The organism is Paenibacillus algicola (assembly GCF_005577435.1).
GTDB lineage: Bacteria > Bacillota > Bacilli > Paenibacillales > Paenibacillaceae > Paenibacillus_AQ > Paenibacillus_AQ algicola.
Genome location: NZ_CP040396.1, coordinates 3,282,578 through 3,513,263, shown reverse-complemented (window position 1 = coordinate 3,513,263; position 230,686 = coordinate 3,282,578). Strand labels below are relative to the sequence as shown.

The window sequence follows — 230,686 nt, the reverse complement described above, 5'->3', positions numbered from 1 at the left end:
CCAGACGGTATGCATGTGGCGGCACAACCTTTCTATCCTTGATATTGCTTCTGTATAAACTATTTATAGTTTGCCCCAAAAAGTACCTCCTTATGACGCTACGGCCTGCATAATACCGGGGGGATGGAGGCATATTGAGAAGGGATTCCTGGCAGAAAAGGAGCATGCATAACCATGAAGCAGCACGAAAGACAAGGCAAGGAAAGCGGCGGACTGCCGGATCAGCACAGCTCACTCTTCAATGAGGACGCACTGGAGCCTGTAAACGGCGAGATGCTGGATTGGGAGGAGCTGACCGGCGAGGACCGGGGCTTGTCCCGGGAATCGACGATGTTTGATGTGGACCGGATGATCAACGAAGGGCTCGGCGGCGGATACGTGACAGAGGATGACAACGGGGAGATCGGAGAGACGACCACAGATACGATGAATACGGTGGACGAGACCCCCCGCTATGGAGAGGAGGAATAGAGGATGGAGATGCAGCGCGCTATTCATATTTTTGCATCACCGGATACAATTAAGGTTCATCTTGCCGGCCAGCCGGTGTGGATCGAGGAACTGGACCATGCCAACGGCATGGCGACGGTGCAGGTGGGCTCCCGCCCGGCCAACACGATGACGGTCAGTGTAGACCGCCTGCAGGAGGGTGAGTGAGGCTTTATTAGAGAGTCCTGTGAAAAAGAACCGGAAGTAATATCACAGTTCCTTACGGACATGCTGAGCGATAGTGCATGCTAGTATAATCCTCAAAGGAGTCTTCATATGCAAACAAAAAAGCCGCTAAATTTAGCGGCTTTAAAATCTATCTTAGATAGACAAACTGAAAGTCATACTTGAGTAGTTAACTCGCTATTTAGGATCTTTACTTTTTGGGGAACATGTTTATGGTTGGTATTCTACTCTCCAAAGCTTGTTCCTGGAAACAAGGTGTATCGTTCTAAATACTGGGTCGATTTCGGTACGATCATCACCGAATTAATTTTGTTAGTTCCCTCAAATGTGAATTTCCATTTCTCTACTTTGACATTGTAATCATCTTCTGCGGTGACTCGTTGCACAATACGTACAGTTAAAGTATTTTCACTGCGGTCTACAGGTTGCATTTCGATAATGCTGGCCATATTGTAGTTTCCAATAGGGAAGCTTTCATTGTAAATATCTGTTCTGAATCCCGGTGCGTTTAATGCAAGTACATCTTCCTTCCGTCGATCATCGTAGGCCATAATCCAATTAAATGCTAGATCACGCTCATTTACATACGATACGCTGCCGGTTTCCGTTTTGAAGTTCGGATCAGAATTGACATACACGGTTTTACTCTTATTATCCCATTGAATATTTGCTCCAAGGCCTTCAGATATTGTACGAAGTGGTACATAGACTGTTCCATCAATAATTTTCGGTGCTGTTGTGCTTTGAGTGATATTGCCATGAACAAAGACTTTAGGTACTACTGTTGAAGCATAAGCACCTGCGCAAAATACGGTTGTGAGCAGGATTCCAGCAAGTCCTATTTTGACAATGCGTTTCATTAGTTCTCCTCCAGGCTGTATTTAGATGTTAATATATGTAATTAATAATAGGGTAAAATGGAAGAATAATCAAAAAAACATACAACATGCAGTAGTTATCCTTTTTTTATTATCCAGTTACTTATGCTTTTGCGGCAAAGAAGACAACCGCCATCTTGTGTTACGAAGCATCAATGTAATAATAAGAAGAATCATTGATGCCGGGAATCAATAACCTTAACGCTTCCATTTATACAGAGTCACAGGAGCCGGGGAGTCCCGGCTCCTTTTTGCGTCCTGCGCTTCGCTTCCCTTGCGGGTGCTTGTTGGGACCGATATAATTAAGGACATGTTGGAGCTGACGATTAGCATTCACGTATGGGGTGAATACAAGTGACAGAAACATTTAATTACGAGTCTTCCGGGCTGGAGGATACGGAGCGGCTGGCCGCTTGGCTGGCTGGCGTGGTACAGCCTGGTACGGTCATTGGCCTGGACGGGGATCTTGGGGCGGGTAAAACGGCCTTTTCCCAGTGCTTCGCTCGCGCGCTAGGCGTGAGTGGTGTGGTAAACAGTCCGACCTTTACCATCATTAAAGAGTACGAGGGGCGATTGCCGCTCTACCATATGGATGTGTATCGTTTATCCCTGGAGGAAGCGGATGAGCTGGGGCTGGACGATTATTTTTACGGCGATGGTGTGTGCCTGGTGGAATGGAGCTCGCTCATCACAGAGCTGCTGCCACAGGAGCATCTGCATATTCACCTGGAGCGCCGGGGCGACTCGGCCCGCCTTATTACGCTGACCGGCCAGGGTGACATCACGGACGGCTGGTGCCGCGACTTGAAACAGAACGGGGTTAGATAGCGATGAGCAGGAATCAAAGCAAGCCGCGACAGCGGCTTTTGGCGTTGGATACGTCCACAGCCTCGCTGGCTGCAGCTGTGCTGGAGGATCAGGAGCTGCTGGGCGAAATTCATGAAAGTGTAGAACGAAATCATTCGGTTCATATGCATCCGGTGCTGGAGCGTGTTCTTCAGCAATCAGGGGTTACCGTTGCCGATTTGGACGGCATTGCGGTCGGTGTGGGTCCAGGATCTTATACCGGCGTGCGCATGGCGGTGACTGCGGCCAAGACCCTGGCCTGGGCGAACGACATCCCGATTGTGGGGATATCCAGCCTGCACGCACTGGCATGGGGCGGTTTGGAGCAGGCGCTGAAGAGGCACGACGAAGCGGGTGCTGGCCGGCATTGGGTCATTCCTGTGATGGATGCCCGCAGAGGCCAGGCCTATACGGCGTTATTTGAAGGAAGCACGGGTGCTGCACCGGAGCGGCTTGCACCGGATGCCATCCGGCTTATGCAATCTTGGGTGGAGGAGTTAAGTGAACGGCTGGTCACGCTGGAAAAGGACTCTTTGCCTGCGGGAATCTGGTTTACTGGAGACACCGGGGTTCACGCCGATGCAGCATCCAGACTGGCTGAGGTTTATGGAGGACCGGTAACGGTTCTTCCCTATGAGCTGGAAGGCCAGTGGGCGGGTCTGCTGGGAGCAGAGCGGCTGCTGCGAGGAGAGCGGGACGAGCCGCATACGCTGGTACCGAATTATACACAGCTGTCTGAGGCAGAAAGCAATCTGCTGCGCAAGCGGTGAAGGGAGGCCAGCATCAGATGAAGCAACAGGAGCACCCGGAGCGGGAGGCGGGGCTGACATTCAGGCGTATGACCCTGGACGATATCCCCAGCGTGATGGAGGTCGAGCAGGATGCCTTCAGCCTTCCGTGGACCGAAGAAGCGTTTCAAAATGAGATGACGATGAACCATTTTGCTCATTATATGGTCATGGAATATGAAGGCCAGCTGATCGGCTATGCGGGGATGTGGACGATCGTCGAAGAGGCCCATATTACGAATGTTGCCCTGCTGGGGGACTACCGGGGCCGAAAATGGGGCGAGCGTCTGCTGGACGAGCTGATGAAGACGGCGGCTTTTATGGGGATGGAGCGCATGACGCTGGAGGTACGGGTAAGCAATGAGGTGGCCCGGAATCTGTATGTCAAAAAAGGCTTTGCCCCCGCCGGCATCCGCAAAGGCTATTATTCCGACAATCAGGAGGACGCCCTCATCATGTGGGCAGAGCTTGATGCTTACCGGGCACAGGCTCAGGAGGAAGGAAGCGAAGATATATCATGATAGAGCAAGAGCATAAGCAAACACATTCGGCAGCTTCAGACGTCTCCAGCCTCATTCTGGCGATTGAGACCAGCTGTGACGAAACCTCGGTTGCGGTTGTGCGTGACGGACATGAGGTGCTGTCTAACGTGATCGCGAGCCAGATCGAAACCCATCAAAGCTTTGGGGGAGTTGTGCCCGAGGTCGCATCGCGCAAGCATGTGGAGAACATTACTTTGAGCATCCAGGAGGCCGTTCAGCTGGCAGGTGTGAAGCTACAAGAGCTTTCTTGTATTGCAGTCACCCAGGGACCGGGACTGGTTGGAGCGCTGCTCGTGGGCGTCGTGGCTGCCAAAAGCCTGGCGCTTGCCCTGGACAAGCCGCTCATCGGAACGCATCACATTGCCGGGCATATTTATGCCAACCGGATTGTCTCTCCGCTGGAGTACCCGTGCATGGCGCTCGTTGTGTCGGGAGGACATACGGAGCTGGTCGATCTGCAGGAGGAGGGGGACTTCCGCCTGATCGGACGCACCCGGGATGATGCGGTTGGAGAGGCGTATGACAAGGTAGCGCGTGCACTGGGCTTTCCTTATCCGGGAGGGCCGCATGTAGACAAGCTGGCGCTTGAAGCCAGCGAGGCGGTAGAGCTGCCGCGGGTATGGCTGGAGCCAGACTCCTATGACTTCAGCTTCAGCGGCTTGAAATCGGCGGTGCTGAATGCTGTTAACCAGAGCAAAATGCGCGGTGAAGACGTGCAGACCGCAGCCATTGCGAAGGGCTTCCAGGATTCAGTGACGGAGGTGCTGGTGGAAAAAGCGATCCGTGCCGTCAAGGAATTCGGCAGCCAGCAGCTGCTGCTTTGCGGCGGGGTCGCGGCCAACCGCGGTCTACGGCAGCGCCTGAGCGCCCGCTGTGAGCAGGAGGGCATCCCGCTTCTCATCCCGCCGCACGTGTACTGCACGGATAACGCGGCTATGATCGCCGCCGCCGCTCACCTCAAGTGGAAGCAGGGAGCCGTCAGCGGGCTGGATCTAAAAGCGGATCCCCAGCTTAAGCTGGAGGAGTGGTAGTCGCTGTTATGTCCTGATAGCCATAGTGAGATGGATCTCACTATGGCTATTAATGATATGCGCCGTATGGGCATCATCTTGAATCAATGCAGCCGGATGCGAAATATGGTCATTCATGTCGGTTCTGGCAGTTACTTTTATATAAATTTTTCTCAAATTTTTAAAGGATAACAGATTTTTATGAAGAATATACAAACTGACTTTCACCTAGTAGGAACTCCCTGTTTACTTGCTTAGTTGAAAGCGTATCCTTTTTATAGTGCTTGACAATTCACACACTACCTGAGCGTAAATTTAGAATCATGATTATATTTTGCAGGGATCGTGGGGGAATAAGCCATGCTTCATAAAATCAGGAGCTCATTATATTGGAAATTGATTCTCATCATAACCTCAGTCATCTCTATTATTGTTACTGCGATTGGTACGTTTAGCTATTATAAGAGCTCTCAAGCTATTGATTCCGATGTACAACGCTTCAGTAGCCAAATTTTGAAGCAGGCTAATTTGAATATGGAAAGATACCTTAGTGATAATGAGCAGTTCTTTCGAGCGATGTCAGGGAGCGCTGATTTTATGCAGTGGACAAAGACAGCGTTAGGTGATCGATTCCAACTTTACAACCTGATGAAATCCTTGGAGGAGAGAACGATCAGCCCTTACATTCATTATCATCCAGAGCTTTTATCCGTTGTATTGTACCAAGAGGGTGGAAATGAAAGTGTATACCGAAGCAGTCATGCTCAAGATATTGTACTCGCCTACCACTATTCATTTAGCCAAATGCCTTGGATTAAGAATATTGCAACCCTTGGCTCACCCTACAAGCATGTGGAGCTCAGGCTGGATTATAGAGACCGGTCGAATCAACAGCTTCAATTGCCTGTACTAACCTATGTCCAGAAATTCCGTTTCTCGGATAAAACAACCTATTTAGCTATGGATATTTCCTTGATGTCATTACAGGCTATTCTTAACGAAATTCATCTTGGTGATAATGGTTACTCCTTGATCGTAGATGAAGCAGGTCGTATTATAACCTCACCTGAAACTTCTAAGGTGAACACACTAGTGGCGGAGCGGATCAGCCAACCTATGCTGGGCAAGGATGCAGGCTCCTTCTATCTTGAAGAAACTGAACAGATGGTTGTCTTTCAGAGCATTAGCCGAACAAATTGGAAGGTTGTCTCTTTTGTGCCCTATGATGATTTGGCTGTCAGTATTCAGAATATTCGCAACTGGACCATAGCAATGACCCTTACCGCTCTGGTAGTGTCGGCTGTATTGATCTTTATTATTTCCTCTTCCATCACTCGGAGATTAAAGGAACTGCGCCGGACGATGCGGATGACAAAATTAGGTCGATTTGATATTCGCACCCAGGTAACCGGCATTGATGAAATTGGTGAGCTCGGGGAGGCTTACAACCATTTGCTGGAGAGAATCGATACGTCTATTCAAGAGCTGGCGGAAGCTCGTGTCGTCCAGCAACGTGCGATATTATCCGCACTTCAGTCTCAGATCAATGCCCATTTTCTCTATAACGCACTTGAGTCGATTAACTCTATGGCAAATATCGCGGGACACGACGGAATTATGAATACCACCGTTGCTCTTTCGAACATGCTCCGGTACACATCCAACTATAGAGATACGGAAGTAACCCTTGCCGAAGAAATTGCGCATGTGCATGATTATATGCACATTATTACATTGATGTATCAGGATGATATATCCTTTCAGGTGCTTATTGAACCGGAACTACTGGATGCCAAGTGCCTAAAGGCAGTTCTGCAGCCCTTTGTTGAAAATAGCATTAAGCATAGTTACGAGGTGAACGGAGGTAAGCTTGCCATACAAGTACGAGTGAAACTTGTTGAAGAGCGATATATAAGTATTGAGTTGGAGGATGATGGAATTGGTATGACCGCTGAGCGACTTCAAGAGATTCAGCATGCCTTAAAGCAGCTGCATACTGAACAAGAGTTCATAATGCTGACCAGAATTGGTCTGCTAAACGTTCATTATCGGCTAATTACCTTTTATAAAGATGAGCATACGGGGGTTAAGGTAGACAGAGCTTTTAATCAGCGAGGGACTAAGATTACTATCATTTACCCATGGGAACAAAAGGAGGGTTTAATGCATGATTCGTGTACTGATCGTTGATGACGTACCCCTAATTCGTCAAAGTTTATCGGTCTTTGTAGAAGGATTTAATGACATGACCGTCGTCTCCGGAATGGTATCCAATGGCGAACAAGCAGTGGAATGGCTCAAGGAGTCTTACGCCGACCTATGTATTACTGACATAAGGATGCCAGTCATGGATGGGTTGCAACTCATTGAACAGATCAACGCCAAATTTCGCTGGATGGCATGCTTGGTCGTATCCAGTTATGACGACTTTGAATATGCTAAGCAAAGCATAGAGTTAAATGCTCTTGACTATGTACTGAAACCTGTTAAGAAGGAATCAATGAACAAGGCATTGATCAAAGCAACGAACAAAATTCACGAGCTTCGCAATCGGGATGCCGCTCAGTTGTTCCTCAAGCGGCTGCCGCATCACCGGGCCCAGCTGGAGCAATGGCTGGAGCATATTCAGACCCTCCGGATGGACACGTTCCCACTTCTGATCGTAGAAACATTGGATTTACTCGAGCGGTGGGTGGAGGGGAATTATTATCTATTAAACCCTCTCTCCAATTTGTGGCTTCAAACCTTAGTCGAGGAGTTAACGTCCGATAGGTTACAGATGGAGCTGGATGAAGGCAAGGATCTAGGGTTAGGTGATAAGCATCTGGAACTGTCGAGCACGCGATACTACTTCCGGTTATGCGCCGTACGCAGGCTGGAGGAAGGGGCTTATCGGCTGATTGCAAGCATGCGTGGAGTCAGAGATCAACAGTCGGTTAAAGTCGTGAATCAAATTAAAGAATATATTAAAGAGCATTGCGGCGAGTCCATCAATCTTCAAAACCTCGCGGACCATGTGGCGCTGAACAAAACTTATATGTGCAAGCTGTTTAAGGAGGAAACAGAACAGACAATTCATACCTACATTGTGTTAGAACGCATGCAGCTGGCACGTAACTTGTTGCTTGAAGGAGGCAGCAAAGTGTATGAGATCGCCAAACAAGTGGGTTATGAGGATGCAGATTATTTCACACAAATTTTTAAAAAGCATTACGGGCTAAGCCCGCTCGATTACAAGAAAAGGATGAAGTCATGACATCATTACTAAATTTGGAGAACTATCCGGTTCATTGAAAAGTGCCGGATTGTTCTCTTTTTATTTTTACCGGGTAAATTGCAGAACATCATCGGGTAATTTCCGAATATCCTGTCGTAGCGGGCTTATCAAATCTTGGATATCATTAAGTTACATCAAACAACAGTGCACATAGAGAGGAGAAAGACCAACCATGCAAAGCAAGTCGCTACAGATGCTGTCAAAGGAAGAAAAGAAGAAGCAGCCTGGGGCTCGAAGAGTATCAGGGGATGTTTCATTCCTCAGCTTTGTAAAGAAAAACCATGCGCTCTACGTCATGCTAATTCCCGTCATTTTTTATTTTATTGTATTTAAGTACGTCCCGCTACTTGGCTCCGTCATTGCATTCAAGAACTACAATATATTCCAAGGTTTTTTAGGAAGCGAGTGGGTAGGGTTTAAATGGTTTGAGCTTATGTTCAATAATCCGATGTACATTGACTTGTTTAAGAACACTATGATTATAAGCTTCTATCAGATTGTGTTCGCCTTCCCTGCTCCGATTATTCTGGCTTGTCTGCTCAATGAGGTGCGACTAATGGCCTTCAAAAGGGGAGTCCAGACGGTATTGTACTTGCCTCACTTTCTGTCTTGGGCGCTAGTTTACGGACTGGCCTACATGATGTTCTCGACCCAAACCGGTATGGTGAACAATCTGTTTAAGGAAATTGGTGAACCTGTTATCAACTTCCTGCAATCAACCGAGTTGTTCCGTACTGTAGTAGTGGGAACAGGTATATGGAAGGAGATGGGGTGGAGTACGATCATCTTTCTGGCTGCTTTATCCGGAATCAATCCATCACTTTATGAAGCAGCCAAGATTGACGGAGCCGGTCGCTGGAAGCAATTCATATATGTAACTCTCCCGGGGTTAATGCCTGCTATTACAATTCTGCTATTGTTGAAAATCGGGAATGTACTTGATGTAGGATTTGAACAAATTTATATCTTCCTTAACCCGGTGACATTGTCAGTCGGAGAGGTGCTCGATACGTATTCGTACCGACTAGGGATCTTGAACGGGGAATTCAGTCTTACAACCGCAATCGGCTTGTTCAAATCGGTAATTGGATTTATCCTCTTAGTGTCAGCCAATCAGTTAAGCAAGCGAACAACCGGCGAGAGCCTGTATTAAGAGAAGGAGGCGACAACGAATGGAAATACGAAAATCAACAGGCGAGAAGCTGTTTGATACGATGAACATCATTCTGCTGAGCTTGTTAAGCTTAGCGGCCATTATCCCGTTGCTTCATGTGGTGGCCGGCTCCTTCAGCTCAGCCAATGCAATTATCCACTCCCGGGTAACACTGTGGCCGGTCGAGCCAACTTTGGACCATTATAAGCTGGTTACGCAAACTAAGGCTTTCTGGGAGGCGGGCTGGCTCACGATTAGGGTTGTAGTACTGGGTACATTACTGAACATGGTGTTGACCATTATCGGCTCATACCCTTTGTCGAAGCCGTACCTTCGGGGGCGCCGCCCGATTTTGCTGTTCATTGTGTTTACGATGATCTTCCACGCGCCCATGATTCCGATGTATCTGGTCGTTAAAGAGTTTGGTATGCTGAATACAATATGGGCTCTGATCGTTCCTACGGCTATTAGTGCATTCAATATGATGTTGTGCATTACTTTCTTTCGTGGTCTTCCTGAAGAGATGTTTGATGCGGCCAAAGTAGACGGGATGAACGATTATCGCATCGTGTGGAGTATTGTAACACCGCTTTCAAAGCCGATTCTGGTTACTTTGCTGCTCTTCTATGCTGTAGGTCATTGGAACAATTATTTTACACCGCTGTTATATATCAATGACAGGGACATGCAGACGCTGCAGGTATATCTATATAATCTCATCTCTTTAGGCTCCAACAATGATATGGCTAGTGCCGCTGCGGCTGAATCTTCAAACATGCTGCCGCAGGCGCTGGAGATGGCGACGATTGTACTGGCTACATTGCCGATCGTGGTGCTGTATCCATTTCTCCAGAAGCACTTTGTAAAAGGTGCCACATTAGGCTCAGTTAAAGAGTAAAGCTATGCAGGCAATAAGCCTTCATATATCAAGGATGTCATATATGATATCCTGTAATGCCAAATAAAACTAAAAATAGGGGGTACAACAATGTCAATCAAGCGAAAATGGCTCGGGATTACTCTAACGCTTGCCTTAGCTGTTTCTACAGCTGGATGCTCTACAGCAAAGACCGAAAATTCAGAAGGCTCAGGGACGAGTACAGAAGTGAAGGGACCTGCAAAAATTTCAATGTTTGCATCAGACGCAGGCCAGCCTGTGCCGGGGGGCGAGTCCATGGACGATCCTACAGTGAAGTATTTGGCTGAGAAGACGAATACGGACCTGAATATTACCTTCATTCCAAACAGTCAATACCGGAATCAATTGAGTGTCAAATTTGCGAGCGGCGAGATCCCTGACATTGTGCAGGGGTGGGGAATAAATGCAGAGCTAGCAGATAACGATCAGCTCTTGCCACTCAATGATCTTATTGAAGAGCATGGACCTAATTTAAAAAAGGTAATTTCACAAGATGCATGGGATGCAGTCACACGGGATGGCAAGATTCTGGCGATTCCCGAAGCTCCGCTGGGTGACAGTCCGGTAGCAAGAGTGCTCTTCGTTCGTAAGGACTGGATGGACAAGGTAGGTATAAAGGAAGCTCCAAAGACAGATGCCGAGTTTCTGGATATGCTTCGCGCATTCCGCGACAAGGATCCGAACGGTAATGGCATACAGGATGAAATACCATTCTCTGCCCGTGAGAATTTCACCTGGTTAGATAATGTGCTGAGCATGTATGGTGTAAACTTGTACGGAGGAACGATCGAAAATAACGAGGTTATCCCGCAGTATGTAAGTAAGAATATGAAGCCGGCGCTTGGCATCGTGAAAAAGATGATGGAAGAGAAGCTTATCGACAGCGAATTCATGTCCAACAAACGAAATGTATGGGAGCAAAAGATTCAAAGTGATCTTGTGGGCGCATGGGTTCATGCTCCAAATCTCGCTTGGGATTGGCAGGAACGCTTGAACAAATCGCTTCCGAATGGCAATCCTGAGGTTATTGCAATTCCTACACCCAAAGCCCCGGGTGTCAAAGAATCAGGCTTTAATAAGAGCCCTCACAATAAAGCGTTCTCAATTACAAAGTCAAGTAAAGACCCTGCTGCTGCAGTGAGACTGTTCGATTGGCTTGTAACTGAGGAAGGTCAAGAGTTCGTTCAATTCGGGGTACCGGGTATAACGGTTACCAAGGATAACGGCAAGATCGATTATAACAAGCAGAAGGATACGGATGACAAAACCGCACTTTGGCGTCCACTCGTCTTCAACATGGTAGGTTTTAACGAGGAAATTCAGTTGGTGTTAAGCGGAGACGAGCAAGCTGTAGCGAAGATCAAGGAGGTATATGAGATTGGGAAGAAGGAAGGCACGACTAATGTGACTGCGGGGGCACCGAGCTTCAAATCCGATCAGCCGGAGATCGGCGATTATGTGATACCGTCTACTATGTTTATTGAAACTGCCGGACGGATTGTTCTGGGCGAAAAGCCTCTTGACTACTTTGACGAATTCGTTAACAACTGGCGTGCACGTGGAGGCGATGAGCTGATCAAGGAAGCGACAGAATGGTATCAGCAAAACGGCAAACAATAAATGGAAAACAATATAACGAGGGGGCCGCGCAAGCGGCTTCCTTTACAAGCAAACATCTCTACGTCTTATAACAAGGATTATACGTAATTCCGATGATGCGAGATCAAATTGGCGGCAAAGGAGGAAACATGGACGCGAAATTGATAGATAACCTATCCGGAGAAGAAGGGAACTATGTGCTACCATTTTTCTGGCAGCAAGGTCAGGAGGAATTAGTATTACGGACAGAGTTGAGAAAAATTCGTGAGAGCGGGATACGGGCCGTATGTGTTGAATCCAGAACACATCCAGATTTTGTTGGATCTGGCTGGTGGAGAGATTTGGAAATCATTATGGAAGAAGCAGAAAATCAAGACATGAAAGTGTGGATATTCGATGACTCACATTTTCCAACCGGTTATGCGGCGGGTCGAATGAAATATGAGTTCCCGCATCTAAGGAACCGATATCTAAGAGTGGATCACATCGATGTGGTGGGATCGATGCAGGGAGCATCACTGTTGGTAGGAGAACATATTCTAGACGGGGAAGAACTGGTGGGAATCGTTGCAGCAGAACGCTTGACTGGAACGGAAGAATTAGGTTCACTGATGAACCTTAATGTTTTTATTCGTGACGGAGTCTTATTTTGGGATGTACCAGAAGGTCACTGGCGAGTGTTCATGCTCAAACTGACAAACGAAGGGGGCCATGAAAGACTACAATATCATCTCAATCCTTTGGAACCTGAAGCCGTTGATGTACTGTTACAAACCGTTTATGAGCCTCATTATGAACGGTTGCGGCATAAGTTTGGAAACACCTTATCTGGTTTTTTTAGTGATGAGCCAAGATTTGGGAATATTAACTCTTTGGAAGCTATCATTGGAAAGACCCCTATGGTACTGCCATGGTGCACGGATATGCTTACGCTGTTACAACAGAAATTGCCGGGTGAGGACTTAATTACCCAACTGCCGCTATTATGGTATAACTCAGGAAGCAGAGCATCATCTTTTCGTTATCATTATATGGATACGCTTACAAGGCGGTATGCTACTTGCTTTACCAAGCGTTTAGCGGATTGGTGTCGAGCAAAGGGTGTGGAATATATCAGCCATGTCATTGAGGATAATAATGCACATGCTAGGCTGGGAGCAGGCGTCGGACATTTCTACAGAGCGCTGTGGGATCAGGATATGTCTGGCGTGGATGTAGTGCTGCAGCAAATTATTCCTGGTATGACCTACGATTTCCGTATCGCTCTTGGAGCAGGTGACGGGGAGTTTTACCACTATGGCTTGGCGAAGATGGCATCCTCTTTGGGCCATCTCGATGCTAAAAAGAAAGGTAGAACCATCTGCGAAATCTTCGGTGCCTACGGATGGGTAGAGGGATTGAAACTGATGAAATGGCTCACCGATCATATGCTTGTCCGGGGAGTCAATCATTTTATCCCGCATGCATTCTCGCCCAAGGCATTCCCGGATGATGATTGTCCGCCGCATTTTTACGCACAAGGGAATAACCCTCAATATCGTTATTTGAAGACGCTCATGGAATATACAAATCGTCTCTCTCATTTATTAAATGGAGGCACGCATATTGCTAGCGCAGCCGTGATGTACCATGCTGAAGCAGAATGGTCTGGAGAAGCTCAGCTGTTTCAGAGACCGGTACGGCAGTTGTTGGAGCGACAGATCGATTGTGATGTCGTACCTGCCGACCTACTTCAAGATAGGATGATCATATCTGACCAGCAGCTTATCATAAACGAAGAACGTTTTCATTATCTTATTATTCCATACGCGGAAGCACTGCCAAGCCAGTTACTCCATTCTTTATATGAAGCGATGCAGGAGGGCCTGACCATCTACTTCGTAGAGAATCTTCCAGTAAGGTCGAGCGACGGAGTAGACGTACACAGCGTGCTTAAGTCTATGGCAGAACATGAGAACCAATATACGGTACCTCTAGAATTGCTCGTAGAACAGATTCAACAGCGCTTCACCTCTTATTTGAAAATGGACAAATTTCAGCCAGATCTGAGGGTATACCTATATCAAAGACAGAATGCTCGGTTCCTCATGATGTTTAATGAACATCCTTACGATGCCATTCATGATCAAGTAAACATCAATTTGAACGGCGTCGTGTATGAATATGATGCATTTGACAACGAGGTCAGAAAATATCCGAGTGATGTAACAGAACATGGGTGCCGTATTCTATTACATCTAGAGCCATACGAGTCTAAAGTTTTCCTTTGGGATGAGTCCTTGGATGATTTGAAATGGAGCTTGTCTCCTAGACCACGGCATGAAACTGCAGTAAATCAAACGATTGTAGCGGAGTGGAAGGTGAGTACAGCGGAAGCGAATCAATACCCTCATTTCAAGCCATATTGCACGTTACCAAAGTTGATTAACCTTGCGGTTCCGGAGCATCTCCCAAGGTTTAGCGGTACCTTTCGATACGAAACGATGATTGCCTTTGAAAACTTCGCGGGTACAGTGGTGCTAGACTTGGGTGCTGCCTATGAAACAGTGGAACTTTGGATCAACGGACATCATGCTGGAATCCGGATCTGTCCTCCCTACCTCTTTGAAGTGACTAGCTTTCTTCAAGCAGGGAGCAACGTAGTAGTCGTAGAAGTGACGAATACACTTGTGAAGCAAGTACGGGATCGCTTCTCCATATATAGGCAGCAAGAGCCTTCCGGACTCATTGGACCTGTAATACTTCGTCATAGCAAAGTTTTAAAAACTTCAGATGTTAATGATTAGGAAAGGCGTGAATTAATGAAGGAGCAACCTAATGTTGTCTATGTATTTAGTGATCAGCACCGCGCGGAGGCAACAGGATATAATGGTAATCCAGATGTCAAGACGCCGAATCTGGATGCACTGGCAAGAGAGTCCGTCAGCCTAGACACTGCCGTAGCTAATGTCCCGTGCTGTAGTCCATATAGGGCGACTTTTTTAACAGGACGCTACCCGCTGACACATGGGGTGTTCGTTAACGATGTTCATCTTAATCATGAAGCGGTGTCCTGTGCCGATGCCTTTAAATGCGCTGGTTACGATACGGCCTATATAGGCAAATGGCATGTCGATGGTCGTGGTCGAAGCAAATATATCGCTGGAGAGGATCGTCAGGGGTTTGATTACTGGAAGGTTCTGGAGTGTACGCACGACTATAATCATTCGCTCTATTATGCGGACACGGATATTAAACAGCAATGGAAGGGCTATGATGCAGAAGCTCAAACACGTGATGCGCAGAACTATATCCGCGCACGGCAGGCTAGCGACAAGCCTTTTTTCCTGGTGCTGTCATGGGGGCCGCCGCACAATCCATATCATACTGCACCACAACAGTTCAGGGAAATGTATGAGCCTGAGAAGCTCATGCTCCGCGACAATGTACCTGCTACAGCCGAACTGGACGCGCGCAGAGATTTGGCCGGTTATTACGCCCATATCTCTGCACTCGACGAATATGTCGGTGATCTGCTGACGACTCTGATGGAAACGGGAAAGGATGAGGATACGATCTTTGTCTACACGTCCGACCATGGGGACATGATTTATTCACAAGGAGATATACGCAAGCAGCGACCGTGGGACGAGTCGATCCGAGTGCCGTTTTTGCTGCGTTATCCATCGGTTTTTTCAAGAGAATGTAAACGAATTAAAGAACCATTCAATAGCCCGGATATTATGCCAACATTGCTGGGTTTAAGTGGAATTGCGATTCCATCAACCGTCGAAGGTATTAATTATGCACCATTCTTGTATGGAACTGAGCCAGCCCCGGCGGAAGCGGCGTTTATTGCTTGTATTCATCCGGCTGGAGAGTACCGCCGTTCCCTAGGTGGCCGCGAGTATCGCGGAATCCGCACGAAGCGGTATACGTACGTGCGAGATCTGAGTGGCCCATGGCTGCTGTACGATAATGCGTTAGACCCATACCAGCTTTATAATTTATGCAGGGTGCCAGAAATGGTCCATTTACAGAAAGAGTTGGATGACCTGCTTATGAGGATGCTGGAGAAGCGTAACGACGAATTTTTACCTGGAGAACATTACATCAATCTCTGGGGTTACGCAACGGACGAATCAGGTACCGTGCCCATTATACCGTAAAGGAAGGAGTATGACAGATACGTTAACACGTTAAATGAATAAAGCATGATTAAGCGAACTGAGGAGGGAATATGATCTATGTCTAACTCTAAAATGCTAAAAAGTATCAAAAGTAAATTGACGGTTATGATGGTGTCGTGTGTGTGCATCAGTTCAGTTCTATCACCCAATGGCTATGTGTATGCTAATACATCTCAAGATTCGAATGGTGCAGAAGAAGTTTCTTCGCAGGTGCTATTTGATGAGAGCTATAATGATGTGCAGGGTAATTTATCAATGGATTGGACAGTGAAAAATGGTGAAGGGTATACCCATGAATATATGGAGTTGTATCGTTCGGAAGGGGACAGCAGTGGTAAAGCACTAAAAAGACAGTTTAGTGAAGATGCAACAGGTATTGTAACAATAGACCTTGAATTTGCAAACAGCAGCACAGATGGCGGTGCAGGTAGAGCTCAATTTAACCTTGCAGCCAAGAGTGCGCAAGGTTCAAGTAACACCGTGCTATCTATGCAGCACCAAGGTAACGAGGTGAAGGTAAAGACCGGAAGCTCATACGAGACACTTAGTACAGTGGTGCTAGAGGAGAAGGCGATGGCCAAGGTCGTTGTGGATACCGTTGAAGATAAAATATATGTGGGGATAAACAGCGGGGAATTAAAAGAATATCCTCTTGTGAATGGTATGGATATGCGACAAGTGGATAGCGCTTACTGGACATTAGCTGATAAAACCAAATATGGTGTAGGTATTAGATTGTACGCAATGAAAGCGTCGGCTGCGGTACCGAATACAGATGAATTCAATATACAAGCGGACTTGGATGAAATTTCAATTGCTAATATGTGGGGGATCGTACAGAATTTTAGCGTACCAATTAAAGGAACAAGGAACACCGTATTTAGTTGGACTTCTGACCATGCATCAGCTACTGTTGACAATACAACAGGAGTTGTAGACATCACTCGCGGAGATTACAATCAGCAAGCTAAATTAACTGTAACAGGAACTCAGAATGGGAAAAGTGCACAAAAAGAATTTAATCTTACCATCCTAGGTGAAGAAGTGACACAAGAACGTGAGACTGATCTGATTTATGTAAACGAAGAAAGGCTAAACCTGGCAAAAAGAGAAATTGAAGCAAATAATCATACGTTTGTAGAGGCTTACAAGACTCTGGTTCTTGAAGCAGATGCAGAGCTGGCAAAGGCAATTGATCCTGTAACGAATAAAACACTTATTCCGGCAAGCGGTGACATTCATGATTATTATACGATTGCGTCATATTTTTGGCCAGACCCTACAAAAGAGGATGGGCTGCCTTGGATTTATAAAGATGGTGAATTCAATCCGACAACTGCAGGCCCTGATACTGATTGGAAACGCTTAAGGGAAATGTTCAAATCTTTGGACACTTTAACCTTGGCGTATTACTTCACAGAGGATCAAACATATATAAATAAGGCCAAAGAAATTGTTCAGGTGTGGTTTATCAATGAAGAAACAAAAGTAAATCCTAATATTAACTATGGTAAAGCTAGACCAGGTACTGAAGATGGAACAAATTTTGCTGTGATCGATTGGACAGATATCGGTAAGGTAATTACAGCAATTCAAATGCTAGAGAAAAACAACTTGTGGAGTGACAGTGATCGGACGGTCATGGGTAAATGGCTGAACGAATATTACACGTGGTTAACAACAAGTGAATTCGGGATCGCGGAAGATAACACGACGAATAATCACGGTTCCAACTATGATTATCAAGTGGTAGGTCTCATGATTTACTTAGGTAAGATAAATGAGGCTGAAGCCAAGATCAGAGAGGCTATGACAAAGCGTGTAGAAGCACAAATTGATCCGGATGGCAGCCAACCGCTTGAATTAAAAAGGACTAAATCCGTTAGCTACACAGTTAACAACCTATGGGCATTAGTAAGACTTGCTGACTTGAGCCGTCGCTTTACAGAGGTCGACTTATGGACCTACGAGACGGAAAAAGGAGTCAATCTGAAAAAAGGATATGATTTCGTAATACCATACATTCTAGGAGAAAAAGAATGGACCTGGAAACAAATCACAGGCGGAGGGGTTGAAGCTTCATTAAAGGACTGGGCGTTACCCATGTTCAGTAGAAGTGAGCTGATGTTAGGGGAAAAAATCTTGCCCAATGAACTGAATGGATATCACGAATTTAGTTACAACGATATCCTTGTTTATGCGCCGTTAGATATTGATGAAAACGGGGCTCCTACCGAAAAGGGCCTGGTTTATTTAAATGAAGAAAGGCTAAACCTGGCAAAAAGAGAAATTGAAGCAAATAATCATACGTTTGTAGAGGCTTACAAGACTCTGGTTCTTGAAGCAGATGCAGAGCTGGCAAAGGCAATTGATCCTGTAACGAATAAAACACTTATACCAGCAAGTGGTGATATCCATGATTACTATAGTATTGCACCATACTGGTGGCCAAACCCAGATACAGAAAACGGTATGCCATGGATTCATAAAGATGGTGTACTTAATCCTATAACTAGAGGTTCGGATACTGATTTTACTCGGTTAAGAGAAATGTTTACATCATTAAATACATTAACATTGGCCTATTATTTCACAGAGGATCAAAAATATATAAATAAGGCCAAAGAAATTGTTCAGGTTTGGTTTATTAATGAAGAAACGAAAGTGAATCCTCATGTAAGCTTTGGTCAGGCTATACCAGGTAAAGTAAGCGGAACCATGTTTGGGATCATCGAATGGACTGATATCGGTAAAGTGATTACAACACTTCAAGTGTTAGAGAAGAATCAATTGCTGGCTGAAAGTGAGCTGGCATCAATGAAGGACTGGTTTAATCAGTATTTAATCTGGCTGAGAACAAGTGAGTTTGGAATTGGGGCAAGTACTAGAACAAATAATCATGCTACAAATTATGATTATCAAGTCGCAGGACTTATGATTTATCTTGGAAAAGTGAATGAAGCTGAAGCGTTGATTGAAGAGACTATGATAAAACGTATAGAAGCTCACATTGCGCCTGATGGTAGTCAGCCGGAGGAGTTAAGAAGAACAAAATCTGTTAGCTATACGGTTAATAACTTATGGGCATTAGTGAGACTTGCTGACTTGAGCCGTCGTTTCACCAATGTTGACTTATGGTCCTATAAATCTGATGAAGGTGTAAGCCTAAAGAGTGGATATGATTTCGTAATACCATACATTCTAGGAGAAAAAGAATGGACTTGGGAACAAATCACAGGCGGAGGGGTTGAAGCTTCATTAAAGGACTGGGCGTTACCCATGTTCAGTAGAAGTGAGCTGATGTTAGGGGAAAAAATCTTGCCCAATGAACTGAATGGATATCACGAATTTAGTTACAACGATATCCTCGTTTATGCGCCGTTAGATTACGTGGCACCAATCTATGAGATCGCTACAATAACGGATCAATCTGCAACAGCACTAACGCAAGGCTACGAGTCAGGCTCACAGGAGACTGTCACGATCGATGTATATAATAACGGCACGAGAAATTTATCCAATCTTAAAGCAACCATTACCGGCACTAATTTTATTATCACGCAACCTGAAGGAACTTTAGATAGCGGCGCGAAGACCTCTTTTACGGTAAAAGCAAAAGACGGCCTGGCAGCAGGAACCTACACCGAGACGATTACGATATCTGCTGACAATCTGACTGATGTGACATTTAATGTGACACAGGTTGTATCAAAAGCTGCTGTTAAGCCTGTAGATTCTTCGGGCGGTGATAATACCGGTGAACCTTCCGCACCAACGACGTCTGAAACAACAGGTGATAAGGCGGAGATTCTTATCAATGGAAAGATAGAGCATTTGGGTATTGCAAAGACAGCACAAGCAAATGGGCAAACTGTAACGACAATTGTAATGGATGAAGAAAAAATGAAACAACGCCTTGAAGCAACGCCTAAAGGAGCAGTTATTACGATTCCAGTCGTAACCGGAAGTGAGGTCGTTATAGGGGAATTGAATGGGCGCATGATTAAAAATATGGAGGCGAAAAAAGCCATAATAGAGTTGCGCACCGAGCTGGCAACATACACTTTACCTGCGCAGCAAATTCATATTAATGACGTTTTAGAGCGATTTGGAGTCAATTTAGCATTAGAAGACATCCGGATTAAGATTGTTATTGCAACGCCGACAGATGATATGGTTGAAGTAGTTGAAAACATGGCAACAAACAGAGGCTTTTCTATGATATTGCCGCCTGTGAATTTCGAAGTCAAAGCAGTTTACAAGGACCGTACAGAAGAGGTTTCAAAATTCAATTCGTATGTGAAACGCAGCATTGTGATTCCAGAAGGCATTGATCCAGATCGAATTACGACAGGATTAATTGTAGAGATGGATGGAACGGTTCGCCATGTACCTACCAAGGTCGTTAACAAGGATGATCGGTTTCACGTACAAATCAAAAGTTTGACTAATAGCACTTACGTCGTAGTTGAGAACAGGCAGGAATTTAGGGATTTAGAAAATCACTGGGCGAAGGATACAGTCAATCAGATGGCCTCACGCATGATTATTCAAGGAACAGGACACGAAATGTTTAGCCCTGACCAAGAAATCACGCGGGCCGAATTTGCAGCTATCCTTGTTAAAGGTTTAGGGGTAGATCTTGCAGATAGAACAGGCTCATTCATGGATGTAAAGGCAACAGATTGGAACAGCAGCGCGATAAACACTGCATATTCATACAATATAATCAATGGATTTGAAGATGGGACCTTCCGTCCTAATGACAAGGTTACCCGAGAACAAGCTATGGTTATCCTCTCCAGGGCGATGGTGATTACGGATTTGAAGTCTAAATCTCCTACTCGTGCAACAAGTGCAATACTTAGTTCGTTTCAAGATGTATCAGATGCTTCTACGTGGGCAATGACCGGCATTGCGGCTAGTGTTCAAGCAGAACTAATTACAGGAAGAAGCAGTATGAAGCTTGTACCGAAGGGTTTCATAACAAGAGCCGAGGTCGCTAAGATGATCGAACGATTACTTGAAAAATCTGATTTGATCTAAAACATGTACCGAGCAGGGCGAACCCATACAGTTATGTTATATGAGTCGCCCTGTTTTTTGAAATTGTGGGATAACAAATATAAAGGAGGTGATGGCAACGTAATAGAATACTGTAATTTTCTTTGAAACTAATTAAAAGTAGGAGGTTTTGAGATGATGAAAAAAGGTTTGGCTTTACTGCTTGTTCTGGCGGTGATGATTACTACCTTTAGCTTTTCAAGTGTATCTGTACAGGCTGTGACAGGCGTAAGTGTAGTCAAAATCAATGATCAAGTCATTGACACTCAGGGGCATAATTTCTCTTCTGGCAAGTATGGTTTGTATATTAACAGTGCAATTCACGCACAGGATATGATGGTTACCCACAATAACTATCAATATGCTGTATATTACAGCAAAGAAAGCAATGGAAAGTCTTATGTGAATCTTGCGAGACGTAAACTCTCACCGAAGTCGGGATGGAGTGTTATTACTTTCACCGATTATAATTTTACATCCAATGATACACATAATACTGCGGTGATTGGTATTAGCAGAGCAGATGGAACGATTCATTTGGCATTTGACCATCATAATAATGATTTGCATTATAGGGTATCCCAACGGGGGGTTGCCAACAATCCAGAAAGTGTCGTGTGGAGCACAAATCTTTTTGGACCGGTCACTTCACAGTTGATTCCAGGGCAAACAGAAACGAAGGTCACGTATCCCCGATTTATCGATGTACCCAACGGGAATCTTCAATTCATCCGAAGAAGCGGCGGATCGGGAGATGGGGACACGATTTTGTACACCTATAACGGAAACTCGACACACTCTTGGAAGAAAAACGGGATAATTATTTCGAGCGAAGGAAATTATAATGGCTCAACAAGTAGAAATGCGTATCTTGACCGCCCTCAGTATTTCAATAATAAGTTATATTTGACTTGGGTATGGCGAGAGGCTCCAGATGCGATGACCAATCACGATATTATGTTTGCTTATAGCGAAGATTACGGAGCAACATGGAAGAATAACAGTGGGACCGTCGTTGCCACGACAGAAAGTGACCCGATGAAAGTTTCGACTGCTGGGTTAAAAGTAAGGACGATCAATCAAAATCATGGATTAATGAATCATGGTTATAGTTATGTGGACGATAAGGGGCGTGTTCACGTGGTCACCTCCCATGCGCCAGAAGGTAACCCTAATTATTCTACTTGGGAATTGGCAAGAGCAGACGCAAAATATACTCATTATTGGCGCGGAACCGACAAAGTATGGCGTAAAAATGTAATGAATTCCGTGCCTTTAGGAAGCCGGTCACAAATAGTGTTTGATTCAAATAACACAGGGTTAATGATCTTTAATCAAGGTAACAGGGTCAAAATTGCTGCAGCTACTGAAGCTAACAATTGGAACGACTGGGGCCTTATTTATACCAATAATGCTATGTACAGTCAATCCCCTTCATTAGACTTTCAACGCTGGAAAACAGAAGGAATATTATCGCTCTTAACTCAAGAAATTCCTGCTACAACAGGCGCAGCAAGCGAGATCCATGAATACGATTTTAGAATAGAGTAATTATCAAAGGAAAAAGTCTGTAACCGAACAAGAAAAATGTTTATCGCTCACGCAATTCGTTGGAGTGTTCTACAAACGAATTGCGTGAGCGTTTTTTGTAATGTGAGAGAAGAAGTCACTGTATGCGTGCCCATAAATGCCCCTTGAACATGATAATACCAGAAGCAAGATCAGTCTAGTTAATAAAACACACGAAAAATTACATTAACCGTATTGCACTATTACGAAACAAAGTGGAAGTCAAGTTGTGGACAGACTTATACACATATTCTACCCAAATTGTGCATAAGTCTGTGGAAGGCTGATAGACAGCGATTTTACAAAAGACTGAAAGTGAGAACAACATTTTCACAATTAGGTGTGAATTCTGTGGATAATGTGTACAACTTCGTGGATAATATTGGTCATAGTGATGAAAAAGCCAGTTTATAAGCAAATGAAGCGCTTTTTATCCCCGGATGAGGGCGGAGTTATTCACTACATCTGGGGATAAGTCTGTGCACAACATTTGATGTGTAAACAAGTTTACAATCATGAATATTTTGTGAACGTCGCTGTAAATCTTCTCCCAGTATGTCCAAATACCTAAGATCACACGGCTGGGATAAGATTAGAGTGAGACACCTTAGGCTTCCTCCAGCAAATTCTCCCATTCTGCAAAAATCGGATTCAGCTCTTCCTTCAGTGCATCCAGCTGCTGCTGCTTCTCCTGCAGGGCGACATAGTCCTGATATACCTCCGGCAATGCCATTTCTCCCTCCAGGCTGGCAATCTCGTTCTCCAGCTCCTGGATGCGGTTCTCCAGCGTTTCCAGCCTGCGCTGCCGGTTCCGTTCTTCGCGCTTCGCCTGCTTGTCCGCTTCATAAGAGGAGGCCCCTGGCTTATCGGCTGCTCCGGCATCCGGCTTGGACTCCTTGCGGGCTGCAGACGAGTCAGAGGTCTTCTGAAACGGCTCTCCGGGCTCGTAGCCCAGCTCCAAGAGCTCTTTCTTTTTCTCCGTATAATCGTCATAATTACCCAGGAAATGCTCCGCACCCTCCGTATGCAGCTCAATAATCCGCTCCGCCATTTTGTTCAAGAAGTAACGGTCGTGAGAAATGAACAGCAGAGTACCCTCGTAATCCATCAGGGCGGACTCCAGCACCTCTTTGCTGAACAGATCCAGATGGTTGGTCGGCTCGTCAAGCACGAGCATATTGGCTTCCAGGAGCATGAGCTTGGCCAGGGAAACACGGGCTTTTTCCCCGCCGCTAAGAGAGCTGATCTTCTTCAGAACATCCTCACCGCTGAACAAAAAGTTGCCCAGCACCGTACGAATCCTTGCCTCTTCAAAATGGGGATAGGTGCCCCATAGCTCCTCCAGCACGGTATTGGAGGGGTTCAGGTTAGACTGCTCCTGGTCATAGAAGCCCAGCTTCACCTTGGTTCCCCATTGAAAAGTACCGGCGGCCGGCTGCATATCTCCCATCAAGCATTTCAATAATGTGGATTTCCCGATCCCGTTCGGTCCGATTAACGCTACGGTTTCTCCGCGGCGCAGGTCGAAGGAAACATTGCGGAACAGCGTGCTGCTTCCCTCAAAGGACACGGCTAGATCACGGGCCTGCAGCACTTCTTTGCCTGACATATATTCGGTCTCAAAAGAGAAGTGAGCCTTCTTCAAATCTCCTGCCGGACGGTCCAGCCGCTCCAGCTTATCCAGGGCTTTACGCCGGCTCTGTGCCCGCTTGGTTGTAGACGCCCGAACGATGTTACGCTGAATGAAGGTTTCCATCTTCGCAATCTCATCCTGCTGCTTCTCGTACTGCTTCAGCTGCGACTCATACTCTGCCGCCTTCAATTCAATATATTTGCTGTAATTACCGGTATAGCGTCGGGATTGATGCCGCTCCACTTCTACAATTGTCGTCACGAGCCGGTCCAGAAAATAACGGTCATGAGAGACAACGAGCAGTGCGCCGGCATACCCTCGCAAATAATCCTCCAGCCACGTTAAGGTCGCGATGTCGAGATGGTTGGTAGGCTCATCGAGCATGAGCAGATCCGGTGCCTGCAGCAAAATGCGGGCGAGTGCAAGGCGGGTCTTCTGCCCGCCGCTTAAGGTGGAAATGAGCGTTTCCTGCGAAAAGCCGCCAAAGCCCATACCGTGCAGTACACTGCGAATCCGGGTTTCCATCTCATATCCGCCATGGTCCTTGAACCAGTCGGAGCGGGCGGCATAGCGGGCGAGCAGGTCCTCGTATTGCTTGGAGTCACTGCTGCTGCTCCGCTCGGCGATTTGCTGCTCCAGCTGGCGAAGCTCGCGCTCGGTGTCCAGCAGCGGGGCGAACACCTCTCGCATTTCTTCCCCGATGCTGCGGCTGGACTGAAGTCCGCTGTTCTGAGCCAGATAACCGATTGTAGTTTCCTTGGATTTGAAAATCTGTCCGCTGTCGTAGGACATTTCGCCGGCCAGCACTTTCAGCAGGGTAGATTTACCGGCTCCGTTCACTCCGACCAGGCCAATCCGCTCACGCTCCAGAATCTGCAGATTCACCCCCTCCAGCACGGGAGTAACGCCGTATGATTTCTTAATTCCGTTCGCTTGTAACAGCATGCTGTGTAATACCTCCATCTATATCTTGAACTTTACGGGAAGATCTAGAGCTCTTGCAGATCATCATGTCACATTAAAGCCAGTTTACATGAAAAATAAAAAACAAGCGACAGATCACGTCATCGCTTCCGCATTCTTGGCGAAAGGGAGGAACAGTGGTAAACTAAACTTAAATAAGATCCGAGAGGAAGAGCTCAGGTTTGGACAGGAGTTATGACATATCTTTGCCGTCTGAGGCGAAGTCGGATTTACGTGCCAGGATGAAGGGGATTCGGGATTCATTAAGCCCGGAGACCAGGGACCGGCTGTCACGCCAAGCGTCAGATCTGGCTGTGGAATGTATGAAGCAATATCGATTCGCCAGCATGCTGATCTATCTGCCCTTCCGTTCAGAGCTCGATACCTGGCCCATCATTCAATGGGCCTGGAGCAGCGGGGTTCAGGTTATTGTTCCTCGCAGTCAGCGCGGATCTCGAGAGATGGAATTGTATGATCTGACCCCTGAAGCTTCACTTGCAGCGGGGAGCTACGGTATTCCGGAGCCCGATCCGAAGACAGCCGTGAAATATGGCCCCGGGCAAGTGCCGGAGGTGATCTGGGTGCCAGGGCTGGCTTTTGATGCTTATGGCGGAAGGCTGGGCTATGGCGGCGGATATTTTGATACCCTGCGCAGCCGGCTGGATGGGGAAGCGCAGGCGGCAGGCCGGCAGCCGAGATGGATAGGCATTGGATTTCAGGAGCAGGTGATCCCTCAAGTGCCGATGGAGATTCATGACCTGAGGCTGGATGGACTGGTCACAGATCAGGGGTGGATGAAGTTTGAAACAGGAACAGGAGAGCCATATCATGGAGCTTAGTCATATGAACGAGCAGGGCAGAGCGAGAATGGTCGATGTCACGGATAAGGAAGTAACGCACCGGACCGCGGTAGCGCAAACCGCCGTAAGAATGCATCCCAACACGCTGAAGCGGATTTTGGAGGGCGGCATCGAGAAGGGTGACGTGCTGGCAGTAGCTCAAGTCGCGGGTATTATGGCGGCCAAGAATACGTCTAGCTGGATCCCGATGTGTCATCCGCTGCCGCTGACCGGAGTCGATATTCAGTTTGGCGACAACGGCCTGGATGAGCTTTATATAGAAGCCTCTGTGAAGACCACCGGCAAGACGGGGGTTGAGATGGAGGCGCTGACGGCGGTGTCTGCTGCCGCTTTAACGGTTTACGACATGTGCAAGGCGCTGCAAAAGGATATGCAGATCGGACCGACGCGCCTGGTGAGCAAGCGCGGCGGCAAGAATGGAGATTATCAAGTCTAGCTTTGACAATCATATTTAATGAATCAGGATATTCGCTGATGAGGGAAAGGAGAGATTTCTCATGGTGTGGAAGACGGCGATCCTGACAGCCAGTGACAAGGGGGCACGGGGAGAACGCGAGGATACCAGTGCCCAGGTCATCCGGGAGCTGGTAGAAGAAGAGCTGGGCGGGCAAATTATCGAATACCGGATTGTCCCGGATGAAGAGGACGAGATTACGGCCGCTTTGATTGAACTGACCGATTATTACCATGTGGATCTGGTGCTGACGACGGGAGGAACCGAGCTTGCGGTGCGGGATGTGACGCCCGAGGCAACGCTTCGGGTTATAGAGAGACAGGTTCCAGGCATTGCCGAGGCCATGCGGGCCGCGGTTATGCAGAAGAACCGCAGTGCCATGCTGTTCCGCGGTGTATGCGGTATTCGCGGACGGACGCTCGTGCTGAACCTGCCGGGCTCCCCTAAGGGTGTGCATGAGAACCTGGCGGCAGTGATGGATCAGCTGCCGGAGGCGCTGCTGATGGTAACGGGGCAGTACCGGGAAGATTCACGGACGTAAAAGAAGCAGGATTTGTACACAATTTGTCATGAAGAAGGGCTGTTTATGCCATTTTTGATATGATATGATGTCGATATATGTCTATGTGCTGTTGTTCTGAGTGATGACGGTATTTGCTGCCTGAATCGGCCCCTGTCGGCTGCTTCTGTGCTGTATAAGGAGGAGATGTAATTATGGGTTCTTCAATAGGTGTACCTGGAGTTATTCTGTTAGTTATTCTTGCGCTGCTGCTGTTCGGTCCGAACAAGCTTCCTGAGCTGGGACGTGCAGTAGGAAGAACGTTTCGTGAATTCAAGGACGGAGCACGCGAGATTATAGAGGATGAGCCGGCTTCCAAGAAGACTGAGACTGCACCGCAGCCTGCTGCTGCACGTGCAGAAGACAAGCGTCTGCCGGAATAAGCTGCGTAGCAGCTGTACAGAAATCCCTCTTCGGAGGGATTTGATTGTTTCTGAGCATGTGAAGCTGCTTGGTGAAGTGATGAGGTGATGATGGGCGTGTCCGAGCAGATGAAGTTAATGGAGCTGACTGAGCATTTGACCGAGCTCAGGCGGCGGATTATATGGGTGCTGAGCTTGTTTGTGGTCGGCTTGGTCGGAGGCCTGTTTATTGCCGAGCCGGTCTATCAGTATTTGACGGGGTCAGAGCAGGCACAGCAGTTCGAATTGAATGCCTTCTCCTTCTGGGACGGCATCGGCATTTATATGAAGATTGCGGCGTTGTTCTCGCTGGTCATTTCAGTGCCGTTTATTTTTTACCAGCTGTGGGCGTTTGTAAAGCCTGGCCTGCGCAAAGAGGAGCAGAAGGCGGCTGTCCGCTATGTGCCGTATACCTTTGTTCTGTTTATTGCAGGCGTATTATTCGGCTACTATATCGTGTTTCCGATGACGCTGTCCTTCACAACAACAATTACTCAGAGCATGGGGCTGGAGGAAACGTACGGAATTACGAATTATTTCAGCTTTATGTTTAACCTCGTGCTGCCGCTGGCGCTGCTGTTCGAGCTGCCGCTGGTTGTGATGTTTCTAACGAGAATACGCATTTTGAATCCGATCCGGCTGAAGAAGCTGCGGCGCTATGCTTATTTTGCATTGGTGTTTGTCGCTGTTATTATTACGCCGCCGGATTTCATTTCCGACTTTCTCGTAACGATTCCGCTATTGCTGCTCTATGAGTTTAGTGTTTATTTATCCGCTTTTATCTACCGCAAGCAGCTTGCGGCAGATATGGAACTGGAAGAGCGGTATGTCCGCAAAGAAGAAGAGTGAGAAGCGTCCCTGTGGGGGCGCTTTTTTTGTGCAGGCGTGCCCAGCTAAGCACGCATTCTCTAGCCGGTGAAAATCCGGTCACAGGAGGAACCAAGCCCCTGTGTAGCTAGGATACCTGCTTATGGCGAAATCTGTAAGTAGAAGCGTATTGACGAAAGCACCCGTCAGAGATGGGGCGAGCAACGTACCAGGCCGTAACATAAAGTGAATTCTGCCGCGTCGTCAAAAAGGCCTCGCAAGAGGGAAGAGAGGATGCCGAGTCTCGCTGCATTGGACGAAGGCCACGGAAGCTGTTTAGAACTTGGATCAGCAGTGAAGAATCCTCCGGCGTATGGGGATCGGCATGGTATGAAAGAGGATGCAGTGAACTGGGGAGGCCCTCCCCTGCACGTTTTTTTTTTTTGAAACCGTAAAGAGACGCTCTATAAGCCTAAAAGGTGAAGTGAACCGTCTGCAGGAAGGGAGTCCGAGGGGCTCATAGTACCGAAGAATGCAGGACAACAAAACCTGCAGGAGGGAAGGAGCCCTGCTTTGTTCAAGTTTCTTAAGGAGGTACGAGTCAGTGAATGCCAAACGGCTAACAACACCAAAGGAAAACGTTCAACAACTCCAAGAGAAACTAGGTCATGCGGCCAAGGAAAACAAGAAGCGAAGGTTTCACGCGTTGTACGACAAGGTCTATCGAATAGACATCCTGTGGGAGGCATGGCGAAGAGTACGAGCTAATAAGGGTTCAGCTGGAATCGACGGAGAAACATTGGCAGATATCGAAAAACAAGGAGAAACATGCTTTGTACACGAATGTCAACGGCTTCTTAAAGAAGGCGAGTATCATCCGCAACCCGTAAGGCGCTACTACATTCCGAAGAAGGATGGCAAAAAGCGACCGCTCGGCATTCCCACAGTGAGAGACCGCGTCATCCAGATGGCAGCGAAACTCGTCATGGAACCGATCTTCGAGGCGGATTTTCAGGAAACGTCATTCGGGTTCAGGCCAAAACGAAGTGCAAAGCAAGCGTTAGATCGCATTCGGAAAGCATGCAATCGCAAAGGGAATTGGGTGGTCGACGTCGACATCCAAGGGTACTTCGACAACATTAATCAGGAGAAACTCATTAAGCTGGTAGAAATGCGAATCAGCGATAGACGAATTCTGAAGCTGTTGAGGAAGTGGCTAAGTGCAGGTGTCATGGAGGAAGGCAATGTCAGACGCTCAGATTTGGGTACACCACAAGGTGGGGTCATTTCACCACTGCTGGCGAATATCTACCTGAATTACTTTGATCTCCTGTGGGAACGGCATGGCAGTAAAATGGGGGAACTCACACGTTACGCGGACGATCTGGTGGTCATCTGCAAAACAAAGAAGGATGCAGATCGGGCGTACGAACTCATTAGAGTTATTATGGACCGCCTAGAGCTAACGTTACATCCAACCAAGACACGCATCGTTGGACTATGGACAGGAGAAGAAGGCTTTGATTTTCTAGGCATGCACCATCGAAAGACGAAAGCCGAGACATCCAAAGGCAAAGTATACTATACGACCCAGCAGTGGCTGTGTCGCAAGGCGGAAGAGCGAATCCGAGAGGTCGTGAAGGAGCGACTTGCTCCGCCGAATATGCGTCACAAGACTTTCCAGGACCACCTGGGATATTTAAACCCAAAAATACAGGGGTGGCGCAACTACTACTACACAGCCTACAGCCAAAAGAAGATGGCAAAACTAGATTGGTACATCTTGCAGCGCTTAGCAAAGTGGGTTGCCAAGAAGCGTCAACGCACGCGATGGATGAGTTCGTTAAGCGAAGTGAAAGCATTGTCCAAACAATATGGACTTAAAACGCTCTTGTGATCTGCACGCACATGAATGACGAACATCGGAAAGCCGTATGAGGGAAAACCTCACGTACGGTTTGATGAGGAGGGGCAGAATTTATCTGCCCTTTACTCTAGATATGTATGACTATAGTTTGGCGTAGTGCTCTTTAAGCAGGCTGCAGGGAGAAGCGGGAATGGCCCTCAGGCATAAAGTGGGGACCCTTGGATACAATGGAAGAGGGGAGTTGCTGGACAAACCCGGATGCTGCTCTGATTTGAAGTAAAATTTGAGTAAAAATTGCTTCGGGGTACTTGAAATTTCAGATCAACTTGAGTATCATAAAACATGGTTGTTAGCACTGAGACTTGTTGAGTGCTAATACATACAGCAAGGCTCAGATAAACCTTATATTTATTTAACAAGGAGGCTATTTTTCATGATCAGACCTTTAGGTGAACGCGTATTGGTAGAACCTATCGCACAAGAAGAAACCACGGCATTCGGGATCGTGCTTCCGGACTCCGCGAAAGAAAAGCCGCAAGAAGGAAAGGTTATCGCTGTAGGCAGCGGTACTCTGAAGGACGGCGCGCGCGTAGCATTGGAAGTTAAGGAAGGCGACCGTGTACTCTTCTCTAAATACGCTGGAACAGAAATCAAATATGAAGGTAAAGAATATTTGATTATGAAAGAAAGCGACATCCACGCGATTCTGGGTTAATTCGTTAACCTGCATATAGGAGCACATTCGTAATTTATTAAAATTCCAGGGAGGTATGTAATATCATGGCTAAGGATATTAAGTTCAGTGAAGACGCTCGCCGCGCAATGCTTCGCGGTGTAGATGCATTGGCTAACGCAGTAAAGGTAACATTGGGTCCGAAAGGACGTAACGTGGTACTCGAGAAGAAGTTTGGCAGCCCGCTCATCACGAATGACGGTGTAACCATCGCGAAAGAAATCGAGCTGGAAGATGCATTCGAGAACATGGGTGCTCAGCTCGTGAAGGAAGTAGCGACTAAGACGAATGATGTTGCCGGTGACGGTACAACAACAGCAACGGTTCTTGCTCAGGCGATGATTCGCGAAGGCTTGAAGAACGTTACTGCGGGTGCAAATCCAATGGTTATCCGCAAAGGCATTGACAAGGCTGTTCGTGCAGCGGTAGAAGAGCTGAAGAACATCTCCAAAGCGATTGAAGGACAACAGTCCATCGCACAGGTTGCTTCTATCTCTGCAGCTGACGAGGAAGTAGGACAGCTGATCGCAGAAGCCATGGAGAAAGTCGGCAAGGACGGCGTCATTACGGTTGAAGAATCCCGTGGATTCCTGACTGAAATGGAAGTTGTAGAAGGTATGCAGTTCGACCGCGGCTACATTTCTCCGTACATGATTACAGACACAGACAAGATGGAAGCGGTGCTTGATAATCCGTACATTCTGATCACCGACAAGAAGATCTCCAACACCCAGGAAATTCTGCCTCTGCTGGAGAAGGTCGTACAACAAAGCAAGCCGCTCGTGCTGATTGCTGAAGATATCGAAGGCGAAGCTCAAGCGATGCTGATCGTGAACAAGCTGCGTGGTACCTTTAATGCAGTGGCTGTCAAAGCTCCAGGCTTCGGCGACCGCCGCAAGGCTATGCTGCAGGATATCGCTGCTCTGACAGGCGGCCAGGTGATTACCGAGGAATTGGGTCTGGACCTGAAATCCGCTACTGTGGACCAACTGGGTACTGCACGTCAAGTACGCGTAACCAAAGAGAACACCATTATCGTGGACGGTGCTGGCGACAAAGCGGATATCGAAGCTCGCGTGAAGCAAATCCGCACACAGCTGGAAGAAACGACTTCCGAGTTCGACAAAGAGAAGCTGCAAGAGCGTCTGGCTAAATTGGCTGGCGGTGTTGCTGTTATCAAGGTCGGTGCAGCTACTGAAACCGAGCTGAAAGAACGCAAGCTGCGTATCGAAGACGCTCTGAACGCGACTCGTGCTGCGGTAGAAGAAGGTATCGTATCCGGCGGTGGTACTGCTCTGGTGAACGTATACAAAGCGGTTGCTGCGGTAGAAACGCAAGGCGACGAGAAGACTGGCGTTAACATCGTGCTGCGCGCGCTGGAAGAGCCAATCCGTACGATCGCTGCGAACGCTGGTAAGGAAGGCTCTGTTATTGTAGAGCGCCTGAAGAACGAAGAAGTTGGCATTGGCTACAACGCTGCTGCTGACACTTGGGTGAACATGTTCGAAGCAGGCATCGTTGACCCTGCGAAGGTAACGCGTTCTGCCCTGCAAAACGCTGCATCTGTAGCAGCAATGTTCCTGACCACCGAAGCGGTGATCGCTGACAAGCCTGAGCCTGAGAAGGCTGCTGCTCCAGACATGGGCGGCATGGGTGGAATGGGCGGCATGATGTAAAACGGGGTATGAACCCCTGTGTGGCAAGGGTTTCTCCTCGGAGAAGCCCGGATTGCCCACATTTTGTCCATATTTTATAAAAGGAAGACACCTTAGAGTGATGGAAATCGCTCCAAGGTGTCTTCTTTTTTTATGAAAGGGAGCGACTTGCCTTAGAGATTAAGCATCTTGAGCCATTTTTTGAATACATTACTGATCATAATATTGATGTGTATAATTATGGAACAACTAAAGGAGCAGGGATTTTCAAAAACATTTTCCGTAGCTCTGGTTTACAAACTTATTGAAATTGCTGGGGAGCATACGAATAGTTGGAGATTTTGGGGTGATAGGAGATACCCATGAATGCCTACTTCAGCCTAAGCAAGCAATGAAGTATGCGTATGACATAGATTATGGAATTTACATACCATTTGGGAATATGGTATCGATGTCGGCGGTCGAGTCAATTAATCGTCGCGCTGTGCGAGAAAATCGGATCAGAGAACATGCTAATGAAATATGATATAAATTTTGTTTAGGAGGTTAACAGGAATAATGAATAAACTAATTCAAAAAGTATTTAAACGAAGTCTTTGGATATTATTGTTTGTAGTTTGGTTATTATTTTTTCTTATGTTTCTATTTGGAATAATATTTATCATTGGGGTGTGGTATTACGAAAACTATATGTAACTGTTTAAAGAAAAGGGGCATCCTGTTAGATTCCCTTTCATTGCCCTTTCATGCTGCTTAAGGAGTATTGTAATTAAGCTGTTATGTATACATAGTTGTGGTGACTGCTTGGGAGTGGATCAATTGTCTGTATTGTTGTAAGTCCCAACAAACCGGTTTAACCCCTTTAATCCAGACCACGAACCTCTTATTCGACAAATTGCATAGAATTGCTTAAGGTTGTTGCGTTTTTCGTCATTTTTCTTCCGGCGGTTACACTTTGATGACCTTGGGCTCCACCATTCCTTGTTGAATTGCATCTCGGTATTCGTACGGCGACAGATCGTGTAGGCTACCATGGATTCGCTTGTGATTGTAGTTGTGGATAAAGCGGCTGACGATTTCATACGCTTGTTGATAGTTCTCAAACTCGTGCCGCTGATAACACTCCGATTCTAGAATCGCATGGAAGGATTCGATATGCGCATTCTTGTTTGGCGTCTTTGGTGGAATGCGCTGTGCCCACTGTTTAGTCTAATTGCAAGACTGCCGCTGTGCTGTTAGAGTAACGGTCTCCGTTTGCTTAACGCGCCCTTAAGTTATGAAGTCAGCTTTTATCAGGGGAAAATTGTAAAAGAATTTGACATTTACAGTGTAATTAAATGGAGATGTAAAAACATTTTGATATACGGGGTTGGATCAATGCTATCGAGAATAATAAATACGATCCGACGCTCCAGCTTGCCTTTAGACTTGCGGAAGTTTTAGGCATGACAGTCGATGAGTTATTCATTCGTAATTAACAAGTCTCTTCAAGGAGGAACAAAATTATGAAAACCGCCAAGATGAACTGGCGTCAGCTTCTAGCTTATATCGTTGGGGGACTATTCTTCCTGTTGTTCTGTCAAATGTTCTACCGGTGGCTTCAACGAGATACGCTTGGGGTTGTTGACGATTTTATCCGCTTGGCGATTCCGCTCGGAGTGGTCATGTCCGCTTTGACATGGGGAACCCAGCATCAGGGTTTCAGTCAAGACGACGAATTGGGCAAGACGATTCAATTGAAAAGCGCAAAAATTAGTTACTACGCCCTTCTAATCGCCTTGGTCATCCTTCTCGTCGTCGAGAAGTACGTGAATGGACAAGACAATGTTCCATTAAACCTCATCTTGTGCTTCGGTTTGGCTGTGTACCCCGTTGCCGAGTTTCTGATCTCTAGGAGATATAAATAAAGAGGTGAGCCCCATTTTACTAACTTTTGTAAAGTTTATTTTAATATTATGATTATCTGCCCTTAAGCCCAACCAACTTTACTAATCAGCCAAACATTCGGAACGAAGAATACACTAATATTCCGCTGGATTAGAGAGAATGAGTATGAGCGGTGCTGCATTTTCCATATACCTGGTGTTTTTGCGCCACCGGGTGGCATGATGTAAAACGGGGTATGAACCCCTGTGTGGCAAGGGTTTCTCCTCGGAGAAGCCCGGATTGCCCACATTTTGTCCATATTTTATAAAAGAAGACACCTTAGAGTGATGGAAATCGCTCCAAGGTGTCTTCTGTTTTTGATTATTAGGAGGGGTTCAAAATCTAGTTAGATACCGTTCCTAGTGATTCATTGCCGATGTGAGGAGAGAAACCAGTATCAAATTAGCTGTTAAGGCAGTTGCAATAATGAGCGCATCAGGAGTTTTTATTTTCCGTCCCTTGCTTCTCTGCTTGCTTTGCATGAATGCTGCTTTTCTTGAGACAGCGGAATCGACATGTAGGAGTGGTTGTGGGTCACTTTCCCCAGCCCTCCCGTGACTCCTGAATATGATCTAATAATTGTTGCGCTTCACCGGGCTTCAGGATTCCAGCCACACTTAAAATGTCATTGACGGAGTAATCATCAAAGTCCTCAATGGTTTCTGCTTCAAGGTCTATAACAAGTTTCTTGGTGGAAATATTGTTTTCAGATAAAAACTCCCTTAAGTCTTTTGCTATATGAGGATGGAGTTTGCGTACCATTGACATGGAGAACCACTCCTTTATAAAAATATATTGCTAAATCGTTTCGTTCTTGCGATCGTCATGGATCCTTATTTATAAACCATTATACCCGACAAAGTAGTGAGTGGATACGGCCGTGGCGCACAGAATGAGCTGTTATAATGGTGTTTGCCATCACTCTTCTTATTACTATGAAATAACACCATAATTGGGATAAAAAGAATGTTAGTCCCCGGAGAATTATGCTACCATGAAACGGACCGTGCGACTTCAAACGACAACATGTGACACGAAACAGGGTAGAGGGTGTGAAGGTTGAAACGTATCCGCATCACTTTTGTAACCGCAATCACTGTAACATTACTGGTTCTTATATATTATTACTCGCAGGCTTTGCAGATAACAACTCATGTTCAAAAGGGCACCCTGGATCTGGCTGAAACGAATTTCCTTCATGACGAGGTGATTGCGCTGGATGGGGAGTGGGAATTTTACTGGAATCAGTTTGTCGATCCGGAATCATTCACTGCACTCTCACAGCAAGCATCGTATATACAGGTGCCAGGCAACTGGCTCATGGATCTGGACGGCAATGAGCATATGGCCAAAGGCTTTGCTACTTACCGGGCGGTGATTCACAACATTCCTGACCATAAATATTTCGCCTTGAAAAAAGCAAATATCCGCAATGCCAGCCGGGTGTATGTCAACGGAGAACTGCTGCTGGAGGACGGCCGTGCCTCGATGACGCTCAAGAATAGCGTGGCGGGTAATTCCTCCACGGTTGTCTATTTTGAACTGGAGGAGCGAACGGCAGAGATCGTCATTCACGCAGCCAATCACGAGTATATTGTGGGCGGCATTGCCAAACCTATGCTGTTTGGAACGCAGGAGGGGCTTTCCCTGCTGCAGAACCGCAAGCTAATGTTCGAGTTCGCCATGATCTTAATTGTTATGGTGCTCGGCTTCTTGTACCTGCTCTTGTGGCTGGGGAACAAGCATTATCGCAAAAAAGAACCGGTCACGCTGCCGCTGGCGCTCAGTTGCCTGTTCTTCGGGATTATGAACGGGATTTACAGCGAGCGTATTTTTGCGCAATTTATCCCGGGAATGACTTTGGAGCATACCTTCCGGTTCGGGCATTTAATGAGTGCTTGCAGCGTCATCACGGTGTGGGTGGTGATCCATAAGGTCAACCCGGCCTTTCTGTCCCGCCGAAGCCTTTATCTCCTGCTGGTGTACTATGGCATTTTTATGCTGTTGGTGCTCATTGTGCCTGTTCAGATTTATACCGGTACCTTCACTTTTTATATCCTCACCACGGTGCTGCTGTTTTTTACGGCTTGGGTCAGAGTGGTCATTCAGTACGTCCGCAGCCGTTCCAGCAGTCCGGAGCACCGCACGCTTCTGATCTGTATCTGCAGTGTTTTTCTGTACTGGCTGGATATGATTCTGTTCAGTGTGGGTATCAAGTCAGATATGTTTATCTCCTTCCTGACGGTTTCCGTATACAGCATCGCCTTGGCTGCACTGCTGCTGGTCCGATATGCCAACTCGTATAAACGTAATGAGGAGCTGTCCATTCAGCTGATTCAGACGCATACTACGCTTGATCAGACAACCAAGGAGGCACAGCGCAACGAGCTGGCTTTTTTGCAGGCACAGATTAAACCGCATTTCTTGTTTAATACCTTGAGCAGTATTATCAGCTTGTGCTACACCAATGGCGAACGGGCGGGCCGGCTGCTGAGTGATCTGTCTAATTATTTGAAGCGCTCCTTTCAGGTGGATGTGAATACAGACTATGTTACGCTCAGGAACGAGCTGGATTGGATTAAAGTGTTTGTCGATATTGAAAAAGCCAGGTTCGAGGACCGGATTCAGGTTGATTTTGACGTCGATGAGGATCTAATGCACCTGCAGATCATTCCGCTCGTCATTGAACCGCTGGTGGAGAACGCCATTCGTCATGGGATTTTAAAAAATAAACACGGCGGCAAAGTGAAGCTGATCATTCAGAAGCGGGAAAATAGCATGTTTATCAGTGTGAAGGATAATGGCAAAGGCATGGCCGCCGAGCAGCTGGCTCCGATCCGGCAGGGTCACAAGGATCCAGCGGACCGAACAGGAAACGGCATCAGTCTGCTCAATGTGAACGCTCGTTTGAAGCAAATGTACGGCGTACAGCTGCAATTCAATACGAATGGTCAGGGAACCGAGGTTTATTTCTCCATTCCGCTACATCGAGAGCAGGAGGTGATGTCATGATTAAGGCGGTACTGGTCGATGATGAGCGGCTCGTCCTGGATCTGCTGAATAAGGTCATCCGAGAAGCGTCCGGAATCAGCATCATGGGCTCGTTTACAGATCCGGAGGAAGCGCTGATACAGATTCCGCAGCTGGATGCCGATGTGCTTTTTCTCGATGTGGATATGCCGGAGATGAGCGGACTGGAGCTGGCAGCCAGACTGATGGAGTCCCCGAATACGAAGGAGCTGTCCATTGTGTTCGTGACCGCTTACGAGCAGTATGCGATCCGGGCGTTTGAGCTGAACGCGATTCATTATATTTTGAAGCCGGTCGATGTACAGTCGGTGGATGAAATTGTGAGCCGGGTCTATAAGAAAAAAGGACTGGATGTTCCCAAGCTCCCTGACCAGGGAGAGCTTTATTTCTTTGGTAATCCGCATCTGCGGATAGAGGGGAGTCCATCAAGCTTTTTAACCCCGAAGATCGAAGAGCTGCTGGCACTGCTCGTGCTGCACCAGGATAAAGGAATTAGCAAATGGCGGATTATTGATGAGCTGTGGGAAGAGTCGTCCGTAGAGAAATCCCAGCAAAATTTACATACGATGATGTTCCGGTTGAAGCAGTCCCTGCGAAATGCAGGAATCCAGCTCCACATCCGAAGCAAAAATGGCATTTACACCGTGGATGCGAAAGACGTATATTGTGATTTTCGTGAGTTTGATCGACTGGCTGCCTGTAAGCAGCCGACCCGGCGTGAGACCATAGCCGCTTATGAGCAGGCCATCAGCCTGTATCAGGGGGATCTCTTGGATGGGAAGGACTATTTATGGTGCATCCCCATCCGGGAAAAATACTACCGCACCTTCGTAGAGCTTGTCGCGGCGGTGTTTCAGTATGCTACTGAGCAGGGCGAGGTCAGCAGGCTCAAGCAGCTGCGCCAGAGAGTCGAAGGGCTGCTGCTTGAGGAAGACCGAATGTGGTGGCCGTATAAAGCAAGGTAGTGTAACGGCTGCCGCTGAATCAAGTTCATATACAGCCGTACCCGAAAGCTACACGTGGGTACGGCTGTTTGGCGTTCCGTAAAGAGCCGGCTTGGAGCGAAGTGAAGGTACGCCGGCTTTTCACGATGTGGTGCACCACTGGGCCAGAAGTATCGTCGATGCTGTATTCCGGGCTGGCTTGATGCAGGGCGATCCGGACGGCTCGTTCAAGCCGGATCGCGCTTTGACCCGGGCGGAAGCGGCTGCCATTATCCACGGGCTGCTGGATTGAATCATGGAGCAGATTATGGGAATCCTATGCTAATCACAGCGCAAATCATAAGAATAATGAATTTAGGAGGCTTGCAGGTGATTACAGTAATCTGGAAAGCTTTTCTTCTGGCAACGGGCGGCATGCTATTGTTAAGGATAAGTGGTCGGAAGTCGGTTTCTCAAATGACCATTCCCCAGATCGGGATTTTGCTGACGATTGGTTCGGTATTAGGTTCTCAGGTTTCCGGCAAGGGATTGTCTGAATCATTGCTGGCAGTGGCTGTATTTTTAGCGACTCTGGTATTGGTGGAATGGGTCTCTGTTAAATCAAATAAAGCTGAGAATCTGTTGAAGAGCAGATCGGTTCCTGTCATTCAAGATGGCGAGCTGCTAACAGATAATATGAAACGGATGCGATTAACGGTTGATGATCTGGAAAAAAGGCTGAGGCTCTCCGGAATTTCAAGGGTGGAGGATGTCAAAACGGGGACGCTTGAGAACAACGGTGAACTGGGATATGAGTTAATGCCTCATGCAAAGCCGTTAACGCTGGGACAATTCCAACAATTCATAAGCGTAAACTACCCGAGCTTTCGCTTTGACGGGAACGAGGATGCACCCACTATATTTTCTGAAATGATCGAGCCAATCACCCATGAGGTGCCAGAGACCTTGCAATAAACTCAAACATTGCATGCCGTGAAATTTTTATGTGTAAAGCGGTCTTTGTCCCGATCTGCAGGGGATTAAGACCTTCTTACTATTCTATTAGCCTGAAAAGTCTCCCACCATTTACTAAGCTGCAGCTTGCTAATAGTCCTTTCCTAAATATCACATTGAACATGTCGAAAAATAACGATAAAAATGTTTCAATTTAGAGATATACAGGGTAATTGTAACTAGGACTAATGTTTCAACTAAGGTCTGAAATGTTGAGAGGGTGGATACATATTATGCTGCAGCAGCTGGAAGAGGTTAGAGTATCGGATCCTATGATTGTACATGCGCTGGAAAAGCACGTGGCGGTTATACGTTTCGACGCAAGTCGAAGAGTCACTTATGTCAATGATCTGTTTGCTTCAAGCGTCAAGTACCGCAAAGAGGATATGCTCGGTATGCATCATAAGCAATTTTGTCTGCCTCAGTTCAGCCTTAGTCCGGAATATGAGTTGTTTTGGCAGCGGCTATTCGAAGGCCGAAGCTTTCAGGACAAAATCGAGAGAAGAGACGCCCTCGGTCAATCCGTATGGCTGGAAGCGACCTATATGCCGATCATGGACGAGGATGCCCGCAAGGTCATCGGAATCCAGAAGATCGCAACCAATATTACAGAGCGTCAGAACCATATTTCCCTTGTAGTAGAGAATCTGCTCAAGATGGCTGAGGATTTAAGCGGCCGGTCGACGAAGGGCATCCATCGTAGTGCAGAGCTGATGAATCTGATTGATCAGATCGCTTCGGTCTCCGAGAATAATGCCTTGACGCTGGAGGGCCTGCATCGCCGTGCGGATGAAATCAAAGGCGTGGTGCAGACGATCCGCGATATTGCCAGCCAGACTCAGCTGCTGGCTCTGAATGCAGCGATTGAAGCCGCAAGAGCCGGAGAGCACGGACGCGGGTTCGATGTGGTGGCGAAGGAGGTTCGCAAGCTCTCGGTGAAGGTGGAGCAGTCCATCGGGGAAGTACGCAGCAACATCAACGGGATTACAAAGGAAGTCATCAAGATTTCCACAGGAGCGAGTCAGGTGCAATTCGACGTTCAGGAGAGCCAGCACATGATTAAAGCAGCGGTGGAGGATTTCAACGGCTTGTCTGTCTCATCTCAGCAGCTGGAAGATCACGCCCAGCGTTTCCAGCATATTATTTAAAGGGTATACTACGTTTCCAATCAACCAGCTTCATGCGTTCTTAGGGCTCGCATGAAGCTTTTTTTGTGCTCTATTTTCTACAAAAGAATACGTTTTCGAGAAAGGATCAACGGATTTTGTGTCGAATTTTAACATGATCGTAATTTCGGTAGAGCACGGGATGCCGACGACCAAAAATTCAGGCAGAAGGAAAGAGAGGTGCTTCATTTATTATGAAGCTGAAGGGGACAGAATTAGATTATCAAGGAGCGGTAAGTGTAGAAAGCACACCAGCGGGCGCAAAGCCATGGCGTATTCCGTACGAGCAGCAGGAGCTGTTCTTACCCAAGTCGCTGCTGCGTCAGACAGAGGTACCCGCAGGCGTTCGCATCACCTTCAAGAGTGACAGCCGTACGGCTGTGCTGCACGTAGAGGGCTCTGATGTTGAGCGGACCATCGACTGCGTGGTTGACGGCAAGCTGCATCAGTCGGTAGACATGACTCCCAATCAGGAGGTGTGCCGGTTTGATAACCTGCCGGAGAACTCCAGCCGCGTGGAGCTGTTTCTCCCACAGAAAAAAGGTCCGCTCATCGTACGTGAGCTGGAGCTCGATCACGGCGCATCTTACAGCCATATTGAGGACAACCGTCTGAGATGGATTAGCTATGGCAGCTCAATAACACAGTGCGAGGAAGCTTCAGGGCCGTCAAGAACGTGGCCGGCGCTGGTGGCGAACCATTTTGACTGGCACAGCACCAACCTGGGATACTCCGGAAATTGCCATTTGGAAATGATGGTGGCGCGCATGATTCGCGAGCTTCCGGCTGATCTCATTTCGATCTGTGCCGGCATTAATATTATGGGCGTATCGTCCATGAGTGAGCGTACCTTCCAGGCAGCGCTGATTGGCTTCGTACAGGTCGTTCGGGAGAAGCACCCGCACACTCCGATTATTCTTCAGTCCCCAATCTTTGCCGAGAAGGAAAGTCGGGAAACGCATCCCAACAAGGTAGATCTGACACTGCAGATCATGCGCACGATTGTTCGCGAGACCGTTGAGGTTATGCAAGGTCAGGGAGATAACAATCTGTACTACCTGGATGGCCTGGAGGTGTTCGGCGAGGAATGGAAGGACAGCTTCCCGGACAAGCTGCACCCGGATGCTGAGGGCTATGTGAATATGTCCAAGCAAATGATTCAGCTGATTGAGCAGCTGGGGCTGGGCACACAGCTGAAACCGACAGCAGTGATATAAACAGAGAACCTGAAAGCGTTACAGAAAGGAGCAGGAAGGATGTCCATACCTAACAAGCCGTTGATTTTTGCTCACCGGGGGGCTTCCGGAGAAGCTCCCGAGAATACGCTGGCTGCGTTCCGGCTGGGATTGGAGCAGGGCTGTACCGGCATTGAGCTGGATATTCATCTTAGCAAGGATAACAGCCTGGTCGTCATTCATGATGATTCCATTGACCGGACAACGAATGGCTCCGGCAAAGTGAATGATATGACTGTAGAGCAGCTGCAAACCTATGATGCGGGCTCGTGGTTTCATGAACGCTATGCCGGGGAGACCATTCCAACCCTTGCGCAGGTGCTTCATCTCGTTCCGCCGCAGGTCATGCTTAATGTGGAAATCAAGGGCAAGTATCACGGAGCTATTGAGCCTGCGCTGGTCAAGCTCTTGAGAGACTGTGACAGGCTGGATCAGGTGGTGATATCCTCTTTCGACTGGAAGAGCCTCCGGCTCATTCGGGAGCTGGAGCCGCGGATTGAAGTCGGCCTTCTGTACAGCTTGACGCTGGATCGCCATGAAGAGCTGCCTTTGGCGGCGGGCACGAAGGTCTTCTCCCTGCATCCCAATTACAGCCGGCTGGAGCTCAAGGATTTGAAGGGGCCGCAGAGTAAGGGCCTCAAGGTGTATGGCTGGACCATTAATGAAGAAGCGTCACTTGTAGAGGCAGCAGCGTCCGGCATAGACGGAATTATTACCGATTATCCGGGTCGCCTGAAGGCTCTGTTGGATCAGGCATCGTGGTAAAGTAAGGATGAAGAAGCTTGTCCCGGGCAGTCGGGGCAGGCTTCTTTTGTATATCTACCGGGCCTGCTGTTGTCATTGCCCTTCGGGCTGTTAACTACCCAATCACGTATCTCTCACCACAATCAAAAGAGGCCATCCCGCAAGATCCTGGATCTTGTGGGACAGCCTCTTTGTCATTATGCATTATGCATTATGCACTAAGAACACGTGAGAATCGAGTCATCTTTATTCGCCTTTGAGATCTTCAATGGAATTGGCTTCAACATAAGAAGGAACGACCAGTCCTGTCTTCACGCCTTCCATGCTCGGGCCGAGATCGACCACCTTGTCCTCAAACTCAGCCATGTAATCCGCATGAGTCAGCGGCAGCCATGCTGCAACAGTGGCATCCACGTCACCGTTTGCGACACCGGTCCACATTGGACCAGCCTCAACCTGCAATGCTGTTACTTCATAGCCAAGTCTGCTTTCCAAAATGTACTGCACAAGGTTCGTGCTCGCAATTTCAGAGTCCCAGGCTACATAGCTGAACTTGAATTCTTCGCCATCTACAGGCTGAATATCCTTTGTCCATTCATCGACGAGATCCGTGTTATTCTCCGCCCATTCCTTCGCAGCTTCGGCGGGATCCTGGCCTTCTTGAATCGCGGTCATGATTTCACCCATAGCATCGGAGGTCCACATGAAGTTGTCCAGGAACTGATACGCTTCTGGCTGGTCCTCTTCCAGTCCCAAACGAACGAGAGTGTGAATCTCTTCAGCTTCACCATAGATCTTTTTCGGATCCTCCAGATATTTCAGATCATATTTGGAGAACATCCAGTGTGGCGTCCAGCCGGTAATGATGACCGGCTCTTCGTCCTTGATTGCTTTATCGAGAGCTGCGGTCATGGCTGCACTGGAGCCTTCCACCAGCTTCCAATCGCTGAGCTCGTAGTCCTCGATTGCTTGTGCCGTTGCCTTCATGATCCCTGCGCCGGGATCAATACCGATAATTTCATAGTCGACCTGTTCTCCGATGGAAGCCGCTGCTTCTTCATTGCCGCCTTCACCGGTACCTGCTGTCCCTTCGTCACTTTGACTGCACGCCGACAGGAGAAGCATCGCGGACAAGCTGAGCATTAACAACCATTTCATGTTCTTTTTCAAAACTAAGCACCCCTTTTGTTGGTTTTAAATATATTTTGTGTAAAGCGGTCCAGCACAATCGCCAGGATGACGACAGCCAGGCCGGCTTCAAACCCTTTACCAATCTGAAGCTGAGTGACAGCACGGTACACTTCAGCACCAATTCCCTGCGCTCCGATCATGGACGCAATGACGACCATAGACAGAGACAGCATAATAGTTTGGTTCACGCCCGCCATGATGGTAGGCATCGCCAGTGGCAGCTGTACCTTGAACAGCTTCTGCCCCGAAGTTGAGCCGAATGCGTCTGCGGCTTCGGTCAGCTCTCCGGATACCTGCATGATACCAAGCCGCGTCAAGCGGATCGTAGGCGGAATCGCAAAGATGACAGAGGCGATCACCCCCGGTACCACACCGAGACTAAAGAAGGTGACGGCAGGCAGCAGGTATACAAAGGCCGGCATCGTCTGCATAAAGTCCAGCACCGGAATAATGATGCGGGAGGCACCTTTACTATAGGCCGCCCAAATTCCGATCGGCACACCCAGAAGGATAGAGATCAGTCCGGAGGTAAGCACCAGGCTAAGGGTGTCCATCGTTTCCGGCCAGTAGCCCAGATTGTCAATGATCAGGAAGCCGATGACCGTAAACAGCGTCAGCGGAACACGGCCCAGAATAAAGGCCAGAATACCGAGAATGGCGATAAACAAATACGGATGAGGCAGCATGAACAGATCGGTAAACGAGGTTACAATCCATTCAATGACCTCGGCGATGCCGTCGAACAGGCCGGACAAATATTCTCCCATCCAGTCCACGATGGCGTTGATCCAGTCGGCTAATGGAATCTTAGGCATGTCCATTCACCTCCCCGGTCTTGCTCTCGCCGGCCAGGGCGCCGAGTACCGCACCCCTGACAATGACGCCCAGCAGACGCTGCTTGTCATCAACGACCGCTACAGGCACCTTGGACAAGCTGGTCATTTCAAACAGCTCATTTAACAGCGTGTCAGGTCCGACAGCCGGACCGTCTTGAATGACGATGTCCTCCAGCTTGCGGTTGCTGCGCAGCGCTTCGGAAGCATCCTCTGCCGTGATTACGCCGAGCAGCTTCTTGGAGCGGTCGATGACGAACAGATTCGATACGCCGCGTTCCCGCATAAGTTCCAGTGCTACACGAGGACCCCGGTCCGGTGTGATCGTCTCCGGACGCCGCATGACATGAGAAGCGGTCAGCACCTTGGACAGATCCACGTCCTCGACGAAGCGCTCGACATAATCATTGGCCGGCTGGGTCAGAATTTCTTCCGGTGTGCCGATTTGCACCACAGCGCCATCCTTCATGAGGGCGATGCGATCTCCGATTCGGAGCGCTTCATCCAGATCATGTGTAATGAAGACGATGGTTTTCTTCATCTTATCCTGCAGCTCGATCAGCTCATCCTGCATATCGCGGCGGATCAGCGGATCCAGCGCACTAAAGGCTTCGTCCATAAGCAGAATCTCCGGATCGTTGGCCAAGGCGCGGGCAAGCCCGACACGCTGCTGCATGCCGCCGCTCAACTCACTGGGCAGCTTGTCCTCCCAGCCCTTCAAGCCGACAAGCTCCAGCGATTTCAGTGCAGCCTCGTGCCGCTTGCTTTTGTCCACCTTTTGAACTTCCAGTCCGTATTCCACATTCTCCACCACCGTCCGGTGAGGGAACAGGGCGAACTTCTGAAAGACCATACTGATGGATTTACGTCTCACATTGCGGAGATGCTCCTTGTTCATTTTTCGAAGATCCTTGCCGTGAATCAGAATTTCACCCGAGGTGGGCTCAATTAACCGATTCAGCAAACGCACCAGCGTCGATTTGCCGCTGCCCGAAAGGCCCATAATGACAAAGATTTCGCCTTCCTGTATATCGAAGCTGACTCGATTTACGCCGACGGTAATATTTTTTTCTTTAGCGATGCGTTCTTTGCTCCAGCCTTTTTGCAGGAGCGCAAGCCCTTGCTCGGGATGATTCCCGAACAGCTTGCTGACATCTTTTACTTGTAGAATAGCCAAGCATATTCCCCCTCTATCATGATCCAGCATTCATAATGAACCTTGAAATCGATTCTTGCGTCCTAGTCCGGTGAACCCATGTGCTGAATTATAACAACACAAAAGTTACAGTTGCAAACGTTAAATCCGTACATTAAGTTCATACAGTAAAAACTGTACAAAGTTATGCTCCCATATCCTCTTGGATGCTCCTAAATGCTCCCGCCAGGAGTTCTTTACAATTAAAAAAGCTTTACCTACAATAGAACAAGAATCTTTTGGAGCGATATGGATGCAATTTCATCACTAAAGGACACAATGAGAATAGAGAAGATGACGGTTAGCAATAAGAGGAGGCTCGAGCATGGGCTTGTACCCGCTGGATGAAGAACGGCAGGCTGCTGTAGATAAAATACGCAAGCGTGTTATTGAGAATATTGGAAGAAATATGGACTTATATGGAATTCCCGTTTCCACAGGCCATTTATATGGACTGCTGTTTTTTGCTGATAAGCCGATGAATCTGGACGAAATGGGCCAGGAGATGAAGATGAGCAAGACCAGCATGAGTACCGGAGTCCGAACGCTGCTGGATTACAAAATGGTGCATAAGGTATGGGAGAAGGGTTCGCGGAAGGATCTATATGAGGTGGAGTATGACTGGTATCAGACCTTCTTCGATTTCTTTGATATCAAGTGGCGCAAGTCGGTGGAGAGCAACATTCATATATTGAAAAAATCCGTGGACGAAATGAACCGGCTCATGAAAGACCATCATGAGGATGAGCTCCTGATTGCAGTTCTGCAGCAGGATGTATCCAGAATCAAGGAGGCCGTTGCCTACTACGAATGGCTGGACCGATTGATCGACACCTTTGTCAGCGGAGAGATTTTCAAGCTGGTTCCTAAAGAACCGCCAGGGGAGTAGAGAAGCGCGAAGGCGCTTGGAATGAAGAGGGAGAGGTGCAGCCGTGAGGTTGTACCTTTTTGGCGTGAGGGGTTAGAATAAATGCAGACATATAGGTAAGGAGGATTTCCTGGTGAATGTACTCATCGTGGAAGATGAGCCTCACATTGTGAGCTTACTGGCTTCCTGTATTCAGGAGGCCGCCCCGGGCGCGAGCCTGTTTACAACGGATCAATCCGCAGAAGCGATACAGATTGCTTTGGCGAATCCAATGGATCTGTTTATTCTGGATATTCAGCTAGCCGATTATAAAGGGACACAGCTTGCAAAAGAACTGCGTGCCATGGAGTGCTACAGCTTCACCCCGATTCTATTCGCCACCGGACTTGCCAATGAGGAGCTTAACGCATACCGGCAAATTAAGTGCTATGGCTTTCTGATCAAGCCGTTTACAAGGGATGAAGTGCTGCATGCGGTGCGGGACGTGCTGTCCTACATGGATCACCTTAGAGCAGGAAAGACTCCGCAGCCGGAGATCCTGAGTATTGAGCAGAAGAGCCACGTGCTGGAGTATCCCATACACCAGATTGTTTACGTGGAATCCTTCGGCAAGCATCTGGAGCTGCACATCAAATCGGCGGGGGAAGAAATACGGTCCGATCGGATTTCTGGACTGTCTCTCAAAAAGATCGCTGAGCTGCTGGGAGAGAAATCGTTCATTCAATGCCACAAAAGCTATATCATTAACACGGCGTATATTCAAAAAATCGATAAAAGTGAAGGAGCCATCAAGCTGGTCGGTGCGGATCAGCTCATTCCCATTGGCCACACCTTCAAGCACGCGCTAAAGAATCGGGGACATGCATGATTTATTTTCAAATTCTGCTGGATACAGTGATCATGCTCTTGATCTGTTACAGCATGGCCGGACAACCCGTCAGATTTACAAAAGCTACGGTGAGCTGGTTTATATGCTTTCATCTCCTTTGCTTGATATTCCGCTATCAGAGGGTAGATTACACAGAATGGGGGGCAGGGTTCAGTGTAAATAATTACGATCTGCTTCCGGTCAATAACCCGGTGCTGCTATGTGTGCTGATTCTGTGTGTGATGATGCTGAATAGCAGCTTTTTCCGTCCTATATCCAATATGAAGGTTATCGTGGTAACGTTTCTAAGCTTTCTGATCTGGATCCTGCTTCGGACCTTCAGCATTGCCGGGATCAGTTTGCTGCTGGAGCAAGACGCAGAGGCCTTTCCATATGTGCATCGCGGGGTCACATTGCTACTAGCAGGCGCTCTTTATGCTGCCATGATCATAAAGCAGGGAAATCATTATCTAGGAGATTATAACGGCATCTTTCTGCGGATTATGCTGATTCAGTCTTCTGTCATGGTGCTCGGGCTCGTGATCTATGCTAATTTTGAAACGTCTTTTGTGACCCGGAACCTGCTGCTTCTGTTCCTTGTGTTTACGCTGGTGATCAGTATGAACCTCTGGATTATTTATGAACATCATCGGCAGGCACGTCATGAGAAAAGAGTGTCCGCGATCGAGCAGTATCTGCCCGCTATTGACGAGCTGGTATCCGAGGTGCGCGCCAGACAGCATGAATTTCATAACAAGCTGCTGGCCATCCACAGTATTGTGGAAACCGCCGGCTCCCTGCCGGAGGTCCGGGCTCAAATTTCAGCCTATACAGACAGCGTCATCATACAGACCGGGATTCGTGAAATTCTGCAGCTCGACAGCAAGGTGATTGGAGGCTTTCTGTACACAAAGATGAAGCTCGCAGAGGTTCGAGGAATGGTAATTACCACGCAAATCTATACTTCTTTTCACAAGATCGTGGCAGAGGAGCAGCAGCTGGTGGAAATTCTGGGCGTGCTGATCGACAATGCGATTGAAGCTTCATATCCGGGAAATGAGATCGTAGTAAGAGTGCAAGCGACTCAGCAAGGGTGGGTGGACCTGCTCGTAATGAATCCAGGGTCACCCCAATCCAGTACAGCATTCATGCAAATGTTTGAGAAAGGCTACACTACCAAAAATACAGCCCAAGGACCTCGCGGATTTGGCTTGTACAATGTGAAGCAGCTGGTTGTGCAGCTTAAAGGTAAGCTGTTGACCTCCAATACGGAGCATCAGGGCGGCGCCTACTTGTCTATCGGTGTGCGGCTTCCCTCAAGCACGGAAGCATAAACAAGAGCTTTATGGGAACGAAATTTCGTTCATTCCCGTAAGGCTCTTGTTCCTTCTCAAGCTATTGTACATGAGGATGCTGCAGACTATATTGTAGACAGATCCGAGAAAAAAAAGGAGTGAGTATGTTGAATAATCTGCTCAGATTGGAATGGGGCAAGCTGCGCTGGCCGGTCCTGATCACGCTGCTGAGCTTGAGTCTTGCTGTAGCTCTTCTAAGTGGAACCATTTATAAAAGCTATGCACTAGAGCATGATTTAGAGGCCTGGGAAGTCGGCATTTCTATCATTGTATTTCTATTTCCGCTAATAGCAGTTCTGCCTGTAGGCTGGCTGATGTATTTGGAGCGCCGAGACGGATTTCTGATGTACACGCTGCCGAGAGTAAGTAAAAGGCGCTATCTGTCCGCAAAATGGCTGGTGGTGGCAGGAAGCTCGTTCTCGATCATGTTTATCGCCATGATGATCGGCGTCATATTCGCACTCTATATCAAGCCGGAAATCACTCCGTTTTATAGCTTAGTCGATAAAAGCACAGGCGAACCGGGTCCCAGGCTAGAGAAAACGCACTTTCTGGGCTCCTTGTTTGTGAATCATCCGCTGAGCTATGGTCTGCTCATCAGCTTCTGGCAAGGAGTCCTGTCCGCGATGATGGCTACACTTGCATTTGTGCTGTCCTTGTTTGTTTCGAATGTGTTTATTATTCTGACCGGACCTTTTCTGTATGTCACGTTGGAAAACTTCATTTTATCTCTGCTTCAATTGGAGATCTACAGAATCTACACCGCCTTTAATCCGGAATCTTTTGATGTTAATCAGCACGGGTATGGGCCTCTGCTTGTGGGTCCCTCGCTTGCTCTGCTGTTCACGGCGGGTATTGCCTTTTACTTCAGCAGGATTCAAAAAGTCACGGTATATCCGTCTTAAAGGAGGGGAGCAAGATGGGAGCTGTTTTTCTCCGGGATGTGAAAAGGTTCTATACGCCGAAGCTGCTTCTGCTCCTGCTGGGCGCCGCTTTGTTCAGTCTCTCAGCGCGTCAAGGCTTTGCATACTCCTATGAAAGCTTTGTGCTGTTTGTGCTGGTGGACCATTACTACATTACTTTTTTTATGGTGCCGATGTTTCTGTGGATCAGCTATACCTATCTGGAGGACAATCTGGATTATGTCTTGATCCGCATCTCCCGGTTCCCTCGCTATTTTGCCGTGAAGGCGGCGGCATGGGCTTTAAATACAAGTGTGTTTGTCCTTGTGCAGCTTGCCGTCATCATGAGTGTGGGTCTGGGACTGCCAGCAGGCTCCGGTTTTCCTTCGCCGGCTGAACAAGACTTGTCGATGGAAGTACTGATGAAATTAAGTGACATTGTACAGCATCCATGGCAGGCCTCCGCGCTGTCGGTTCTGCATCTGATCCTGGGGCTAAGCATGCTGGGTCTCGTTATGATGACGCTGCATCATTTTCTTGAGAAGAGATGGGTTGCTGTGACGACGGCGGGATTGTTTATTCTGATGGTCTTTGCCATGAAATCCAAAATTCCGGAGCTGACGCGCATCCCGTTTCTGTTTATCAATAATTACATCATCTTCATGTACAATCTGACCTATCCGTATGCATTTTGGGTCACTTACATTTCACTGGGAATGATCTTTGGAGGCACAGTGTATCTCATCTGCAAATATTGGAATAAAGACTTTGAATGGCACCCGAAATGGCCTAGGCCCCGGGGAGTGATGCCTTATTATGCTGCGCAGCTGTTTTCATTCCGAAATGTGGGTATCCTGGCCACACTGGCGATTGTAATCTGCTTATGGAAATGGCTGCAGCTGAACAACCTGGCAGTCGGTCCAAGCACATGGGCGGACTACATGATCTATACCTTTTGGGGGCATGGGCACGGTTATTTCAAGCCGGCAGATTTTCTCGTGATGCTGCTGATGAATGCGGCCCCGTTATATATGCTTGCCCTATTTTTGGAAAATGAAAAAAGGGTGCACAGCATGCTGCTGACCATCCGTCTTACTTCCAAAATACAGTGGGCTTCCTCGATCCTCGCTGCAGGCGGTATCTATTTGCTGGTGTACACCATCGGGTTGACGACAGGGAGTCTCCTCATTCCATCCTTAGCAGGCTTGCCTGCTGAAGGCGTTACAATGATCCCGGACTTGACACTCAGCTGGAATGAGATCTGGGTTTATATCACAGCCGTAAAATGGCTGGAGCTGCTGGTGCAGTTTCTGCTCATGCTGCTGGTGTTCCTGTGGAGTCGGCAAGTCACGGCCGCATTCGGAGGGCTGCTGCTGATGTACGCGCTCTACCTTCTTCCATATTCCTGGACATTATACCTTCCTGCAGGCATGTCCAGCCTGGCACAGCATCAACTCTTTATGTCTGCGGCGGACTCCGCGTATGAGGGACTGCCTCCGCAAACCATTTTTTTGATCCTTATAGTCATAGCGGTATCAGCGGTGCTGTACATCCTGATCCATGGGTATAAACGGCGGTTTCAATAGCTCAACTATGCTGAAAGAGGTGATTGACATTGACACAGATCAAGCTGGAAGGGGTATCCAAGGCTTATAACGGAATCCCCGTAGTATCTGACATTCATTTAGACATTCAGGAGGGGGAGAGCATCGGCATTGTCGGTGCGAATGGCAGCGGCAAATCCGTATTGTTCAAAATGTTGTGCGGGTTCACGGCGCCGGATACCGGAAAAGTCTTTGTACGGGGCAAACAGCTCGGCAAGGACATTGATTTTCCTGAGCACGTGGGGGTGTTCATTAATAGCCCGGGATACATTTCCACCTACAGCGGTTATAAAAACTTGAAATTTCTCGCTGATATTAACCGGAGAATTGGTGATGCCGAGATCAAAGACGCCATGAGACGGGTAGGCCTGGACCCGGAGCTGAAGACTCGGGTTGCCCATTATTCTCTGGGGATGAAGCAGAAGCTGGGCATTGCCCAGGCCATCATGGAAGGGCAGGATATTTTGGTGCTGGATGAGCCCTTTAATGCGCTGGACTACCAGACCTACAACGATATGAAGGACATCGTAATGAAGCTGAAAGAGGATGGCAAGACCCTGCTGCTCACCAGCCACAACTATGAAGATTTAGAGTCGCTTTGCGATACGCTGTATATTATTCAAGGAGGAAGGATGGAGCTGTTAACCGGGGAGCTTAAAGAGAAATATTTCAGGCGCTAAAAAAGAATCCGCTCTCCGGCTTGTCAAGCCCGTCTGCATAATGTGACCAAGTCCCTCATAGACATGTATCAATGAATTCAAAACATGTGCACAAAGGGGATGATGACATGCGCCGGGTGTCTTGGGTGCTGCTTGCTGCTGTATTATGCTTCACATTGGTGCTTTCGGGTTGTGGCGGGAAAAAGGATGCAGAAGGAGTCATCAAGGATCTGGCTAAGGTAGCGGATCAGCTGGAAGGCGAGAAGGGGGCCTACCAGGGCAAGGGAGTCATGACCATCAACACCGGCTCGACGCCGCAGCAATATGAGGTCGAGGTATGGTATCAGGCCCCGTCCTATTACCGGATCAGCTTGACCAACGGACAGAAGGACCTCACACAGATCGTTCTCCGAAATGATGAAGGGGTCTTTGTACTCACACCGAGCCTGAACAAAAGCTTCCGCTTCAAGAGCGATTGGCCGGAGAATCAGGGTCAGGTATATCTGTATCAGACGATGCTGGGCAGTATCCTGAGTGATAGCACGCGTCAGTTTGCAGAGATCGAGGATGCCTATGTGTTTGAGGTGGCGGCCAATTATCACAGTCATGCTCTGGTGCGGCAAAAAATCTGGCTCGCCAAAGATAACTACTCGCCAAAGCAGATTCAGGTGTCTGACTCCGAAGCCAAGGTCGTCGTCGATGTCAGGTTTAGCGACTTCACCTTTGATACGAACCTGACCAAGGATTCATTTGATACGAACCGGAATCTGAGTGCCATGAACGAAGAGAACAAGGACGTGATGGCCGAGGTGGGCGAGGATGGAAAGCCGGTTGCACAAGGTGATCCGGCCGGGGAGCAGCCAGGGACAGCGGCCGAGCCGGCAGCGGCTCAGCATTTGGGGGCTTTCGGCATCATCGAGCCTTCCTATACACCAGCCGGCGTAGTGAGTAAGGGGATTCAGGAAATGGCCAACAGCGAGGATCATGCCGTGATTCTGAGGTACGATGGCATCTATCAATACACGATTATGGAATCGCGTCCGCTGGACCGGGCAGTATCTCTAGCGCCGGGTCAGGTCATTGATCTGGGCTTCACGGTGGCCCTGCTTACAGGGGATGAGCAGCAGACCTTGACCTGGACGACAGAAGGCGTGGAGTACCGGATTACGAGCGGGAATCTGCCGGCTTCTGAAATGGTGCAAATCGCTGCTTCCATGCACGGACAATCGGGTAAGTAATACGATGAAGGCGGATAACCGAGATTTGCAGCAATCAGGATATGGCTGCAAATCTTAGGCCATTCGCCTCTTTCTTCAACCGGGGTGTCAAAATGTCAGGAAAGTCGTGTTCACCCTGGTTTAGCGGAATCAGCCGAGTCCGCTTGTCCGCGAAGGGACTGCGTCAGCAGTAGGATGGGAATTCTCACAGCTGTGGCCGGATTGACAGTTGCCGGGCAGAACATTACCATGAGTTTAATGACAACAGAGCTATTCATAATGGTAAGAAGGTGACTGGATTGCAACATATTTATCGGCCTACCCAGGCAGAGATTGATCTGGATGGTCTGGGTGACAACTTGAATGCGTTCCGGGCACATGTGCCTGAAGGCATGAAGGTGCTGGCATGTGTGAAGGCAAACGCCTATGGCCATGGAGCCGTTGAGGTATCGCGGGAGCTGGAGCGCTTAGGGGCAGACTACCTGAGCGTTGCGTTTCTGGATGAAGCTCTGGAGCTGCGTAAGGCCGGGATCACGCTGCCGATCCTCGTCCTGGGGTATACCCCGCCTGAGGGGATTATGACCGCATGGGAGCAGGACATCACGGTGACCCTGTTCAGCCGCGACGTGCTGACAGCCATTCAGAAGCTGCCGAAATCCCTGGATCGTCCGCTGAAGCTTCACATCAAGATTGACAGCGGCATGGGACGCTTGGGGCTGCTCCCGGAAGAGGCAGCAGCTTTTGTGGAAGAAGCCTTTGCTCTTCCTCAGGCCTTCATTGAAGGAATGTTTACCCACTTCGCAAGAGCGGACGAAGAGAACAAGAGCTATACACTGGAACAGCACCGGCGGTTCAAGAGCGTGGCGGATGCGCTGCGGGAGGGAGGCTTCTCTATCCCGATTATACATACGGGCAATAGCGCCGCAGCGATTGACACTCCCGAATTATCCTTCAATATGGTGCGAATCGGCATCAGCTTGTATGGAGTTTATCCTTCGGAGGAGGTCCATCGCACAGCGGTCAGCCTGCGCCCGGTCATGACGTTAAAGACGCAGGCGGTCTACGTCAAAACCTTGCCGCCGCAATCCGGCGTGAGCTACGGCTCCAGATATGTAACGGAAGAGGAAGAGCGGATTGCCACGCTTCCTGTCGGTTACGCGGATGGCTACTCGCGCATGCTGAGTGGAAATGCGGAGGTGCTTATACGCGGACGCCGCGCTCCTGTGGTCGGCAGCATTTGTATGGACCAGTGTATGGTATCGCTAAAGCATTTCGCCGAAGAGGCGGAACAAATCAAAGCCGGTGAAGAGGTTGTGCTCATCGGCCGGCAATCTGGAGAATGTATTTCTGCAGATGAGCTGGCTTCCAGGCTGGGTACCATTCCTTATGAATTGGTTTGCATGATAGCACATCGCGTGCCCCGCACCTATATCCGCGGCGGCATGCCGATCACCCGGGTTAACCCCCTTTTGTAATGCTTTTTGATCTGAGCAGGTATCGTTTTTTCAAGGAAAGCAGGAATTCGTGCTGATTTTCCCGAACTTAACAATATGTCGGTTGGTCTGTACGAAGTGCCGAGTGTGGTTTATAATGGGATGCAGCATACATGATATACCTTCGGCATATATATTTTTGTATAAATTTCCTTGAATAACGTAATACTGGTGCACAGGGCAAGAAGGTTGTGGGGGTGTAATAAAGGGTGGCCAACATGCAGAACACCAAACGAATCATGATCAGTCTACCAGATCATCTTTTGCAGGAAGTGGATGGGATCGCTCAGCTGGAAAATTCCAACCGCAGTGAATTGATCAGGCAGGCCATGAAGCTGTATTTGCACGAGCGGAAGAAGCGCTATATCCGTGAGTCAATGCAGAGAGGTTATATGGAGATGGCCAAGATTAACCTCACCATGGCGTCCGAGGCGTTTCACGCGGAGGAAGATGCAGACAGCACTCTGGACCGCTTAGTTAGCGGGGTGTGAACAAAGTGATCGTAAAACGCGGCGACGTATTTTTTGCGGATCTTTCACCCGTTGTGGGTTCAGAGCAGGGTGGTGTCAGGCCGGTTCTGATTATTCAGAATGATATCGGAAACCGGTTCAGTCCAACGGTCATTGTAGCAGCAATTACAGCACAGATTCAAAAAGCAAAGCTTCCGACTCACGTCGAAATCGACGCGGCGTCCCATGGCTTTGACCGGGATTCCGTGATTCTGCTGGAGCAGATCCGGACGATTGACAAGCAGCGCCTGACGGATAAGATTACCCATCTGGATGATGAAACCATGAGCAAGGTGGATGATTCCCTGCAGATTAGTCTCGGTTTGATTGATTTTTGATACGAAAGCGAAGCCGCCTTGATAAAGGTCGTGTGCGTGATAGTCCGCCGGTGCTCCGGCGGACTATTTGGCGTCCTGGTTTCCGGCTGCCTCATGGACCGGAGCGAGGGCGTAAGAGACGGTGGAAGCCGAGCTGTAATCCGGGCGGCCATCCGGTATGAGCCGGTAAGCGGCCGTAACGATGGCAATCCAGGTGAAAATACCGATGAGAGACCAGATCCAGATTTTTTTGCGTGTCATGCTGTGAACCTCCTTAGGATGATGACTGCTGAAGAGCGCCGGGTGAGATTTGAGTACAGTGTACAGGCTGAAGCTTAAAGGAAGCTGAAGGGAAGCTTAAAAGCCTGCTTTTTTTTCTTGCCTTTACTGCTCCTTGGAGCATGTGTAAAAACTTCTGTCCCGGTTGTGTCTGTCGAACTGGTAAATGCACGGGGGTTTTGGGATAATGGGGGTACAAGTTTTTTTGAAGAAAGAGGGATTGTACATTGTCTGATATTGAAGCAGCGGTTGCATTGAATGAGGAACAGCTCCATAGAGAAGAACAGGAACGGATTGTCAAACAAATTGCGAAGGAGCTGCAGCTTACGCTGAAGCAGGTGCGCACCACCGTTGATCTGCTGGATGAAGGGAACACGATTCCCTTTATTGCACGCTACCGCAAGGAGATGACGGGGGAACTGGATGAGAACCGTCTTCGGGATATCGAGGACCGCACGTCATACCTTCGCAGCCTGGAGGTCCGCAAGCGCGAGGTGCTGCGAATCATCGAGGAGCAGGGCAAGCTGACAGAAGAGCTGAGAGGGTCTATTGTCAAAGCCGTCAAGCTTCAGGAGGTTGAGGATCTGTATCGCCCTTACCGCCAGAAGCGCAAGACACGTGCCAGTGTCGCGAAGGAGAAAGGCCTGGAGCCTTTGTCCGCCTGGATCTGGTCCCAGCCGAAGCAAGGGGATCTTATGGCAAAGGCCGCGGAGTATATGGATGAGGAGAAGGGCGTACATTCGGCGGAAGAGGCGATTCAGGGAGCAATGGATATCCTGGCAGAGAATATCGCAGATGATGCGTCCATACGTGCCTGGGTCCGCCGGTATACGATGGATCATGGTATGCTCACTTCCGAAGCGCGGGATGCTGATGCGGAGTCTGTTTACGAGAATTATTACAGCTACCGGGAGCTTGCCAAGAAGATGCCGCCTCACCGGATTCTCGCCATTAATCGCGGAGAACGGGAGAGTATTCTGAAGGTCGGGTTGGACGTGCCTGCCGACTCCGTGCATCAGTACATGATGAAGCAGATCATTCAAGGTCCATCGGCAGTGAGCGAGGTGCTGAAAGCGGTCATTGAGGATGCGTATAAGCGCCTGATTGCACCTTCGATTGAACGGGAGGTTCGCGGTGAGCTTACAGAGAAAGGCGAGAACCAGGCCATCTCGATCTTTGCTGGCAATTTGCGCAGCCTGCTGCTGCAGCCGCCGGTAAAGGGACGGAATGTCCTCGGCGTCGATCCCGCCTACCGTACCGGCTGCAAGCTGGCGGTGGTTGATGACACCGGCAAGCTGCTCGAAGTGGCGGTCACGTATCCGACGCCTCCCAACAACAAGAAGCGCGAGGCGGCGGCGAAGTTTACGGAGCTGATTCATAAATACGAGATCCAGCTGATCGTCATTGGTAACGGCACCGCCTCCCGCGAGACGGAGCAGTTCGTGGCAGAGGTCATTGCCGAGGCCGGGCGCCCGGAGTTAGCCTATCTGATCGTGAACGAAGCGGGAGCGAGCGTATATTCAGCCTCCAAGCTGGCGCAGGAGGAGTTCCCGGATCTGGACGTAGCAGAGCGAAGTGCCGCTTCCATTGCCCGCCGGGTTCAGGACCCGCTGGCAGAGCTGGTGAAGATTGATCCCAAGTCCATTGGCGTCGGTCAGTACCAGCATGATGTCAGCCAGAAGCATCTGGAAGAAAGCCTGAAGGCGGTCGTGGAGTCTGCTGTAAACCACGTTGGCGTAGATGTTAATACCGCTTCGCCTTCCCTGCTGTCCTATGTAGCCGGAGTCAATGGCACGATTGCCAAGAATATTGTGAAGTTCCGTGAGGAGCATGGCCGGTTTCTGAGCCGCAAGCAGCTGCAGAAGGTACCGCGTCTCGGCGCCAAGACGTACGAGCAGGCGGTCGGCTTCATGCGGATTTCTGATGGCGAGAACACGCTGGACCGTACGCCAATTCACCCGGAATCCTATGCGGTGGTATCCCGCTTGCTGAAGGAGCTGGGCGTCGGGCTTGATAAGGTCGGCACGAAGGAGCTGGCCGAGCTGCTTGCGCAGCAATCAGCAGAGGAGCTGGCCGCGAAGCTGGAGGTCGGAATTCCAACACTGCGGGATATATTGGACAGCCTGCAGCGTCCGGGACGCGACCCGCGGGAGGAGCTGCCGCTTCCAATCTTCCGCACCGATGTTCTCAAGCTGGAGGACCTGCTGCCCGGAATGGAGCTTCAGGGCACCGTGCGCAACGTGATCGACTTCGGTGCATTTGTTGATATCGGCATCAAGAATGACGGCCTGGTGCATATTTCCCAGCTTAGCGGCGGGTATGTCAAGCATCCGATGGACGTCGTATCCGTAGGCGATAATGTCACGGTCTGGGTGCTGAACGTCGATCTGAAAAAAGGACGTGTCGGACTGACCATGAAGCCGCCGAAGGAGCTGGCGAACGGGTAAAGCCGGCTTCGCACGAAGCAGCGAGCAGCAGCGCATTGCCGTTCCGCTCGCCGCAGGCTTGCGCGTGGCGAGAAGGACGTGCAGGTCAAATAAGCCGGACCCACTGGGGATCCGGCTTATTTCTTGTCGCGTTATGGTGCCTCCGGGTACTCCCCCGGAGAGGTGCGGTAAAAGAACCAGCATTCGTTCAGCAGCTTGATCTGGCGCCGGTCCTTCTTGCGGAAGGCGCGAGTCAGCTGATTGCAGAGCCACTGCGGCAATGAAATCTCCTCCTCTGACTAAACACTCTGTATCCTTAGCATATGGAGGAAGGGCCTATTGTGTGCAGGTCTGCTGCAAGACGGATGCTAAACGGCGTTCCATTGGGACGGTTCGCACAATTTGACGTCTTTATTCCATCTCTTCTTCGTACCACTGCTCCAGCTGGGCCTGCAGGGCCCGGATCTCAGTGAGAAGGGCGATCAGCGGATATTCGCTTTCATTTAGCGAGGCAAAAGAGGACTCCAGCTGATTAATATAGTCCAGCCCGCCAATGATGTGCGAGCCCTCCTGCAGCAGCTCCAGCTGGCTGCACTCAGCCACAGCAAGCGGCAGCTCCGGCTTGCCCGCAGCGGTCAGCTTGCTAATCTCTTTGTTTAATCTCAAGTTCAGGGCGCTCAGCTGATATGCATAATCCGATGGCATTTCTACATATTGAAGCTGGTCGCCGTGCTGCAATATACAATATCGCATTTCCGGCATTGGTGTTCTTCCCCTTCCATACGTCCTCATCACCTGCGGTGTGAGTCTTCACTTGACAGTGTAGCGTAGGAAGAAGTTAAAATTCAAGTAGATTTACGTGAGAAGAAGGCAGAGATCGGAGGCCGACTGTTGAAAAATATGATGAGCAATGAAGAGCTCCAGGCATGGGTAGAGCACATATCGCTGACCAGCTTTCAGCTCCCGTTCCGCCACCGGGCTGTGTTTAACAGCCGGCTGTCCACTACAGGCGGACGTTATTTTATGAAGAGTCATGATATCGAGATCAATCCCCATCAGCTGGTGGAGCACGGTCCGGATGAGGTGGAGAGAATTATCAAGCATGAGCTGTGTCACTATCATCTGCACTTGTCAGGCAGGGGATACCGCCACCAGGATGCCGATTTCAAAGCACTGCTGCAGGCTGTAGGAGGGAGCAGGTACTGCAAGGCAATACCGAGAGCAGACTCTAATAAGAAAAAAGCGCTGCCCTACCGCTACCTCCTGCGCTGCAAGGAGTGCCATATGGAGTATAAGCGCAAACGAAGGATGGACCCGGCGCGTTATCGCTGCGGTCGCTGCCAGGGCCCGCTTCAGCTGTTAACGCTTGACTCCGGTAAGGAATAATGGTACATTAGTGAACGTACTAAATACTGTTCCCTGATAGCTCAGTTGGTAGAGCACTCGACTGTTAATCGAGTTGTCACAGGTTCGAGTCCTGTTCGGGGAGCCATTATTCTGGAGAGATACCCAAGTGGCTATAAGGGGACCCTCTGCTAAGGGGTTAGACTGCGTAAGCGGTGCGAGGGTTCGAATCCCTCTCTCTCCGTTCTGTAACACATGATGAAGAAGGACCTTCCGGTTTTCGGAAGGTTCTTTTTTTTGCAATATTCCACAAATTTACTCAAAAATAACAAAAGGTTGATTTTGCGTTAATTATTCTATTTTATATTGGAATGGTAATATGGTTGCTGCAATGAAAGGTTGAGAACAGGAGAAAACCTTTGTTCTGTAGCGATGATACGACTTGAACCACTTGGCTTGTAGGGGTGGTCCGTTTCCGTATCTCGTTATTTGAGCAAGGGTTATTTTGCTTGAAAGGAGCAGCAGGAAAGGCCCATGCATCGTACCTTGATTAATGAATTTACCGCTTATCTGTTTGATCTCGACGGCACGATTTACATAGGGGACCGTGTGCTGGATGGGGCTGAGGACACGATCCGTACATTACGGGAACGTAGAAAATCGGTCATGTTCGCTACGAACACGACATTGTACACAAGAAAGCAGGTGATGTACAAGCTGGCTAGACTTGGCATCCACTGCTCTGGAGATGAGATCATAACGGCGCTTACGGCAGCAGGAGAGTATTTTCGGGAGCATGCTCCTGGTGCAAGCATCTACCCGCTCGGCGGGGAGGCCATGACTATGGAGCTGACCGGAATGGGACTAAATGTGACACAGCATGAAGAAGACGCCACCCACGTCTTGGTCGGACTGGATCAGAGCATGAATTATCGCAGATTGACCGCTGCGGTGAATGCCGTAAGGAACGGAGCGTTCCTGGTAGCCGCCAATCCTGATCCGTTCTGTCCGGTGGAGAAGGGGGTGATCCCCGACACCTGGGCGCTGATTTCTGCCATTGAAACGGCGAGCGGCCGGACGACGGACATCAGACTAGGCAAACCATCGGCTTACTATGCCGCCTGCGCCTTGAAGCAGCTCGGAGTCCGCCCGGAAGACTGCCTCATGGTCGGGGACAAGCTCGAAACGGATATTGCACTTGGTCAACGTGTCGGAATGTCTACGGCGCTTGTTCTTACGGGGGTCGATGCTGCAGAGTCCATTGAGCAAACAGGCATACAGCCGGACTACATATTGCGGTCTGTGGGAGTCATTGCTGAGCATTTTCGTTCAAAAGAAAGCGAGCTTCGCTGGCCATCCGGTTCATCCGGATAGAGCGGTATCAGCCTTCGCCTTTTTCGCGAGGGAGCAAATAATTAGTGGCATATTAATTTTGAGGAGGAACTTCGAAATGAAAAAGTTAAGCCTGGTTATTATGGTGTGGATGCTTCTTCTTACAGCTTGCAGCAGCGGAGGGCAACAGGGGGCAGCCGGGAATGGAAACAGCGTGGCTTCTGCAGATCAGAGCGGTAAGGAGAGCCAAGGCAGCGGCAATGCGGAGGATGAACAGCCGATTGAGCTTAGCTTCTACTTCCCGGTAGCGGTTGGCGGACCAATCACCAGCTTTATAGACAAGCTGGCCGCAGATTTCCACCAGGAGAACCCATCGATTACTGTAAAGCCGGTTTATGCGGGCAGCTACCAAGATACCATGACCAAGGCTGCCACGGCTGTGCAGGGCGGCAACGCTCCGGATCTCGCCGTGCTGTTGTCAACCGAGCTGTACAGCCTTTTGGAAATGGATGCACTGGAGGAGCTGACGCCTCGGTTTTCGGAGGAGTATTTTAATGGCTTCTATGAAGCGTTTATGAGCAACACCAAATCCGGTGATCAGGTATGGAGCGTTCCGTTCCAGCGGAGCACCATCGTGCTTTACTATAACAAGGACATGTTCAAAGAAGCAGGGCTGGATCCGGAGAAAGCGCCCGCGAACTGGGATGAATTGAGAGAATTCGCGAGCAAGCTGACGGTCAAAGACAGCAGCGGCAGCGTGAGCCAGTGGGGCCTGGAAATTCCGAGTACCGGATATCAATATTGGATGCTGCAGGCACTTTCCCTGCAATCCGGAAGCAATATCGTCAACAACAACGGGACAGAGGTATATTTCAACAAGCCGGAAGTTAAAGAAGCGCTTCAATTCTACACGGACCTTGGACGCAAGGACAAAGTGATGCCTGAAGGTGTACTGGAATGGGCAACAGTCCCTTCTGATTTTATCAGCGGCAAAACAGCGATGATGTTCCATACAACGGGGAATTTGTCCAAAGTCAAAGCCGATGCAACATTTGATTTCGGTGTAGCTTATTTACCGGCTAACAAAAGCTACGGCTCTCCAACAGGCGGCGGTAATTTGTATGTATTTAAGGACATCCCTGAAGAGCGGAAAGCGGCAGCCGTCAAGTTCATTGAGTTCTTGACTCAGCCTGAGCGTGTAGCGCAGTGGTCCATAGATACCGGATATGTGGGGACTACGGAAGCGGCTTATGAAACAGAATTGTTAAAAAGCTATGTTGCCGGATTCCCGCAAGCTGCCGTAGCACGGGATCAGATGAAGTATGCCTCCAGTGAATTGTCCACTTATCAGAACGGGCAGGTCACCAAACTGTTCAACGACAACATACAGTCTGCATTGCTGGGTGAAATGACGCCTGAAGAAGCATTGGAGAAATCCCAGCAGCAAGCGGATGACATTCTCAAGAAGTACCGTAAATAAATGAGAAAAGCTAAGGGGGGGGGGCTTCCTCCCCTATCATCGCCTGAGAAAGAAGTGAGAGGCTCGTGACACGCAGCTGGCCGCGTCGTTTTCGCGGATATCGTCTGAAAGACAATCTTTTGGCCTATGCTTTATTGTTTCCATCGCTACTCCTTCTGGCTGTATTTACGTTTTATCCGATGGTCAAGGTGCTGGACTGGAGTTTCTATGAGACGGTGTTAAAAGAGAGACATTTTGCGGGACTTGATCAGTATAAGCATGTCCTTCAGGATGAGGTGTTCCACAAGGTGCTCCGTAACAATGTTTGGCTCGCTCTCGTAACCGTGCCTGTTAGTATATGGCTTGCGCTATATATGGCTGTGTGGGTCAATGGGAAGCTGCGCGGGAGAAGTCTGATCCGCGCGGCATTCTTTTATCCGACACTGATTCCGATGATTGCAATCGCAAATATATGGCTCTTTATTTACACACCAGACTACGGGCTGTTGGACAAATTTCTCGGATTATTCGGCATTCAGGGTCCGGGCTGGCTGGGGGAACCGGGATGGGTGCTGGTATCCATGATGGTGATGCTGATCTGGAAGGAGGCTGGATACTTCATGATTTTCTTTCTGGCCGGACTTCAGTCGCTGCCTCAAGAGGTGTATCAGGCAGCCCAAATGGATGGAGCGGGTCCGCTTCGGAAATTTCGAGCGATCACCTTTCCACTTCTGATGCCGACGACGTTGTTCGTACTTGTGATTGCTACGACGAATTCCTTCAAGCTGGTGGATCACCTGTACATCATGACTAAGGGCGGTCCGAATAATGCGAGCAATTTGCTGCTTTATCATATTTACGAAACGGCGTTCAGCTTCTGGGATATGGGAAAAGCGTCCGTATTAACCGTCATTCTGCTCGTGATGCTGCTGGCCGTATCGATATTCTATTACGGTTTCCTTGACAAGCGGATCCACTACTGAGGAGGAAGGTTTCATGCATCGCTTACTCAATCAAATGGTGATATCACTGCTGGCGCTTGGGTTTGTCATGCCTTTGATCTGGGCAGCCGTCACCTCCATTACGCCGTCGAGTGAGATGCTGACGCGTTCTAACCCGTTCGCCGTCACAGAACCGACCTTCGGCAACTATTTTAAGGCGTGGGAGACCATTCCTTTTCCAATTTACTATTGGAATACCATCATGATCGTGTTGGGCATTCTGATGGTTCAGCTGCTTACGCTTACGCTTGCGGCGTACGCGTTTGCCAGGCTGCGATTTGTTGGACAGGGACTGCTCTTTGTCTTGTTCCTGGTTCAGATTATGGTGCCGCCGGATATTTTGATTTTTCCCAATTATACCGTGATGAAGGAGCTTCATCTGATCGATACGAAGTGGGCGATTATGATTCCGTATTGGGCCTCTTCGTTCGGTGTGTTCCTGCTGAGACAGACCTTCAAGCAAATCCCCTATGAGCTGGATGAAGCCTCGCGGGTGGATGGGTGCAGATGGTGGCGAACCCTGTGGCACATTTATTTGCCGTCGGCACGACCGACCTACATCGCATTTTCACTGATCTCGATCAGTACGCACTGGAGCAATTTTATGTGGCCGCTAATTGTTACGGATTCTGTTAACAACCGACCGCTGACGGTCGGCATCGCCATTTTTGCCCAATCCTTTGAGACAGGGGCTCAGTGGGGGACGGTGACTGCGGCAACCATGATGGTCATTTCACCTTTGCTGATTGCATTCTTCTTTTTCCAAAGAAAATTTGTTGAGAGCTTCATGCACGCCGGCTTGAAATAGTCAGGAAATCATGAAGAAGAGGAGACGATGAAGTGGGAAAAGCAAAAAGGTTTATCGGTGTCAGCTTGACATGGGTACTGGTTGGAAGTTTAGTAATGTCCCTTGTTCTGCCTGCTGCGCCTGTGAGCGCACAGGAGGAGATGAAACGGACGGAGGTCCGGAAAACAATGACTCCTCCAGTGATTGACGGTGATGTCGGGGAAGCATTCTGGTCGTTGAGCGAAACGCTGGACGTTCCACTCGGGGAGGGCTTGTCCTCAGCGGCAGAAATGGGATTTCTCTGGGACAATCAGTATCTGTATATCGGCATGAAGATGAAGGATGATCAGCTCATGTCCGAGGCACCGGGATATTGGTTCCAGCAGGACAGCGTAAGTCTGTTTTTTGATCCAACGCTGCATAGATCTGCGCCGTATGTTAACAGCGATATGCAGGCTGGCTTTGTGTACAAGCCGAATTCTGCAACGCCAGATTTTCATTTTGGCGCAGCGCTGGACGACCATTCCGGCAAGGATGCCCAGCAAATTTTACGAGCGATCCGGACGACCGGAGAGGGGTGGTCTCTAGAGGTGGCTGTGCCTTGGAGCATGCTGGATATGAATCCGATTCAACAGCAGCAGCTTGGCTTTGAGGCGACTGCAACGGACCGTTACGGCAACGATGCTTCCAATGGATGGGTCAATGCCTGGAGTGCACATCAATCCAGCTCATTCTGGAATGATACAAGCGGCTACGGGATCCTTGCGCTGGTGAAGGACAACCCGGTGTCCGGCGATGCAAATCCGGTATTGTTAGAGGAGAATTTTGACTCTTTCGGAAGTGGTGAAATTCCATACGGATGGATATCAGATGTTCAAGCGGGAAGTCCGTCATTTTCGGTGACGGAAGATACCTATGGTAATAAAAGCATGACATTCGCGGGAACTGCTTCCGGTAAGCAGGCCAGAATTACAGCACCGGTACAATGGGATAATTACTCCATTGAGGCGGACGTTCGGTTCCACAGTGTTCTGAATGCGGCCCGCTGGGCAGCGCTGATGTTCAGAGCGGCGCCGAACGGCCAAGCGCCATACCATCAAATGGCGGTCCGCCAGAACGGAAGCTTTGAGGTAGCTTACCGCAATCCGAGTAACAGCTGGTCTGTTATGGCAAGCGGTTCCTCAGACGCTCTGGAGCTGGGAAAAGACTATACCCTGAAGGTCAGGGTGTTCGGCGATAACGTCAAAGAGTACATTAAGGCCAAGGATGAAGGAGATTACAAGCTTTTGCTTGATCAGGAGTTCACATCCGGATTGCTGGATCGTGGAAAAATCGGCTTTCAAGGAGACCAAAGCACCGTCTCGTTCGACAATTTGAAAGTAACACGGATTAAAGTCGATGATTTGCGGCTTGCATTTCCTCCAACGGTGGAGTCACTGACGGGCCCTTATACGGTCACTGGCAGTGTATATTTCTCCGATGGAGTGGAGGAAGCGATCGTGCCGGAAAGGATTCAATATGTCTCCTCCGATGAATCGGTGCTCAAGGTGAGCGGCGGCATGCTTTACCCTTTAAAGGCAGGATCTGCTGTTCTGACAGCGGTATATGCTAACGCAGAATGGTCCCAGGAAGTGACTGTAGAGCCGGGAGCTGACGGGGTCTCTGTCACTTCGCTCAGCCATGATTCGGGATATGTGCTGGCTGAAGCAGGGAAAGAGATGGCCTTGGCGGAGCTTCCGTTCACTGCCCAATTCAATGATTTTACTTATGGTACGATGACCGGAGCTGATCTGACTTGGTCGGCAGACGACTCGTCCATCGTGGTCAACGACGGCAAATTGATCGTTCAAGACAAGGGCGTGTATTCATTAACAGGGGAGAAGGACGGGGCTAGCGTTTCCCTGCTGGTTGTTGCCAAAGACGAGGCGAGTACAGAATATGTGCTTTATGAGAATGATTTCGAACAGGAGGCAGATGGAGATTTCCCTGATGGATGGACGAAAGTGGAGGGGAAAACCGACGGAAAGGCAGCGGTCAAGGATGGTGCATTTGTGATCGATGCGTCCAGCGCACCAGATAATCCGACCCGTGTCCTGCTTCCGGAGTATTTGGAGCTGTTCGGGAATTATGACATTGAGGCCGACGTAACCCATGCTGCGGCAAACGAGCCCACTCGCTGGCATTCAATCATGTATCGTACTCAAAACCGAACAAGCGGCAGCTATCCTTATTATCACATGGCGGTCCGCCAGAACGCTAAAGCAACCAATGGCGTGGAGTTTGCGGAACGTACGGCGAATAATACATGGAATGTGATGAATAAAGGGGCGTTTGGAGAAACGATCCATTCAGACACGATGTACCGTTATAAGGTTGCCGTTCATGGAGTCAGGGTCATGCAGTCGATTAATGGTCAGGTGATCGTGAACACTGATCAAGCAGGCTCTTACCTCCGGGGTGGTATCGGTCTGCAGGCCAATGGCAGTGTCATGAAGGTGGATCATCTTAAGGTAACGTTACGGGAGACAGAGCTGCCGCCGCTTCCGGAATCCAGCTTCGTAGAGACTGCCAAGGCCGATACCTTCATTGCTCTTGCTCCGTCGGTCATTGCAGAGCTTCAGAACAAGGCGCAGCTGGATTCCTACGCTGAAGGAAGCTTGCCAGCCACGCTGGTCATGTACGTGAACTCCAACCTGCAGGTTACCGATCCTGAAGGAAAACAAGAGCTTATGAGTCTACAGGATGCACTTCAATCCATAGGCACAAGAATCATGCCAGCCTTCTATGTAGAGGACTCAGAGACGGTTGGCCGGTTGATAGCCCACCTGACAAGCATCGGTCTGGAAGATGCCTTTATCGTGTCTAATCAGCCGGAACTGGTCAAGGAAGCGAGGCAGGCTTACCCGATGCTGCGGGGAATTGTGGATTTCAGCGGGTGGAATGTGAAATCCAACGAAGACTTGATGGCTATTCGCAAGCAGACAACGCTGAGCGGCGCCAAGATTGCCATGCTCTCCCGTGATGCAGCAACCAAAGACAACACCGCATATCTTCAGCAGAGAACGATAGTGGTGTGGAGCAAGGAAGCAAAGCTGCAGAATGAGCAGGATAAATATATGGATATTCACCGTATGATTACAGCAGGTGTGAACGGAATGATCACGAGCTCACCGAGCGAAGCCTATCGGGCCTTGGGGGTGTACTTCTATCACACCACCTTGATTCGTAAGCCGTATATGATCGGGCACAGAGGGATGCCATCGGTTGCTCCGGAGAATACCATCATCAGCAATGAGCTGGCGATCGAGGCTGGAGCGGATTATATTGAGAATGATATTTTTCTTTCCAAAGATGGGCATTTGGTTATTATCCACGATAGTGCTGTACATGTAACCACTCATGGAACTGGCCGGGTGGAGGATATGACTTTAGAAGAGCTGCGGAGCTTAAAGGTTCGGCAGGTGCCGGGGGCGGAGTATCCGGAAGCACGGATCGCAACACTGGAGGAGCAGATTGATTTGGCCCGGGAACGGGGTGTCATGATCTATGCAGAGATCAAGACTCATAATCCTGCAGCAGTAGATGCTTTTGTGAAGCTTGTAAAAGAGAAGGATGCAGAAGACTTGTTTAATGTCATGTCCTTCGATACGAATCAGCTGGATCGGCTTGCTGCCCAGCTTCCGGACATGCCTCTTGGCCTGTTGACTGGCGGGTATGCGAGCGAGAGTCGGGTTAATGGCGCTATGCGTGAGACTCTGAAGGTGATGCAGCGTTACAACAGCACCTTGAATACCAGCTACGGCGGATTAGGCCCTAAATTTATGGATGCTGCTCATCAGCGTGGTCTGATCATTTCACCGTGGACGTTTAACAATTATGATCATTTCATCAATATTTTTCTGCTGGGTGTGTTTGGAATTACTACAGATTATGCATACTGGGCGAAAGATTGGGTCATTTCAATAGAGCCTGAAAATCAGGAAGTCATCATGAAGTCCGGCGAGAGCTCGGAACTCTCCGCATGGGCAGAAAGCTATAGTCACGAACGAAAACAGGTAAACCCGAGTATTGTACTTCTTGATGACAGTGGTATTGTAAGCCTGGACCAGGACAATGGCAGCAAGATCAAGGCTGGGAAACCGGGTACCACTTACGTGCTGCTTCGATATACGGGAACGATTGATGAAGAGAAGACGTACGATATTTACACGGAGCCGGTGAAGGTCAAGGTTGTCGGAGGCGATCACGGTGATGGCAGCGGCACTGGCAGTGGTGGTGACGGCAGTGATGATGGAGACGGCAGTGGTGGTGGAGATGGCAGCAGTAATGAAAATGGCGGCAGTGATGATGGAGATGGCAGCAGTAATGAAAATGGCGGCAGCGGAGATGATCATGGAAGCACGGGCTCGATTGTGGACCAGGACAACAACGGAAATCCCGGTAACGATGACAGCTCCAGTGATCCTGGCATTAACGATGGTCCAGATTCGCCAGTGAGTGAAAATCCTTCAACCGGACAAGGAAGAGCCTATGCAGACATAAATGACCACTGGGCTTTTGAAGCGATCATGCATCTATCCGCTAAGGGAATTATGGAGGGCTACGATAACGGCTCCTTCAAACCGGATCAGGAGATGACCAGAGCGGAGTTCGTCACTGTTGTTTCGCGGATACTCGGATTATCTGGAGCCCCAGCAGGTTCTGTTTATACTGATGTTGCAGAGAGTGCGTGGTATTCAGAACATGTTAAAGGCATGGTTCATGCGGGAATCATACAAGGCTATGCCGATGGAACCTTCCGGCCGGATCGCCAAATGACAAGAGAAGAGGTATGGGTAATCCTGTACCGTGCTTTCCAGAATAAACTGACACAGCAAGATCTGACACAGCAAGAACTTAACGCATCGAGCTACTCGGACCTAAACGAGATCTCAGCTTGGGCTCAAAAAGCAATTTCCGCCTTGACGATGATCGGTATAGTTAACGGTTACCCGGACGGTACGCTGAAGCCAAAGGGAACCATTACCCGCGCTGAGGCTGCAGCGCTGCTTGTAAAACTGGTAGACAAGTAACAAGCAATTTACGGCAGAGATAAGCTCTATTGGTTTAGAAAGTGAAGCTGTTCAGAAGGATGATGCCGGAGTCTTCCGTTTGTAGAGGAAGCCTCCGGTTAACTTTTTTGGCTGTAAATACCGAGTAAACGCAGATTGCCGTCGATTCAAAAAAAGTGCTTGCCACATAGATATATATTTGATATACTCAATCTTGTCGTCACGGCGAGCAGCTATTAATAAGGCCCGTTGGTCAAGGGGTTAAGACACCTCCCTTTCACGGAGGTAACAGGGGTTCGAATCCCCTACGGGTCACCATTTTATCTAACATATGAATGATGGCGCAGCTGGTCCATTTTCTTCGAGAGCCATTAGCTCAGTTGGTAGAGCACCTGACTTTTAATCAGGGTGTCGAAGGTTCGAGTCCTTCATGGCTCACCATTTTTTCATAGGTAATCCTTATATTGTGCGGTAGTGGTGGAATGGCAGACACGCTATCTTGAGGGGGTAGTGGGTGTATACCCGTGGAGGTTCGAGTCCTCTCTACCGCATAAACAAAAGGCTTCTGCAGCGATGCAGAGCCTTTTTCTATCTAAACAAACAGCCCGGCAGCCTCATCACCCGGGCTGTTTGTCATATGATGATTCATTTACTCTTCTTCCGCGGAAGAGGCATGGTCCAGGATCGAAGAATATCTGGGGTATAAACGGCGGATACAGGCGGGACAAATATCATGTGTAAAATGCACCGGCAGCTTGCTCTCCAGGTAGCTCTCCACAGGATCCCAGTGTCCCGCAGAGCGGACATGCTTACAGACGGCGCAGATGGGAATATGCTCCGGGAGCACACAGACATGGCCTAATGCATACCTAAGTTCGGTTTCTCGGTTCTTAAACTCTGTGATGTCTGTAAATGAAAGAATCGCCCCGTGTGAGGTGGATTGGGGGCCTCGGGTCAGAGCGTGAATCTCGAACAAGTACCAGGCGATACTTTGCTGAAGCTGGATCTGATGCTCCATGCGGAAGCTGTGCTCATCGCCCCGAAGGATACTATGGATGGCAGGTAAGTATATGTCATGGCAGAAAGTGCTGAAGGAAGGCCTGCCGAACAGCTCCGGTCTCAACTCAAAAACAGAAAGTCCTTGAAGCTGAACGTCGGGCAGGAGTCCCCAATGTGAAATGATGGAGAGCAGACGATCATTGATCTTGTCGATGGTGCCGTCTTCGCGGAGGATTACCATTCCAGACATCACATGATGTACAACATGGCCCCAGGATAATATATCACTCAACCTCATCGTGCCTCCAATTCAAATCTGGGTGCAGTAACAGTGCGATGACAAATGTGGTATAATTTAGACGTAATGCACCTATTATACACTTATCTAAGTATGGTGTCAATAATGCATGACGTACATAAGTGATTTTTTTTAGGGATCAGGAAGGCGGTTCTTTCAATGCACTCGATATATCAACGAATTGAACAGCTTATCGAAAGCCGGGGGATGACAAAAAAAGCATTTTGTGAAGCGCTGGGAATTAGTACCGGGAACTTCGGGGATTGGAAGAGGGGTAAGACGACGCCGAGCACGAATAAGCTGATTGAAATTTCAGCTTTTTTCTCTGTCAGCCTGGATTGGCTCATTGTGGGCCGCGGAACACCGGAAGGGATTATGGAAGAGCGCGAAGGTTATGAATGGGATCAGGCAGCCAAGGAGAAGCATCTGGATGGCCTGTCTGAGAAGGAGAAGAATTTCATTCAGGAATATATAGCGTTTACGGAGTACCGGAAGAAGAGGAACAAGAAGCTTTAAATTCATTTTCGGTTTCAACAACCGCAGTTTAAGGAGCAGCCGTGCTTGAGGGCTGTTCTTTTTATTTGATGCTGAGGCAGTGGCTTCAAGTGCATAGGTACAGGCGCAGATCATGCTTTACTTCCACAAGCAAGCAAGGTATAATAGGAATGTTCTCCTCAAGAGGAAGCTTATTATGCGGTAGTGGTGGAATGGCAGACACGCTATCTTGAGGGGGTAGTGGGTGTATACCCGTGGAGGTTCGAGTCCTCTCTACCGCATCGCAATGTGAAGCAGCCTTTCGTTGAATACTCAGCGAAAGGCTGCTTTTTTGCATACTCCATCCCGGGGTTGGAAATGCTATTTGACGGTCATTCACCCGATTTTACGTTTCAATTACAGTGAGACGTTTATAAAACAAATGTGGATATTAGTTTTTTCTAACCGAAGGAGATGATTTTGTGATGCAGGCAATGTATACAGCAGATGTGAAGGTTAAAGGCGGAAGAAACGGATCCCTGGAGTCCTCCGATGGTGCGTTAAAGCATAATCTTTCCATGCCGAAGGAGCTTGGCGGACCCGGCGGAGACGGTACGAATCCAGAGCAGCTGTTTGCGGCGGGATATGGTGCCTGCTACGAGAGTGCCTTGGCGAATGTTGCCCGAAAGGAAGGCGTCAAGCTGGACAATGTGACGGTACATTCCCAGGTTATGATTGGCAAGGATGACAGCGACGGCGGCTTCAAGCTGGCGGTGAAGCTCAATGTAGACATGCCGGGGATTGATCGTGCTCAAGCCGAGGATTTGGCCAAGAAAGCGCATGATTTCTGTCCTTATTCCAAGGCTACCCGCGGAAACATTGATGTAGAATTAAATGTAGTGTAATCAAGGAACGGGTCTGCGGCATAGCAGCAGCTCATATATGAAGGCGGGCTCATTGGGAGCCCGTCTTTTTGACGTGAAGACCTGAATTTGTGAAGAAAATGAACCGAAATGAAGCGCATGCCGTAAAGAAGGATATGTTGAATCGGGAAGGGAGACGGGAAGTTTATGAAAATTGAGGATATGATTGCGGAACGTTTTGTTTGCACGAAATGTAAGGGGACCGAGTGCAAGACGAAAGAGGTATCCATGTCCGGAGCCGGCCTCAGTAAGATGTTTGATATTCAGCATAATCACTTTTTGTTCGTATCCTGTATGGACTGTGGATATGTAGAAGTGTTCAATCCGGATATTCTGGAGGGGAAAAAGCGGGGACAGCTGGGCTCCATCTTTGACGTCTTCTTTGGTTGACATTGCCCCTGAAATTCTTTAATATGTCTAAGTACCGGAAAGTACAATGTACTAATGAACGAGAAATTTAAGATAAATGGGTGATGCACATGCCATACAGACCGCAGATTACCAATGTAACTAAAGCCGGAAACAATGAGAAGGACGGGCTTTATGAGTTCATCATCAATCTGGCAGACGGAACCGATTGCCGCGTGTTTTACAACCGTTATCCAGAATGGAAATTGACGAATGTCAGCCGTCTGGGCAAGACGCCTTGTCCCGTATGCCGCAAGGATTTCATTTGCAGATGCATGGAGAAGTTTTCTTCGGATTTTGATGAGCAGATGAAAGAGGGAGAATGGCTGAGCAAGGCAGCTGCCGAATAATTGAATGAGGCACAACGACAGCGTGGACTTTGGTATGAGTTCCACGCTATTTTTGTACATTTTATCTGGAGGAATGAGGATGACGGATCACGTTATTGTACTGATCGATGGTGTATGCCATTTATGCCAAGGTCTTACGCGCTTTATCATCAAACGGGATCCTGAAGGGCGCTTTCGCTTTGCCTCCCAGCAGTCGGACATTGGGCAGGAGCTCCTTCTTGCGGGGGGGCTGTCTCCAGAGCTGAATAATACCGTAATTGTCATTGAAGGAGGAACCTATTATACGAAGTCCGCTGCTGCGTTGAGGATTGCAAAGCGGCTGCCGCTGCCATGGCCGCTTTTTTACGTCTTCGTGATGGTACCCCCTTTTATCAGGAATCCTGTTTACCAATGGGTCGCTAATAACCGGTATCGCTGGTTCGGAAAGTCTGAAGAGTGTATGATTCCGACTCCGGAGATCCGCCGTCGCTTTCTGTAATGCTAGCTCTTCGGCGCCCGAAATCCGGCAGCCTCAGCTTCCTGCTCACTGCAGAACCACGCCTCCGGATCGGTAGCGTCATAATATCTGGATTCCGGCGTGTGGTAGATTTTATCTCCTTTGGAGTTGATATTGCCTTTAATGCTGCAGCCATTGGCCGGAGTCTTGTCTTCCGCTGGTGTGGCTTTGGATGCTGGCTCTTCAGCTTCAGCTGCTGCAGTATCATCAAAGTGCTCGGGATAAAAGCCGTCCTCCTGTGCATAATTTTCTACACTCCAGATGCCTTGCGCCTCATTGCGGCTGTCCTGCTGAAGTCCGTTGAATTTATCGACATATCGCACATTGGGTGGATAAATGTAGGCGACCCGCGCGAGACCTTCATGTAGAAGGGCTTCCTGGACCATCACCCCATCGGCATAGACATAGGCGAGCAGGCGTCCATATTTATCGCGGTTGGGCCCAATATCAAATTCCAGCTCCAGAAGGTCTGCTTCTTCTACCATACGGGCAGTAAAGTCCTTGGCTTCCGGGCCGTACGGCTGTACGCCGAGCTGAGGGTGACTGGTTTCGGGTGTATCAATCAGAAGAAAACGAACATTCTCCTCTTGTCCCTGCCACTCTACCCGGATGGTATCTCCATCCACGGCTCTAACTAGCTGAACCGGTGCTTTAGCGATATCCAGTTGGTCGGTTTCATATCCTTTGCCGGAGACGGGAGGTGCAGAGTTCTTGTCAGCCCCGTAGGATGAAGCAGGTGCTTGCCCGGAAGCCGGGACTTGGGGGCGTTCTGCGTGGTCACTACCGCAGCCGGTCAGCAGCGAGGCTGCAAGCAGCGCAGGGATCAGTTTCAATCTCATGATGATTCTCCTCTTTAAGTAGTTGTAATAGGTGTTAGATAGGGAGCGCGTTATGTAGTTCAACTGTATATAAACCGACATCGACTCGGAACACTTGTTCCATTGTATTATGATAGGTTTGCCGAGGTTTGGCAAGGGTGCCTATAGCAGCAGATAGGGTGGGAATGATCCAAAATTTCGGTTGCAGACCCCGGGAGTATATGCTATCCTATGTAAAAATATAACAAGACGACGGAAGCACCGTTCTATGACTGCAGATGCTGCAGTATAGAAGGGTGCTTTTTTGCGTTGTCTTGGGAAAAGGAGAATGGAGATATGGATCCGGTGAGGCTGGTACTGGCAGTACAGGACCCTCCATATGCAGAAGCCGTCCTAAATTATGTGCAATCCTGCGATGATGCCACTCGTTTACAGATTGCGGCATTTACTCGCTTGGATGCCCTGCAGCAGTACAAGGAAAAGGGAAAGCAGCATGATCTGGTCGTCCTGGATGGAGCTATGCTGGAGGCCTGGAGGGGCCTTGAGCTGCCTTTGATCCCGGGACGGTGGATTTACCTGAGTGACGGGAGCATCGACCCTGTGGCGGAGCATGAGGTGGCTGTACCGAAATATCAGCCGATCCCGGAGCTGCTGAGCGGATGGCTTGCTCGAGCGGGCCGAAGTGTGCACAGCAGCCATACGGGCCGGGAGCTTCGGTCTGGAGGGACCCATGTACTCGGAATGGTCTCGGCAATAGGTCATTGCGGCAAGACGATGATTGCCATGAGCATAGCGCGGCAGCTCGCGGAGCTGGGCTGCCGGGTGCTGTATCTTAATCTGGAAATGCTGAACTCCAGTGAGCAGCTGTTGTCCGAGGAACGTCTGCAGGGCGGCAAGAGCAGCTTTTCCCGGCTGCTGTACGACCTGAAGGTGCTTCAGGAGAACGGAGAAGAGATCGATCTGGAGCCGTACATTGTCAGGAAGGAAGCGTTGAAATGCGATGGACTGGTTGGCGGTGCTGAGGTGAAGGAGATGCTGGAGATGAATGCAGACGATACGGCTGCTCTGCTGGGAGCTCTGCAGGGCCTGAATCGTTATGACATGATCGTTGTTGATAACGATGGATTAAACCAGAAGCTGCTTCAGGCGGTCACCCGGCATGCGGATGAATTGCTCTGGGTCCTGACTGCGGATCATACAGGGCAATGGAAGACGGGGAAGTGGATACAGCATCTTGGCACCCAAGAGATGAACGGCACAGACTTCGCAGCGAAGAGTCGATTTATCATAAACCGCTATACGCCTAAGCTGGATTCAAGGAAGCAGGAGATAACAGCAGATCATGTTCTGCCAATGATGAACAGCTGGGACGGCAGTAACCTATTGGAGCAGCTTCATACTCCTGCCTTTCAGAAGGAGATTCTGAAGCTGTGCCATGAGCTGTATGGAACCGCTCAGTCCTCCGGAGCCTTCATGGATGGAATGCGTGGTGGCGGCAGATGAGTCTGGACGAGATGTTCCACTCGATACGTAATGAAGTCCGGGGCAGTCTGGATTTGTCTGCGGCTGTGAGCAATCGGGAGCTGATGGCGCAGATTGAGGATTATGCCTGGCGCCGGAGCGACATCTCGTCACTGACGGCAGCGCAGAAGCGGGAGCTGATTCGCCGTGTGTTTGATTCCTTTCGCGGTCTGGATGTGCTTCAGCCTCTGGTTGACAATCCAGCGATCACTGAAATCATGATTAACAGCCATGAAGAAGTGTTCATCGAACAGGAAGGCGAGGTCAAGAAGCTAAATGTCCGGTTTGAGTCCAGGAACAGGCTGGAGGATATTATCCAGAGTGTTGTCGGGTCCGTGAATCGGGTCGTGAATGAATCGTCTCCCATTGTCGACGCCAGGCTGCAGAATGGCTCCCGCGTAAATATCGTGCTGCCGCCTGTTGCGCTGAAGGGACCGACCATGACCATTCGCAAGTTTCCGGAGTCTCCGATGACGATGGGGCAGCTGGTGGAGCGGGGGGCGTTATCGTCTGAAGCTGCGGAGCTGCTTCGCATTTTGGTGAGGAGTAAATATAACATTTTTATAAGCGGAGGCACAGGCTCCGGGAAGACGACCTTTCTTAATGCGTTGTCTCAATACATTCCGGGAGATGAGCGGGTGATCACGATTGAGGATTCTGCCGAGCTGAAGATCGTCACGGTTCCCAATCTTGTAGCACTGGAGACCAGGAATGCAAATACCGAAGGGAAGGGCGAGATCAATATTCGAGATCTTATCCGCTCCTCTCTTCGCATGAGACCCAATCGGATTATTGTAGGCGAGGTTCGCGGCAGTGAGGCGCTGGACATGCTGCAGGCGATGAACACGGGACATGACGGGTCGCTGTCTACAGGACATAGCAACAGCAGCAAGGATATGATCAGTCGACTGGAAACCATGGTGCTTAGCGGTGGAGAGCTTCCTGTGCAGGTGGTTCGTCAGCAGATCAGCTCGGCGGTGGATATTCTGGTTCATTTATCTCGGCTGCGCGACCGCTCGCGCCGCGTAACAGAGATCAGTGAGGTGGCAGGGCTAAGGGAAGGGGAGGTTCAGCTAAATCCGCTGTATCGTTTCGTGGAGCGGGGAGAGTCTGACGGACGGCTGCGGGGTGAACTGGAACGCTGCGGCAATCCTATTGTACATACGGACAAGCTCTTGATGGCCGGAATGACACGGTGGCCCCTGCAGGAGCTCGGAGAAGCTTCAGAGGGGCTGTGACAAAGGCAGGGAGTCAAGTGATTTTACTGCCATGAAGGGAAGGGAGGAGGACTATGCAAAGACAGATACAGCTCAGGGATTACAAGCAGTACACGCTCTCATCAAAGCAGCGGATCAGCTTCGCCATCATCGGCTGTGTTCTTTGCTTCATAGCGGGCCATTTGTTCTATCAGAACCTGCTGCTGTCGCTGCTGGTGGCCCCGGCAGGCTTGCTGCTGCCGCGGTTTTGGCGGCAGCATCTGCTTCAGCGACAAAGATCGGCGCTGAATCTTCATTTCAAGCAGGCGTTGTATTCCCTCTCGTCCTCTCTGTCTGCGGGACGTTCTGTCGAGAATGGCTTTAAGGATGCGACTGAGGATTTGAGGCTGCTTTATCCAGGACAGGAGAATGACATGATGTTTGAGCTTCGGGTCATCACAGCCAGGCTTGAGATCGGCGAACCTGTGGAGGCAGCGTTACAGGATTTTGCGGTCCGGGCAGGACTTGATGATATATCCAGCTTCGCCGATGTTTTTGTCACCTGCAAAAGAACAGGCGGAGATTTGGTAGAGGTGATCCGCCGGACCTCCTCCGTCATTGGAGAGAAGCTGGATATCCAGCAGGAAATTGCCGTGATGGTGGCACAGAAGAAATTTGAATCCAAAGCGATGATGGCTGCACCGTTCCTGCTCCTGTTATTTATGAATTTCACGGCAGGTGATTATATGCAGCCTATGCATAATAGCGGCGCTGGTATTGTGATTTCAACGCTGGCTCTGAGTGCGCTTGCCGGCTGCTGCTGGTGGATTTCAAGAATGATGGATATTCGCGTCTAGAGACAGCGGGATACTTCAGAGGCTGAGGTGATAAAGGAAATGCTGACATTTGGTGCGGCGGTACTGCTGATATTGCTGGCAGGAGCCTGGCTGGGGCTTTATTACCGTCACCATGCGCGGTACCGGCTCTGGAGCCGGATTCCGGTGAGTGGACTGAAGCTGCAGAAATGGCTTGCACCGGGATTGCACCTGCTGGAACGCACTTCTCTTTTGCAGCGTGCACCTACGCTGTATTATCGGACTGAACGTTCCGTACAGAAGCTGCACGGCCTGCGTTTAAGCAGAGAGAAGACATTGCTGGTTCTCGCAGAGGCTATGTCATATGGATGGGCTGCGCTGATCGCAGGCAGCTCCATAGCTCTACTAACCGGAGAGGGTATAGGGATGATCGCGGGCGTGCTGCTCGGAGGTCTGCTGCCGATATCCATGCTGCGTGATCTGGAGCGCAGGGTGATCATGCGGGAGCAGGATATTGTAATGGAGCTTCCAGAGCTGCTCAACAAGCTGGTCCTGCTCGTCGGGGCAGGTGAAACCGTGCAAAAGGCTTTGCTGCACTGCTGTCATCGTGCAGACAACGATACGCATCCGCTCTATATGGAGCTGAGGATGATGGTTTCCGAGTGGGAAGGCGGTCATTCCTTTCAGGAGGCATTTGAGCAATTCAGCAGGCGCTGCGCGGTGCAGGAGATTTCCGTGTTTACGACCACAGTGCTTCTTCATTTCAAAAGGGGTGGAAGCGACTTTGTATTAGCCCTGCGGGATCTATCGCGAGTGCTGTGGGAGAAAAGAAAGGCTATTGCCCGCACAAGAGGGGAGCAGGCCTCCTCCAAGCTGGTGTTTCCGATGGTTGTTATTTTCATGGTAGTTCTGGTCTTGATCGGAGCTCCGGCATTAATGATGATAAATATCTAGAAGGGAATGGATAAGTTATGAAATTATCTACAATTATGAATCCGGTAAGACGCTTTTGGAAGGATGAGGAGGGGCTGGGAACGCTGGAGGTGATTTTGATTATTGTGGTGATTCTGGTCATTGCTCTGATATTTAAAGAACAGATCACGATCTTGGTAAACAATCTTTTTGACAATGTAAATGAGAAAACTGAAGAGTTTCTTAAGTAGTCGATCGTTGTGGAGGGATGCCAGAGGACAGTTTACAATTGAAGCCTCTCTCGTTCTTCCAATCGTGTTCCTCGTCGTAGCTATGCTGTTATTCCTATGCCTGTATCTGTATCAGAAATCCTTTCTCACCCAAGCGTCTTCCGCCGTGTCAGAGCGTGCCTCCTTCATGTGGGACAACAGTTATAAGGAAGCAGTCAGCGGCTCGGTTGAACCTGGCCTGTATGACAGCCTGTATTGGCGATTGAAGGATGACCATCTGCTGTCAGGCTTGTTTCAGTTAGGGCAAGCTGAGAGGCAGGTGTCCCTTCAGCTGCCTGGAGGAGCGGCTTCAGAAGCTGATTTACCCGAAGTAAAGCTGTCCAAGGCATCATTGGCGGTACCGGCTGGCATGGAGGGAGAGCTGCGTTATGAGAACAAGCTGCTGCTGCGGCGGGTGTATACTCAGCTGTCCTGGCCATCTGTCATCCAGCCGCTGGATCATTTACTGTCCGGGGGGATGGAGCTTAAAGCTTTGTCTCAGTCGGTGATCGTGGATCCGGTGGAGTTTATACGGACTGTGGAGCTGATGCGCTATTATGGCTCCCGATTTGCACAATCCGGGGGAGGCCGTATGGATCCGAAAGCCGCTGCACAGGTGCTGGGACGATTTGGGGGAGAGCTCCAGTGATGAGAAGAGTTTTTCAGAGAGAAGAAGGCGCGGTATCTATTTTTTTGATGATCGCGTTATCGGTCGTGTTTATGTTCGTTGCCGTGTTTATTGATTATGCGAGAATTGCCGCGATGAAGGTGCAAGGGGAACGTCTGGCTCATGCTGCGGTGCGCTCTGTCATGTCAGCTTATGATCCGCAGCTTCAGCAGAACTATGGACTTTATGCGATTGGCGAGACCCGCGGAGATCTGATCATGGGAAAAGCTTTAAATGAAAGCCTCAAGCCATCCTCCCGTGCAGATGCATTTCCGCTGCTCCCGTTACGGCTTGACAGCTCAGCGCTTCAGCTACAACGGCCGCTGGGGACCTATGACATCTTTAATCGCCAGATTAGTGAGGATATGAAGTACAAAGCCCCTATTGATTTTACATTGGAGATGCTAAGTAAATTCAAGCCGATGTCTCAATCCATGAAGGAGGCCTCGAGCACCTTTGATGTCCTGAAGAAGCTCGGCAAGCTGTACGACCAGCGGGAGAAAGCGCTGGACGATATGCTGGAGAAGCAAAGAAAGGCAGGGCAGCAGGCGCCGCCATTATCCAGGCTAGTCCTGCAGCCTCCGGGCAGTCAGATCTCTGATGAAGTCCTTGGAGGAGCCATTGCAACGGCAGGCGATGCGGCATCTCAATACCAGGATTACATGAATAAATCAGCCGAGGATGCATCGCGGGAGAGCGATGAGAAGCTGTATACCGACCTGCTCCGGAAATACCTGGAGGGCACTGCCTCCATGTCTTCCACTCTTGCTGCAGGGGTCAGGGGAGCCTCATCGAGGCATGAGGCTCTGCTTCAGGAGGCGGAAGAGCACTTTAAGAAAGCGCAGCAGCTGAATGAAGAGATGAAGCAGGTCATTGAAGAAGCGGAGTTCCGTTCTGCCAGCAGCGGGTATGATGCGCTATCTCATCAAAGCGTACCGGGCACGGACAGTAGCAGCGCTGGAGATGCGCCGCCCATGATTCAGTCCATTCGGCAGCAGACCGGAAAGCTGATTCATCATGATTCAATTCTAGACAGCTTTCAAGCTGAAATCAATCGTCAGAAGAATGAGTGGGGGCCTGTGGTGCAGAAACTGGACGCACTGGCAGGCTCTCTCGGAAGCTCCGCAGCAGCATCTTCCGTTAGTAGAGCCAGCAGATCTGTGGAGGAATACATTCAGGAATATAGTGATCCCGGGACAAGAAATAAATTGAGTCAGAAGCAGCTTGAGCTAGAGCAGCTTCGTTCCTCGGACAAAGAACGGAAAGCGCTGGAAGGAGAGGCTCGCGGAAAGCTGAAGCAGGCTGAGCGATGGATGGCGGCTCTTCATGGGGGCAAAGAGAGTGGCAAGGTTCAGGCTCAGTTCAAGGAGCTCAAGCGTTATTACGACGACAGCCTGTCCTTTAACGCGGTGGCTGCCGAGGAAGACCGCAGAGGGACAGAGTGGGAGAGTGATCCCTATGACGCGGGGCATGCCTCCATGGATCAGATGGATGGTTCCTTCGCTGCCATGGGAGGGCTGATGGATGGCGTTATGGATGAGCTGTTTCAGAATGAATACGCCGTGCACTATTTCTCGCACTACGACATAACTGAGCTGTCCGGGCTTTCAGATCCCGGCACGCTGTCTGGCTTTACGCCACCTGATCTCAAAGAGCAGGAAGTGGAGTATATCCTATACGGCTTCCACAACGGATACGCCAATATTGCTGCTGCTTACGGTGAGATTTTTGCGTCTCGCCTGGCCATTCGAACGATGGAGGGCTTTGTGGTCAACAGCAATAAAGGAAACCCGCTCTTGATTCTCGCAGCGGCGATCCTGTACGGCGTCGAGAAGGCCATTGAAGATATGATTGAACTGAGCACGAAAGGGTCGGTGGAGCTGTCCAGATATATGCCGGTTGAAATGACCTACAGAGATCATTTGAGATTGTTTCTGTTTCTACATAGCCATAACGACAAGAAAATGTCGCGCATGCTGGCGCTCATTCGTTTTCATACCGGCATCAACCCGGCGGAAAGAACAACCTACGCCTCGGGTGAGATCGAGCTGGGAATGAAGCTATGGTTTCTTCCTGGAGTGACTGAGGCTCTGGGGGCGGTAATGGGTCACGGTGATGATGCTGTAAAGGGCAATGAATATATCATTACTCGCCGAGCAGATTTTTCCTATTAGGAGACAGCGATGATGAAATGGACAGTAAGGAAGACGCCGCCGGAAATGAAACAGCGGAACGCTGCATGTGAAGCCGGCAGCATGGTGCTGGAGGCCGCAATGGTGCTTCCGCTGTTTATGTTTTTTGTCATTTTTCTAATTTATATCATTCAAATGACCATTATTTCGACCGCTCTGCAGACGATGGTATCGGACAGTGTGAAGACTGTGGCAGCGCATATATACCCGGTCTCGAACGCAGTACAGTCATCAGGCGGGGCGAAGAGAGAGGGAGAGATGGAGTCAGGGGGCTCCTCTCTCGAAAATGCCTCCAGCTCGCACTGGGAGGTTCCCAAGCTCTCCCTTCAAGACTGGGCAGCAAGGTACAGCGCTACTTTACCTGAGCCTGTGAAGGGCTGGATGAATACTGCCGCGGCAGCAGGAGACGAGCCTTTACAGCAGCTGAAGAATCAGGCCGCCGAGGCCGTACTAGATCCGGTCATCAAGCCGATGCTCCGGCCTTTTATTCCGGGAGGACTGCTGGAATATGAGCGTATTCATGTATCCAATGTCTCCATTCCCAATTTGAAGAGCGGCAAGCATCCATATTTCGGGATTGAGGTCAGCTATGAGCTTCCAATCCAGGTTCCGTTCTTGAACCGAAGCATTGTGCTTCAGGCCAAATCCCAGGAACGGCTCTGGATCGGAGATACCGGAGAGGGGGGCTCAGAAGGTGATGCTGGGGCTGAAGATGGAGCAGCGGGTGGAATTGAACTGCTGGAAAAGCCGAACCCTGCTGTGGCCAGCAAGCAAGCGCGGGTTAGAGCCAAGCTGGCTCCGGGTACTTCCGCACAAATGTCGGTGTATTACAAATCCGGAAAAAGTACAGCCAAGTACTTGGGCTGGAAAACCGCAGATGAGCAGGGCTTCATTGAATGGGAGTGGAACGTCGGCTTTAATACAACGCCAGGGTCCTGGCCCTTTGTCATTGAAACTGCAGACGGTGACAGGATCGAGGTCATGTTTACTGTGGTTGAAAGGCCCTAGATCGGCGGTAGAACGAAAGAGAAAGGACGAGGTACGATGAATATCGCTTTTTGGATGTGTGCTGTGTTTCTTGCGGCAGCTTTCGTCATGGATCTGCGGTACATGAGAATTCCTAATATGCTCACGGTGCCCTCTGCATTGCTGGGCTTGGGATATCACGGCGTTACCGGGGGCGTGGAGGGTGTATTGTTTTCGCTGCAGGGCATGGCAGCAGGCTTTGGCATTGTGCTCGTGATGTATCTGGCTGGAGCCGTCGGCGCAGGGGATGTAAAGCTCTTCGGGGCAATTGGTGCCTGGTGCGGGCTATGGTTTACGATTCAGGGCGTGTTCTATTCCGTGTTCTGTGCTGGCATCATTGGTCTTTGCATCGTGATATGGCGCCGGGAGGTCCGGCTTCGCTTCAAAAGGATTGTTTTTCAGGCTGCTGAAATGATGAGGTTTAAAGCGGCCTTCAGCAGCAAACAGCAAGGCGGGCAGCTGCGCTTTCCATTTATGCTGGCGGTGCTGCCGGGAATGCTCTGGACTTATTTTGCTCAAATGTAGGAGGGAACAGCCGTGTTCGGAATGACACGTGATTTTGTTCAGAATGCCGGGACACTAATGGTGCTGGCAAAAGATCAGGGGCTGGATGAAAAGGACATCAGTCATGTTCAGATGGGGATGATCCGGGCTGTCAGCATTCCGCACTTTTTGCCGCTCTATCTCAAGGAAATGGACTGCAGCATAACACTGGAATATAACATCTCCGGCAAAAAAATGCTGTCACAGGTGCTGCGAACCGAAAAGCTGACTTTGACCGAATTCTATGCCCTGCTGCTCCAGATCGTCACGGCGCTTCAGGATAGCGGGAAGTACATGCTCAAAGCAGACCAGTACGTTTTGAATGAAGAATACATGTTTCTGGAGGGGCCGCTGCACAGCGGACTGATCTATCTTACCTACCTGCCGTTTACCGCGGGTGTATGGGCTTCGGAGCAAAGCCTGGCTGACAGCATTAAAAGCCTGATTACCCGCTGGCTTGCTCTTGTTAAAGAACTGCAGGGCAATGGTATTCAATCGCTCCTGCACGCCTGTTCACAGGAAGAGTTTGAGCTGGCCGGGCTGAAGAAGCTGCTGCTGGGCTTAATGGCTGGGTCGGGTGAACATGATGCGGCTGTTCAACACCAAGCAGAGGTCGCGGAGCATGTATCCCACACAGCGGATCCCCTGCATCTGCGGCGCAGTGCGGATACCCGGAGTAAGCCGAATGTGAAAAACGAGCCAAATCCGCTGAATGCCTCTCATATGCTGCCCAGTGCGCCGCAAATTCCACACATCCGTAATGGCTCCAGCTCTTCAAAGAGTCCTGTGACTCCTTTCCCGGGAGCAGCTCAACCGCAGCGTGGGCGAGAGGAACGCCCTCTGCAAACGGTGTGGAATGCCGATTCCGTGAAGCAGCTGCAGGTGAACGTGACAACAGGCTCGCCGGGATTACCAGCATCCGGAGCATCCGGAACTGAAGCTTGGGAGAGCGGCGGCTGGGATGAGCTATATGATGATGAGCCGAGGCAAACCTCCTCCAGCGTGTACTGGCTGCTGGGCGGTTTGCTCGCGATCGCTGTGGTGTGGCGCTTTGTATATATGGATGCACCATCATCTGGAGGGATGTGGTTGTCCAGCGCAGCTTCCGCTGTTCTTGGCATTATCGCCGTTCTGGGCTGGAAAGGGAGGCTCGGCCTGCTCCAAGGCTGGTTCTCGAAAAAGGTGTCAGATCGTATGGATGCCGGAATGCCTGAGGATGTGTCGGGACCGCTTCACTTCGACCGGAAAGAGGCAGAGAAGCATATCTTCTCTTTGGAGCGGTTTACCGGCCTGCTGTCGGGGCGGGGTGGAAAGAAGGACCGTAGCGGCCATACCCCAGATCTGGACTCCCCGCCCGGGTCGGAGAAATGGAGATGGAACAAGCCTCCTTCTTCAGGCCATGACTACGGAGATCATGGTGACGATCAGTTGTCGCCGCATGATGAAGGCTTGCCTGGGAGCGGGTATCGCGATTCGGCCAATGTGCGAAATGCCGGCTCTATGGCACTTTATGACGGTGCTGTAAACAACCAGGCGATGCCGATGGATCAGCTGCTGCAGGAGCGCTTTCAAGGATCGTCCATCGGAGGGATCGGCAAAGATCCTGCGGCAGTAAGCGCGTCCGGGTTCGCGGCTGCGGCTGCTGTTTCTGAAGACGGAGGGACTGTGCTGCTGCAGCCCCGAACAGGATATGGGTCAGATGCAGCAGATAGCACAGGCAGCCCGCGCCCCTATCTGGAGGTATCCTTGCCTTCCCGGCAGGAATCTGAACGGGTAGAGCTTGACCAGGCTCACTTTATTATTGGCCGTTCCGGTGAGGTCGCCCAGTACGTGGCGGCGTCAGCAGGTGTATCTCGTGCGCATGTCGAGCTGTCCCGGAGCCCGGAAGGCTACAAAATCAAGGATCTCGGCTCCAGAAATGGAACGCTTCTGCGCGGGGAGCCTATGGTGGCTTACAAGGAATATATGCTGGGAGAAGGAGATGTATTTGTGATTGCTGAAGGGCAGTATACGTTTCGGGCCTCTTGAGAGCTGACTTGCTGAAGCTGTGCGATGCTCTATGCCCGATGCCCTATGCCTTTCACATTATACCGCTTCGGTCATCAGCCCCCTCTTTCTCCTAACAGAGGATTTCACAGAACAGACTGCTGCTGTATGTAAGCCAGAATAACAAAGACCGCACGGCCCGAAGGCTGGCGGTCTTGTTTCATTATTTATTGATTAAGTGCTGGTAAGGAGAATAATCGATGCCTTTTTTGTGAAGAAAGTTCATTAGGAATTTGTAATCCCGGCGCGGTGTCGCGACGATATAGCCTTTGATGCAGTGATCACGTGTGACTTCCCTCGCTCCGCTCTCTACGGCAATCTTGCCGATCTCGGCAGCAATGGAATGCTTGGCGATATCGCGGAATGGGCCGGGCACGGGCTGTACTAATTCATCCAGAAAGCTCTTCGATTCGTCCGTCCACAGGGGGCGGCTGGTCTCTACCCAATGGTTCTGCCAGTCGAGCTTGGACTTGCCGTCTGCCTTGGGCAGCACCTTCAGGAATTTACGAAACATAAAAAATCCGCCGACCGTCATCAAGCCGAGCATGACCCAGCCCCAAAAAGCGATTGAATACATAAACCATGACGGTGGACCGCTGGTGGTCAAGGTCTGGAAGGATGCCGAAAGGTTAACCATATATAGAATCTCACCTCAATACGTTCTTTTCCAAAAAGACAGCTTTCGTAAGAATTATATCGCATTTCTAGATTTATTTCAGCTTTCGGGCTAAAATAGGTGATAATTGTTTGAAAAAAAAGGGGGATGCAGCATGCTGAAAATCGGTTCCCACGTGTCCTTCTCCGGACAGGGGCTCCTGACAGCGGCAACGGAGGCCAATTCATACGGCTCCAGCTCGTTTATGATATATACCGGCGCACCGCAGAATACGCGGCGTAAGCCCATGGATACGATGTTCCTTGAAGAAGGAAATGCTCTAATGAAGGAAATCGGTATTGATGAAATTGTCGTGCATGCGCCTTACATTATCAATCTGGGCTCCTATAAGGAGAATACCTATGAGCTGGCGGTAACGTTTTTACAGGAAGAAATCCGCCGTACGCAGGCTGCGGGCGTGAACAACATCGTGCTTCACCCTGGTGCGTATACGGACATGGATGCCGATTATGGGATCGACCGGATTGCACAAGGGCTGAACGAGGTGCTCGGGGGCACGAATGAAACCGAGGTCAAGATCGCCCTGGAAACGATGGCAGGCAAAGGCACGGAGATGGGACGAAGCTTCGAGGAAATGGCCCGGATCATTGATAAAGTGAAGTACAATGAACGACTTGCAATCTGCCTCGATACCTGTCACGTGCATGATGCCGGCTACGACATTGTAGAAAATCTGGACGGTGTGCTGGACGAGTTTCACCGGCTGATTGGACTGGACCGTCTTACTGTGGTGCACTTGAATGACAGCAAGAATCCGCGCGGTGCAGCCAAAGACCGTCACACTCCGCTGGGTACAGGCTGGATCGGCTACGAGGCGATCCAGAAGGTGGTTCACCATGAACGGCTTCAGGGCAGACCATTCATTCTGGAGACGCCGTGGATTGGCAAGGATGCCAAAACCCAGCGTCCGATGTACGAGATTGAAATTGCGCTTCTCCGCGGCAATGTGGAAGAACGCTTTGGATCGGAATTTCTGTCACAGGTGAAGGAGCTTGGCGCTTTCTTTGAGGGACAGAACATTTCAGGCCGGTCGTTCGTGCTGGACACTTGGAATTTGCTCAAGTCGGACGCCAAGGCGAAGAAGGCTGATCCCCGTGAGCCCATGGAACGGCTGTATGATCTTGTTGCGGGTGCAGGCCTGCTGCCGGACGTAAGTGAAGAAGGAATAAATCAGCGTATCGTTGCCTGGCTTGCGGGACAGGGAAAATAAGCTCTAAGCTCATGCTGGCTGTTAGAAGAAGGAGATCGAACGTCTGACCTTAGCGTCACCGGCGGCACGCCATGTCATGAAGTGATGCCGAAGAAGACAGAACGGCCGCCTGCTGGAATTAGGGACAAGCCTGCAAGCAGCGGCCGCGCCTGATTGAAGATCATTTTAGAAGGAATCAGAAGGAGTACATTTACAATGGACATTCACATTCACAAAAATACACCGTCCGCGGCTGAGCGCGAGAACCGTGCCCGCATGCTGATTGCGTGCCCGGACGGACCCGGCATCGTAGCTGCGGTGTCCCGCTTCCTGCATGAGCATGGAGCGAACATCGTTCAATCCGATCAATATACGATGGACCCTGCCGGGGGCATGTTCTTCATGCGCATCGAGTTCGATTTGCCGGAGCTGGCGCACAAGCTGCCGGAGCTGGAGACCTCATTCCGTGAAGTCGCTGAGCGGTTCAGCATGGAATGGAATATTAACAACACTTCACGCAAAAAGCGTCTTGCGATCTTCGTCTCCAAGGAGGATCATTGTCTGGTCGAGCTGCTATGGCAATGGCAGGCCGGTGATCTGGATGCAGACATCGCTATGGTGGTTAGCAATCATACAGACATGCAGGAGTATGTCGAGTCATTCGGGATTCCGTTCCATCATATCCCGGTCACCGCGGATACCAAACCGGAAGCGGAGCAAAGGCAGCTTGACGTGATCGGAGAGGATATTGACGTAATCATCCTCGCCCGCTATATGCAGATTATCAGTCCGCAATTTATTCAGCATTATCGCAACCGGATCATCAATATTCACCACTCGTTCCTGCCCGCATTTGTCGGCGGCAAGCCGTATGCTCAAGCCTATAACCGCGGCGTCAAAATCATCGGCGCAACGGCCCACTACGTAACCGAGGAGCTGGATGGCGGTCCGATTATCGAGCAAGACGTTCAGCGTGTCAGCCACCGGGATGAGGTCACTGAGCTGAAGCGGATCGGTCGGACGATCGAGAGGGTAGTGCTGGCCAGAGCGGTAAAGTGGCATATTGAGGACCGCATCTTAGTGCATCACAACAAAACGGTAGTATTCTAAGAGGGCTTTGCCTGTCTTTGTCTAAAACCACGAATAACCAAGCTCCAATGCTCTATATGAAGCAAACATTGAATATGCCTATTGGAGCAGCCGAATACTTGCTGCAGAGATCAACATCCCGCTCCTTTTTCATGTGGAGCGGGATGTTTTTTTTGTGGATCAGCAAACTTTTAGCCACGGTGATTCGTCTTACATCATAGAAGGCATAGACCAAGAACTTCATATACATAAGAACTGCTTGGAAGCCATGGTCGTCAGATATAAGGAGAGGGGAATTATACGTTGTCATTGTCCATGATAAGAAAAGGATGTCTGCTGCTGACAGCCATCTTGCTGCTGGCGGCTGGCTTGGCTGTTCCGCAGCTAAGCGGCACAGCGAACGCGGCACCTCAGGTTGAAATGCAGACAGAGCTAGGGTACGAGGGAGTGTTCAAGCAAGGGAAATGGAATCCATTAAGAATCATGCTAAAGAGCAGTGAGGATCTCGCCGGCGATATCGTGATCCAGCTGCAGAACAATAACGGTATGGGGGAGGCAGCTTCATACGTTCAGCGGGTGGAGCTGCCTAAAGATACAGAGAAAGAGATCGTCATTGCGATTCCCGGCGTCTTTCTGACGAAGGATAACAATACAATCACCTTCTATGAGGGTTCCTACAGTGAAGGAAAGCCGGTTGCGATCTCCGGCAGCAAAACCTACTTGACCAAAAGTGCCGTTGCAAGCACGCTTGTCGGTGTGCTGTCCGCGGACCCGGATACGATGAATTTTCTGAACACTTTGAACGGAAAGGGCAACAGCATAATCAGAGCTCCACTTCAGGCAGATGATATTTATGAGGATGCTATGCTGCTGGATGGTCTGGACGTGCTGGTCATGAACAATTTTGCCTCGGATACCCTGACAGAGCGACAGCAGGAGAGCATCAATTCATGGGTTCAATCCGGAGGGACGCTGGTTCTGTCCGGCGGGGCAGGCTACGCCAAGACCTCCGCACCGTTTCTCGACATCGCTCCGGTACAGCCGGAAGGAACAATGGACGTTGACAGCTTGCCGGAGCTGGTACAGCTGGGCAGAAAACCGCTTAGTCTGGCGGACACACTGACCCTTTCCAAGGGTTCGGTCGTGGAAGGGGCGGTCGTTGATACGATAACAGCAGGTGCGCCGCTGTTTGCTCATCGCGATGTGGGACAGGGCAAGGTTCGGTATGCCGCATACGACGTCAGCATGGAGCCCGTCAGTTCCTGGGCGGGACACGCTGCAGTCTGGGCTTCGGTTCTAAAGAATGACCTGCCGATGAGTAATGGTGGATATAACCCGTCCATGGACCAGCTCAGCTATACGTTGGAATTTTTTCCTTCTATTCAAATGCCATCGTTCCCCGTGCTGCTCTGGATGCTGATTATTTACGCCTTCGTTGCGGCACCGCTGCTATACTTTATCCTCAAGAAGGCGGATAAGCGGGAATGGGCCTGGTTTCTCATTCCGCTGGTCGCGGTCATTGCAAGTGCCGCCGTATATATGGCAGGCTCTACCGACAAGACAGAGGAAATGGCGCACACGCTGAATATTGTGGAGCTGGATGGAGCCGGCCTAGGAAATATAGATACGGCCACGGCATTATTTACACCTCGAAGTGGTGATTACCAGGTTGAATTCCCGCAGAACACGTATGTGAAAACCCAGCGCAGATCAGGCGGCTTCGTGACTAATCTGGGAGAAAATAAAAACTTCATCCGCGTGGAGCAGGAGCAGACGAAGCTGGAGCTAAGGGACATGCCGCAATGGTCACTCGCTAAAATGTGGGCTCGGCGTGCAGCGCCTGAGCAAACCGGACAATTTGCGGTTACCCTCGACATTAATGATAACGGCGAAATCGCCGGGAAAGTAACCAATGAAACGCTTCATGATTTGGATCAGGTTGTGCTCGTAGTGGGCGGCACCGCCTATAAGGTTGGAGATATTCCAGCCCGGGGAACAGCAGATATTCCGTCAGACAAGAAGTCCATGATCACGTTAATGGGATCTGATCTGGCGTATCAGCTTTATCCATACCAGAACCAGGGCAGGGATTCTTTTAATCGGCAGCGGGATATGTTGTCCGCGTACACGTATCAGCAGGGTAATTTCTCGACCAGTGCGTATGTTGTGGGGTGGAGTGACGAGGAGCTGTCGAGCTATACGGTTGGAGGAAGCTTCATCCCGAGCGACCAGCTTAATCTGTGGACCCAGAGTGTAGAGCTGGACTGGAGCCAAAAAGGTGCCTTCAGCATTCCGTATGGTTTCCTGACTCCTCAAGTAAGTCAGGTCAATGCCACGAACTTTTTTGTTTATCCGCACGGCATTGAAATGGGTCAAGGAAGCATCACGGCGGAGTTTCAACTCCTGAGCAATCCAAATGCCAGATATGATGAATTCTCAATCAAAGAAATCAAGCAGGGAAACAACATTACCATGGAAATCTGGAATGCAGAGCAAGCGGCTTGGGAGGTGCTTCCTGCCAATCAGAATACGTATGACGTCACGGACAATACAGAGCGTTACATTGTAGATAACCAAATCCGACTCTCCATCCAATCCAAGGGCCAGGGGATGATCCAGATGCCGGAGCTGACCTTAAAGGGGGAGAATCAATAAATGATAGAAATCAGAGATCTGAAAAAGCGATACGGCTCCTTTGAAGCCCTGAAGGGGATCAATCTCGACATTGAGCAAGGAACGGTATTCGGCTTTGTTGGGCCGAACGGAGCCGGTAAATCAACCACCATGTCTATTCTCGCCACGCTGGCTCTGCCTACCTCGGGAACAGCCAAGGTGGGGGGCTATGAGGTGACCGAGTATCCCAAGGAGGTGCGCAAGCGGATTGGCTATATGCCGGATTTCTTCGGTGTGTACGATCAGCTGAAGGCGACAGAATACCTTCACTTCTACGGAGCTAGCTACGGGCTTCCGCGTGCAGAGCGGGAAAAGCTGATTCCCCAGCTGCTGGAGCTCGTCAATCTGAGCGATAAAAAGGATACCTATGTCGACAGCCTGTCACGCGGGATGAAGCAGCGGCTTTGCCTGGCCCGGTGTCTGGTGCATGATCCGGAGGTGCTTATTCTGGATGAGCCGGCCTCAGGGCTGGACCCGAGAGCGCGGATTGAGATGCGCGAAATATTGAAAGAGCTGAAGCTGATGGGCAAGACGATTATTATCTCCTCGCATATCCTGCCCGAGCTGGCAGAGATGGTGGACCAGATCGGAGTTATCGAGCATGGAGAGATGGTGGCCCAGGGCAAGGTGTCGGATATCCAGAATCGCCTGCGTGTCAAAAAGGTCATCCACATTCGCACACTAGAGCCGGAGAGCGGCCTGAGCGACAAGCTTCGGGATGAGCCGTTTGTGACCTCGGTGCTGACTGACAATACGGGAGTGCATGTGCATTTTAGTGGTGATGATGCCCAGCAGAGCGAGTTGCTGCGGAAAGTTATTTCCTGGGGAATTCCTGTGGTGTCATTTCAGGAGGCACAGAGTAATCTGGAGGATGTATTCCTTGAAATCACGAAGGGAGGGACTGCGGAATGAACTGGAGCCGAAAACTAATCAATCCGGTGCTGGATAAAGAATTCCGACTTCGCATGCGCTCCCCGAAATCCATGCTGTCTGTCCTTTTGTATGTGATGGCACTGGGCGGAGTGGCCATGGCTTTTATCTATATATTTCTGTATTTAGAGCAGGGCGGACAGCAGCGTTTTGACCCTTCCATGAGCCGATCCATGTTCTATGTACTAAGCTTTGCTCAGCTTGTTCTGATTGCATTCATGGCACCGGCCCTGACCGCCGGCGTCATTAGCAGCGAGCGGGAAAAGCAGACGCTTAGCATGCTGCTGACGACTCAGCAGAGCTCGGCTACGATCGTGCTGAGCAAGCTGCTGTCTTCACTCAGCTTTATGGCTCTGATCGTTTTATCTACATTGCCAGTGTACAGTATTGTGTTTTTATATGGAGGAATTTCACCCCAGCAGCTTATCTCAGTGTTTTTATTTTATTTATTCGTTATGCTGCTGCTGGGCTCGCTTGGTGTCATGTTCTCAACCCTGTTCAAAAGAACGATTGTTGCGATCATCGTCACCTACGGAGCGGGATTGTTTATTTTCCTCGGGACCGGACTGCTTTTTTTGTTTTTTATGAGTCTGGATTCACGGGATCTGATGATCAATGGAGCACCGCCCGTGAACTCGATCTCCTGGACCGGGTATATTCTGGGACTGAACCCTGCTGGTGCGCTCATCAGCTTGTTTGAGCCGAGCTTTTCCAAAGAGGTTTTTTACATGATGCGGGGAGGCTCTTCGCTGAACAGTAAAGCGCCGATCCAGCTGTGGCAAGAGTTTGTAATCGTGTATTCGGTCGTTATTGTGCTGGTTCTCATGGTTGCAATCCGGAAGATTCGGCCTGTTAAGCGGGGCAGCTGGATGAGGAGAAAATCAACCAAGCCGCAGCAGCCGCCTGAAAGCGTTAGCCGCGAAGGCTAGATGAATATTTAAAGCACAGGTACAGCTGTGTCTGCACATCAGAGAAAGGGGCGTAAGGAATGGACAGTATTTTGCGACTCATTGAAGCTGCCAGACGAAGGCTGCAGGCGTTTAAGGCGGCAGTGTATGGATTGTACGGCTTGTTGGCCGGCCTGCTGCTTGCGCTGATTCTGCTTGCAATGGGACGGATTGTCCCAATCCCGGCGCTGAACATATGGGCTTCAGTCCTTCCTGTCGCAGGATTGCTCATCGGAGGGGCAGGGGGCTGGCTCCGGCGGGTGCCCCTGAAGGAAGCCGCTGCCGTCATGGACAACGTGCCGGAAGGCGTGGAACGGAGCGATATGATGACGACAGCGCTGTCGTTCGCCCGTGAGGATTCAGCAGCTGTACGCTATCAGCGTCAGCAAGCGGAAGGCTATGGTCAGCAATATGTGGACAGGATTCAGAGCCGGCTGCCAGTACCCAGACCGCAGAAGCTGATCATAGCGAGCAGCCTGGGCGTGCTGGCTATGCTGATCCTGATGCTGATTCCAAATTCCATGGACCAGAAGATCGAAGCGGCGAAAGAGCAGCGCCAGTGGGTGAAAGAGCAGATTCAGAAGAGTGAAGAGCTTGCCGAGTCACTACAAAATGAGGGGGAGAGCTCTGAAGAGAAGCAGCAGCTGCTGGAGCAGATTCAAGAGCTGAAGCAGCAGCTTCAAGCACTGAAGCAGCCGGAGGAAGCGCTGGAGAAGCTGGAGCAAGCTATGGAGAAGCTGGACAAAATGACAAAGCAGCAAGAGGCGCTGTCCAAGAAGGTATTCCAGCTCGCTCAGCAGATGCAGCAGCAGCCCCGGCTGGCGCAGGCAGGCCAGAGCCTGGAGCAAGGGAAGACGGAGCAGCTGAAGCAGGATCTGGACCGTTTGAAGCAGGAGGCGGCCAAGATGTCAGAGGAAGAGAAAAATAAGCTGGCCGAGGAGCTGGAGAAGCTGGCAGAAGAAGCAGCCAAGAAAGAAGCTGACCCGCTGTCCAGTGCTCTTCAAATGGCTTCAGAAAGTCTGAAGAAAGGCTTGACTGAGGAGCAGCAGCAGGCGCTGCAGGAGCTGGCGGAGGAGCTGGCCAAGGCAGCACAGGGCAAGAATGCTGCTGAAGCGGCCTCTTCCCTTTCATCAGAGCTGGCCTCAGCAGTGGCCTCCCAAGGCTTGAAGCTGGCGGAACAGATGGCGGCTTCGGGTATGCAGGTATCGGACTCCTGGGCACGAGGCGGCAGTGCAGAAGCGCTCGCACAAGGCAGTGGCGCTGAAGGGCAAGCTTCAGAGCAGACCGAAGGGGCCGGCTCGGATAGCGGCTCTTCAGCTGGTGCGCAGGGGACAGGTGGCCAGGGCTCGGGCCAAGGCCAAGGGTCTGGTCAGGAAGGCGCCGGCGGACAGGGCACTGGCACAGGCCAGGGAACGGGTGGCGCCGGCGGTGGAAGAGGCGGCCAAGGTTCAGGTGCCGGACTCAGCAGCGGAGGCCGGGAGCTGGTCACAACTCCCCGTGGCCTGGAAGGCAGCGGCAATGTGCAGAATGATAAGGGAGAGCTGAACGGAACCGGCGGAGACATTCAAAAGGGCGGCGTATCGCCAACGATGCCAGGGACATCAAGGCCGTATGAGGAAGTATATCAGGATTATGCTGTACAGGCGCGGCGCTCGCTGGAGCGCAATCTTCTTCCCGAGCAGATGCAGGGACTGGTCGAGGACTATTTTACCCAAATCAATCCGAATCCGTAGACTGATCAAGAAAGGCAGGACATAGTATGTCTGAGATTATGATGAAACCGAAGGAATGGACCGATCAAATAGCCAGACTCCGGCAGCAGATTGGTCAAGTCATTGTGGGGCAGGAGGAAGTGGTAGAGCAAATGCTGTGGTGTATTTTCGCCGGCGGTCATGCGCTGCTGGAGGGGATACCTGGACTTGGGAAAACGATGCTGGTCAGCACGATCTCCAAAGCGCTGGATTTATCCTTTTCCCGAATCCAGTTCACACCCGATCTGATGCCAAGTGACATTACGGGTACGAACATTCTGTCCTTCGGACAGCAGGGCAGTACGGGAATGTCATTTCAAAAAGGCCCGCTGTTCAGCAGCATCGTGCTGGCTGATGAGATTAACCGTGCCACACCGAAGACTCAAAGCGCCCTGCTGGAGGCGATGCAGGAGAAGACGGTAACGGTGGGCGGTGAGACGCATACGCTCCCGAGACCCTTTTTCGTTCTGGCTACCCAAAACCCGCTGGAGAATGAAGGGACCTATCCGCTTCCTGAGGCCCAGCTCGACCGTTTTCTGCTCAAAATTGAGGTTTCCTACCCTAGCAGGGAGGAGCTGAAGGAGATTGTAAAGCGAACAACGTCTTCTCGGGAAATCGGGGTGGAGAAGCAAATGACAGCAGCTGAGCTGCTGGATATTCAACAAGGGGCGAAGCAAATTCTCGTTGCCGATGAAGTGCTGGATTATGCAGTTCGGCTGCTCATGATGACTCATCCGGAGGATGCATCAGCAACGGAGGGAGTACGCAGATACGTCCGGTATGGCTCGGGTCCCCGCGGCGTGCAGTCCATCATTGCCATCGGCAAGGTGCGCGCATTCTTCAAAGGACGAATGCATCTGTCCACCGGTGATATCAATGCCTGTGCGCTGCCGGCACTGCGTCACCGTCTGTTCCTGAACTTTGAAGGCCAGGCGATGGGCGTGACGACCGATACCGTCATCCGCGAAATTATGGAGCAGCTGGAGAAAGGGGTGTGAGCGGGTCCAAGCATCTGCTGCCGCCGGAGTGGCTGACCCGGCTGGAGCGGCTGAGCCTGAATACCCGATCCCGGGTGGCAGGGACCCTTCAGGGCAAGCGGCGTTCGCGGAGGCTGGGCTCGTCTTTGGAGTTTGCGGATTACCGGCTGTATGCGCCGGGCGATGATGTACGCCGGTTTGACTGGGGCGTCTATTCCCGGACCGGTAAGGCGTTCGTCAGACAATTCATGGACGAGCAGGAGCTAATGGTCAGCATCTACGTGGATTGCTCGGCTTCCATGGCTGGCATTCAAGGCACGGAAGCTGGCACAGGAGGCGGACCGAGCACAAGCCAGAGCAGAGCGGCAGCCGACAAATGGCTGCTGGCGCGCCAGCTCGCCGCAAGCATCGGATATTTGGCGCTATCCTCATATGACCGGCTGCAGCTGGCATGCTACAGCAAATCAATGGATTCCAGGCTGCCTGTGCTGCGGGGAAAAGGGGCTGCCCACCGGCTGTTCTCCCATCTTCAGCAGGCTCCTCTAGGCGGAGACGGAAGCCTCGCCGCTGCGTTATCGGTACCGGGTGCTTTGCCCCGTCTGCCCGGAATGACGTGGATTTTTTCGGATTGCTGGCTGGAAGGCGGCGAAGAGGAGCTGTCCCGTTCATTGTCGCTGCTAGCAGGGGCAGGGCAGGAGGTCGTGCTCGTGCAGGTGCTGTCCCGGGAGGAACTGGAACCGCGCTTTGCGGGGGATCTTCGCCTTGTGGATGTGGAGACAGGCGGAGGCAAGGAGGTCGCCGTAACGTCAAGGCTGCTGGAAGCTTATCGGGAGGAGCTGGATCGCTATCAGGGGATGCTGGCCAGAGTATGTGCCGAAAGAGGAATGTCCTACGTGCTCATTCCGGAGGATATGCCGCTGCAGGAGGCGGTGTTTGGTATCCTGGCCGGCGCAGGTCTGGTCAAGAGCTGAAATGCATGCCGCAGGGCAGCATTGTAATGTACGAATTTGAAGAATTACTTGTTATTTGCTTTTATTTGCTACATGGGAGGAGGGAAGGCAAGTGGGGATACAATCATGGCTCAGCCTTTGGTTCGGATTAAGTCTTCCGGCGATTGTGCTGATGTACCTGTTCAAGCGAAAATATATCGACACGCCGGTTCCCAGCCATATGCTGTGGAATCGGGTGCTCCGTAACCTGGAGGCGAATCGTCCCTGGCAGAAGCTTCAGAACCGGCTGCTGCTCTGGCTGCAGCTGCTGGCGGCGGCGCTTCTGGTCTTTGCGCTGATGCAGCCTTTCCTGCAGGTGTCCGGCGGCGGCAGTCAGCACCTTGTTATTGTCGCGGATACTTCGGGCAGCATGAGCGCAGAGGCCCCCGGCGATGCTGCAAAGAAGATAGATCCCTCCTCAGGCGGTGCGACCCGGCTGGAGCTGTTAAAGGAGCGGCTGGTGGAATATACAGGGCGGGAAGGACGCGGACGGGATATTTCGCTTGTTGCCGTGGGCGCAAGGCCGGCAGCACTGCTCTCGCGTGAAAGCAGCCGGGAAGACGTCGTGAAGGCGATTGAACAATTACAGCCTTACTACGGTCAGGCCTCCTACCGGGAAAGTCTCTCTTTGGCCTCAGCACTTACCCGGGAGGATGGAGACTCGGAGGTTGTTATTTTTACAGATGGCCAGTGGAAGGACGATAAAGCTCAGATTGCCTTCGAGGTTCCGGTCGGTATTGAGAAGATCAGCGGCGGAAATCCGGTCAATGCCGCTGTGGAGCAGTTCGGTATTTCCGGTGCGTCCGGTCCGGGAGCTTCCTCCAGGGCTGTGGCTGTGATCACCAGCAATGCCAGTTCGCCGGAGGGGGTAGAGGTCAGCCTTTATGGTGACGGCAAGCTGCTTGCAAGCCAGGAGGTACCGGCTTCGGAAGGGGAGAGGCAGACACTGTCATTTGATGGTCTTCCCTATGCCGAGGTTTACCGGCTTGCACTGACAGGTGCAGATCATTACAAAGCGGATAATGAGGCCTACGCTTTTGGATACGACCGGACAGAAACAAGAGTGCTGCTGCTGACGCCAGGGAACTTCTTTCTGGAGAAAGCCCTGCAACTGGGCGGCTCTCAGGTGACTCGCGTGAATGTTGATGCCGAGAGCGAAGGAAATCCGGCACAGGATCAGGCCTCCAAATCTCTGCCGGTGCCGGAAGGGGAATTTGATCTTATTGTGCTGGATGGCCCGATGCCAGAGACGGTGCAGCAAGGAGAGTGGGAGAAGCTGATCTCCCGGACTCCGCTCTGGACCTTGGGTACCGGGGCAAAGGGGACATCGAGACCGCAGGGTCAGCCCGTCATTGAGCGTCATCCGGTCACGGCTTATCTTAGTCTGTCGGGAGTATACATTGGCTCCGTATCCGGGGAACGGCCGTCGTGGGGAGAGCCTATTGTCAAAGTTGGCGGTACACCGGTCATTTATGCCGGAACAGAAGCCGGGCATCCTCGCCTGTCCTTTGATTTTCGTCTTCAGGATAGTGATCTTCCGCTGTCACCGGAGTTCCCGGTGCTGGTCAGCAACGTCCTGCAGTGGATCACCTCGGATAACGCTTCCGGCCTCGGACGATATATCGCAGGGACGGTTGTAAATATTCCGGTTGCCCTGGATACCGTAAACGCACAGTGGCTTCCGGCAGAGGGATATGTAAAGGAAAGTGGATATATTCCGCCAGAGGCGCTAAAGAGTGATAAAGGAATATCTGCAGCTCAGACGGTTCCGGATGTGCCGGGACTGTACAGGTTTGAGCAGGTGAATCCGGCCGGAGAGACGGTAAGCAGCTGGCTGGCTGTAGCTCCGGATCCTTTTGAAGGCAATCTGGCAGAAGGGAGCGGCCCCGCCGTTAGCCAGCTTGCAGGCAGCGGTGCAGCGGCAGCAGAGACTGGGGAGGATCAAGAAGGTCGCCGGTCGACTGCGCTGCCCGGGTTATCGCTTCTGCCATGGCTGGCGCTGCTGGCATTACTCGTGATTGCACTGGAATGGGGGGTGTATCAGCGTGGGCGTTCAATTTAACGAGCCCGGGTGGCTCTTGCTGCTCATTCCGGCAGCCGTGCTGCTGTACCGTGCTTATCGTTCAGATTACCGGCTCAGCGGCTTCCGAAAAAAGCTCGCTTTCGGGCTGAGAACCGTCATTATTCTGCTGCTTATTTTGGCTATATCCGGTTTACACGGATTTACGGTGCTGCAAGACAAGCAGGTTGTTTATGTGGCTGACCGTTCTGACAGCATGGGGGATGCCGCTAGGCTTCAGCAGTGGATCGGCGAGTCCATGAAGACGAAAGGAGAAAAGGACCGTATTGCGGTGGTCTCGACGGGCCTTGAAGGAGCTGTCGAGCAGAAGCTGTCTGCACAGGGGAGCGGCACTTCCCTGAATGCTTCCGTGGCGGAATCGTTCACGGGCCTGGAGTCTGGTCTGCAGCTCGCCTCCTATTTATTTGAGGGAAAGGGAGATGCGCGAATTGTGCTGCTCTCGGACGGGGAGGAGAATGTAGGCAGCATGGCCTCTATGGGCCGGCTGCTGAAGGACCGGGGAATTGCCGTGGATGTACTGCCGGTACCCGGACAGGACATTCAAGATGTATCCGTTGAGGAGCTGAAGCTGCCGGACAAGCTGTATCAGGGAGAGGCTTTTTCCATGGAGGTGCTGCTGAACAGCACGTACAATGCTTCCGGTGAGCTGCGCATTTATGAGGACAGCCGGGAGATTGGGCGGCAGAGAATTGAGGTCAGCAAGGGTGAGAACCGGTATGCTGTACAAGGCTTGGCCAAGTCTCCAGGGCTGCACCGGTATCGGGCGGAGATTTTTATGGATGGAGACACATCCTCTGCCAATAATGCAGCAGCTGATTTTACCCGGGTAGACGGACCGCCGCGGGTGCTTATTGTAGAAGGAGAGGAAGGCAGCTCAGGCAACATCAAGGCTGCACTGGACTCAGGTATGATTGCTGTCGAAGTCATTCCACCGGAGCTGCTTCCGCTGGAAGCGGCGAAGTATGCGGCTTATGACAGTATTATTTTTAATAATGTGTCTGGCAGCCGGGTCGGGGGGCGGCAGATGGAGATGATTGAGCAGTCCGTGCGAAGCTTTGGCACCGGGTTTATGATGGTCGGCGGCGAAGACAGCTTCGGCATGGGCGGTTATTTCAAGACCCCGATCGAAAAAGCGCTGCCTGTGTCCATGGAGCTGGAGGGCAAGCGGGAAATCCCGTCCCTCGGCCTGATTCTGGTCATTGACCGCTCTGGCAGCATGTCCGGCGCCAAGATGGAGCTGGTGAAGGAATCGGCGATGCGGACGGTCGAGCTGCTGCGGGCGAAGGATACCGTGGGGGTGGTTGCTTTTGACGACAGGCCCTGGTGGGTTGTGGAGCCCCGGGAGCTGGGAGATAAGAAGGAGGTACTGGAGGCAATCCAGGGAATCCAAAGCAGCGGGGGAACGAACATTTATCCCGCTGTCGCCGATGCGCTTGAGCAAATGCTGGACATTACCACGCAGCGCAGGCACCTGATTCTGATGACAGATGGACAGTCGGCGCTGGGGAGCAACTACAGCGAGCTGACGGATCAGATGGTGGCGGAAAAGATTACGATGTCCTCCGTAGCCGTCGGCATGGATTCCGATCAGGTGCTGCTGCAATCCTTGGCAGAGGCTGCGAAGGGCCGTTACTACTTCGTAGAAGATGAAACAACGCTTCCAGCCATATTCAGCCGGGAGGCTGTTTTGCTGGCCAAGTCCTATATCGTGGATAAGCCGTTTATTCCAGCTGTACAAAATGCGGGCGACTGGGGACCGTTATTCGCGGAGGGCGTTCCCGGACTGCTTGGTTATGTCGCAACGACGCCGAAATCGACGGCCCAGGTGGTGCTGTCGAGCCCGGAGCCGGACCCGATTCTGGCCCGCTGGCAATATGGGTCGGGACGAACGGTGGCCTGGAGCAGTGATCTGAGCGGAAAGTGGTCGAAGGCGTGGGTCTCGTGGCCGAAATTTGCAGACACGCTGACCGAGCTTGTGAAATGGACGTTTCCGCAATTTGAGGCGTCCCCTTATGAAGTGAGCACGGAGGCTGCAGGCAGCCGGGTGAATTTGCAGATTACGACAGATGGCAGCAGCGCTCCGGAGAAGCTGTCTGCGATGATTACCGGAGAAGAGGGGCAGGAGCAGCAGGTCGAGCTGGTTCAAGAGGCCCCTGGTCGCTATACAGGTCAGCTGGACATCTCCAAGCCCGGTGCGTTTCTGCTGTCGCTGTCGGATGACAGCGGGGAGACGCCTGTTCAGGCAGCGGCAGGCACGGGATTCGTCGTCCCGTATTCGCCGGAGTACAAGATCTCCACGGGCGTCGGGGCAGAAGCACTCCAGCAGCTGGCCGAGCTGACGGGAGGCCGGGTGCTTAAGTGGGAGGAGCCGGCCGCGGTGTTTGACCGCGAAGCGGTTTCGCGGCAGGTGCTCCATGATTGGAGCTACCCGCTGCTGGCGGCGGCCCTGCTTCTGTGGGTCGCCGATATCGCCGTGCGGCGCCTGGCTCTGCCATGGGCCGCCATCGGCGCCTGGCTGGCGCGGCCGCTGCGCCGCCAGCCTGCCGCTGCCGCTGAGGCCGGGCGGGACGCCGGCCTCGGGCGGTTGGCTGCGCGTAAGGCACGCGCAGCCAGCTTTTACGGCGGGAGCCGGAGCGGCGGCATGAAGCCGCCCGGTCCCGCCGCCGAGCCCGCGCGCAGCGATGCGGGCTCGGAGGGGCGCGGCGGCAGTGCAGCCGCGCCGGGGGTGCCGGCGCAGCGGCGGGACGCCCCGCTGCGCGAGCCGGCGCCGGCCGGGGCGAAGCCGGCCGGGCAGGGCGGGGCGAAGCCGGCCGGGCAGGGCGGGGTGCCGCCAGCGGAGCAGGGCGGCACTTCCATGGATCGGCTGCTGCAGGCCAAAAGCCGCACGCGCCGCAAATAGTGCTGCAGGAGCGTCAGCGCCCAAAGCTGCCGTCACGCCGCGTGAACGCGAAAACCGAACTCGTTGCGCCGCCGAGGTGGTGCTGGCGCAAACGAACACCAAAAACCGAACTCGTTGCGCCGCCGTTGCGGCTCCCGCGCAAACGAACACCAAAAACCGAACTCGTTGCGCTGCTGGTGCGGTGCTAGCGCAAACGAACACCAAAAACCGAACTCGTTGCGCCGCCGTTGCGGCTCTGGCACAAACGAACACCAAAACCCGAACTCGTTGCGCCGCTGGTGCGGCTCCCGCGCAAACGAACACCAAAACCCGAACTCGTTGCGCCGCTGGTGCGGCTCTGGCGCAAACGAACACCAAAAACCGAACACGTTGCGCCACCGATGTGGCTCTGGCGCAAACGAACACCAAAAACCGAACCCGTTGCGCCGCCGAGGTGGTTCCCGCACAAACGAACACCAAAACCCGAACTCGTTGCGCCGCCGTTGCGGTTCTAGCGCAAACGAACACCAAAACCCGAACTCGTTGCGCTGCTGGTGCGGCTCTGGCGCAAACGAACACCAAAACCCGAACTCGTTGCGCTGCTGGTGCGGCTCCCGCGCAAACGAACACCAAAACCCGAACTCGTTGCGCCGCCGAGGTGGTTCTGGCGCAAACGAACACCAAAAACCGAACTCGTTGCGCCGCAGTTGAGGCTCCTGCGCAAACGAACACCAAAAACCGAACTCGTTGCGCCGCCGTTGCGGCTCCCGCGCAAACGAACACCAAAAACCGAACTCGTTGCGCCACCGATGCGGCTCTGGCGCAAACGAACACCAAAACCCGAACTCGTTGCGCCGCTGAGGCGGTGCTAGCGCAAACGAACACCAAAAACCGAACTCGTTGCGCCGCTGAGGCGGTGCTGGCGCAAACGAACACCAAAAACCGAACTCGTTGCGCTGCTGGTGCGGCTCCCGCGCAAACGAACACCAAAACCCGAACTCGTTGCGCCGCTGGTGTGGCTCTGGCACAAACGAACACCAAAAACCGAACCCGTTGCGCCGCCGTTGCGGCTCTGGCGCAAACGAACACCAAAAACCGACCACGACGCGCCGCCGTTGCGGCTCCCGCGCAACGGCGGCGGTCCCAGACTCTACAACTCAACAATAGATCCAAATACAGCATCGGCGGTGCAGGGAGTATTCCTTGGCACCGTCGTTTTTTATATCCCATAGAGAACCTTTGCCATGTGTATCTAGCTTGGAGCTCCCCGCTCCTCATCTACTTTTTCTCACCTTCCAGCTTGCTGCTTCAATAGCCGTTGATGAGGTTATAGCCCTCGTAGAGAGGGCATAATGCTGAAGGGCTTTGGCTGCAGAAGCAATGCGTGGATGTTACTCAGAGAGACCTGGAATGAAATCGCCACAATAGCCGAGGATCAGCTCAGGATGCCGGGTCCAAATAAAATGCCCGGTCCATATAAAATGAAAACGAGCAGAGCTAAAATGAAAACACATGAACATGAATTCCCGTATAGCAAAGAAACGCATCAGATGATACAATAAGAGTCAAATTGATAATTTCAACTTACCTAATTGCCCTCTGACCTGGATAAGCTCCAGGTTGAAGACCAAGAACGCTTAATCAAGCACTGAACCTGAGGAGGATTTTTTTTATGACAAGTAATCAGACGATTGACAATCTGTCCATCGCTACAATCCGGACACTCTCGATTGACGCGATCGAGAAAGCAAAATCCGGACATCCCGGCATGCCAATGGGGTCTGCACCCATGGGCTATCAGCTGTTTGCGAAGACGATGAATCACAACCCGGACCAGCCTTCATGGATCAACCGCGACCGTTTTGTGCTGTCTGCCGGACACGGCTCGATGCTGCTGTACAGCTTGCTGCACCTGAGCGGCTATGATCTGTCGATCGAGGATTTGAAGCAGTTCCGTCAATGGGGCAGCAAAACTCCGGGACATCCGGAATTCGGCCACACTGCGGGTGTTGACGCGACAACCGGTCCGTTGGGACAAGGGGTAGGCATGGCTGTCGGTATGGCGATGGCAGAAGCGCACATGAGTGCTGTTTACAATAAAGAGGATTTCAACGTCATGGATCACTATACGTACGCGATTTGCGGCGATGGCGACCTGATGGAGGGCGTTTCCGCTGAAGCGGCTTCTCTGGCGGGACATTTGAAGCTGGGCAAGCTGATCATGCTGTATGATTCCAATGACATTTCCTTGGATGGCGAGCTGAACCTGTCCTTTTCAGAAAATGCAGCACAGCGCTTCGAAGCTTACGGCTGGCAGGTGCTGCGCGTAGAGGATGGTAATGATCTGGCTGCAATCGAGCAGGCGATCAAGGAAGCTCAGGCCGACTCGCAGCGTCCGACACTGATCGAGGTAAAGACGGTGATTGGCTATGGCAGCCCGAACAAGCAGGGCAAAGGCGGTCATGGCGGTACACACGGCTCTCCACTGGGTGCAGAAGAGACCAAGCTGACGAAGGAATTCTATAACTGGGTTTCCGAAGAGGACTTCTATGTTCCTGAAGAGGTTGCAGCTCATTTTGCCGAAGTGAAGGAACGCGGTATTGCAGCTTTCAAGGCATGGGAAGACAAGTTTGAGCAGTACAAGGCAGCTTATCCTGAGCTTGCGGCTCAATTTGAAGCTGCAGTATCCGGAAAGCTGAACGAGGGCTGGGATCAGGACCTTCCGAAGTACACTGCGGAGGACAAAGCTGTTTCCACCCGTATTGCTTCCGGTAAAGCCTTGAACGGCTTGACAGGCGGAATTCCGCAGCTGCTGGGCGGCTCGGCTGACCTGGAGAGCTCCACGATGACGCATCTGAACGATCTGAGCAACTTTACAGCGAACAGCTATGAAGGCCGTAATGTTTACTACGGTGTACGTGAGTTCGCAATGGCAGCAGCCAACAACGGAATTGCCCTGCACGGCGGTCTCAAGGTATTTGGAGGTACGTTCTTTGTATTTACGGACTACCTGCGTCCGGCAATTCGCCTGGCTGCTATTATGAAGCTTCCAGTGACCTATGTGCTGACGCATGACAGTATCGCTGTTGGTGAAGATGGACCTACGCATGAGCCGATTGAGCAGCTGGCTTCCCTGCGTATTATTCCGGGCCTTACGGTAATCCGTCCGGCGGACGCTAACGAAACCTCCGCAGCCTGGGCATATTCTATGGAGAATCAGGATCGTCCGGTTGCTTTGGTGCTCACTCGCCAGAATCTTCCGGTGCTTGAAGGCGCCGTAGATCAGGCGCGTGAAGGGATCAAGCGTGGTGCTTATGTGATTTCCGATGCCAAGGAAGGGAAAGCACAGGCTCAAATCATCGCTACCGGCTCCGAAGTACAGCTGGCGGTCAAGGCTCAGGAAGCATTGGCACAGGATGGTATTCAGGTCCGTGTCATCAGCATGCCAAGCTGGGATTTGTTCGATGCTCAGGATCAGGCATATAAGGATTCTGTCCTGCTTCCAGAGGTAAAAGCCCGTCTGGCCATCGAAATGGCTCATCCATTCGGATGGGAGCGTTATGTTGGCGATCAGGGCGATATTCTTGGCATCAGCACTTTTGGCGCATCCGCTCCGGGAGACCGCGTCATTGCTGAATATGGCTTCACAGTCGAGAATGTCGTTAGCCGCATCAAAGCCCTGCTGTAAGCTTCACTGTTCAGATTGACATCATGATCATCAAGGTCGGCACCTGCTCTTGCTCTATCACTGCGGGTGCCGACCTATCTATATAGCGAGAGGGGAAACCGCACATGTCTCAATTTAATCAGGTTTCAGTTCAGAAGGAAGCTAATATTTACTATGACGGTCAAGTGACCAGCCGCACGGTGATCTTGGAAAATGGGGAGAAGGTTACCTTGGGTATCATGCTACCGGGAAGCTATGAATTCGGGACAGATGGACCGGAAATTATGGAGATCCTGTCAGGTGATTTGAAGGTGCTGCTTCCAGGTGAAGAGAGCTGGATGGAAATTCAAGGGCAAGCCACTTTTCACGTACCTGCGAAGGCCTCCTTCAAGCTGGAGATCCGCAAAGTAACCGATTACTGCTGCTCTTACCCGTCTGCATAAGTCTAGCTAACAGTCAGATGAGGCCTGCCCTCATCGCCCCGTACCACCAGCATCACCCGCATCACCCGCACCACCAGCATCACCCGCACCACCCGCATCACCCGCATCACCCGCACCACCCGCACCACCCGCACCACCTGCTCCAGCTTGAACCGGGGCGTTAATTGAAGTATGGTAATGTAGCAGAAATGCCAATGATGACTATGAAAACAGGAGGCTGTTTATACCATGTCGAAAAAAATCAAGTTTGACTACAGCAAGGCCCTGACTTTTGTAAACCAGCACGAAATTGATTATTTTGCCGAGCCGATCCGTACGGCCCACGAGCAATTACATAATGGCACTGGCGCAGGCTCCGATTACTTGGGCTGGATTGACCTCCCGACCCAATATGACAAGGAAGAGTTCAGCCGTATCCAGCAGGCAGCGGACAAGATCAAGCAGGACTCCGATGTCCTGATCGTTATCGGCATCGGGGGCTCATACCTGGGCGCGCGTGCAGCGATTGAGATGCTGTCCCACAGCTTCTATAATGAGCTGTCGAAGGATCAGCGCAAGACACCGGAAATTTATTTTGCCGGCAACAACATCAGCTCCACGTATGTAACGCACCTGCTGCAGCTGATTGAAGGCAAGGATTTCTCCGTTAATGTGATTTCCAAATCCGGCACGACGACAGAGCCGGCAATCGCTTTCCGTATCTTCCGCGCAGAGCTGGAGAAGAAATACGGCAAGGAAGAAGCGCGCAAGCGGATCTACGCGACAACGGACCAGGAGAAGGGGGCACTCAAGAAGCTGGCCACTGAAGAAGGCTACGAATCCTTCATTATCCCGGATGACGTAGGCGGACGCTATTCCGTTCTGACCGCGGTCGGACTTCTTCCAATTGCTGCAGCCGGCATTAACATTGAAGAGATGATGCAGGGTGCAGCTGACGCCTCCAAGGAGTACAGCAGCCCGAACGTGGCGGAGAACGAAGCGTATCAATACGCGGCGGTCCGCAACGCCCTGTACCGTAAAGGCAAAGGCATCGAAATTCTCGTGAACTACGAGCCTTCCCTGCATTTCGTGTCGGAGTGGTGGAAGCAGCTGTACGGCGAGAGCGAAGGCAAGGATTATAAGGGCATTTACCCGGCTTCTGTCGATTTCTCGACCGATTTGCACTCCATGGGACAATTTATCCAGGAAGGCAGCCGGAACATTTTCGAAACGGTGCTTCAGGTCGAGAATGTAGCAGACCATATTACGATTGAATCCGATCCGGATGATCTGGACGGACTGAACTTCCTGAGCGGCAAAACGCTTGATTTCGTCAACAAAAAAGCGTTCCAGGGCACGATGCTGGCGCATACCGATGGCCAGGTTCCAAATTTGATTGTGACAATTCCAGATTTCACTCCCTATTCCTTCGGATATCTGGTATACTTTTTCGAAAAGGCCTGCGGAATCAGCGGTTATCTGTTGGGTGTGAACCCGTTTGACCAGCCGGGCGTGGAAGCGTACAAGAAGAATATGTTCGCTCTGCTCGGCAAGCCGGGTTACGAGAAAGAGAAAGCCGAATTGGAAGCCAGACTTTCCGAATAAACACCTTCATGATGACGGGACCTCACTCTAGGTACCCTTTCAGCAATCCCGTCATCATGGGGACAGAACAGCTGATGAAAGCAGTCCCTGCGGCCTTGTTATGGCCTAAGGACTGCTTTCTTCTCGCATAAGGGGTGGTAATCAGAAGATGCTGGAAGCCTACAAAACGGTGCGTGCAGCCGGGTCCAAGGAAATTGTGATCCGCAAATCCCGGTTTATCGGCCATTGCAAGCCGGTAGAATCGGAAGAGGAGGCTGCCGCATTCATCGAAGACATCAAGAAGCAGCATTGGAATGCCACGCATAATTGTTCAGCTTATGTCATCGGAGAGCGGGATGAAATCCAGAAGCAGTCTGATGACGGGGAGCCGAGCGGAACGGCTGGTAAGCCGATCCTCGAGGTCATCCGCAACCAAGGCCTGAAGAACGTGGCCGTCGTCGTTACCCGATACTTCGGAGGGATTATGCTGGGGGCCGGCGGACTGATCCGCGCTTATACGGATGGAGCTGTAGCGGCTCTGGAAGCCGGGGAGGTCATTACGCGTGTGCTGCACCGGGAGGTTTTTGTCGAGCTGGATTATACCTGGCTGGGTAAGGTAGAGAATGAGCTTCGCAGCCGCAATGTCCGTTTGGGGGAAACGGTGTTTGCGGATAAGGTAACGTTAACCTGTCTGCCGGTAGTCGGTGAGAGCGAGGCCTTCCAGGCGTGGATGGTGGATTTGACACAAGGACAGTCCGTGATCTCGGAGGGAGCGTCGATTTTTTTTATTGAAGGGGAATAAATGATATGGCAAGAAGAGCGGTAGAACGCGAGTTGTCGAGGGAGCGTATTTTGGAAGCGGCCAGGCATTTGTTTATTACCAAGGGGTACAGGGCGATTTCGATGCGCAGCATTGGACAGCACCTGGGTTACAGCCATGGGTCCTTATACTATCACTTCAAAGAGAAGGCGGAGCTTTTCTACGCCATTGTCATGAAAGACTTCAACGATTTGGCCATCCTGATGAATGAGGTGTCAGGCCGGGCATCCGGGGATGGTCATTCAAAGATCGAGCAGCTGCTGCTCGAGTTTGTCCGCTTTGGACTGGATCATCCGTATCAATACGAAATTATGTTCATGATTCGGGATGAAGAGCTGCTGGCGTACTGTCGTTCGGAGCAGAGCCGCTGCTTCGATATGTTCTCTTCCCTGGTGCGCAAGCATCTGCTGGAGGATGCCTGCAGCGACGAAGAGAGGCATCATCTGCCGCTGTCGCTGTTTCTCGGGATGCATGGCTTTATATCCTTTTATATTCAGGACCGGGTTAGCTTTGACGAGATCAAGCCGGCTGCCGTAGCTCATGTAAAAACCTTGTGTCGCAGCTTTTATACAAAGGTTTAGGAAATGGATTGACACCCCCTGCAGACTGCAGGAGGCATAGCTTTGGCATCCTCACGCTTCACCCTATTGCATCGTTGTAGCGTTGAAACGTCACATTATAACGTATAAGGGACATGTTTCTCATTTTGATAGAAACATGTCCCTTTTTGTGCTGGAATGAATCGGGTCTTCGTTATCCCTAGCCCTGCATAATTTTCACATAATACTCCCGGCTTCGAGGGCCGTCAAATTCACAAAAGTAAATACCCTGCCAGCGCCCTAGTAGCAGGCGCCCGCCTTCAATGATCAGCTGCTGGGAAGGCCCGCAGGTTATCGACTTCAGGTGGGAGGCTGTATTGCCCTCTACGTGGCGATATTGAGGGTGCTCCCACGGATATACTTCGTCCAGGCGCATCAGTACATCCTTTTTGACATCGGGATCGGCATTTTCATTAATGGCAATGCCCGCGGTGGTATGAGGGCAATAGACGAGGACCGTGCCGCTCTGTACTCCGCTTTGTTGAACCCGGGCAGCCACCTCGCGGGTAATGTCTCTCAGTTCATCTCGTTGTGTCGTAGACAGCTTTACAGGATACAGCATAAATAACAACAGCTCCTTATTCCATGATGAATATATTTTACCCTATAAATTACAGAAGATGGATTGACGGTGAGGATTCTCTTTTGGTAAAGTGTAAAATATTAAACCAAGTATACTCATAGGAAATGTAAAATTTAATTCCCGGACGTAAGCAGGTTACTGAATGGATTCGGGTTGAGGGGGCTGACAGATGACGGCAGGATTACGCCAGCACGGCTGGACATGGGGATTTCGGAGTACGATACTGCTTTATTTCTTGATTTTAATTGTGCTGCCGATCTGTGGAGTGTATGTGCAGGCCTTCTCCGCAGGCTGGGGAGAGTTTGCGGCTAGCCTGCTGGATCCCATTGCTTGGAAGGCGGTGCTGCTCACCCTGAAGCTAGGCTTGCTTGCAGCCTTCATCAATGTGCTGGTGGGCACGATGGTGGCATGGGTGCTGACCCGCTACCGTTTCCCCGGCAGAGCTGTGCTGAACAGCCTCGTGGATCTGCCATTTGCCCTTCCTACGGCGGTGGGAGGATTGATGATTCTGCTGCTGCTGGGACCAGGGAGCTGGCTGGGTAGCGCCGCTGAGGCGGCTGGATTTTCAATTGTATTTCATCAGCCGGCTATTGTGATCGCTATGGTGTTCGTTACGTTTCCTTTTGTCATCCGGGCGGTTCAGCCGCTGCTGGAGGAGCTGGAATCCTCGCAGGAGGAGGCGGCATATACGCTCGGTGCTTCGCGGTCACGTACCTTTTTTCAAGTGATTCTGCCTTCCATGCTTCCAGGCATTATGAGCGGCGGGATGCTGGCATTCTCCAGGGCTCTGGCGGAATTTGGCGCGGTCGTCCTGATCGCCGGGAACATTCCCGGGCGGACGCTCGTCGCTTCTGTATTCATCTACGGTGAGGTGGAAAGCGACAATCCGGTAGGGGCGGCTGCGGTTTCCGTTGTGCTGCTGACCTTGTCCTTTAGCGTGCTCTGGCTGATGAACCGGGTACAGCGCCGGGGAGGGCGGTCATGAGAAAATTGTGGATCGGACTGACCTATGCCGTATTTCTGGTTCTGCTTGCAGCGCCATTGTACAAAATTGCAGGCAGTGCCTTCAGCGGAGGCTGGGCAGGGCTGAGCCGGGCGTTAGGCCGGCCGGAAGCGCTCCATGCTCTCATGATGACCGGGGCGATTGTGGTTGTTGTCACACTGCTTAATGCACTCTTTGGCATTATGATGGCTTTGTATCTCGTCAGAGCCAGCTGGCTGTCCGACAAAATCAAAAGTCTCCTGAACAGCATTGTAGACCTTCCTTACGCGGTGTCTCCTGTGATTGGCGGTCTTATGATTGTGCTTCTGCTGGGTCCGGACAGCATCATCGGCGGATTTCTGGAGGGTACGGGCTTTCAGGTGGTCTATGCGTTCCCCGGGATGATTATCGCTACGCTGTTTGTGACGTTTCCACTTATGGTTCGTGAAGTGATGCCGGTATTGCAGGAGATCGGAACCGACCAGGAGCAGGCCGCTGCTACGCTGGGGGCCTACAGCTGGCTGACGTTTCGCCAAATTACGTGGCCAATGATTCGCTGGGCGGTCGTGTACGGGATGGTGCTGACAGTGGCAAGATCGCTGGGAGAGTTTGGAGCGGTGCTGGTCGTATCCGGCAACATTATGAACAAGACACAGACGGCCACAACATTGGTGTATCAGGATGTCGAGAATTTCAATGTTGCCGCGGCGAGCGGAGTTGCACTCGTGCTGGCTGCCTTCTCAGCGGGGCTGCTGCTGTTGATGGAATGGGTGAAAAAAAGAAAGGAAGTGCACTGATATGCATATCCAGGTCTCAAAGCTTGATAAGCATTTTGGCCAATTTCATGCTGTCAAGGACGTCAGCTTTCAGATTGAGAAGGGTCATTTAATCGGTCTGCTGGGCCCGAGCGGTGGCGGAAAAACCTCCATTCTTCGCATGCTCGCAGGCCTGGAAACGCCGGACCGCGGGGAGATCTCCTTTCACGGGCGCGTAGTCAACGACTTGCCGCCGCAGGAGCGGGGCATCGGCTTTGTATTTCAGAACTATGCTCTGTTCAAGCACATGACCGTGTTTGATAATATTGCATTCGGCCTGCGGGTCAAAAAAGCCTCTAAATCCGCGATCCAGAGCAAGGTCATGGAGCTGGTGGAGCTGACAGGCCTGAAAGGATTTGAGCAGCGCTATCCGCACCAGCTCTCCGGAGGACAGCGGCAGCGTGTAGCCTTTGCCCGTGCACTCGCACCAGAGCCGCAGCTGCTGCTGCTGGATGAGCCTTTTGCCGCCATTGATGCGAAGATCCGGCAGGAGCTGCGATCCTGGCTGCGGGAGCTGATTGAGCGAGTGGGGATCACCTCCATTTTCGTGACGCACGACCAGGATGAGGCGATTGAGGTGGCAGATGAAATTATGATTATCCAGCAAGGAAGAGTCGAGCAGAAGGGAACGCCGTGGGACATTTATAAGGAGCCTCGAACACCGTTTGTCGCTTCCTTTATCGGGGAATCCACCATGGTGGAGGAGGCGTCGCTGCTGAAAGGCTTTGATGGATTCAATCATTTGGGTCCTACACGCGCATTAATCCGTCCGGAATATATCGAGCTGGGGGAACATACTGACTTTCCGATCCTTTCAGCTACTGAACAGGGCATAGTGCGGCATCTTCACTTCCGGGGCAGTGAATGGCTGGTGGAGGTAGAGGTTAGAGGACAGAAGCTTGTCACCTACCGCTCTTTGGAGAAGGAAACGCTGCGGCCGGGCCAGGAGATTAGAGTTTTGATTCATCGCGCATACCTCTTTAATGAGGAAAACAGCTGGATTGAAGAGAACCGGCTGAAGGTTGATCCGATGCCGATTATGATTTAGCAAGCAGCCGAGAGAGGAGGTATACCGTTTGAAAAAGCACACAAAGCGGAGCGGGACGGGGATGCTGGCGATATGGCTGGGATTGACGCTGCTGACCGGCTGCTTCAGTCCGGCAGACGGGGACAAGGCTGATCTGACTGCCGCTGCAGCACCGGGGGAGCGGACACTCGTAATAGGCGCGTACAGTGTTGTAAAGGATGCAATGGGCGAGCTTCTCCCGGCATTTCAGGAGCATTGGCTGCAGCAAACGGGAGAAAGAATTGTTTTTCAGGAATCCTATGAAGCTTCCGGGACTCAGGCGCGCTCGATTGCCGGCGGATTTGAGGCAGATGTCACACTGCTGGCGCTGGAGGGGGATATGGATAAGCTGGTGAGATCAGGTCATGTCAGCCCGGACTGGAAGGAGCAGCCTGCAGGGGGGATGATCACCCGCTCAATCGTCGTGCTGGGCACGCGGGAAGGCAATCCCAAGGGAATTCAGGATTTTGAGGATCTGACCCTGGGCGATGTCCGGGTGCTGTACCCCAATCCGAAGACCTCAGGGGGTGCGCAGTGGGACATTAATGCGATTTACGGAGCTGGGCTGCGGAAGGCTGAGGCTGAAGGGCATCCGGATCCGGAGGCTGCAGCCAAGCAATTCCTGAAGCAGGTGCATCATAATATCGAGTCCCTGGACAAAAGCGGACGCGCCTCTATGGCGGCCTTCGAATACGGGGTTGGGGACGTCATCGTCACCTACGAGAACGAGCTGTTGGCCCGGGTTGCCAAGGGTGTCCCTTACGACATTGTTGTACCAGAGGACACGATCCTGATTGAGAATCCGGCTGCCGTCGTCCAAAAGTATGCGCAGGAGCGGGGCACAACAGATCTGGCAGAGGCGTTCGTCAGCTATCTTCACGCTCCGGCCGCGCAGGAGACGTTCGTCAAGCACGGCTTCCGTCCCGTTAATCCGAAGACCTGGGATCAGACACAGCAGCAATTTGCGAAGCCGGCAGGACTGTTTCGCATTGAGGACTTAGGCGGGTGGGATCATGTCCGGGAGAAGCTGTATTCCAAGCGTGGCATCTGGTATCAGGTGTTAGCGGGAATCTAGAATCTTCAAACAGAAGGTTGCGGATACATATCCGTTCTGTTATTCTTGAGGGGAAAATGATGACTAACGACAGGCTTCAGCCGTTCGGTGTATGTGCCGGGCGGCTTTTTTCTATGAAGTAATTTCAACGGTGATGACAAACAAGAGGTGAAGGTGTTGGATACATTAACGTTTCTGGGGACAGGTGACGCCATGGGGGTCCCGCGTGTCTATTGCAGCTGTACGGTCTGTATGGAAGCCAGGGCAGAAGGCAGAAATCGCCGGTTCCGGTCCTCGGCCATGGTAAGCAGCGGAGAGCAGTTCTTCCTGATCGACTGCGGCCCCGACTGGCGTGTGATGATGGAGCGGCTGGACATCCGTCAGGTCCAGGACGTGCTGGTGACGCATGCCCATTTCGATCATATTGCCGGACTGCCGGAGTGGGCGGATGCCTGCCGGTGGCTGGGACACAAGGGAAGACTGCACGCTCCCCGGGAGGTTCTGGACGTTATTCAAAGTCAGTATCCCTGGCTGTCCAACCACCTGAGCATGATTCAGACAGATGACGGCTGCACTCTGGCGGGCTGGAGCATCCAGGGCTGGAGGGTAAATCACGGGAAGAATGGCTATTCCTATGCATATCGGCTGGAAAAAGACGGCTATGCATGGGTATATAACTCGGACTCCATCCATCTGAAGAAGCAGGAGAAGAAGCCTCTCCACGGGCTGGATCTGCTGGTGCTCGGGACAAGCTTTGTCCAGGAAAGGGCAGAGCGAAGCACCCGCTCGGTCTATGATATGGAGGAGGCTGCCGTGCTGCTGGAAGAGGTGTCTCCCAAGCAAGCGATTTATACCCATATGTCCCATGACGTAGATGTCACCTGTCTGCCGGCGCTTCCGGCCGGTGTGCTGCTGGCACATACCGGCATGGAGGTCGCATTAGGCAAGGCTGAGGGGTAAACCATCATGCCATAAATGTATGCAGCGCCATAGTATTGTGCCAAGCGTGATGCCCAAAGGCTTCTCCCCGCAGCACAGCTCCAAAAGCCCCGTTCGGCAATGGCTGCCGCGGGGCTTCTTGGCTGTGGTCTATCTGTGAGTCAGGATCAGTCTTGATTCAGGACAAATTGCTCGATGACCTGCTTGACGCCATCCTCATTGTTGCTGGCTGTTACATAGTCTGCGATATCCTTCAAAGGCTGAATAGCATTGCCCATAGCAACCCCTAGTCCAGCGCATTCCAGCATTTCATGGTCATTCCAGGAATCGCCGATGGCAATGGTCTCCTCCAGCTTGCAGCCGAAGTGGTTGGCCAGGAATGTTAACGCATGGCCCTTGGTGCCCTCTTTATGCATGAACTCCAGGAAGTGAGGCTTTGATTTCGTAATATGCATCTGGTCGCCGACCAGCTCCTGAAAGATCGGGATCAGCTCATCCAAATAGTCTGGCTCGTCAATAATGAGCATTTTGGGTGTCGGCTGATGAATCATCTTGGCAAAGTCAGGCTCTACGTAATAAGGAGTCTTGTTCAAGGCGCAGTAGTCAATAAGCTTCTGATTCTCCTCCCGGGCATAGAGCTTGTCATCAATATAAGTCTGCAGATGCAGATCATGCTCCAGGCAATAGTCAAACAGCTTGCGGGCCGCGTCCATCGGAACGAATCGCTCATACAGCACCTTTTCATCTAGCAGGTTCTTAATCAGCGCACCCTGGTATGTAATGATGGGAACATTTAGCCCGGTTTGGCGGGCAATCTTTTGTGCGGAGGCATAAGCCCGTCCGGTGGCCAGGGTCACGACAACATCCTTGGCTACAGCCTGCTCCAAAGCCTGCTGAACTCCGGGGGTGACCTCCTTCTCATCATTAATCAGTGTATCGTCAATATCAATAGCTATTAATTTATACTGCGTCATTATGATTGCTCCTCTCTTGATCTGGCAATGTGTACTCCTATCCACGTAGTATTCTCTAAGCACACAATTTGATCAAATTGTATCCCATTCTCTTACGCAGGACAAGGGTAGACAAATAGGCGTGCCGATTGCTATACTAATGAAATCGAACGTATATTCTCATATATGCTGTACGAAAGACTGCACGGTAAGGAAAGGAATTTATAGCTATGATGGGAAGAGCCCACTTGGTCATCAGCACCGGAGTCACCCTCTCTGTAATGGGGCTGGCCGGTATTCCCGTCACGCTCCCCGCGGCGGCGGTAGCCGTGGTGAGCTCACTGCTGCCGGATATTGATGAACCGAATTCAATCCTGGTCCGCACGGCCATCCCTACAGGGCTGCTGCGTGTGCTGCAGCTGGCGCTGATTGCCGGAGCGGCGTTTATTTATTTTTACGGAGCTGCCTTCTCTCCCTGGAATTTGGCGCTGGGAGGCCTGATTGCGGTCGTATCCTTTTTACCGGGCCGGACGCTTCGCCATATTGTCATGTTTATGATCGGATTGGGGCTGGTGCAATTTGGTCAGTTCTTCAACCCGTGGAACCTGATTGCCGGCTGTGTGCTGATGATCAGCTCACTAGTCTCGCACCGGGGACTGACACATAGCCTGTACGCTGTTGCAGGCTGGGGAGCATTGCTGTATTTTGCAGCTCAGAATGCGGAGCATGGAACCAGCCTCTGGGTCGCCGGCGCCTTGTCCTATGCCCTGCATCTGGCCGCAGATACCCTGACGAATCGGGGGATTCGCCCCCTGCCGCCGCTGAAGCTAAGGCTGAAGCTGAAGCTGATGAGTACAGGAACGAAATGGGGCAATATGGTGGAGAATATATGCATGATTCTGACCTTTGTCCTGTTATGGTATGTATTCATCGCTTAATCTGCCCTTCAGCATGCTGCAATCCGTGCCCACATGGGTACTAAAGACATAATAGGCTGCCTCACGGAATGTTGGTTCCGGGGCAGCCTATTGTAGTCTGTTGCAGGATCTATCTGTTATTCCTCCAGAAAGATCAGCCCAATGAGGTCTTCCTGAGCGAGGTTCCCGAAGTAGTGCTTGACGTTAAAGGGAGAGAGGGCTTCTCTGATTTGATTCTCCTCATACCGTTTGCCCCGGAGTGCATCCTCGATGTCTGCAACATCCCCGACACCAAAGAAATCGCCGTAAATCTTGATCTCCGCAATATGTCCGTCTTTAATATTCATCCGAATGTCAATGATGCCTACGGGAAACTTGCGGGCATGCTTCACATTAGACTCTGGCGACTGTCCGTAATTCCAGTCCCAGCTCTGATACCGTTCCCTGGAGATTTGATGGATCATGTCCCAGTCCTTCTCCTGCAGCACATATTGCGGAACCTGGTCCGGCTCCATGCCGAAGATCGAGCGCAGCAGCTCTGCCCGGAATTGCTCAATGGTCATATCCGTTCCAAGCAGTTCTTTAATGTTGGCTACACGGCTGCGGACCGACTTGGTGCTCTTGGATTTGAACTTTTCCGGATTGGCATTCAGGGAGGCCTGTACGTCATCCAGGTTCAAGTCATACATCAAGGTGCCGTGGCTGAACATACGGCCGCGCGTGGAGAACTGGGCGTTGCCAGAAATTTTCTTCTCCCCGACCTGCAGATCGTTGCGGCCGCTAAGCTCGGCAGGAACGCCCATTTTTTGCAGAAAATCAATGACCGGCTGTGTGAACTTCAAAAAGTTGTGGAAAGATTGTCCGTCATCCCTCGTAATAAAGCTGAAGTTCAGATTGCCCAGATCATGGTAGACTGCTCCGCCGCCGGACAGACGCCGTACGACCTGAATCCGGTGATCGCGGATGTATTCCTGGTTAATCTCTTCAATCGTATTCTGATGCTTGCCGATAATGATAGATGGCTGGTTGATGTAAAACAGAAGATAGCTGTCGTCCATAGGAAGATGCTTCAGCGCATATTCCTCAATCGCCAGATTGATGGCGGGATCATGGATTCCTTGATTATCAATAAACAGCATAGGTTACGCCTCCGCTTATTCAGTCTTGTCCAGGTTCTATTGTAAACGAAGACCCGCTTCAAGGGCAAAGCCGTACGAGAGAAGGATCCAGAACGCCATGCCTTTCCTGTCAAAAGCTTCATACAGATCGCCATCAGAATTAACACACACCTCATGTTCGTCCTGTTAACTGGTAGAAACGAAAGGATGACGGGAGGCGACGTATTTGCTGGACAGAAAAATAGGAGCGCGCACACTTGGACTTCTCAGTGTATTGGGCCTCCTCCTGTTTCAGGGTGCTTTGCGGGCAGCGGAAGCGGAGCCCCAGCTTCCGCGGGAGCTTACCGCAAGCTCTGTTACAGCCATGCCGATATATATTACGGAGGTATATCCCGATGACCGCTCTCACCATGGTGTGATTGAAGGCGCGGGCGGGGCTGATTTATTTGAATTCGTGGAGATTGTGAACATGTCGGAGGAAGCGGTTGATTTCAATGAGCGGTATGCTCTTTATTATGTGTTCGGGGCATACTCAACAGAGCTGTCTGTTAGAAGCGGCGAAGACTTCGACGCCAAGGTGATCCTTCCGGCGCAAAGTACAGCCGTGCTGTGGGTGAAGCGTTCTAGCTCCGGCATTACGGGGGCAGCTTCAAGGCTGACGAAATCAGATTTCAGGGCTTATCATCAGCTGGAGGCACAGGTGCCTGTATTTCAGCTGGAGGGGCAGGATGGCCTTCATCATGCAGATCGCGGACTGGTCCTGACTGCCCGGGGAGACAGCACGGTGGTTAGTGAGGTGTTTTATGAGGCAGGGGATGTGCAGAGAGGAGGAAGCATCCATGTCAAGCCCCCGCATAAGGGGAACCGCATGCTGCTTCTGGAACAGCGTTCTGCGCCCTCTCCGGGAGCGCTGCTGCCGGAGCAGCAACTCTTTCCAGGCAGTGCCCCCGAGTAGATAATGGTTGTAAGGCTTGTCCAGATGTCCTATAATTCACAACAGAGAACAAGCTTGTATATCAAACCAGATAATCCATACACATACATGCGAGGTCCCGGGCTTAACCTTTAAAGCGTTAGCCTCGGGTGAAAAGGGAAGCCGGTGCAATTCCGGCACGGTCCCGCCACTGTAAAGCAGGAGACTCCCCCACGATGCCACTGGCTGTAGCACTAGGCTCGGGAAGGCGGGGGAGAAGCACCACCTGCAAGTCAGGAGACCTGCCTTGCGTGATGATCTGACGGTCCTTCGAGGAGAGGATTACGTTTGGAGCTGCCGTGCATGCAGCGGAACAGATCCTGCCTGTGAAGTGCAGCAGGAGGTGTTTCGCCCGGCTTTATGCTGCGGTGTACCGATCCAATAACGTAACCCCTGATTCTTTAACGAGGAGTCAGGGGTTTTTTGCGGTCCAAATCCGAAACGCCAGATGAATGATGTTAAAGTGGAGCAAGCGGTATATCTCGAAATTATACAAATAAGGGGAGAGAAACCAATGAACAAGATGTTAAAGTTCGGATCCACGCTCTTGATGACGATGATGCTGGCTATGATGCTGGCGGCGTGCACAAGCCCGGCCGAAGAGAACGAGACACAGCCGGCGCAGCAAGAGCAGTCACAGGGAAGTGAAGCCAATAACGATGAGACCCAGAAGGAAGAGGGCAAAGACAGCGAAGCCGACAAGACCGTCTATCCGTTAACGGTGAAGGATGCGACCGGGACCGAAATGACATTCGAAGCGGCACCGGCGAAGGTAGTTTCCTTGTCTCCGTCTGAAACCGAGAAGCTGTTTGCGCTCGGCCTTGATGAGCAGATCGTTGGTGTGTCCGAGGTGGACGATTACCCGGAGGCGGCGAAGTCCAAGCCCAAGATGGGCGGATATGAGTCGGATGTAGAGGCGATTGTGGCATCTGGAGCAGATGTAGTGTTCACGGCTGCCATGAATGAGGATAATATCAACAAGCTTCGTGATCTGGATGTCAAGCTGTTCGTCAATGATCCCAAGACCATTGCTGAAGTGATGGACAATATCGCGCTGGTCGGAGAGATTACAGACCGTAAGGCCCAAGCCAAGGAAATTACCGATCAGATGCAGCAGGAGCTGGACATGGTGAAGAACGCGGTAAAAGACGTGAAGGAAGAAGACAAGAAGACCGTGTATGTTGAATTTTCACCGGGCTGGACAGTAGGCAGCGGAACTTACCTGGATGAAATGCTGAAGCTGAGCAATGCCATCAATGCGGCGGGCGAGGCAGAAGGCTGGTTTGAGGTAAGTGAAGAGAACATTATTGCTGCGAATCCTGATGTCATTCTATATTCCGCAAATGTCATGGATGAGAACAACCAGTCTTTAGATCAGCTCATTCAATCTCGCAGCGGCTGGGATCAAATCCAGGCCATTCAGGACGGACAGCTGTTCAAGCTGGACGACAATCTGATTAGCCGCCCGGGACCTCGTGTTACGCAGGGCCTGATTGAAGTAGCGAAGGCGATCTATCCGGATTTGATGACTCCGTGAATTCCAAGCTGGCAGGCTATACGATAGCGGGACTGCTGCTTCTGGTGCTGACCCTTGTGGTCAGCCTGGGTATCGGCTCCGTTCATCTGCCTGCCGGGCAGATCGGAGCCATGCTGCTTCAGCGGGTTCCCGGTCTGGCAGAGCGGTTTCCGACAGCCTGGGAGTCCTCGGCGGAACAAATTATTATGAAGGTGCGTCTACCCCGTATACTGCTCGGCATGCTGGTGGGTGCATCCCTGGCAACGGCAGGGGCGGCCTTTCAAGGAGTGCTGCGTAATCCGCTTGCGGACCCGTTTACACTGGGCGTGGCCTCCGGCTCGTCACTGGGCGCAGCGCTGCTTATTTTTTACGGTATGCAGTATTCCTTTGCGGGGGCATGGACGCTGCCGCTCGTTGCATTTGTCACTGGCGCAGTAACGCTGTGGATCGTGCTGGCATTATCGAGGGAACAGGGCAAGCTTCCAACGCACGGGCTGATCCTGGCTGGTGTCATTATGCAGTCCTTTCTGGGAGCGGTGGTGTCTTTCTTGACGATTATGTCCCGAGATACGATGAATGATATTTTATTCTGGACGCTGGGCAGCCTCAGCCTGCGGGGCTGGACGTATATTCTGGTGCTGCTGCCTTATTTCACAGCGGGCCTGATTTATTTATGGAGCCGGTCGAGAGCCTTAAACCTGCTGGCACTAGGAGAGCGCCAGGCTGCATATACAGGGTTGAATGTGGATCGGTTAAAGGGAAGCGTGCTCGTGGTGGCTACCCTGCTGACAGCTGCTGCTGTGTCCGTATCTGGCGTGATCGGCTTCGTCGGGCTTGTCATTCCGCATATGATCCGCCTGCTGACGGGGTCGGATTACCGGATCATTATTCCGCTTTCTGCCTTAGGCGGGGCGGTATTCATGGTCTGGAGCGACACGGCGGCCCGAACGCTGCTGGCTCCGTCTGAGATACCGATTGGTGTCGTGACGGCCTTCATCGGTGCTCCGTTCTTTGCCTACCTGCTGTATCGCAGTCGGAGGCAGCGCAGGGAGGGACAGCAATGATTACTCTTGAGGGTGCCGGCAGACGGTACGGCGAGGTTATGGCGCTGCAGCCTCTGGACTGGCAGGTCCAGGCAGGAGAGTGGTGGGGGGTGATCGGGCCGAACGGAAGCGGAAAATCTACCCTGCTGCAGCTTCTTTCCGGTGTAGAGGCGCCTTCCTGCGGCACGGTTACTGTAGCCGGCCGCAATATTCGCAAGCACAGCCGCAAGGAACTGGCTCGCTTCATTGCCGTCCTGCAGCAGGAAGGGCTGCCCGCGACAAGCTTTACAGTACGGGAAGTGCTGGAGATGGGCAGATACCCGTTCCAGGGCTGGCTGGGCCGTGAACCTCACGACCCTGCTCCGTTACTGGACTCCATTATGGAGAAGCTGGATCTGCTGGTATTGCAGAACCGTCCGGTGGATGAGCTGAGCGGCGGTCAGCGGCAGCGGACAGCACTCGGCAAGGTGATGGCGCAGCAGCCGACTTTGCTGCTGCTGGATGAGCCCACAACCTATCTCGATATCCGTTATCAGCTGCAGTTCATGGAGATGGTATCACAATGGCGCCAGGAGAGCGGCATTACGATCATCAGCGTGCTGCATGATCTGAATCTGGCGGCTCAATTCTGCGACAAGCTGCTGCTGCTCCAGGATGGACGGGCGGCAGGCGCAGGGCCGCCGCAGGACATGCTGACAGAGGAACGGCTCAGAGAAATTTTTGGTGTAGACACTTCAATTGTCAGCCATCCCTCTAACGGGTCACCCCAGGTGCTGCTGACGGCTTCTCCAAGGGAGGCGCAGAAGAGGGAATAAATTGTGTTGCTGATGCACAGTCGTGCCTAAACCGAATGCTTAGTTCTCCTGTACGTTTACACCATGTAAAAAAGACGGCGAATGCCGTCTTTTTTTTTCATCTCCCGAGTGATGATTTCACCTCATAATGCAGCTCCACAAATTGATTAAAGCTTCTGGAGCCCTTGAAGAGCAGCTCCTGCGGCGGTCCGCCTCCTTTAAAGAGCGGTATTCCTTCTCCCAGCAGCACCGGTGCAATCGTAATGAACAATTCATCCACCAGCCGCTCGGACAGCAGAGATTGAAGCAGCTCGCCTCCGCCGACGACCCAGATTTTTGAGCCGTCTTCCTTTTTCAGCTTCTGAATCAGCTCCGAGGGGCTGCCGTTCACAAAGGTCACATCCTCATGGCTTGCTGTCTCTGACCGGGTAAATACGTAGCAGGCCTTTCCTTTGTAGGGAAATGCCTCTCCCTGGTTCATAATCCAGTCAAACGTCCGTTTACCCATCAGGATTGTATCCACGGTGTCATAGAACTCGCTGTACCCATTGTCTCCTTCTCCCTCTACCTTAAAGAGCCAATCCAGGGAATCATCCTTTCCTGCAATGTACCCGTCCAAGGTGGGCGCGATAAATACGGAGACCTTACGATCCGCCTTCATCCTGTTCCCTCCATCCTTCACTTCATTTGATTAGACTCCCCGCCATCCGGTTATGTATACAAAAATCTGGTATTCAGCTGGAGGATGGTAGGATGAGTGTAACCTTAATTATGGCATGCGTCATAGCCTGTGCCCATATCTTTTCAGGACATTTGAGCTTTCTTCGTGTCATCCCTCGGAGCTGGGTGCTTTCGGCCGCTGGCGGCGTGTCGGTTGCATATGTGTTCGTCCACATTCTCCCGGAGCTGCAGCAGCATCAGAACGTGATCCAGGACCATACGCCTCAGAGTCTTGCGTTTCTGGAGCATCATGTGTATCTCGTAGCGATGCTTGGCCTGATGTTCTTCTATGTGATGGAGAGGCTGGTCAAGGCCAGTGCAGAATCAGATTCTGGCAGTCAACGGGGCGAGGGGACACCGGGAGTCGGCGTCTTCTGGTTTCATATGAGTATCTTTTTCGTATACAACGTGCTGATTGGCTATTTGCTGCTTCAACGCACCTCACACTCCTTCTACAGCCTGCTTCTGTTTACCATTGCCATGACACTTCACTTTATGGTCAACGATCATTCGCTGCGGGCAGCGCATAAGCACCGCTATGATCTGGCGGGACGCTGGTTTCTGACTGCAGGGGTGCTGACAGGATGGCTGGCAGGGACGGTCATTCAGGTGGAGGAGGCTGTCGTCTCGATCATATTTGCATTTCTGGCTGGAGGCATTCTATTAAATGTCCTCAAGGAGGAGCTGCCCAAGGAGCAGCAAAGCCGGGTGCTGCCATTTGTGTTCGGGGCTATTTTTTACAGCGTGCTGCTACTGATTTTGGCTACAGCCGAGTAGAGGATTTTCTTATATTCGATTCGTATATATAGGTTAATGTTTACATAAGAATGGGATCGAAAATCCATATTAAGGCTGAAATACATAAACAGGAGGCTGAAGTCCATATCATGGAAAACTTATGGGTGTTTTTAAACGTGCTTTCGCTCGCCATACTGATCGGTATTTTGTTCTGGATGCAGAAGAAGCACTATTCATTTACCAAAAGGGTGTTTGCCGGATTAGTGCTAGGCGTTGCGTTCGGTGTCATTCTGCAGGCTATTTACACCGCCGATTCGGATACGATCTCAAAGTCCAGTGACTGGTTCAATCTGGTCGGCTACGGATATGTGCGTCTGCTGCAAATGATGGTTATTCCGCTCATTATGGTGTCGATTATATCGGCAATTATGAACCTGAAGGGCGGCAGCAACCTGGGTAAAATGAGCGCCTCCATTATCGCGGTTCTCATTCTGACCACCGGTGTAGCGGCTGTGGTCGGCATTACCGCTGCGAATGTGTTCGATCTCTCTGCCGAGAATATCCAGGCCGGTGCAGCGGAGCAGGAGCAGGGTGCTGCTCTGGAGGAGCGGCTTGGCACGGTGCAGGATCAGTCTCTGCCGGAGCAGATTCTGGAATTCGTTCCTTCCAATCCATTCGCGGATATGACCGGGGCACGGCGCTCCTCAACGATTGCTGTCGTCATCTTCTCGGCCTTTATCGGCATAGCTGTACTGGGTCTGGACCGGAAGCAGCCAGAGCAGGCGGAAACGTTCCGCAAGCTGGTGCGCTCCCTGTACGGCATCGTGATGCGGATCGTCACCCTGGTGCTGCGCCTGACCCCTTACGGCATCCTGGCCCTCATGGCCAAGACGATTGCCAGCACGGATCTGCAGGTCATTCTCGACCTGATCGATTTTGTCCTGGCTTCATATGTTGCCTTGTTTGTCATGTTTATCATCCACTTGCTGCTCCTGCTGGTGTTCGGCTTTAATCCGGTGACTTACTTGAGAAAGGTGCTGCCCGTGCTGACCTTTGCATTTACCTCCCGCTCCAGCGCGGCAACCATTCCGTTAAACGTGCAAACCCAGAACAAGAAGCTGGGCGTTTCGGAAGGCGTTGCCAACCTGTCGGCTTCATTTGGGGCAACGATGGGGCAAAACGGCTGTGCCGGAATTTATCCTGCTATGCTCGCGGTTATGATTGCGCCGACCCAGGGCATCGATCCGATGGACTGGACCTTCCTGCTGACGCTTGTCGTCGTGGTTATGATCAGCTCCTTCGGTGTGGCGGGCATCGGAGGCGGAGCGACCTTTGCTTCCCTGATCGTTCTGTCTACGATGAATCTGCCGGTTGCACTGGCAGGTCTGTTGATCTCTGTAGAGCCTCTGATTGATATGGGACGTACAGCACTGAACGTCAACGGCTCCATGACGGCCGGGATGATTACCGGCAAAGCGCTGAATCAGGTCGATGAGAAGGTGTATCAGGAGCGGAATCAGGAAATCGACGTCATGCAGGCATAAACCTATAGATCTAGCAAAATAGCGCGCAAGGATGGTTACAGTCTCACCTTTCTTCAAAAGAGAGGATGTGCCTGTATCAATCCTGCGCGCTATTTGTGCAGTGGCCTTAGCCGAGCACGGTCAGCTCTTTGGGGAAAGTCGTTAGAATTTCAACCCCCTGCTCGGTGACCCATACATCGTCTTCGATGCGGACACCGCCGATCCCCGGGATATAAATGCCCGGCTCAATCGTGAACACAGCGCCCGGCTGCAGCAGCTCGTTGTTCAGGCCGTGGATGAAAGGCGCCTCATGCACATCCAGACCAAGGCCATGACCGAGGCGGTGAAGAAATGCTTCTCCGTATCCGGCTTGCTCAATGAGTGACCGTGCGGCCTGATCAATGGAACCGTAAGAAACACCTGGCTTTACAGCAGCAATAGCAGAAAGGTTAGCGGCGAGAACGGTATCGTAGATGTGACGTGCCTCTGCCGAAAGGTGGCCAACGGCAAAGGTTCGGGTAATGTCGGAGGCATAGCCGCCGTAATACACGCCCAAATCAAACATCAGCAGATCGCCTTCTTGAATCTCACGCATTCCCGGAACGCCGTGCGGGAGGGCGGTATGACTGCCGGTAAGCACCATGGTGTCGAAGGAGGGAGCCTGGGCGCCGGATTTCTTCATGAGATATTCCAGCTCCGCAACAAGCTCCAGCTCCCGGACCCCCGGGCGTACAGATCTTAATCCCTCGGTAAGCACCTGCTCAACGATGCGGACTGCTTCTTTCATGATGCTGATCTCATGCGGCGACTTGACGGCTCTCATGTCCTGAAGCAGCGGACCGATATCGGCATAATGATGCGCTGAGAGCGTCTCCTGCAGCTGCTCAAAGCGGCTGAGCGTCATATGTGACTTCTCCAGTGCCAAGACACCGACCGGCGCCTCAAGCCGACTCTTCAAAATGTCATACGGCTGATCGGTATCGCGATGTGTCAGAATGCAGATCCCCCCTGAGGCCGCAGCGGCGACATCCGCGTCCAGTGCAGGAAGAAGCAGGAACGGCTCGCACGACTGCTGCAGAACAAGTCCGAGGAATCGCTCATGGGGATCACTGGCATAACCTGTCAAATAATAGATATGTTTAGGATCTGTAAGCAGCACGGTATCCCACCTTTGCTGCTCCATTGTGGAAATGATATCCTTTAATTTTGAATTCATAAAGGTCTCCTTCTCCTGGAAATAGGGTCTATATCCTTCAATAGCTTGCATTTTATCATACCATTCTCATAAAAAAATAAAGCATTTTTAATCCACCTCCGTTAAAATAAATATGTTGTGAGCTCATATTAACGGGGGAATTATTCAATGGCATCTTTATTCACGATTGAGTTTGCGGCCAAGGCCGATTTGCCGGCCATCGTCGACATCTATAATTCAACGATCGCCGGCCGGATGGTCACGGCGGATCTTAATCCAGTGACAGCCGAGAGCCGGCTGAGCTGGTTTGAGGAGCATGATCCGGCGCACCGTCCGCTTTGGGTCATGAAGGACGGCAGCCGGGTTGCGGCATGGATGAGCTTTCAGTCCTTCTACGGCCGGCCAGCTTATAATGCAACGGTAGAGGTAAGTATTTATGTACATGAGGATTACCGCGGGAGCGGGGCGGGCAGCCGCTTAATTGAGAAGGCGTTAGAGGAATGCCCGCGTCTGGAGGTGAGCAATCTGGTCGGCTTTGTATTCGGCCATAATGATCCCAGCCTGGGCCTGCTCCGCAAGTTCGGGTTTGAGCAATGGGGACTGCTTCCGGGTGTTGCAGAGCTGGATGGTATCAAGCGCGACCTCGTAATTGTCGGACGTAAAGTATAGAGCAGCTTCTCTTTGCCAAAAGACCGTCCCGAAATGTCGCATGCCACGGACGGTTTTTTGACTTTGGGACAAGGAGGAGGACCCATGACATGATGATAAGCCGGCGGATATACCGGTATATGCTCAGTGCAGCGCTGCTGCTCCTGGCTTTGTTCACCACAGCTTGTGATCACGAGCGGTCGTATTCCATGGAGCAAAGCGACGTTTATGCTTACGTGATGCCGGACGGGGATTTGTATGTGGAGGAAATACACACCTATCGTTTTAACGGTCCTTACAACAGGGTTACCCGCCATTTAGCGGTGGAGGAGCGCAGTCAGGTCGAGTTTTTTGAGGCGTATGAGCTGGAGTCGCATGAAAGAAGCTCGCTACCCTTGGATGAGCTGCCCCTTCTTGACTCAGGGTATGATGAGGAGAGTGGCTTCTTCTACGCGTCCAGCCCGTCCGAAGACGAAACCAGGCATTACTTTTACCGTTATCGGATCAGTCAGGTGGTGAAACGTACCAAGCAGGCTGCAGACCTCGATTGGAGCTTTTTTGAGCAGAATGACCAGGAGCTGAAACAGGTCAATATTGATGTTTTTTTGCCGGACCGGTTTACGGGGGTGGATGTACACACCTTCATCAAGGACCGAACCAGGGGCGGAGTCATGCAAAAAAACCCCCATTCCGGAGCCTTTGTAAGAGTACACTATGACACCTTGTCGGAAATCGGCAATGCGCGGCTGCGGGTGCTGTTTCCGCAGGAGGTGGTAGTTGATGCGCCTTTTGCCAAGCAGAGCCTGTCTCTCCGTGCTACGCTGGCGGCCGAGCAGGAGCAGATGAAACGAAGAATCGAGCGGGAACAGCGCTTCGAAGGACTGCGGTGGGTGCTGCTGGGATTGGGCGCTGCGGTCTGGGGGGGCGTTGTGCTGCTGTGGCTGGCGCCGCAGAAGGTGGCGGCCCGAAGAGCAGCGCAGCGGAAGGACCTGTCACTGGTGTGGACCCTGGATCCCAAGCAGGTAGCCTATATTTACCGCAGGGGCCGGCTGCAGGAACGGGATTTCATCTCCGGCCTGTTCTCACTGCACCAGCGCGGCCTGCTTCACATTTCGGAGGTCCAGGCCTCGCCAAGGCTGGCAAGCGATCCTTATGCACCGAAGGTCATGCTGCAATTCGAGCTGATCCCGGACTTGCCGGCGCTCAGTGAAGAAGATGTGCTCCTGATTGACTGGCTGTTTACAGAGCAGGAAGGGCGGAGAATATTTTATCTTGAGTCCATCACGGGCCCGACTTCCACAGAGAAGCACAGCCGCAATGAGCTGGCAAACAAGCGTTATGCTGCTTTATGGAAGCTTACTCAGCGCAAGGTGATGGAATGGAGCAGCCAGCTTGCCTCCATGGAGGCATACCACCGGTTCGCAGCCCCATCGAGCATGTACAGGGTGGCGCTCATCGCTGCGGTCGCGGTGCACTTCACAATCGTAATTCTGATGAAGTATTTCGATGCGGCTCCATATTCTTCACTGCTGTGGACTACCTTAGTGCTTGGCGGTGCAGGGCTATGGGCTCTGCGTTCGCCACAGCCGAAATGGGTCATGCTGCTCTTTCTGGGATTGAGCATGCTCGGCGGCTATCAGGTTATGTATGGCGGACTGGCTGCGTATCATGCTATGGTGGTGCTGGGCACCGCCGCGGGGCTGCTCAGTATGCCAAAGAAAAGCTTAAGCAAGCAGGGACTGGAGATGTATTATCTCCTGCTTCGCTGGAAGGCGCAGCTGGATGCAGAGGCAGGGCCGCTTCAGGAAGAAGGGCCTAACCGGAAATTTGTATGGGAAATGGCTGTGCTGCTTGATGCCGGAGGGTGGCTTAGGAAGCAGGCCGAGCTTGATCAGCAGCTTGCAGGCACCCACCGGGACTTGGATGAGCATGCTGCCTTGTCAGCATGTCTGTATACACAGAGCCATCTGATGCCTCTAACGGCCTCTTCAGCAGCTACGGGAGCTCATAGCACTCATGCAGCCAGCAGCTCTGATGGCGGAAGCGCGGGAACAGGAGCGGATTAATGAATTTGAGGAGTTATATTGCAGCATGCTGACATCATTCTTAACTACGCTATATCATGTGTTTCTTCCGATCTCCCTGCCGGTGGTGGCAGGGGCTTTACTGAGATATTACAAGGGCTTGGCGACCAAGCCCTTGTCTGCAGTGTCGCTTTATATCATGAGTCCAGCACTGATCTTTGACACCCTGCTGCATGCCGAGATCACGACATCGGATGTGGCAGTGACGGCCGTCTTCTGCGTCGCCAATGTGGTGGTGCTATGGCTGCTCTGCTCCCTGCTCGGAAAGCTGCTGAAGCTGTCCCAGCCGGAGCAGGCAGGCCTTGCGCTGACGACCCTGTTCACGAACAGTGTCAATTACGGACTGCCCCTCGTGCTGCTGGCCTTCGGTCAGCTGGGACTGGATAAGGCCTCGGTTTATGTTATTATCCAGATTATTATTGTGAACACCTTTGGGGTATTTGTCGCCGCACGTTCCCATTTCTCCGCAGCGAAGGCGTTTCAATCGGTCTTCACGCTTCCTTCGATTTATGCAGCGGTGTGTGCGGTGCTGCTCCGGATGAGCGGAACCGTGCTGCCGGAGGCGCTGGATACCGGGGTGTCTATGCTGTCTGCGGCCTATGCGCCGTTAGCTTTGGTCATTCTGGGTGCACAGATGATGGGGGTAAAAGAAGGCAAGGAAACAGCCCTTGTCACACCCGCCGGGTTCTGGTCCGGCATGGCAATGCGGATGATCATTGGTCCGTTAACTGCCTGGGGGCTCCTGGTTCTGCTGCCGGTGGACCGTACGCTGTTTGCCGTGCTGCTCATCCTCTCTTCCATGCCTGCGGCTGTAAACGCGGTAATTCTGGCGGAGCAGTATGACGCGGCCCCGAAGCTCGTATCGCGGTGCATCCTGTGGACGACGCTGTCCTCCTTTATCCTGCTGCCCGTGCTGATTGGCGTCATGGGGTAGGATTGGTTCAAGCGCCTGCATAATGTGTAAGAATAAGCAAGCAGCTGCAAACCAGATCCTGGCTGACCAGGAGAAAAGGGAGGAATAGAAGATGGATTCCCGCCAGCGTCATGAAAATGTTGAAGTCGAAACCCGTAATGTTGAAGAACGAAACGATAACAGTATGGTAGCTTCCACGTTTATTAAATATGCTGCCTACCTTATTATTTTCTTCGGGCTGTTATACTTCCTGATCAATTACGTGTTTCCAATGTTTTAACACAATGACTTCACAACATACAGACAGCAAAAAAAGACCGGGTCTCCCGGTCTTTTTTTGCTGTCTGGGGACATGCTGCAAGCCCCATGTACAAGCAAACGGCGCCTTTGCACTAGGGCAAGGCGCCGCACTATGAATACATATCCGTGCAGTCTTCAGGAACGCTCGATATTTTTGGCGTAGTAGATTTCATCCATCTCCAGCTTCAGCCGCTCGGTAATGGCTTCCTGCTCCTTGCGGGAGAGCTTGTCCTTCGTGTAGCCGAACAAATAGTTGTCCAGATCAAACTGCTTCAGCTTGCATTTGGTATGGAAAATATTTTCCTGATACACATTGACGTCAATCATATCGTATAATTCCTGGGCCTCATCGGGAATGTAATTCTGGATGGAGCTGATATCATGGTCGATGAACAGCTTCTGGCCGTTAATATCGCGCGTAAAGCCTCGAATTCGGTAATCAATGGTCATGATGTCCGTGTCAAAGGAATGAATCAAATAGTTCAGTGCTTTTAGCGGAGATATTTCTCCACAAGTGGACACGTCGATATCTGCCCGAAACGTGCTGATTCCTTCATGCGGATGGTACTCCGGGTAGGTATGCACCGTAATATGGCTTTTGTCCAGCTGGAGAACGACATTGTCGGGCAGCGGTCCCGGTGATTCCTCATAGGATTCGTTCGGCACCTCTACAATCGGACCCTCGGACACGAGGACCGTTACGCTCGCACCCTGCGGCACATAATCCTGCTTGGCGACATTCAGCACATGAGCGCCGATAATATCAGAGACGTGAGTCAGGATTTTGGTCAAGCGGTCGGCATTGTACTGCTCGTCAATATATTCAATGTATGCCTCGCGTTCTTCTTTCGTCTTCGTATAGCAAATATCGTACATGTTAAAGCTCAGTGATTTCGTCAGGTTGTTAAACCCGTGCAGTGTAATACGTTCATCGGAAACAGGTTTCATAGCATTTTCCCCTTTAACATCGAGTTTGTAAGGTAGGTTTTCCAGGAACCCTGGTTCTTAATCCTTTGGGCAGACAGACTATGCCTTTGTTTTACCCGTTTCGAAGACGTTTTTAACCGTTCTGACCATGATCCGGGATCACAGGGGGAAAAGCAGTGCTCCTTCGTGGTTGCCCATCCTGCCAAAGCCCGGTAAAATTAGAGAGGAATAGGGAGCGCTGTAAAGCCCGGAGCATCCCGTGATCACGCAGCAAGAGAGGATGTCCCCCTAGGGGCTTAAAGGTGAACAGAAGGAGTTTTATCATTGATCCATAAACAATCTATTGATTTTCATACAGCGAAGGAGTATCTGCAGAAATATTACGGGTATCCTGATTTTCGTGAAGGCCAGAAGAAGATTGTCGCCAGCCTGCTGGAAGGCAGTGACACGCTCGGCATTATGCCGACCGGAGGCGGCAAGTCCATCTGCTATCAGATTCCGGCGCTTATTTATCAGGGCCTGACTCTCGTGGTATCGCCGCTCATTTCCCTGATGAAGGATCAGGTGGATGCGCTGCAAAGCGCCGGCATTGCTGCAGCATATATCAATAGCACATTGAGCGGCCGTGAGGTTAACGACCGGATCCGTGCAGCCAAGGCAAGAGAGCTGAAGCTGCTCTATGTAGCTCCGGAGCGTCTGGAGCTGGACTGGTTCCGCGAGGAAATGGGGGGCCTGGACATCTCCTGTGTAGCGGTGGACGAAGCTCACTGTGTATCTCAATGGGGCCATGATTTCCGGACAAGCTATTTGTCTGTGGCACCGTTCGTGCGGGGACTGCCAAGACGTCCCATTGTCGCCGCATTTACCGCGACCGCAACACCGGAGGTCATGGAGGACATTCAGCGACTGCTGCAGCTTCAGACTCCGCAGGTATTCGTTACCGGACTTGGTCGGGACAACCTGCATATGTCCGTTCTCCGCGGTGAGAGCAAGAAGGAGTTCGTGCTGGATTATGCGGCCTCGCATGCTCATGAGTCGGGCATTGTATATGCCGCAACCCGCAAAGAGGTCGATGATCTATGTCAGCGGCTTCAGCTGAAAGGCTTGGCCGCAGGACGGTATCATGCAGGGATGAGCGATGACGAGCGGGCGTCGAGCCAGGAAGCGTTTCTGTATGACGACATTCGCGTGATTGTCGCTACGAATGCATTCGGCATGGGGATTGATAAATCTAACGTCCGCTATGTCATTCACTACAATATGCCCAAGAACATGGAGTCCTACATTCAAGAGGCAGGCCGCGCGGGCCGGGACGGAGAGCCGAGCCAGTGCATCCTGCTGTTTAGCGCCCAGGACATTATGACCCAAAAATTTCTGATCGAGCAGAATCCCCAGGATGGGGAGCGCAAGCATAATGAATACCGCAAGCTGCAGCAGATGATCGATTATTGCTACACGACCCGCTGCCTGCGCAGCGCGATGCTGGATTACTTCGGAGAAGAGCACGGCGACGAGCGCTGCGGCACATGCAGCTCCTGCACGGATGATCGCGAGCTTGTTGATATTACGGTGGATGCGCAGAAGATTTTTTCTTGTATCCACAGAATGCGCGAGCGCTTCGGGGTGTCGATGATTGCCTCCGTGCTGAAGGGCTCCCGTGCCAAAAAGCTGCTGGAGTACGGCTTTGACCGCCTGCCTACCTACGGCGTTATGAATGGCCGGACAGAGAAGGAGATTGCCGAAAGTATCAATGTACTGATCTCGGAAGGCTATCTGGCCCTCTCGGAAGGCCAGTATCCGGTCGTGAGGCTGCAGAGCCTTGCCGCTGAGGTGCTGCGCGGACAGCGCGAGGTTACGCAGCGGGTGCCGCGGCCATCCAAGGCCGTCTCCCAGCGCCGGAGCGCGAGGGATACCTCTCCGTCTGCTGTGAACGAGACGGTGTTCGAGCAGCTGCGCCTGATCCGGCGGGAGCTGGCGAGTCGGGAGCATGTTCCCTCTTATATTATTTTTAATGATGCCACGCTGCGCGAGATGAGCGTGATTTGTCCCCAGACGGAGCAGGATATGCTCCAGGTCAAAGGGGTCGGAGAAGTGAAATACCGGAAATACGGCCTGCCATTCCTGCAGTTTTTTCAAAGCCAAGGGGCAGACGGCGGTTCGGATGAATACTAAATTAAAGTTAGGTCGTGAAGCATGAAAGTCATCCTGTCTACATTAAACGCAAAATACATCCATACCTCCCTGGCGATTCGCTGCCTGAAGGCGTACAGCGAGCATGACTTTGACATTGAGCTAGCAGAGTATACGATCAAGGATCCGGTGATGAATATCGTCTCCGATCTGTTTCAGCGCCGGCCGGCGGTGGTGGGCTTCTCCTGCTATATCTGGAATATTGAAGAGACGATCAAGGTTATTGATATTCTCAAAAAAGTAATGCCGGAGGTGACCATCGTCCTCGGCGGTCCGGAGGTGTCCTACGATACCGGGTATTGGATGGAGCGGCTCGTCAACGTTGATTTTATCGTCATGGGCGAAGGGGAAGAGACGCTGCACCATCTGCTGAAGACGATCGAGGGAGATCAGAAGTATCATTTCGTGTACGGGATTGCATACCGCAAGGGGAGTGAGACGGTCATCAATCCTCCGCGCCCGAAGGCGGAGCTCAAGGATTTACCCTCGCCGCACCGGTTTCAAGAGGATATTCCGCATCTGGCAAACCGTGTCGTCTATTTCGAGACAAGCCGGGGCTGTCCCTTTAACTGCCAGTTCTGCCTGTCCAGTATTGAGGTGGGCGTGCGCTACTATGATATTGAGCGGACCAAGGCGGACATTCTGTATCTGATTGACCAAGGGGCCAAGCTCATCAAATTTGTGGATCGGACCTTTAACATCAAGCGGGACTATGCACTGGATATGTTCGCGTTTCTGATTGAGAATCATCAGGGCTGTGTGTTTCAATTTGAGATTACTGCTGATATTATGCGGCCGGAGGTGCTGGATTATTTGGCCGAGCATGCACCGCCGGGAATCTTCCGCTTCGAGATCGGGGTACAGTCCACGAATGACCCGACGAATGAGCTGGTGAAGCGCAGACAGAATTTCTCCAAGCTGACCCGCACGGTAACCAAAATCAAAGAAAGCGGCAAGATTGACCAGCATCTGGATCTCATTGCCGGCCTGCCGCTGGAGGATTACGATACGTTCCGCAAAACGTTTAATGACGTATTCGCATTGGGGCCGGAGGAGCTGCAGCTCGGCTTCCTGAAAATGCTTCGCGGTACAGGGCTGCGAATTGATGCAGCCAAATACAATTACACGTACATGGACCATGCGCCGTATGAGATGCTGAGCAGCGATGTGATGCCCTTCACCGATATTGTCCGTCTGAAGCGGCTGGAGGACGTGCTGGAGAAGTATTGGAATGCCCACCGGATGGACCATACCTTAAACTATCTAATGACCCACAGCTTTCCGTCCCCCTTCGACTTCTTCCAGGCCTTTGGAGACTACTGGGAGGGGCAGGGCTGGCAGAAGATCGGTCATCAGCTGGAGGATCTGTTCACTCGGCTGAACGCCTTCCTGCTGGAGCGGGGCACGCCGCAAATGGATGTCATTCAGGGACTGATGAAGCTCGATTATTTCCTGGGTCATAAATATAAGCCGCGCAAAATCTGGTGGGACTTCACGCAGAATAAAGACGAGTGGACTTCACTGGTCAAAAAGGCTGTCGAGCGGGCTCAGGACTTTACTGACGACTTCGCACAATTAGGCATTGGAGAGCGGGAGCTGCAGAAGCATGCGATGATCGAGGTGCTGCCTTTCGACCTGGAAGAAGTGGTGGCGAAGCGCGGCCTGGCAGAAGCAGAAGTGCTGGATGCAGCAGGCGGGTCAGGGAATGCTGCTTCCGCGGCCTTCAGCAGGGATCATTCTTCTCAGGCCACGCTGCTGGTTGTGCTGTATCAGCAGCACACGCCGGACGGGAAGCCCCGGTATTTTACCGCCAAGCTGGAAGGGTAAGAAATCTAAAGCATCACAGAACCCAAAACGTCCGGAAATCACTCAAGAGTGGCTTCCGGACGTTTTTTAGGTTACATCAGAGGCGCGGGATTCAAAGGCTCTTCACACTGCACATGGCTGTCCAGCCAGTGGAGCACATCTCCCTCGACCTCCCGCCGATTGGTCTCATGCAGCATTTCATGCCTGCCGCCGGGATACAAGCGGTATTCCAGCTGCTGTACCCCGCGCTCCCGATACATCTGGATCAGGTTCCGTACTCCCTTGCCCCGCATCCCGACGGGATCGTCCTCCCCGGAGAAAATATAAATCGGCCTGTTCTTCACAAGCCCCTTCAGCAGCTTCGGCTGGTGAATCTCACGCAGCAGTGTGAAAAACTCCATGAAGAAGCGGGTGGAGCAGATCTGGCCGCAGTACGGGTCCTCAACATATCGACGTACCTCTTCTTCATCCCGAGAGAGCCAGTCAAAGGCGGTTCGGATGGGGCCGAGGCCTTTGCTGTAGGGTCCGAACACGATCGTGTTCAGAAGCAGGCTGCGGTGCATTTGTCCCTGAAGCCGTAATTGCAGTGCGGCAAGGGTCTGCCCGAATGACAATAGACCGCGGGGACCGTTCGAGCCTGATAGAAGGTAGCCGTCATAGGCAGTCCCTTCGGTACACATGATTTTTTGGACAAGGAAGGACCCCATGCTGTGTCCCAGCATAAAGAGCGGAAGCTCCCCATATTGCTTCCGAATGATGCCTTGCAGCAGCAGCAGATCGGCGATCATGCCGTTGAAGCCGTTCTCCCCGGCATCACCTAACCGATCGATCTGACCCGCAGTGCGGCCATGGCCGCGGTGGTCATTGGCATACACCGCATAGCCGTTTGAGCTCAGCATAGCGGCGAGTTCAGCATAACGATCACTGGTCTCGCACATACCATGGGCAATTTGAAGCACAGCCTTGACAGGGACTCCGGCCGGCGGGGTCCACCGTTGTACGAAAATGTCCATGCCGGCATCGTTCAGCATGGTGAAGCTTTCGTGCTGCATCACTCAGCCACCTCCACATGCGTTGTCCTGGTTTGAAGCAAAGCGGTTATAAATCGGATGACATCATGAAATGGCTTAAGGCAGGTAGGAGCGGAGCACCACTGCATGGCCTTCAAGAGAGTAGGATCCCAGATTCGCTGGAAGCAGGAAGCATTGGCCGGAAGTGAACTTCTGGGAGCCGCCTTCCCATGTCAGGGTGCCTTCCCCTTCACAGGTTACGAGAATCGTAAAGCTGTCTTGGGTAGTGCCGAGACTCCATTCTCCCTCCACGATGCCCTTCTCCACGACAAAATAAGGAGAGGCAGCCAGCTGAAGCCACTGGCCCGGTACTGCCTGGTCTGTGCTCATTGTTGTCGCACCGGAGCCTTCATAAGCAGTTACATTCAGGGAATCCTCGACATGCAGCTCCCGCGGCTTGCCATCGAGGCCTGGACGGTTATAATCATAAATCCGGTACGTTGTGTCGGAGTTTTGCTGAATTTCAGCAACGACAACACCCGCACAAAGAGCATGAACGGTACCGGCAGGGATGTAGAAGGTGTCACCCGCCTTAACAGAGACCTCCTGCAGAGAATCCATGACGGAGCCGTTCTCCAGAGCCGTCTTTAAATCCTCGCGCTTCACGCCTTCCTTCAAGCCGTAAATGATCTTGGCATCGGGCTTGGCGTCAAGCACATACCACATTTCAGTCTTGCCGAGCTCTCCTTGAGGCAATCCTGCATAATCATCTGTAGGGTGTACCTGGACGGACAAATCATCGTTGCAGTCCAGCAGCTTGATCAGCAGGGGGAAACGGCCGTTCTTCTCAGAGAAGCCTTTATTTCCGAACCATTCCCGGCCCATTTGTTCCCGGATCTGGTCCAGTCCGGTTCCGGCGAGCTCGCCGTTCGCAACCGTCGTAGTGCCGTTTGGATGATCGGCGATCATCCAGCCTTCGCCGATTTGTCCTTCCGGAAGGTTAAGGCCGAACTGCTCCAGGGCACGTCCGCCCCAGACGCGTTCCTTGAATTCGGGCTGAAATAATAGCGGATACGGTTTTGACATGATGTAATCATCTGCCTTTCACGTGTTTTTTGGATTCAATCTATCATAACGGCTTTTTTCGTTCCAGTGCAATAAGATAAGGCGCATCATCCCGCTGCAGCCCGCGATACAAAATACACTGCGCGGTAAGCTGCGGAATGCCGGCGCACCAGGATTCTACAGCGGCAGCTTCCTCTCTGCCGCCTTCATGGCCGGGATAGAGGACAATGGTCATGATGCCGCCTGGCGCCAGCAGCTCAAGGCCCGCCTCCAGTGCGGGCAGTGTGCTTGAAGGTGAGGTGATTAATGCCTTGTCTGCCCCCTCTGCCGGCAAATAGCCCAGGTTGAACATGATCGCAGACACCTTGCCGCGGCAGGAGGGAGGCAGCAGCTCCAGCATGGCATGGTGGCTGCCCAGCACAAGCTCCACCTCGGCAAGTTTCTTTGAAGCCGCTCGCTCCAGGCGTTCCCGGGTTAATTGCAGCGCCTGCTCCTGGATATCCAGCGCATAGACCTTGCCCCTGCTTCCAGCCTTCTCCGCAAGAAAAAGGGTATCTGCGCCTGTTCCGGCGGTGCCGTCCACGGCGATTCCCCCGGCAGAGAGGCGCTCGGTTACCAGCTTGTGCGCAAAGCTCAGCACAGATAGAAATCCCATCAGCCCAGCTCCTTCCATAGCTTGCCCTGCCATGTATTACGGCGCTTCAGCTCGGCATCAATGCCGTTTAGAACTTCCCATTTGCGTCTGCTCCACATGGGACCGATCAGCAGGTCGCGAGGAGCATCGCCGGTCAGCCGGTGGACAATCATCTCCGGCGGAAGAAATTCCAGTGTGTCTGCAATAAGCCCGATATATTCATCCTGCTCCAGAAAACGGAGCAATCCCGCCTCATATTGCTTGACCATAGGGGTCTTGCGCATCAGATGCAGCAGGTGGATTTTGATGCCCTGAACGTCCATCCCTGCAACCGCGCGGCCAGTGGACAGCATCATCTCATGATCCTCCTGTGGCAGGCCGTAAATAATATGGGAGCAGATTCGGATATTGTGCCTGCGCAGCTTTTCTACGGCCTCATAATAACATTGTGTATCGTGGGCGCGATTGATCAGCTGGGAGGTGGATTCATGTATCGTCTGCAGACCCATTTCTACCCATAGATAGGTACGCTCGTTCAGCTCAGCGAGGTATTCCACGACATCATCCGGCAAACAATCCGGCCGTGTAGCAATCGACAGCCCGACGACACCCGGCTGCTTTAGAATGGTTTCGAAATACACTCGTAGCTCTTCTACGGGAGCGTAAGTATTCGTATAGGCCTGGAAATAGCCGATATACTTGGCGTGCGGCCATTTCTGGTGCTGCCGGTCGCGGATGGTGTTGAATTGTGTCACCAGGTCATCGCGGCGGCTGCCAGCGAAGTCACCGGAGCCTCTTGCGCTGCAGAACGTGCAGCCGCCCTTGGCGATCGTGCCGTCACGATTCGGGCAGGTAAAGCCGGCGTCCAGTGTCACCTTGAACACTTTTTCCTGGAACACCTCCCGCATTTCTGCATTCCAGGTATGAAATCGTTTGTCGCCCCACAGCAGGGGAGCTTCATGAGTGGATGTCAGCATAGGATCTCCTTTATATATGATCGTACCCATTGTAACAAATAGTTGTCACTTGATCATTTCATTTGCCATTTGATATATTTTAGAAAGAGTACTGTACGACAAAGTTTCAGCAGCTTGACTCATGGGTATAATATTAGCAGGACGTGAAATTTTTTCTTCAGGATTATCTCATAAGTGTAGAGTTTGGTGGATATACTGATCTACATCTACAGAAGAGGTGATTAGAATGAATTCATCGTCAACCAGCAGTACCAGCAAGGACAAAATCTCTGTGGAACTAACTCCGGAGGAAGCACTAGCCCTGACCGGTGTGGAGTTTAACGGTAACCCGAAGGTCAAATCAAGCGCCCAGCGCAAGATCAGGGATGCATTTGAGAAAACCTTTGAATTTGCCCCTTCTCATCCGTCACATTAACCACAGACTGACATTCGCGGAACCCCAATTCCAAATATATTGAGGGAGGAGCCTTTTTCTCTGCAAAGAGAGAGGGGTCCTCTTTCTTTTTGTCCCAAAGTTGGAGGCAGCTCTTTACTTTTGAGGTCAAGTTCGGCACAATATCACAAGGTTCGTAATTTTATAGCAATAGGGTCGGAGGTATATTATGCGTTTACGGGGACGAAAAGGGATCCGGGAAAGCCTGGAGGAGCAGCAGGATATTGTTGTTCTGAATCCCAAGGAATATAAAGGAAAATGGTCGTCGCTATTTGGCAATGATCGGCCGATTCATGTCGAATTCGGGATGGGCAAGGGTCAGTTTATCAGTCAGATGAGCTACCGCAATCAGGAGATTAATTTCATTGGCGTGGATATGTATGATGAGCTTATTCGCCGTGCCAGTGAGAAAGGACGCCTCGCGTGGGCGGAGGAAGAGGTAGAGTCTCCTCCTAATCTGCAGCTGGCGCTGATGAATATTGAGAACGTCGAGGATGTGTTTGAAGAAGGCGAGCTGGAGCGAATTTATTTGAATTTTAGTGATCCGTGGCCCAAGAAGAAGCATGGCCGCCGCCGCTTGACGCATCCAAGATTTCTGGATAAATATGTCCGCATTCTGAATGAGCGCGGAGAGATCCACTTCAAGACGGATTCAGTCAGCCTTTTTCAATTTTCGCTGAATGCATTTGCCGATTACGGACTGCAAATGACCAACATTTCGCTGGATTTGCATGCGGAAGGGCCGAACGAGGAGTTTGTCATGACGGAGTATGAGTCGAAGTTCTACTCGCAGGGCATGAACATTCATCGCTGTGAGGCGATCGTAGGACAGGAAGCGCTGGAGCGTTACCGGAAGCAGCGTCTTTCGAAATACGGCGTCTAGCCTAAGCGGAGAGAGGCTTGCTCACCATACGTGGTGGGGAGTCTCTTTTTTATTTTATGGGAACAGCCTGTCTCAGTGCTGGACAGGCTGTTCCTGAAGCATTTCCAAGATGCTGAGTGCGCTTTGCTTCGGGAAATATTTCTCGGTATTGGCAAGGTTCTTCTGCCGTTCCTGCACGACGTCGTCGTAATGCTCCACTAAACGGTGCATCCAGCGTCCCAGCACCTCCAGAGAATCAATGGGCTCTCCCAGGCCCTGTGCCGTAAAATACTGAAAATTCTCTTCCTCCTGACCCGGCAGCGGGTGATGAAACAGCATGGGAATCCCTTTGGCCAGCCCCTCCGTGCATGTCATCCCGCCGGGCTTCGTAACGAGCAGGTCAGACACCTCCATCAGCCGGTCCACTTCCTTGGTAAAGCCAAGGATATGAATATGAGGATGACCGTAGCGGTCCTGTGCCTCCATTTCGCGGCGCGCCTCCTCATTGCTGCCGAAGCAGAAGATGATCTGGACCTGATCCTTCCAGCGGGCCAGATATTCATGGACCACCTGATCCTTCATCATCCCCCATCCGCCTCCCATAACCAGGATCGCCGGGAGGTCGGACAGCCCGAACTCCCGGCGAATTTCATCTTTGCTTGGTCGCTTCCAGAAGTCCGGATGGACGGGAATGCCTGTAACCTGAATTTTGGCCCGGGACACGCCTCTGCTCCGCAGCTTCCGCTTGACCTCCGGTGTAGAGACAAAGTATCGGTCTACCTCCGGGCTGATCCACGTATCATGGGCATCGTAATCCGTAATCACGGTGCACAGCGGGACGCGGGCGCCCAAGCGCTTGAGCCTGGAAATGACGGCGTTGGGAATAAAGTGTGTGCAGACGATCAGATCCGGGTTCAGCTGCTGCACGACGTCCTGGGTGCTCGTATAAAAAATCCGGTGCAGCGCGAGAGACGTAAAGCGGTTGAAGGATTTCTGATGACGGTACATATATCCGATCAGGCGAGGCTTTGAAATCAAGGTTTTGCGGTATGCTGAAATGATGAGCGGAGCCATCTTCGGGTTCAAGAAGCTGCCGAGCTCCAGCACCTTAGTTTGAACGTCCGGTGCGCATTGGCGCAGACTGCTTGCAAGCGCATGAGCGGCCTGGGTATGGCCGGCGCCAAAGCCCTCGGACAATAGCAGGACTCTTTTTTGTGCCACGTTTCGTCACCTGTTCCTGAAGCAATTTTTGTAATCCTAACATAATGTGTTCTGTTGAGGAAAGCAAACCAAAGCTGCTATGCGCGCTGCCTGATTGACGCTATAGGTGACAGGGTGCAGTCCCGGGTTCATAGGTCTGCCGTTCCCAAAACTTACCTGTCAAGAAGGGTCTAAGGCCTTTTGACTGCCCCCGAAAGGATCGCTACAATTAGAGCTGCGTGATTCAAAAGATGGCAAGACAGGTTATTAAAACCTGAACATGAACGCAAACCTTTTGGGTCTTTTTAGCGTTAAAGAAATGGGGCGGACAACAAGTTCAGGAAAAAAATGAACGCGGCATGAAATAAAAAGCATGAAAACGGATGAAAATAGAAATTAAAGCGTGCTGAGGAAGAGCCTGCTGGCATGAAGCTCGGCGGGAAAGCTCTTTTTAATAGAAAATCTCACGAATTAGAGCTTCTGGCGCTTTTGACAAACGCACGTAAAGGATGGAAAATCGAAATGACGTGCAGAGCTTGATACAATACAAAGAACCCAAGCTTTTTACGTCAGCTTCTCCGGCACCACAAAGGGTCATGCAGCTTTACAATCATCAGAGAGAAAAAAACATTCTCAGGGTAGAAAAAAGGGGGTAGCGGGGAATCATGACAGACGCCATTTTTATCGCACTGCAGGTCTTGCTGGCTGCGATTGGTGTGTACCAGTTTGTATTCTCTATATTTGGGATGTACACCAAAAAGAAAAAGAAGCATTTTGAACCGAGAAAATCGTTCGCCGTCCTAGTGGCCGCTCATAACGAGGAGCAGGTCGTCGGTGCACTGATGGAGAACCTGAAGCAGTTGAATTATCCGAGGGAGCTCTACGAGGTATTTGTCATTTGCGATAACTGCACAGACCGTACCGCAGACATCGTCCGAGAGCATGGCATGCATGCTTGCGTACGTACGAACCAGAACCTGCGCGGCAAAGGGTATGCGATTGAGTGGATGCTGAAGGAATTGTGGGCTATGCCGCGGCAGTTTGACGCCGTTGTCATGTTTGATGCCGACAATCTGGCTCATCCAGATTTTCTGAAGGAAATGAATGACGATCTGTGCTCCGGCGCGAAGGTCATTCAAGGCTACATTGATACCAAGAATCCGGAGGATTCCTGGATCACTGCCGCTTACGGAGTATCCTACTGGTATATTAACCGTCTGTGGCAAAATTCCCGCCATAATCTGAATATGGCGAATTTCCTGGGCGGCACGGGCATGTGCTTCGAAACCAACCTGCTGAAGGAAATCGGCTGGGGTGCAACGAGCCTGGTAGAGGACCTGGAGTTTACGATGCGCAGCGTGATGCGGGGCATTCATCCGAAGTTCAACTATCATGCCAAGGTGTTTGACGAGAAGCCGCTCACATTCAAGGCTTCTGCCAGACAGCGCCTGAGATGGATGCAAGGTCATTTCACCGTAGCAAGAAGATATTTCTTCCCGCTGCTGTGGCGCGCACTGAAGGAACGCAGCATTGTGAAGCTGGATCTGGCGCTCTATGGAGCGAACGTATATATTGTACTGCTCACCTTTATCCTGACGGCCGTGCTTTGGGCAGATGCAGCCTTCTTCGACGGTCCGAACATCGCGAATCTGTATGGACAGCTTCCAGTGTGGCTGAGCTTTACCGCAATCGCGGCGAATGTGCTCACCTTCCTGACGGCTATGATTCTGGAGAAGGTTACCTTCAAGAAGGTATATGCTTATCTGGTGCTCTTCCCGGTGTATCTGCTGTCGTGGTATCCAATCACGGTGTATGCGTTCTTCACGCAGAACAATAAGCAGTGGAGCCATACTCAGCACACCCGGGTAGTACGCCTGGAGGAAGTGCAGAGCAAGCAGGGGTAAGCTCAGTATTGAAAAAGGTTGACAGGGTTATGTTCTCTGTGATACACTCATTGGGTGTCTTGAACAGAATACTGATTGCAAGCAGAAGCGCCGCTTCTCACCTGATCGACTCCTGTCGGCTGGTATGATCACGAACCCTAACGAACATTTACGTTCATGTTAAGATTGTGTATCACACGGGATGCCGGCGATTGACCGGCATCCCTTTATTTTTTTAAGTCTTCTGACCTTAGTATTCTCACGAACAAAAAATCGGAGGTGGAGAACGATTAGTAAGGAACATATGATCAACGACGAAATTCGGGCGAGGGAAGTACGTTTGGTTGGCGCGGAAGGTGAACAGATCGGAATCAAGCCGATTCGGGAAGCGCTGCAGATGGCAATCGACCTCAATCTTGATTTGGTCAACGTAGCCCCTCAGGCGAAACCGCCGGTCTGCCGCATCATGGACTATGGTAAATTCCGTTATGAGCAGCAGAAGAAAGAGAAGGAAGCGCGCAAGAACCAGAAGGTTGTCGATATCAAGGAAGTCTGGTTCCGTGCAAACATTGAGGAGCATGACTACCAAACGAAGCTTCGCAATGTGGTGAAATTCTTGAAGGACGGCGACAAAGTGAAATGTTCCGTTCGTTTCCGCGGCCGTGAAATCACGCATGCCAATATTGGCCAGAAGATTCTGGAGCGCGTAAAGACGGAAGTGGCCGAGCTCAGCGTGATCGAGCGCCAGCCGAAGCTGGAAGGCCGCAGCATGATTATGATCTTGGCTCCTAAAGCCTAAGAGACATTTAGAGGAGGAAGAAGTACAATGCCTAAAATGAAAACACACAGCAGCCTGAAAGGCCGCTTCAAAATCACCGGTACTGGTAAAGTAAAGCGTTATAAGGCTTACAAAAACCACCTGCTGTCCCACAAGTCCAAGCGTGCGAAGCGTGTTCTTGGAACAAGCCCGGTTATGGCACCTGGGGATGTAAAGCGTTTGAAGCAAGGTCTGTCCAACCTGAAATAGTAAACAACATATATTGGGAGGTTCTTAAATATGGCACGAGTTAAAGGCGGCTTTGTGGTTCGTCGCAGACATAAAAAAGTATTGAAGCTTGCAAAGGGTTATTTCGGTTCCAAACACCGCATTTTCAAAACAGCTAAAGAACAAGTTATGAAATCCATGCTGTATGCATACCGTGACCGTCGTCAGACGAAGCGTAACTTCCGCAAGCTGTGGATCGTTCGGATCAATGCGGCTGCACGTCAAAATGGTCTGTCCTACAGCAAAATGATGCATGGCCTGAAGCTTGCAGGTGTGAACATCAACCGCAAAATGCTGGCTGATCTGGCTGTAAATGATCTGAATGCATTTAACTCTCTGGCTACAGTTGCTAAAGAAAAGGTAAATGCTTAATTATAGCTTTTGTTAAATAAGAGAACCGCTCCGGTATGGAGCGGTTCTCTTATTTATGCTTTGCCTATGTTGCTGGCAGAGGGCGATGAAACAAGCGAAATCGGTACAGGGGACATAGACTGGATCTATATTACCCGAGGAGGGATTTCATGCAGAAGCCTGTCAGCAAGAAAGAGGCGAAGCGGTATGTAGGTAAGACCATTGTGGCATATAAAAAGGATGGCACAGTGGTAAAGGGCAAGCTTGTCAGAATTTCGGGAGACCGGCTTTATCTTGAAGCCGGGAGAGGCAAAGAGGCCAGGATCAAAGCGATTGCTCCGCTCGTGCTGTTTGATCTGCTAGCGATCGGGACAGCGCCGTTTGCTTATGGTCAATACGGCTATGGAGGCGGATATAAAGGCGGTTATGGCGGTGGCTATGGTGGAGGCTATGGTGGCTATGGCAGCGGCTATGGCGCAGGAGGATACGGGTACGGCCCGGGAGCCGGGCCGGGTTACGGAGGATACCCGCCGTACGGAGGGTTCTTCTGGTAGGCTTCACCACGTCTTCTCCAGCTCATAGCAGTGGCTGGTGCTGTGGGTACGAATAATCTGGTAGCCGAGCTTGTGGTAGAACCGGAGCCCCTTGCGGTTGCCGGCATCCACCATAACCTTGGCAAGCCTGCAGCCCCTGGAGCGGGCGAAGCCTTCAGCCTGCTCCATGAGGGCGGCTCCAAAGCGTCTTCTCTGGGCCGCAGGAGCCACGGCCAGCATATCAATATACATCAGCTCCCCATGCAGCATGAAGTGAATGAAGCCAACCGGAGCCTCGCCTGAGTCCCTGCAGGCTACGAAGGTTACTCCGCGGCGCAGCCGGGCCGGCATATCCTTGCGGATGACCTCAACCTCCTTGGGCTTCAGGTGGGTCAGGGGAACAAGCTGGGTCTCGATCAGCTGGACAATGGCAGGATCATCGAGGCCGGGATGACGGTAGCGGATGATCTCTGAACGCCTCCCTTCCATGAACTTTCAAGGGCTGCATTATTGTATGCTGCAAGGCTGAAGCAGGTGAAATGGAGTCCTGACGGAGCGTGACGCCGTTGATGTAAATGGCACGAATAAAAAAGCTGACGCTGAACGTAAAATAAAACAGTTGACTTATGGATTCAATGAATCATATAATGTTTCTAAACATTTTAACGAAATATATTCCATCGGCAATGATGAGGACGAAGTTTAAAGGGCTCTTTTGCTCAGAGAGTGGAGAGATTTGCTGCAACCTCCACCAAAATCCCTTTTATACGAGCTCACCTCGGAGCTGTTTTCCTGAAAAACCCAGAACCTTACGCTTCAACGCATTAAAGGTTCACCGTCTATTAGGGAAAATCGTTTGGTTCACGTTACGAACGTCAGATATTGGAGCCTTTGTATGTCAACAAAGGACCTTCATACCTGCTGAGGCTTTACATTGCGAAATGTGAAGCAAATATGGGTGGTACCACGGAAGCGTAAACCTTTCGTCCCTCACGCGGCTATAGTCCGCAGTGGGGGCGGAAGGTTTTTTTGATGTAATGTAGGTTTGACAGGTAATTTTTGAGAGGAGGATGACTGATGAGCGCGCAAACTCCAGAAGTGCGGTCTACAGAGCAATTACGTGAGAAATGGATGAAGCCTGAAGTAATTTCCGGATCGGAAATTTTGCTTCGGAGTCTTCTTTTGGAAGGTGTCGAATGCGTCTTTGGATATCCCGGCGGCGCCGTTCTCTATATTTACGATGCCATGTATGGATTTGAGGATTTCAAGCACGTCCTGACACGCCATGAGCAAGGAGCAATCCATGCGGCTGACGGATATGCCCGTGCCAGCGGCAAGGTCGGAGTCTGCATCGCGACCTCCGGTCCTGGTGCAACGAACCTCGTCACCGGCATTGCAACAGCATATATGGATTCTGTGCCGATGGTTGTCATTACCGGCAACGTGGCAACAAGCCTGATCGGCACCGACGCTTTCCAGGAAGCGGACATTACGGGTATTACGATGCCTATTACAAAGCACAGTTATCTGGTGCGCGATGTGAAGGATCTGCCGCGCATCATCCATGAAGCCTTCCATATCGCCTCGACAGGCCGTAAGGGACCGGTGCTGATTGATATTCCGAAGGATGTATCCGCCGCGAAGGAGCTGTTCCAGCCGCCAGGTGACGTACAGCTGAGAGGCTACAATCCGCGGACCGTGCCGAACCGCCTGCAGCTCGACAAGCTTTGCCGGGCAATTGGCGAGGCAGAGCGCCCGCTGATTCTCGCTGGCGGCGGCGTGATCTACTCCGGTGCCCATGAAGCATTGTATGAATTCGTGACGCGGACGCAGATTCCGATTACGACTACGCTGCTGGGGCTGGGAGCCTTCCCGAGCGGACATGAGCTGTGGACCGGCATGCCGGGCATGCACGGTACCTACACCTCGAACCATGCGATTCAGCAGAGCGATCTGCTCATTAACATCGGTGCCCGCTTTGACGACCGTGTCACCGGCAAGCTGGACGGCTTTGCACCACATGCCAAGATCGTTCACATTGATATCGATCCTGCCGAGATTGGCAAGAACGTGCCGACAGACATTCCGGTCGTTGGCGATGTGAAGACGGTGCTGGAAATGCTGAACCCGATTGCACCGGCTGCAGCCAAAGCCGATGCCTGGAGAGCCCAGATCTCCGAATGGAAAGGGACTCACCCGTTCAAGTACCAGGATTCAGAGGAAGTGCTGAAGCCGCAATGGGTCATTGAGATGCTCAATGAAACAACGAACGGAGAAGCAATTGTAAGCACGGACGTGGGACAGCATCAGATGTGGGCAGCCCAGTATTACAAGTTCAACCAGCCGCGCTCCTGGATTACATCCGGAGGACTGGGAACGATGGGCTTCGGCTTCCCTGCTGCGATCGGTGCCCAGATGGCTCACCCGGACCGGCTGGTCATCTCGATCAACGGAGACGGCGGGATGCAGATGTGCTCCCAGGAGCTGGCGATTTGCGCGATCAACAAGATTCCGGTCAAAATCGTAGTGATTAACAACCAGGTGCTGGGCATGGTTCGTCAGTGGCAGGAGCTCATTTACGATAACCGTTACAGCCATATTGATCTTTCCGGCAGTCCGGATTTTGTAAAGCTGGCTGAAGCTTATGGTGTCAAGGGACTGCGCGCGACGAACAAGGAAGAAGCTCGCAAGGCATGGGCGGAGGCCATGGATACGCCAGGGCCGGTGCTGATCGACTTTGTCGTTGCCAAAGGCGAGAATGTATATCCGATGGTGACCCAAGGGTCCACTATTGACCAAATGCTGATGGGGGATGCGTGAGATGAGCGGTTTTAAACATACGATTGCCGTATTGGTTAACGATCAGCCTGGTGTCCTCCAGCGGGTTGCAGGTTTGTTCGGCCGCCGCGGCTTCAACATTGAGAGTATCACAGTGGGACAGTCCGAAGAGGTCGGATTGTCCCGGATGGTCATTGTTACCACAGGGAGCGATACCACCCTGGAGCAAATTGAGAAGCAGCTGTACAAGCTCATTGACGTCATCAAGGTGATTAATCTCAGCTCCAAGCCGATGGTAGCCAGAGAACTGGCACTGATCAAGGTCAAAGCCGAGCCTTCGGCAAGACCGGAGATCCTGGGCGTAGTAGAGACCTTCCGGGCCTCCGTTGTCGACATTGGTGCAAACAGCATGATGGTTCAATCTGTAGGCGATACCGGCAAAATTGATGCCATCATTGAGCTTTTGAAGCCATATGGCATTCAGGAGCTTACCAGAACCGGTGTCACCGCGATGATCCGGGGCAATGCACAGTAACATTGTAATACGGGCAAGTTATCATTGATCCGCAAGCCTGCCTGGAATGAGCGGGAATTTGAGTAGATTTTGGACGACATTCTCAGGTCTGCTGAAATACCCGCTCATTCATGAAGGGGCTTTATATTAAAGGAGGATTTATACTAATGGCAATTACAACGTACTATGAACAAGACGCAGAACTGAGTGTACTGAAAGACAAGACGATCGCAGTAATCGGTTATGGCAGCCAGGGACATGCCCAGGCGCAAAACCTTCGTGACAGCGGACTCCGTGTTGTGATTGGCCTTCGTGAAGGCAAATCCTTCGACAAGGCGAAGAATGATGGCTTCGAGGTTCTTTCCGTAGCCGAGGCTGTTCAGCAAGCTGATGTGGTTCAAATCCTGATGCCAGACGAAACTCAAGCTTCAGTATACAAGAACGACATCGAGCCGAACCTCAAAAAAGGCGCAGCCCTGATGTTCTCCCACGGCTTTAACGTTCACTTTGGTCAAATCGTAGCTCCAAAAGAAAATGACGTGCTGCTGGTAGCACCAAAGTCCCCTGGACACATGGTTCGCCGTACGTATGTTGAAGGCTTTGGCGTACCTGGCCTGATCGCGATCGAGAAGGACGCTACAGGCAATGCTAAGGCTATCGGCCTGGCTTATGCCAAGGGTATTGGCTGCACGCGTGCAGGGGTTATTGAAACCTCCTTCCGTGAAGAAACCGAAACTGATCTGTTCGGGGAGCAGGCTGTTCTGTGCGGCGGCGTATCCGCTCTGATCAAAGCAGGCTTTGAAACACTGACAGAAGCTGGATATGCTCCAGAAATGGCATACTTCGAGTGTCTGCATGAGCTGAAGCTGATCGTTGACATGATCTATGAAGGCGGCCTGGCTTCCATGCGTGATTCCATCAGTAACACAGCCGAGTACGGTGACTATGTAACCGGACCACGCATCGTTACCGACGAAACGAAGAAAGCGATGAAGGAAGTACTGTCCGACATCCAGCAGGGTAAATTTGCCCGCGACTTCATCCTGGAGAACCAATCCAACCGTGCGTTCCTGACCGCTACACGCCGCAACGAATCCGAGCATCCGGTAGAGGTTGTGGGTGCGCAGCTGCGTGAAATGATGCATTGGATCAAGAAGTAACAGCGTATACTGGACTATTCATAACCAAGCGCCGGCGGCTAGGGACAGCCTTGTTCCTGCCGCCGGAACTATATATTCTGCCAAAGAACTTTAAGGAGGTGTCAGCATGCGTAAGATTTATGTGTTTGATACGACACTGCGGGATGGGGAGCAATCACCGGGCGTGAACCTGAACACGCGTGAAAAGGTAGAGATCGCCCATCAGCTTGAAAAGCTGGGAATCGACCGCATGGAAGCAGGCTTTCCAGCCGCATCACCCGGGGATTTGGCCGCGGTAAATGCTGTAGCGCGAGCGGTTAAGGATGTGACTGTCATCGGATTGTCCCGTTCCCGAGAGAATGACATTGACGCCGTTCGGGAAGCGCTGATTGGTGCACAGGACCCGTGCATCCATGTGTTTCTGGCGACATCGCCGATCCACCGCAAGTTTAAGCTGCGGATGGAGAAAAGCCAGGTGCTGGAAACCGCGCAGGCGGCGATCCGGTATGCCAAGAAATACTTCTCCAAAATCGAATTTTCGCTCGAGGACGCTGGCCGGACGGAGCTGGACTTCATGTCCGAGGTTGTAGGCATGGCGGTACGCGAGGGTGTTCAGGTTGTGAACATTCCGGATACCGTAGGATATATGAATCCGGCGGAATACGGAGCTATTTTCAAGCACCTCAAGCAAAGTGTGCCGGGTATTGAGCAAGTACAGCTCAGCGCCCACTGTCATAACGATCTGGGTCTGGCAACAGCCAACACCCTGGCAGCAATTCTGAACGGTGCCGACCAGATTGAAGGCACAATTAACGGTATTGGAGAGCGTGCCGGTAATACAGCGATCGAGGAAATAGCGATGGCGCTAGCAACACGTCAGGAATTTTTCCAGGCCAAGACCGATCTGACGCTGACGGAGATTGCACGTACGAGCCGTCTGGTCAGCAAGCTGACGGGTATGGTGGTACCGGGGAACAAAGCGGTTGTAGGCGCGAACGCCTTCGCCCATGAGTCCGGGATTCATCAGGACGGTATGCTGAAGGAGAAATCCACGTACGAGATCATGACTCCGGAATCCATCGGACTGAAGGAAAGCAAGCTGGTGCTGGGCAAGCACTCCGGACGCCATGCGTTCCGCGAGAAGCTGCTGGAGCTGGGGTATGAGCTGGGTGAAGAGCAGGTGAACGACGCTTTTGCCAAATTCAAGATTCTGGCAGACAAGAAGAAGGAAGTGTCGGATGAGGACATCCTGGCGATTCTGGAGGAGAAGCTCATTGATACTCCGGAAGTGTTCCAGCTCAAAACGATGTTCGTGACGTTCGGCAATGAAGCCACACCGACGGCCAAGATTACGATCGAAACCGCGGACGGCCTGATTGAAGAGGAAGCTGAGGGCAACGGCTCTGTGGATGCAATTTATAACGCCATCGACAAGGTCACGGCTGAAGAAGTTACGCTGTCTGATTATTCCATCAAGTCGGTTTCGCAGGGTAAGGACGCTCAAGGTGAAGTACATGTCGTTCTGACGCAGAACGAGGTGTCTGCGCAAGGGCGCGGGCTGAGCACAGATATTCTGGAAGCCAGCGCGAGAGCCTATGTGGATGCGGTCAATCAGCTGATTGAGAAGCGGAAGACCTTCGGGAAGCGGGACCGCGTGACATTGTAATCTGACAACCGCAGGAAAGTGTATAAAAATGGTGCCGGGATGTTTGAATCCGGCACCATTTTTTTGTCAAGAGAGATTGTCTTATCCGTTACCAGGCGTAGGCCTGTGGCGCAGTGCCTCCGGGACCCGGGAAAATCTCGTCCAGAGCCTTCATGACGGATTCGTCCAGCGTCACCTCTAGACAACGCAGAGAGCTTTCCAGCTGCTCCAGTGTACGAGGGCCGATAATCGGAGACGTCACCGCAGGATTGGCGGCCACCCAGGCCAACGCTACAACGTCCTGCGGCTCGCCCAGCTCCAGGCACAGGGAGGCGAACTGCTCCAGCTGTGTCCGGTGCTGCTCAACCCGCTCGTCATTGCCGCCGCTGCGGGAGCCTTGAATCTTCTTCAATGCATTGCGTCCAAGCAGTCCGCCGTCCAGCGGGCTCCACGGAATGACACCCAGACCGTAATGCTGAGCGGCAGGAAGCACTTCCAGCTCTGGCAGGCGGCAGTTCAGGCTATATTTGTGCTGCTCGGATACCAGGCCCAGAAAGTGCCGGCTCTTGGCTTCAGACTGCGCGGCTGCAATTTGCCAGCCTGCAAAGTTACTGGAGCCAACGTAGCCGATTTTGCCCTGCTGCACGGCGACCTCAAACGCACCCCACATTTCATCCCAGGTGACCGAAAGATCACTGTGATGCATCTGGTACAGCTCGATGTGATCAGTCTGCAAGCGCTTTAGAGAAGCGTCGAGATGACGGCGCACCTTGTAGGAGGACAGACCGGCATGATCGTTCGGTCCATCTAATGGATCGCTCATCGTGCCGTACATTTTGGTGGCGAGGACCACCTTCTCCCGGCGTCCGCCGCCCTGCTGAAACCAGCGTCCGATAATGCTTTCTGTCAAACCGGAATTCTCACCCCAGCCATACACATTGGCGGTGTCAAAAAAATTAATGCCGGCATCCAGCGCAGTATCCATAATCCGGAAGGCCTCTTTTTCATCAGTGACAGGTCCAAAATTCATGGTGCCTAAACAGAGGCGGCTGACCTTCATGCCGGATTTTCCGAGCGGAGCAAATTGCATCTTGTCATCTCCTTCGTAGTTTAATGAACTGCAGCGTACTTCTCTCTATTCTAAAGAAGGATCACGGATGATAGCAAATTTAGGAGAATGCAGCTAACTTATAGGCAAAGCTTATTAAGTTCATAGATTCTATATCTTGGTCAAGCTTGACTAAACTATGATACAACAGTGAGTAGGATAAAACGGATGAATTACGCATTTACATATGAAGGAGTGGATTTACATGTCAGAAACGAAGAAAATTGCGGTTATTGCTGGGGACGGGATTGGTCCCGAGGTTGTAGCAGAGGCAGAGAAAATTATAAAGGTAACGGAAGAGGTTTTCGGGTACTCCTTCAGCACAGAGCATGCTCTGTTTGGCGGCATTGCCATTGACGAGAAGGGAACTCCACTGCCGGCGGAAACGCTGGAGGTGTGTAAGAATGCGGATGCGGTGCTGCTTGGAGCGGTTGGCGGTCCGAAGTGGGACAATAATTCGAAGGAGCTGCGTCCTGAAACCGGTCTGCTCGGCATTCGCAAAGAGCTGGGACTATTCTCGAACCTTCGTCCGGCCGTTATTTTTGATTGCTTAAAGGATGCGTCCACCTTGAAGCCGGAAGTGCTGGAAGGCACCGACCTGATGGTTGTCCGTGAGCTGACTGGTGGAATCTACTTCGGTGAGAAGTTCAGACGTGAAGGTGCTGGCGGCGAAGAAGCAGTAGATACCTGCGTATACAACACGGCTGAGGTCGAGCGTATTGTACGTCAGGCATTTGAAATTGCGGGCAAGCGCCGCAAGAAGCTGGCTTCGGTCGATAAAGCGAACGTTCTGGAAACCTCCCGCCTGTGGCGTGAAACCGTCAACCGCATCGCGCCAGAGTATCCGGAGATCGAGCTGGAGCATGTCCTGGTTGACAATTGTGCGATGCAGCTGCTGCGCCGCCCGGCAAGCTTTGATGTCATCGTAACGGAGAACATGTTTGGTGATATCCTGAGCGACGAGGCCGCGATGCTGACAGGCTCGATCGGCATGCTGGCTTCGGCTTCTATGGGCGAAGGCAGCTATGGCTTGTACGAGCCGGTACACGGATCAGCTCCGGACATCGCAGGCCAAGGCCTTGCGAACCCGATTGCAACGATCCTCTCGGTAGCGCTGATGTACCGTCTGACCTTCGGTTATTCCGACGCTGCAGATGCGATTGAACGGGCTGTAGCTGAGGTGCTGGATGCCGGTCACCGCACTGCGGACATTGCGGTAGACAAGAGCCAAGCGCTAAGCACTACAGAGATGGGCGACCTGATTGCGAAGGCCATCCGCAAAGCGTAATGAACTGATTTCCTTAATTATAATGATTATAATAAAATAACATCTATAATCTTGACTTTGCCATTTTGCAATGATAACATCATTAAGGAACTGTTCCCGGAACATAAATTATGTGTATGTACAAGCTGTTGGCTTGCACACCTTAAGGAGGAAAATCAATCATGGCAGAACGTTTGGTTGGTAAAGCTGCACCAGATTTCACAATGGAAACCGTATCCGGCGATGGCAAAGACTTTGGTAAAGTCAGCCTGTCCGACTACCGCGGCAAGTGGCTTGTATTCTTTTTCTACCCGCTGGATTTCACCTTTGTATGTCCTACTGAAATTACAGCTTTGAGCGATGCATATGAGCAATTCAAGACATTGGACACTGAGGTTCTGGGCGTAAGCGTGGACTCTGTTCACAGCCACAAGGCTTGGATCAATGCCTCCAAGGATGCTAACGGCCTGGGTCAGCTGAACTTCCCGCTGGCTTCTGACATCACGAAGAACGTTGCTCGTGACTACGGCGTCCTGATCGAGGAAGAAGGCGTAGCTCTGCGCGGCCTGTTCATCATCGATCCGGAAGGCGAACTGAAGTACCAAGTCGTTAACCACAATGACGTTGGCCGCAGTGTAGAAGAGACGCTGCGTGTTCTGCAAGCTCTGCAATCCGGCGGTCTGTGTGCAATGAACTGGAAGCCAGGCGACACGAACCTGTAATTGAACCTGGACTTTTTCATACGAAAGCTCTCAATCCCTTGATAGAGGAAGGGAACGAGAGCTTTTTCGTTTCAATATTGATGTTTAATTGATCCCCGCGGGGTTGAAATATAAGTAGCGCAAGTTTAGTGTATATGATAGTAGACATTCTGGTTAGCATAGGATCTGTATATTCGTGTAGTTCTTTCATAACATAACGTAAGGGTCATTTGACTCAATTTTGAGGTAAGCGGGACAGCTTGAAGGAATCATAGGGGCTGAAAGCGAATACAATATCGAAAGCATAAGCTATGGATTGACAGGGGAGGGTGAACAGTATGAGTTTTTGCTGCGGAGCTAGTATGGTGGGAACAAAAGGTACATTGAAGCATTATCGGACCCAGGTGCATAATGTTCCCCTGTTGTTTTGTCCGGTATGTCAGCGTATTGAAGTTCATCATCGGGTAGAGAATGAGTATGAGATCCTCGCGGAATACGCTCATGGCGACGGTGCAGCCCATGTGGATTTTCAAGACTACGTGATGGAAGATGAAGAGACGATCTTCGAAAATGTGGTGAACCGCGAATCCGAGGATGCGCTGGAGGTTGTACAGAGCCAGATTGACATGTCTCTCGATCTCCTGGCCGTAGCCAAATGGATGCAGGATGAGAAATGGCAAGGAGAGCTCAAGCGCCGGCTTGCGGTGATGAGTCAGCGCAGGCTGCAGCTTCAGCATAAGGCATAGTATAGATCTAGGGGGTGTCCCGGGAACGCTTCAGTGCGTTGAGGGACAGCCCCTTTTTGTTGCCGTTGGGGGCCGTGAGGCGGCCCGGAGGTGTATCGTATGCGAAAAACCGAACTCGATGCGTCGCACGCCTGCCCCCGCGCCATATGAACGCGAAAAACTGAACTCGATGCGTCGCTCGCCTGCCCCCGCGCCAAACGAATGCGAAAAACCGAACTCGATGCGTCGCTCGCTCGCCCCCGCGCCAAACGAACGCGAAAAACCGAACCCGATGCGTCGCCCGCCCGCCCCCGCGCCATATGAACGCGAAAAACCGAACCCGACAATAGTCTCTCAAGAGGCCGGAAGCATGCACTTTATGAACAAGGCGGCTCTTCCATATAAATTTACCTTTACATAACTCGTAACGTTTTTTTGCACATTTGATGTATTTCGACAGTTTCTCTGATTGACGGCTATTCCTTCCAGTGACTATGATGGAGAAAATACAGATTTTACAATTTTTCCGCCGCCGTTATGTTGTTTTGTCGTATGCCGTTACCATTTTCGACCTCATTATCTGATGGAGAGAGGGGGAGCTCGTTTGTTGAGTGATGTTCAACAAGCCGGCCCGAAGGACATGAGGGCTTTACAAAGCAGTCAGCTGGTGAGAAATAAGTATGAGAATATTCTGGAGAACCTGGATAGTGGAATTATTCTTTTTGACAGTGAAGGGGTACTTGCGTTTGTTAATGTACAGATGGCCAGACTGCTGGGAGTGCCTAGGACATCTATGGCGGGGTGCACATTGACACAGCTGCTAAGACATCCCGGAATTACCCGCTTTAAACGAAAGAAAATTATACGGATTTTTCGCGAGACCGTCTTTCACCGCAAAAAAAACCACGAGCTGGTTGATGAATACGGCCGATCCTGGCTCATTACCATGACGTACGGTGACCAGATGGAAGGAGATTTTTTAATAAGTGTCAAGGACGTATCCGAGTTTAAACAAATCGAGCAAACCGCTTACCAAAACGACAAGCTCGCCATGCTGGGTAAAATATCAGCTTCGATTGCCCACGAAATCCGGAACCCTCTCACCTCAATCCGCGGATTCATTCAGCTCCTTCGTCCACACCTGATCACGATGGGAAAAGATGAATATGTACGCATTATATTGATGGAAATTGATCGTGCGAACGATATCATATACGAATTTTTAAACTCATCCAAGCCGTCTGCTCCCCAAACGACCATGATTTCGGTGCTATCGTTACTAAAAGAGGTTGCGCTTCTTACAGAGAGTGAGGCTCTTATGAAAGGCTGTCAGATTGTTCTCCATATGGATGAAGTCGATGAAACAGCCATCTCTGTCGATGTGAAGCAGATCAAGCAGGTCATCCTGAACCTGGTCAAAAACGCGTTGGACGCCATGGACGGCGATCACAGCCACATTCAGGGCAGAATTGAAATTTGGGCCTCGCGGGTGGAGAAGCAAGTACATATCCGAATTGCGGACAATGGAAAGGGGATGGACCATCATACGCTGAATCACCTGTTTAATCCATTTTTTACGACAAAAGAGGGAGGGACCGGACTTGGACTGTCTGTCAGCTATCGCATTGTACGGAACCATGGAGGTTCAATTGCAGTAGAGAGTCAGGTCGGAAATGGGACAACCTTTATGATAACGCTTCCAGTTATGGATGTTGCGCAAGAGTAAGAAAAGGGTAAAGGGATGGTGAAATCCGGAGCAGATACAAAACAGGGAGGGACAGCGATGAAATGGAAGCTGCGAAGTATTCACGACCCTTTAGAAAGCGCGGGGCCCGATGCACGAGTGCTGCTGATCAGCAGACATCAGATATTCCATGCCAGTTTAGATCGCCAGCTTCAACCGGTACTTCAATCTCTGGTGGAAAAAAGACTCTTTCAGGGCCAGCCGGGGTCTACCTATATCTTGCCAGTCTGGAAAAAGGATCACTTTGAGACCTATATTCTGACAGGCAGAACGGAGGGCCCCTTGACCGCTGGAGAGCTGCGCCAGGCGGCAGCTTATGCCGCAAGAGCCGCCATCAAGCTGGGGGCTAGAAGGCTGGAGATGGACATTCCCTCTACGATGCAGGAATTTATGGTGGAGCAGGATGCGGAGGGATGCGCTCAGGCGCTGTGCGAAGGCTTTATTTTGGGATCGCAACGGGCTAAGCATTATCGGAGAGAGCAGCCGGAGCAGGCTCAGCTTGAGGAGATTACGTTTCAGCTGGATGGACCGGTGGAGCCCGGCTTTCTGGAGGCATGGGAGGAAGGGGTTCGCTGGGGCAGCTCAATCGGCGATGGGGTTGTCCTGGCGCGCCGTCTGACGAACCTGCCAGGCAATCTGCTGGTCCCCTCAGACCTGGCTCAAGCTGCGCTGGAGCTTGCTGAGCGGTATGGTATGGAAGTGGACATTATAAATGAAGAAAGATTGGCGCAGCTAGGCATGGGAGCGCTGCTGGCTGTCGGCAAGGGCAGTGCCCACCCTCCTCAGATGATCGTGATCAAGTATCAGGGGACAGATACGTGGGAGCATGTGACAGGACTTGTCGGCAAGGGGATTACCTTTGATACTGGAGGCATTTCTCTAAAACGCGGCAGCGGTATGGAGGAAATGATCGGTGATATGGGCGGCGCTGCTGCCGTCCTTGGTGTCATGGAGGTGCTGGGACAGCGCCGGCCCAAGGTGAATGTGGTCATGGTGGTGCCAACAGCAGAAAATATGCCAGACGGCAATGCCGTCAAGCCCGGCGATGTGATCACCACGCTGAGCGGCCGGACCGTTGAGGTGCTCAACACCGATGCCGAGGGGAGGATGGTGCTGGCGGACGGGGTAACCTATGCCAAGGCGCTGGGAGCCGAGCGAATTATCGATGTAGCGACATTAACCGGCGCGGTTGAGGTGGCACTGGGACAGGCCGCGACGGGAGCGGTTACCAACGATGATGTGTTTATGCAGGAGCTGATCACCGCTTCCCGGAAAGCGGGAGAGAATGTGTGGCCGCTGCCATCGTATCCGGAATACTGGGATATGCTCAAAAGCGATGTAGCAGATCTCCGCAATTCCACGGGACGTATGGCGGGCGCGATTACAGCGGGATTGTTTGTCGGCACCTTTGCAGACGGACTGCCATGGATTCACCTGGATATCGCTGGCACCTCCTGGAGCCGGAAGGAAAGCGGCCTGGAAGCGAAGGGCGGTACCGGTGTCATGGTGCGGACCCTTACGGAATGGGTACGCTCCCAAGAGGAAATCTTCGATATAAGGCCATAGGCAAGAGGCAAAATCAGGCATTGCCTGCTCTGTGCAGTCCGCGTTCAGCGGACTTTTTGCTTTACTTTTCCACAGCCATTCAAGTATGATGAAGAGAAAAACCGGGGTGAAGGGAGTTTAGCTTGGATGAAAAGTAGTCATACCAAAATCGTAGATTGTACCATCCGTGACGGCGGTTTGGTCAACAATTGGGATTTCAGCGTGGAATTTGTTCAGAATTTATATGCCGGCTTGAATGAGGCAGGCGTAGAATATATGGAAATCGGTTATAAGAATTCACCAAAGCTGCTGAAGGGAGCCGACAAGGCAGGGCCTTGGCGCTTTTTGGACGATGATTTTCTGCGTGAAGTTATTCCGAACAAGGGCACCACGAAGCTGTCCGCGCTGGTCGATATCGGCCGCGTTGAGGTGGACGACATTCTGCCGCGTGAACAAAGCATGCTGGATTTGATCCGTGTAGCCTGCTACATCAAGGATGTGGACAAAGCGCTGGAGCTGGTTCGTGTATTCCATGAACGCGGCTATGAAACCACCATCAACATTATGGCATTGTCCAATGTGATGGAGAACGAGCTGCTGGAAGCTTTTGAGATGATCAAGGACAGCGTGGTGGATTTCGTTTATATCGTGGATTCCTACGGAAGCCTGGATCACAAGGATATTGAATACCTGGTCAACAAGTTCAAGACGCATCTGCCGAACAAGCGCCTGGGTGTGCACACGCATAACAATATGCAGCTGGCCTTCTCCAACACGCTGGTGGCTGCAGAGCATGGTGTAGAGCTGCTGGACGCCTCGGTATATGGCATGGGCCGTGCGGCGGGCAACTGCCCAACCGAGCTGCTGGTTACCCACCTGAAGGGCACTAAATATCAGCTGCGCCCTGTGCTCGATATTATTGAGCGCTTCATGATCCCACTGCGCGAGAAGGAAGAGTGGGGCTACATTATCCCGTACATGATTACAGGTACGCTGGACGAGCATCCAAGATCCGCGATGGCGCTTCGGGCCTCCGAGGACAAAGATAAGGCTGTAGACTTCTATGACAAGCTGACTACCCCTGAAGTGACGTTTGACAAGTAAGTGCACTGACAGTCCCGAGCCTGAAGAGGCTTGGGGCTTTTTTGCTTGCTCAAGAGCAGGTGAACTGCTGGAGTCATTCCGTTGCACTGCGCGCTTCAAGCTTAAAAAAAGAGTTGCAATTTATATTGCTGCGTGATATATTTATTTTTGTCGTTAAGACGGCTTACTGCTAACGGGACGTAGCTCAGCTTGGTAGAGCACCTGGTTTGGGACCAGGGGGTCGCATGTTCAAATCGTGTCGTCCCGATTTTTTAGTTGATGCGGGTGTAGTTCAATGGTAGAACTCCAGCCTTCCAAGCTGGTAGCGTGGGTTCGATTCCCATCACCCGCTTAATCATGAAGAACCCTTGCGCTGCAAGGGTTTTTTGTTTGCGCATTTTATAAGATATCATGTTTGGCTGCTCATCCGGCAGCCAGAAAGGAATAGCGTATCCTAAACCACGACGACTAAAGAGCGCCGGACCCCATTCACAGGATGGGGTCCGGCGCTCTTTGCTGTCCGCAGGGAACAAGCCTTTATCCCCGCTTGGCTTTGGTTACCTTCAGATTGTAGCGTCTGCCATAGGCGCAGCCGTATGCAACGATTCTGCGAATAAACCGCTGGTGATCCGGTAGCAGCATAAATGGCTTGGGGTCCGGGATCGTATTCACTTCCAGAATCCAGGGCCGAAGATTGCGGTCGAGGCATATGTCCAGGCCCAGCTCATTCAGTTCACGATGATGCATTGAGAGTGTGGATGCAGTGACGTGGGCGAGCCGGTTCATGTGCCGCAGCAGCTGCTGCGTCCGGCGCTGGCCGGCGAACCGGCGAAGCAGTACCGATGGCGGATAGATCGAGCCGCCTTGGCTGCCGTTCGTTACCGCTTTGCGAGGATGCGCCAGTCGAGCGAAGGTGCCCGTGCACTCCCACTGCCGCGCAGGATTGCGCTGAATCATAACCCGAAAGTCAAACGGTCTTCCCTGAGAGCGAAGCAAATGTACTCCGCGCTGGACCAGATATTTGCGCTGCTTGAAGTAAGGGCTCAGCGATACATACAAGTCCTGAAACGTCTTGAAGCAGTAAACTTTGGTGCCATATTGATAGCAATAGCTCTTTTTGAGCCGCTCTACACGGATCACGCCGCGGCCCTGGGAGCCGTAGTCGGGCTTCACGTACACCATGCCGTATTGATGAAGCATGTGGAACAAGGCTTGTCGATTCAATCGCTGGGTGTGGGGGATATGTTGAGCCAGCATGCGGCTGGACTGCATCATGGCTGTTCGTTTCAGCTTCCCGCCCAAAAGCTTTTTGGCCACCTTGGTTTCCTTCCTTTCACAGATTCAGGATGTCAATCAGCTCCTTATTATATGGCGCTATAACCGTGTTGGGTATGGTTTACAGCCCAGAGAGGCGGAGGAGGATGATCTCCGAAAGTGTACAGATGCTGTAAGCATAGCCGTCTGTGACGGACCGTGCGGCATGGATTTGCATAAGCTAATTTGAATCGCACATCCATGAAAGGGGAGCTTCTGCCCATGATATCCTCGGAACAATGCCATGAAATGATTGCCCGGGTCAGCGGCTGCTGTCCCTGGTATGTCACCTGGGCCGGACTGGATTTCAAAAATCGGAATCTCCGGCTATCCTCACTTCCGCTGATGACTTCTTCGGTGCTGGAGCAGTATTACTACACGCCGGATTCCGGCCTGTCTGCTCAAAGCGGGATGCTGGAGTACCGCACGTCCGGTACGAGCTCGGGGCGGCGCAAGTCGATTTTTTATACCCCTTCTGATGAACACCATTACGTAAACATCAAGCTGGACGTATACCGTACCATCCTGGGCGCTGACTCCTACCGCTCTGCCTTGGCAGACATGGGTACCGGTCACGCCGAAGCGACAGCGGTGGAGGTATTTCAGCGGCTCGGGATGACGGCGGAGTCCATTTCCTTCAGGCTGCCGATTGAGCAGCATTTGGAGAAGCTTTTGCAGTTTCAGCCAGAGGTGCTGTATACCATGCCTTCCATTTTGGAGCGGATTCTGCTGACCTCTCCCGACCCGGCGGCTTACGGCATTCGGAAAGTGGTTCTCGTCGGTGAAATCGCCCCGAAGGGCTGGATGGCCCGCGCTGCGGAGCAGCTAAACCTGACGCTTGCGGACATGACAGATACGTACGGCTCGATTGAGATCGGAACGATGGCCTATTACTCTCACGAGCACGGACGATACGTGCTGACAGACGGGCTTACAGCCGAAGGCGTGGGGGCTGAGGAGCTTGGAGAGGGGCTGGAGCCGCTGCCGCCCGGAGAGCAGATTCTGGTGCTGACCTCGTCGGTCAGAGAGGCGTTCCCCGCCATCCGATATGTCACCTACGATGTGGTGCGGGACTTGAGGCCGATTGAGGTAAACGGGGTGCAGCGGATGAGCTTTGACAGCATTGTTAAACGGGTAGGGCCAGACCTGAAGCATGGCGAAAAAATCAGCATCTACGATATTGAGGATGTCCTTTACCGTCGTTTGGGAACGGGAAGTGTGCGGGTTCATATGGATCTTCACGGATTGCAGGTGAAAGTCTATTCCCCTGCCCATCCTACTAGCGGCGAGCCTGCATTTACATCGGCTGAGCTGGAAGCGGCAGGAAGAGAGCTGGAGCAGCGGATTCCGGAAATCGCCGCAATGGTTCAGGCTGGAATCATCGGAAGGATTACCGTCACCGAGCAGCGCTTTCAGGACGAGGACCACCGCAGCGCGGTCAAACAGAAAAAAATACATTATAACCATCGTGAGGGATCGGCATGAAGCTGGAGGGAGGCATTGTAGATAGCATCGGGAAGACCCCGCTGGTGCGGCTCTCGTCTCTGTTTGCCCGCGAGCCGTTTGCTGTATACGGGAAGCTCGAGGGCATGAATCCTGGCGGCAGTGCCAAGGACCGCCCGGCGCTCTATTTGCTGAAGGAAGCCATTCGGCGAGGTGATCTTACTGCGGGCAGCGTGGTGATCGAGTCCAGCTCGGGGAATCTCGCGATCAGCCTGGCCCAGCTGTGCTGCTTCCTTGGTCTGCGCTTTATCTGTGTGGTGGACCCGCGCACGACCGAGCAGCATAAGTCAATTATTCGCAGCTTTCAAGGGGAGATTGAGCTGGTGGAGCAGCCGGACCCGGTGACTGGTGAGTATCTGCCTGCACGGATCGCGCGAGTCCAGGAGCTGCTGTCCCAGATTCCACAGGCGTATTGGACCAATCAGTATGGTAATCCAGATAACAGCCGGGCGCATTATGAAACGACCATGACTGAAATTGGAGATGAGCTTGGCGAGGTGGACTACTTGTTCTGCGGTGTCAGCTCCTGCGGGACGATTCGCGGCTGTGCCGATTATATCGCAGCGAAGGGCTGGAGCACGAAGGTGGTCGCGGTGGATGCGCGCGGCAGTGTTATTTTTGGCGGAGAGAAGGGTTCACGTCAATTTCCGGGCCTGGGAGCAGCCATGGTTCCGGGGCAGTTCAGATCCGGGATGACGGATCAGGTCCGGTACGTCACCGACCGGGATTGTGTAGAGGGCTGCCGGCTCCTGGTGGAAAAAGAAGGCATCATGGCCGGCGCCTCCTCCGGCGGCGTCATCGCAGCCTTGCTGGGGATGAAATCATCCATTCCGCGGGATGCTGTTTGCTGCGCCATTTTGCCGGATCGGGGTGAGCGGTATCTGGATACAGTGTACAACGATGACTGGGTGCAGCGGGTGCTTGGCTGGAATCCCCGCGGTAGCAAGGGAGGTCTATGATGCTGTATTTAAATGATAATGATATTGCCGCTATGGGTACAGATTGGCATGCTCTGAGGGATACGGTCCGGCATGCGCTGATGATGGATGCTGCCGGGGACAGTGCTCACCCGATCAAGCCATATTTACGCTTCCAAAATCCACAGAATCGCATCATTGCTATGCCGGCTTACGTCGGGGGCGACATCGGACTATCCGGGATGAAGTGGATTGCAAGCTTTCCGGGTAATGTGGAAAAAGGGCTTCCGCGTGCGCATAACACAGTTATTTTGAACCATATAGATACGGGCGAGCCGTTGGCCTTCTTTCACAGTGCCCGGCTTAGCGGACTGCGGACCGCCGCCGTCAGCAGCCTGATGGTGCAGGCCTATATGGATGCGCGGCAGCCTGTCAGCGTCTGTCTGGGCATTCTCGGCTGGGGACCGATTGGACGTCTTCATCTAGAGATGTGTGCCGCTATGCTGGGTGAGCAGCTGGAGCAGGTGTATATTTATGATCCTCGGGGAATCGATCCCATAACGATTCCTGAGGTCCTGCGCTTTAAGACCGTCATCGCAGGAAATTGGCAAGAGGTATACCGACATGCAGACATCATGGCCACCTGCACGGTAGCCTCCTCCCGCTATATTAATGAAAAGCCGAGAGAGGGTACGCTGCTGCTGGGCGTTTCTCTTCGGGATTATCTTCCGGAAAGCGTCGCCCATTTGAAAGCGATCGTAGTGGACGACTGGGATGAGGTGTGCCGGGAAAATACCGATATTGAACAGCTGCATCAGAAGCATGGCCTGCACAAAGAGGCTGTTCACACGCTTGCAGATGTCGTTTGCGGGCAGCGCTTGCGTTCTGTGGATCGATTGGAGCCGGTCTTTTTTAACCCGATGGGGCTTGCTATCTTCGATATTGCTGCCGCGGGCTATTACTGGCGTAAGGCTATGGAGCATGGTATCGGAGTGAAACTCTCGGTGTAATAGCTAATCGCAGGCGCAAAAGTAACATTACCGGAACATCTGTCGGTATTGCGAGGGGGATATCTGTGTCCAGCGCTTGAACTGTTTGCTGAACTGGGAAGTGTCCTTGTATCCTAACCTCTCTGCGATGGCGTCGATCGTTAGCTCTCCATTCAATAGAAGCAGCCGTGCCTCTCTCAATTTCATCTTAGATAGATATTGTCTCGGAGACATTCCAAACACCTTGCGGAAGATGCGATTGCAGTATGCCGCGCTGTAGCCGAGTTCTTCCGCGATGGCAGATATACGATAATCATCGTCAGCATCTCCATGTCGCTCAGCGAGCAATCCATTGAGCCGCTCTGCAATCCGGTTTGCGAGTCCACCAGACTCCTGCGAGGATCCTAACAATCCTTCCGGTGCATTTGACAAAAGGCGGCTTAAGGCGGTGAGCAGCTGGAAAATAAACGGGAGCGCTTCCCACTTCGTAGGCTTCGCTTCAGCAAGATGGACCAGAATGGGCCGAAGCGCGGCTGCAAGCGGGGACTCCGCCTTATGATATGTATGGTGAATGCTACAGAGAGCCTGGCGCAGCGCTGGCTCGTCGAGATCAAAATGAACGCAGCAATAATGCACCTTCAACAATCCCGTGGCTTCACACTCATGCTTTACCTCCGGCTTTAGCAGCACGATATCGCCTGGCTCCATGACGTACTCCTTGCCATCTGCGCGGCAAAGTTGCTGCCCCGAGAGCACCATATTTAATTCGAACATGGGATGGTTGTGGCTCTGAAACAACCATCCTGGCTCAACGGTCCGGCTATGAGCAGCATATGACCTCACGGCGATGTCCACGTCCGTAAGGAACAATTCCTCGAATCTACTTTCATGTGAATCAGTCTGTTTGTTCGCCATCGATAAACCGCCTTTAGATTTAGAATCCTTCATGCTCTCTATTATAGTCAATTCATTATTAGTCAGGTAAGCTTTGTCCATAAAGTTGCACGGTTTGCCCATCCATTTTTGCTCATTTCCTTCGTATTGTTAGACTATTATGAAGGAAGGGAAGAAAAACTGAATGACAACTCCACAATTTTTCAACGCACATCATTCTCCGATCGGGGCATTCTCGAGCTTTACACTCGGATTTCCAGGGGCAAGCGGAGGTTTTGACTTGGAGAGAGGCCAGCCACCAAAGGAGAACGTATTCTTGCTGCTTGAGGACGCCGCTGGTGCAGTCTACCGTGGGCTTCCTTTTTTTGAGGCGGGTGAAGATGAAAGTAAACGGTACAGCTCAGAGCACTCTCCGGATGAGCCTAAATCACAGAGACTGCTGCAAAGGTACGACCAGGAGGAGATCCAGAGGAGCTTCAGTGTCGGCAGTGACGTATGGCGCGCTGGCGACTTGACCTTCTCGATTTATTCTCAGATGAGTCCTGTTCCCGATCCAGAGAAAGCTGGAGAAGAAGAGCTGCGTATGGTACTTGTTCCGGCCGTGATCGCTGAAGTGACAGTCGACAATACTCAAGGGAAACAACCGTGCAAGGCATGGTTCGGATACCAGGGTGCCGATCCGTACAGCGTAATGAGGAGACTAAAGCCGGAGTTAACCGATGGCATCTGCGGCGTTGGGCAAGGCCGCATGTCCTTGATAGCGACTATGGATGAAGGCGTGACGCCGACACAGCATTTCTCGATGGAGAAGCTGATTACAAATGTGCATGAAGAAAATTATGATTTCGGGCTGGGCGGTGTCGGTGCACTGCTGATGGAAACACCTGCAGGGATGAAACGAACGTACCGATTCGCCCTTTGTTTCTATCGTGGCGGTTATGTGACAACCGATATCGATGCCAGCTACTGGTATACGAATTACTTCGCAAATATTGAAGCAGCAGCCAGGTTTGCTCTGGAGTACTTTGAGGAATTAAAGTCCCGTGCTCTCGAGGCGGATACTTGGTTGGCTGGCACCGGATTGTCCGAGGAGCAGCGCTTCATGCTGGCTCACTCGATCCGAAGCTATTACGGTAGCACTCAACTGCTGGATTGGAACGGCAAGCCGCTCTGGAATGTGAACGAAGGCGAGTATCGGATGATGAATACATTTGATCTGACCGTGGACCAGTTGTTCTATGAAATCCGGATGAATCCGTGGACGGTTCGCTGTGAGCTGGATCTTTATGCAGACCGCTACAGCTATCATGATCAGATCTTGTTCCCCAATGACGATACGCTGTATCCCGGCGGGATCAGCTTCACGCACGACATGGGTGTGGGTAACTCCTTTTCACGTCCCGGCCATTCTGCGTATGAATTGGCGGGGCTGAATGACTGCTTCTCCCAGATGACTCACGAGCAACTGGTTAATTGGCTATTATGCGCTGCGGTATACGTTCATCGTACGAATGACACGCTGTGGCTTGAGAAACGGCTCCCGCTGCTGGAGCAATGTCTGGTCAGTATGCTGAACAGGGATCATCCGGATCCCTCGAAGCGCAATGGCATTATGGGACTGGACAGTTCTCGCTGCAAGGGAGGGGCAGAGATTACGACGTACGACAGTCTGGATCAATCGCTCGGTCAAGCGCGTAACAACATCTACCTGGCCGGTAAATGCTGGGCTGCCTATGTGGCTCTCGAGCAAATCTTTCGCAATGCCGGCAACGACGTCTCCGCAGGCATTGCTGCGGAACAGGCAGATCGCTGTGCCGCATCAATAGTCTCCTTCGCCAAGGAAGACGGCTATATTCCTGCCATCTTGGGAGAAAATAACGATTCTAAGATTATTCCTGCTATTGAAGGACTTGTATTTCCGTACGCGTTCGGCTGTATTGATGCGCTTGACGAGAATGGACGTTTCGCATCCTACATCGCTGCCATGAAGCGCCATCTTGAGCATGTGCTCCGCCCCGGCATCTGTTTGTTTGAGGATGGAGGCTGGAAGCTTTCTTCAACCAGTGATAATTCTTGGCTGAGCAAAATCTACTTGTGTCAATTCGTCGCTACCCGTATCCTGGGAATGCCTTGGGATGAGCAAGGGCGTCGAGCTGACGAAGCTCATGTCGCATGGCTGACAGATCCACGGAATGCGTTCTGGAGCTGGAGTGATCAAATGTTGTCAGGAGTTGCGATTGGCAGTAAATATTATCCGCGGGGTGTGACGTCAATTCTGTGGACAGAGCTCCCGGCAATAAGCTCACCAGCTTGTCATCTGCACCAATAATGCATATAATGATACCAGATCATTTTGTGCATAGTTTCAAATGCTGGGATGGAGAAGAGTAAGCAGTGCTTCTGTACAGGGAGCGGACGCCGTGGATTGAGAGTGTCTGCATAGAATCAGGCTGGTGAAGTTCGCTCCGGAGCAGTTCTTTGAACTCTTGGGTCTATGGACGCGAGACAGTAGGAGATATCGGGCGCCGATCCGTTACGTCGGTTAAAGTGAGCCCCATAGCCATGGCATGTTTCATGGAGAACGGGTTAACAAGGGTGGTACCACGGTCTTTTCGTCCCTTTACGGGAGAGAAGGCCTTTTTTTGCTGGTTCTGTGCACAGCGTGGAAGAGGACAATTATGCAAGGAGGCGTGAAAGACCATGAAAGACAAATTATTGGCATTGAAGGAAGAAGCGCTTGGACAGCTGCAAGGAGTCACGGACCCCGGGACCCTGAATGATCTGCGCGTCAAGTATTTAGGCAAAAAGGGAGCGCTCACGGAAATTTTGAGAGGGATGGGCGCACTTAGCGCCGAAGAGCGTCCGGTCATCGGACAGGTGGGCAACGAGGTTCGCGGTGCGATTGAGGAGCTTATTACCGGGAAGCAGGAGGAGTTTCAGCGCCGGGAGACAGAAGAGCGCCTGCGCGCCGAAAAGGTGGATGTGACGCTGCCGGGCCGCCCGATGACTCAAGGTGCGGTGCATCCGCTTAGCCGCGTAATTCAGGATATTGAGGATATTTTTATCGGCATGGGGTATCAGGTGGCAGAAGGACCTGAGGTGGAGACGGACTACTTCAACTTCGAAGCGCTCAATCTGCCCAAAAACCATCCGGCACGCGACATGCAGGACTCCTTCTACCTGACCGAGGACCTGCTGATGCGCACACAGACGTCCCCGGTTCAGGCCCGGACGATGCTGGCCAAGAAGGGAGAAACACCGGTCAGAATTATTTGCCCGGGACGCGTGTTCCGCCGCGACGACGACGACGCGACGCATTCCTTCCAGTTCCATCAGATTGAGGGGCTTGTGATTGGCGAGGGAATCCGCATGAGTGACCTGAAAGGCACGCTGCTGCAGTTCGTTCAGGAAATGTTCGGCGAGCACACCCAGATACGTCTGCGTCCGAGCTTCTTTCCGTTCACCGAGCCGAGTGCCGAGGTTGATGTATCCTGTGTCAAATGCGGCGGCAGCGGCTGCCGGGTGTGCAAGCACACAGGCTGGCTGGAAATTCTGGGCTGTGGCATGGTCCATCCGAAGGTGCTGGAAATGGGTGGCTATGACTCGCAGACACTCAGCGGCTTCGCCTTCGGTATGGGTGTAGAGCGGATTGCGATGCTGAAATACGGTGTCGATGATATCCGCCATTTCTACAATAACGATCTAACGTTCCTGAAGCAGTTTGCGCGTATTTAATTTTTGGTGAAAAGGAAGTGAGCTTGTCATGAGAGTATCAACCGAATGGTTGTCCCAATATATTTCCCTGAGCGAGGTAACCGCGCCCGAGCTTGCCCGGCGTATTACAGCGGCTGGCATCGAAATTGATGTCATCGAGAACCGGAATCAGGGGATTCACAAGGTCGTTACCGGCTATGTCAAAAGCAAAGAGAAGCACCCGGATGCCGATAAGCTGAACGTATGTATCGTGGATGCCGGACTGGATGAGGATATTCAGATTGTATGCGGTGCGAAAAATGTAGATGCCGGTCAGAAGGTGCCGGTTGCTCTGGTGGGGGCGAAGCTTCCCGGCGGACTGGATATTAAAAAAGCGAAGCTCCGCGGTGTTGTGTCCCAAGGAATGATCTGCTCCGCCAAAGAGCTGGGCATGAACGACAAGCTGCTCCCGAAAGAACTGCAGGAGGGCATTCTGGTGCTGCCGGAGCAGACTGCCATCGGCTTGCCGATTGAAGACGTACTGGGCTTGAATGATCAGGTGCTGGAGCTCGATCTTACGCCCAACCGTTCAGACTGCCTCAGCATGCTCGGCACCGCGTACGAGGTGAGTGCTATTCTGGGCCGCGAGCTGGCGCTGCCTGATCCACAGGAGCAGCTTGTCGAGGTGAGCAGAGCGGCGGCAGAGCATATTTCTGTAGCCATTGAGGCCGAAGAGCAGTGCCCTCATTACAGTGCGCGCTACATTACCGGCGTAACCGTCGGCACATCACCGCTGTGGATGCAGAACCGTCTCATGGCTGCCGGCATCCGCCCTATTAACAACATCGTCGATATTACGAATTATGTCATGCTGGAGTACGGTCAGCCGCTGCACGCGTTTGACGCCGACCGTCTGCCGGGCGGAGGGGTTACGGTGCGCCTGGCCCGTGAAGGCGAGAGCATGGTTACACTGGATGGACAGGAACGCAAGCTGGAGCCTCATATGCTCGTCATTGCGGGTGAGAATGGTCCTGCTGCGCTTGCAGGCGTGATGGGTGGACTTCATTCCGAGGTTACAGATCAGACCGTAAATATTATGCTGGAGTCTGCCCGTTTCGATGGCGGTACAGTGCGCAAGACATCAAGACAGCTGGGGCTACGATCGGAAGCCAGCTCCCGCTTTGAGAAGGAAGTGGATCCGGCTGCCGTGATTCCTGCCTTGAACCGCGCCGCAGCCCTGATGGCGGAGTACGCCGGAGGAGCTGTCCATCAAGGCGTTGTCCAGGCCGGCAGTGATGTGACTGAGAAGACGACGATTACGCTGTCCTTGTCTAAAGTGAACAAGCTCCTTGGTACGGCGCTGTCGCTGCTGGAGGTCAAAACCTTGTTCAGCCGCCTGCACTTTCCATTCGGCGATGCCGGCGAAGATCACATCGAGGTGGAGGTGCCGACCCGCCGCGGAGATATTACGCTGGATGTGGATCTGATCGAAGAAATTGCAAGATTGTACGGGTATGATAACATTCCGACGAGCGCGATTGAGGGCGAGACCACACCGGGCTCCCTGACCAAGCCGCAGATGGTGCGCCGCGCGCTGCGCCGCTTCCTGACGCATGGCGGCTGGCAGGAGGTGCTGGGCTACTCCTTCATCGACCCTCAGCAGGCGAAGACCTTCCACTCGCTGGTTCCCGGCCGCAAAGCGGTTCCGCTGTCCATGCCGATGAGCGAAGACCGCAGCGTACTGCGCACAAGCCTGCTCCCGCAGCTGCTGGATATGGCCGTCTATAATATGAACCGCAAGCAGCCGGACCTGGCGCTGTTTGAGCTGGGCAATCTGTTCCACACCGAAGAGGACCAGCTGACCCGCCAGCCGGAGGAGCAGCCAGCGCTGGCGCTGCTGCTGACAGGACGCCAAGGGATGAAGCAATGGAATGTTCAGCCGCAGCCTGTGGATTTCTTCGATCTCAAGGGAGCGGTAGAGTCTATCCTTCATTATTTGGGAGTGACTGCAGATCAGGTGAAATATAAAGCGGATGAGCCGGCTGATTATCATCCGGGACGTTCAGCTACACTCTATGCGGATACACCGCTGGGAGAGGTCAAGCTGGGCACACTGGGTCAGCTCCATCCTCAGCTGCAGCAGGATAAGGATCTGGAGGACACGTATGTGGCCGAGCTGCTGCTTGCTCCGCTGTATGAGCTTGTCAACAGTACGGTCGTCTATCGTGATTTGCCAAGATATCCGGGAATGGAGCGGGATCTGGCGATTGTGGTGGATGAGCAGGTGGAGGCAGCCGCGCTGATCGAGACGGTGCAGAAGCATGCCGGTGATTTGCTGCAGCGCGTCCGGGTGTTTGACGTGTTTAAGGGCAGCAAGCTTGGCGAAGGCAAGAAAAGCATCGCTATCTCCCTAAGCTTCCGCCATCAGGAGCGTACGCTGACTGATGAAGAGGTTAGCAGCGCTGTCGAGACAGCGGTTGCGGCACTGGAGCAATCTTTTGGAGCGGAATTAAGAAAATAGCAGGAATTCATAGAAGCCGCATCGAATTACACCATTCGATGCGGTTTTTTTGGCATCCTAAGGTTTCCCGTTTGCGTGAATATGAGCATTCACGAACCTATACATGACTGGATAGGCGGCTCTTTTCCGGGCAGGAATTTCTCATGGGCAGGCATCTCCTATATAATCATATATATAGCATAGTGAAGACCCGGCAAGGCCGTGAAGACATCCTAGAATCCACAGACCATACAAGGAGGGCACAACTGTGACTACACCGGACCGTAATCGCGTGACCGTAGAAATCTACGGCACTTCCTATAAGCTTGTCGGCAGCAGCAGTGAATACATGAAGCAGGTTGCCAATTATGTAGATGAGCGTATGCGCTCTATATCCAAGAATCATTCCCGCCTCGACACGCCGCGGATCGCGGTCCTGGCTGCCGTACATATGGCTGAAGAGGCTGTGCAGCTGCAGCAGTTTCAGCAGGAGGTCAAGCTGCTTACGTCTGAGCGCAGCGAGCTCCGTTCCGAGCTCGCCCGGGTGCAGGGCCTGCTCTCTGAGCAGCAGCAGCGATTTGAGCAGATGAAGGGTGGCCTGGAGCAGCAGCTGAAAGAAACGAAGGGCAGCTTAGAGCAGCAGCTGAAGGAGACGAAGAGCAGCCTGGAACAGCAGCTGAAGGAGAAGACGGGGCTCGTAACCGAGCTTCAAGCAGCCAAGGAGAGCCTTACTGCAGATGCCAAGCGCAGCAAGGAGCTGCTGGAGAAGGAGAGCGGGCGTTCTGCCGAGCTTTCCAAGGAGAAGCAGCAGCTGCAGGATCAGCTGAGAAACAAAACCCAGGAGTGGGAGAAGAAATATAAGCAGGCGCAGGAAGAATGGAAGGCCCAGCAGGAAGGACAGCTGCAGGCGCTGCAGAAGAGCCATAAGCAGTCTGCCGAGCAGTCGGAGCAGAGCTACAAGCGCAAGCTGCAGGAGCTGGAGCAGAAGTACAAGGGCGATATGGACAAGCTTACCCAGGATCAGCAGCAGCTCCTGGAGCAGCTGCAGCAGGAGCTTGCTGCGGCGGTGCAGTCCGTGGAGCAGATGAAGCAGAAGCATGCGGAAGAAGTGGAGTCCTTGCAGCGCGAATATCTGGAGCTGGCCGAGCAGCTGGAGACCCAGCAGCAGGAGCTTGTGCAGCAGCTGGAGAGCCGCCATCAGGCAGCCATAGAAGAGCTGAAGCAGCAGCACCAGGCGAAGGTGGAGGCTTTGGAGCAGCAGCATCGGGACGAGGTGGAAGGCTTGCAGCAGGGACATCGAGCCACCGAAGAGGAGCTGAAGCGGGAGCGCCAGGAGGCCCTCGAAGAGCTGGAGCTTCAGCATGCACTGCAGGTGGAGGAGCTGGAGCAAAGCCGGGAGCAGGCAGTGAAGCAGCTGACAGAGCAGCATACCGAGGCTGCAAGCCAGCTGGAATACAGCCATTCCAAGGCGTTAAGAGAGGCCGAAAGCCGCCATACTCAGAGTGTTCGGGAAATGGAAGAGAAGTACAAGCAGTCTTCTTCCCAGCAGGAATCGCGACACCAGTCCGCCGTGAAGGAGCTGGAAACAAGGCTTGCCTCCCAGCAGGAGGCAGCAGCAGCTCTGCATAAGCAGGCTGCCAGCCGGGATCAGGAGCTGGCCGTCTTGAAGCAGCAGGAATCATCGCTGAAGAACCAGCTGGAGCAGGCTCGGAAGAAGCTGGAGACCGTAACCGGGGAGCACCAAGCCTTCAAGCAGCAGCTGGAGACTGCAAAGACCCAGGCCGAGAAGCTGATTCAAGAACGCGATGGCCTGAAGAGCCAGGCTGCTGCTTCGGAAGAGGAGCGGCGGCGGCTGCAGCGCCTGGTGGTCGATGCGAATGAGCATTCCCGCAAGCTGCATGAGGATCTGGAGCAGACTGTGAATGAATGCTCGACCTGGAAGTCCTTGGCGGAAGAGCGTCAGGGCGAGAAGGATCATCTGGAGCTTCAGCTTGTACAGGCACTGGAGGCTGCTGAAGGGCAGGATCGGGAGCTGGCCGTGCTGCGTGAAGAGGCTGAGGGTCTGAAGGAGGAAGCACGTCTTCAGAGCTCCCGCCGCCAGACGGCGGAGCAGGAGCGCAAAGAGCTGCAGCTGCAGCTGGAGAAGGCTGAGCAAGGAAGAGCCGAAGCGTATCGTCAGGAAGAAGAGACCCGCAAGCTGTATGGAATGCTGGAGGAAGAATATCATGAAGCATCCGTGCAGTTGGAGCAGCTGCGCAGACGTTCCGCCGAGCAGGAAGCCAAGGAGAGCAGCCTGACAGACCGCCTGAAGCAGGTGGAGGCGGAGCTAGAGGAATGGCAGTCGGAGGCGGACTCCTTATCACGCTTTAAGGATCAATGGGAGCAGCAGGAAGCCGCATGGAAGGCAGAGCTGAAATCCTGGCAGGAGCAGATTGCAGCGTCCGAGCAGAGCCAGGATCAGCTGCTGCAGGAGAAACAGGATATATCCCGTCAGCTGTCGGAATTAGGGGAACAGTATGAGATTATTTCCCATCAATACCGGCTGCTTCAGACGCAGCAGGAAATGCAGTCCGGACATGCAGCCCAGCTGGAAGAGGAGCATCAGAAGCTTCAGGATGAATATGCTAAGCTGCAGGTAGAATATAATGAGTGGATTGAGCTGATTGAGCAAGATCAGAGCTGACAAACAACAACCTCCGGCTTTCGATGGATCGCCATCGAACATGCCGGAGGTTGTTGTCTTGTTTATTCTTCAATAATAAGCTTGGAGATCATCTGTGAATGTCCTGTTCCGCACATGATCGAGCAGGAAATGTCGAAGGTGCCAGTCTTGTCCGGGGTCACCACGATCGAATCCTTGTTGCGATCCAGCTGCACACCAAGTGCCGGGATCATAATGCCATGATTTCCTTCCTTATTTTCATACTTGATTTCAACCGGAACGCCCTTCTTCAGCGTATACTCCTGCTGATTGAACTCATAGTTTGTTGCCGAGATGACCAGCTCCGCTTCAGGCGCAACTGCGGGATCGGTAACTGCTCCCCCGGAGGACGCGTCATTATTTCCACCGCATGCTGCAAGCACGAACAGAAGCATGAGGGATAACAGAGACATTAAGGCTTTTTTCATGAATAGCTCTCCCCTTACCATAAATAATGTAAAACCGTATCTTTGTTTATGATAACGTAAAATGCGGGACAATGCTTCATGTTCATTATGTAGAATTGGTGAACAAGAGTTTAGAGGTTTAGAAATAGCGAAACACGGAGCACTTCGTTATAATAAGGTCATGCATGAGAGGAGTTGTGCTTCTTGGACGAAAAGATTCTACACACACTTGAATACCGTAAAATTTTAAATACATTGGCAGGATATACCCAGACTACGATGGGCAAGGAGGCCTGTGAGCAGCTGCGGCCCAGTGTGATGCTGGATGACGTGATCCGCCTGCTGTCAATCACCGATGAAGCGTACACGGTGGATCGCTTGAAGGGAACGCCCTCCTTCCGGGGAATTAGTAACATAAACGAGCCTCTCAAACGAGCGGCGATCGGCGGTACGCTCAATGCGCATGAGCTGCTCGCAATAGCCAATACCATTCTTGGCTCCCGGCGGCTGAAGCGTTTGATCGCGCAGATTCATGAGGATGAGAAGATTGAACGGCTGTATCAGCTGAGTGATTTCATTTCGGAGCAGAAGCCGCTTGAGGACAGCATCCGGCTGTGCATTGATGACAGCGCAGAGGTGGTGGATACGGCAAGTGCAGAGCTTGCCAAGATTCGCCGGGAGCTGCGGGGCGGTGAGGCGCGGATTCGGGAGAAGCTCGAAGGCATGATCCGTTCCCAGACCGTCGCCAAAATGCTGCAGGATCAGCTCATCACCATTCGGGGAGACCGGTTCGTCATTCCGGTCAAGGCGGAGTACCGCTCGTATTTCGGCGGGATCGTGCACGATCAGTCAGGCTCGGGAGCGACACTGTTCATTGAGCCGGAGTCCATTGTCATGATGAACAACAAGCTCCGCGAAACGCGAATGAAGGAAGAGCGCGAGATTGAGATCATTCTGCAGAAGCTGACTGCGCTTGTCGGAGAACAGGTCGAGCTGCTTGCTTATGATGTCGATGTATGCGGCCAGCTGGATTTTATTTTTGCTAAAGCGCGCCTGGCTCATGTGAGTAAATCCACCCTGCCCGTGATGAACGACAGAGGATATCTAAAAATTAAAAAGGGTCGCCATCCGCTCATTCCTGCAGAGCAGGTCGTGCCGCTGGAAGCGGAGCTGGGCAATGATTTTACCTCAATTATTGTGACAGGTCCTAATACGGGCGGTAAGACGGTAACGCTCAAAACCGTCGGTCTCCTCAGCCTGATGGCCATGTCCGGGCTGTTCATCCCGGCGCAGGAAGGAAGCAGCATGTGCGTCTTCGATGCCATTTATGCGGATATCGGCGATGAGCAGAGCATTGAGCAGAGCTTGAGTACTTTTTCCAGCCATATGACAAACATTATTTCTATTCTTGGCCGGATGACAGAGAAGAGTCTGGTGCTGCTGGATGAGGTCGGTGCCGGCACGGACCCTGCTGAGGGCTCCGCGCTTGCGATTGCCATTCTGGAGCACATTCATCAAAAGGGCTGCCGCATGATTGCAACAACTCACTATTCCGAGCTAAAGGCTTATGCCTATGAGCGCAAAGGGCTGATCAATGCCAGCATGGAGTTTGATGTTCAGACGCTGAGTCCGACATACCGGCTCCTTGTCGGCGTACCGGGCCGAAGCAACGCGTTTGCGATTGCCGAGCGCCTGGGACTGCCCCTGCACATTCTGGAGTTCGCCCGCGGAGAAGTGAAGGAAGAGGATCAGCGTATCGAGCATATGATTGCATCGCTGGAAGAGAACCGTCACGGAGCCGAGGTAGAGCGGGAGCAGGCTCAGGCGGTGCGTCAAGAGCTGGAGGAGCTTCGGGCGCGGCACAGCCGCGAGCTGGAGAGGCTGGAAGAGCAGCGTGACAAGCTGGTGGACAAGGCGCGGCAGGAAGCCCGCAGCCTGGTGGACAAAGCACGCAGCGAGGCAGAGGAGATTATCGCGGATCTGCGGAAGCTGGCGCAGGAGGAAGGCGCCTCTGTGAAGGAGCATAAGCTGATCGCCGCCCGCAAGAGGCTGGATGAGGCAGAACCGGAGCAGAAGAAGAAATCGGCGGCGAAGCGAAGCGCGAATGAGAAGCGGGCCATCAGCGCCGGGGATGAAGTTATGGTATACAGCCTGAATCAAAAAGGCCATGTTGTGGAAATGGCAGGGAGCAAGGAAGCTCTGGTTCAGCTGGGGATTATGAAGATGAAGGTCGCTTTAAGTGATCTGGAGCTGGTGTCCAGCGGAAACGGCAAAGAGGCCGCCAAGCCGCAAAAAACAGCAACCGTCCTCAAGCGTACCCGGGACGCCAATACCCGAAGTGAGCTGGATTTGCGGGGCGAGAACCTGGAAGAGGCGTTAATCGCCGTAGACCGCTTTATTGACGAGGCGTTTCTTGGCAATCTCGGACAGGTGTACATTATCCACGGCAAAGGGACGGGCATACTGCGCACCGGTATTCAGGAATATTTGCGGAGACACCGTCATGTCAAGAGCTACCGGCTTGGCAATTACGGCGAAGGCGGTACCGGCGTGACGATTGCAGAGCTGAAATAACCGCCAGGTGATGTGGCAACGCAGCGGGGGAGGGAATTTGAGATGATGGAAGCCGTTGATGGGCTGCTGTCCCATCCGGTGGGAGCGCTAATCGGCTATTTTTCGGTCGCTATTCTGGCTTTGATCGTATATCTGGCCTGCTTCGAATGGGTCACCAAGTACAAATGCTGGGACGAGATTCGGAAAGGCAATGTGGCGGCGGCCATGGCGACGGGCGGCAAGATTTTTGGCATCTGCAATATCATACGTTTCTGCATTGAGCATAATGAGACCGTATATGGCATGATGAAATGGTCGTTCTTCGGCTTCATTTTGCTGCTGGCTGCTTATTTGCTGCTGGAATTTATGACGCCGGTGTTTTCCGTAGATGAGGAAATCGGACGTGACAATCGGGCTGTTGGCTTGATTGTTCTGATCATCACCGTTTCTCTCTCCTATGTGATCGGAGCTGGCATTACTTAACGGAGGTTGAGGAGCTTGAAATATTTACCTAGAATTTTGTTTGTGGCCGCCTTGCTTTTTATGGTGTCAGGCATTGTATACTTGTCGATGAATTAATTAGGGGTTAGGGGTCATAAGACTGCATTGGCGATGACGCCAAAGGCTGTGAAAGGATGAATGAAACAATGGAACCGATAGTCTGTCCCTGGTGTCAGAGTGAGATTGTGTGGGACGAAGAGATCGGACCGGAGGAGCATTGCCCGCACTGCGAGAATGAGCTGAAGGGCTACCGGACGATCAATGTAGAGATGGATACAGAAGCTGAGGCAGATGAGGCTTCAGAGGATGAATATAGTGAAGATCCAGAAGAGGTTGTAGGGTTTAACCAGCCTTTCTGGAGCGGTGAAACCACTCTGGATCCGGGCGTTCGGGTGCTGGAGCAGTACGGTGATGATTATGACCTCATTTCTTACGAAGAGGGGGTCGAAAAAGCGCTGGATCATCAGGATGAAGTGCCTGAATGCATTCACTGCCGGGAGTACATGCTGTTTGCCGGCAAGCAGGCTATGGGCGGCGAAGGCTTCCAGCCTGTCCAGCTCCCCCATCTGCAGGGCCCGCTGCTATCCTCGCCGATTCATGTGAATATGTACGTCTGCTCTGGCTGTTTCCAGGTGCAGTACACATTAGACGAGGATGATCGTCAGCGACTGATCCAAAGGCTGTCGAAGCCGTCTGTGGAATAAGCATGCATATATCAATCAAGCAGCCCGTTCAGGGCTGCTTTTTTTAGTGTGGCGTGCCCAGCAAAGCACGCATCTTCTAGCCGGTGAAAGTCCGGTCACAGGAGGGACCAAGCCCCTGTGTAGCTAGGATACCTGCGTATGGCGAAATCTGTGCGTAGAAGCGTATCGACATAAGTACCTGTCAGAGACAGGGCGAGCAACATACCAGGCTGTAACATAAAGTGAATCCTGCCGCGTCGTCAAAAAGGCCTCGCAAGAGGGGAAGAGGAAGCCGAGTCTCGCGCATATGGACGAAGGCCATGGAAGCTGTTCAGAACTTGGAACGACAGTGAAGAATCCTCCGGCGTATGGGGATCGGCATGGTATGAAAGAGGATGCAGTGAACTGGGGAGGCCCTCCCCTGCACGTTTTTTTTTTTGAAACCGTAAAGAGACGCTCTATAAGCCTAAAAGGTGAAGTGAACCGTCTGCAGGAAGGGAGTCCGAGGGGCTCATAGTACCGAAGAATGCAGGACAACACAACCTGCAGGAGGGAAGGAGCCCTGCTTTGTTCAAGTTTCTTAAGGAGGTACGAGTCAGTGAATGCCAAACGGCTAACAACACCAAAGGAAAACGTTCAACAACTCCAAGAGAAACTAGGTCATGCGGCCAAGGAAAACAAGAAGCGAAGGTTTCACGCGTTGTACGACAAGGTCTATCGAATAGACATCCTTTGGGAGGCATGGCGAAGAGTACGAGCTAATAGGGGTTCAGCTGGAATCGACGGAGAAACATTGGCAGATATCGAAAAACAAGGAGAAACATGCTTTGTACACGAATGTCAACGGCTTCTTAAAGAAGGCGAGTATCATCCGCAACCCGTAAGGCGCTACTACATTCCGAAGAAGGATGGCAAAAAGCGACCGCTCGGCATTCCCACAGTAAGAGACCGCGTCATCCAGATGGCAGCGAAACTCGTCATGGAACCGATCTTCGAGATGGATTTTCAGGAAACGTCATTCGGGTTCAGGCCAAAACGAAGTGCAAAGCAAGCGTTAGATCGCATTCGGAAAGCATGCAACCGCAAAGGGAATTGGGTGGTCGACGTCGACATCCAAGGGTACTTCGACAACATTAATCAGGAGAAACTCATCAAGCTGGTAGAAATGCGAATCAGCGATAGACGAATTCTGAAGCTGTTGAGGAAGTGGCTAAGTGCGGGTGTCATGGAGGAAGGCAATGTCAGACGCTCAGATTTGGGTACACCACAAGGTGGGGTCATTTCACCACTGCTGGCGAATATCTACCTGAATTACTTTGATCTCCTGTGGGAACGGCATGGCAGTAAAATGGGGGAACTCACACGTTACGCGGACGATCTGGTGGTCATCTGCAAAACAAAGAAGGATGCAGATCGGGCGTACGAACTCATTAGAGTTATTATGGACCGCCTAGAGCTAACGTTACATCCAACCAAGACACGCATCGTTGGACTATGGACAGGAGAAGAAGGCTTTGATTTTCTAGGCATGCACCATCGAAAGACGAAAGCCGAGACATCCAAAGGCAAAGTATACTATACGACCCAGCAGTGGCTGTGTCGCAAGGCGGAAGAGCGAATCCGAGAGGTCGTGAAGGAGCGACTTGCTCCGCCGAATATGCGTCACAAGACTTTCCAGGACCACCTGGAATATTTAAACCCAAAAATACAGGGATGGCGCAACTACTACTACACAGCCTACAGCCAAAAGAAGATGGCAAAACTAGATTGGTACATCTTGCAGCGCTTAGCAAAGTGGGTTGCCAAGAAGCGTCAACGCACGCGATGGATGAGTTCATTAAGCGAAGTGAAAGCATTGTCCAAACAATATGGACTTAAAACGCTCTTGTGATCTGCACGCACATGAATGACGAACATCGGAAAGCCGTATGAGGGAAAACCTCACGTACGGTTTGATGAGGAGGGGCAGAATTTATCTGCCCTTTACTCTAGAGTCTCTTCTAATGCTTCTGCTTTCTCCGAATCGGAGAGAACCAGGACAGCTCCTCCGGCTCCTTTCCAGTCAGCGTATCTGCCAGCATGTCTGCCGCGATCATGCTGTATACCGTGCCGTTGCCGCCATATCCCTCTACGAAATAACTGCTTGGAAAACGGGGGTCGCGTCCAATCAGCGGCAGACCGTCCTTGGTGGAGCCAAATACGCCGGACCAGCTGCATTCTATATTTAGGGGACCGAGCTGTGGAAAAAGTGCCATGACTTCCTTCAGCAGCTTCCGGCTGCGCTCCTGAACAATCTCCTCGGTCAAGCCGCCTTCGGCGAGCGGCTCGTCCAGCCCGCCGGCTACTATGCGTCCGTCAACCGTTGTGCGCAGGTACAGATAAGGCCTGGCTGCTTCCCAGATGAGCGCCCGCTCATGCCAGGAGGAAAGATCCTCGACAGGCTCGGTCGTAATGGCATAGGTGTATTCAAGCACAGCCTGGGCGTCCTTTTTCCAGTCCTGGGCTTCATAGCCGACGGTCCAAATCAGTGTTTTGGCGTGAACCTTGCCCATGCCATGAGTATATGCGATGGCCCCGCCCAGATGATCCTCCTCCACCCGGACTACACCACTGTGCTCATAAATACGCAGGCCCTGCCGGGTGTGGCTGTAGTTCAGCAATGCCTTGACCATATGTACCGGATTTACCTCGGCATCTCCATGGCAGTACAGCGCCGCCGGCTTCGTGAAGGGAAACCTTGCAGCAATGTCCTGGGGCGTCCAGTACTCGACATCGAACCCGTAACGGCGCAGGTTCTCATACTCCTGCTGCAGCAGCTTCACATCCTGCCGGGTGCTGGCGCAGTAGAGGCTGCTCCGGCGGCGAAAGCCGATATCTTCCGGCAGCTGGGAGGCAACGGAGGCGAGGCGCTCTACGGCTTCCAGACACATTTTATAGAAACGGCTGCCTTTATATTCACCGAACCTCTTCATCAGCTCGGTTATGGAATCATCATTCATAAATTGCAGCAGAGCTGTACTGGCAGAGGTGCTGCCGCCTGCTACGGTGTGCTCTTCCAGAAGCAGGACATCCAGTCCGCGCTTTGTAAGCTCATAAGAGACGAGCGCTCCGCTGATGCCGCCGCCGATGACGAGAACGTCGCATGTGACGCTGTCCTCAAGCTGTGGATAGGAAGGATACGTATCGTTGAATTCCTGTTCCCATGGACTTGGCCCGCTGGTAAGCTTCATGTCAAATACCCTCTTTCTTTTTATGGGATATCAGCTCTCTTGCACAAGCTTTACTATTTACCACATAGAACCATACAATCCAAGCCATACTATTGAAGCTACTTCAAAGGGAAAGGTGGATGGAAACCGTGAACAACGCAGAAATGAAGCCGCTGACGTCCAAGGAGCTGGACTACCTTGTAGACTGCATCTCTAATGAAAGCACGCTTGCGAAGCACTGCGCAGCTACAGCTGCAGCGATAACAAATCCGGCAGTGCAGCAATCTCTGCTTGGTATGATGCACAAGCACGAGCAGCATATGGACAGGCTCGTTCAGTCCCTGCAGCAGCACCAAAGCCTGGCTGTATCCCCGTCGCATTAAAGGTTAGCTTTGCATGATTCAATCGCAATCTATGACCACCATTAAAGGAGGAGCCAACATGCCATCCCAACAAGGGACATCCTTTCTTCCGGAAGAAGATCTGCTCAACAGCATCCTGAATGAATTGAAGCGTACCGTACGTGAGTACACCACAGCAACGACCGAGGCTTCCTGTCCTGCAATTCGCCGGATGTTCTCGGAGCTGACGGCCGAAACCCTGCAAATGCAGGGTGATCTGTATCAGCTTATTGAGCGGCAGAAGCAATACCCGGCTTCCGTGCCGACGGCGATTAAAGCAGATGTCGATAAGCAGCTGCAGGCTATGCAGCAAACGAGTCAAGCCACCCGTGACTTTACAGCACAGAGAACCTCGGGGCTGGAGTCGTACTCGCATACGCCCAACGTGGCCAGTCATCCTACGAACGTACAGCCTGGTCACTAATTTCTTGTACCCGGTCCGTTGACCGACGACTCAGCACCCATGAACCGATGGTTTGATCGGACTTTATCCGAGCCATCGGTTTTTCTTTGCACAGAAAGCAAAAGTTATTGTAATATAGGTATTAATCTCTTTACAGGAACCGGCTGAATGCAGCCGAATGGCCTGATAAATGCGCTGGAGGATGGCAAGTATGGAAGAGCTGAGCCCGTTTAAATTGAAAGTGCTTGACCTGTTGAAAGAGGATGCGAGAAGGACTCCGGCCCTTTTATCGACCCTGCTGGGGGCATCTGAAGAGGAAGTGAAGGAAGCCATCGCGGAGCTAGAGCGTGATCATGTTATCGTCAAATACGTGACGGTTGTGAATTGGGGCAAGGTGGAAGAGGAGAAGGTGTACGCACAGATTGAAGTACAGATTACACCGGAGCGCGGAAGAGGCTTTGAGGGAATTGCGGAACGTATTTATTTGTTCCCTCAGGTGAAGTCGGTGTACTTGATGTCCGGAGCCTATGATCTCCTGGTAGAGGTAGAGGGGCGCAGTCTTCGAGAGGTCGCGAACTTTGTCTCGGAGAAGCTGTCTCCCATTGATTCGGTGCTGTCCACGAAGACGAATTTTATTCTCAAAAAATATAAACAAGACGGGATTATTTTCGAAGAAAATCCAGAAGACAAGCGTCTGCTGATCTCGCCGTAAAGGAAGAGTGGATATGATTGTGAATCAGGAACGTTCAACCGGAAATGACAACAAATCAATGAGCTCTTATTTGGCCACGGGAGTCAAGAATATTCAGCCGTCAGGAATCCGCAAGTTCTTCGATCTGGTCAGCGGGAACAAGGATATTATTACACTGGGCGTCGGGGAGCCGGATTTTGTAACTCCATGGCATGTCAGAGAAGCGTGCGTGTACTCTTTGGAGCGGGGATTTACTCAATACACATCAAATGCGGGCATGCCGGAGCTGAGAGAAGAGATTTCCCGTTATTTGGAGAAGGGGTTTCAGGTTTCGTATGATCCCAAAGACGAGGTGCTTGTTACCGTCGGAGGCAGTGAAGCGATTGACCTTGCACTGCGTGCGCTGCTGGAGCCGGGAGATGAGATTCTCGTTCCGGAGCCGTGCTATATCTCTTACTCACCCATTACGTCGATTAGCGGCGGCATTCCCGTGGGCATCGAGACGACCGCGGATAACCATTTCAAGCTGACAGCAGAAGATCTTCAAGCCAAGATCACACCGAAATCCAAGGTACTGATTCTGTGCTATCCAAGCAATCCGACAGGGGCCACAATGACGTATGAGGATTGGCTTCCCATTGCAAAAGTGGTGGAGGAGAATGATCTCATCGTCATTTCGGATGAAATTTATGCAGAGCTGACGTATGACGGCACTCATGTCAGCTTCCCCTCGATGCCGGGCATGAGAGACCGGACGATTCTCGTCAGCGGCTTCTCCAAAGCATTCGCCATGACCGGCTGGAGAATGGGCTATGCCTGTGCCCACCCGGACCTGATTGGGGCCATGACCAAGATTCACCAGTACACAGTCATGTGCGCACCGGCTATGGGCCAGGTGGCAGCGCTGGAAGCGCTGAGAAACGGACTGGGGGAGAAGGACCGGATGGTGGAGTCCTACAACCAGCGCCGCCGAATGATTGTTCAAGGCTTGTGTGAGATTGGACTGGATTGCCATGAGCCGCAAGGCGCCTTTTATGCCTTCCCGAGCATCAAGCGCACGGGCCTGTCCTCTGAGGAATTCGCGCAGCGCCTGCTCACAGAAGCCAAGGTAGCAGCAGTTCCAGGCACAGCCTTCGGCTCGGGAGGAGAGGGCTTTATTCGCTGCTCCTACGCTACGTCGATTGCGCAGCTTGACGAAGCATTGAAGCGTATGGGGAAATTTGTCGAAAAGTTAGTATGACAAGAAGATAGTTGTTCCTTTTCCTTGATTTAGCAAAAATAAATCTTTTCATAACTCAAAACTATGATATAATTTTGTTTCGGGAGAAGAAATACTTTATCAAGGAGGGAAGCTTATGTTCTGTGAATACGAACTGTCGCATTACAGCGGTGATCTCACAGCAGAACGTTCTGACCGTGAAGAGTGGAACGTAGAGACGGCAGACTCTGAACCGCAGGACATTTCCCTAGAAGAAGAAATCCATCTGCTTCGACAGAGAATGGAGCAGATCTTTCTGGAAGAGCAATCCTTTACTTCTGAAATTGTGATCGAGATCAGCAGCCTGCTGGATCTCAAGATTAATGAATATATGAAAGCCCAGCCGAAGAAGAAGTAGGCTGAGCCTTTATGAGGCCCTGCGGCAGTCTGCAGGGCCTCTTTTTCGTCGAGAGCGGGATATGATATAGTGAGACGTGAGAATAGCTGAACCACGAAATTGTGTAGTGATATGGAGGGCAAAATTCATGAAAATGTATACAAGAACCGGCGATGCTGGAGAGACTTCCATCATTGGCGGACGCGTGCTCAAGGATGATCCCCGGATCGAGGCTTATGGCACCATCGATGAGCTGAACAGCTTCGTGAGTCAGGGGCTATGCCTTGCGCAGGACGCCGGCTTTACCGAGCTGGCGAAACAGCTGCTTCAGATTCAGCACGAGCTGTTTGACTGCGGCTCGGATTTGGCCTATGCCAAGCCTAAAGAAGATCAGGTTAAGGTTCATGCCGGAATGGTGGAGCAGCTCGAGCAGTGGGTGGATCTCTTTGAAGAGGAGAATCCGCCGATTGAACGGTTTATTCTTCCGGGGGGCAGCCACCTTGCGGCATCCCTTCATGTTTGCCGCACCGTCTGCCGCCGTGCCGAGCGACTGACGGTTACACTGTCCCGTACGGTGGACATTAACCATGAGGTGACTCGATACTTGAACCGGTTATCCGATTACTTCTTCGTGGCAGCGAGAACCGCGAATGTTCGTGCCGGTGTGCCGGATGTAGAATATGAGCGCAGCGGAAAGGTGTTCCGGTAAACGTATGACGCAGTATTACCCGCCAATCACTTATATGGTTTCAGAGCAGGAGGACGGGATGCTGCTCAAGACCATTTTGCAGAAGCGGATGGGGGTGTCCCGGAAGCTCCTGTCCCGGCTGAAGCTGACGGAGGAAGGAATTCAGCTTAACGGTGTCCGGGTATATATCAGCGCAGCCGTCAAAGCGAGGGACCGGGTCGAAATCCGGATGGAGCAGGAGACCTCGGCGGATATTTTGCCGCAGCCGATGGAGCTGGACATCCTCTATGAGGATGAGGATCTGCTGGTGCTGAACAAGCCTCCGGGAGTTATTGTTCATCCGACTCATGGACATTACACGGGAACGCTGGCCAACGGTGTGGTGGACTATTGGGAGAAGCAGGGCTTGAAGTATCGTTTCCGGGCGGTCCACCGTCTGGATCAAGATACCTCCGGCGTGCTCTGCATTGCAAAGAACCCATACGTTCATCAGCATATTTCAGAGCAAATGATTGCCAATACCGTAGACAAAAGATATATAGCGCTGGTGCATGGGGTTCCCGCTAAGGCTCAAGGCGAGCTGGAAGGCCCGATCGATCGTGATCCCGAGGAGCCGCACCGCCGGATAGTCACGCCCTCCGGCTATCCCTCGCTGACCCGGTATGAGGTACAGGAGCGCTACGGAGACTGGGCGTCCATGGTGGGACTGAAGCTGGAGACCGGGCGAACCCATCAGATTCGGGTGCACATGAGCAGCCTGGGCCATGCATTGATCGGCGATACCATGTATCCTCAGGAATTATTGCAGCCGGAGCGTAAAGAAGAGTGGGAGCGTCTGGATGCGCTGATCCCGCGGCAGGCTCTTCATGCCGCCAGCCTTTCGCTGTTTCATCCGATCCAGCGAACGGAAATGATCTTCAAGGCGCCGCTGCCCCAGGATATGTCGCTGCTGCGAAGCCGGCTGATACAGCACGGCGATGACAGATAGCACGAGACGCTGTTTCCAATGTGAGATGTGAGATGTGAGACGCGAGAGCATGCGGCTGGATTGTTTTATAAGATTAGATTTCTTTAAAGGAGTGTCGTGCGATGAGTTTATTAACCGTATATCATTATCCCGCCTGCGGGACCTGCAAAAAAGCCGTGAAATGGCTGCAAGGCGAAGGCCATGAGCTGCAGCTTCAGCATATCAAGGATCAACCGCCGTCTGCAGAGGAGCTGCAGGCCTTGATTCAGGGAAGCGGGCTGGATATCAAGAAGTTCTTCAACACTAGCGGCGAAGTCTATAAGCAAATGAATTTGAAGGACAAGCTCGCCGGCATGACCGATGATGAAAAAATCCGCCTGCTGTCCTCTAACGGAATGCTGATCAAGCGCCCGATCGTCAGTGACGGAGCGAAGACGACGGTCGGCTTCAAGGAAGAGGTCTTTAACGAGAATTGGAAGGCGTAAGCTGCGTTTTCCCCGCCATTCGAAATGCGGAATATGATATACTGAAACGAGCTGTATGTAAGTCTGAGAGAAAGGGGAGCTTTAGATATGACAACATTACCGCAGCCGTCCCTGATGCTCGTTGACGGTATGGCTCTATTGTTCCGCGCGTATTATGCCACAGCGTCGAGCGGATATATCCGCAGAACGAAATCCGGCCTGCCCACAAACGCGGTGTACGGGTTTTTGAGATATTTATGGGATGCAATTGACCAGTTTAAGCCGACCCATGTTGCCTGCTGCTGGGATATGGCATCGAAGACCTTCAGAAGTGAAGAATTTGCCGCTTACAAAGGCAACCGACCGGAGGCACCGCTGGATCTCGTGCCGCAGTTTTCATTGGTGCGTGAGGTGACCGACAGCCTGGGCATTCCGAATCTCGGGATGGAGGGCTATGAGGCGGATGACTGCATTGGTACCTTATCCTGCCGGTATAAAGACCAGATGCATATTATGATTTTATCGGGAGATCATGATCTGCTGCAGCTGGTTGATGACTCTACCTCGGTTATTATTATGAAGAAGGGCCACGGAAATTATTTGAAATATACACCGCAGGTGCTCCTGGAGGAGAAGGGGCTGACCCCGCGGCAAATTATTGACATGAAGGGGCTTATGGGCGATACCAGCGATAACTACCCCGGAGTGAAGGGCATTGGAGAGAAGACGGCATTAAAGCTGGTTCAGCAGTTCGGATCCATTGAGGGGATCCTTGCGAATATGGATGCTCTGGCGAAAGGCGTGCGGGCCAAGATCGAAGCTGATCTCGACATGCTGCACCTGTCCCGCCGGCTTGCTGAAATTCATTGTGAGGTCCCGCTGGAATGTGAAATCAGGCAGTGTCTGCTTCACATTGACGATCAGGTGGCGCATGCCAAGCTGGAAGAGCTGGAGATGAAGAGCCTTAGCCATCTGATTGGCGCGGCGAGCGTGTCGTAGCAACACGGAGTATTACAAGTTTGAATCAGCGCCTTGAGCTGTGCTTGGCTTGTTTAAGGCGCTATTTTTAATTACATATAAACAGCTTGCGAGAGGATGACAGAGATGAGATTGGGAGCCATTGAAGCAGGAGGAACCAAATTTGTATGCGGCATCGGAACGGAGGACGGGACAGTTCTGGAGAGAACAAGCTTTCCAACGACGACACCGGAAGAGACGATGGCGCAGGTATATGACTTTTTTGCAGATCAAGGGGTTGAAGCGATCGGAGCAGGCTTCTTCGGACCGATTGATCCCGTGATTGGCAGTCCGACGTATGGATCGATCACGACAACCCCCAAGCCGCACTGGAGCAACTTTAATGTTGTGAATGCCTTGAAGGAGCGGTTCGATGTCCCTGTCGGCTTCGACACCGACGTCAATGGAGCCGCATTGGGCGAGTATACGCTGGGTGCAGCACAGGGTCTGGATAGCTGCCTGTATATTACGATTGGCACAGGCGTCGGTGCAGGGGCCGTGGTAGGCGGCAAGCTCGTGCATGGACTATCCCACCCCGAAATGGGACATATCCTGGTGCGCCGTCATCCGGAGGACCGCTATGAAGGCACCTGTCCGTACCACAAGGACTGCCTGGAGGGTCTGGCAGCAGGTCCGTCCCTTGGTAAACGCTGGGGCGTTGCCGGAGCAGAGCTGACGCCGGATCATCCGGCATGGGACATGGAAGCCTATTATCTCGCGCAGGCGTTGATGAACTATGTGCTGATTCTGTCTCCGCAGCGGATCATTATGGGCGGCGGTGTGATGAAGCAGCCGCAGCTGTTCCCGCTGATTCGGACCAAGCTGCAGGAGCTGCTGAACGGCTATGTCCCTCATCCGAGCCTGAATGAAGGCATTGACCAGTATATCGTGCCGCCGCAGCTGGCAGACAATGCAGGGCTGTGCGGAGCGTTGATGCTGGGCAAGCTGGCTGCGAAGGGCTAAGACAGGCTGAAGCTGCAGTGATGCTCTTCTGAAATCAAACCTATAAAAGACATGGCGATGCGGGAGATCATCCTGCGATGCCATGTCTTCTATTTATTGTAGCCTATGAATTCTGCCGCAGATCAGTCCGTAAAATGAGGGCTGCCCAGTACGAGGCTTAAAAAGCTGCGCATATCGTCGGCCTCTTCCCGCTCCAGCCGGAAGGTGCGCTCCAGTAAGCCTTCTTCCTCCAGATCATCATCGGCCAGGATCGCCGAGCGTCCGAACTGCAAATCGGTCACGAGCTTCTTGCCGTAAAAACGATCTGTGGAGGTCACTGCGAGATCGAAGCGCTTCAGGGACGGTCCAATAAAGGTAACGAACCGTGTAGAGGTTGATTCCGTGCTGTCGGATAAATAGTCAAGCTGCTCTTTGTCTTGATCCATGAGTAGAAATGCTCCTTTTCTGCGTGCTCTGAATACGAAACATTATAACGCAAAATTAAGATGGGACAAAACAAAGCTTCAAAATAATAGGGATTGACCTTGTTACAAATCCTGGATAATATATAGAGTAACAGTATAACGGACGTAAGTATTAAAGGGAAGCACCTTTCATTCGCTGCGAAAGCGAGATGGAGGGTGCTTTTTTTTTTGCGTGTGCGTGTGCTGAAATATTTAGGAATAAGGGAGGAAGAGGTATGGATATCGTGTTTATGAACCAGATGAGCCGCCCGGGGTCGGGTGGACACGAAACAGCGCAGCTATGGATTGGTGAGGAGGAAGGCAGCTGGTACCTGGGCTGGCGCGGATCGGAAGGGGAGGGAGAAGGCGGCGATGAAGCCTGGTATGAGGGAGGGTCCTGGCAGGAGCTGCTCTGTGTGTACCGCCATGGACTCGCGCAGAAGCTTGCACTAGGCTATCGGCCGGTCATTGCCGGTGTCTTCCATGAGCCGGAGGAGAGCGGGAGCAGCAACCGGCACGCATTGCGCCTGCAATGCTACAGCGAGCGCTGCGGCAGTGAAGAGCTGTACAGTGAGCTGTGCGCCTGGCGAAGAAGAAAGGCGGCGGCAGGCAGAAAGGCACCCTACTTCATCGCGAGTAACCGGGTGCTGCGAATGATCAGCGCCTTCATTCCGAAGACGCAGGAGGAGCTGCTGCAGCTGCCGGGCATCGGCAGCACCAAGGCGCAGGAGCACGGGGAGGATTGGCTTGAAATGACATCCCGTGTGGAGAGGGTGCATGGCTTTCCCTTAAACTGGGTTGAGGCTGCTCTGGAGGAGGATGAGTTCATGTCCTGGTTATATACGCAGAAGGAGCAGAAATACAAGCTGGAGCTGGAGAAATATCGGACCAACCGGCAGCTGCTGGAAGGCATTGCGCGGAGCCTGAATATGGAGGCACTGAGCGAGGTCACCGGAATGTCCCGGCGCGCGGTCATTGAGGCTGTGGAAGCGCTGGAGAAGGCAGGATATAATACGGAGCCGTTGATCTCTGCCGAGCTTGCCGTCATGCCGGAAGAGGAGCAGGACCATGTATGGAAGGCGCTGGAGGAGCTTGGGGACACCTTTTTAAAGCCGATTTTGCAGCGTGTTTACGGGGAAGAGGAGAGAGAAGGGCTGTCCCAGGAGCAGCTGTACGAACGGCTGCGGCTCATACGAATCCGGTACCGGCGGGAAGCGGAGTCACATGGCCGGCGGGCCGTGTAGGCAGAGCGCTTCATTTGAAAGAGGCTGTCCCAAAAGTAAATCTTGTTTAACGAGGCAGCTCAATTGAAGGAAATATGAAGCAAAAAATAAAGATTTGTACAAATGAAGCCGCTCCTTATTAGATGGTTGTTAGACACTTCCATTCTGCCAAAGGGCGGTTTCTTTGTGTTACCTGTTTTCTGGGGACAACAGCGATCGGAAGCCCCCTCTTTCTGCAGCGACCACGCCTTCGCTGGCGGATACACCATCTTTTGCGTTAACCTTATTTTACATCAAAAAAAGGTATTGCTCCCTTAATTATTTCGGGTGCAGTACCTTCTTCGATTCAGTCAGGACTTTTTCAGTAGCCTCCGCAAGACCCTGGATCTTTTGGGACAGCCTCTCTTGTAACTAAAGCCATTCTTTTTTGCGGAACAAATAATACATTCCGAAGCCCACGGCAACCATGACCGCCAGTACAATGAAATATGAATATTTCCAGTGCAGCTCCGGCATGAAATCAAAATTCATGCCATAGATGCCAGTAATGACAGTCAGCGGCATAAAGATGGTCGTGATTACGGTAAAAATGCTCATCGTTTCGTTAGCGCGGATCGCGATACTGGACTGGTAGGCCTCCCGCAGGTTGCCCATCAAATCGCGGTACGTTTCGAAGATTTCCGAGATCTTGACCGCATTCTCGTACGTGTCGCTGAAATACTTTTGAAGCTGATCGTCAATCAATCGCAGATCCTTCTTATTTAAGGTATGGATCACATCCCTCTGCGGCCCGAGAACACGCTTCAGCCACAGAATTTCACTGCGCAGCCCGACAATCTCGTTGAGATGCGACTTCTTGGTATGCATTAGAATATCCTCTTCCAGCTGCTCGATCCGCACCTCGATCCGGTCGCCCACCGTGAAGTAATTATCGGTGACGAGATCGATCAGAACATACAGGAACCGGTCCGGGGAGTTCACTTCCTCTTCCCACAGCAGAGGCTTGATGGCACGGAGCTCATGAATCTTCTGGCGGGTCACTGTAATAATAAAATGCCGTCCGAGAAAAATATTCAGCGCCCGCAGAAAGATCTCTTCATCATCAAATCGGATGCTGTTCACAACGATAAAATAATGGCTCTCATAAATTTCAATCTTGGGACGCTGCTCCTCTTCCGTCAAGCAGTCCTCTACCGCCAAATCATGCAGAGAGAATAAGGGCTGAAGCGCAGCCAGATCCTCCAGATCCGCATCTATCCAGTAGAAGCCCTCGGCTGGCGGAGTGAGGGTCGTTTCAAGGTCATCCACCGAAGTAAAAACGCCGGCGTTTACCAGTCGGATCTTCATCTGATATCCTCCTTTTCACAGAACACGTGGATACGGTCGTTGAATAAGGCACAGGTATCAGCAGCCAGCCTGAATGGGTTCATTATATTTATGTAATCACCATAAAAATAACGTCGCCGCAGGCCGGGAAGCTGATGGGTCTCCTATGCGATTGTATGTCACGGAGTACAAGCCTCTGGCCCGGGTCACCGTCCATTTTTATGTCACCTCTTTCCCTGCAAACGATTAGCACTCGTCTAGTATAACGCCGGGTTAGGGACCTTTCAAGGCTGAATTCCGCGCATTCAAGGCCCTCATCTCACCGTATGAAGGAAAAGAGAAACAGGTTCTTCAAAATGCGCCTTAAACCGTCTTGACGGGAAAAAAAGAATGTTTTAAAGTAATGTCAGAAGTGATTCGTGTCAGTCATTATTAAAATTTCATATCGTTGTCAATCTTATCAAGAGCAGGTGGAGGGACTAGCCCGATGAAACCCGGCAACCGGCAGCAATATCGCACGGTGCTAATTCTTGCAGGATGAAGTGAATGCCGGGACAGGCATTTACGGCACCCTGACAGATGAGAGAGAATCATAATCTACGTTTACGTACATATGACCTTTCTCAGTTATAGAGAAGGGTCATTTTTTTGATGGAATCCAAGAAGGAGGAACACTTTATGCCCATTAAAATTCCGGATACCCTGCCAGCTAAGGAAGTGCTTGCAGGGGAGAATGTTTTCACTATGGATGAGAGTCATGCCTTTCAACAGGATATCCGTCCGCTGCGGATTGCAATCCTGAATCTGATGCCGAACAAGGAAACGACGGAAACCCAGCTGCTGCGCCTGATCGGGAACTCCCCGCTGCAGGTCGATGTCGTACTGCTGCATCCGAGCTCACATACATCCAAGAACACGTCGGCAGAGCATTTGGAGGCGTTCTACAAAACCTTCGAGGAAGTGAAGCACCGCCGGTTCGACGGAATGATTATTACAGGTGCTCCGGTGGAGCAGCTGGATTTTGAGGACGTGAATTATTGGGATGAGCTGAGGGAGATTATGGAGTGGACCAAGGATAATGTGACCTCGACGCTCCATATTTGCTGGGCTTCCCAGGCGGGACTGTACTATCACTATGACGTGCCGAAGTACACACTGCCTGACAAATGCTTCGGGGTGTTCCCGCATACGACCAGTGACCCCACGGTGCCTTTGCTGCGCGGCTTTGACGAGATGTTTCATGCTCCGCATTCCCGCCATACGGAGGTGCGCCGGGAGGATATTGAGCAGCACGGGGATCTTCAAATTCTGTCCGAGTCCGAGGAGGCGGGCATTTATCTTGTGTCTTCCCGCGATGGCCGCCAGATCTTCGTTACCGGTCATTCCGAATATGACGCGGATACGCTGCGGTGGGAATATGAACGAGATGCCGCCAAGGGCCAGGAGGTCGAGCTTCCGAAGCATTATTATCCTTCAGATGATCCTTCGCGCAAGCCGCCGGCAATCTGGCGGGCCCATGCCAACTTATTGTTCTCGAACTGGCTGAATTACTATGTCTATCAAGCGACGCCGTATGACATCGGTCCGCAAAACTAAAATATCATGTCAAGGATAGGTATCTGGAGAGGAGTATACCAAGCGTGGACAAAAACCAGTTGAACATAGAAAGCCGCCTGGCACAGATTGGGTCGGTGGAGGAGCCGGTTACCGGCGCGATCAATTTTCCAATATACCAGGCTACGGCGTTCCGCCATCCAAGGCTTGGCCAGAGCACGGGCTTTGATTACATCCGCACCAAAAATCCGACCCGGCAGGTGCTGGAGGAGGCTTGTGCAGGACTTGAGTCCGGCGATGCCGGCTTCGCCTGCAGCTCCGGTATGGCTGCCCTGCAAACGGTGTTTGCCCTGTTTAGCCAGGGGGACCATCTAATCGTCTCGCTGGACCTTTACGGCGGGACTTATCGGCTACTGGAGGCGATCCTGTCCCGTTTTGGCGTCAGCGCAAGCTACGTGGATACCAACGACCTGGACGCACTGGAAAGCTGCCGGAAGCCGAGCACGAAGGCGGTGTTTATCGAGACACCGACGAATCCGCTTATGATGATTACTGATATTCAAGCCGTCAGCCATTGGGCGCACCGGCACGGCCTGCTGTCCATCGTTGACAATACGCTGCTGACACCGTTCTTTCAGCGCCCGATCGAGCTGGGGGCAGATGTCGTTGTGCACAGTGCGACGAAATATCTGGGCGGACATAATGATGTGCTGGCGGGTCTGATCGTAACGAAAGGTAAAGAGCTGTCGGACAAAATGGCCTTTCTTCACAATTCCATCGGCGCCGTGCTAAGTCCGTCCGATTCGTACCAGCTGATGCGTGGCATGAAGACCCTTGCGCTGCGGATGGAGCGCCATGAGCAGAATGCGCTGGCTGTAGCCAACTTCCTCAGCAGCCATGAGGCTGTGGAGCAGGTGTTCTATCCCGGCCTGCCGGATCACCCTGGCTATGACATTCAATGCAAGCAGTCCAGCGGAAATACAGGCATTCTGTCCTTTAAGGTGAAGGATGCGCGCTATGTAGAGCCAATTCTCCGCCATATTTCTTTGATTGCCTTTGCCGAAAGTTTGGGGGGCGTAGAGTCTCTTATGACGTATCCTGCGGTGCAGACCCATGCCGATATTCCTCTTGAAATCCGTGAGGCGGTCGGTGTTGATGAACGCCTGCTGCGCTTCTCGGTCGGGATTGAGCATGAGCAGGACCTTATTCAGGATCTGGGCCAGGCGCTTGCCAAAGCGGCGGCTGAGGTTGAAGGAGGGACGCGGTCATGAGCGGGGAGCATTCGAACCGGGAAGGGCATCGGAACGCAGCCGGCCCCAACGAGCTGAAATTTGAAACCCGGCTTCTGCATTTCGGGCAGGAAATCGACGAGGCCACTGGAGCGTCAAGTGTTCCGCTGTATCAGGCCTCGACCTTTCACCATCATGATATCCACAGCCCGCCGCTCCATGATTACAGTCGTTCCGGCAATCCAACCCGCCAAGTGCTGGAGGATTACATTGCTCAGCTGGAAAGAGGCGCTTGCGGCTTCGCATACGCATCAGGCATGGCTGCCATTTCAAGCACCTTGATGCTGCTCTCCTCCGGTGATCATGTGATCGTCACAGAGGATGTATATGGAGGCACATACCGGCTGCTGACGAGCATTCTGAGCCGGCTGGGCATTGAGTGTACCTTCGTCGATATGACGAATCTGGATCAGGTTAAGGAGGCCCTAAGAAGCACCACGAAGGCTGTATACATGGAGACTCCGTCCAACCCTACCCTCAAAATTACCGATATCGAAGCGGTCAGCTGCTGGGCGAGGGAAGAGGGGCTGCTTACAATACTGGACAATACCTTTATGACGCCGCTTTACCAGCGGCCGATTGAGTTTGGTGTTGATATTGTGCTTCACAGCGCCACCAAGTTTCTGTCAGGACACAGTGATGTGCTGGCAGGTCTTGCGGTGGCCCGGACAGAGGAGCTGGGACAACGCCTCAAGCAGCTGCAAAACGGACTGGGCACCGTGCTGGGCGTGCAGGATTCCTGGCTTCTGATGCGCGGCATGAAGACCCTGGGCGCCCGGATGGCGCACAGTGAGCAGAGTGCAGCGAAGCTGGCAGCCTGGCTGAGCGGGCGCAGCGATATACAAGCTGTCCATTATCCCGGGCTTTTTCACCATCCCGGCCGGGAGATTCATGAGAAGCAGAGCAGCGGCTATGGCGCGGTCGTCTCCTTTGATGTTGGCTCTGGCCAGCGCGCCAAGGAGGTGCTGAATGCGGTGAAGCTGCCGCTGGTTGCGGTGAGCCTGGGCGCGGTCGAGAGCATCCTTTCGTACCCGGCCATGATGTCTCACGCCGCGATGGGGGAGCAGGTGCGTCATGAACGGGGCATTACAGACGGCTTGCTCCGCTTCTCCGTAGGACTGGAGGATATTGATGATTTGATCTCCGATTTAAGCCAGGCGCTGGAGGCAAGCATCTAAAGCTGTAACATAAACGACATCCCTGAAAGCGAAGGGATGTCGTTTTTGCGGTCCTGATGTGATACGATGGGAAGGAAGACATGTATACACCGTAAATGAGGAAAGGCCTTCTCGTCGAAGGAGTAAAGGAGGATTTACATATGGGCACAATTGACCGTATTTTAGACAAAGCGCTCCGGGGCGAGCGATTGCAGGTGGAGGATACCACACGGCTGTTTGAAAGTGATGAGCTGGAGAAGATCGGCCACGCCGCCGATATTATGACCAAGCGCAAGCATCCGGATCCCGTGACGACCTTCGTCATCGGCCGGAATGTTAATTATACGAACGTATGTGATGTGTACTGCCGTTTCTGTGCATTTTATCGCAGACCGGGCCATGAAGAGGGCTATGTGCTGTCGGACGAAACGATTCTGCAAAAAATCCAGGAAACCGAGGATGTCAATGGCACCGAAATCCTGATGCAAGGCGGAACAAATCCAAACCTGCCGTTCAGCTATTACACAGATCTGCTCCGCAAAATTAAAGGGCGGTTTCCCAATATTACCATGCACTCCTTCTCCCCAGCAGAAATTATGAAAATGGTCGAGGTATCAGGCCTTCCGCTGCACGAGGTTGTACGGGAGCTGCGTGATGCGGGACTGGATTCCCTGCCGGGCGGCGGCGCAGAAATTCTGGATGACCGGATTCGCTCCAAGGTGAGCAGGCTGAAGGGAAGCTGGCGTCAATGGATGGACGTTATGCAGACAGCGCATCAGCTTGGCATGAATACGACGGCGACCATGGTTATCGGATTGGGCGAGACGATGGAGGAGCGGGCTCTGCATCTGCACCGGATACGGGATGCGCAGGACGAGTGCATTCAGAACGGCTGGAATTCCAAGGGCTTCCTGGCCTTTATTCCATTTACGTTCCAGCCTGACAATACGAACCTGAAGCGCGAGCGCGAAACGCCGGAGGCGTACCTCAAGAGCGTAGCCGTCGGCCGGCTGGCGATTGATAATGTGCCGAACCTGCAGTCCTCCTGGGTCACGATGGGGCCAGAAGTCGGCAAGCTGTCGCTCTCCTACGGCTGCAATGATTTCGGCAGCACCATGATGGAGGAGAATGTAGTGTCAGCAGCAGGGGCTGTACACAAGGTCAACATTGAAACGATTCTGACGATGATTCGGGAAGCGGGATATATTCCGGCACAGCGGAACACCCGATATGAGATTTTGCGTACATTTGACGGTAATTCCTCTGTAGAGCGTGACTTTATCATGCAAAACTAAGACCGGACCCCATAATCTGCAGGATGTCGGCTGCTGATTTGGGATCAGGACATGCCCCTTTGGCCCTTACGGCTGAGGGGGCTTTTTGATGCTTGGAAGAGACATAACACACTTTTCCAAAAGCGGGCTCCGTATATCCCCATCAGGCTTCCCATATACTGAACAAGGGAACCCGAAAGGAGCGATTCCATGGAGCTGTTCAGCATTACGGTCAACACGCGCACCGAGCTGGAGAAAGAAAGCTTTTACCGCATTTTTCTAGACAAGCAGAAGGCATTACATAAGCAGTGCAAGCCGTTGAAATTCAAATTCAGTGCCAGTCAGAACCGGGTCATCTGGACCTGCTCCGGTAAATTGCCGCTGACATCCTGGGGCATGAGCGGGGAGCTGCTGCGGGCTGAAATATCGGAGGCCGTCACCGCGTACATTGCCAAGCAGAAGGAGCAGGAGATTGCGGCAAGACTGCTGCAGGAGGAGTTTGAGTTTCAGGATGGCGAGGAGCTGGAGCAGGTGCTCCGTTGCTTTCTGCAGCTGCTGGAAAAGGATGAGGGCACCTCGGCGGAATTCGCCCGGCGGCGCCGGCAAAAGCTGGACCGCACCATACGGCAGTGCCTTGCCGAAAGCGCCGAGCTGAATCTCGATGGGCTGCTGGCGTTCCGGCTTCGCGATTATGAGCAGGAGCTGCGGGAGTTGGCCGAGTATGCGGTGGATGAGTATATGCTGGACCAGCAATATGAAGAATTTATTAGCCTGCTCAAATATTTCGTCTATTTTCAAGAGCCGCTGACTCCGCTGGTTCATGTGATTCATCGGGGCGGAGAAGATCTGCTTCTGCTCGACGGAAGTCTGAAGCCGATTGAGGCCGGCAAGCAGGAGGGTCTCGTCATGGAAAGGCTCGATCAGGAGATGGAAGTCGAGGATATGGTCGTCAGCACGCTGATTTCGGCGGCGCCGGCAAGGCTTATCATTCATACCCGCCAGCCGGGATTACCGGTCATCGGGACACTGCTTCAGATTTTTGATCATCGGGCTGAGGTCTGCTACAGCTGTCAGGAGTGCACTCCGTTTATCGAGGGGCTGAATCACATAGGCTTGACGCTGCACGCCGGACGGGATTATAATAACTGATAATTCACGTTTACGTTAGAAAAGCACCGACAAAGACATGAATCTGTTCAGAAGACAGCACCGCTTCAGAGAGAGGAAACCAGGCTGCAATTTCCTCCGGTGAACCTGCAGATTTACCCCTTTGTAGCTGCGTCGTCGAACCAAGCTCCAAGGCTAGTCCTGAAGAGACCAGTAGGCTTCGCCGGATCATGACCGTTACCTCATGCCAATGAAGGATTCTTCCAAGCAACCATGACCTCGATGGCAGGCTGCGCGGCGGGATCGAATTAGGGTGGAACCACGAGTGTAGCACTCGTCCCTTTGCGGGACGGGTGCTTTTTATATTGTCCTGCAAAAAGTGATGGCGTTCAGACGTGAAAATATCCGGCTCCGGTGACGGAGCGAAAATACACCACTTTTATGTTGGAGGAATGTAGCATGGCAATCAGCATCAAGCTGCCGGACGGCTCGGTCCGGGAATATGCAGAAGGCAGCAGTATTGAAGACGTAGCCGCTTCCATCAGCAGCGGTTTGCGCAAGAACGCGGCGGCTGGCAAAATGGACGGCATCGTTGTGGATTTGGCGGCCCCGCTGCAAGAAGGAGCCCTGGTTGAAATTGTAACGCTGGATTCACCGGAAGGCCTGGAGGTCATGCGGCACAGCACGGCTCACCTGCTCGCACAGGCGACCAAGCGCCTGTACGGGGAGAAATCCGTAAAGCTGGGCGTCGGTCCTGTTATTGAAGACGGCTTCTATTACGACATGGATCTGGAGGAGCCGCTGAATCCGGAGGACCTGCAGAAGCTGGAGAAGGAAATGGAAAGAATTGTGTCCGAGAACCTTCCGATTGTCCGCAAGGAGGTCAGCCGGCAGGAAGCACTGTCGATCTTCGGAGATCTGGGTGATCCATACAAGGTGGAGCTGATTGAAGCGCTCCCGGAGGACAGTGTTATTACGATCTACGAGCAGGGTGAATTCTTCGACCTGTGCCGCGGTCCGCATCTGCCCTCGACAGGCAAGATCAAGGTGTTCAAGCTGATGAACGTTGCCGGCGCCTACTGGCGTGGAGACAGCAAGAACAAGATGCTGCAGCGTGTTTACGGTACAGCTTTTGTCAAAAAAGCACAGCTTGATGAGCATCTGCGCCTGCTGGAGGAAGCGAAGAAGCGCGATCACCGCAAGCTGGGCAAGGAGCTGGAGATGTTCACCTTCTCGCAGCTCGTTGGACAGGGACTTCCCATCTGGCTGCCGAACGGTGCGAAGCTGCGCCGTACGCTGGAGCGCTACATTGTAGATCTGGAGGAGAAGCTGGGCTATCAGCACGTGTATACACCGGTCCTCGGAAATGTAGAGCTGTACAAAACCTCAGGCCACTGGGAGCACTACCAGGAGGATATGTTCCCCAAAATGGTCATGGACAACGAGGAGCTCGTGCTCCGTCCGATGAACTGCCCGCATCATATGATGGTGTATAAGAGCAGCATGCACAGCTACCGAGATCTGCCGATCCGGATCGCCGAGCTCGGAATGATGCACCGCTATGAAATGTCCGGCGCATTGACCGGTCTGCACCGCGTACGCGCGATGACCCTGAACGATTCGCACATCTTCTGCCGTCCGGATCAGATCAAGGAAGAGTTTGCGCGGGTAATTGAGCTGATCAAGACCGCTTATAAGGATTTCGGCATTGAAGACTACCGCTTCCGCTTGTCCTACCGCGATCCGGAGGATACAGAGAAGTACTTCCAGAATGACGAGATGTGGGAAACGTCACAGCGTATGCTTCGCGAGGTTGTAGAGAGCCTGGACATGCCGTTCTTCGAGGCAGAAGGCGAAGCGGCGTTCTATGGTCCGAAGCTGGACGTTCAGATCAAGACTGCCCTGGGCAAAGAGGAGACCCTCTCCACGGTACAGCTGGACTTCCTGCTGCCAGAGCGCTTTGAGCTGGAATATGTCGGTGAGGATGGACAGAAGCATCGTCCCGTCGTGATTCACCGCGGTATTCTGAGCACCATGGAGCGCTTCACGGCGTTCCTTCTGGAGAACTTTGCAGGGGCATTGCCGCTGTGGCTGTCTCCGGTTCAGGTGAAGGTCATCCCGGTATCGACCGCATTTGACGGGTATGCCAAGGAGGTCACCGAGCAGCTGCAAAAAGCCGGCCTGTCTGTGGAAGCGGACCTTCGGAACGAGAAGCTGGGCTACAAGATCCGTGAAGCCCAGCTGGAAAAAATTCCGTATATGTTCATCGTCGGTGAGAACGAGCAGCAAGCACAGGCTGTATCGGTCCGCAAGCGCGGTGAGGGAGATCTCGGGGCGCAGCCGCTGAGCGAGGTCATCCAAAAGCTTCGTGAAGAATTGACGACCCGCGCGGTCTAACGCCAGGGTACAGGTAAGAGCAAGCCTCTGTTCATAGGTATATTTCAAGGATCGTGTGGGAACCCTCGCTAGTAAGGGGGAGGTATTCACATGAAGCATTGGAATCTATGGCAGAGGCTTTTGTTATGCACGGGTCTGGCGTTAATATGGTGGGGCGGAGTATCACCCGCAGAAGCAGCAGCACGGCTGCTGCCGGTGTCCGCTGATTCCTATAGCGTTACGGATTCCGGGAAAGAGGTTATCCAGGGCAGCTATTTTGTGGAGATTTCACGGTTGTACGCGTTTCATGCCGCAGGCATGGGCGAGCTGGGGCAGTATCTCGTGCATCATGCAAAGGAGCGGCAGCTTCATAGGCCGGTGGAGGAGCAACGCGATCCTTCCGTTCCCGTCTCGGCGCCGCGGTCGAATCAGGTGCTGAGAACGGTAAAGGTAACGGCGACCGGCTACACGGCCGGTTATGAATCAACCGGCAAGAAGCCGGGACATCCGCAGTACGGGATTACGTATTCCGGCGTGAAGGTGAAGCGGGACCGGGAAGCGTTGTCCACTATTGCAGCAGATCCCAAGGTGTTTCCCATCGGCAGCATTATATATATTCCGGATTACGGCTACGGCATCGTGGCGGATATCGGTTCAGCCATTAAAGGCTCCAAGATCGATTTGTATTTTACTACGACACAGCAGGTATTTAAGGAATGGGGCAAAAAAGATGTCGAGGTGCAGGTCATCAAACGGGGCTCCGGCCGCTGCACCCAGGAAATGCTGGAGCGCGTGGGCGAAGCCATAGCTACGTACCGCTACCTGCCTTCTTCTTTTTTGGATGAGGCCATTTAAGTCATTTCTGCAAGCTGCTTTCGCACTGCGGAGGTTTCGCAATCCCTGTATATTGAGCATCGGTCCGTCACATACTATGGTTCGGGGAGCAGTCCCCGAAGAGGATGAGGTATTGAGACTACAGGGAGGTGACAATCATGAGCAAGAAAAAAGTGCAAGAAAGCTACCAAACACCGAACGAGAAGTACAACGAGGAGTTTGGCCAGGAAAACGTGAGCCGCAAGGTATCCGAGCAGGGTGCCAAAAAGGTACAGGAGAGCTACAGCACACCGAACGAGAAATACGATGCGGAGTTTGCTGAGTTCAGCCAGACGAACAACCCGAAAACGAACCGCTAACCTGCATTTTATATGATGGTACCCATCAGAAGCTGTCCCTTGCGCAGAGTGTCATCTGCAGGGGACAGCTTTTTTACGATTGGAGTACGATGGCCGGCAACTGCTGAAAAAGGTATCCATTCCCAGCCTATCGGTCTGTAGACCGATTCCAGTTTCATCCCGCCGCAGCTGTTCAATCGAAGGCTGGTTGTCGTACACTGTACATATCACATAAGGAACTAAAGAAAGGCAAGGGATGCAGGGATGAGTAAAAAAACATGGAACCAGCTGTTTGGCGGCTTGCTGCTGATTGGCATCGGCGCGCTGTTTATCTTAAATGAATTGGGAATCCAGAGCTTCAGTCTGGGTGAGCTGTTCTCCACATTCTGGCCGGTCATTCTGATTTATGCAGGATTGCAGGGCATCTTCAGTGCAAAGCAAGACGGGTGCGCCGTATTAGGCTCCTTCATCCCGCTCATTATCGGCGTGTATTTCCTGGGGCATAACTTGAACCTGCTCTGGTTCTCATTCGGAGACCTGCTGCGGATTGCAGTGCCTGTGATCCTGATCGGCAGCGGATTGTACGTTATCTTTAGTCCGAAGCGCAAGCGGGATAAAGCCTTTAAGGAGGCAAGTGATGATGACTATCGCAAGCCTGGGCGTGAGAATGATGCATATGATGCGCATGATGCGCCGCCTCCTCCCGCACCGGGAGAGCTGGAATCGTCGCTGGATGAGGTGTTTGAGCAGCGATTTGGCTCCGGCGACCGGGATCTCAAGGGTCCCCGGGATGCAGACCGTAACAGGCGGGAGGGGGACAGCAGCTATCGGGATTACAGCGACCGTCATGAGGAGCAGGAATACGAAAGCAGCCGCAGGAGATCCCGCCACAAGGGTGACAGTCACTACGAATATGGAGATCAGGACGATGATGGAGCGTACGAGGAATACCATAACTGCGGTAACAGCAAGCGCTACACGAATAAATCAAGCTTCATCGGCGATATTCATCTGGGTAAGGATTATTTCGAACTAAAGCCGACCAACATCTCGCAATTTATCGGAGATACGGTCATTGATCTTACCCGGGCGCAGATTCCGTACGGCAAGACCAAGATTAATATCTCAGCCTTCATCGGCGACATTAAAGTGTTCGTGCCGAATGATCTCGATGTGGGCATCCGAGTCTCTACCACCTCGTTCATTGGCGATATGTCGGTGCTGGGACAGAAGCGCAGCGGCTTCTTGAGCAGTGTCGGGCTGGAAAGTCCGGATTACCGCGAGTCTAGCAAGAAGATCGTGATTCATATCAGCGCCTTCATCGGCGATGTCAAAGTGAACAAGGTAGGGTAACCGGATGGGATTTGTCAAAAATACCAAGTGGGTCATTGTCATGTACTTCCTGACCATCGGGGCTGTTGTTGCGCTGTTTCTGTACCTTGCGGGCGAGGGAGGCTATCTGACGATTCGGGATCACCGGCTGTGGTGGTATTACACAGCCGGTATCCTGCTGTTTACTGTCATTGCAGGATATATTGCCGCGCAGCGCATTCAGCGCCCGCTGGATCTCCTGCACTTGAACATGCTGCAGGTGGCCAAGGGAAATTTGACTGTGAGGATGCCGGAGGCAGAGGATGAATCCTTCGCCGGCGTATATTCTGAATTTAATGCCATGACAGAAGCGATTGAGAACAAAATGAAGCTGCTGCAGCGCCTGGGCGAGCAAGAGGTGCTGGAGAAGGAATTTGCAGCAGAGTCTGCGGTGCTGGAGGAACGGCGCCGGATGGCGCGGGATCTTCATGACACGGTAAGCCAGCAGCTGTTCGCTATCCATATGTCGGCTTCCTCGCTGTCGGGGGTCCTGAAGCAGGATCCTGTTCAGGGACAGCAGGTGCTGGAGCAGCTCGTCTCCATGTCCCATACGGCGCAGAAGCAGATGCGGGCACTTATCGCCCAGCTGCGCCCGGTGGAGCTGGAGGGCAAGACGCTGGAGGAGGCGCTGGAGCGCTGGTTCCCGGATTACTGCCGCCAGAACGGCTTGAAGGGGATACGCGAGGTCGAGCTGTACGGAGGCTTGTCGGATGCAATCGAGCATCAGCTGTTTCTTATTATCCAGGAATCAATTGCTAACATCGTCAAGCACGCAGAAGCCAGTATGATCAGCTTGTCGCTGCGGGAGGAAGAGAAGCGGGTCGTGCTGAGCGTCAGCGACGATGGCAAGGGCTTTGATGAAGGCAGACCCAAGCAGGGGTCTTATGGGCTAAGCACGATGAAGGAGCGCGCCGACAAGCTGGGGGGACAGGTGGAGATTGTGAGCCGCCGGGGAGCAGGCACAACGGTGAGAGTACATATACCGCTGTTTATGGCGGGCGGAGCAGAACATACTGAGCAGGGTCCACGCAGGAAATAAGAGCAACAGGGGGAGGTAGCTATGACGGCTGTAAAAATACTGCTGGTCGATGACCATGATATGGTCCGGATGGGACTCAAAACATATTTGTCGCTGGAGCCCGCCTTTGAGGTCATCGGCGAGGCCGCGAATGGTATGGAGCTGCTAGACATGCTGCGCAGCAGCGGGCCGGAAGATATGCCGGATTTGATCCTGATGGATCTCATGATGCCGGTGATGAACGGGGCCGAGGCGACTCGGGCGGTCATGCAGGAGTTCCCGGATCAGAAAATTGTAATTTTAACGAGCTTTCTGGAGGATGAGCTGGTGCTGGAGTGTGTCGAAGCCGGAGCTGTAAGCTACGTTCTCAAGACGGTATCTGCGGATGAATTGATTTACGCCCTGCAGGGAGCCTGCCGGGGGATGCCGGTCATGACCCGGGACGTATCGGAGGCACTGACACGGGGCATCCGTCAGCATCAAGCCCAGGACGATCAGGCAGGTCTGACGGAGCGGGAGAAGGAAGTGCTGCTGCTGATCGCCGAAGGCAAGAATAATAAGGAAATCGGAGAAGAGCTGCATATTAGTATCAAGACGGTCAAGACCCATGTCAGCAATCTGCTGATGAAGTGCGAGCTGGAGGACCGGACACAATTGGCCATCTTTGCCCACCGCAAGGGCTGGGTAAAATCATAGGTTGATCGTACACAGCTTTTATCTCCTTTTTAATTGTTTTTAAGGTGTCGTTAAGGTTTATAGTACACAATAAGAGCATATCAAACACAGCCACCGGCCGCAGGCACGGTGATCTTATAGGAGGTAGAAGCATGGACGATCAAAGAAACCGGTTTGGAGGCTTCGGAGACGGGCAGGACGAGGAGCACAAGCGGGAGCCTGAAGCTGGCCGCGAATATGAACGTGAGGCTGAACCTCGTCAAGCATCTGAGACCCAGTCAGAATCACCATCGAACTCATCATCTTATTATTCATATGGACCGTTCAAGTCATTGGGCGACTCCGAGAAACAAGACGAGGGCAGCCAAAGCCACTATGTCCGCAGAGATCCGCAGGAGGTGGAGGTTAGTCATCCCCAGCCGGTAAAGCCGGTTCCATCCATGTCCTCCTTCGAAGCCGGCCGCTCGCAGCGCCCGGTCGGCGGTAATGGAGGCGGTGAGAAGCCGAAAGGGAGCTGGAACTACAGCCGCAAGCAAAAGAACCCGGTAAAAGCAGTGCTCCTCTCCTTCCTCGCCGGTATGATTGTCATGGTAAGCAGCATGTATGTGGCTGATCGCAGCAATTTGTTTACACCGGACCAGCCGCTGGGCACGCAGGGGAGTGGCAGTGAGGTAGCCGCAGCGCTGGCTCCGTCTAATCAAGGCGGCGGCGCGTCCACGGCAGCCGCAATGATACCTTCCGGACAGGGCGACGTAGCCTCTGTGGTCGATCATGCGAGCCCCTCTGTCGTTCTGATCGAGACGATGGTCAGCAGCCAGGGACAGGGCGGCCGCAGCATGGATGACGATATCTTCCGTTATTTCTTTGGAGACCAGTACGGCTCCCAAGGTAACAGAGGCGGCAGTAGCAGCGAAGGCGGCGCCGATTCCTCGCAGCTGCAGCCTTCAGGCATCGGCTCCGGATTTATTTTTGACAAAGAGGGCTATATCCTGACGAATGAACATGTTATCCACGGAGCGGATCTTATCCAGGTTACCGTTGAGGGAACGAATAAGCCTTACGAAGCAAAGCTGCTGGGATCTAGCTATGAGCTGGATTTGGCCGTGCTGAAGATTGAGGGCGAGGACGGTTTCCCTGCCATTCCGCTGGGCAGCTCGGAGGATCTGGAGGTAGGTGAATGGCTGGTGGCGATCGGTAACCCGCACGGCTTCTCGCATACTGTGACCGCCGGGGTACTGAGCTCGAAGGAGCGCCAGATCGACATTGCCGGCCAGAACGGTGAAGCCGATCGGAATTATGAGGATCTGCTTCAGACGGATGCGTCTATTAATCCTGGTAACTCCGGCGGGCCGCTCTTGAATCTTAGAGGAGAGGTTATCGGTATGAACGTAGCCGTTAGTGCAGAAGCTCAAGGCATCGGCTTTGCGATTCCGGCGGAGACGATTAATGAAGTGCTTGACTATTTGAAGAACAATGAAGAAGTTCCGAAAGAGCCGCAGCCGTTTATCGGGGCCAGCCTGGGTACACTGACGCCTCAAATTTCCGAACAGCTGGGAACCGAAATTACAGAAGGCACCTACGTGAACTCGGTCGTTTTCCGTTCCCCGGCGTATGAAGCCGATTTGCGTCAGTACGACATCATTGTTGGTGCAGACGGCCAGAAGTACGCCACGGCTGCGGAGCTGATTGAGTACATTCAATCCAAGAGCGTTGGCGATGAAATGACCTTGAATGTGAACCGCAATGGCAAAGCACTGGATCTGCCGATCAAGATCGGTGACCGCAACGACTATGATCTGACAGAGCAGCAGTAAGCTGTATTTCAATAGACAAGCGGAAGGGATCGCTCCCTTCCGCTTGTCCTGTTTACAGCCATATCGTTATAATAACTATACAACGACAGAACGGTAGAGGTGACGGAATTTCATGAGACCGCGTATTTTGATTGTGGATGATGATGAGAAGATTATTTCAATGCTCCGTAGAGGACTAGCCTTTGAGGGCTATGAGGTGCATACTGCAGCCAATGGTGCAGAGGGCCTCAAGATGGTGCTCAATGAGGAGCCGGATGCCGTCATACTGGATGTCATGATGCCGCAGGTGGATGGTTTTGAGGCGCTGCGTCGATTGCGTGAGGGGGGAAGCCGTATTCCCGTTCTTATGCTGACCGCTAAGGATGAGCTGGAGAACCGGGTAAAGGGCCTGGATACTGGAGCGGATGATTATCTGGTCAAGCCCTTTGCATTGGAGGAGCTGCTGGCGCGGATCCGGGCATTGCTTCGCAGAAACAGCAGCGACGAGCAGAGCACCAGCAAGCTGACGTTCGAAGATATCAGTATGGATGTGAGCGCCAGAGAGGTGCTTCGCGGCGGACAGCGGCTGGAGCTTACCGCGAAGGAGTTCGAGCTGCTTCATCTGTTCCTGCTGAACCCGAAGCGAGTGCTATCGCGAGATCTGATCATGGATAAGATTTGGGGATATGATTACAGCGGCGAGTCCAATGTCCTGGAAGTATATATTGCCATGCTGCGCCAGAAGACAGAGGAGCATGGAGGCAAGCGTGTAATCCAGACGATCCGCGGGGCAGGCTACATACTCAGAGGGGAGCGCTAGCATGTCGATCCGTTGGCGGCTTACAGCATGGTACTCCGGCATTTTATTCGTCACGCTGCTTCTGTTCAGCTTGGCCGTCTACGGATTCGTACATTTGTATACGTACGATGAGCTGAAATCACGCATTCAGCAGCAGTATAACAAAATCCGCCCTGTGGTCTCCATCAACGCTGACGATGGCGGTCTGGTCTTCATTCCTGACCGATCTTCAGTCCTGCGGATGGAGGAAGCGGATTTCTATGTCCAGACGTATACCTATCATAATCAAAAAGCATGGCAGTCTGACAATATGAGGCTTCGCGGCTTGGAATATGAAGTGCCGTCCATGGAGGATGGCCAGAAGCAGCGCGGCTTCAAGTCAATCCATGTATCCGGCAACCCTTTTCTGATCTATCAGGATTATGTTGTTCTGCCCAATACGGGGCAGGTGTACGGCTGGCTTCAGGTTGGAGCCTACACAGGCACCTCGGAGAATACACTGGACCGTCTGCAGTCCATTCTGATTATGGGAACACTCGCTACGCTTATTACCGCCTCGACGCTCGGCTTGTTTCTGGCCCGCAAGTCCATGAAGCCCATTCAGAAGGTCGCAGATGCGGCCAATCAGATTCAGAAGGGGACCGATCTCAGTGTGCGGATTGAATATGACGGTCCGCAGGATGAGATTGGCAGCCTGATCGGCACCTTCAATGACATGCTGTCGAGGACGGAGAGCTTTTACAAAGAGCTGGATGATGCTTACGCGGCTCAGCGGAGATTTGTCTCGGATGCCTCGCACGAGCTCCGGACTCCGCTGACGACCATCCGCGGAAATGTGGATCTGCTCCACAAGATCTGGACCGGGCCGCAGGGCGATCGTCCCGATCTGGATGAGGAGACGCTCCGTCAAATATCAGCTGAAGCCATCGGCGATATTTCGGATGAAGCGAAACGCATGACACGGCTGGTTACGGATATGCTCTCTCTTGCCCGTGCGGATACAGGCCAAACCTTTGAGAAGGTACCGATCGCCCTGCAGCCGCTACTGATCGAGGTGATCCGCCGCGCCCAGTTTCTTCCGAAGACGGCTGCCTGGAGCGCCGGTGACCTCTCCTCCCTGAATGGCGTTTATGTAGAAGGGAATCGGGACTACCTGCAGCAGATGCTGTTTATCTTCATAGAGAACGGCTTCAAGTATACGCCGGAAGGAGAAGTGTCTCTGGATGTTGTCCTGTACCGAGGTCAGGTTGGCATCCGCGTGGCGGATACGGGAATCGGGATGGCGAAGGATGAGGTTCCGCATATTTTCGAGCGCTTCTACCGCGCAGATCAGTCTCGCGGCGCCACGGAAGGTACAGGACTCGGACTTTCTATTGCAAAATGGATTATCGACGTGCACGGCGGCTCGGTAGAGGTCGTAACCAAGCTGGGAGAGGGAAGCACGTTTATAGTCTGGCTGCCGGCAATCTTTGCCCCGCCGCTGGAATAGCGTTATAATACAGGGAGTGTAATTTAGCAGACAGAAAGCAGGTGAGGACCATGGAAGTGATCAAAATATCGCCCCGGGGATATTGCTACGGCGTCGTTGACGCGATGGTGCTGGCTCGCCAGGCGGCACAGAATCTGGATCTTCCCCGGCCTATATATATACTTGGCATGATTGTGCATAACAGCCATGTGACCCAATCGTTTGAGGATGAAGGCATCATTACTCTGGATGGGCCGAACCGGATGGACATTCTGAAGCAGGTGGAGCACGGCACAGTGATTTTCACCGCTCACGGCGTGTCTCCGGAAGTCAGACAGCTGGCGCGGGAGAAAGGGCTGACAACGCTCGATGCTACCTGTCCCGATGTGACCAGGACGCATGATCTGATTCGGGAGAAGACCGCTGATGGCTATGAGGTCATTTACATCGGCAAGAAGGGCCATCCGGAGCCGGAGGGCGCGATTGGAGTTGCGCCGGAGCACGTGCACCTGATTGAGAAGCTGGAGGAAATCGAAAGCCTGCACATTCCCGCCGACCGGATCATCATTACAAATCAGACGACGATGAGTCAGTGGGACATCAAGCATATTATGAGCCGGCTGCTGGAGAGATTTCCGGGTGCCGAGATTCATAATGAGATTTGTCTGGCGACCCAGGTTCGTCAGGAAGCGGTGGCGGAGCAGGCCGGTCAGGCCGACCTCGTCATCGTCGTCGGAGATCCGCGCAGTAACAACTCTAATCGGCTGGCCCAGGTGTCTTTGGATATTGCTGGGGTGCCTGCTCACCGGATCAGCGATGTTACCGAGCTGCAGCGGGAATGGCTGAGCGGGGTCGAGAAGGTGGCCGTGACCTCGGGCGCCTCCACGCCGACGCCGATTACGAAGGAGGTCATTGCTTATTTGGAGCAGTATGAGCATGACCGGCCGGAGACTTGGGAAATCAAGCGGACAGTGAAGATGAACAAGCTGCTGCCGCCTGTCAAGGCAGCGACGAAGAGCTGATTACAGTTTGAGGATGAGCTATCCCTGCACAGAGGTACGCAGCAGGGGTAGCTTTTTTGTGCGTAAAAAAGGAAATATGGCTTTCATTCTCCTTTCTTATTAATGTAAGCGTTTCAAAAATGAATTGAATAGTATCATTTTTCGTTGCTCAGGCAAATAGTTTGAATGTCCCCCTTCCGCTACAATAAAGCTATCAGATGACAAACAACGTACGAAGATGTCATGGGAGGGTGGTTATGTCACAAATATCTGTTGAATCCAAGCCTGCCGCCGCCAAGCCGAAGAAGAGCAGCCTGATTACTAGGTTTGCGAGGCAGTGGGATATCCAGCTCATGGTATTGCCTGCTCTGATTCTGGTCTTTATTTTCAGCTATATTCCGATGTACGGGGTGCTGATGGCGTTTCAAGACTATAATATTTTCGGAGGAATGAGCGAGAGTCCCTGGGTAGGGCTGAAGCATTTCGAGATGTTTTTTGAATCTCCGGAATTTTATACCGTGATGAGAAACACGATCGTTATCAGCCTGCTGAAATTTCTCATTGGCTTTCCGGCTCCTATTATACTCGCCTTGATGCTGAATGAGATTCGGAGTATGGCATTTAAGCGGGTTGTACAGACGGTGAGCTACCTGCCTCACTTTTTATCCTGGGTCATTGTAGCAGGCTTTGTGATGTCGATGCTTTCCACCGATAATGGGAGCGTTAACATTTTCCTGCAGAAGCTGTCATTTATTGAAGAGCCGATCAGCTTTCTGTCTGTTCCCGAGTACTTCTGGACTATTCTGGTAACGACTGGAATATGGAAGGAAATTGGCTTTGGCTCGATCGTATATCTTGCAGCGATCGCTGGAGTTGATCCGCATATGTATGAAGCGGCCGACATGGACGGAGCCAGCAAGTTCCGCCAAATCTTTACGATTACGCTGCCGTATATTATGCCGGTGGTCATCATCTTTATAATTTTGTCCATTGGGAATCTGCTGACGGCAGGCTTTGAGGATATCCTCCTGCTGGGTGTCAATCCGGTGCTGAGAGAGGTATCGGATGTGATTGACACTTACGTGTATCGAATCGGCATTCAGAACACGCGCTTCTCCTATGCTACGGCTGTAGGATTGTTCAAGGCTGTGATCAGTGTCGGCTTGCTTACCATCGCGAACTATATCGCCCGCCGATCCGGTAACAGCTTATGGTAGGACTCAAACACCTTGAACCTGAAAGGAGTGGATGCATTTGGTTCGGCTGAGCTATGGCGACCGGCTGATGGTCATCTTCATCTATATTTTTCTGGCCCTGCTGGCGTTTACCACTTTTTATCCATTCTGGAACTCGGCAGTGATTTCATTCAATACGGGCTCCAACACAGCACTGGGCGGGGTCACCTTCTGGCCCCGGGAATTCACGCTGGAGAACTATCATGTCGTCCTCAATGACGACCGCCTGCTGAACGGCTTTATGATTTCTGTGCTGCGCACGGTGATCGGAACCGTTCTCTCGATTATCGCCACCGCTTTGTTCGCCTATGGAATGACCAAGCGCGAGCTGATCGGCCGCAAGTTCTACATGATTATGTGTATCATCACCATGTATTTCAGCGGCGGCCTTATTCCAAGCTTCCTGCTAGTCCGGGGAGTGGGGCTGATGGATTCCTTCTGGGTGTTTATTATTCCAGGTCTGATCAGCGTGTGGAATATGATTATCTTCCGTACTTTTTTTCAAGGTTTACCGGGAGGGCTGGAGGAATCGGCAAAAATTGACGGCTGCGGTAACTGGGGCACTTTTTTTCGAATTATTCTCCCATTATCTGGTCCCGTCATCGCAACTCTGTCTCTGTTTACGGCGGTAGGACACTGGAATGACTGGTTTCTGCCGAGTATTTATATCAATAATGAAAACCTGCTCCCGATTCAAACGATGCTGAAGCAAATTCTGAACACCAATATCGTCTCGGATCAGATGGCGAATATGGATTCGGCTGCTCAGGGCCAGATGGCCAGGATGCAGACGGTCTCCTCCAAGTCGCTTTCCATGGCTACGATGATGATTGCTACGCTGCCGATTATTATGGTCTATCCGTTTGTGCAAAAATATTTTGTCAAAGGCGTGCTGGTGGGCTCCTTGAAGGAGTAGCACCTGCCGTCTATTGGAACAGTGTCAAGGGCTGGAAACAGCCTGCACATATCGTCACACAGATACAACGAAAGGGGAATATAACATGTTTATGAAAAAGGCTTGGAAATCCTCGATGACGCTGCTGCTGACTGGAGCCGTGCTGCTGACAGGCTGTACCGGAGGCTCAGGCACGACAGCCTCGGATCCCCCGGCAGATTCCGGAAACAACAAACCGAGTGAAGGCAGCTCCTCCAGTGCTCATGTGCTTGGTCAAAATCCGTTGGAATTTTCCTTCTACGGCAACTATGACTGGTACACAATGCCTACATGGGGAGCCGATGATTCCAGCAAGTGGGTCAAGGAAAACATGAAGGTAAACATAACTCCCATTCATAGCGGAGGCAACGCATCCCAGAAGCTGAATACGATGATTGCTTCCGCATCCTTGCCGGATGTGATGTGGATGGAGCGGGGACCGGATGTCGAGAAGCTTCGCCAGGCAGGCATGCTCGTCCCGTTCGATGATTATTTGGATAAATATCCGAATCTGAAGGAATGGCTGGGAGAATCCGGGCTGAATCTGCTTCGTTCCGAAGACGGCAAGCTGTATCAGTTCCCGAACTGGTACACAAGCCAGCCAAACGGCAATGCCGGCTATGTCGTCAATAAGAAAATTTATGAAGAGCTCGGCTCTCCGAAGCTGGAAACGACGGAGGATCTGTACAATTATCTGAAACAGGTCAAAGAGAATTATCCGAATATCGTGCCGTTTGAGCCGCATTTGGCGAAGGACGGTCAGGGCTTGAACGTGCTGTACACGGCTTTTGGCGAAAATGTGCTGAATACCTGGGTTGGCATTCGCGGTGTACCCAATGGCGATCAACTGACCTCCATCTTCACGGATCCGATTTACCGGGAGTCCATGCAGTATTCGGCTAAGCTGTTCCGTGAGAAGCTGATGTCTCAGGACGCTATGACTCAGACTGCAGACCAGGTGAAGGAAAAGGTCGTTTCCGGACGCGTTGCCGTCCTGGCCTCTGCAAGCCCGACAGAGCTCGGTCAGCTGGGACATATTGAATTGACGAAGAGTGACCCGGATGCAGGCTATTTCATGATCTGGCCGATTCACAAGCCGGGGCTGGATCCGAAGAAGGTACTGGCAGGTACGTACACTCAGCTGGGCTGGAATGTCAGTGTCATCACGAAAGCAGCGAAGGACCCGGAAGCGATCTTTGCCTTCCTGGACTGGTATACCGGACCTGAGGGCCAGCGCACCATGATGTGGGGACCCGAGGGAGGATACTGGGATGGTGTAGAGGCAGACCAGACTCCGAAATTTACTGACAAGTACGTGACGGACGCTGAAGGGCTCGTCAAGCTGCAGAATGCGACCATCAACTTGATCTGGAACGGTAATACGGTATATGTGGACCAGGCTAAAGCGAAATATGAAAGCACCCTGCCAATCGAGCAGCGCAACTGGGCGACTCACTGGCAGTATGAGATTACTTGGAAAACGCAAGGAGACGGCACACCGTTCATAAACCTCGATCCGATGCCAGACAGCGAGGAAGGCATTATCCGTCAGCGCGTAGAGGACATTTTCCTGGAGTCAAGAGCGAAAGCGTTGTATGCTAAAGATGATGCGGAAGTCAATGCGGTGCTGGATAAGGCCGAGGCCGATGCACAGTCCGCGGGCTACAACAAGCTGCTGGAATACAAGACCAAGAAGTGGCAGGAAAATATTCAAAAAATGCAGGGCAAATAGATACAGGTACACTTGGAAACACAAAGTGCCCTGGATATACACGTAAACCCATGGACAGGTATACTGCGCTGCGCAGTATACCTTTGGGTTTTTTCATAGGGAGGCATTGCATTTCATGTATAAAGTGTTGCTGGCCGATGATGAAATTCTGGATTTGGAGGGCATGAAGCAGTTTATCCCGTGGGAAAGCCTCGGTATGACTGTGGTAGCGGGTGTCAATAATGGCTTTGCAGCCTGCGAGGTGCTGGAGCGCGAGAAGATTGATGTGCTCGTATCCGATATCCGGATGCCGAATATGTCCGGCCTGGAGCTGGCTCAGAAGGCTCTGGAGCTGCAGGAGCAGCTGCAAATCATATTTGTAAGTGGTTACCAGGATTTCAGCTATGTGAAGCAGGCCATGGCACTACAGGCCTGCAGCTACGTGCTGAAGCCGATGGACGACAGTGAGTTGATAGAGGCGCTGGGCAAGGTTCGCTTGAAGCTGGATCATCTGCGCAGACGACAGGAGACCGAGACGGCTTATCAGAAAGCGATTCCTGTGGTCAAGCACCAGTACTTGCTTCAGCTGCTGCAGCAGCCTCTACACCGGGTTCCGCGGGAAGCTATGAATCCGCAGTATCGATTTCAGCGTATTGCCTGGCCGGTGCGTGCGGGCCTGTTTGAACTCGACGATGCTGCACTGCTGCTGAATCACATAGAGAAGGAGGAGCGGCTGCGGCTGATTGAGGATGTGCATCTGCGCTTGCAGCAGCTTCTCCTGCGAAAAGGCCTGGAGTATATTTGCACCATGCAGCCTCACCGAACGGCCGTGCTCTTGCCGGCAGAAGCTTCTGCAGAGGATTTTGATTTCATCAGAGAGCAGTTGGCAGAGGAGTTCCCCTTTACTCTAACTATCGGAACGGGAGAGCCTGCCCATCATCTGCAGGAGCTTCATGCCTCCTATGAGCAGGCGGTGACCGCTCTGGAATACAAGATGTTCCGGGGGAAGGGACAGTGGATTAATTTCACCGATATCCCGCGAGAAGAAATGCAGCATGCAGCAACGCTGGATCTTCGTTTGGACGCGCTGATGCAGGCTATGACGAGCTATAACCTGGTGTCTATTCATGATGAGCTGGAGCAGATGGCTGTGCTCGTATCCGGCATTCGCTCACGGTTTACGGTTCGTAACTTATCGCTGTATATCCTCATGAAGCTTAATGATCATTTGCATACGATGCAGGAAGATCTGTTTCAGATGCTGGGGCTAGAGCTTGCCAAGCTGGACGTGCTGCTGCAATTTGAAACCATTGACGATATTTTCAGCTGGCTGCGCCGAAAGGTGTTTGAAATCTCAGAGCAGCTGCATAACCGCAAAAGCTCCAAGAACGGCCGGCTCGTGCAGGAAATGGTTGACGACGTCCGGCAACGGCTGCATGAGAGCATTACTCTGCGGGATGTGGCGAACCGCTTCTCCTTCTCCCCGAATTACCTGGGCGTATTGTTTAAAGAGGAGACCGGGCACAACTTCAGTGACTATGTCATCGGACTGCGTATGGATCACGCGAAGAGTCTGCTTACTGGGACGAAGCTGAAAATTTATGAGGTCGCGGCCCAATGCGGGTATCAATATTTGCCATACTTCAGCCGGCAGTTTAAGGAGACCTTCGGGATGACGCCGCTGGACTACCGGAGACAGCATTCATGAGCAGATTGCGTCTTCCTTTCGGGATCAAGCTGATGCTGTCCTACTGTGTGCTGCTGATGGTTCCGGTGCTGCTCATCGGAAAGCTCGTGAATGATATTTACGTAGAGTCGATTCGGCAGCAGACGGGGAGCACGATTCAGGGTACGCTCTCCCAGATGAAAAGCAACATCGCCTTCAAGCTGGAGGATACGAAGCGGATCTCGGATATGCTCTATTTTGACGAGAGGCTTGCTCGGGCGCTGCGAGCAAACCGGGAAGGCTGGGAGAGTTATGATGCGACCCAGAATATTCTATTCCCCAAATTCCAGACGGCTGTCGAAACGGCAAACAGACGCCTATGGCTGTCTATATACCTGAAGAATGAGGTATTCCGGGAAACCTACAATATTTATGAAGGTACCGATCCGCTTTCGACCAAATCCAGACTTTACGATGTGTATCAATACCCCCGGCTTGTAGAGAAGGAGTGGTATCGTTCCTATCCCCGGGATGAAGTGTATGGAACCACAATGCAATGGAAGCAGATCGAGGACGATGCACAGTACGGAAGAATTTCATTGCTGCGCCGTCTTGTAGACATTGGAAGCATGCAGTATCCGCATGATGAGATCGGGTTTATGCGAATCAGCGTTTCGCTCAAGGATTTGTTTGACAGTGTTGATTTTAAAAAAATCGGAGACGGTACTACCATCTATATTTACGATTCCAGGCAAGGGGTTATGATTTCATCCGGAGCAGGAAGCATAGCAGAAGATGACGCATCTCTGTCTTCGCATACAGAGGCTCAAATCCAAGGTCCGGAAGGGAAGCAGGGAGATCTGGTAATCCGAGAGAAGCTTCAGGGTCTTAACATGGAGCTGGTCGCCATCGTTCCGGAGAACCTGCTGGACCAAAATACGATCAAGGTCCGAAATCTCACTTTATTGATTGGATTGGGCTGTATCCTCATTATCTTAGTGTTAGGCACCGGACTTTCCCGTTACTTTAGCAGAAGAGTGTATAAAATTGTGAAGGTCGTGGATTCATTTCAGCAAGGAGAGTTTCACAAGCGAATTCATTTCCAGGGAAATGATGAATTTTCGAAGATCGCTCATGCGCTGAACGAGATGGGAGCGAATGTTGGCCGACTCATTCAGGAGGTGTATTTTTCTGATCTTCAAAAAAAGCAGGCGGAGCTGGACTCCCTTCATGCCCAGATTAATCCTCACTTCCTATACAATACCTTGTCTTCCATCAGCCGTCTTGCCAAATTCGGTGAACTGGACAAGCTGCAGCGAATGGTGCTGGATTTGGCGAAGTTTTACCGCTTGTCGCTTAATGAGGGTCGAAACATGATTCCTGTGCAGCATGAGCTGGAGCAGGTTCAGGCTTATATTGATATCCAGCGAATCAAGTATGGAGAGAGACTGGAGGTACAATATTGCTTCGCTCCCGAGGTGGTGCGGTATGAAACGGTCAAGCTGATCCTGCAGCCATTTATCGAGAATGTTCTGGAGCATGCCTGGACAGGGGATCGGATTTATATCCGCATCTGCGGGGAAGTGCGTAAAGAGGGTCTCCAATTCAACATCATTGATGACGGAGTTGGCTTTCCGCCGAGGACGCTCAGCGGGCCGCTGTCTGTAGATCAGCTGGAGAACGCCGGTTATGGCATTCGTAATGTGGATCAGCGTATTCGGCTTCACTATGGCGCTCCATATGGTGTAACGCTGTATAGCCGTCCGGGGGCAGGCACGAATATTTCCATCCTGATTCCGCTCATTCCCAAAACCCAGAAGACAATCCGACAAAAGCGACTAACCTAATTACCAATACGGCTTTTCCGTGAAGTGTAAGCTTGGGCTTGACGGTAAAGCTGTAATCTTGTATATTTACTTTAGTCATTAAAAGCATAAAAGCTTAAAAGCACACAAGCATAAAAGCGAACAAGCGATAAAGCGTAATCCTGCAGAACAGGCACCGGGCATCCGGAAGGCTGTTGCAGAATCCATTATATGAAAGAGGGATCTCACATGATTGTCATCACATCGGGCCAAGTGCCAGAGGAGCAGCTTCAGCATATCGTAGCCGAAATTGAGAAGGAAGGCCTTCAGGCTCATATTTCCAGAGGTACCGACCGCATCGTCATTGGACTGATCGGAAGCGTTAACCCCAAGCTCGCGGAGCATTTACGGCAGATGAAGGGCGTCGAGAACGTGGTGAAGATTACGAAGTCTTACAAGCTGGCCAGCCGTGACTTCCATCCTGAGGATACGGTGATTGAAATGAAGGGCGTCAAGATCGGCGGCGGAAATCTGGTCGTCATGGGCGGGCCCTGTGCGGTAGAATCGGCGGAGCAGATTGACGACATTGCGAAGCTGGTCAAGGCGGCGGGTGCTCAGGTGCTTCGCGGCGGTGCGTTCAAGCCGCGTACCGGGCCGTACAGCTTCCAGGGCATCGGGGTGGAAGGCCTGATTATGATGGCAGAGGCCGGGAAGAAGCACGGGCTGTTGACCATTACCGAGGTAATGACTCCGGAGTATGTAGACATTTGCGCTGAATACGCTGATATATTACAGGTAGGGACGCGTAATATGCAGAACTTCGATCTGCTGCGCAAGCTGGGCAGCTGCGGCAAGCCAGTGCTATTGAAACGGGGCTTCAGTGCGACCTATGATGAATTCTTGAATGCGGCGGAATACATTCTGGCTGGCGGAAATCAGAATGTTATGCTGTGTGAGCGCGGAATCCGAACGTTCGAAACTTACACCCGCAACACCCTGGATTTGTCTGCCATTCCAGTGCTGCAATCGCTCAGCCATCTTCCAGTCATTTCTGACCCGAGCCATGGCACGGGCCGCCGTGAGCTGGTTGCTCCCATGTCAAAGGCTTCCGTAGCAGCAGGGGCAGACGGACTGATTGTGGAAATGCACACCGACCCGGATAACTCCATGACGGGAGACGGAGTTCAGTCGCTGTTCCCGGATCAGTTTGCAGTTCTCTTGAAGGAGCTGGAGCAGCTGGCTCCGTTGATGGGTAAATCATTTAATACCGCAAAGGCGCCCGCTGCAGATTTTGCGAGAGTGTAAGAGGTTCTGGAGGTCTCTGAGTCACGCCTGAACAGCAAGAGATAACGATGCTTCTCATCGCTTTAACGAGACGTCTTTCCCTGCGAAAGACGTCTTTTCGTGTCGAAGGAGGATAAAAGTCTAAATGTTATGTTATATAACACAAATGAAGAAAAATACCTTACATGAGTATTGACGACTTGCTTCTAGACAGAATATAATAACTGAAAAGAAATCGAAAATCATGAACATTCACAGAGGTTTATTCGCTTAATGTTCGGGTATTAGGAGGAAGAGACATGTCGGTAGAGAACGTGTTAAAGACAATTGAAGAGAATAACATTGAATGGGTGGATTTCCGTTTTGTTGACCTGTCGGGTCGGGTACACCATATTACCCTGCCGGCATCCGCGGTAGACAGTGAAACCTTCGTGAACGGCGTAGCGTTTGACGGTTCGTCGATCCCGGGCTTCCGTGGAATTGAAGAATCCGATATGGTGATGATGCCAGATCCGGAGTCCTGCTATGTGGACCCGTTCACTGCACATCCTACATTGAATATTATGAGCAACATTCACACACCAGACGGTGAATCCTATGAGCGTGACCCTCGCTGCATCGCTGCACGTGCCGAGCAGTACCTGCAGGACAGCGGCGTAGGCACAGCGGCATTTTTCGCACCGGAATCGGAGTTCTTCCTGTTTGATGATGTTCGCTACGAAAGCGGCATGAACAGCTCCAGCTACTACGTAGAATCCGAAGAAGCAGCTTGGAACACAAACCGCAAGGAAGAAGGCGGCAACCTCGGCTTCAAGGTAAGAGTGAAGGGCGGGTACGTTCCGGTAGCTCCTGTAGATACACAGCAGGATATCCGCAGTGAAATGTGCCGTTTGCTGGATGAAGCGGGCCTGAGTGTAGAGCGTCACCATCACGAGGTAGCTACTGCAGGTCAAGCGGAAATCAACTTCCGTTTCGATACATTGAAGAAAACGGCTGACAACCTGCTGGTTTATAAATACATTGTACACAACACAGCTCGCCAGTATGGCAAGACAGCAACCTTTATGCCGAAGCCGCTCTTTGGCGATAACGGCAGCGGAATGCACGTGCATCAGTCCATTTTTGATGGTGATACTCCACTCTTCTATGAAAAAGGCGGCTACGCTAACCTGAGTGAAACTGCACTGCATTACATCGGCGGCATTTTGTACCATGCACCGGCCCTGATCGCTCTGACGAACCCGAGCACGAACTCGTTCAAGCGTCTGGTACCTGGCTATGAAGCTCCAGTAAACCTGGTATACTCCAAAGGTAACCGTTCTGCAGCCGTACGTATTCCTGTAGCTGCAGTAACACCGAAAGGCTGCCGTATTGAGTTCCGTACACCGGATTCCACAGCCAACCCTTACCTGGCCTTCTCCGCGATGCTGATGGCTGGCCTTGATGGCATCAAGCGCAAGATTAACCCGCAAGAGCTGGGCTACGGTCCATTCGACAAGAACATCTACGAGCTGTCGGATGCGGAGAAGAAGGAAATCCGCAGTGTGCCTGGCACCCTGGATGAGGCGCTGGACGCTCTGGAAGCGGATCATGAGTTCTTGACCGAGGGCGGCGTGTTCACGAAGGGATTCCTGGAGAACTTCATCTCCCTGAAGCGCGGCGAAGCGAAATCAGTATCCATTCGGGTACATCCACATGAGTATTCGCTCTACTACGATCTGTAATAATTGTTAATACGAGACGCAGGAGGTACATCCTCCTGCGTTTTCTCGTTACTTATGAATGGCGTCTTTAAATAGAGAAAAAAAGCACTTGCAGACCCCTCCGGGTTATTGCTATGATATTCGATAACATGAAATGAGCGTACATACGAAAGGGTGGAGAGTGGAGTGAGCAAGAGAGCATATAATTTTAACGCCGGACCGGCAGCGCTGCCTTTGGAAGTGCTGGAGCGTGCCCAGGCAGAGTTTGTGGATTTCCGGGAAAGCGGCATGTCTATTATGGAAATGTCCCATCGCAGTGACATTTATGAATCCGTACACAATGAAGCGCAGAACAGGCTGCTGGGCTTGCTCGGGAACCCTTCGGGTTATAAGGTGCTATTTGTACAAGGCGGAGCGAGTACGCAATTTGCCATGATTCCTATGAATTTCGCGCAAGAGGGCAAGCAGGCTAACTACGTGAAGACCGGCAGCTGGGCGAATAAGGCGATTAAGGAAGCGAAGCTTCTTGGACAGGTTCACATCGCAGCTTCGACCGAGCAGGAACAGTATATGAGAGTGCCGGAGCTGTCCGAGCTTCAGCTGTCGGAACAGCCGGCTTACTTGCATATGACCTCGAATGAAACGATTGAGGGCACCCAGTTCAAGCAATTTCCAGACACCGGTTCGGTGCCGCTGATTTGCGATATGTCGAGTGATATTTTAAGCCGTCCTTTCGATCTCAATGCGTTCAGTATGGTATATGCGGGGGCTCAGAAGAATCTTGGTCCTTCCGGCGTAACCGTCTTGCTGGTTCGCGAAGAGATCATTGAGAGCTCACCGAGCCATCTGCCGACGATGCTCCGCTATGATACTCATTCCGGCAATAACTCTCTATACAATACACCGCCTTCCTTTGGCATTTATATGATTAACGAAGTGCTGAAGTGGATTGAAGAGCACGGCGGTCTGCAAGGTGTAGAGGCCATGAACCGGAAAAAGGCTGCGCTGATCTACAATGCCATTGACAGCAGCGAAGGCTTCTATCGTGGCTGCGTAGCAGCAGGCAGTCGTTCGGACATGAACGTAACCTTCCGCCTGGGCTCAGAGGAGCTGGAGAAGGCTTTTGCCAAAGCGTCTGAGCAGGAAGGCTTTATCGGTCTGAAAGGACATCGGAGCGTGGGCGGGATGCGCGCATCCATTTACAATGCGGTTCCTTACGAGAGCTGCAAGGCGCTGGTGGAATTCATGCATGACTTCAAAGCCAAGAACCAATAAGTTCCTGGCAGATTGCTTAAGCATGCCGGGAGCCGTTCAAGCCGCTCGGCTGGCGCATTCATGAAAGAGAAGAGCCTTCTCTGCTAATGGCAGCAGGAGGCTCTTTTTTCATGACAGAATGCGTTATAATAAACAAAAATAGACGATAAGGTGGTTAGACAGCACATATGGCATTACACATCGTACTCGTGGAGCCGGAGATTCCGGCTAACACAGGAAATATCGCAAGAACCTGCGCGGCAACCGGGATTCATCTGCATCTGGTGCGTCCGCTGGGATTTAATACGGACGACAGAACACTGAAGCGGGCCGGACTGGATTACTGGTATGCCGTCAATCTGGAGTACCATGATTCCTTTGCGGAGCTGCAGGAGAAATATCCGGATGGCCGATATTTCTTCTCGACCACCAAGGCGAAGAAGCGCTATACCGACGTTCAGTTTCAGGACGGTGACTTTCTAGTGTTCGGGAAAGAAACCAAGGGATTGCCGGAGGAGCTGCTGGCAGCTAACCGGGAGCATTTGATCCGCATGCCCATGACAGACAAGGTCCGTTCTCTGAATCTGTCCAACTCCGCAGCCATTGTCGCCTTCGAGGCCCTGCGGCAGCTGGATTTTCCGGGTATGGAGTAAAGGAAGGAAGCATCTCCAACGGTGGTTGGGGGTGCTTTTTTTAGTAGCTGCTTAGAACGGGATGACGTTTTTAGTAAAAGAACAATGGCGAAGCCGGACAATACACGTATGAATCAACTGACCAAAGTAAGCGGTGAAGGAAAGAAGTCGCTATGCTTATAGTGGGGACGGTTATTTTCTTGAAATCAATAAACAGTAAGTCGATTTCTAAAGGAGGATTTTGTAGTGAAGAAAAAGATGCTATTGTCTGTGTCATCTGCTGTTTTAGGAATTTCTCTAATCTTCGGTGGAGTCTATGCTTATGGTTCAGGAAAGATATCTTGGTAATCGGGCAGAACGTTGCAACTGATGTTGCTCCCAAGAATGTAAATGGTAGAGTTTTAGTGCCGATCAGTACAGTTTCGGCAGTTGTTTAACGAGGCAGCTCACTTGAGTGAGGTAGGAAGCAAAAAATAAAGACATGGTGGAGTCAGGGAGGTGATCCCAGCATCATGGGCAGATAAAATTGATCCATGGAGTATTGAATGTACAAATGAAACCGCTCTTTTTTAGATGGTTGCTAGACACTTCCATTCTATCAAAGGGCGGTTTCTTTGTGTTACCTATGTTTTGGGGGATGGATATGCATTAAGCAGCGGAGAGGACGAAAAGATTCCGGACCAGCGGTAGCGGTCGCCTTTGACCCCGAATTTCTCCCTTGAACGATTTATTATTTTGGGACCAACGTCAATGCACAAAAACAGCATTGACGACCACTAGGTTCAGCAGTATAATCATTTAAAAATGGAACAGTATTCCGAAAAGAATATTATTTTGTTTTTTTATGGTTATTAGTTTTGATTTTTAAATTATATCATAGTGGAGGTCGGAAGATGTCTCGAATCGTAAAGGATTTAAGCGGCAAGCTGTGGCAAATGGAAAAAATGAGAGTTGGTGAAGGAGAGCGGGAAGGATTTCATATCCTGCCTGCGGAACGTCAAGGCGTCATCTTCAGCTGGAATTATGCGAGCGTTCCTGGGGATGTGTATACCGATCTTCAGCGTGCAGGTGAATTGGAAGATCCCTATTATGGGCGCAATATGCATAAAGCGAAATGGGTACAGGAATATGAATGGTGGTATATTCGCAGCTTCAACGTTTCTCCGGAAATGAAGGGGAAGAAGATTCACCTGGAGTTCGAAGGCGTTGATTATAGCTGCACCGTGTGGCTGAATGGTCAGCTGCTGGGAAGTCATGAGGGTATGTTCTCCCCATTTTCTTTCGAGGTCAGTGAGTTTCTGAATTTTGATCATTGGTCGGGCGGCTCGAATCAGCTCGCTGTCAAGCTGGACCCGCCTCCTAAGAATTTCCGCAACGTGGGCGGCAAGAAAGTGAATTTCTCCGGTGATTATTTTACGGGCCTGGTGCCCTTCGGGATCTGGCGTCCGGTACGCCTGATTGCAACAGACCATGTACGCATCGTGAACTATCGCAGTGAGTCGGAGCTGAAAGAAGGAGGCGCTGCTGTTCATTTGCAGATTGAACTGGACAATATGACGGCAGAGTCTCAAACGGTTCAGATCGAGGTTGCAATGAAAGGCCACAACTTTGATTCAGACACCATCACTCAGACGGTGGAGGTAGAGGTTCCCGCCGGCACTCAGATGGCCAATGCCGTTGTGGACGTTTCAGACGCGAAGCTGTGGTGGCCTTGGGACATGGGAACGCCGAATCTGTATCATCTGGAAATGAAGGTGCTGAGTAACGGCACGGTGCTGGATCGGGTAGAGGATGTAATCGGGATTCGGACCCTTGAAATGGAGAAGAACCCGGGCTTCACGGATGAGGAATGTGAATACCCATGGACCTTTGTAATTAATGGAAAACGTCAGTTTCTGCGCTCTGCATGCTGGGGTGGACAGCCGTCCTTTTTCTACGGCCGAAACAGCACGAGCAAATATGAGCATCTTCTGACTCAGGTGAAGGAAGCTAACATAAACAATCTGCGAATTTTCGGCTGGCACCCGCCAGAGATTCCGACCTTCTATAAGCTGTGCGACGAGCTCGGTATTACCGTATGGACGAACTTTACGTTCTCTACACAAGCGTTTTCCAATGATCCCGCATTTGTAGAATCTGTAGAGAAGGAATGTATTGAGATTGTGAAGCTGCGGCGCAATCATCCTTCAAATATTTTTTGGATGGGCGGAGAAGAGGTGTTCTTCACAGACGCTCACATCGAAAGTGGTAACAAAGAGCTGATGGAGGCAATTGGGGCAGCCATTGGAGATTACACATCGACGCCTTACGGACTGGCATCCCCGCTCAGCAATGAGTTCGGCCAGAGCATGGGCTTCAAGCCTAAAGAGTCACAGCATGCGAATGACCATTACTACGGCGGCGGCCACAGTTTTATGGAGGAATATTATCCGGCTCTGGATTGCTCCATCATTCCTGAATTAACGGCTGCATCGGCCCCATCGATCGAGAGTCTCAAAAAATTCATTCCGGAAAATGAGCTATGGCCGATGGGACCCAGCTGGGGCTATCATTGGGCAGATATTCATATCCTTCAAGGACTGAATATCGAGGTGTTCGGAGACAAAAGAATGGATTCTCTGGAGCAGTTTGTAGAATCGACTCAGGTTGCGCACGGAACGATTTTGCAATTTGCGCTTGAGCTGTACCGTCGACGGAAGCCGCGGATGAGCGGGGTATCTCTTTGTCACTTCATTACACACTGGCCAGACATCAAGTGGGGCCTGATTGACTATTACGGTCAGAAGAAGATTAGCTTTGATTATGTAAAGAGAAGCTACCAGCCGCTTCTTCCAAGCTTGGCCTTCACTAAGAGAAGATGGAATCCGGGCGAAGCCTTCCAAGGCGAGCTGTGGATCGTTAATGATTATCATGAGGCTTATCATGATGCGGTGCTGGAATGGACGTTAGCAGATGCTGGAGGCGAGGTTGTCAAAAGTGGGATTCTACACGCTTCCGTGGCTTCCAACAGCTCCGCCCGATTCGGCGAGATTGACTGGAAGGTCCATGCAAATGCTGCAGGCCAGTTCACGATTACACTTACGCTGAAGCAAGGCGGCGTGGAATTAGCCAGCAATGAATATCTGCTGCTGATCGGTGATCAGGCAGAAGCAAAGCGTCAATGTCTCAAGCATCTCCAGGAGAGCAATACGCTGCGTGAAGAATACGGACATAGCTATTATCGATATAACCCGGAGCTCTGGGAACTAGAATAGCTGCGGGTAACATAGCATGATCAACAAAATACGACCGCATTATCGCTAAGGAGGGATCCATTGCTTCCTTTAGAAGGGATACTCGTTGTGGAGCATAGTATGGGGCTCGCTGGACCCTTTGCCGGCGTAAGACTCGCGGATCTTGGAGCCCGTGTCATCCGGATTGAGCAGGCAGAGGAAGGCTCACTGCCTCTGATCAGCTTGTATCGTAACAAGGAACGCTTTCTGTACAATGCTGCCTGTGACCAGGATACCCGCAAGCTGAACCAGCTAATTGCTGCAGCTGATATTTATTTAGACGGTCCTTCTCTTCAGGCGTTACCTTTCGGAGGGGCTTCCAGGGAGAAGTGGCGCTTTAATCATCCCCAGCTCATTCACGCTATGATTACGAGCTGCGGTGGCCGGGACGTGGAAGACACCAAGGCCTATGATGACCTTTTTATTCAGGCCTTGACCGGTATGCCTTGGCTCAACGGGAATGCAGATGATCCACCAATTCCCTTTCCGCTGTCCACGGTAGAAATGTTTGCAAGCGCTAATCTCGTGCAGGGGATTCTGGCTGCGCTTGTACATCGTGCCCATACCCGCTCTGGGATGCTCGTTGAGGTTAGCCTGCTGGAATCTGCGATTGATGTTCAGTTCGAGGTGCTGACTACGCACTTGAATGATGGCGGACTGCAGCCGCAAAGAAGTGCTGTCAGCAATGCGCATGCTTACCTTGCAGCGCCTTACGGAGTGTATGAGACGAGTGACGGATATTTGGCGCTGGCCATGGGCTCTGTATTAGAGCTGGGAAAGCTGCTGCACTGCGATGCATTAGCGAAATATAAAGATCCTGCGAGCTGGTTTGTTCATCGGGACGAAATCAAGCTTAATCTGACGGAGCATCTCAAGAGCAGGCCTGCTTCGGCCTGGGAGAAGGATTTGGAAGCTGGCGGGTACTGGTGTGCTGAGGTGCAGACTACTCAGGATCTTCTTCAACATGAAGGGTTTCGGGCTCTGCAGCATCTGCAGCAGATTGAGGTGGAGGATCAGGGCTTATTTGTAACTCCACACTGCCCGATAAAGATCGACAGCACTCACCTGAACAGTCGCCGCGGCATTCTCCGGGCCGGTGAGGATAATGCAGCCATTGAAGAGGAATTCAAGCTGATTTAGCTGCGTCACCGCAGAATACCATGAAGCGAGAGTGAAGTGTCATGATGCCAAGACCGTTAGAAGGCTTGCTTGTGCTGGATTTCAGTCAATTTCTTTCGGGTCCATACGCCGGGCTGCGATTAGCTGATTTAGGCGCGAGAGTCATTAAGATTGAACGCACGGACGGCGGAGATCTATGCAGAAGGCTGTACATATCCAACCTAGAGCTGGACGGTGACAGCACGCTGTTTCATTCCATTAATCGAAATAAGGAGAGCTACGCGGTGGACTTGAAGTCGGAAGCAGGCAAGATCAAGGTGCGCAAGCTATTGCAGCATGCGGACATCATGATCCAGAACTTTCGACCAGGTGTCATTGAAAAGCTGGGGTTCGGGTATGAAGAGGCCAAGCAGATCAACCCGCGGCTCATTTACGGCTCCATTAGTGGATACGGAAAAGAAACACCTCTGCGGAGCAGACCCGGACAGGATTTGCTGCTGCAGGCGCTGACCGGACTTCCGTGGCTGCATGGCGGCAATCACCGGCGGCGGCCAATCCCGTTTGGCTTGGCAATAGCAGATATGATAAGCGGTGCACATCTGGTTCAGGGCATTCTGGCGGCTCTAGTAAGACGATCTGCTCAAGGTAAGGGTGCGCTGGTGGAGGTCAATATGCTGGAGTCTACGCTGGATGTGATGCAGGAGGTATGGGATGAGCTGTGGATGCCAGCCGCCCATGCTCATGCATCCTCGGGGCGGATTCAATTCAGGCGGACTGTCAAAGGGCTGTATCCAACAGCAACGGAATATATCGCTCTAAAAGATATGCCTTTAGAGGTGCTCGCGGCTGCACTTGATGTGGAGCTGGCATCCTCGATGAGCGGAGATGAAGCGGTCATCTTCATGCAAGAGCGGCTGTTGACACAGCCTGCAGACTACTGGGTGGATATCTTCATAAAGCATGGCATTGCCTGTGAGAAGCTGCTGAACTGGGAGCAGCTGCGGAGCCAAGACGTATTTCACAAGCTTCAGATGACGCAAAACATAAAGAGAGATCCTGACATCGACATGATCGCATTAGCGTGTCCTATTCGATTCAATGGGTATCGCCTCCAATACGCCAAAGGGGCTCCACGGATTGGAGAGCATAATACTTGGATCGAATCTCAAGCGTGTTCTCTGAATACAGCTGACCATCATCGTAATATTTGAGTAAAGAGAAGGTGCTGATATGCAATTAAAAGGAATGACCTGGTCTCACGAGCGAGGCCTAAACCCGCTGCTGGCCGCCTCCGAAGCATTCCGCAAGCTGGAGCCTGACGTTGAAATACAATGGGACGCCCGTTCTCTGGCGGACTTTGAGCTTTATCCGCTGGAGCTGCTGGCAGAAACCTATGATCTCATCATGATTGATCATCCCCATATCGGGACGGCTGTGGACAAAGAGCTCCTGCTGCCCTTGAATGATCTCATGGAAGCCTCGTTTCTGCAGGATCAGGAGCTTCACTCCACGGGTCAAAGCTATGCCAGCTATACGTATGAAGGAAAGCAATGGGCGCTGCCTGTAGATGCAGCAGCTCAAGTGAGCGCTTACCGCCAGGACCTGCTGGATAAGGCAGGACTGGAGCCGGCTCGTAGCTGGGAGGATGTTCTCACCCTGGCCAGGACGCTGCCGAAGGGGCAGCAGATCGGTCTGCCGCTTGTGCCGGTACATGCCTACTCCACCTTTTTCACATTGTGTGCCCAGCTGTCAAACCGGGCGTACTGGAGTGAGGGGCTGGATCTTCCATTAGAGGTTGGCATACAGGCACTGGAGCTCATGGAAAGCTGGATGCCTTATGTACACCAAGAGTCTCTCTATCAGGATCCCATCCAGATGCTGGACCGAATGGGGAGCAGTGAAGAGATCGCCTACATTCCGCTCATTTACGGCTACTCCAACTATGCAAGGGCAGGCTTCAGGCCATTTGTGACGAGCTTCGGAAATATTCCATCGGATCGCAGCAACCCTTGCGGCAGTATGATCGGCGGCGTAGGGCTTGCCATCTCTTCACAATGTCAGTATGCCGAGCTTGCGGCAAAATTTGCTGACATGGTTGCGTCTGCGGATTTTCAGCGGACTTCATTTTTTCAACATGGAGGTCAGCCGGGCCACCGGATGGCATGGCTGGACCCGGAGGTGAACCGGCTGTCCGGCGATTTTTTCAAAAATACGCTGGATACCTTAACCCATGGCTCCATGAGGCCTCGATATCCCGGATATATCGACTTTCAGGAGCAGGCCGGACATTTGATTCGTAATCGACTGATTAGTGCAATGCCAGACCGAAGCACCGTGATTCAAGCCTTGAATGAAATGCAGCGGCAAAGCAGGGGGAATGATGCAAGAGTCAGGGGGGAAATGAGATGAAGCTGCTGGAAGGCATTGTTGTATTGGATTTCAGTCAATATCTTGCAGGTCCTGTATCTGCGCTGCGCCTAGCAGATTTGGGAGCACGCGTTATTAAGATCGAGAGACCGAATGCAGGGGATGGCAGCCGTCAGTTAACCCTGTCGAATCTGCGGGTCGACGGTGAGAGCACGGTGTTTCAATCCATGAATCGGAACAAGGAAAGCTATGCCGCTAACCTCAAGGATCCAGACGATCTGGCCAAAATAAAGAAACTGATTCAGCAGGCGGATATCATGATTGAGAACTTTCGTCCCGGCTCGATGCACAAGCTTGGTCTCGATTATGAGTCGGTGAAGGCATTAAATCCCGGTATTATTTACGGAAGCATTACCGGCTATGGCACAGAAGGTCCCTGGAAGAACAAGCCGGGGCAGGATCTGCTCGTACAGTCGATGTCCGGTCTGACCTGGCTGAATGGAGACGGAGATCAGCCGCCCGTTCCTTTTGGCCTCGCGACCATTGATCTTCATACAAGCTCCATGTTTGTTCAAGCCGTGCTCGGACTGTTGTACCAGCGCGAAAAGACCGGTGTCGGGGGGCAGGTGGAAATCAGCCTGATGGAGGCTGCCCTGGATTTCCAGTTTGAAGTGTTGAGCGCTTATATAAACAAGGAGCCCAGAGAGCTTCAAGGACGCAGTCAGTTCCGCAATGCCCATGCTTATTTAGGCGCACCGTACGGTATTTACGAAACACAGGATGGTCACCTTGCTCTGGCTATGGGCTCGATAATCGCTTTAGGTGAGCTGTTGGGGCGTGCAGATCTGCTGCAATACACCGACCAGACCTCCTGGTTTCATGAACGGGATGAAATCAAGCAGCGATTGAATGAGCATCTAAAGACGAGAACGACACAGCACTGGCTGGATATTCTGGAGCCGGCTGATTATTGGTGTGCGGAAGTGCTGGATTGGGAGCGGGCTCTCCAGCATGAGGGTATTCAAGCCCTGGACATGTTTCAGGAGGTCGTAAGGCCGAGCGGTGCTGTGTTTAAGACGACCCGATACCCCGCAAGAGTGAACGGCCATCTGCTCAAGCATGGCAAGGGCGCGCCTCCAATCGGCGAAGACACGTCTGCTATTAATAGAGATTTTGGTCTTGAACGCGCAGCAGAAAACGCTGGCGGGAGCTAGGTCGATGGAGCATTCGGGGATCAGATATGAGCTGTCCAATCACATCGGAACGATTACTCTAGACAGACCCGGGAAGCTGAATACGGTCACCCGGGCGATGGGGATACGCCTTAACGAGCTTTGCCAAGAGATCAATCAGGACCAGAACGTCAGGGTCGTCGTGCTGACAGGGGAAGGGGAAAAGAGCTTCTCAGCGGGCAGCGATATTGAGGTGCTGGACGATTACGGAAGTCCCTGGGAGCTGAGCAATCGCGAGGATTATTGCATGGCCGTTCGCAGCATTCGCAAGCCAGTGATAGCGATGATCCGTGGATATGCTATTGGCGGAGGGCTGGAGCTTGCCTTGCATGCAGACATCCGGTACGCCTCCTTAAGTGCCAGGTTCGGCGCGGGGGAAATCAAGCTGGGCTGGATTGGAGGCAGCGGGAGCACACAGCTGCTTCCTCGTATTGTGGGTCCGGGAAAAGCAGCTGAAATGGTGCTGACAGGCAGGCTGCTAAGTGCCGCAGAGGCCTTGAGCTACGGCTTAGTGGAGCAGGTTGCAGAGCAAGGGGAGTTGCAGAAGCTGGTCTATGAAACGGCTGAAGCCATTGCCGCCCACAGTCCTATTGCGGTCCAGCATGCCAAGCTCGCGCTGCGCGCAGCGATGAACATGCCGCTGGATGCCGGATTGCAATATGAGAACAGCCTCTTCTCCTTCTGCTTTACCACAGAGGATGCACAGGAGGGCAAGGCGGCTTTTCAAGAGAAGAGGGCTCCAAAGTTTAAAGGGTGTTGAGTGCTGAGAAATGAAATGCTGGATATATTCATGAAATGAAGCCTGTGGTCCTATGGGACTGCAGGTTTTTTAATGAGTCTAGAAAGTTGCAGTCAGGCTATGACGCAAAAAGTCGTGATTTGCATACTGGAGGTCGATATTGATCCTTATCTATGAAGCTCTATCACGTTATGATGTGCAAAAGGAGTGAATGAATGATCATGATAAACATACAGCAGATCGATAAGGTCATAAACCAGGGGCCGTTTCAGGACAATTGGGAATCCTTGAGCAGCAATTCCATACCGCAATGGTACAAGGATGCCAAATTCGGTGTTTTTATTCACTGGGGAGTATACTCCGTTCCCGCTTACGGGAATGAATGGTATGCTCGGGAAATGTACTTGAAAGACAGTGCGAATCGGGAGAATAAACAGGTGGTGAGCATTTTTGATCATCACCTTCAGACTTACGGGCCGCAGCATGAATTCGGATATAAGGATTTCATTCCCCTGTTTAAAGCAGAGAAGTTTGACCCCATGGCATGGGCAGCACTATTCAGCAAAGCGGGAGCACGATATGTAATGCCTGTTGCTGAGCATCATGATGGCTTCCAAATGTATAACAGCAAACTGTCGCCATGGAATGCCGTGCAGATGGGACCGCAGCGGGACGTGATCGGGGAACTGAAGAACGCTGTAGAAGCTAAGGATATGAATTTTGCGGTCTCTTCACATCGGGCCGAGAACTGGTGGTTCTTTGACGGGGGCATGGCGTTTCAATCTGACGTACAGGATGACAACTACCGGGGCTTATACGGACCGGCACAGCCGCGAGACCCGGAATGGACCATTCACGGGGAAGGGCCTGACGAGGCCTTCCTTACCGATTGGCTGCTTCGCACCTGTGAGCTTGTGGATCTCTATCAGCCCTCAATTGTATGGTTCGATTGGTGGATCATGAACGTCCGCTTCAAGCCGTATCTCAAAAAGTTTGCTGCGTATTACTACAACCGCGCTGCCCAATGGGGAAGTGAGGTTGCAATCAATTACAAGCTGGACGCCTTTATGCACGGGACGGCAGTCTTTGACATTGAGCGGGGGCAACTGAATGATATTCGGCCTCAGCTTTGGCAGACAGACACCTCGGTCGCGCGTAACTCCTGGTCGTACAGCGTGAACAATCAATATAAGGACCCCGCAGACATCGTATGTGATCTGAT

The 230,686-nt window shown here is 51.8% G+C and carries 204 protein-coding genes, 8 tRNA genes, 2 pseudogenes and 2 riboswitches (2 of these 216 cut by a window edge); of the genes and pseudogenes, 179 read left to right on the top strand and 35 right to left on the bottom strand.

All coding sequences use genetic code 11. From position 1 onward, the window contains the following. On the bottom strand, positions 1-15 hold the 5' end (the start) of the coding sequence (gene ku, locus E6C60_RS16490; RefSeq protein ID WP_138226837.1) for a non-homologous end joining protein Ku. Its footprint begins 912 nt before the window's first position; 15 of the gene's 927 nt are visible here — the first part of the coding sequence; the start codon lies at positions 13-15; its stop codon lies off the left edge, out of view. Between the two features lie 159 nt (positions 16-174). Here ku and E6C60_RS16485 point away from each other — a divergent pair, with 159 nt between their 5' ends. Beyond that, complete coding sequence (locus E6C60_RS16485) at positions 175-471, top strand: hypothetical protein (RefSeq protein ID WP_138226836.1); 297 nt, start codon at positions 175-177, stop codon at positions 469-471. A gap of 3 nt (positions 472-474) precedes the next feature. After that, positions 475-657: an H-type small acid-soluble spore protein gene (locus E6C60_RS16480; protein ID WP_138226835.1), complete on the top strand. Its 183-nt coding sequence runs from the start codon at positions 475-477 to the stop codon at positions 655-657. 242 nt (positions 658-899) lie between these two features. Here E6C60_RS16480 and E6C60_RS16475 read toward each other — a convergent pair whose 3' ends face one another. Beyond that, positions 900-1,535: a copper amine oxidase N-terminal domain-containing protein gene (locus E6C60_RS16475; RefSeq protein WP_138226834.1), complete on the bottom strand. Its 636-nt coding sequence runs from the start codon at positions 1,533-1,535 to the stop codon at positions 900-902. Positions 1,536-1,907: 372 nt separating this feature from the next. On the opposite strand from E6C60_RS16475, the gene tsaE reads away from it, so the two are divergent. The 13 genes from tsaE to E6C60_RS16410 all read left to right on the top strand — a co-directional run bounded on the left by tsaE (position 1,908) and on the right by E6C60_RS16410 (position 22,471). Next, positions 1,908-2,381, top strand: coding sequence for a tRNA (adenosine(37)-N6)-threonylcarbamoyltransferase complex ATPase subunit type 1 TsaE (tsaE, locus tag E6C60_RS16470; protein WP_138226833.1), 474 nt, complete (start codon positions 1,908-1,910; stop codon positions 2,379-2,381). A gap of 2 nt (positions 2,382-2,383) precedes the next feature. After that, complete coding sequence (tsaB, locus tag E6C60_RS16465) at positions 2,384-3,169, top strand: tRNA (adenosine(37)-N6)-threonylcarbamoyltransferase complex dimerization subunit type 1 TsaB (protein WP_138226832.1); 786 nt, start codon at positions 2,384-2,386, stop codon at positions 3,167-3,169. 17 nt (positions 3,170-3,186) lie between these two features. Continuing rightward, positions 3,187-3,708, top strand: coding sequence for a ribosomal protein S18-alanine N-acetyltransferase (gene rimI / locus E6C60_RS16460; RefSeq protein ID WP_138226831.1), 522 nt, complete (start codon positions 3,187-3,189; stop codon positions 3,706-3,708). After that, a complete protein-coding gene (gene tsaD / locus E6C60_RS16455) occupies positions 3,705-4,760 on the top strand; it encodes a tRNA (adenosine(37)-N6)-threonylcarbamoyltransferase complex transferase subunit TsaD (protein WP_138226830.1) in 1,056 nt (351 codons plus the stop codon). The genes rimI and tsaD overlap by 4 nt, the downstream gene beginning before the upstream one ends. Before the next feature lie 339 nt (positions 4,761-5,099). Continuing rightward, positions 5,100-6,929: a sensor histidine kinase gene (locus E6C60_RS16450; RefSeq protein WP_138226829.1), complete on the top strand. Its 1,830-nt coding sequence runs from the start codon at positions 5,100-5,102 to the stop codon at positions 6,927-6,929. Further along, positions 6,907-7,995, top strand: coding sequence for a response regulator (locus E6C60_RS16445; protein ID WP_138226828.1), 1,089 nt, complete (start codon positions 6,907-6,909; stop codon positions 7,993-7,995). Before E6C60_RS16450 ends, E6C60_RS16445 begins: the two co-directional genes overlap by 23 nt. Before the next feature lie 193 nt (positions 7,996-8,188). Continuing rightward, positions 8,189-9,169 carry an ABC transporter permease gene (locus E6C60_RS16440; protein ID WP_233281041.1) on the top strand — a complete coding sequence of 327 codons (981 nt, stop codon included), beginning with the start codon at positions 8,189-8,191 and terminating at the stop codon, positions 9,167-9,169. 19 nt (positions 9,170-9,188) lie between these two features. Then, positions 9,189-10,067, top strand: a complete 879-nt coding sequence (locus E6C60_RS16435) for a carbohydrate ABC transporter permease (RefSeq protein ID WP_138226827.1) — start codon at positions 9,189-9,191, stop codon at positions 10,065-10,067. Between the two features lie 90 nt (positions 10,068-10,157). Further along, on the top strand, positions 10,158-11,708 hold the full coding sequence (locus tag E6C60_RS16430; protein WP_138226826.1) for an extracellular solute-binding protein: 1,551 nt from the start codon (positions 10,158-10,160) through the stop codon (positions 11,706-11,708). A 128-nt stretch (positions 11,709-11,836) separates the two neighbouring features. Then, positions 11,837-14,473: a glycosyl hydrolase gene (locus E6C60_RS16425; protein WP_138226825.1), complete on the top strand. Its 2,637-nt coding sequence runs from the start codon at positions 11,837-11,839 to the stop codon at positions 14,471-14,473. Between the two features lie 15 nt (positions 14,474-14,488). Then, positions 14,489-15,835, top strand: coding sequence for a sulfatase family protein (locus E6C60_RS16420; protein WP_138226824.1), 1,347 nt, complete (start codon positions 14,489-14,491; stop codon positions 15,833-15,835). A 78-nt stretch (positions 15,836-15,913) separates the two neighbouring features. Further along, the gene (locus E6C60_RS16415; protein WP_138226823.1) at positions 15,914-20,902 is read left to right on the top strand and encodes an alginate lyase family protein; all 4,989 of its coding nucleotides are present in this window, start codon (positions 15,914-15,916) and stop codon (positions 20,900-20,902) included. 153 nt (positions 20,903-21,055) lie between these two features. Next, on the top strand, positions 21,056-22,471 hold the full coding sequence (locus E6C60_RS16410) for a BNR repeat-containing protein (protein ID WP_138226822.1): 1,416 nt from the start codon (positions 21,056-21,058) through the stop codon (positions 22,469-22,471). Positions 22,472-23,096: 625 nt separating this feature from the next. On the opposite strand, the gene abc-f is transcribed toward E6C60_RS16410, so the two are convergent. Next, positions 23,097-25,067 carry a ribosomal protection-like ABC-F family protein gene (abc-f, locus tag E6C60_RS16405; protein WP_138226821.1) on the bottom strand — a complete coding sequence of 657 codons (1,971 nt, stop codon included), beginning with the start codon at positions 25,065-25,067 and terminating at the stop codon, positions 23,097-23,099. A gap of 200 nt (positions 25,068-25,267) precedes the next feature. On the opposite strand from abc-f, the gene E6C60_RS16400 reads away from it, so the two are divergent. From E6C60_RS16400 to groL, 8 genes are all read left to right on the top strand, one after another. Then, positions 25,268-25,924: a 5-formyltetrahydrofolate cyclo-ligase gene (locus E6C60_RS16400; protein ID WP_233281040.1), complete on the top strand. Its 657-nt coding sequence runs from the start codon at positions 25,268-25,270 to the stop codon at positions 25,922-25,924. Next, a complete protein-coding gene (gene moaC, locus E6C60_RS16395; protein WP_138226820.1) occupies positions 25,914-26,381 on the top strand; it encodes a cyclic pyranopterin monophosphate synthase MoaC in 468 nt (155 codons plus the stop codon). Before E6C60_RS16400 ends, moaC begins: the two co-directional genes overlap by 11 nt. 61 nt (positions 26,382-26,442) lie before the next feature. Further along, positions 26,443-26,940 carry a MogA/MoaB family molybdenum cofactor biosynthesis protein gene (locus E6C60_RS16390; RefSeq protein ID WP_138226819.1) on the top strand — a complete coding sequence of 166 codons (498 nt, stop codon included), beginning with the start codon at positions 26,443-26,445 and terminating at the stop codon, positions 26,938-26,940. Positions 26,941-27,113: 173 nt separating this feature from the next. Further along, positions 27,114-27,341 (top strand): twin-arginine translocase TatA/TatE family subunit, encoded by a 228-nt coding sequence (locus E6C60_RS16385; protein WP_138226818.1) that lies wholly within the window; start codon positions 27,114-27,116, stop codon positions 27,339-27,341. Positions 27,342-27,431: 90 nt separating this feature from the next. Further along, positions 27,432-28,208: a twin-arginine translocase subunit TatC gene (gene tatC, locus E6C60_RS16380; protein ID WP_407669168.1), complete on the top strand. Its 777-nt coding sequence runs from the start codon at positions 27,432-27,434 to the stop codon at positions 28,206-28,208. Positions 28,209-28,770: 562 nt separating this feature from the next. Next, a complete protein-coding gene (gene ltrA / locus E6C60_RS16375) occupies positions 28,771-30,063 on the top strand; it encodes a group II intron reverse transcriptase/maturase (protein ID WP_138226817.1) in 1,293 nt (430 codons plus the stop codon). 403 nt (positions 30,064-30,466) lie between these two features. Then, positions 30,467-30,748 carry a co-chaperone GroES gene (gene groES, locus E6C60_RS16370; protein ID WP_138226816.1) on the top strand — a complete coding sequence of 94 codons (282 nt, stop codon included), beginning with the start codon at positions 30,467-30,469 and terminating at the stop codon, positions 30,746-30,748. Between the two features lie 65 nt (positions 30,749-30,813). After that, the gene (groL, locus tag E6C60_RS16365; protein ID WP_138226815.1) at positions 30,814-32,442 is read left to right on the top strand and encodes a chaperonin GroEL; all 1,629 of its coding nucleotides are present in this window, start codon (positions 30,814-30,816) and stop codon (positions 32,440-32,442) included. Between the two features lie 927 nt (positions 32,443-33,369). On the opposite strand, the gene E6C60_RS21615 is transcribed toward groL, so the two are convergent. Continuing rightward, positions 33,370-33,609, bottom strand: coding sequence for an integrase core domain-containing protein (locus E6C60_RS21615; RefSeq protein WP_138227853.1), 240 nt, complete (start codon positions 33,607-33,609; stop codon positions 33,370-33,372). A 176-nt stretch (positions 33,610-33,785) separates the two neighbouring features. Between E6C60_RS21615 and E6C60_RS16355 the strand changes: the two are divergent. Both E6C60_RS16355 and E6C60_RS16350 read left to right on the top strand, forming a co-directional pair. Continuing rightward, positions 33,786-33,899: pseudogene (locus E6C60_RS16355) on the top strand (helix-turn-helix transcriptional regulator); the annotation flags it as partial. A 27-nt stretch (positions 33,900-33,926) separates the two neighbouring features. Further along, complete coding sequence (locus E6C60_RS16350; RefSeq protein ID WP_138226814.1) at positions 33,927-34,328, top strand: hypothetical protein; 402 nt, start codon at positions 33,927-33,929, stop codon at positions 34,326-34,328. 553 nt (positions 34,329-34,881) lie between these two features. Here the strand turns inward: E6C60_RS16350 and E6C60_RS16340 are convergent. Continuing rightward, positions 34,882-35,115 (bottom strand): hypothetical protein, encoded by a 234-nt coding sequence (locus E6C60_RS16340; RefSeq protein ID WP_217496345.1) that lies wholly within the window; start codon positions 35,113-35,115, stop codon positions 34,882-34,884. Positions 35,116-35,406: 291 nt separating this feature from the next. Between E6C60_RS16340 and E6C60_RS16335 the strand changes: the two genes are divergently transcribed. The 7 genes from E6C60_RS16335 (at position 35,407) to E6C60_RS16305 (ending at position 42,480) form a co-directional block, all read left to right on the top strand. Continuing rightward, on the top strand, positions 35,407-37,359 hold the full coding sequence (locus tag E6C60_RS16335; protein WP_175415341.1) for a sensor histidine kinase: 1,953 nt from the start codon (positions 35,407-35,409) through the stop codon (positions 37,357-37,359). Continuing rightward, positions 37,356-38,342, top strand: a complete 987-nt coding sequence (locus E6C60_RS16330; RefSeq protein ID WP_138226812.1) for a response regulator — start codon at positions 37,356-37,358, stop codon at positions 38,340-38,342. Before E6C60_RS16335 ends, E6C60_RS16330 begins: the two co-directional genes overlap by 4 nt. 91 nt (positions 38,343-38,433) lie before the next feature. Continuing rightward, positions 38,434-38,613, top strand: coding sequence for an S-layer homology domain-containing protein (locus E6C60_RS16325; RefSeq protein WP_138226811.1), 180 nt, complete (start codon positions 38,434-38,436; stop codon positions 38,611-38,613). 77 nt (positions 38,614-38,690) lie between these two features. Continuing rightward, complete coding sequence (locus E6C60_RS16320; protein ID WP_175415340.1) at positions 38,691-39,275, top strand: DUF421 domain-containing protein; 585 nt, start codon at positions 38,691-38,693, stop codon at positions 39,273-39,275. Positions 39,276-39,547: 272 nt separating this feature from the next. Then, positions 39,548-40,462: a methyl-accepting chemotaxis protein gene (locus E6C60_RS16315; protein ID WP_138226809.1), complete on the top strand. Its 915-nt coding sequence runs from the start codon at positions 39,548-39,550 to the stop codon at positions 40,460-40,462. A 212-nt stretch (positions 40,463-40,674) separates the two neighbouring features. Continuing rightward, a complete protein-coding gene (locus tag E6C60_RS16310) occupies positions 40,675-41,697 on the top strand; it encodes an SGNH/GDSL hydrolase family protein (protein WP_138226808.1) in 1,023 nt (340 codons plus the stop codon). A gap of 39 nt (positions 41,698-41,736) precedes the next feature. After that, a complete protein-coding gene (locus E6C60_RS16305) occupies positions 41,737-42,480 on the top strand; it encodes a glycerophosphodiester phosphodiesterase (RefSeq protein WP_138226807.1) in 744 nt (247 codons plus the stop codon). 225 nt (positions 42,481-42,705) lie between these two features. Here the strand turns inward: E6C60_RS16305 and E6C60_RS16300 are convergent, their stop codons facing one another. Genes E6C60_RS16300 through E6C60_RS16290 form a run of 3 tightly spaced genes read right to left on the bottom strand, consistent with a single transcriptional unit; the run spans position 42,706 to position 45,660 of the window. Further along, positions 42,706-43,617 carry a glycine betaine ABC transporter substrate-binding protein gene (locus E6C60_RS16300; protein ID WP_175415433.1) on the bottom strand — a complete coding sequence of 304 codons (912 nt, stop codon included), beginning with the start codon at positions 43,615-43,617 and terminating at the stop codon, positions 42,706-42,708. Between the two features lie 14 nt (positions 43,618-43,631). Beyond that, positions 43,632-44,465 (bottom strand): ABC transporter permease, encoded by an 834-nt coding sequence (locus tag E6C60_RS16295; RefSeq protein WP_138226805.1) that lies wholly within the window; start codon positions 44,463-44,465, stop codon positions 43,632-43,634. Then, positions 44,458-45,660, bottom strand: coding sequence for a quaternary amine ABC transporter ATP-binding protein (locus E6C60_RS16290; RefSeq protein ID WP_138226804.1), 1,203 nt, complete (start codon positions 45,658-45,660; stop codon positions 44,458-44,460). The genes E6C60_RS16295 and E6C60_RS16290 overlap by 8 nt, the downstream gene beginning before the upstream one ends. A 343-nt stretch (positions 45,661-46,003) precedes the next feature. On the opposite strand from E6C60_RS16290, the gene E6C60_RS16285 reads away from it, so the two are divergent. The 10 genes from E6C60_RS16285 to E6C60_RS16240 all read left to right on the top strand — a co-directional run bounded on the left by E6C60_RS16285 (position 46,004) and on the right by E6C60_RS16240 (position 55,491). Beyond that, positions 46,004-46,567, top strand: coding sequence for a GbsR/MarR family transcriptional regulator (locus E6C60_RS16285; RefSeq protein ID WP_138226803.1), 564 nt, complete (start codon positions 46,004-46,006; stop codon positions 46,565-46,567). A 112-nt stretch (positions 46,568-46,679) separates the two neighbouring features. Further along, complete coding sequence (locus E6C60_RS16280) at positions 46,680-47,414, top strand: LytR/AlgR family response regulator transcription factor (RefSeq protein ID WP_138226802.1); 735 nt, start codon at positions 46,680-46,682, stop codon at positions 47,412-47,414. Next, a complete protein-coding gene (locus E6C60_RS16275) occupies positions 47,411-48,748 on the top strand; it encodes a sensor histidine kinase (protein ID WP_138226801.1) in 1,338 nt (445 codons plus the stop codon). The genes E6C60_RS16280 and E6C60_RS16275 overlap by 4 nt, the downstream gene beginning before the upstream one ends. Positions 48,749-48,873: 125 nt before the next feature. Continuing rightward, complete coding sequence (locus E6C60_RS16270; protein WP_138226800.1) at positions 48,874-49,674, top strand: ABC transporter permease; 801 nt, start codon at positions 48,874-48,876, stop codon at positions 49,672-49,674. 14 nt (positions 49,675-49,688) lie between these two features. Then, entirely contained in the window at positions 49,689-51,257 is a 1,569-nt protein-coding gene (locus E6C60_RS16265; protein WP_138226799.1) for a hypothetical protein, read from the top strand. Positions 51,258-51,286: 29 nt separating this feature from the next. Next, positions 51,287-51,955: an ABC transporter ATP-binding protein gene (locus E6C60_RS16260; protein WP_138226798.1), complete on the top strand. Its 669-nt coding sequence runs from the start codon at positions 51,287-51,289 to the stop codon at positions 51,953-51,955. Positions 51,956-52,062: 107 nt separating this feature from the next. Continuing rightward, positions 52,063-53,172 (top strand): LolA family protein, encoded by a 1,110-nt coding sequence (locus E6C60_RS16255; RefSeq protein ID WP_138227850.1) that lies wholly within the window; start codon positions 52,063-52,065, stop codon positions 53,170-53,172. A gap of 278 nt (positions 53,173-53,450) precedes the next feature. Continuing rightward, the gene (gene alr, locus E6C60_RS16250; RefSeq protein ID WP_138226797.1) at positions 53,451-54,626 is read left to right on the top strand and encodes an alanine racemase; all 1,176 of its coding nucleotides are present in this window, start codon (positions 53,451-53,453) and stop codon (positions 54,624-54,626) included. 227 nt (positions 54,627-54,853) lie between these two features. Next, a complete protein-coding gene (locus E6C60_RS16245) occupies positions 54,854-55,135 on the top strand; it encodes a CopG family ribbon-helix-helix protein (RefSeq protein ID WP_138226796.1) in 282 nt (93 codons plus the stop codon). Between the two features lie 5 nt (positions 55,136-55,140). Further along, positions 55,141-55,491: a type II toxin-antitoxin system PemK/MazF family toxin gene (locus tag E6C60_RS16240; RefSeq protein WP_138227849.1), complete on the top strand. Its 351-nt coding sequence runs from the start codon at positions 55,141-55,143 to the stop codon at positions 55,489-55,491. 63 nt (positions 55,492-55,554) lie between these two features. On the opposite strand, the gene E6C60_RS21015 is transcribed toward E6C60_RS16240, so the two are convergent. Further along, on the bottom strand, positions 55,555-55,731 hold the full coding sequence (locus E6C60_RS21015; RefSeq protein WP_175415337.1) for a hypothetical protein: 177 nt from the start codon (positions 55,729-55,731) through the stop codon (positions 55,555-55,557). Between the two features lie 245 nt (positions 55,732-55,976). Here E6C60_RS21015 and E6C60_RS16235 point away from each other — a divergent pair, with 245 nt between their 5' ends. Next, positions 55,977-58,196 (top strand): Tex family protein, encoded by a 2,220-nt coding sequence (locus tag E6C60_RS16235; protein WP_138226795.1) that lies wholly within the window; start codon positions 55,977-55,979, stop codon positions 58,194-58,196. Positions 58,197-58,327: 131 nt separating this feature from the next. On the opposite strand, the gene cmpA is transcribed toward E6C60_RS16235, so the two are convergent. Beyond that, positions 58,328-58,456 (bottom strand): cortex morphogenetic protein CmpA, encoded by a 129-nt coding sequence (gene cmpA, locus E6C60_RS16230; RefSeq protein ID WP_138226794.1) that lies wholly within the window; start codon positions 58,454-58,456, stop codon positions 58,328-58,330. A 130-nt stretch (positions 58,457-58,586) separates the two neighbouring features. Next, complete coding sequence (locus E6C60_RS16225; protein ID WP_138226793.1) at positions 58,587-58,937, bottom strand: hydrolase/acyltransferase; 351 nt, start codon at positions 58,935-58,937, stop codon at positions 58,587-58,589. A 141-nt stretch (positions 58,938-59,078) separates the two neighbouring features. Between E6C60_RS16225 and E6C60_RS16220 the strand changes: the two genes are divergently transcribed. The 11 genes from E6C60_RS16220 (at position 59,079) to E6C60_RS16170 (ending at position 69,700) form a co-directional block, all read left to right on the top strand. Next, positions 59,079-59,561 carry a SprT family protein gene (locus E6C60_RS16220; protein WP_175415432.1) on the top strand — a complete coding sequence of 161 codons (483 nt, stop codon included), beginning with the start codon at positions 59,079-59,081 and terminating at the stop codon, positions 59,559-59,561. 30 nt (positions 59,562-59,591) lie between these two features. Beyond that, positions 59,592-59,667, top strand: a tRNA-Asn gene (locus E6C60_RS16215). A 7-nt stretch (positions 59,668-59,674) separates the two neighbouring features. Then, positions 59,675-59,763: transfer RNA gene (locus E6C60_RS16210), tRNA-Ser, on the top strand. 290 nt (positions 59,764-60,053) lie between these two features. Further along, positions 60,054-60,893 (top strand): HAD-IIA family hydrolase, encoded by an 840-nt coding sequence (locus E6C60_RS16205; protein WP_138226791.1) that lies wholly within the window; start codon positions 60,054-60,056, stop codon positions 60,891-60,893. Between the two features lie 76 nt (positions 60,894-60,969). Further along, positions 60,970-62,331: an ABC transporter substrate-binding protein gene (locus tag E6C60_RS16200; protein WP_138226790.1), complete on the top strand. Its 1,362-nt coding sequence runs from the start codon at positions 60,970-60,972 to the stop codon at positions 62,329-62,331. A 65-nt stretch (positions 62,332-62,396) separates the two neighbouring features. After that, on the top strand, positions 62,397-63,293 hold the full coding sequence (locus tag E6C60_RS16195; RefSeq protein ID WP_233281039.1) for a carbohydrate ABC transporter permease: 897 nt from the start codon (positions 62,397-62,399) through the stop codon (positions 63,291-63,293). A gap of 13 nt (positions 63,294-63,306) precedes the next feature. Continuing rightward, positions 63,307-64,119: a carbohydrate ABC transporter permease gene (locus tag E6C60_RS16190; RefSeq protein WP_138226789.1), complete on the top strand. Its 813-nt coding sequence runs from the start codon at positions 63,307-63,309 to the stop codon at positions 64,117-64,119. A 32-nt stretch (positions 64,120-64,151) separates the two neighbouring features. Then, positions 64,152-69,170 carry an S-layer homology domain-containing protein gene (locus E6C60_RS16185; RefSeq protein ID WP_138226788.1) on the top strand — a complete coding sequence of 1,673 codons (5,019 nt, stop codon included), beginning with the start codon at positions 64,152-64,154 and terminating at the stop codon, positions 69,168-69,170. A 222-nt stretch (positions 69,171-69,392) separates the two neighbouring features. After that, positions 69,393-69,467: transfer RNA gene (locus tag E6C60_RS16180), tRNA-Glu, on the top strand. Between the two features lie 47 nt (positions 69,468-69,514). After that, a tRNA-Lys gene (locus E6C60_RS16175) sits at positions 69,515-69,590 on the top strand. 27 nt (positions 69,591-69,617) lie between these two features. Continuing rightward, positions 69,618-69,700: transfer RNA gene (locus tag E6C60_RS16170), tRNA-Leu, on the top strand. Between the two features lie 98 nt (positions 69,701-69,798). Here E6C60_RS16170 and E6C60_RS16165 read toward each other — a convergent pair. Further along, a complete protein-coding gene (locus E6C60_RS16165) occupies positions 69,799-70,440 on the bottom strand; it encodes a hypothetical protein (protein WP_138226787.1) in 642 nt (213 codons plus the stop codon). 165 nt (positions 70,441-70,605) lie between these two features. Here E6C60_RS16165 and E6C60_RS16160 point away from each other — a divergent pair, with 165 nt between their 5' ends. From E6C60_RS16160 to E6C60_RS16135, 6 genes are all read left to right on the top strand, one after another. Beyond that, positions 70,606-70,962, top strand: coding sequence for a helix-turn-helix domain-containing protein (locus E6C60_RS16160; protein ID WP_138226786.1), 357 nt, complete (start codon positions 70,606-70,608; stop codon positions 70,960-70,962). Positions 70,963-71,139: 177 nt separating this feature from the next. Further along, positions 71,140-71,222, top strand: a tRNA-Leu gene (locus E6C60_RS16155). A gap of 183 nt (positions 71,223-71,405) precedes the next feature. Further along, complete coding sequence (locus E6C60_RS16150; RefSeq protein ID WP_138226785.1) at positions 71,406-71,825, top strand: organic hydroperoxide resistance protein; 420 nt, start codon at positions 71,406-71,408, stop codon at positions 71,823-71,825. A 165-nt stretch (positions 71,826-71,990) separates the two neighbouring features. Then, positions 71,991-72,233 (top strand): zinc ribbon domain-containing protein, encoded by a 243-nt coding sequence (locus E6C60_RS16145; protein ID WP_138226784.1) that lies wholly within the window; start codon positions 71,991-71,993, stop codon positions 72,231-72,233. 89 nt (positions 72,234-72,322) lie between these two features. Continuing rightward, entirely contained in the window at positions 72,323-72,601 is a 279-nt protein-coding gene (locus tag E6C60_RS16140; protein WP_138226783.1) for a hypothetical protein, read from the top strand. A 79-nt stretch (positions 72,602-72,680) separates the two neighbouring features. Next, positions 72,681-73,079, top strand: a complete 399-nt coding sequence (locus E6C60_RS16135; protein ID WP_397331284.1) for a thiol-disulfide oxidoreductase DCC family protein — start codon at positions 72,681-72,683, stop codon at positions 73,077-73,079. Between the two features lie 2 nt (positions 73,080-73,081). On the opposite strand, the gene E6C60_RS16130 is transcribed toward E6C60_RS16135, so the two are convergent. Next, a complete protein-coding gene (locus tag E6C60_RS16130) occupies positions 73,082-73,936 on the bottom strand; it encodes a thermonuclease family protein (RefSeq protein WP_138226781.1) in 855 nt (284 codons plus the stop codon). A gap of 288 nt (positions 73,937-74,224) precedes the next feature. Between E6C60_RS16130 and E6C60_RS16125 the strand changes: the two genes are divergently transcribed. The 11 genes and pseudogenes from E6C60_RS16125 (at position 74,225) to E6C60_RS16080 (ending at position 85,084) form a co-directional block, all read left to right on the top strand. Next, positions 74,225-75,418, top strand: coding sequence for a P-loop NTPase family protein (locus E6C60_RS16125; RefSeq protein WP_217496344.1), 1,194 nt, complete (start codon positions 74,225-74,227; stop codon positions 75,416-75,418). Beyond that, on the top strand, positions 75,415-76,674 hold the full coding sequence (locus E6C60_RS16120; RefSeq protein ID WP_138226779.1) for a TadA family conjugal transfer-associated ATPase: 1,260 nt from the start codon (positions 75,415-75,417) through the stop codon (positions 76,672-76,674). The genes E6C60_RS16125 and E6C60_RS16120 overlap by 4 nt, the downstream gene beginning before the upstream one ends. Positions 76,675-76,727: 53 nt before the next feature. Continuing rightward, the gene (locus E6C60_RS16115; protein WP_138226778.1) at positions 76,728-77,489 is read left to right on the top strand and encodes a type II secretion system F family protein; all 762 of its coding nucleotides are present in this window, start codon (positions 76,728-76,730) and stop codon (positions 77,487-77,489) included. 39 nt (positions 77,490-77,528) lie between these two features. Next, positions 77,529-78,401: a type II secretion system F family protein gene (locus E6C60_RS16110; protein ID WP_138226777.1), complete on the top strand. Its 873-nt coding sequence runs from the start codon at positions 77,529-77,531 to the stop codon at positions 78,399-78,401. A gap of 17 nt (positions 78,402-78,418) precedes the next feature. Continuing rightward, a complete protein-coding gene (locus E6C60_RS16105) occupies positions 78,419-78,610 on the top strand; it encodes a Flp1 family type IVb pilin (protein WP_138226776.1) in 192 nt (63 codons plus the stop codon). Beyond that, a pseudogene (locus tag E6C60_RS21515) lies at positions 78,582-78,743 on the top strand (TadE/TadG family type IV pilus assembly protein); the annotation flags it as partial. The gene E6C60_RS16105 and the pseudogene E6C60_RS21515, both read left to right, overlap by 29 nt. A gap of 33 nt (positions 78,744-78,776) precedes the next feature. Then, positions 78,777-79,277: a pilus assembly protein gene (locus E6C60_RS16100; RefSeq protein WP_233281274.1), complete on the top strand. Its 501-nt coding sequence runs from the start codon at positions 78,777-78,779 to the stop codon at positions 79,275-79,277. After that, the gene (locus E6C60_RS16095; protein ID WP_138226774.1) at positions 79,277-81,469 is read left to right on the top strand and encodes a hypothetical protein; all 2,193 of its coding nucleotides are present in this window, start codon (positions 79,277-79,279) and stop codon (positions 81,467-81,469) included. The genes E6C60_RS16100 and E6C60_RS16095 overlap by 1 nt, the downstream gene beginning before the upstream one ends. A 9-nt stretch (positions 81,470-81,478) precedes the next feature. After that, complete coding sequence (locus E6C60_RS16090) at positions 81,479-82,495, top strand: TadE/TadG family type IV pilus assembly protein (RefSeq protein WP_233281038.1); 1,017 nt, start codon at positions 81,479-81,481, stop codon at positions 82,493-82,495. A gap of 36 nt (positions 82,496-82,531) precedes the next feature. Continuing rightward, positions 82,532-83,038 (top strand): A24 family peptidase, encoded by a 507-nt coding sequence (locus tag E6C60_RS16085; RefSeq protein ID WP_138226773.1) that lies wholly within the window; start codon positions 82,532-82,534, stop codon positions 83,036-83,038. Between the two features lie 21 nt (positions 83,039-83,059). Beyond that, on the top strand, positions 83,060-85,084 hold the full coding sequence (locus E6C60_RS16080) for a DUF6382 domain-containing protein (RefSeq protein ID WP_233281256.1): 2,025 nt from the start codon (positions 83,060-83,062) through the stop codon (positions 85,082-85,084). Positions 85,085-85,265: 181 nt separating this feature from the next. Here E6C60_RS16080 and E6C60_RS16075 read toward each other — a convergent pair whose 3' ends face one another. Then, positions 85,266-85,739 carry a DUF2621 domain-containing protein gene (locus E6C60_RS16075; RefSeq protein ID WP_138226771.1) on the bottom strand — a complete coding sequence of 158 codons (474 nt, stop codon included), beginning with the start codon at positions 85,737-85,739 and terminating at the stop codon, positions 85,266-85,268. 133 nt (positions 85,740-85,872) lie between these two features. Here E6C60_RS16075 and E6C60_RS16070 point away from each other — a divergent pair, with 133 nt between their 5' ends. The 12 genes from E6C60_RS16070 (at position 85,873) to ppnP (ending at position 105,391) form a co-directional block, all read left to right on the top strand. Beyond that, positions 85,873-86,988 carry a deoxyribonuclease IV gene (locus E6C60_RS16070; protein WP_138226770.1) on the top strand — a complete coding sequence of 372 codons (1,116 nt, stop codon included), beginning with the start codon at positions 85,873-85,875 and terminating at the stop codon, positions 86,986-86,988. Positions 86,989-87,183: 195 nt separating this feature from the next. Continuing rightward, complete coding sequence (purU, locus tag E6C60_RS16065; protein WP_138226769.1) at positions 87,184-88,077, top strand: formyltetrahydrofolate deformylase; 894 nt, start codon at positions 87,184-87,186, stop codon at positions 88,075-88,077. 294 nt (positions 88,078-88,371) lie between these two features. Further along, complete coding sequence (locus E6C60_RS16060) at positions 88,372-90,711, top strand: DUF7408 domain-containing protein (RefSeq protein ID WP_138226768.1); 2,340 nt, start codon at positions 88,372-88,374, stop codon at positions 90,709-90,711. Further along, entirely contained in the window at positions 90,712-91,641 is a 930-nt protein-coding gene (locus tag E6C60_RS16055) for an ABC transporter ATP-binding protein (protein WP_138226767.1), read from the top strand. It abuts the gene before it with no gap. Further along, positions 91,638-92,588 (top strand): ABC transporter permease, encoded by a 951-nt coding sequence (locus E6C60_RS16050; RefSeq protein WP_138226766.1) that lies wholly within the window; start codon positions 91,638-91,640, stop codon positions 92,586-92,588. Before E6C60_RS16055 ends, E6C60_RS16050 begins: the two co-directional genes overlap by 4 nt. A gap of 59 nt (positions 92,589-92,647) precedes the next feature. Next, complete coding sequence (locus E6C60_RS16045) at positions 92,648-94,339, top strand: coiled-coil domain-containing protein (protein ID WP_138226765.1); 1,692 nt, start codon at positions 92,648-92,650, stop codon at positions 94,337-94,339. Between the two features lie 26 nt (positions 94,340-94,365). Continuing rightward, positions 94,366-95,355 carry an AAA family ATPase gene (locus tag E6C60_RS16040; protein ID WP_138226764.1) on the top strand — a complete coding sequence of 330 codons (990 nt, stop codon included), beginning with the start codon at positions 94,366-94,368 and terminating at the stop codon, positions 95,353-95,355. Further along, positions 95,352-96,305, top strand: coding sequence for a DUF58 domain-containing protein (locus tag E6C60_RS16035; protein ID WP_138226763.1), 954 nt, complete (start codon positions 95,352-95,354; stop codon positions 96,303-96,305). Before E6C60_RS16040 ends, E6C60_RS16035 begins: the two co-directional genes overlap by 4 nt. Positions 96,306-96,396: 91 nt before the next feature. After that, the gene (locus E6C60_RS16030) at positions 96,397-98,385 is read left to right on the top strand and encodes a BatA domain-containing protein (protein WP_138226762.1); all 1,989 of its coding nucleotides are present in this window, start codon (positions 96,397-96,399) and stop codon (positions 98,383-98,385) included. Further along, positions 98,369-101,302: a VWA domain-containing protein gene (locus E6C60_RS16025; RefSeq protein ID WP_138226761.1), complete on the top strand. Its 2,934-nt coding sequence runs from the start codon at positions 98,369-98,371 to the stop codon at positions 101,300-101,302. Before E6C60_RS16030 ends, E6C60_RS16025 begins: the two co-directional genes overlap by 17 nt. A gap of 1,651 nt (positions 101,303-102,953) precedes the next feature. Beyond that, positions 102,954-104,969, top strand: a complete 2,016-nt coding sequence (tkt, locus tag E6C60_RS16020) for a transketolase (RefSeq protein WP_138226760.1) — start codon at positions 102,954-102,956, stop codon at positions 104,967-104,969. A 104-nt stretch (positions 104,970-105,073) separates the two neighbouring features. Beyond that, positions 105,074-105,391: a pyrimidine/purine nucleoside phosphorylase gene (gene ppnP, locus E6C60_RS16015; RefSeq protein WP_138226759.1), complete on the top strand. Its 318-nt coding sequence runs from the start codon at positions 105,074-105,076 to the stop codon at positions 105,389-105,391. A gap of 2 nt (positions 105,392-105,393) precedes the next feature. On the opposite strand, the gene E6C60_RS21480 is transcribed toward ppnP, so the two are convergent. Continuing rightward, positions 105,394-105,519, bottom strand: a complete 126-nt coding sequence (locus E6C60_RS21480; protein WP_267900159.1) for a hypothetical protein — start codon at positions 105,517-105,519, stop codon at positions 105,394-105,396. A gap of 100 nt (positions 105,520-105,619) precedes the next feature. Between E6C60_RS21480 and E6C60_RS16010 the strand changes: the two genes are divergently transcribed. The 3 genes from E6C60_RS16010 (at position 105,620) to E6C60_RS16000 (ending at position 108,355) form a co-directional block, all read left to right on the top strand. Then, positions 105,620-106,975: a glucose-6-phosphate isomerase gene (locus E6C60_RS16010; protein ID WP_138226758.1), complete on the top strand. Its 1,356-nt coding sequence runs from the start codon at positions 105,620-105,622 to the stop codon at positions 106,973-106,975. A gap of 148 nt (positions 106,976-107,123) precedes the next feature. Continuing rightward, positions 107,124-107,756, top strand: a complete 633-nt coding sequence (locus E6C60_RS16005) for a YigZ family protein (RefSeq protein ID WP_138226757.1) — start codon at positions 107,124-107,126, stop codon at positions 107,754-107,756. A 5-nt stretch (positions 107,757-107,761) separates the two neighbouring features. Continuing rightward, the gene (locus E6C60_RS16000; RefSeq protein WP_138226756.1) at positions 107,762-108,355 is read left to right on the top strand and encodes a TetR/AcrR family transcriptional regulator; all 594 of its coding nucleotides are present in this window, start codon (positions 107,762-107,764) and stop codon (positions 108,353-108,355) included. Positions 108,356-108,533: 178 nt separating this feature from the next. Here E6C60_RS16000 and E6C60_RS15995 read toward each other — a convergent pair whose 3' ends face one another. Then, the gene (locus E6C60_RS15995) at positions 108,534-108,935 is read right to left on the bottom strand and encodes a secondary thiamine-phosphate synthase enzyme YjbQ (RefSeq protein ID WP_138226755.1); all 402 of its coding nucleotides are present in this window, start codon (positions 108,933-108,935) and stop codon (positions 108,534-108,536) included. Positions 108,936-109,125: 190 nt separating this feature from the next. On the opposite strand from E6C60_RS15995, the gene cysT reads away from it, so the two are divergent. The 5 genes from cysT (at position 109,126) to E6C60_RS15970 (ending at position 113,833) form a co-directional block, all read left to right on the top strand. Further along, positions 109,126-109,941: a sulfate ABC transporter permease subunit CysT gene (gene cysT / locus E6C60_RS15990; protein ID WP_138226754.1), complete on the top strand. Its 816-nt coding sequence runs from the start codon at positions 109,126-109,128 to the stop codon at positions 109,939-109,941. Beyond that, the gene (locus tag E6C60_RS15985) at positions 109,938-110,735 is read left to right on the top strand and encodes a sulfate ABC transporter permease subunit (RefSeq protein ID WP_138226753.1); all 798 of its coding nucleotides are present in this window, start codon (positions 109,938-109,940) and stop codon (positions 110,733-110,735) included. The genes cysT and E6C60_RS15985 overlap by 4 nt, the downstream gene beginning before the upstream one ends. Position 110,736: 1 nt before the next feature. Next, on the top strand, positions 110,737-111,801 hold the full coding sequence (locus E6C60_RS15980; RefSeq protein ID WP_138226752.1) for a sulfate/molybdate ABC transporter ATP-binding protein: 1,065 nt from the start codon (positions 110,737-110,739) through the stop codon (positions 111,799-111,801). A 61-nt stretch (positions 111,802-111,862) separates the two neighbouring features. Continuing rightward, a complete protein-coding gene (locus E6C60_RS15975; RefSeq protein ID WP_138227846.1) occupies positions 111,863-112,894 on the top strand; it encodes a sulfate ABC transporter substrate-binding protein in 1,032 nt (343 codons plus the stop codon). Between the two features lie 156 nt (positions 112,895-113,050). After that, positions 113,051-113,833, top strand: coding sequence for an MBL fold metallo-hydrolase (locus tag E6C60_RS15970; protein WP_175415336.1), 783 nt, complete (start codon positions 113,051-113,053; stop codon positions 113,831-113,833). Between the two features lie 146 nt (positions 113,834-113,979). Here the strand turns inward: E6C60_RS15970 and E6C60_RS15965 are convergent, their stop codons facing one another. Further along, positions 113,980-114,786: a Cof-type HAD-IIB family hydrolase gene (locus E6C60_RS15965; protein ID WP_138226751.1), complete on the bottom strand. Its 807-nt coding sequence runs from the start codon at positions 114,784-114,786 to the stop codon at positions 113,980-113,982. A 209-nt stretch (positions 114,787-114,995) separates the two neighbouring features. Here E6C60_RS15965 and E6C60_RS15960 point away from each other — a divergent pair, with 209 nt between their 5' ends. Then, complete coding sequence (locus tag E6C60_RS15960) at positions 114,996-115,703, top strand: metal-dependent hydrolase (RefSeq protein WP_138226750.1); 708 nt, start codon at positions 114,996-114,998, stop codon at positions 115,701-115,703. A gap of 116 nt (positions 115,704-115,819) precedes the next feature. On the opposite strand, the gene E6C60_RS15955 is transcribed toward E6C60_RS15960, so the two are convergent. Next, positions 115,820-116,821, bottom strand: coding sequence for a lipoate--protein ligase (locus tag E6C60_RS15955; RefSeq protein ID WP_138226749.1), 1,002 nt, complete (start codon positions 116,819-116,821; stop codon positions 115,820-115,822). Between the two features lie 205 nt (positions 116,822-117,026). Here E6C60_RS15955 and E6C60_RS15950 point away from each other — a divergent pair, with 205 nt between their 5' ends. The 5 genes from E6C60_RS15950 to E6C60_RS15935 all read left to right on the top strand — a co-directional run bounded on the left by E6C60_RS15950 (position 117,027) and on the right by E6C60_RS15935 (position 121,147). Next, entirely contained in the window at positions 117,027-117,755 is a 729-nt protein-coding gene (locus tag E6C60_RS15950) for a lamin tail domain-containing protein (RefSeq protein WP_138226748.1), read from the top strand. A 75-nt stretch (positions 117,756-117,830) separates the two neighbouring features. After that, positions 117,831-118,037, top strand: a riboswitch (cobalamin riboswitch). Then, entirely contained in the window at positions 118,021-118,158 is a 138-nt protein-coding gene (locus tag E6C60_RS21010) for a hypothetical protein (protein ID WP_175415335.1), read from the top strand. (Overlaps the previous riboswitch by 17 nt.) Positions 118,159-118,287: 129 nt before the next feature. Next, positions 118,288-119,310, top strand: coding sequence for an ABC transporter substrate-binding protein (locus E6C60_RS15945; RefSeq protein WP_138226747.1), 1,023 nt, complete (start codon positions 118,288-118,290; stop codon positions 119,308-119,310). Continuing rightward, positions 119,307-120,353 carry a FecCD family ABC transporter permease gene (locus E6C60_RS15940; protein WP_138226746.1) on the top strand — a complete coding sequence of 349 codons (1,047 nt, stop codon included), beginning with the start codon at positions 119,307-119,309 and terminating at the stop codon, positions 120,351-120,353. Before E6C60_RS15945 ends, E6C60_RS15940 begins: the two co-directional genes overlap by 4 nt. Then, positions 120,350-121,147 carry an ABC transporter ATP-binding protein gene (locus E6C60_RS15935; RefSeq protein ID WP_138226745.1) on the top strand — a complete coding sequence of 266 codons (798 nt, stop codon included), beginning with the start codon at positions 120,350-120,352 and terminating at the stop codon, positions 121,145-121,147. Before E6C60_RS15940 ends, E6C60_RS15935 begins: the two co-directional genes overlap by 4 nt. A gap of 97 nt (positions 121,148-121,244) precedes the next feature. Here E6C60_RS15935 and E6C60_RS15930 read toward each other — a convergent pair whose 3' ends face one another. Beyond that, positions 121,245-121,787 (bottom strand): dihydrofolate reductase family protein, encoded by a 543-nt coding sequence (locus E6C60_RS15930; RefSeq protein ID WP_138226744.1) that lies wholly within the window; start codon positions 121,785-121,787, stop codon positions 121,245-121,247. A gap of 92 nt (positions 121,788-121,879) precedes the next feature. Between E6C60_RS15930 and E6C60_RS15925 the strand changes: the two genes are divergently transcribed. Continuing rightward, positions 121,880-122,623, top strand: a complete 744-nt coding sequence (locus E6C60_RS15925; protein ID WP_138226743.1) for a hypothetical protein — start codon at positions 121,880-121,882, stop codon at positions 122,621-122,623. A gap of 110 nt (positions 122,624-122,733) precedes the next feature. After that, on the top strand, positions 122,734-124,128 hold the full coding sequence (locus E6C60_RS15920) for an L-cystine transporter (protein WP_138226742.1): 1,395 nt from the start codon (positions 122,734-122,736) through the stop codon (positions 124,126-124,128). A 106-nt stretch (positions 124,129-124,234) separates the two neighbouring features. Here E6C60_RS15920 and E6C60_RS15915 read toward each other — a convergent pair whose 3' ends face one another. Beyond that, complete coding sequence (locus E6C60_RS15915) at positions 124,235-125,323, bottom strand: M24 family metallopeptidase (protein WP_138226741.1); 1,089 nt, start codon at positions 125,321-125,323, stop codon at positions 124,235-124,237. 147 nt (positions 125,324-125,470) lie between these two features. Here E6C60_RS15915 and E6C60_RS15910 point away from each other — a divergent pair, with 147 nt between their 5' ends. The 4 genes from E6C60_RS15910 (at position 125,471) to E6C60_RS21005 (ending at position 129,227) form a co-directional block, all read left to right on the top strand. Continuing rightward, positions 125,471-125,971 (top strand): GNAT family N-acetyltransferase, encoded by a 501-nt coding sequence (locus tag E6C60_RS15910; protein WP_138226740.1) that lies wholly within the window; start codon positions 125,471-125,473, stop codon positions 125,969-125,971. Between the two features lie 89 nt (positions 125,972-126,060). Then, on the top strand, positions 126,061-128,016 hold the full coding sequence (locus E6C60_RS15905) for a DUF2207 domain-containing protein (protein ID WP_138226739.1): 1,956 nt from the start codon (positions 126,061-126,063) through the stop codon (positions 128,014-128,016). Between the two features lie 25 nt (positions 128,017-128,041). Next, a complete protein-coding gene (locus E6C60_RS15900) occupies positions 128,042-128,968 on the top strand; it encodes an AEC family transporter (protein WP_138227844.1) in 927 nt (308 codons plus the stop codon). Positions 128,969-129,059: 91 nt separating this feature from the next. Next, positions 129,060-129,227: a hypothetical protein gene (locus tag E6C60_RS21005; protein WP_175415334.1), complete on the top strand. Its 168-nt coding sequence runs from the start codon at positions 129,060-129,062 to the stop codon at positions 129,225-129,227. A 155-nt stretch (positions 129,228-129,382) separates the two neighbouring features. On the opposite strand, the gene speD is transcribed toward E6C60_RS21005, so the two are convergent. Then, positions 129,383-130,195, bottom strand: coding sequence for an adenosylmethionine decarboxylase (speD, locus tag E6C60_RS15895; RefSeq protein WP_138226738.1), 813 nt, complete (start codon positions 130,193-130,195; stop codon positions 129,383-129,385). Positions 130,196-130,501: 306 nt separating this feature from the next. Here speD and recQ point away from each other — a divergent pair, with 306 nt between their 5' ends. Together recQ and E6C60_RS15885 are read left to right on the top strand one after the other, a co-directional pair. After that, positions 130,502-132,346: a DNA helicase RecQ gene (recQ, locus tag E6C60_RS15890; protein WP_138227843.1), complete on the top strand. Its 1,845-nt coding sequence runs from the start codon at positions 130,502-130,504 to the stop codon at positions 132,344-132,346. Positions 132,347-132,367: 21 nt separating this feature from the next. Beyond that, entirely contained in the window at positions 132,368-134,191 is a 1,824-nt protein-coding gene (locus E6C60_RS15885; RefSeq protein ID WP_138226737.1) for a B12-binding domain-containing radical SAM protein, read from the top strand. 71 nt (positions 134,192-134,262) lie between these two features. Here the strand turns inward: E6C60_RS15885 and E6C60_RS15880 are convergent, their stop codons facing one another. The 4 genes from E6C60_RS15880 to E6C60_RS15865 all read right to left on the bottom strand — a co-directional run bounded on the left by E6C60_RS15880 (position 134,263) and on the right by E6C60_RS15865 (position 137,856). After that, complete coding sequence (locus tag E6C60_RS15880; RefSeq protein WP_175415431.1) at positions 134,263-135,222, bottom strand: alpha/beta fold hydrolase; 960 nt, start codon at positions 135,220-135,222, stop codon at positions 134,263-134,265. A 75-nt stretch (positions 135,223-135,297) separates the two neighbouring features. Further along, the gene (locus tag E6C60_RS15875) at positions 135,298-136,266 is read right to left on the bottom strand and encodes a type I phosphomannose isomerase catalytic subunit (protein ID WP_138226735.1); all 969 of its coding nucleotides are present in this window, start codon (positions 136,264-136,266) and stop codon (positions 135,298-135,300) included. A gap of 43 nt (positions 136,267-136,309) precedes the next feature. Beyond that, positions 136,310-136,900, bottom strand: a complete 591-nt coding sequence (locus E6C60_RS15870; RefSeq protein WP_138226734.1) for a tRNA 5-(aminomethyl)-2-thiouridylate-methyltransferase MnmM — start codon at positions 136,898-136,900, stop codon at positions 136,310-136,312. Then, a complete protein-coding gene (locus E6C60_RS15865; RefSeq protein ID WP_138226733.1) occupies positions 136,900-137,856 on the bottom strand; it encodes a tRNA modification radical SAM protein MnmL/YtqA in 957 nt (318 codons plus the stop codon). Before E6C60_RS15865 ends, E6C60_RS15870 begins: the two co-directional genes overlap by 1 nt. Positions 137,857-138,082: 226 nt before the next feature. On the opposite strand from E6C60_RS15865, the gene E6C60_RS15860 reads away from it, so the two are divergent. Then, positions 138,083-138,271, top strand: a complete 189-nt coding sequence (locus tag E6C60_RS15860; protein ID WP_138226732.1) for a hypothetical protein — start codon at positions 138,083-138,085, stop codon at positions 138,269-138,271. A gap of 187 nt (positions 138,272-138,458) precedes the next feature. Beyond that, positions 138,459-139,172: a tRNA (guanosine(46)-N7)-methyltransferase TrmB gene (gene trmB, locus E6C60_RS15855; RefSeq protein ID WP_138226731.1), complete on the top strand. Its 714-nt coding sequence runs from the start codon at positions 138,459-138,461 to the stop codon at positions 139,170-139,172. A gap of 72 nt (positions 139,173-139,244) precedes the next feature. On the opposite strand, the gene E6C60_RS15850 is transcribed toward trmB, so the two are convergent. Beyond that, positions 139,245-140,372: an MGDG synthase family glycosyltransferase gene (locus E6C60_RS15850; RefSeq protein ID WP_138226730.1), complete on the bottom strand. Its 1,128-nt coding sequence runs from the start codon at positions 140,370-140,372 to the stop codon at positions 139,245-139,247. 644 nt (positions 140,373-141,016) lie between these two features. On the opposite strand from E6C60_RS15850, the gene E6C60_RS15845 reads away from it, so the two are divergent. From E6C60_RS15845 to E6C60_RS15825, 5 genes are all read left to right on the top strand, one after another. Beyond that, positions 141,017-142,255, top strand: coding sequence for a glycosyltransferase family 2 protein (locus E6C60_RS15845; protein WP_138226729.1), 1,239 nt, complete (start codon positions 141,017-141,019; stop codon positions 142,253-142,255). A gap of 283 nt (positions 142,256-142,538) precedes the next feature. Beyond that, positions 142,539-143,033, top strand: a complete 495-nt coding sequence (gene infC / locus E6C60_RS15840) for a translation initiation factor IF-3 (RefSeq protein ID WP_138226728.1) — start codon at positions 142,539-142,541, stop codon at positions 143,031-143,033. A gap of 27 nt (positions 143,034-143,060) precedes the next feature. Continuing rightward, on the top strand, positions 143,061-143,261 hold the full coding sequence (gene rpmI / locus E6C60_RS15835; protein WP_106766633.1) for a 50S ribosomal protein L35: 201 nt from the start codon (positions 143,061-143,063) through the stop codon (positions 143,259-143,261). Between the two features lie 30 nt (positions 143,262-143,291). Further along, a complete protein-coding gene (rplT, locus tag E6C60_RS15830) occupies positions 143,292-143,651 on the top strand; it encodes a 50S ribosomal protein L20 (RefSeq protein WP_138226727.1) in 360 nt (119 codons plus the stop codon). A 149-nt stretch (positions 143,652-143,800) separates the two neighbouring features. After that, a complete protein-coding gene (locus E6C60_RS15825; RefSeq protein WP_138226726.1) occupies positions 143,801-144,184 on the top strand; it encodes a hypothetical protein in 384 nt (127 codons plus the stop codon). A 3-nt stretch (positions 144,185-144,187) separates the two neighbouring features. On the opposite strand, the gene E6C60_RS15820 is transcribed toward E6C60_RS15825, so the two are convergent. Continuing rightward, entirely contained in the window at positions 144,188-144,652 is a 465-nt protein-coding gene (locus E6C60_RS15820) for a GNAT family N-acetyltransferase (protein WP_233281036.1), read from the bottom strand. Between the two features lie 588 nt (positions 144,653-145,240). Here E6C60_RS15820 and ilvB point away from each other — a divergent pair. From ilvB to E6C60_RS15800, 4 genes are all read left to right on the top strand, one after another. After that, positions 145,241-146,983: a biosynthetic-type acetolactate synthase large subunit gene (ilvB, locus tag E6C60_RS15815; RefSeq protein WP_138226725.1), complete on the top strand. Its 1,743-nt coding sequence runs from the start codon at positions 145,241-145,243 to the stop codon at positions 146,981-146,983. Between the two features lies 1 nt (position 146,984). After that, positions 146,985-147,476, top strand: coding sequence for an acetolactate synthase small subunit (ilvN, locus tag E6C60_RS15810; RefSeq protein WP_138226724.1), 492 nt, complete (start codon positions 146,985-146,987; stop codon positions 147,474-147,476). A gap of 146 nt (positions 147,477-147,622) precedes the next feature. Beyond that, positions 147,623-148,615, top strand: coding sequence for a ketol-acid reductoisomerase (ilvC, locus tag E6C60_RS15805; RefSeq protein ID WP_138226723.1), 993 nt, complete (start codon positions 147,623-147,625; stop codon positions 148,613-148,615). 106 nt (positions 148,616-148,721) lie between these two features. Next, the gene (locus E6C60_RS15800) at positions 148,722-150,260 is read left to right on the top strand and encodes a 2-isopropylmalate synthase (protein ID WP_138226722.1); all 1,539 of its coding nucleotides are present in this window, start codon (positions 148,722-148,724) and stop codon (positions 150,258-150,260) included. An 88-nt stretch (positions 150,261-150,348) separates the two neighbouring features. Here E6C60_RS15800 and E6C60_RS15795 read toward each other — a convergent pair whose 3' ends face one another. Continuing rightward, positions 150,349-151,329, bottom strand: coding sequence for an aldo/keto reductase (locus tag E6C60_RS15795; protein WP_138226721.1), 981 nt, complete (start codon positions 151,327-151,329; stop codon positions 150,349-150,351). Between the two features lie 223 nt (positions 151,330-151,552). Between E6C60_RS15795 and leuB the strand changes: the two genes are divergently transcribed. From leuB to E6C60_RS15755, 9 genes are all read left to right on the top strand, one after another. Beyond that, positions 151,553-152,635, top strand: a complete 1,083-nt coding sequence (leuB, locus tag E6C60_RS15790; RefSeq protein WP_138226720.1) for a 3-isopropylmalate dehydrogenase — start codon at positions 151,553-151,555, stop codon at positions 152,633-152,635. Positions 152,636-152,796: 161 nt separating this feature from the next. Continuing rightward, positions 152,797-153,336: a peroxiredoxin gene (locus E6C60_RS15785; RefSeq protein WP_138226719.1), complete on the top strand. Its 540-nt coding sequence runs from the start codon at positions 152,797-152,799 to the stop codon at positions 153,334-153,336. A gap of 317 nt (positions 153,337-153,653) precedes the next feature. Then, positions 153,654-154,061 (top strand): hypothetical protein, encoded by a 408-nt coding sequence (locus tag E6C60_RS15780; RefSeq protein ID WP_138226718.1) that lies wholly within the window; start codon positions 153,654-153,656, stop codon positions 154,059-154,061. Positions 154,062-154,281: 220 nt separating this feature from the next. Further along, positions 154,282-154,461: a hypothetical protein gene (locus E6C60_RS21185; protein WP_217496343.1), complete on the top strand. Its 180-nt coding sequence runs from the start codon at positions 154,282-154,284 to the stop codon at positions 154,459-154,461. A gap of 183 nt (positions 154,462-154,644) precedes the next feature. Next, positions 154,645-155,766: an ATP-binding protein gene (locus E6C60_RS15775; RefSeq protein ID WP_138226717.1), complete on the top strand. Its 1,122-nt coding sequence runs from the start codon at positions 154,645-154,647 to the stop codon at positions 155,764-155,766. Between the two features lie 57 nt (positions 155,767-155,823). After that, a complete protein-coding gene (locus tag E6C60_RS15770) occupies positions 155,824-157,350 on the top strand; it encodes a leucyl aminopeptidase (protein ID WP_138226716.1) in 1,527 nt (508 codons plus the stop codon). A 126-nt stretch (positions 157,351-157,476) separates the two neighbouring features. Further along, the gene (locus E6C60_RS15765; protein ID WP_138226715.1) at positions 157,477-158,433 is read left to right on the top strand and encodes an aldolase catalytic domain-containing protein; all 957 of its coding nucleotides are present in this window, start codon (positions 157,477-157,479) and stop codon (positions 158,431-158,433) included. 173 nt (positions 158,434-158,606) lie between these two features. After that, positions 158,607-158,680: transfer RNA gene (locus E6C60_RS15760), tRNA-Pro, on the top strand. A 13-nt stretch (positions 158,681-158,693) separates the two neighbouring features. After that, positions 158,694-158,764: transfer RNA gene (locus E6C60_RS15755), tRNA-Gly, on the top strand. A 185-nt stretch (positions 158,765-158,949) separates the two neighbouring features. Here E6C60_RS15755 and E6C60_RS15750 read toward each other — a convergent pair. After that, on the bottom strand, positions 158,950-159,729 hold the full coding sequence (locus tag E6C60_RS15750) for a YheC/YheD family protein (protein ID WP_233281035.1): 780 nt from the start codon (positions 159,727-159,729) through the stop codon (positions 158,950-158,952). Positions 159,730-159,948: 219 nt separating this feature from the next. On the opposite strand from E6C60_RS15750, the gene E6C60_RS15745 reads away from it, so the two are divergent. From E6C60_RS15745 to E6C60_RS15735, 3 genes are read left to right on the top strand one after another with little or no spacing between them, the layout of a single operon-like run. Beyond that, entirely contained in the window at positions 159,949-161,211 is a 1,263-nt protein-coding gene (locus tag E6C60_RS15745) for a phenylacetate--CoA ligase family protein (RefSeq protein WP_138226714.1), read from the top strand. Next, positions 161,208-162,188 carry a 2,3-diaminopropionate biosynthesis protein SbnA gene (gene sbnA / locus E6C60_RS15740; RefSeq protein WP_138226713.1) on the top strand — a complete coding sequence of 327 codons (981 nt, stop codon included), beginning with the start codon at positions 161,208-161,210 and terminating at the stop codon, positions 162,186-162,188. Before E6C60_RS15745 ends, sbnA begins: the two co-directional genes overlap by 4 nt. Next, positions 162,185-163,156: a 2,3-diaminopropionate biosynthesis protein SbnB gene (locus E6C60_RS15735; protein ID WP_233281034.1), complete on the top strand. Its 972-nt coding sequence runs from the start codon at positions 162,185-162,187 to the stop codon at positions 163,154-163,156. The genes sbnA and E6C60_RS15735 overlap by 4 nt, the downstream gene beginning before the upstream one ends. A gap of 27 nt (positions 163,157-163,183) precedes the next feature. On the opposite strand, the gene E6C60_RS15730 is transcribed toward E6C60_RS15735, so the two are convergent. After that, positions 163,184-164,050, bottom strand: coding sequence for an AraC family transcriptional regulator (locus E6C60_RS15730; protein WP_175415333.1), 867 nt, complete (start codon positions 164,048-164,050; stop codon positions 163,184-163,186). A gap of 163 nt (positions 164,051-164,213) precedes the next feature. Between E6C60_RS15730 and E6C60_RS15725 the strand changes: the two genes are divergently transcribed. The 4 genes from E6C60_RS15725 to zapA all read left to right on the top strand — a co-directional run bounded on the left by E6C60_RS15725 (position 164,214) and on the right by zapA (position 172,905). Continuing rightward, positions 164,214-166,358 carry a glycoside hydrolase family 52 protein gene (locus E6C60_RS15725; protein WP_138226711.1) on the top strand — a complete coding sequence of 715 codons (2,145 nt, stop codon included), beginning with the start codon at positions 164,214-164,216 and terminating at the stop codon, positions 166,356-166,358. Positions 166,359-166,729: 371 nt separating this feature from the next. Next, positions 166,730-167,764: a phenylalanine--tRNA ligase subunit alpha gene (pheS, locus tag E6C60_RS15720; protein WP_138226710.1), complete on the top strand. Its 1,035-nt coding sequence runs from the start codon at positions 166,730-166,732 to the stop codon at positions 167,762-167,764. Between the two features lie 28 nt (positions 167,765-167,792). Next, complete coding sequence (pheT, locus tag E6C60_RS15715; RefSeq protein WP_138226709.1) at positions 167,793-170,243, top strand: phenylalanine--tRNA ligase subunit beta; 2,451 nt, start codon at positions 167,793-167,795, stop codon at positions 170,241-170,243. Positions 170,244-170,490: 247 nt separating this feature from the next. Next, a complete protein-coding gene (gene zapA, locus E6C60_RS15710; RefSeq protein ID WP_175415332.1) occupies positions 170,491-172,905 on the top strand; it encodes a cell division protein ZapA in 2,415 nt (804 codons plus the stop codon). A gap of 62 nt (positions 172,906-172,967) precedes the next feature. Here the strand turns inward: zapA and E6C60_RS15705 are convergent, their stop codons facing one another. Next, positions 172,968-173,351, bottom strand: a complete 384-nt coding sequence (locus E6C60_RS15705; RefSeq protein WP_138226707.1) for a cupredoxin domain-containing protein — start codon at positions 173,349-173,351, stop codon at positions 172,968-172,970. Positions 173,352-173,534: 183 nt separating this feature from the next. On the opposite strand from E6C60_RS15705, the gene E6C60_RS15700 reads away from it, so the two are divergent. The 4 genes from E6C60_RS15700 to ltrA (E6C60_RS15685) all read left to right on the top strand — a co-directional run bounded on the left by E6C60_RS15700 (position 173,535) and on the right by ltrA (E6C60_RS15685) (position 178,958). Then, positions 173,535-175,904, top strand: coding sequence for an endonuclease MutS2 (locus E6C60_RS15700; protein ID WP_138226706.1), 2,370 nt, complete (start codon positions 173,535-173,537; stop codon positions 175,902-175,904). 42 nt (positions 175,905-175,946) lie between these two features. Then, positions 175,947-176,366 carry a DUF350 domain-containing protein gene (locus E6C60_RS15695; protein ID WP_138226705.1) on the top strand — a complete coding sequence of 140 codons (420 nt, stop codon included), beginning with the start codon at positions 175,947-175,949 and terminating at the stop codon, positions 176,364-176,366. A gap of 164 nt (positions 176,367-176,530) precedes the next feature. Then, positions 176,531-177,088: a hypothetical protein gene (locus E6C60_RS15690; protein WP_138226704.1), complete on the top strand. Its 558-nt coding sequence runs from the start codon at positions 176,531-176,533 to the stop codon at positions 177,086-177,088. Positions 177,089-177,665: 577 nt separating this feature from the next. Beyond that, entirely contained in the window at positions 177,666-178,958 is a 1,293-nt protein-coding gene (gene ltrA, locus E6C60_RS15685; protein ID WP_138226703.1) for a group II intron reverse transcriptase/maturase, read from the top strand. Between the two features lie 109 nt (positions 178,959-179,067). Here ltrA (E6C60_RS15685) and E6C60_RS15680 read toward each other — a convergent pair whose 3' ends face one another. Next, entirely contained in the window at positions 179,068-180,297 is a 1,230-nt protein-coding gene (locus tag E6C60_RS15680; RefSeq protein WP_138226702.1) for an NAD(P)/FAD-dependent oxidoreductase, read from the bottom strand. Positions 180,298-180,425: 128 nt separating this feature from the next. Here E6C60_RS15680 and E6C60_RS15675 point away from each other — a divergent pair, with 128 nt between their 5' ends. The 10 genes from E6C60_RS15675 to E6C60_RS15630 all read left to right on the top strand — a co-directional run bounded on the left by E6C60_RS15675 (position 180,426) and on the right by E6C60_RS15630 (position 187,465). Further along, positions 180,426-180,659 carry a hypothetical protein gene (locus E6C60_RS15675; RefSeq protein ID WP_138226701.1) on the top strand — a complete coding sequence of 78 codons (234 nt, stop codon included), beginning with the start codon at positions 180,426-180,428 and terminating at the stop codon, positions 180,657-180,659. 58 nt (positions 180,660-180,717) lie between these two features. Further along, on the top strand, positions 180,718-181,101 hold the full coding sequence (locus E6C60_RS15670; RefSeq protein ID WP_138226700.1) for a spore coat protein: 384 nt from the start codon (positions 180,718-180,720) through the stop codon (positions 181,099-181,101). 190 nt (positions 181,102-181,291) lie between these two features. Continuing rightward, positions 181,292-181,792 carry an Lrp/AsnC family transcriptional regulator gene (locus E6C60_RS15665; protein WP_138226699.1) on the top strand — a complete coding sequence of 167 codons (501 nt, stop codon included), beginning with the start codon at positions 181,292-181,294 and terminating at the stop codon, positions 181,790-181,792. Between the two features lie 13 nt (positions 181,793-181,805). Continuing rightward, a complete protein-coding gene (locus tag E6C60_RS15660; protein ID WP_138226698.1) occupies positions 181,806-183,011 on the top strand; it encodes an aminotransferase class I/II-fold pyridoxal phosphate-dependent enzyme in 1,206 nt (401 codons plus the stop codon). Positions 183,012-183,126: 115 nt separating this feature from the next. Then, positions 183,127-183,387, top strand: coding sequence for an aspartyl-phosphate phosphatase Spo0E family protein (locus E6C60_RS15655; protein ID WP_138226697.1), 261 nt, complete (start codon positions 183,127-183,129; stop codon positions 183,385-183,387). 127 nt (positions 183,388-183,514) lie between these two features. Further along, positions 183,515-184,075, top strand: coding sequence for a cob(I)yrinic acid a,c-diamide adenosyltransferase (locus E6C60_RS15650; protein WP_138226696.1), 561 nt, complete (start codon positions 183,515-183,517; stop codon positions 184,073-184,075). 4 nt (positions 184,076-184,079) lie between these two features. Then, the gene (locus E6C60_RS15645) at positions 184,080-185,042 is read left to right on the top strand and encodes an RluA family pseudouridine synthase (protein WP_138226695.1); all 963 of its coding nucleotides are present in this window, start codon (positions 184,080-184,082) and stop codon (positions 185,040-185,042) included. Between the two features lie 101 nt (positions 185,043-185,143). Then, positions 185,144-185,506 carry an arsenate reductase family protein gene (locus E6C60_RS15640; RefSeq protein ID WP_138226694.1) on the top strand — a complete coding sequence of 121 codons (363 nt, stop codon included), beginning with the start codon at positions 185,144-185,146 and terminating at the stop codon, positions 185,504-185,506. An 87-nt stretch (positions 185,507-185,593) separates the two neighbouring features. After that, positions 185,594-186,484, top strand: coding sequence for a 5'-3' exonuclease (locus E6C60_RS15635; protein ID WP_138226693.1), 891 nt, complete (start codon positions 185,594-185,596; stop codon positions 186,482-186,484). Positions 186,485-186,589: 105 nt separating this feature from the next. Beyond that, a complete protein-coding gene (locus E6C60_RS15630) occupies positions 186,590-187,465 on the top strand; it encodes an ROK family protein (protein ID WP_138226692.1) in 876 nt (291 codons plus the stop codon). 122 nt (positions 187,466-187,587) lie between these two features. Here E6C60_RS15630 and E6C60_RS15625 read toward each other — a convergent pair whose 3' ends face one another. Then, on the bottom strand, positions 187,588-187,890 hold the full coding sequence (locus E6C60_RS15625; RefSeq protein ID WP_138226691.1) for a DUF3055 domain-containing protein: 303 nt from the start codon (positions 187,888-187,890) through the stop codon (positions 187,588-187,590). Between the two features lie 254 nt (positions 187,891-188,144). On the opposite strand from E6C60_RS15625, the gene E6C60_RS15620 reads away from it, so the two are divergent. After that, on the top strand, positions 188,145-189,152 hold the full coding sequence (locus tag E6C60_RS15620; RefSeq protein WP_138226690.1) for an HRDC domain-containing protein: 1,008 nt from the start codon (positions 188,145-188,147) through the stop codon (positions 189,150-189,152). 390 nt (positions 189,153-189,542) lie between these two features. Here the strand turns inward: E6C60_RS15620 and corA are convergent, their stop codons facing one another. Beyond that, positions 189,543-190,478: a magnesium/cobalt transporter CorA gene (gene corA, locus E6C60_RS15615; protein ID WP_138226689.1), complete on the bottom strand. Its 936-nt coding sequence runs from the start codon at positions 190,476-190,478 to the stop codon at positions 189,543-189,545. A gap of 433 nt (positions 190,479-190,911) precedes the next feature. Beyond that, positions 190,912-191,043: riboswitch (SAM riboswitch) on the top strand. Between the two features lie 92 nt (positions 191,044-191,135). Here corA and metA point away from each other — a divergent pair. From metA to E6C60_RS15590, 5 genes are all read left to right on the top strand, one after another. Further along, positions 191,136-192,053: a homoserine O-acetyltransferase MetA gene (metA, locus tag E6C60_RS15610; protein WP_138226688.1), complete on the top strand. Its 918-nt coding sequence runs from the start codon at positions 191,136-191,138 to the stop codon at positions 192,051-192,053. Positions 192,054-192,097: 44 nt separating this feature from the next. Continuing rightward, the gene (locus E6C60_RS15605; RefSeq protein ID WP_138226687.1) at positions 192,098-193,282 is read left to right on the top strand and encodes a PLP-dependent transferase; all 1,185 of its coding nucleotides are present in this window, start codon (positions 192,098-192,100) and stop codon (positions 193,280-193,282) included. After that, positions 193,279-194,478 (top strand): aminotransferase class I/II-fold pyridoxal phosphate-dependent enzyme, encoded by a 1,200-nt coding sequence (locus E6C60_RS15600; RefSeq protein ID WP_138226686.1) that lies wholly within the window; start codon positions 193,279-193,281, stop codon positions 194,476-194,478. The genes E6C60_RS15605 and E6C60_RS15600 overlap by 4 nt, the downstream gene beginning before the upstream one ends. 140 nt (positions 194,479-194,618) lie before the next feature. After that, positions 194,619-195,752 carry a cyclic dehypoxanthinyl futalosine synthase gene (mqnC, locus tag E6C60_RS15595; protein WP_138226685.1) on the top strand — a complete coding sequence of 378 codons (1,134 nt, stop codon included), beginning with the start codon at positions 194,619-194,621 and terminating at the stop codon, positions 195,750-195,752. 189 nt (positions 195,753-195,941) lie between these two features. Further along, a complete protein-coding gene (locus tag E6C60_RS15590) occupies positions 195,942-196,880 on the top strand; it encodes a putative sporulation protein YtxC (RefSeq protein ID WP_138226684.1) in 939 nt (312 codons plus the stop codon). A 10-nt stretch (positions 196,881-196,890) separates the two neighbouring features. Here the strand turns inward: E6C60_RS15590 and E6C60_RS15585 are convergent, their stop codons facing one another. Continuing rightward, positions 196,891-197,070: a hypothetical protein gene (locus tag E6C60_RS15585; RefSeq protein ID WP_138226683.1), complete on the bottom strand. Its 180-nt coding sequence runs from the start codon at positions 197,068-197,070 to the stop codon at positions 196,891-196,893. Between the two features lie 227 nt (positions 197,071-197,297). On the opposite strand from E6C60_RS15585, the gene thrS reads away from it, so the two are divergent. From thrS to E6C60_RS15450, 27 genes are all read left to right on the top strand, one after another. Continuing rightward, entirely contained in the window at positions 197,298-199,235 is a 1,938-nt protein-coding gene (gene thrS, locus E6C60_RS15580) for a threonine--tRNA ligase (RefSeq protein ID WP_138226682.1), read from the top strand. A gap of 297 nt (positions 199,236-199,532) precedes the next feature. Beyond that, complete coding sequence (locus E6C60_RS15575; protein WP_233281254.1) at positions 199,533-200,069, top strand: 3D domain-containing protein; 537 nt, start codon at positions 199,533-199,535, stop codon at positions 200,067-200,069. Between the two features lie 137 nt (positions 200,070-200,206). Further along, on the top strand, positions 200,207-200,407 hold the full coding sequence (locus E6C60_RS15570; protein ID WP_233281033.1) for a hypothetical protein: 201 nt from the start codon (positions 200,207-200,209) through the stop codon (positions 200,405-200,407). A 243-nt stretch (positions 200,408-200,650) separates the two neighbouring features. Beyond that, positions 200,651-201,739: a cell wall-active antibiotics response protein LiaF gene (gene liaF, locus E6C60_RS15565; RefSeq protein WP_138226680.1), complete on the top strand. Its 1,089-nt coding sequence runs from the start codon at positions 200,651-200,653 to the stop codon at positions 201,737-201,739. A 4-nt stretch (positions 201,740-201,743) separates the two neighbouring features. Next, positions 201,744-202,796: a HAMP domain-containing sensor histidine kinase gene (locus E6C60_RS15560; protein ID WP_138226679.1), complete on the top strand. Its 1,053-nt coding sequence runs from the start codon at positions 201,744-201,746 to the stop codon at positions 202,794-202,796. A gap of 21 nt (positions 202,797-202,817) precedes the next feature. Beyond that, the gene (locus E6C60_RS15555; protein ID WP_138226678.1) at positions 202,818-203,471 is read left to right on the top strand and encodes a response regulator; all 654 of its coding nucleotides are present in this window, start codon (positions 202,818-202,820) and stop codon (positions 203,469-203,471) included. Between the two features lie 131 nt (positions 203,472-203,602). Beyond that, positions 203,603-205,264: a S1C family serine protease gene (locus tag E6C60_RS15550; protein WP_138226677.1), complete on the top strand. Its 1,662-nt coding sequence runs from the start codon at positions 203,603-203,605 to the stop codon at positions 205,262-205,264. 112 nt (positions 205,265-205,376) lie between these two features. Next, entirely contained in the window at positions 205,377-206,063 is a 687-nt protein-coding gene (locus tag E6C60_RS15545; RefSeq protein WP_138226676.1) for a response regulator transcription factor, read from the top strand. Position 206,064: 1 nt separating this feature from the next. Further along, positions 206,065-207,531 carry a sensor histidine kinase gene (locus tag E6C60_RS15540; RefSeq protein WP_138226675.1) on the top strand — a complete coding sequence of 489 codons (1,467 nt, stop codon included), beginning with the start codon at positions 206,065-206,067 and terminating at the stop codon, positions 207,529-207,531. Between the two features lie 50 nt (positions 207,532-207,581). Continuing rightward, entirely contained in the window at positions 207,582-208,532 is a 951-nt protein-coding gene (locus E6C60_RS15535; RefSeq protein WP_138226674.1) for a 4-hydroxy-3-methylbut-2-enyl diphosphate reductase, read from the top strand. 236 nt (positions 208,533-208,768) lie between these two features. Continuing rightward, the gene (locus E6C60_RS15530) at positions 208,769-209,728 is read left to right on the top strand and encodes an ABC transporter permease (RefSeq protein ID WP_138226673.1); all 960 of its coding nucleotides are present in this window, start codon (positions 208,769-208,771) and stop codon (positions 209,726-209,728) included. A 37-nt stretch (positions 209,729-209,765) separates the two neighbouring features. After that, positions 209,766-210,662, top strand: coding sequence for a carbohydrate ABC transporter permease (locus E6C60_RS15525; RefSeq protein ID WP_138226672.1), 897 nt, complete (start codon positions 209,766-209,768; stop codon positions 210,660-210,662). 91 nt (positions 210,663-210,753) lie between these two features. After that, positions 210,754-212,412, top strand: coding sequence for an extracellular solute-binding protein (locus E6C60_RS15520; RefSeq protein ID WP_138227838.1), 1,659 nt, complete (start codon positions 210,754-210,756; stop codon positions 212,410-212,412). A gap of 115 nt (positions 212,413-212,527) precedes the next feature. Then, complete coding sequence (locus E6C60_RS15515; RefSeq protein ID WP_138226671.1) at positions 212,528-214,099, top strand: response regulator; 1,572 nt, start codon at positions 212,528-212,530, stop codon at positions 214,097-214,099. Further along, positions 214,096-215,904: a sensor histidine kinase gene (locus E6C60_RS15510; protein ID WP_233281032.1), complete on the top strand. Its 1,809-nt coding sequence runs from the start codon at positions 214,096-214,098 to the stop codon at positions 215,902-215,904. The genes E6C60_RS15515 and E6C60_RS15510 overlap by 4 nt, the downstream gene beginning before the upstream one ends. A gap of 207 nt (positions 215,905-216,111) precedes the next feature. Next, positions 216,112-217,167 carry a 3-deoxy-7-phosphoheptulonate synthase gene (gene aroF, locus E6C60_RS15505; RefSeq protein WP_138226670.1) on the top strand — a complete coding sequence of 352 codons (1,056 nt, stop codon included), beginning with the start codon at positions 216,112-216,114 and terminating at the stop codon, positions 217,165-217,167. Positions 217,168-217,445: 278 nt separating this feature from the next. Next, positions 217,446-218,870 (top strand): type I glutamate--ammonia ligase, encoded by a 1,425-nt coding sequence (gene glnA / locus E6C60_RS15500; protein WP_138226669.1) that lies wholly within the window; start codon positions 217,446-217,448, stop codon positions 218,868-218,870. A 165-nt stretch (positions 218,871-219,035) separates the two neighbouring features. After that, positions 219,036-220,124 (top strand): 3-phosphoserine/phosphohydroxythreonine transaminase, encoded by a 1,089-nt coding sequence (serC, locus tag E6C60_RS15495; protein WP_138226668.1) that lies wholly within the window; start codon positions 219,036-219,038, stop codon positions 220,122-220,124. Positions 220,125-220,291: 167 nt separating this feature from the next. Next, positions 220,292-220,756: a tRNA (uridine(34)/cytosine(34)/5-carboxymethylaminomethyluridine(34)-2'-O)-methyltransferase TrmL gene (trmL, locus tag E6C60_RS15490; RefSeq protein WP_138226667.1), complete on the top strand. Its 465-nt coding sequence runs from the start codon at positions 220,292-220,294 to the stop codon at positions 220,754-220,756. Between the two features lie 225 nt (positions 220,757-220,981). Further along, positions 220,982-221,083 carry a TasA family protein gene (locus tag E6C60_RS15485; protein WP_138226666.1) on the top strand — a complete coding sequence of 34 codons (102 nt, stop codon included), beginning with the start codon at positions 220,982-220,984 and terminating at the stop codon, positions 221,081-221,083. Positions 221,084-221,628: 545 nt separating this feature from the next. After that, on the top strand, positions 221,629-223,989 hold the full coding sequence (locus tag E6C60_RS15480) for a glycoside hydrolase family 2 protein (protein ID WP_138226665.1): 2,361 nt from the start codon (positions 221,629-221,631) through the stop codon (positions 223,987-223,989). Between the two features lie 60 nt (positions 223,990-224,049). Further along, positions 224,050-225,147 carry a CoA transferase gene (locus tag E6C60_RS15475; RefSeq protein ID WP_138226664.1) on the top strand — a complete coding sequence of 366 codons (1,098 nt, stop codon included), beginning with the start codon at positions 224,050-224,052 and terminating at the stop codon, positions 225,145-225,147. A 41-nt stretch (positions 225,148-225,188) separates the two neighbouring features. Beyond that, entirely contained in the window at positions 225,189-226,337 is a 1,149-nt protein-coding gene (locus E6C60_RS15470; RefSeq protein ID WP_138226663.1) for a CaiB/BaiF CoA transferase family protein, read from the top strand. 19 nt (positions 226,338-226,356) lie between these two features. Continuing rightward, positions 226,357-227,535: an ABC transporter substrate-binding protein gene (locus tag E6C60_RS15465; RefSeq protein WP_138226662.1), complete on the top strand. Its 1,179-nt coding sequence runs from the start codon at positions 226,357-226,359 to the stop codon at positions 227,533-227,535. Next, positions 227,532-228,707 carry a CaiB/BaiF CoA transferase family protein gene (locus tag E6C60_RS15460; protein WP_138226661.1) on the top strand — a complete coding sequence of 392 codons (1,176 nt, stop codon included), beginning with the start codon at positions 227,532-227,534 and terminating at the stop codon, positions 228,705-228,707. The genes E6C60_RS15465 and E6C60_RS15460 overlap by 4 nt, the downstream gene beginning before the upstream one ends. Before the next feature lie 4 nt (positions 228,708-228,711). After that, a complete protein-coding gene (locus tag E6C60_RS15455) occupies positions 228,712-229,485 on the top strand; it encodes an enoyl-CoA hydratase/isomerase family protein (RefSeq protein WP_138226660.1) in 774 nt (257 codons plus the stop codon). Between the two features lie 200 nt (positions 229,486-229,685). After that, a protein-coding gene (locus E6C60_RS15450) for an alpha-L-fucosidase (RefSeq protein WP_217496342.1) crosses the window boundary here: on the top strand, positions 229,686-230,686 show its 5' portion. 472 nt of this gene lie beyond the right edge of the window; only the first 1,001 of its 1,473 coding nucleotides appear in the window; the start codon lies at positions 229,686-229,688; the stop codon falls past the right edge of the window.

What these genes read in the sequence shown, in the direction of transcription:
- E6C60_RS15545 (WP_138226676.1), top strand. Translation starts at nt 205,377, where the DNA reads ATGAGACCGCGTATTTTGATTGTGGATGATGATGAGAAGATTATTTCA.
- E6C60_RS16070 (WP_138226770.1), top strand. Translation starts at nt 85,873, where the DNA reads ATGCTGAAAATCGGTTCCCACGTGTCCTTCTCCGGACAGGGGCTCCTG.
- E6C60_RS16295 (WP_138226805.1), bottom strand. Translation starts at nt 44,465, where the DNA reads ATGCCTAAGATTCCATTAGCCGACTGGATCAACGCCATCGTGGACTGG.
- E6C60_RS16275 (WP_138226801.1), top strand. Translation starts at nt 47,411, where the DNA reads ATGATTTATTTTCAAATTCTGCTGGATACAGTGATCATGCTCTTGATC.
- E6C60_RS15725 (WP_138226711.1), top strand. Translation starts at nt 164,214, where the DNA reads ATGACAACTCCACAATTTTTCAACGCACATCATTCTCCGATCGGGGCA.
- speD (WP_138226738.1), bottom strand. Translation starts at nt 130,195, where the DNA reads ATGAAACCTGTTTCCGATGAACGTATTACACTGCACGGGTTTAACAAC.
- E6C60_RS15945 (WP_138226747.1), top strand. Translation starts at nt 118,288, where the DNA reads ATGAACAAGATGTTAAAGTTCGGATCCACGCTCTTGATGACGATGATG.
- E6C60_RS16050 (WP_138226766.1), top strand. Translation starts at nt 91,638, where the DNA reads ATGAACTGGAGCCGAAAACTAATCAATCCGGTGCTGGATAAAGAATTC.
- tkt (WP_138226760.1), top strand. Translation starts at nt 102,954, where the DNA reads ATGACAAGTAATCAGACGATTGACAATCTGTCCATCGCTACAATCCGG.
- E6C60_RS16300 (WP_175415433.1), bottom strand. Translation starts at nt 43,617, where the DNA reads ATGAAATGGTTGTTAATGCTCAGCTTGTCCGCGATGCTTCTCCTGTCG.
- E6C60_RS16265 (WP_138226799.1), top strand. Translation starts at nt 49,689, where the DNA reads ATGGGAGCTGTTTTTCTCCGGGATGTGAAAAGGTTCTATACGCCGAAG.
- E6C60_RS16205 (WP_138226791.1), top strand. Translation starts at nt 60,054, where the DNA reads ATGCATCGTACCTTGATTAATGAATTTACCGCTTATCTGTTTGATCTC.
- E6C60_RS15690 (WP_138226704.1), top strand. Translation starts at nt 176,531, where the DNA reads ATGGAACCGATAGTCTGTCCCTGGTGTCAGAGTGAGATTGTGTGGGAC.
- moaC (WP_138226820.1), top strand. Translation starts at nt 25,914, where the DNA reads ATGGAGCTTAGTCATATGAACGAGCAGGGCAGAGCGAGAATGGTCGAT.
- E6C60_RS16385 (WP_138226818.1), top strand. Translation starts at nt 27,114, where the DNA reads ATGGGTTCTTCAATAGGTGTACCTGGAGTTATTCTGTTAGTTATTCTT.
- E6C60_RS15510 (WP_233281032.1), top strand. Translation starts at nt 214,096, where the DNA reads ATGAGCAGATTGCGTCTTCCTTTCGGGATCAAGCTGATGCTGTCCTAC.
- E6C60_RS16040 (WP_138226764.1), top strand. Translation starts at nt 94,366, where the DNA reads ATGTCTGAGATTATGATGAAACCGAAGGAATGGACCGATCAAATAGCC.
- E6C60_RS15590 (WP_138226684.1), top strand. Translation starts at nt 195,942, where the DNA reads ATGGAGCTGTTCAGCATTACGGTCAACACGCGCACCGAGCTGGAGAAA.
- E6C60_RS16000 (WP_138226756.1), top strand. Translation starts at nt 107,762, where the DNA reads ATGGCAAGAAGAGCGGTAGAACGCGAGTTGTCGAGGGAGCGTATTTTG.
- E6C60_RS16285 (WP_138226803.1), top strand. Translation starts at nt 46,004, where the DNA reads ATGGGCTTGTACCCGCTGGATGAAGAACGGCAGGCTGCTGTAGATAAA.
- E6C60_RS15550 (WP_138226677.1), top strand. Translation starts at nt 203,603, where the DNA reads ATGGACGATCAAAGAAACCGGTTTGGAGGCTTCGGAGACGGGCAGGAC.
- tatC (WP_407669168.1), top strand. Translation starts at nt 27,432, where the DNA reads ATGGGCGTGTCCGAGCAGATGAAGTTAATGGAGCTGACTGAGCATTTG.
- groL (WP_138226815.1), top strand. Translation starts at nt 30,814, where the DNA reads ATGGCTAAGGATATTAAGTTCAGTGAAGACGCTCGCCGCGCAATGCTT.
- E6C60_RS15885 (WP_138226737.1), top strand. Translation starts at nt 132,368, where the DNA reads ATGAAAGTCATCCTGTCTACATTAAACGCAAAATACATCCATACCTCC.
- E6C60_RS16255 (WP_138227850.1), top strand. Translation starts at nt 52,063, where the DNA reads ATGCGCCGGGTGTCTTGGGTGCTGCTTGCTGCTGTATTATGCTTCACA.
- E6C60_RS16120 (WP_138226779.1), top strand. Translation starts at nt 75,415, where the DNA reads ATGAGTCTGGACGAGATGTTCCACTCGATACGTAATGAAGTCCGGGGC.
- E6C60_RS16475 (WP_138226834.1), bottom strand. Translation starts at nt 1,535, where the DNA reads ATGAAACGCATTGTCAAAATAGGACTTGCTGGAATCCTGCTCACAACC.
- ilvC (WP_138226723.1), top strand. Translation starts at nt 147,623, where the DNA reads ATGGCAATTACAACGTACTATGAACAAGACGCAGAACTGAGTGTACTG.
- E6C60_RS15765 (WP_138226715.1), top strand. Translation starts at nt 157,477, where the DNA reads ATGAAAAGTAGTCATACCAAAATCGTAGATTGTACCATCCGTGACGGC.
- thrS (WP_138226682.1), top strand. Translation starts at nt 197,298, where the DNA reads ATGGCAATCAGCATCAAGCTGCCGGACGGCTCGGTCCGGGAATATGCA.
- rplT (WP_138226727.1), top strand. Translation starts at nt 143,292, where the DNA reads ATGGCACGAGTTAAAGGCGGCTTTGTGGTTCGTCGCAGACATAAAAAA.
- E6C60_RS15800 (WP_138226722.1), top strand. Translation starts at nt 148,722, where the DNA reads ATGCGTAAGATTTATGTGTTTGATACGACACTGCGGGATGGGGAGCAA.
- corA (WP_138226689.1), bottom strand. Translation starts at nt 190,478, where the DNA reads ATGAAGATCCGACTGGTAAACGCCGGCGTTTTTACTTCGGTGGATGAC.
- E6C60_RS16430 (WP_138226826.1), top strand. Translation starts at nt 10,158, where the DNA reads ATGTCAATCAAGCGAAAATGGCTCGGGATTACTCTAACGCTTGCCTTA.
- E6C60_RS15665 (WP_138226699.1), top strand. Translation starts at nt 181,292, where the DNA reads ATGGAAGAGCTGAGCCCGTTTAAATTGAAAGTGCTTGACCTGTTGAAA.
- E6C60_RS15625 (WP_138226691.1), bottom strand. Translation starts at nt 187,890, where the DNA reads ATGGATCAAGACAAAGAGCAGCTTGACTATTTATCCGACAGCACGGAA.
- E6C60_RS16135 (WP_397331284.1), top strand. Translation starts at nt 72,681, where the DNA reads ATGACGGATCACGTTATTGTACTGATCGATGGTGTATGCCATTTATGC.
- E6C60_RS16055 (WP_138226767.1), top strand. Translation starts at nt 90,712, where the DNA reads ATGATAGAAATCAGAGATCTGAAAAAGCGATACGGCTCCTTTGAAGCC.
- ilvN (WP_138226724.1), top strand. Translation starts at nt 146,985, where the DNA reads ATGAGCGGTTTTAAACATACGATTGCCGTATTGGTTAACGATCAGCCT.
- E6C60_RS15515 (WP_138226671.1), top strand. Translation starts at nt 212,528, where the DNA reads ATGTATAAAGTGTTGCTGGCCGATGATGAAATTCTGGATTTGGAGGGC.
- E6C60_RS15570 (WP_233281033.1), top strand. Translation starts at nt 200,207, where the DNA reads ATGAGCAAGAAAAAAGTGCAAGAAAGCTACCAAACACCGAACGAGAAG.
- metA (WP_138226688.1), top strand. Translation starts at nt 191,136, where the DNA reads ATGCCCATTAAAATTCCGGATACCCTGCCAGCTAAGGAAGTGCTTGCA.
- groES (WP_138226816.1), top strand. Translation starts at nt 30,467, where the DNA reads ATGATCAGACCTTTAGGTGAACGCGTATTGGTAGAACCTATCGCACAA.
- E6C60_RS16045 (WP_138226765.1), top strand. Translation starts at nt 92,648, where the DNA reads ATGGACAGTATTTTGCGACTCATTGAAGCTGCCAGACGAAGGCTGCAG.
- mqnC (WP_138226685.1), top strand. Translation starts at nt 194,619, where the DNA reads ATGGGCACAATTGACCGTATTTTAGACAAAGCGCTCCGGGGCGAGCGA.
- E6C60_RS21015 (WP_175415337.1), bottom strand. Translation starts at nt 55,731, where the DNA reads ATGACACGCAAAAAAATCTGGATCTGGTCTCTCATCGGTATTTTCACC.
- E6C60_RS16115 (WP_138226778.1), top strand. Translation starts at nt 76,728, where the DNA reads ATGCAAAGACAGATACAGCTCAGGGATTACAAGCAGTACACGCTCTCA.
- tsaD (WP_138226830.1), top strand. Translation starts at nt 3,705, where the DNA reads ATGATAGAGCAAGAGCATAAGCAAACACATTCGGCAGCTTCAGACGTC.
- E6C60_RS16075 (WP_138226771.1), bottom strand. Translation starts at nt 85,739, where the DNA reads ATGGTTAACCTTTCGGCATCCTTCCAGACCTTGACCACCAGCGGTCCA.
- infC (WP_138226728.1), top strand. Translation starts at nt 142,539, where the DNA reads ATGATCAACGACGAAATTCGGGCGAGGGAAGTACGTTTGGTTGGCGCG.
- E6C60_RS16390 (WP_138226819.1), top strand. Translation starts at nt 26,443, where the DNA reads ATGGTGTGGAAGACGGCGATCCTGACAGCCAGTGACAAGGGGGCACGG.
- E6C60_RS15640 (WP_138226694.1), top strand. Translation starts at nt 185,144, where the DNA reads ATGAGTTTATTAACCGTATATCATTATCCCGCCTGCGGGACCTGCAAA.
- E6C60_RS15575 (WP_233281254.1), top strand. Translation starts at nt 199,533, where the DNA reads ATGGGCGAGCTGGGGCAGTATCTCGTGCATCATGCAAAGGAGCGGCAG.
- E6C60_RS16415 (WP_138226823.1), top strand. Translation starts at nt 15,914, where the DNA reads ATGTCTAACTCTAAAATGCTAAAAAGTATCAAAAGTAAATTGACGGTT.
- E6C60_RS16130 (WP_138226781.1), bottom strand. Translation starts at nt 73,936, where the DNA reads ATGAGATTGAAACTGATCCCTGCGCTGCTTGCAGCCTCGCTGCTGACC.
- E6C60_RS16085 (WP_138226773.1), top strand. Translation starts at nt 82,532, where the DNA reads ATGAATATCGCTTTTTGGATGTGTGCTGTGTTTCTTGCGGCAGCTTTC.
- E6C60_RS16350 (WP_138226814.1), top strand. Translation starts at nt 33,927, where the DNA reads ATGAAAACCGCCAAGATGAACTGGCGTCAGCTTCTAGCTTATATCGTT.
- E6C60_RS15910 (WP_138226740.1), top strand. Translation starts at nt 125,471, where the DNA reads ATGGCATCTTTATTCACGATTGAGTTTGCGGCCAAGGCCGATTTGCCG.
- leuB (WP_138226720.1), top strand. Translation starts at nt 151,553, where the DNA reads ATGTCAGAAACGAAGAAAATTGCGGTTATTGCTGGGGACGGGATTGGT.
- E6C60_RS16440 (WP_233281041.1), top strand. Translation starts at nt 8,189, where the DNA reads ATGCAAAGCAAGTCGCTACAGATGCTGTCAAAGGAAGAAAAGAAGAAG.
- pheT (WP_138226709.1), top strand. Translation starts at nt 167,793, where the DNA reads ATGAGAGTATCAACCGAATGGTTGTCCCAATATATTTCCCTGAGCGAG.
- E6C60_RS15680 (WP_138226702.1), bottom strand. Translation starts at nt 180,297, where the DNA reads ATGAAGCTTACCAGCGGGCCAAGTCCATGGGAACAGGAATTCAACGAT.
- E6C60_RS16060 (WP_138226768.1), top strand. Translation starts at nt 88,372, where the DNA reads ATGATAAGAAAAGGATGTCTGCTGCTGACAGCCATCTTGCTGCTGGCG.
- E6C60_RS16310 (WP_138226808.1), top strand. Translation starts at nt 40,675, where the DNA reads ATGAAGCTGAAGGGGACAGAATTAGATTATCAAGGAGCGGTAAGTGTA.
- E6C60_RS15695 (WP_138226705.1), top strand. Translation starts at nt 175,947, where the DNA reads ATGATGGAAGCCGTTGATGGGCTGCTGTCCCATCCGGTGGGAGCGCTA.
- E6C60_RS15880 (WP_175415431.1), bottom strand. Translation starts at nt 135,222, where the DNA reads ATGCAGCACGAAAGCTTCACCATGCTGAACGATGCCGGCATGGACATT.
- E6C60_RS15745 (WP_138226714.1), top strand. Translation starts at nt 159,949, where the DNA reads ATGATATCCTCGGAACAATGCCATGAAATGATTGCCCGGGTCAGCGGC.
- E6C60_RS15620 (WP_138226690.1), top strand. Translation starts at nt 188,145, where the DNA reads ATGGATATCGTGTTTATGAACCAGATGAGCCGCCCGGGGTCGGGTGGA.
- trmB (WP_138226731.1), top strand. Translation starts at nt 138,459, where the DNA reads ATGCGTTTACGGGGACGAAAAGGGATCCGGGAAAGCCTGGAGGAGCAG.
- trmL (WP_138226667.1), top strand. Translation starts at nt 220,292, where the DNA reads ATGGCATTACACATCGTACTCGTGGAGCCGGAGATTCCGGCTAACACA.
- E6C60_RS16435 (WP_138226827.1), top strand. Translation starts at nt 9,189, where the DNA reads ATGGAAATACGAAAATCAACAGGCGAGAAGCTGTTTGATACGATGAAC.
- purU (WP_138226769.1), top strand. Translation starts at nt 87,184, where the DNA reads ATGGACATTCACATTCACAAAAATACACCGTCCGCGGCTGAGCGCGAG.
- E6C60_RS15935 (WP_138226745.1), top strand. Translation starts at nt 120,350, where the DNA reads ATGATTACTCTTGAGGGTGCCGGCAGACGGTACGGCGAGGTTATGGCG.
- E6C60_RS15820 (WP_233281036.1), bottom strand. Translation starts at nt 144,652, where the DNA reads ATGGAAGGGAGGCGTTCAGAGATCATCCGCTACCGTCATCCCGGCCTC.
- E6C60_RS16425 (WP_138226825.1), top strand. Translation starts at nt 11,837, where the DNA reads ATGGACGCGAAATTGATAGATAACCTATCCGGAGAAGAAGGGAACTAT.
- E6C60_RS16220 (WP_175415432.1), top strand. Translation starts at nt 59,079, where the DNA reads ATGAGCAATGAAGAGCTCCAGGCATGGGTAGAGCACATATCGCTGACC.
- E6C60_RS15995 (WP_138226755.1), bottom strand. Translation starts at nt 108,935, where the DNA reads ATGCTGTATCCTGTAAAGCTGTCTACGACACAACGAGATGAACTGAGA.
- E6C60_RS16485 (WP_138226836.1), top strand. Translation starts at nt 175, where the DNA reads ATGAAGCAGCACGAAAGACAAGGCAAGGAAAGCGGCGGACTGCCGGAT.
- E6C60_RS15930 (WP_138226744.1), bottom strand. Translation starts at nt 121,787, where the DNA reads ATGAAGGCGGATCGTAAGGTCTCCGTATTTATCGCGCCCACCTTGGAC.
- E6C60_RS15955 (WP_138226749.1), bottom strand. Translation starts at nt 116,821, where the DNA reads ATGCTGTTTATTGATAATCAAGGAATCCATGATCCCGCCATCAATCTG.
- E6C60_RS16445 (WP_138226828.1), top strand. Translation starts at nt 6,907, where the DNA reads ATGATTCGTGTACTGATCGTTGATGACGTACCCCTAATTCGTCAAAGT.
- E6C60_RS15540 (WP_138226675.1), top strand. Translation starts at nt 206,065, where the DNA reads ATGTCGATCCGTTGGCGGCTTACAGCATGGTACTCCGGCATTTTATTC.
- E6C60_RS15470 (WP_138226663.1), top strand. Translation starts at nt 225,189, where the DNA reads ATGATGCCAAGACCGTTAGAAGGCTTGCTTGTGCTGGATTTCAGTCAA.
- pheS (WP_138226710.1), top strand. Translation starts at nt 166,730, where the DNA reads ATGAAAGACAAATTATTGGCATTGAAGGAAGAAGCGCTTGGACAGCTG.
- E6C60_RS15530 (WP_138226673.1), top strand. Translation starts at nt 208,769, where the DNA reads ATGTCACAAATATCTGTTGAATCCAAGCCTGCCGCCGCCAAGCCGAAG.
- E6C60_RS16200 (WP_138226790.1), top strand. Translation starts at nt 60,970, where the DNA reads ATGAAAAAGTTAAGCCTGGTTATTATGGTGTGGATGCTTCTTCTTACA.
- E6C60_RS16225 (WP_138226793.1), bottom strand. Translation starts at nt 58,937, where the DNA reads ATGCCGGAAATGCGATATTGTATATTGCAGCACGGCGACCAGCTTCAA.
- E6C60_RS15825 (WP_138226726.1), top strand. Translation starts at nt 143,801, where the DNA reads ATGCAGAAGCCTGTCAGCAAGAAAGAGGCGAAGCGGTATGTAGGTAAG.
- E6C60_RS15770 (WP_138226716.1), top strand. Translation starts at nt 155,824, where the DNA reads ATGAAATGGAAGCTGCGAAGTATTCACGACCCTTTAGAAAGCGCGGGG.
- E6C60_RS16340 (WP_217496345.1), bottom strand. Translation starts at nt 35,115, where the DNA reads ATGTCAATGGTACGCAAACTCCATCCTCATATAGCAAAAGACTTAAGG.
- E6C60_RS16330 (WP_138226812.1), top strand. Translation starts at nt 37,356, where the DNA reads ATGATTAAGGCGGTACTGGTCGATGATGAGCGGCTCGTCCTGGATCTG.
- E6C60_RS15960 (WP_138226750.1), top strand. Translation starts at nt 114,996, where the DNA reads ATGATGGGAAGAGCCCACTTGGTCATCAGCACCGGAGTCACCCTCTCT.
- E6C60_RS15915 (WP_138226741.1), bottom strand. Translation starts at nt 125,323, where the DNA reads ATGAATTCAAAATTAAAGGATATCATTTCCACAATGGAGCAGCAAAGG.
- rimI (WP_138226831.1), top strand. Translation starts at nt 3,187, where the DNA reads ATGAAGCAACAGGAGCACCCGGAGCGGGAGGCGGGGCTGACATTCAGG.
- E6C60_RS16005 (WP_138226757.1), top strand. Translation starts at nt 107,124, where the DNA reads ATGCTGGAAGCCTACAAAACGGTGCGTGCAGCCGGGTCCAAGGAAATT.
- E6C60_RS15585 (WP_138226683.1), bottom strand. Translation starts at nt 197,070, where the DNA reads ATGATCCGGCGAAGCCTACTGGTCTCTTCAGGACTAGCCTTGGAGCTT.
- E6C60_RS15520 (WP_138227838.1), top strand. Translation starts at nt 210,754, where the DNA reads ATGAAAAAGGCTTGGAAATCCTCGATGACGCTGCTGCTGACTGGAGCC.
- E6C60_RS15535 (WP_138226674.1), top strand. Translation starts at nt 207,582, where the DNA reads ATGGAAGTGATCAAAATATCGCCCCGGGGATATTGCTACGGCGTCGTT.
- E6C60_RS15920 (WP_138226742.1), top strand. Translation starts at nt 122,734, where the DNA reads ATGGAAAACTTATGGGTGTTTTTAAACGTGCTTTCGCTCGCCATACTG.
- E6C60_RS16145 (WP_138226784.1), top strand. Translation starts at nt 71,991, where the DNA reads ATGAAAATTGAGGATATGATTGCGGAACGTTTTGTTTGCACGAAATGT.
- aroF (WP_138226670.1), top strand. Translation starts at nt 216,112, where the DNA reads ATGATTGTCATCACATCGGGCCAAGTGCCAGAGGAGCAGCTTCAGCAT.
- E6C60_RS15795 (WP_138226721.1), bottom strand. Translation starts at nt 151,329, where the DNA reads ATGCAATTTGCTCCGCTCGGAAAATCCGGCATGAAGGTCAGCCGCCTC.
- abc-f (WP_138226821.1), bottom strand. Translation starts at nt 25,067, where the DNA reads ATGCTGTTACAAGCGAACGGAATTAAGAAATCATACGGCGTTACTCCC.
- E6C60_RS15925 (WP_138226743.1), top strand. Translation starts at nt 121,880, where the DNA reads ATGAGTGTAACCTTAATTATGGCATGCGTCATAGCCTGTGCCCATATC.
- glnA (WP_138226669.1), top strand. Translation starts at nt 217,446, where the DNA reads ATGTCGGTAGAGAACGTGTTAAAGACAATTGAAGAGAATAACATTGAA.
- E6C60_RS15965 (WP_138226751.1), bottom strand. Translation starts at nt 114,786, where the DNA reads ATGACGCAGTATAAATTAATAGCTATTGATATTGACGATACACTGATT.
- E6C60_RS16010 (WP_138226758.1), top strand. Translation starts at nt 105,620, where the DNA reads ATGTCGAAAAAAATCAAGTTTGACTACAGCAAGGCCCTGACTTTTGTA.
- E6C60_RS16420 (WP_138226824.1), top strand. Translation starts at nt 14,489, where the DNA reads ATGAAGGAGCAACCTAATGTTGTCTATGTATTTAGTGATCAGCACCGC.
- E6C60_RS16090 (WP_233281038.1), top strand. Translation starts at nt 81,479, where the DNA reads ATGATGAAATGGACAGTAAGGAAGACGCCGCCGGAAATGAAACAGCGG.
- E6C60_RS15730 (WP_175415333.1), bottom strand. Translation starts at nt 164,050, where the DNA reads ATGGCGAACAAACAGACTGATTCACATGAAAGTAGATTCGAGGAATTG.
- E6C60_RS16315 (WP_138226809.1), top strand. Translation starts at nt 39,548, where the DNA reads ATGCTGCAGCAGCTGGAAGAGGTTAGAGTATCGGATCCTATGATTGTA.
- tsaB (WP_138226832.1), top strand. Translation starts at nt 2,384, where the DNA reads ATGAGCAGGAATCAAAGCAAGCCGCGACAGCGGCTTTTGGCGTTGGAT.
- sbnA (WP_138226713.1), top strand. Translation starts at nt 161,208, where the DNA reads ATGAAGCTGGAGGGAGGCATTGTAGATAGCATCGGGAAGACCCCGCTG.
- ilvB (WP_138226725.1), top strand. Translation starts at nt 145,241, where the DNA reads ATGAGCGCGCAAACTCCAGAAGTGCGGTCTACAGAGCAATTACGTGAG.
- E6C60_RS16190 (WP_138226789.1), top strand. Translation starts at nt 63,307, where the DNA reads ATGCATCGCTTACTCAATCAAATGGTGATATCACTGCTGGCGCTTGGG.
- E6C60_RS15655 (WP_138226697.1), top strand. Translation starts at nt 183,127, where the DNA reads ATGTTCTGTGAATACGAACTGTCGCATTACAGCGGTGATCTCACAGCA.
- E6C60_RS16150 (WP_138226785.1), top strand. Translation starts at nt 71,406, where the DNA reads ATGCAGGCAATGTATACAGCAGATGTGAAGGTTAAAGGCGGAAGAAAC.
- E6C60_RS16160 (WP_138226786.1), top strand. Translation starts at nt 70,606, where the DNA reads ATGCACTCGATATATCAACGAATTGAACAGCTTATCGAAAGCCGGGGG.
- E6C60_RS15980 (WP_138226752.1), top strand. Translation starts at nt 110,737, where the DNA reads ATGCATATCCAGGTCTCAAAGCTTGATAAGCATTTTGGCCAATTTCAT.
- liaF (WP_138226680.1), top strand. Translation starts at nt 200,651, where the DNA reads ATGAGTAAAAAAACATGGAACCAGCTGTTTGGCGGCTTGCTGCTGATT.
- E6C60_RS15860 (WP_138226732.1), top strand. Translation starts at nt 138,083, where the DNA reads ATGAATTCATCGTCAACCAGCAGTACCAGCAAGGACAAAATCTCTGTG.
- E6C60_RS15480 (WP_138226665.1), top strand. Translation starts at nt 221,629, where the DNA reads ATGTCTCGAATCGTAAAGGATTTAAGCGGCAAGCTGTGGCAAATGGAA.
- E6C60_RS15660 (WP_138226698.1), top strand. Translation starts at nt 181,806, where the DNA reads ATGATTGTGAATCAGGAACGTTCAACCGGAAATGACAACAAATCAATG.
- E6C60_RS21185 (WP_217496343.1), top strand. Translation starts at nt 154,282, where the DNA reads ATGCGTCGCTCGCTCGCCCCCGCGCCAAACGAACGCGAAAAACCGAAC.
- rpmI (WP_106766633.1), top strand. Translation starts at nt 143,061, where the DNA reads ATGCCTAAAATGAAAACACACAGCAGCCTGAAAGGCCGCTTCAAAATC.
- E6C60_RS16270 (WP_138226800.1), top strand. Translation starts at nt 48,874, where the DNA reads ATGTTGAATAATCTGCTCAGATTGGAATGGGGCAAGCTGCGCTGGCCG.
- E6C60_RS16100 (WP_233281274.1), top strand. Translation starts at nt 78,777, where the DNA reads ATGTGGGACAACAGTTATAAGGAAGCAGTCAGCGGCTCGGTTGAACCT.
- E6C60_RS15735 (WP_233281034.1), top strand. Translation starts at nt 162,185, where the DNA reads ATGATGCTGTATTTAAATGATAATGATATTGCCGCTATGGGTACAGAT.
- E6C60_RS16450 (WP_138226829.1), top strand. Translation starts at nt 5,100, where the DNA reads ATGCTTCATAAAATCAGGAGCTCATTATATTGGAAATTGATTCTCATC.
- E6C60_RS15650 (WP_138226696.1), top strand. Translation starts at nt 183,515, where the DNA reads ATGAAAATGTATACAAGAACCGGCGATGCTGGAGAGACTTCCATCATT.
- E6C60_RS15845 (WP_138226729.1), top strand. Translation starts at nt 141,017, where the DNA reads ATGACAGACGCCATTTTTATCGCACTGCAGGTCTTGCTGGCTGCGATT.
- E6C60_RS15780 (WP_138226718.1), top strand. Translation starts at nt 153,654, where the DNA reads ATGAGTTTTTGCTGCGGAGCTAGTATGGTGGGAACAAAAGGTACATTG.
- cysT (WP_138226754.1), top strand. Translation starts at nt 109,126, where the DNA reads ATGACGGCAGGATTACGCCAGCACGGCTGGACATGGGGATTTCGGAGT.
- E6C60_RS15555 (WP_138226678.1), top strand. Translation starts at nt 202,818, where the DNA reads ATGACGGCTGTAAAAATACTGCTGGTCGATGACCATGATATGGTCCGG.
- E6C60_RS15975 (WP_138227846.1), top strand. Translation starts at nt 111,863, where the DNA reads ATGCTGGCGATATGGCTGGGATTGACGCTGCTGACCGGCTGCTTCAGT.
- E6C60_RS15560 (WP_138226679.1), top strand. Translation starts at nt 201,744, where the DNA reads ATGGGATTTGTCAAAAATACCAAGTGGGTCATTGTCATGTACTTCCTG.
- E6C60_RS15465 (WP_138226662.1), top strand. Translation starts at nt 226,357, where the DNA reads ATGCAATTAAAAGGAATGACCTGGTCTCACGAGCGAGGCCTAAACCCG.
- E6C60_RS16110 (WP_138226777.1), top strand. Translation starts at nt 77,529, where the DNA reads ATGCTGACATTTGGTGCGGCGGTACTGCTGATATTGCTGGCAGGAGCC.
- E6C60_RS16080 (WP_233281256.1), top strand. Translation starts at nt 83,060, where the DNA reads ATGACACGTGATTTTGTTCAGAATGCCGGGACACTAATGGTGCTGGCA.
- E6C60_RS15670 (WP_138226700.1), top strand. Translation starts at nt 180,718, where the DNA reads ATGCCATCCCAACAAGGGACATCCTTTCTTCCGGAAGAAGATCTGCTC.
- E6C60_RS15865 (WP_138226733.1), bottom strand. Translation starts at nt 137,856, where the DNA reads ATGCTGACATCCACTCATGAAGCTCCCCTGCTGTGGGGCGACAAACGA.
- E6C60_RS16410 (WP_138226822.1), top strand. Translation starts at nt 21,056, where the DNA reads ATGATGAAAAAAGGTTTGGCTTTACTGCTTGTTCTGGCGGTGATGATT.
- E6C60_RS15785 (WP_138226719.1), top strand. Translation starts at nt 152,797, where the DNA reads ATGGCAGAACGTTTGGTTGGTAAAGCTGCACCAGATTTCACAATGGAA.
- E6C60_RS15905 (WP_138226739.1), top strand. Translation starts at nt 126,061, where the DNA reads ATGATGATAAGCCGGCGGATATACCGGTATATGCTCAGTGCAGCGCTG.
- E6C60_RS15460 (WP_138226661.1), top strand. Translation starts at nt 227,532, where the DNA reads ATGAAGCTGCTGGAAGGCATTGTTGTATTGGATTTCAGTCAATATCTT.
- E6C60_RS15985 (WP_138226753.1), top strand. Translation starts at nt 109,938, where the DNA reads ATGAGAAAATTGTGGATCGGACTGACCTATGCCGTATTTCTGGTTCTG.
- E6C60_RS15900 (WP_138227844.1), top strand. Translation starts at nt 128,042, where the DNA reads ATGCTGACATCATTCTTAACTACGCTATATCATGTGTTTCTTCCGATC.
- E6C60_RS16095 (WP_138226774.1), top strand. Translation starts at nt 79,277, where the DNA reads ATGAGAAGAGTTTTTCAGAGAGAAGAAGGCGCGGTATCTATTTTTTTG.
- E6C60_RS15455 (WP_138226660.1), top strand. Translation starts at nt 228,712, where the DNA reads ATGGAGCATTCGGGGATCAGATATGAGCTGTCCAATCACATCGGAACG.
- E6C60_RS15600 (WP_138226686.1), top strand. Translation starts at nt 193,279, where the DNA reads ATGAGCGGGGAGCATTCGAACCGGGAAGGGCATCGGAACGCAGCCGGC.
- E6C60_RS16140 (WP_138226783.1), top strand. Translation starts at nt 72,323, where the DNA reads ATGCCATACAGACCGCAGATTACCAATGTAACTAAAGCCGGAAACAAT.
- E6C60_RS16480 (WP_138226835.1), top strand. Translation starts at nt 475, where the DNA reads ATGGAGATGCAGCGCGCTATTCATATTTTTGCATCACCGGATACAATT.
- E6C60_RS15630 (WP_138226692.1), top strand. Translation starts at nt 186,590, where the DNA reads ATGAGATTGGGAGCCATTGAAGCAGGAGGAACCAAATTTGTATGCGGC.
- E6C60_RS21005 (WP_175415334.1), top strand. Translation starts at nt 129,060, where the DNA reads ATGGATTCCCGCCAGCGTCATGAAAATGTTGAAGTCGAAACCCGTAAT.
- E6C60_RS16105 (WP_138226776.1), top strand. Translation starts at nt 78,419, where the DNA reads ATGAAATTATCTACAATTATGAATCCGGTAAGACGCTTTTGGAAGGAT.
- E6C60_RS15645 (WP_138226695.1), top strand. Translation starts at nt 184,080, where the DNA reads ATGACGCAGTATTACCCGCCAATCACTTATATGGTTTCAGAGCAGGAG.
- E6C60_RS16305 (WP_138226807.1), top strand. Translation starts at nt 41,737, where the DNA reads ATGTCCATACCTAACAAGCCGTTGATTTTTGCTCACCGGGGGGCTTCC.
- ppnP (WP_138226759.1), top strand. Translation starts at nt 105,074, where the DNA reads ATGTCTCAATTTAATCAGGTTTCAGTTCAGAAGGAAGCTAATATTTAC.
- E6C60_RS15875 (WP_138226735.1), bottom strand. Translation starts at nt 136,266, where the DNA reads ATGTCAAAACCGTATCCGCTATTATTTCAGCCCGAATTCAAGGAACGC.
- E6C60_RS15870 (WP_138226734.1), bottom strand. Translation starts at nt 136,900, where the DNA reads ATGGGATTTCTATCTGTGCTGAGCTTTGCGCACAAGCTGGTAACCGAG.
- E6C60_RS15635 (WP_138226693.1), top strand. Translation starts at nt 185,594, where the DNA reads ATGACAACATTACCGCAGCCGTCCCTGATGCTCGTTGACGGTATGGCT.
- E6C60_RS15705 (WP_138226707.1), bottom strand. Translation starts at nt 173,351, where the DNA reads ATGAAAAAAGCCTTAATGTCTCTGTTATCCCTCATGCTTCTGTTCGTG.